This is a genomic window from Serratia rhizosphaerae (assembly GCF_009817885.1).
Taxonomy (GTDB): domain Bacteria; phylum Pseudomonadota; class Gammaproteobacteria; order Enterobacterales; family Enterobacteriaceae; genus Serratia_B; species Serratia_B rhizosphaerae.
In genome coordinates, this window is record NZ_CP041764.1 from 1,316,839 (window position 1) to 1,547,524 (window position 230,686).

The window sequence follows — 230,686 nt, forward strand, 5'->3', positions numbered from 1 at the left end:
CGGCTTTCAACAGCCATTCCGCGGCGGACTGGCCGCGCGAGGGGTCCATGCGCATATCCAGCGGCCCGTCGCGCATAAAGGAGAAACCGCGCTCCGGATCGTCGAGCTGCGGTGAAGAGACCCCCAGGTCCAGCAGAACGCCGTCGATCTGCCCTTCCAGTCCGCGCTCCCGCACATAATGCGACAACTCGGAGAACGGGCCATGTACGATGTTAAAACGAGGATCTTCAATAGATTTGGCGGCTGCAATCGCCTGCGGATCGCGGTCAATCGCCAACAAACGTCCTTCCGGCCCGAGCTGGGACAGAATCAGACGAGAATGGCCACCGCGACCAAAAGTACCGTCGATATATATGCCGTTACTGCGGATGTTGAGGCCGTTAACCGCCTCATCCAACAGTACGGTAGTGTGTTTATAATTTTCCAACATGCTTATAGCGACAAGTCCTGTAGCCGCTCAGACAACGGTTCCTGAGACGACTGTTCAGCGTCAATATCATCCTTGACTTGTTGATACCAGGTCTGTTCATCCCACAGTTCAAACTTGTTGAACTGGCCGACCAGCATCACTTCTTTCGTTAGTCCGGCGTGTTGACGCAACGTACTCGCTATCAACAACCGCCCGGCATTATCCATCTGGCACTCACTGGCATGCCCCAACAGCAAGCGCTGCACGCGGCGCTCCGCAGGGTTCATGCTCGACAGACGGGATAATTTTTGTTCAATCACTTCCCATTCGGGTAACGGGTAAAGCAGCAGGCAGGGCTGATGGAGGTCAATGGTACAGACCATTTGGCCTTGCGATTCCTCGTTCAGCGAGTCCCGGTAACGGGTTGGTACGGCAAGCCGCCCCTTGCTGTCGAGGTTGACCATCGTCGCCCCTCGAAACATTCCTGAGCTACCCCTTCGTGACCTTTTTCACCACTTTACCCCACAAATTCCCACATAAAGGAGTTTACGGAGGGTATTAAAACCTTGTCAAGCCAGAGCGGCGGTGCTTTGGCAATATTTCTCTGTTCGTTTTGGGAGCTGACTCGCGAAAGGAACTCTTTTTATTCGGCAATAAAAAATTAACACCATGATAAACGAGGAGAATTTTTTGAAAGGAAAGTAGGCGGTTAACAATCTGACAAATTGGCGATTAATTAGCTCAATACTTTCTTCTGTAATCGAAGTCTCATTTTTCAATTGTTCTTTTGCCCCGCGGCATGACGGCCAAACCCGCTGCGGCGCAGGCCTGCGGCACGGCACATCCCCGCAAGCGCCGACGATAATGCCCTAAGGTAATTACGGTGATGCCGGCAGTCCGATAACGGGGGACGTTATTTTACTGCAATTAAACGGTGAATGCCGAGAGGGGAAAATAAAATAAATGTTTTGATGATTACCAGGCGGGCTAATTGCGATTTAAATCATATTACTAAGATTATTCCCAAAAAACTTTACAATACGGCCGCATTTCCTTACATGTTTATTCCTATCGTTTTTGGCATTTCAATTAGAAAAACGCATAGAAATCACAACCCACTGTTTTATATCATTTTTATTAAAACACTCGAGAATACGCGCCTGACAGCAAGGGAACAGCGCGCTGTCCCCCTGCCCATAGGGTTACTTTCTGCTCAGGCTGCCGCGTCGGAACAGATTACGACGAATGCGCGTCAGACCCGGCTTCGGCTTACGCGGCTCATCCAGGCTGGCCAGCACCAGCTCCAATACGCGCTCCGCCACATCGCGGTGGCGCTGCGCCACTGCCAGCACCGGACACTCCAGGAAATCCAGCAGTTCATGGTCGCCAAACGTGGCAATGGCCAAATCGGTCGGCAGACGCCCTTGTTGCTTCAAGGTCACATCCATCACGCCCTGCAGCAATGAAAACGAAGTGGTGAACAGCGCCTGCGGCATCGGGTGGGTTTGCAGCCACTGGGCGAACAACGTCCCTGCGGCTTCGCGCTCATAGCTATTGGCGTACAGGTAATCCACCTGGCGCTCATCATCCTGCCAGGCCTGACGGAACCCCTGCTCGCGCAGGAAACTGACCGACAATTCCGGCAGCGCGCCCAGGTACAATACCGACTCTGCCGGGAAAGTGCGCAGCTCCTGCGCCAGAGTAAAGGCGTCTTCCTGATCGGCGCCTACGACGCTGATGAAATGCTCGCGATCCAACGCGCGGTCCAGCGCGATGATCGGCAGCGAACCATTCGCCCAGCGCTGGTAGAAAGGGTGCTCCGGCGGCAGCGCGGTCGAGACGATAATCGCGTCAACCTGACGCTGCAACAGGTGCTCAATGCAGCGCATTTCGTTGTCCGGCTGATCCTCGGAGCAGGCAATCAGCAACTGGTAGCCGCGCTGACGCGCCTGACGCTCCAGATAGTTGGCGATGCGTGTGTAGCTGGTGTTTTCCAGGTCGGGAATCACCAATCCGATAGAACGTGTCCGACCGGCGCGCAGCCCTGCCGCCACGGCGTTCGGATGATAATTATGCTCCCTGACCACGGCCATCACTTTTTCGACGGTTTTATCGCTGACGCGATACTGTTTCGCCTTACCGTTGATGACATAACTGGCCGTAGTGCGCGAAACGCCAGCGAGACGCGCGATTTCATCCAGTTTCACGTTAACCCCTTACTGATGCTGAAAATAGAGAGTGAAGGCAGCCCTCAGCAAGCATCGCAGCCATGCAATGCTTCAATCCGGCTTAACGATCTAACAGCAGAAACCTCTAGCGGGCAACCGATTTTGCCGCAAGGTGCCGGCAAACGGGCAAATTTTACCGCCGGAGACCTACAGCAGGGGCGCCGACGCCCCCGCCTTTTCAGCGCATGATCTTATCGCCACGCGAGACGCCAACGACGCCGGAGCGCGCCACCTCGACGATTTCCGCCACTTCACGCACCGTTCCCAGGAAAGCGTCCAGTTTATCGCTGGTGCCTGCCAGCTGCACGGTGTACAGCGTCGCGGTGACATCAACAATCTGCCCGCGGAAAATATCGGCGCAGCGCTTCACCTCTTCACGGCCGTAGCCGCTGGCCTGCAGCTTGACCAGCATAATTTCACGCTCGACGTGCGCCCCCTGCGCCAGTTCGCTGACGCGCAGCACATCCACCAGCTTATGCAGCTGCTTCTCAATCTGTTCCAGCACCTTCTCGTCGCCCACCGTCTGGATGGTCATGCGCGACAGCGTCGGATCGTCGGTCGGCGCGACCGTCAGACTTTCAATGTTATAGCCACGCTGGGAAAACAACCCGACCACGCGCGACAACGCACCGGATTCATTCTCCAGTAATACAGATAAAATACGCCGCATGATCAGGTCCTCTCCGTTTTGCTCAGCCACATTTCGTCCATGCCGCCACCGCGGATCTGCATGGGGTACACATGTTCGGTTTCATCGACGGTCACATCGACAAACACCAGTCGTTCCTTCTCCGCCAGCGCCTGCGCCAGCTTGCTTTCCAGCTCATCCGGGGTGCGAATGGCGATGCCAACATGCCCGTAGGCCTCGGCCAGCGCGACGAAATCGGGCAGCGACTCCATATAGGACTGCGAATGGCGGCCAGAATAGATCATGTCCTGCCACTGCTTTACCATGCCGAGATAGCGGTTGTTCAGATTCACCACCACCACCGGCAGATTGTATTGCAGCGCGGTGGACAGCTCCTGAATGTTCATCTGGATACTGCCGTCGCCGGTGACGCACACCACGGTCTCCTCCGGCAGCGCCAGCTTCACCCCGAGCGCCGCCGGCAGTCCGAAGCCCATCGTGCCCAGGCCACCGGAATTGATCCAGCGGCGCGGCTTGTCGAACGGATAATACAGCGCGGCGAACATCTGATGCTGGCCGACGTCGGACGTCACATAGGCGTCGCCTTTGGTCAGGCGATGCAGCGTTTCAATCACCGCCTGCGGTTTGATGGTATCACCGTTTTTGTCATACCCCAGGCAGTCACGCGCGCGCCACTGCTCAATCGACTGCCACCAGTCGCGCAATGCATCAAAGTCCTGCGGCTTGTTGCTCTGCGCCAGCAGCTCCAGCATCTGCGCCAACACCTGCTTCGCATCGCCGACGATCGGGATGTCCGCATCCACGGTTTTGGAGATGGAGGTCGGGTCGATATCAATATGCAGCACGGTGGCATCCGGGCAGTACTTCGCCAGATTGTTGGTGGTGCGATCGTCAAAGCGCACGCCGACGGCGAAAATCACATCGGCGTGATGCATGGTCTTGTTGGCTTCATAGGTGCCGTGCATCCCCAGCATGCCGACGCTCTGACGGTGCGTCCCCGGGAAGGCGCCCAGCCCCATCAGCGTACAGGTGACCGGCAGGTTGAGGCGTTCCGCCAGCGTTATCACCTCCGTGTGGCATTCGGCATTGATCGCGCCGCCGCCGACATACATCACCGGTTTTTTCGCCGCCATCAGAGTATGCAGGGCGCGTTTGATCTGCCCGCGATGCCCTTGCACCGTCGGGTTGTAAGAACGCAGGCTGACCTCCTGCGGATAGGCGTAAGGCATGCGCACCGCCGGGCCGACAATGTCTTTCGGCAGGTCGATCACCACCGGGCCGGGACGGCCGCTGGCGGCCAGATAAAACGCCTTTTTCAGTACGCCGGGAATATCTTCGGTGCGTTTGACCAGGAAGCTGTGTTTCACCACCGGACGCGAGATCCCTACCATGTCGCACTCCTGGAAGGCGTCGTAGCCAATCAGCGAGCTCGGCACCTGGCCGGAAAGCACCACCATCGGAATGGAGTCCATATAGGCGGTGGCGATACCGGTAATCGCATTGGTCGCCCCCGGGCCGGAGGTGACCAGCACCACGCCGACTTCGCCGGTGGCGCGCGCATAGCCATCGGCCATATGCACTGCCCCCTGCTCATGGCGCACCAGTACGTGATCGATTCCGCCCACCGTGTGCAGAGCGTCGTAAATATCGAGCACCGCCCCGCCCGGATAACCGAATACATGTTTAACGCCCTGGTCGATCAGCGATCGCACGACCATTTCGGCTCCTGACAACATCTCCATGGGTTTGCCTCCAGGCTTACTTATACTTGTCTGGCGCCGGAACGTAGCGCCTGCTCGTCGGGTATACCCCGACGTGATGCGTTTCTCACTTACCCATCACCGCGCAGAGTAATGTCATGAATATAAGGCGGCCAACCGGCGCTTAAACCGGAAAATGACGGGTATAGAATCCCTTAACATAACGTCAGTATATGAGGGCAGGCAAACGACAAAACGGCGGCAGGAAAATACGAAAATGGCTATCGATCTGGCATTTGACGGAGGGCTAAAACAATGCACTAGTCAACGGCGGATGCAGCTAGGCATTGTTTCATGAATGGCGATAATTACAGAACTAAATCAGGCTGGGTTTATGCCGTTTTTTTCAGCAGCGGCGATTAGTAAACCACCTTCAGTCAGAAGATTTACTGATACATGGCCTCAATTTCATGCTGATAACGCTGGGAGATCACCTTACGCCGCAGCTTCAGCGTCGGCGTAAGCTCCCCCAGCTCCATCGAAAACGCCGCCGGCAACAGAGTGAACTTCTTCACCTGTTCGAAGCGGGCCAGCTCTTTTTGCATCTCACGCAGGCGCGCCTCGAACATTTCGACAATCTGGCTATGGCGTAACAGTTCCAGACGATCGTGGTACTTGAGATTGACCGATTTGGCGTATTCTTCCAGCGATTCAAAGCAGGGCACAATCAACGCGGACACGAACTTGCGCGCGTCGGCGATAACCGCCACCTGTTCGATAAAACGATCCTGGGCCAGCGTACCTTCCAGCATCTGTGGCGCAATATATTTACCGCCGGAGGTCTTCATCAGATCCTTCAGCCGCTCGGTGATAAACAGATTGCCATGATCGTCAATCGCGCCGGCGTCGCCGGTCTTCAGCCAGCCGTCAGCGGTAAACGCCTGCGCGGTTTCCAGAGGTTTATTGAAGTAACCGCGCATCACGATCGGGCCGCGCACCTGAATCTCGTTCTCTTCGGCGACGCGCACCTCAACGTCAGGCAGCGGTTTGCCGATAGAGCCAAAGCGGAAGTCGTGCTCTTCCCAGCAGGAAACGGTGGCGCAGGTTTCCGTCATGCCGTAGCCATACTTGATGTTTATGCCCAGCGCCTGGAAGAACAGAATCACATTATCGTCCAGTTTGGCTCCGGCGGCCGGCAGAAAGCGCACCCGTCCCCCCAGCAGACCGCGCAGTTTGCTGAGCACCAGCTTATCGGCCCAACGGTGCGCCTGCGCGGACAACCGGCCGTCAGACGTACCAGCACACTCCTGCAAAAACTTTCGCTCGCCGCAGCCAATCGCCCAGCGGAATAACAGACGACGCCACCACGGCGCGCGGGCAACCCTCTCATGCACCGCGCTGAAGATTTTCTCATAGAAACGCGGCACGGCGCACATCACGGTCGGCCGCACCGCCGTCATCGCCTCACGCACCCAGTCGGTATTCGGCAGAAAAACATTCTGCGCGCCGGAATGCATGATAAAGAAGCTCCAGGCGCGCTCAAACACGTGTGACAACGGCAGGAAGCTGAGTGAGACGTCTTCTTCTCCCACCGTCAGACGCTCATCATGCTGATTCAGTTGAGCCGCCATATTGCGGTAGTCCAGCATCACGCCTTTTGGTTCACCGGTCGTGCCCGAGGTATAAATCAGCGTGAACAGATCCTGCAGTTCACGAGCGCTGATACGCTCATCCAACTGCGCCTGATAACGTTCTACGTCCGCGTCTCGCTCCAGTTGTTTCAGGTAACAGGCGATCTCGCAGCCGTGCAGTTCCACCGCGTCGTTAAAGGCAATAATCTGCGTCAGCTGCGGGCAAACGCCTCGCAGCGCAATAGCGGCATCCATTTGCGCCTGGTCGCCGACAAACAGAATGCGGATATCGGCATCATTCAGAATAAACGCCGCCTGCGCGGCGGTATGCGTGGCATACAGCGGTACGCTGACCGCACGCAGCTGTAAAATAGCCAGATCGGCCAATGACCAGGCCATGCTGTTATTGGCAAAAATCGCCACGCGCTCCTGCACTTCAACGCCTAACGCCAGCAGGGCGCTGGCGATATGATCCATATGCGTGCCGACCTGCCGCCAGGTCAGACGGTTTTCGCCCGCCGGTGTCCATTGACGGAAGGCGACACAATCGGCGCGCTGGCTGCGCTGCTGCTGGATACGCTGAATCAGATGGTAGTGCTGGAGATTTCTGGTCATAGAGCCTTAAGCCTGAAACGGATCAATCGATTAGCTGCTGCAGGGCACCAATGCCCCAAATCTCAGCTTACACGTGTTTACTTTTTTCCGCGCAGTTTACCGGCTCTCTGATAAAGGGGAAAGGAATTTCAGCGTAGCCCTGTGAGCTCAAAAGCACGGCAGTGCTGCTGAATGTGACACCAAGCATACAACCGGGGAAGCCGCTGCTTACAATTATTCCGTCAATAACGTGCTAAAAGACACGAGAACCCCCACCGCCCATAACAGAACAAAACTCTACAATTTAATTATTTACCAGTTTTAAAATTTGAAATAATAAAAACAAATCAGCACCACAGAAATACAGGATATTTCTAAATAAAAAATAATCATTTACTTAAAGAAACGCCATTCACCCACCGATAAAAATTAACCCGCGGGCGATCCCTCGGGTTAATTATCCGTGATTTAACCCAGCATCTCAGATTCGCCAAGTACCGACTTCATCCACTGATGTCCTTTATCGCGCTCGGCTGATTCATGCCAGGAGAGATAACAGGTAACCTGTTTTTTATCCAGCGGCAAGGTCAGTAATTTAAGCTGCAAATTCGACGCATATTTCTGAGCAAACCAACGGGGGGCAATGGCCAACATATCGGTACGGGAAACCAGATTCATCACGCTATATAAATCCGTACACTGCTGAGAAACGATACGCTGCATGGCGTCTTCGATATAATGTGCTCGGCTAAAAGAACAGAACCGCTCCAAGGAAACGACCGCATGCTGCTCCATCATCAGCTGTTCACGCGTAATGCCGCTCATTATCCGCGGATGCGCTTCCGCAGCGACCACCACCAGTTCATCGTCAAATAATGCGTGACGCTTAAATTCGCTGTGTTCAAAATACGTATAGCCAATAACAAACTCCATCTCCTGATAACGCAGCTGATGTTCAATGTTATTGTTGAGATAGGATTTTATTTGCAGGCGAACGTGAGGGGCCATTTCCTTCACGCTGTTGATGACTTTCGCCGTCAGACGTAAATCCAACGGGCTACAAATGGAGATCGGGAAAATACGCTCACTGGTCAAGGCGTCAAACCCCGCCCCCGGCAGTTCATTTTGCACCAGCTGCAGCGCCTGGCGAATCGGCCCAAACAGCTGTCTGGCGCGCATGGTCGGCTGGATGCCGCGGCCAAATCGCACGAACAGCTCATCGTTAAACATTACCTTCAACCGGGCGACCGCATTACTTACCGCAGGCTGCGACATACCAAGCACATTTGCCGCTCGCGTGATATTTTGCATTTGCATCACGGCATCAAATACGGTGAGCAGATTAAGATCGACGCTGCGCAGATGAATATCACCGCCATCCTTACCCAAGACATTTCCCGAATCATATCCAGACATATCCAACTCCACTAAGTCCTATGTAGATAACTTCACCGACGCACCATTAAGAAACGGTGCCAGAAATCGCATTCCATTTTCCCGAGCGGTAAAGTTAGTCCTCTTGGTAAGTTATCCTGCAAAAGATAAAAACCAAGATTCATCCAATATAAATACGACACTAAAATTTATGCCAACGATTTTACCGGCCCATTACGCAATTTATTTAACCCTCAATAGGAATAAGCCGAAATAGTGTTAAAAAAACGCTCCGCACAAGATGAATCAGAACATAAAAATAGAAAATGAACAATCATGCAGTATTAAAAGCAGTGATTTTTAGGACAGTTACATTTCATATATAACGGCTATGTACGCCGAGTCATTCCATCATTCAATTTAAGATTGTAATAAATAGACACCATGAATACCTCACTTTTTTCAATATGCATTAGTCATTTATTGTGAGTAAATTTTACCCTACCTTCAATCAGAATCAATGTCGTATCTCACCACACAATTCATTTATGCCAATCGCGTCCCAATTCCAATGTTTTTTCGAACCAAAAAATGCATTTTTTTCGACATTATCTACTGATGGATAGCATGATGCCGCGTTCAGTTTCATTTACCCCGGGTTTTAAAATCAGGTGTTGACATCGCCTGAGCGATAACGTATCAAATTAGGCAACGCAAACATTTTAGAGAAGTGGAATCACATGATCCGTATTACTCGTCTACTAGGCCTACTACTAAACGCATCTTCTTTGCGCGGTATGCCAGTGGGCGGCGATCGGTCCTGATTCAGCCACTCAGCTATAACAAACCCGCGCTACTGCGCGGGTTTTTTTTTGCCCGCTTAGCGTGAAAAACACGATAAGGAACCAAGCGATGAGCCAACAAGTCATTATCTTCGATACCACATTGCGCGACGGTGAACAGGCGCTGCAGGCCAGCCTGAGCGTAAAAGAAAAGATTCAGATCGCAATGGCGCTGGAGAGGATGGGCGTCGACGTCATGGAGGTTGGCTTCCCGGTATCTTCACCGGGTGACTTTGAATCGGTGCAAACTATTGCACGCCAAATCAAAAACAGTCGCGTCTGCGGCCTGGCGCGCTGCGTCGACAACGATATCGATGTCGCCGCCGAGGCGCTGCGCGTCGCCGAAGCGTTCCGTATTCACGTCTTCCTGGCCACCTCAACGCTGCATATCGAGTCAAAATTAAAGCGTTCGTTCGATGAAGTGCTGGAGATGGCCGTACGCTCGGTGAAGCGCGCACGCAACTATACCGACGACGTCGAGTTCTCCTGTGAAGACGCCGGACGCACGCCGATCGATAACCTGTGCCGCGTGGTTGAAGCAGCCATCAACGCCGGCGCCACCACCATCAATATCCCCGATACCGTCGGCTATACCACGCCGAACCAGTTTGGCGGCATTATCAGCACGCTGTACGACCGGGTGCCGAACATCGACAAGGCGATTATCTCCGTGCACTGCCATGACGACTTAGGCATGGCGGTCGGCAACTCAATCGCGGCAGTGCAGGCCGGCGCCCGTCAGGTGGAAGGCACGATCAACGGCATCGGCGAGCGCGCGGGCAACACCTCACTGGAAGAGGTGATCATGGCGATTAAAGTGCGCCAGGACATCATGAACGTGCACACCAATATCAACCACCAGGAAATCTACCGCACCAGCCAGTTGGTCAGCCAGCTGTGCAATATGCCGATTCCCGGCAACAAAGCGATCGTCGGCTCCAATGCCTTCGCCCACTCCTCCGGCATTCACCAGGACGGCGTGCTGAAAAACCGTGAAAACTACGAAATCATGTCGCCGCAGACCATCGGTCTGAAAGACGTTCAGCTGAACCTGACCTCGCGCTCCGGCCGCGCGGCGGTGAAGCACCGCATGGAAGAAATGGGCTACAAAGATCAAGACTACAGCCTGGACGATCTGTACGCCGCTTTCCTGAAACTGGCGGATAAGAAAGGCCAGGTGTTCGACTACGATCTGGAAGCGCTGGCGTTTATCAATAAACAGCAGGAAGAACCGGAACACTTCAATCTGGGTTACTTCAGCGTGCAGTCCGGCAGCAGCATTATGGCCACCGCCTCGGTCAAACTGATATGCGGCGGCGAAGAAAAAGCCGAAGCGGCCACCGGCAACGGCCCGGTCGATGCGGTCTATCAGGCCATCAACCGTATCACCGACTTCCCGATCGAACTGGTGAAATATCAGCTGACGGCGAAAGGCCAGGGCCGCGACGCGCTGGGCCAGGTGGATATTGTGGTTTCCTACAACGGCCGCCGCTTCCACGGCGTCGGCCTGGCGACCGATATTGTCGAATCCTCCGCCAAGGCGATGATCCACGCATTAAATAATATTTGGCGCTCCCAACAGGTAGAAAAAGAAAAACAGCGTCTGCAGCAAACCAAACATCAAAATAATCAGGAAACGGTGTGAACATGACGAAGAGTTACCATATTGCCGTCTTACCCGGAGACGGAATCGGCCCGGAAGTAATGGCGCAGGCAAAAAAAGTGTTGGAGGCGGTGCGCCAGCGCTTTGATATCCGCATCACCACCAGCGAATACGACGTCGGCGGCATTGCCATCGACCGCCACGGCAGCCCGCTGCCGGCGGCGACGCTGAGCGGCTGCGAACAGGCGGACGCCATTTTGTTCGGCTCGGTGGGCGGCCCCAAGTGGGAACATCTGCCGCCGGCGGAACAGCCGGAGCGCGGCGCGCTGCTGCCGCTGCGCAAGCACTTCAAACTGTTCAGCAACCTGCGTCCCGCCCGCCTGTACCAGGGGCTGGAAAACTTCTGCCCGCTGCGCGCCGATATCGCCGCCGCCGGCTTCGATATCCTGTGCGTCCGCGAGCTGACCGGCGGCATATACTTCGGCCAGCCGAAAGGGCGCGAAGGCCAGGGCATGCAGGAGCGCGCCTATGACACCGAGGTGTATCACCGCTTCGAGATCGAACGTATCGCGCGCATCGCCTTTGAATCGGCGCGCAAACGCCGTAATAAGGTCACCTCCATCGATAAGGCCAACGTACTGCAAAGCTCGATCCTGTGGCGCGAAGTGGTGAACGAGGTTGCCAAAGATTACCCGGACGTGGCGCTGTCGCACATGTACATCGACAACGCCACCATGCAGCTGATCAAAGATCCGGCGCAGTTCGACGTGCTGCTGTGCTCCAACCTGTTCGGCGATATTTTGTCGGACGAGTGCGCCATGATTACCGGCTCGATGGGTATGCTGCCTTCCGCCAGCCTGAACGAGGCGGGCTTCGGCCTGTACGAACCGGCGGGCGGCTCCGCGCCGGATATCGCGGGTAAAGGTATTGCCAACCCGGTAGCCCAGATCCTGTCGCTCACCCTGCTGCTGCGCTACAGCCTGGAGGCCGCTGAAGCCGCCGATGCTATTGAGCGCGCTATCAACCAGGCGCTGGAACAGGGTTACCGTACCGCCGATTTGGCCGGCGACGGCAAGGCGGTCAGCACCGATGAAATGGGCGATATCATCGCCCGCTTTGTGGCACAGGGGGCATAACATGGCCAAGACGTTATATCAGAAATTGTACGATGCCCACGTGGTTTACGAAGCGCCGAACGAAACGCCGCTGCTGTATATTGACCGCCACCTGGTGCATGAAGTCACGTCGCCGCAGGCCTTCGACGGCCTGCGCGCCATGGGCCGCAAGGTGCGCCAGCCGGGCAAAACCTTCGCCACCATGGATCACAACGTGTCGACGCAGACCAAAGACATCAACGCCAGCGGCGAGATGGCGCGCATTCAGATGCAGGAACTGATCAAGAACTGCGCGGAGTTCGGCGTATCGCTGTATGACCTGAACCACCCGTTCCAGGGCATCGTGCACGTGATCGGCCCGGAGCAGGGCATGACGCTGCCGGGGATGACCATCGTCTGCGGCGACTCCCACACCGCCACCCACGGCGCCTTCGGCTCGCTGGCGTTCGGCATCGGCACGTCAGAAGTAGAACACGTGCTGGCGACCCAGACGCTGAAACAGGGGCGCGCCAAGACCATGAAAATCGAGGTCACCGGCGACGCGGCGGCGGGCATCACCGCCAAAGACATCGTGCTGGCGGTGATCGGCAAAACCGGCAGCGCCGGCGGCACCGGCCACGTGGTCGAGTTCTGCGGCAAGGCCATCGAAGCGCTGAGCATGGAAGGCCGTATGACGCTGTGCAACATGGCGATTGAAATGGGTGCCAAAGCTGGGCTGGTCGCGCCGGACGACACCACCTTCGCCTACCTGAAGGGCCGCCAGTTCGCGCCGACCGGCGATAACTGGGAACAGGCGGTCGCCTACTGGCGCACGCTGAAGTCCGATGACGACGCACAGTTTGACAGCGTGGTGACGCTGCGCGCCGAAGATATCGCGCCGCAGGTTACCTGGGGCACCAACCCGGGGCAGGTGATCGCCGTCAATCAGATCATCCCGGCGCCGGAGTCGTTCAGCGATCCGGTCGAACGAGCTTCCGCCGAAAAAGCGCTGGCCTATATGGATCTGCAACCGGGCATCAAACTGACCGAAGTGGCGATCGACAAAGTGTTTATCGGCTCCTGTACCAACTCGCGTATTGAGGATCTGCGCGCCGCTGCGGCCATTGCCAAAGGGCGCAAAGTCGCCAGCGGCGTCCAGGCGATTGTGGTGCCCGGCTCCGGCCCGGTGAAAGCGCAGGCGGAGGCCGAAGGGCTGGATAAAATCTTTATCGAAGCCGGTTTTGAATGGCGTCTGCCCGGCTGCTCCATGTGTCTGGCGATGAACAATGACCGCCTGAACCCGGGCGAGCGCTGCGCCTCCACCAGCAACCGCAACTTTGAAGGGCGTCAGGGACGCGGCGGGCGCACCCACCTGGTCAGCCCGGCCATGGCCGCCGCCGCCGCCGTCAGCGGCCACTTTGCCGATATTCGTGAACTGCACTAAGGAGCATCACCATGGCTAAATTTACTCAACATACCGGCTTAGTGGTGCCTTTGGATGCGGCCAACGTCGATACCGACGCCATTATCCCGAAACAGTTTCTGCAGAAGGTGACGCGCACCGGCTTCGGCCAGCACCTGTTTAACGACTGGCGCTTTCTGGACGATGCCGGCCAGCAGCCCAACCCGGACTTCGTGCTGAATAAAGCGCGTTACAAGGGCGCCAGTATCCTGCTGGCACGGGAGAACTTTGGCTGCGGCTCCTCGCGCGAACATGCGCCGTGGGCGCTGACCGACTACGGTTTCAAAGTGGTGATTGCACCGAGCTTTGCCGATATTTTCTACGGTAACTCGTTCAACAACCAGCTGCTGCCGGTCACGCTGAGCGAGCAAGACGTGGATACGCTGTTCAAACTGGTGGAAGCCAACGAAGGCATCGAGTTTACCGTCGACCTGGAACAGCAGACGGTGAACGCCGGCGGCCACAGCTACCCGTTTGAGATCGACAGTTTCCGCCGCCACTGCATGATCAACGGCCTGGACAGCATCGGCCTGACGCTGCAGCACGACGCGGATATCGCCCGTTACGAAGCCAATCAGCCGGCGTTTCTCAACTGATTCGGCCACGCTGACGCACAGCAGGGGCGGATATTCCGCCCCTGCTTCATCACCGGCCCCTCGCCACCCTTACCAATATCCCAGCCACTTCCACCAGGCTGCGCCAATCGTCAGCCAAATCAGCAGGTTTACCACGCTCATCACCAGACCGGTTTTCCACCACTCGCCCAGCGTGCTGTAACCGGAGCCGAAAATAATCGGCGCGGTGCCGGTCGCATAGTGGGTCAGCGACATCATCAGCGAAGAAGAGAACGCCAGAATCAGGCCAAGCAGCGCCGGCGGCGCGCCAAGCGCCACGCCTGCGGCGAAGAAGGCGGCAAACATGGCGGTCACGTGCGCCGTGGTGCTGGCGAAGAAGTAGTGAGAATAGAGATACACCAGCGTCAGCAGCAGCGTGCCGCCCACCCAGCTCATCCCCATATGCGCAATACCGGCGCCGACCGTCTGCGACAGCCAGTTAATCAGCCCCAGTTTGCCCAGATAGGTCGCCATCATCACCAGCGCGGAGAACCAGACCACGGTATCCCAGGCGCCCTTCTGCCTCAGGATGTCATCCCAGCTCAGTACGCCGCTGGCCAGCAAAATCGCCAGGCCGATCAGGGCGGCGGTGGTCGGGTTCACCGCCAGCGCCGGACCAAAAATCATCGCCGGAATACCGGCCCACAGCACCAGCAGCAGCGCAAACACCGCCAGCGTAATCTTCTCCGGCAGCGTCACCGGCCCCAGCGCCTGCAGCTGCCGTTTGGCGAAGTTCGGCGCATCCGGGGTGCTTTTAATTTCCGGCGGATAGAGGAAATACACCACCAGCGGCATTACGATCAGCGAACAGAGGCCCGGCAGCAGCGCCGCCAGCGCCCACATGCCCCAGCTCAGCTCCACGCTGTCGTGCGTGCCTTTGGCAATCAGGCTGACCACCAGCGGGTTCGGCGCGGTGGCGGTGATAAACATCGCCGAGGTGATCGGGTTGATGTTGTAGTTCACCAGCGCCAGATAGCGGCCGATCTTGCCGCTGGTGTTTAAGCCGGGGCTGGAGCCGAAGCTGTCGGCGATCGATTTCATAATCGGGTGGATAATCCCGCCGCCGCGCGCGGTGTTGCTCGGCGTCACCGGCGCCAGCGTGGTCTCCGCCAGCGTCAGCGCATAGGCGATGCCCAGCGTCTTTTTGCCGAACAGCGAAATAAAGTAATAGCCGATACGCCCGCCCAGCCCGGTTTTATTCAGGCTGAGCGAGATCATGATAGAGAAGCCGATCAGCCAGATCAGCGGATTGGAAAAGCCGCTCAATGCATCGCCGAGCGCCGCCCCCGGCTTGCCGGGGTTGGTGACGCCGGTCACCGCCACCAGCGCGATGGCGATCACCGATACCGCGCCAATCGGCATCGCCTTGCCGATAATGGCGATAATGGTGCCGATAAACAGCGCCAGCAGTTGCCAGGCGTTGGGTTCAACGCCCTCAGGAACCGGGATGACAAACCAGATAAGCAGCGTGGCGGCAACGGCAATCAGGGAGGGAACAGGCTTGAGCGGCGTTAGTTTATCCATAACATACCCACGAGATTCAACGGAGAGGCGCGGCGGCGGCGTGGAGCAAAATCAACGACGCCGACGCCTTATGTCCGTTTAGCTTGCGACTATGGGCTAATGTTCTCAATGATTTACATCAATGTTAACGAAAATAGCGGTTAAACCTCCCGCACGCGGGCGCACAGCCACCAGGAGAGCGCCGCCAACGCCGCCGCCAGCCAATACACCGCGTAGTGTCCCAGATTCTCCACCAGCGCCCCCTGCAGCACCCCGGCTAAAATGACGCCGGTGGAGATACTGTTGGTAAACATGGTGGTCGCCGCGCCGGGACGCGCCGGCATCAAATCCTGAAAATAGAGCATGCCGATGCCGGCAATAATGCCGATAAAGATCGCGTTGAACAGCTGCAGGCCAATCAGCGCCAGTTTAGCGGTGAACAGCGTCAGGCCAAGATAAAACAGCAGGCCGGCCGCCACGGCGAACAGCATCATCCGGCGCTTGCCGAAACGCTTGACCACATAGCCCGCCAGCAGCATAGCCGGGATTTCCAGCCCGGCGGCGATGCCCATCAGAATGCCGGCCAGCCGCTCCGGCAGCCCGAGATCGCGGGTGATATACAGCGGCATATCGATGATATACATGGTGTTGCAGGTCCACATCAGCATCGAGGCGACAAACAGCCGGCGCACGTCGCGGTTGCGCCAGGCGCTGGGCGGCGCGACCGGCGTCACATTCAGGCTGCCGGTTTGCGCCTCGCGCGGCACCGAAGGCAGGCAAAACCCCACCAGCAGCGCGCTGACAACAAAGATCCCCGCGGCGATCAGGAACATGGTGGTAAAACCGTAATTGAGCGCCAGCATAAACGACAGCGGCGGGCCGATGACCCAGGCCAGCGACAGCTGGGCACGCATCACCGAGCTGAACATCACCACTTCACGGCCGCTGCTGTCGGCATATTCCCGCGCCAGGGCGAAAATCTGCGGCATCGCGGTATTGGCCAGCGCCGCCATCAGCACGCCGGCGGTAATCAGCGTCAGATAGTCGCGGTTAAAGGCGAACAGCAGGCAGTTGCCTACCGCCATCAGACAGCAGCCTAAAATCAGCTTACGCCTGTCGCCGCGGGTGTCCGAGCGTTTGGCCAGCAGGAAGCTCACCACGATGCCGGCCACCGCGTTGACGGTATAAAACAGCCCGACCCACAGCGGCCGCACTTTGACTTCCGAGGTCAGAAACAGGCTGAGCGTCGGCGTCTGCAACGCCCCGGCGATACCGGCCAGAAAAGCGACGGCAAGGAATGCGGCGAAAACGGGGTTAAAACGGCGTAGCGACCAACGGTTATTCATAGCGGCATTCCTGAACAAGGCGAAAACGGCGCAATAAAAAAATCAGTGTAGAGTAGAAGAAGTCAGCGAATAGTAAAAGCACCGCCCGACAACGGCAATCACCCGCCGCAAATAAAAATGCCAGTGGGTCGCCCCACTGGCTGGTGAAAAGCACCATTACTCAGAAACACTTGGTCTCCCCAGGTTTTCAGACGTCGTCTGAAAACCCACGGATAGCGGGGAAAGATCAGAGGCGCTTACGATAGGCTTCGTCGCTCAGCGTCGGCATATCCCACTGGGTTAAATGGGACAATATTTCCAGCCTGGCCTGCTCCGGCACCAGCCGGGTCAGCCAGTCGGCGTGCTGGCGGCGAACGGCGGCGAAATAGCGCTGATAAAACTGTTTCGACAGTAAAACGTTCATAAGCCCGCCCTCCTCTCTTTCATCTGAGCAAATTATCGGCGTAATATAGGGAAAGATAAATTGTCGGATTACTGTCGGGGAGTTCCTCTTTTATGTCCACGCCACGCCTGCAACAGCAGTTTATTCGTCTCTGGCAACGCTGCCAGGGCGAAGCCCGCGATACCACGCTGCAGGAGCTGGCCGACGCGCTCAGCTGTTCGCGCCGTCATGTACGCTCGCTGCTTGGCGCCATGCAGCAACAGGGCTGGCTGACCTGGCAGGCGGAGGCCGGGCGCGGCAAGCGTTCGCGGCTGGCGTTTCACTACACCGGCCTGGCGCTGCAGCAACAGCGGGCGGAAACGCTGCTGGAACAGGATCGCATCGACCAGCTGGTGCAGCTGGTCGGCGATAAAAAAGTGGTGCGACAGATGCTGCTGTCCCAACTGGGACGCAGTTTCCGCCAGGGTAAACATATCCTGCGCGTGCTCTACTACCGGCCGCTGTCCAATCTGCTGCCCGGTTCGGCGCTGCGCCGTTCGGAGACGCACCTGGCCCGGCAGATTTACAGCGGCCTGACGCGGATAAATGAGGAAAACGGGGAACTGGAGTCCGACCTTTCCCATCACTGGCAGGCGCTGACCCCGCTGCACTGGCGCTTCTATCTGCGCCCCGCTATCCACTTTCATCATGGACGCGAGTTGGAGATGGAAGACGTTATCCAGACGCTGACGCGCCTGACGTCGCAGCCGCTGTTCGCCCATATCGCACGCGTCGACTCGCCGACGCCCCATGTGATCGATGTGCATCTGCACAGCCCCGATTACTGGCTGCCCTGGCTGCTTGGCAGCGTGCCGGCCATGATTCTGCCGCAGGAATGGCGCACTCTGCCGGATTTTGCCCGCCATCCGATCGGCACCGGCCCGTACAGCGTGGTGCATAACCAGCAGAGCCAGCTGAAGATCCAGGCGTTTGACGATTACTTCGGCTATCGCGCCCTGATCGATGAAGTGAATATCTGGGTCCTGCCGGATATCACCGAAGAGCTGATGCACTCCGGCGTGCAGCTGCAGGCCGACGATACCGGCAAAAATGAGCTGGAAAGCCGGCTGGAGGAAGGCTGCTACTTTCTGCTGTTCGACCGGCGTTCGCCCGTCGGCGACGATCCGGCCATCCGCAGCTGGCTGTGCGAACTGCTCAATCCTATTGCCCTGCTGAACCTCTCCGGGCCGGTCAGCCAGCGCTACTGGTCGCCGGCCTACGGCATTTTGCCGCGCTGGCACCATAACCGCGAACTGGCCCAGCGGCCGAAACCCGCCGCTCTGCGCCGGCTGACGCTGACCTACTACGGTGAGCACTCGGAGTTCAACGCCATCGGCGACGCCCTGCAGCCGCTGCTGGCGCAGCACGGCGTAGAACTGACGGTCAATATCGTCGATTACGACGTCTGGCACCGGGGAGAGGCGCAGAGCGATCTGTGGCTCGGCAGCGCCAATTTCACCCTGCCGCTGGAGTTTTCACTGTTCGCCACCCTGTATGAGCTACCGCTGCTGCAACACTGCATGAGCGAAGATCTGGCGCAGGACGCCGCGCTGTGGCGCGATAACCGTCTGCCGCTGGCGGAATTTTGTCGCCGGCTGGTCAGCCAGCATCAGTTGCATCCGCTGTTCCATCACTGGCTGCAGCTGCACGGCCAGCGCAGCATGCGCGGCGTACGGATGAATACGCTGGGCTGGTTCGACTTCAAATCCGCCTGGTTCGCGCCGCCGGAGACATAAGCATCTTTCGCCAGCGGCGCTAACTCTTTACAATAGCGCCGTCTCAACGGGGTGCGAAACAAGGTTTTCGCTGAGAGCAAACCCGTCGAACCTGAACCGGCTAATACCGGCGGAGGGATTTGAGTGCCAGCCAACCGGCTCCCCAGGAGCCCCTCAGATGCCTTTGCTGCCCTAACTATCAGGAGTGCAAAGTGATCAAGAAATTCCTGCCTTGCCTGTTGCTGCTGGCCGCCGCGCCGGCGCTGGCGAAAGACACGCTGACGGTTTACACCTACGACTCCTTCGCCGCCGACTGGGGCCCTGGCCCGGCAATCAAAAAAGCCTTTGAGGCCGACTGCAACTGCGAACTGAAATTCGTGGCGCTGGAAGACGGCGTCTCACTGCTTAATCGTCTGCGGATGGAAGGCAAAAACAGCAAGGCGGACGTGGTGCTGGGGCTGGATAACAACCTGCTGCAGGCGGCGCGCCAGACCAGACTGTTCGCCGCCAGCACGGTGGACCACTCGCGGCTGAACGTGCCCGGCGGCTGGCAGGACAGCACCTTTATCCCCTATGACTACGGCTACTTCGCCTTTGTCTACAACAAAGACCGGCTGAAAAACCCGCCGAAGAGCCTGAAAGAGCTGGTGGAAAGCGACCAGCCGTGGAAAGTGATCTATCAGGATCCGCGCACCAGCACCCCGGGTCTCGGCCTGCTGCTGTGGATGCAGAAAGTCTATGGCGACGCCGCGCCGCAGGCCTGGCAGAAGCTGGCGAAGAAAACCGTCACCGTCACCAAAGGCTGGAGCGAAGCCTATGGTCTGTTCCTGAAAGGAGAAGGCGATCTGGTGCTGAGCTATACCACTTCGCCGGCCTACCATCTGCTTGAAGAGAAAAAAGACGCTTACGCCGCCGCCAACTTCAGCGAAGGGCACTACCTGCAGGTCGAAGTCGCCGCTAAATTGCAGGCCAGCCGCCATCCGCAGCTGGCGGAGCGCTTTATGCAGTTTATGCTGACGCCGGCGTTCCAGAACGCCATCCCGACCGGCAACTGGATGTATCCGGCGATCAAAACCCCTCTGCCGGCCGGCTTTGCGCAACTGCCGGTGCCGCAGACCGCGCTGCAATATCGCGCGGATGAGGTGGCAAAACAGCGAGGCAACTGGATCCGTTCATGGCAAAGCGCCGTCAGCCGTTAATCCCCCACTGGCTGTGGCCGGGGCTGCTGGCCGCCGGCCTGATTCTGCTGGTGGCCGCGCTGGCCTTCGGTTCGCTGCTGAACCATGCGCCGCACAGCGACGCCCTGTCGATATGGCAGGATGACTACCTGTGGCACGTAGTGCGCTTCACCTTCTGGCAGGCGCTGCTGTCGGCGCTGATCTCGGTGCTGCCCGCCATCCTGCTGGCGCGGGCGCTGTACCGCCGCCGCTTCCCCGGCCGCGCGTTGCTGCTGCGTTTGTGCGCCATGACGCTGGTGCTGCCAGTGCTGGTGGCGGTGTTCGGCCTGCTCAGCGTCTACGGCCGGCAGGGCTGGCTGGCGGCGCTGTGCGCCTGGCTGGGGCTCGACTATCAGTTCTCGCCTTACGGCCTGCAGGGGATTCTGCTGGCGCATATGTTCTTCAACCTGCCGCTGGCGACCCGCCTGCTGCTGCAGGCGCTGGAAAACGTGCCGGTTGAACAGCGTCAGCTTGCCGCACAGCTGGGCATGAACGGCTGGCAGCAGTTCCGCTTTGTCGAATGGCCGGCGCTGCGCCGTCAGATCCTGCCGGGCGGCGCACTGATCTTCATGCTCTGCTTCGCCAGTTTCGCCACCGTACTCTCGCTGGGCGGCGGGCCGCAGGCCACCACCATCGAGCTGGCCATCTACCAGGCGCTGAGCTACGACTATGACCTTAGCCACGCCGCGCTGCTGGCGCTGATCCAACTGGCCTGCTGTCTGGGGCTGGTGATGCTCAGCCAGCGTCTCAGCCAGGCGCTGCCGGTGGGCGCAACGCAGGCGATGCAATGGCGCAACCCGCAGGACAGCCGCCGCCGGCGTCTGACCGATGCGCTGCTGATCGTCGCCGCTCTGCTATTACTGCTGCCGCCGCTGCTGGCGGTGGTGGTCGACGGCGCCAATCAGGCAATCGCCAGCGTGCTGCAGCAGCCGGCGCTGTGGCAGGCGCTGTTCACCTCGTTGCGCATCGCCGTCGGCGCCGGCCTGCTATGTCTACTGCTGACCATGATGCTGTTGTGGAGCAGTCGCGAGCTGAAACTGCGCCAACAGCGACGCTGGGGCCAGGCGCTGGAACTGAGCGGCATGCTGATTCTGGCGATGCCCGGCATCGTGCTGGCTACCGGCTTTTTCCTGCTGCTGAACGACACCGTTGGGCTGCCGCAGTCGCCCTATGCGCTGGTGATCCTGACCAACGCGCTGATGGCGGTGCCCTATGCGCTGAAAGTGCTGGAAAACCCGATGCGCGACGTGGCGGAGCGCTACAACCCGCTGTGCCTGTCGCTGGGCATGCAGGGCTGGCGGCGGCTGCGCTGGATCGAACTGCGCGCCCTGCGTCGCCCGCTGGCGCAGGCGCTGGCCTTCGCCTGCGTGCTGTCGATCGGCGATTTCGGCGTGGTGGCACTGTTCGGCAACGAGCAGTTCCGCACCCTGCCGTTCTATCTTTACCAGCAGATCGGCGCCTATCGCAGCAATGACGGTGCGGTCACCGCCCTGTTATTGTTATTACTGTGCTTCCTGCTTTTTACCCTGATTGAACGTTTACCGGGCCGCGATGATAGAACTTAACCAACTGACCTACCTGTATGAGCACCTGCCGATGCGCTTTGATCTGCGCATCCGCCCGGGCGAACGCGTGGCGGTGCTCGGGCCGAGCGGCGCGGGGAAAAGCACCCTGCTCAGCCTGATTGCCGGCTTTCTGAGCGCGGACGGCGGCAGCCTGCGTCTTGACGGCGACGACCATACCCGCACGCCGCCGGCGCAGCGGCCGGTGTCTATGCTGTTTCAGGAAAACAATCTGTTCGCCCACCTGACGGTGGAACAAAACATCGGGCTGGGGCTGGATCCCGGTCTCAGGCTGAACGCCGGGCAAAAACGGCAGCTGGCGCAGATAGCCGATCAGGTCGGCCTGACGGAACACCTGCCGCGCCTGCCGTCGCAGCTCTCCGGCGGCCAGCGCCAGCGCGCCGCGCTGGCCCGCTGTCTGATCCGCCAGCGGCCGATTCTGCTGCTGGACGAACCTTTCTCTGCGCTCGACCCGGCGCTGCGCGGCGAGATGCTGCAATTGCTGGATACGGTGTGCCGACAGCGCGAACTGACGCTGCTGATGGTGTCGCACAACCTGGACGACGCCGCGCGCATCGCCCCGCGCACGCTGCTGGTGGTGGACGGCCGCATCTATTATGACGGCCCGACGCAGCCGCTGCTGGACGGCAGCGCCCCCGCAGCGCGCATCCTGGGCATCAACGGAAAAGCGTGATCTGACGCGCGTTTTTTATTCTGCGGCAATAAAGCGGTTGTGCGAATTTTGCACCTGTGCTTTTATAAAATCCTGAGTTTTTACTGATGATAAGGTTCCCTGTGATCGCATCCTCGCTGACTTCGACCCTACTAGTTACCGCGCTACCAGCCGCGGTGGTCGTCGTGCGTGTGGTGGTGGTCGTCGGCAATGCGCCGTAGGGTCCGAATCAACGCATCGATTCCCAAACCCCGCCGGCGCAAACCGGGCGGGGTTTCTTGTTTTAGCACCCTGCCCGCCAAAGCTCACCGGCCTTGAGAAAGGACAGGAACATGGCAATTACGGGCACGCCTCACGCAGGCAAACGCTTTACCGGCGCGCAGCTGATCGTTCATCTGCTGGAGCGTCAGGGCATCACCACCGTCGCCGGCATTCCCGGCGGCGCTGCGCTGCCGCTGTATGACGCGTTAAGCCAAAGCGCCACCATCCGTCACGTGCTGGCGCGTCACGAACAGGGCGCCGGTTTTATGGCGCAGGGCATGGCGCGCGCCAACGGTAAAGCGGCGGTCTGCATCGCCTCCAGCGGCCCAGGCGCCACCAACCTGGTCACCGCCATCGCCGACGCCAAGCTCGACTCCATTCCGCTGGTGTGCATTACCGGCCAGGTGCCCTCCTCAATGATCGGCACCGACGCCTTTCAGGAAGTGGACACCTACGGCATGTCCATCCCGATCACCAAACACAACCATCTGGTACGCGACATCCGCGAACTGCCACAGGTAATCTGTGATGCGTTCCGCATTGCCGAATCCGGCCGCCCCGGCCCGGTGTGGATCGACGTGCCGAAGGATATTCAAACCGCCGAGATTGAGCTGGACCAGCTGCCGCCGCTGGCGCAGCCGGACACCGCGCCGGCCTTCAACCCCGCCGACGTGGCCCGGGCGGCGGCGATGATCAATCAGGCCCAGCGGCCGATTCTCTATCTGGGCGGCGGCATTATCTGCGCCGACGCGCACCGCGCCGCGCTGCAGCTGGCCGAGCGCGCCAGCCTGCCGACCACCATGACGCTGATGGCGCTGGGCGCCATGCCGGTCGACCATCCGTTATCGCTGGGGATGCTGGGCATGCACGCCGCGCGCAGCACCAACTTTATCCTGCAGGAGGCCGATCTGCTGGTGGTGCTGGGCGCGCGCTTTGACGACCGCGCTATCGGCAAAACCGAGCAATTCTGCCCGAACGCCAAAATTATCCACGTAGATATCGACCGGGCGGAGCTGGGCAAGGTGAAGCAGCCGCAGGTGGCGATCCACGGCGATGTCGGACAGGTGCTGCAACAGCTGCTGCCGCAGATCGACGCCCAGCCGCGCAGCGCCTGGCTGAATACCGTCAACGACCTCAAGCACGAATTTCCGTTCAGCATGCCGCACGCCGACGAACCGCTCAGCCATTACGGACTGGTGCTGGCCGCCGCGCGCTGCGTGGATGAAAGCGCCATCGTCACCACCGACGTCGGCCAGCATCAGATGTGGGTGGCGCAGGCCTATCCGCTGCGCCGTCCGCGCCAGTGGCTGACCTCCGGCGGGCTGGGCACCATGGGCTTCGGTCTGCCGGCGGCGATCGGCGCGGCGCTGGCCGAACCGCAACGCAAGGTGCTGTGCTTTTCCGGCGACGGCAGCCTGATGATGAACATTCAGGAGATGGCCACCGCGGTCGAGCACCATCTGGACGTCAAAATCATCCTGATGAACAACCAGGCATTGGGACTGGTGCATCAGCAGCAAACCCTGTTCTATCAGCAGCGCATCTTTGCCGCCGCCTATCCGCAGCGTACCGATTTCCTAGCCATCGCCGCCGGCTTCGGGCTGGACACCTGTGACCTGAACGCCGCCGCCGATCCGCAGGCCGCATTGGCGGAGGCTATTGCGCGCCCCGGCCCGTGCCTGATCCATGCGCTGATCGACACTAACGAAAAAGTATTCCCGATGGTGCCGCCGGGCGCCGCCAACATCGACATGATTGGAGAATAAGCCATGCTACAACCTCAACAGAAATCACAGGTCATTCTCGAACTGGCGGTCCGCAACCACCCCGGCGTGATGTCGCACGTCTGCGGCCTGTTCGCCCGCCGTGCGTTTAACGTGGAAGGTATTCTGTGTATGCCGCTGAAAGACGGCAGGCAGAGCCGCATCTGGCTGCTGGTGGCCGATGACCAGCGGCTGGTGCAGATGATCAGTCAGGTGGAAAAGCTGGAGGATGTGCTGCAGGTAAAACGCCACAGCGAAGACCTGCGGGTATTTGAACAGCTGGAAGCGTTTTTCCAGTAATGAAACGGGGCGGAACACTCCACCCCTCAGGTCACCCGGCCAGCACCTGCCACAGCAGATGGCGGTATACCGGCATCAGCGGCTGCTGGCTCATCAGGTAACAGCAGACGGCGGCGGCGATCCAGCCGACCACGCAGGCCATACGCAGCCGCAGCGGCGTCAGCCAGCGGCTTAGTCGGTCGCTGCCGCGTTTGTCTTCCCGCCACCAGCGCCAGCTGAGCCAGGCGGCCAGCCACAGCAGGACTATCGAACCAAACAGCAGCCACTTAAACAGCGCGCTGTTGTCCGAGGACGGAATATCAATCGCCACCCCCGCCAGAATGCCGGGGAAGAAGTAGACCGGCGGCCAGGTAATGCAGCCGATAATATTCGGCAACGCAAATTTATACGGCGGTAAATCGAGCATGCCGGCCACCATCGGCACCAGAGGCCTCGTCGGCCCGACGAAACGCCCCAGCAGCACGGTAAAGATGCTGTGCTGATGCAGCGCATGTTCGGTGCGGTCAAGCATCGCCTTATGCTTCTGCAGGAACGACCAGCGGTGCAGCGGCTCTTTAAACGCCCGGCCGATAAAATAGGAGATCCAATCGCCGAGGAAACAGCCGATACCGCCGGCCGCCCAGGCCAGATACAGATCCACCTGGCCGCTGCCGATCAGTGCGCCAACGCTGGCCATCATCACGGTGCCCGGCAGCAGCAACCCCACCAGCGCCAGCGATTCCAGGAAGGTCACCAAAAAAATGACCATCAGAGTGAAAGCCAATGATTGAGCGAGCAAATGTTGTAAATAGGCTTCCATCAAACCTCTGTTCGTTATCTAAAGCGCCTGGGCGAAGGATTGTCCGGTGCGGGCCAGAGTGAGTCAACTCCTGAATTGTATGCGTTTTTGGCAGTGCGGCCACAGGGGATGCAATACTGTATAAAAAACCATGTTATACTTTACGTCTGACAACGCATCGGCGCCGCCCGCGCGATGCCTTCCTACTCGGCTACGCAGATAAATACCGCCTTGAACGATAACGCCGCATCCCCGATGCAGGGTTTCCTGCTCACCCGCCACTGGCGCGATACGCCAGCCGGCACCGAAGTCGAATTCTGGTTGGCGACGGATCGCGGCCCGCAACGGCTGCGCCTGCCGCCGCAGACTTCGGTGGCGTTTATTCCCGCAGAGCAGCGTCAGCGGGCGGAACTGCTGCTGCGCGGCGAACGGCACTGGGAGTTGAAAGCGCTGCCGCTGCGGGATTTTCACGCCCGGCCGGTGCTGGGGCTGTATTGCCGCCAGCATCGTCAACTGATCAAGCTGGAAAAAATGCTGAAGGAGAACGGCGTCAGCGTCTATGAGGCCGATATCCGTCCGCCGGAGCGCTATCTGATGGAGCGCTTTATCACCGCGCCGGTCTGGTTCAGCGGACGGCCCGGCGGCGACGGCGTATGGCTTAACGGCCAGATGAAGCCGGCGCCGGACTACCGCCCGCAGTTGAAATTGGTATCGCTGGATATTGAAACCACCGCCCACGGCGAACTGTATTCCATCGCGCTGGAGGGCTGCGGCCAGCGGCAGGTGTATATGCTCGGCCCGCCCAACGGCGGCAGCGAACCGCTGGATTTCGCGCTGGAGTACTGCACCAGCCGGCCGCAGCTGCTGGAGCGCCTGAACCAGTGGCTGGAGCGCCACGATCCGGACGCCATCATCGGCTGGAACCTGATCCAGTTTGATTTGCGCGTGCTGCAAAAACACGCCGAACGCTACCAGATCCCGCTGCTTTTCGGCCGCGGCGGCAGCCCGCTGGAGTGGCGCGAACACGGCTTTAAACAAAACCACTTCTTTTGCTCCGCCGCCGGCCGGCTGATTATCGATGGTATTGAAGCGCTGAAGTCCGCCACCTGGAACTTCCCCTCCTTCAGCCTGGAATACGTGGCGCAGACCCTGCTGGGAGAAGGCAAGTCCATCGATAACCCCTACCAGCGCATGGCGGAAATCGACCGGCAGTTTGCCGAAGATAAACCGGCGCTGGCGCGCTACAACCTGAAAGACTGCGAGCTGGTGACGCGGATTTTCGCCGCCACCGAACTGCTGCCCTTCTTACTGGAGCGCGCCACCGTCACCGGGCTGGCGGCGGACCGCAGCGGCGGTTCGGTAGCGGCCTTCAGCCATCTGTATATGCCGCGCATGCATCGTCAGGGCTACGTGGCGCCCAACCTCGGCGAACTGCCGGAAGAGCACAGCCCCGGCGGCTTCGTGATGGATTCACAGCCCGGCCTGTACGACTCGGTGCTGGTGCTGGATTACAAAAGCCTGTACCCCTCGATCATCCGTACTTTCCTGATTGACCCGGTCGGGCTGGTGGAGGGCATGCTGCACCCGGACGATGCCGATTCGGTGCCCGGCTTTCGCAACGCGCGCTTCTCACGCAGCAAACACAGCCTGCCGGCGATCGTCAGCCAGATCTGGCAGGGGCGCGAACAGGCGAAACAACAGCACAACAAGCCGCTGTCGCAGGCGTTGAAAATCATTATGAACGCCTTCTACGGCGTGCTTGGCGCCAGCGGCTGCCGCTTCTTCGACCCCCGGCTGGCGTCATCGATCACCCTGCGCGGCCATGAGATCATGCGGCAAACCCGGGAACTGATCGAAGCCCGCGGCTATCAGGTAATTTACGGCGATACCGACTCCACCTTCGTCTGGCTGAAACAGGCGCACGACGAACAGCAGGCGACGCAGATCGGCCGCGAGCTGGTGCAATATGTCAATCAGTGGTGGCAACAGCATCTGCAGCAGAACTACCGGCTGACCAGCGCGCTGGAGCTGGAGTTTGAAACCCACTACAGCCGCTTTCTGATGCCCACCATCCGCGGCGCGGAACAGGGCAGTAAAAAACGCTATGCCGGCCTGATCGCCAAACCCGGCGCCGAGCCGCAGATGGTGTATAAAGGGCTGGAAACGGTGCGCACCGACTGGACGCCGCTGGCGCAGCAGTTCCAGCAGCAGCTGTATCAGCGTATTTTCCTGCGCCAGCCGTATCAGGACTTTGTGCGCGACTACGTCGCCAAAACGCTGGCCGGCGAATTTGACGATCAGCTGGTATACCGCAAACGCCTGCGGCGCCAGTTGGACGACTATCAGCGCAACGTGCCGCCGCACGTCCGGGCGGCGCGCATCGCCGACGACTATAACCGCCGGCAGGGCCGCCCGCTGCAGTACCAAAACGGCGGCTGGATCAGCTATGTGATCACCCTGGCCGGGCCGGAGCCGCTGGAAACGCAAAGTTCGCCGCTCGACTACCAACATTACCTGGAGCGCCAGCTGCAACCGGTGGCAGACGCTATACTTCCCTTCCTGCACGATGATTTTACCACCCTGGTTACCGGGCAGATGGGATTGTTTTGATACCAGCACGGATCGGGAAAACCCCACGGAACGGGCGTGTTAGGACAGAATGCGGGAAGATAAAATTCCTCCGGTTTTGCAGGTGACGAACGCGCCGCCTTCCATTACCATAGCGCCCTTCCCAAATTCTTAACCACTGGCCATGCCGTCTTGCGACGTCCGCATGGAGTGAACAGCTATTGCCCGCCCAATCAGAATAAACGGGTATGAACAGGCGCTGCGCCGCAGCGAGAAGACTTACTTAAAAGAATCGAGCCGATAATATATGCCTTTTACTCTTGGTCAACGCTGGATCAGCGACACGGAAAGCGAATTAGGTCTGGGAACCGTCGTGGCGCTGGATGCGCGCATGATTACCCTGCTTTTCCCCGCCACCGGTGAAAACCGTCTCTACGCCAGAAATGATTCACCCATCACCCGCGTGATGTTTAACCCGGGCGATACCATCACCAGCCATGAAGGCTGGCAGCTTCAGGTAGAGGAAGTGAAAGAGGACAACGGGCTGCTGACCTATATCGGCACCCGCACGGACACGCAGGAAAGCGGCGTGGCGATGCGTGAAGTGCTGCTGGACAGCAAGCTCACCTTCAGCAAACCGCAGGACCGCCTGTTCGCCGGTCAGATTGACCGTATGGATCGTTTCGCGCTGCGCTTCCGCGCGCGCAAATACCTCAGCGAGCAGTATCGTCTGCCGTTCGCCGGCCTGCGCGGCATGCGCGCCAGCCTGATCCCGCACCAGCTGCACATCGCCTATGAAGTGGGCCAGCGCCATGCGCCGCGCGTATTGCTGGCGGACGAAGTCGGGCTGGGCAAAACCATCGAAGCCGGCATGATTATCCACCAGCAGCTGCTGGCCGGCCGCGCCGAGCGCGTGCTGATCGTGGTGCCGGAAACGCTGCAGCATCAGTGGCTGGTGGAGATGATGCGCCGCTTCAACCTGTACTTCTCGCTGTTCGACGACAGCCGCTACGCCGAAGCCAAGCTCGACAGCAGCAACCCGTTCGAAACCGAACAGCTGGTGATCTGCTCGCTGGACTTTGTGCGCCGCAACAAACAGCGCCTGGAAGAGCTGTCCGACGCCCAGTGGGACCTGTTGGTGGTCGATGAAGCCCACCACCTGGCCTGGAGCGAGGACGCCCCGAGCCGCGAATACCAGGTCATCGAGCAGCTGGCGGAACATACCCCCGGCGTACTGCTGCTGACGGCAACGCCGGAACAGCTGGGGCAACAGAGCCACTTCGCCCGCCTGCGCCTGTTGGATCCGAACCGCTTCCACGACTATCAGGAGTTCGTCACCGAACAGCAAAAATACCGTCCGGTGGCCGACGCCGTCACCCTGCTGCTGAGCGGTGAGCATCTGGCCAACGACAAACTGAACCTGCTGGGCGAGCTGATCGAAGAGCAGGATATCGAACCGCTGCTGAAAGCGGCCAACGGCGACGGCGAAAACAGCGAGTCCGCTCGTCAGGAACTGGTGACCATGCTGATGGACCGCCACGGCACCAGCCGCGTGCTGTTCCGCAACACCCGCCATGGCGTCAAAGGCTTCCCGCACCGTAACCTGCACCAGATCAAGCTGCCGCTGCCTGACCAGTACCAGACGGCGATCAAAGTGTCCGGCATCATGGGCGCGAAAAAGAGCCTGGAAGCCCGCGCGCGCGACATGCTGTACCCGGAGCAGATCTATCAGGAGTTTGAGGGCGAAAACGCCACCTGGTGGAACTTTGACCCGCGCGTTGAGTGGCTGCTGAACTACCTGATCGCCAACCGCCATGAAAAAGTGCTGGTGATCTGCGCCAAGGCGACCACCGCCCTGCAGCTGGAACAGGTGCTGCGCGAGCGGGAAGCCATCCGCGCCGCGGTGTTCCACGAAGGGCTGAGCATCATCGAACGCGATCGGGCGGCCGCCTATTTCGCTTCCGAAGAGGACGGCGCCCAGGTGCTGCTGTGCTCTGAAATCGGCTCTGAAGGACGCAACTTCCAGTTCGCCAGCCAGCTGGTGATGTTCGATCTGCCGTTCAACCCGGATCTGCTGGAGCAGCGCATCGGCCGTCTGGACCGTATCGGCCAGCAGCACGATATTCAGATCATGGTGCCGTATCTGGAAAACACCGCGCAGGCGGTGCTGGGGCGCTGGTTCCATGAAGGCCTGGACGCCTTTGAACACACCTGCCCGACCGGCCGCACCATCTATGACAGCAGCTACGAGCGCCTGATCGGCTACCTCGCCGCACCGACCGAGCAGGCCGGGCTGGACGAGTTTATCCACGCGTGCCGCCAGCAGCATGACCAGCTGAAAGCCCAGTTGGAACAGGGACGCGACCGTCTGCTGGAGATGCACTCCAACGGCGGCGACAAAGCGCAGGCGCTGGCGGACGCCATCGCCGAACAGGACAACGACGTCAATCTGGTGAGCTTCGCGCTGAACCTGTTTGATATTGTCGGTATCAATCAGGAAGACCGCAGCGATAACCTGATCGTGCTGACGCCGTCCGACCATATGCTGGTGCCGGATTTCCCGGGACTGCCGCAGGACGGCTGCACCGTGACTTTCGATCGTGAGCAGGCGCTGTCGCGTGAAGACGCGCAGTTCGTCAGCTGGGAACACCCGATTATCCGCAACGGGCTGGACCTGATCGTCTCCGGCGATACCGGCAGCTGCGCGCTGTCGCTGCTGAAGAACAAGGCGCTGCCGGTCGGTACGCTGTTGGCGGAGCTGGTGTACGTGGTCGAAGCGCAGGCGCCGAAGCATCTGCAGCTGACGCGCTTCCTGCCGCCAACGCCGATCCGCATGCTGCTGGACCGCAAAGGCACCAATCTGGCGGGGCAGGTGGAGTTTGAAAGCTTTAACCGCCAGCTGAACGCCGTTAACCGCCACACCTCCAGCAAGCTGGTCAACGCCGTCCAGCAGGACGTGCACGCCATGCTGCAGCAGGCGGAAAGCCTGGTGGAAGCCGAGGCGCGTACGCTGATCGAGCAGGCCAAACAAGAGGCCGACGATAAGCTGAGCAACGAACTGGCGCGTCTGGAAGCGCTGAAAGCGGTAAACCCGAACATCCGCGACGACGAAGTCGAAACGCTGGAGTTCAACCGTAAGCAGGTGCTGGCAAACCTTAACGACGCCAGCTGGCGTCTGGACGCCATTCGTCTGGTGGTTGTCACTCACCAATAACCGGCGATGCACGGGGAGCCACCGCTCCCCGTTCGGCCCTTCTCCGCGGAGCCAATATGGAACCCTACAATCCCCCTACCGACCCGCTGCACATCCTGTATCAGGATGCGCATATTATCGTGGTCAACAAACCCAGCGGCCTGCTGTCGGTGCCGGGGCGGGCGCCGGAAAACAAAGACAGCCTGATGACGCGCATTCAGGCCGATTTTCCCGAGGCCGAATCGGTGCACCGGCTGGATATGGCCACCAGCGGCGTGATCGTCGTGGCGTTGAACAAAGCGGCGGAGCGCGAGCTGAAACGTCAGTTCCGCGAACGCGAGCCGAAAAAATCCTACATTGCCCGCGTATGGGGGCATCTGGCGCAGGATGAAGGATTGGTGGATTTACCGCTGATTTGCGACTGGCCGAATCGCCCGCTGCAAAAGGTGTGTTTTGAAACCGGCAAGGCGGCGCAAACGGAATACCAGGTGCTTTCGCGCGATGCCGACGGCAGCAGCCGGGTGCTGCTGACGCCGATCACCGGGCGTTCACACCAGCTACGGGTGCATATGCTGGCGCTCGGCCATCCGATCCTCGGCGACGGCTTTTACGCGCCGCCGGCGGCCAAAGCCATGGCGCCGCGTCTGCAACTGCACGCACAGGAGTTGCGCATCACCCACCCGGCATTTCAGACACCGATGCACTTTCGCGCCGAAGCAGATTTCTGACGCTGTACGGCTTCCACGGCAACGGCCAATGACGCCCTTGCCGGGAAACCTGCAGGCATGCCTTACTTGAAACCTTTCTCGCGCTTGATCAGATCGTACGCCGACTGAATCTCCTGCGCCTTCTGCTTGGCCATTTCCATCATTTCCGGCGGCAGCCCCTTCGCCACCAGCTTATCCGGATGGTGCTCGCTCATCAGCTTACGGTAAGCGCGCTTGATGGTCGCCGCATCGTCGCTGCTGTTGACCCCCAGCACCTTACAAGCGTCTTCCAGCGTCGGTCCGCGCTGCGCCTGCTGGTAACCGCCGTGCGAATAACCGCCCTGCTGCTGGTAACCGCCGCCAAACTGCTGGCCGCCTTCCATCATGCGCAGGAACTGGTCAAACTGCGCGCGCGAAATCCCCAGCTCTTCGGCGATCACATACAGCACCTGGCGTTCATTAGGGTGCAATGAGCCGTCGGCAAAGGCCGCCTGGATCTGAATTTCCAGAAACATCCGAATCAGGTCGAAACGGCCGAAACAGATGCTGCGGAACTGCTGCAGCGTCTCGCGCAGCGGGAAATGGCTCTCCTTGCCCTCGCGGAACGCCTGCTGCGCCGCGGTGCGCGATTCGCCATGCAGCTGCATGCGATCCATAAACAGGCTGGCGACCTGAATATCGGCTTCGGTCACGCGCCCTTTTGATTTGGTAAGGTGCCCCATGACCTGAAAAGTGGTGCGGAAAAACAGCGTTTGCCGCGTTTGCTGACCGGCGAAAAATCCCCGGCTGCGCTTATTGTTGCGCGCAGTATCGATCATATGACCGATAATCAGCCCCAAAACTACGCCCCAGAAGCCCGCGCCAGCCCAAACGGCGACAATGACTCCGAGCAGTTTTCCCCAATACTGCATATACTCCTCAATTATATTACTTTCAGCACGCTGCCCGTCGCCGTAATCAGCTAAGGGTTAGGCGATTTTTCCCAAGATTTCGATTATCATACCTGTCATTTACTGCAGCACCTAACAACAGAGCAGTGAAACGGCAGGATTTAACAGTAGCGCAACGTAGATGAGTGATATAGTCTCTGACCGTTTGCCGGACATGACGCCTCTGATGACGGAACACCAAAACCGCGTATGAAAAAAAGTTTCCCAACACTGCTGGCCACGATGATTTGGACGGCACTTTACAGTCAGCACGCGCTGGCCGATCTCGCCGAGCAGTGCATGCTCGGCGTACCGACGTATGACAAACCGCTCGTCAGCGGCGATCCCAATTCTCTGCCGGTCACCATCAACTCTGATGATTCCCGCGCCGATCAAGGCAACGCCGTCTTCAGCGGCAACGTCAAGATCGAACAGGGCAACAGCACGCTGACCGCCAAACAGGTAGAGCTGAACCAAGTGCAGGCCGCCGGTAAGAACGACCCGGTACGCACCGTCACCGCCACCGGCGACGTGCACTATGACGATAACCAGATCAAACTGAAAGGGCCGAAGGCCTGGTCAAACCTGAATACCAAAGATACCGATGTCTATCAGGGTGACTATCAGATGGTCGGCCGTCAGGGTCGCGGCGACGCAGACAAAATGAAGATGCGCGGCCAGAACCGCTACACCATTTTGGAAAACGGCTCTTTCACCTCCTGTCTACCGGGCGACAACAGCTGGAGCGTAGTCGGCTCCGAAGTCATCCACGACCGCGAAGAACAGGTGGCGGAAATCTGGAACGCGCGCTTTAAAATCGCCGGCGTTCCGGTGTTCTACAGCCCGTATCTGCAGCTGCCGGTGGGCGACAAGCGCCGCTCCGGCTTCCTGATCCCGAATGCGAAATACGGCAGTAACAACGGCTTCGAATTTATGCTGCCGTATTACTGGAATATTGCGCCTAATTTCGACGCCACCATCACGCCGCACTATATGACCAAGCGCGGCCTGCAGTGGCAGAACGAGTTCCGCTATCTGACCCAGCCGGGCATGGGCACCATCGAGTTTGACTGGCTGCCGAGCGATAACGAATACAACAAGGATCATCCACAGGATGACGATACTCGCTGGCTGTTCTACTGGAACCACAGCGGCGTCATGGATCAGGTGTGGCGTTTCAACGTTGACTACACCAAAGTCAGCGACTCGCAGTATTTCAACGATCTGGACTCCCAGTACGGCTCGACCACCGACGGCTACGCCACGCAGAAATTCAGCGCCGGTTACGCCGATGAAAACTTCGACGCCACCATCGCTTCCAAGCAGTTCCAGATCTATGACGACGTCAACCGCACCAGCACCGAGTCCTACAAGGTGTTGCCGCAGATCGATCTGAACTACTACAAAAACGATCTGGGGCCGTTCGATCTGCGCGTGTACGGGCAGGCGGCCAAGTTTATCAATATCAACCCATACAGCCCAGACGCCACCCGTCTGCACCTGGAACCGACGCTGAGCCTGCCGATGACCAACGGCTGGGGCTCGCTGAACAGCGAAGTCAAACTGCTGGCGACCCACTACCAGCAGGATATTCCAGATGGCTTCAAGGCCAACTATAAAAGCCGCAACGGCCGCGACGCGCCGGATCTGGACGACTCCGTCAATCGCGTGATGCCGCAGTTCAAGGTCGACGGCAAGATGGTGTTCGACCGCGATATGAACTGGGCGCAAGGCTATACCCAGACGCTGGAGCCGCGCATGCAGTACCTGTATGTGCCGTACCGCGACCAGAGCAATATCTACTCCTACGACTCAACGCTGCTGCAGACCGACTACTCCGGCCTGTTCCGCGACCGCAGCTACAGCGGCCTGGATCGCATTGCCTCGCAGAACCGTCTGGCGACCGGTTTGACCTCGCGCATTTATGATGACGCGCTGGTTGAACGTTTCAACGTTTCCGTGGGTCAAATCTATTACTTCAGCCGTTCGCGTACCGGAGATAACAATTCCGGTTACGACAAGAATGATGACACCGGCAGCCTGGTATGGGCCGGCGACACCTATTGGAAGATCGACGATCGCTGGGGCCTGCGCGGCGGCGTACAGTATGATACCCGCCTCGACAGCGTAGCCCTGGGCGATGCGGTGCTGGAGTACCGTCAGGACAGTGAACGCATGGTGCAGCTGAACTACCGCTACGCCAGCCCGGAATATATTCAGGCCACTCTGCCGCAGGTCACCAGCCCTGGCTATCAGGACGGTATCTCGCAGGTGGGCGTCACCGCCAGCTGGCCGATTGCCGACCGTTGGGCCGTGGTTGGCGCGTATTACTATGATACCCGTGCACAGCAGTCCGCCGATCAGCTGGTTGGCCTGCGTTATAACACCTGCTGCTGGGCGGTTAACATCGGTTATGAGCGTAAGATCACCGACTGGGATCGCGGTAATCAAACCAGCAAATATGACAACAAAGTTTCATTCAACATCGAACTGCGCGGTCTGAGCAGCGACCACAGCCTCGGCACCGGCGAAATGCTGCGCTCAGGCATTCTGCCTTACCAGCGCGCATTCTGATGTTTTGTAATGCTTTGAAAAACGAGAACTTTAACCCGCATTTGCGGATTACATAATGGGAAATGTATGAATAACTGGAGAACGCTTATTCTCGGATTGGTGGTCTGCGCCAATACCGCGTTCGCTGCACCCCAAGAAGTTGATAAAGTCGCCGCCGTCGTGGATAACGGCGTAGTACTCGAAAGCGATGTCAATGGTTTACTGCAGTCGGTCAAGCTCAATGCCCAGCAGGCCGGGCAACAGCTGCCGGATGACAAAACGCTGCGTCATCAGATTGTTGAACGTCTGATTATGGATAACATCCAGCTGCAGATGGCGCAAAAAATGGGCATCAGCGTCAGTGACGCCGATCTGGACAAGGCTATTGCCAATATCGCGGCGCAAAACCGCATGACGCCGGACCAGCTGCGCAGCCGTCTGGCGTACGAAGGCCTGAACTACAACACCTACCGTTCACAGATCCGCAAAGAGATGCTGATCACCGAAGTGCGTAACAACGAAGTCCGCCGCCGCGTCACCATTCTGCCGCAGGAAGTGGACTCTCTGGCCAAACAGGTCGGCGCGCAGAACGGCAGCGATACCGAAATGAACATCAGCCACATCCTGATCCCGCTGCCGGAGAACCCGTCGCAGCAGCAGGTTGATGAAGCGGAAACGCTGGCGAAACGCCTGGTGGGCGAAATCAACAGCGGCGCCGACTTCGGCAAACTGGCGATCACCTACTCCGCCGACTCGCAGGCGCTGAAAGGCGGCAATATGGGCTGGGGTAAACTGCAGGAGATCCCGACGCTGTTCGCAGAGCGTCTGGTCACCGCCAAAAAAGGCGATATCGTCGGCCCGATCCGCTCCGGCGTGGGTTTCCACATCCTGAAAGTGAATGATGTCCGCGGCGCCAACCAGTCTATTTCCGTGACCGAAGTGCACGCACGCCATATTCTGCTGAAGCCGTCCGTGGTAATGACCGACGATCAGGCTCGCACCAAACTGCAGGAGGTCGCTGCGGCGATTAGCAGCGGCAAGGCGAAGTTCGCCGATGAAGCCAAGCAGCTGTCGCAGGATCCGGGTTCTGCCCTGCAGGGCGGCGATCTGGGCTGGGCATCACCGGATATCTACGATCCGGCGTTCCGCGATGCGCTGCTGAAGCTGAAAAAAGGCGAAATCAGCAAGCCGGTGCACTCCTCCTTCGGCTGGCACCTGATTCAGCTGGTGGATACCCGCAAGGTGGACAAAACCGACGCGGCGCAAAAAGAGCGCGCCTACCGCATGCTGTTCAACCGCAAGTTTGCTGAAGAAGCGCAGACCTGGATGCAGGAACAGCGCGCCGCCGCCTATGTCAAAATTCTTGATGGCAGCAATGCACAATAAACGTATCGTGATAACCCCCGGCGAACCTGCCGGGGTGGGGCCGGATTTGGTCGTAGCACTGGCGCAACAGGCGTGGCCCGTTGAACTGGTTGTCTGCGCCGATCCGGCCCTGTTGATTGAACGCGCGCGGCAGCTACGGCTGCCGCTGACGTTGCGCGACTATCAGCCGGACGCGCCGGCGCAGCCGCAGGCTGCCGCGACGCTGACGGTGCTGCCGGTTACGCTGGCAGAGACGACGGTCTGCGGCCAGCTCAACGTCGCCAACAGCGCTTATGTGGTGGATACCCTGGCGCGCGCCTGCGACGGCTGCCTGAACGGTGAATTCGCCGCGCTGATTACCGGGCCGGTACACAAGGGCGTCATCAACGACGCCGGCGTGCCGTTCAGCGGCCACACAGAATTTTTTGCCGATCGCAGCCGCTGCGATCGGGTGGTGATGATGCTGGCGACCGAAGAGCTGCGCGTCGCGCTGGCGACCACCCACCTGCCGCTGCTGGCGGTGCCGGGCGCCATCAGCGAGCAGAGCCTGCACGAAGTCATCACCATTCTCGACCATGATTTAAAAACCAAATTCGGCATCGCGCAGCCGCACATCTACGTCTGCGGGCTGAACCCGCATGCGGGAGAAGGCGGCCATATGGGCCGTGAAGAGCTGGACGTCATTATTCCGGCGCTTGAAACGCTGCGCGAACGCGGCATTAACCTGATCGGGCCGTTACCGGCCGATACGCTGTTCCAGCCCAAATATCTGCAACATGCCGATGCGGTGCTGGCGATGTATCACGATCAGGGGCTGCCGGTGCTAAAATACCAAGGGTTTGGCCGCGCGGTGAATATCACCCTCGGCCTGCCGTTTATTCGTACCTCGGTGGATCACGGCACCGCGCTGGAACTGGCCGGCACCGGTACCGCCGATGTGGGCAGTTTTAAAACCGCCTTAAATCTCGCCATTAAAATGATAAATAACTGTAATGAACAATAGAGTCCACCAAGGGCATTTTGCCCGCAAACGCTTTGGACAAAACTTTTTAACCGATCAGTTTGTCATCGATAGCATCGTCTCGGCTATTCATCCCCAGCCGGGCGAAGCCGTGGTAGAAATCGGCCCCGGCCTTGGCGCCCTGACCGAACCGGTCGGCGCGCGTATGGACCGCATGACGGTAGTGGAGCTGGACCGCGATCTGGCGGCACGCCTGGAAAGCCACCCGCAGCTGAAAGACAAACTGACCATTCGTCAGCAGGACGCCATGACGGTGGATTTCGCCGAAATGGCCGAGCAGGCGGGCCAGCCGCTGCGGGTGTTCGGCAACCTGCCGTACAACATCTCCACCCCGCTGATGTTCCACCTTTTCAGCTATACTCAGGCTATCCGCGACATGCATTTTATGTTGCAAAAAGAGGTGGTCAACCGCCTGGTTGCCGGCCCGAACAGCAAGGCGTACGGCCGTTTATCGGTGATGGCGCAATACTACTGCAACGTCATCCCGGTGCTGGAAGTCCCGCCGACCGCCTTCGCGCCGCCGCCGAAGGTCGACTCCGCCGTGGTGCGTCTGGTGCCTCACCGCGAGATGCCGCACCCGGTCGACGATGTGCGCATGCTGAGCCGCATTACCACGCAGGCCTTCAACCAGCGTCGCAAAACCATCCGCAACAGCCTGGGGGATTTGTTCACCCCGGAGCAGCTGAGCGAGCTGGGTGTCGATCCGGCATTGAGAGCAGAAAATATTTCTGTGGCGCAGTACTGTAAACTGGCAAACTGGCTATCGGCCAATCCAGCGCCACAGCAATAAGGAGTATGTGGTCATGATTGATTCACCCCGCGTATGTATTCAGGTGCAAAGTCTGTATGTGGAATCCCAGTCGCTGCCTGAGGAAGAACGCTATGTCTTTGCCTATACCATTACCATTCGCAACCTGGGGCGTTTCAATGTACAGCTGCTGGGCCGTTACTGGCTAATCACCAACGCCAACGGCCGCCAAACCGAAGTTCAGGGCGAAGGCGTCGTCGGCGAACAGCCGCTGATCCTGCCCGGCGGTGAATTCCAATATACCAGCGGCGCGGTGCTTGAAACGCCGCTGGGCACCATGGAAGGCCACTACGAAATGGTTGATCACCTGGGTCAGCCGTTCCGCACTGCGATTCCGGTCTTTCGCTTAGCCATCCCAACGCTGATTCACTAACATGTCGACATATCTTATCGGCGACGTTCATGGCTGTTTCGATGAACTGCAGTCGCTATTAGCCCAGGTTTCTTTCGATCCGCAGCAGGACACGCTGTGGTTAACCGGCGATCTGGTGGCCCGCGGCCCGGACTCGCTGGAGGTGCTGCGCTACGTACGCTCGCTCGGGCCGGCGGTACGCATGGTGCTGGGTAATCATGACCTGCATCTGCTGGCGGTATATGCCGGCATCAGCCGCAACAAGCCCAAAGACCGCATTTCGCCCCTGCTGGAGGCGCCGGATGCGGATGAGCTGATCAACTGGCTGCGCCGTCAGCCGGTGCTGCAGGTTGATGAACGGCAAAAACTGGTGATGGCTCACGCCGGCATCACGCCGCAGTGGGATCTCGATACCGCCAAAATGTGCGCGCGCGAAGTGGAGGCCGTCCTCAGCAGCGACAGCTATCCGCTATTCCTTGATGCCATGTACGGCGATATGCCGAATAACTGGACGCCGCAGCTGAGCGGCCTGGCCCGTCTGCGCTTTAGCACCAACGCGCTGACGCGGATGCGTTACTGCTTCCCGCACGGCCAGTTGGATATGATCAGCAAAGACGCCCCCGGCACCGCGCCAGCACCGCTCAAGCCCTGGTTTGAGCTGCCGCGACTGCTGGACGATCAATACACCATTATTTTTGGCCACTGGGCGTCGCTGGAAGGCAAAGGCACGCCGGACGGCGTCATCGCGCTGGATACCGGCTGCTGCTGGGGAGGCGATCTGACGATGCTGCGCTGGGAAGATAAGCGCTACTTCACCCAGCCATCGAACCGACGCAAAACGCCCGACGGTAACGACACACTGGCCGCGTCATAAGTCTACCGTGAGATGCGGCCTGGTCAGCACGCCGCATCTCTCGCCCTCAGGCTACTCCTTCTTCTCCTCAAGCTTACAGGCTTCACAACCTGGGATATTGACCTGAGTATTCTGCGCTTTCTCGCCATTTAACAAAATGTTCGCAACGATCGCCACGGCCGTGCCGATGGTAATGCCGCTGTGCAGGAACATCCCCGCTGCCGCAGGCATTTGCTGGAAAATTTGCGGTACCAGCACCGGCAGCATGCCGACGCCAAGCGTCAGCGCCACCACCATCGGGTTATTATTGTTCCGATAGTCGACCTGCCCCAAGGTGCGAATACCGGATACCACCACCATGCCAAACATCACGATGCCGGCTCCGCCCAATACCGGCTTCGGCACGGCAACCACCAGAGCGGCAAGTTTGGGAAATAACCCCATCACGATCAAAATGCCCCCGGCAACGCCGACGATAAAACGACTGCGCACCCCGGTTAAACCAACCAGTCCGACGTTTTGCGCAAAGGCGGCATAGGGAAACATATTGAAAAAGCCGCCGACAACGGTCGCCGTGCCGCAGGCGAACAGCCCGCGCTTGAGCGTGTCACGGTCCGCCGGACGTTCGCAAATTTCCCCCATCGCCATCATTGACGACATGGTTTCCACCATCACCACAATCATCACCATCGACATCAGCACCGCCGTCGCCAAATGAAACTCCGGCACCGCGAAGCGCATCGGGTATGGCAACGCCAGCCAGCCGGTCGCCGCCACCAGCGACAGATCCAGCTTCAGCACCAGGCCGTACACCACCGTGCCAACGATGATACCGATCAGTACGGCGATATTTTTCCACATACCGTGGCAAAAAATATAAATCAGCATAATGACGATCAGGGTAAACGCCGCCATCGCCAACGAACCATAACTACCGAAGCCCGGCATCTGGACATCGCCGCCGCCGATCCAGCCGCCGGCGACCGGTAAAATCGACAGGCCGATCAACGTAACGATGCTCCCCATCACCACTTTCGGGAAAAAACGCACCAGCTTACACACCAGCGGCGCACACAGCAGAGTAAAGATCCCGGCGACGATCACCGCGCCGGAGATCCCGCCAATGCCATATTGTTGGCCAATCAGGGTCATCGGTACCAGAGCGGCGAACGTGCAGCCCTGTACAATGGGCAACCGGCTGCCAATCCAGCGGCCAATGCCAATGGACTGTAAAATCGTGCCGCAGCCGCAGATAACCAGATCGGTGCTGATCAACAAAATGATCTGTTCGTTAGTAAAGCCTACCGCTTTGCCGATGATCAGCGGTACGGCGATGGCGCCGGCATACATCACCAGCACGTGTTGCAAACCATAGATCAACATTTTGCCAAGCGGCAGCACTTGATCGACGGGGTGGACTTCCGATGGCAGAGAGTTATCGCCCTGCTCCGGCAGCATCACCGGTTTTGGCTCTGATTCAGACAGTTGTGCAGTTTTCACATTAACTCCTTGTACGGCTCAGCGCAGAACGCGTCTGGCGGCTACGATTCGAGAGCGGCTTCATGCCGCTCCCCTTTTCGGCGTTGCTCTGCAAAAAATGACGAGATTTACAGTAAGGCATCCATCCTCTGCCACAGGCGGCGGGCGACGTCGCTGGCCTCACGGTATAGCGGGGCGACGTCAACGCTGAACTGACGGTTCTCATACACCATTACGCCGTTGACCATCACGCTGTGCACGCTGCTCGCCCCAAGGCCAAAGGCGATATGGCCGGCAACATTGCCGCCAACCAGCGGCGTCGGCGCAGCATAGTCACAGATGGTGAGGTCCGCTTTGAAGCCGGGCGCCACCTCGCCGAAGCGCGCGCCGAAATTACGCGACAGAAGCGTATTGCCAGCACTGAGGAAGCGGGCGAAGCTGTCCGGCCACAAAGGCCCTCCCGCATCGCGATGCTTGAAGAAAGCGAAACGCAGCTCTTCAAACATATCGCTGCCGATCCCATCGGTGCCCAACGCCACGTTGTGATAGCGCATCAGCTGATGGTTGTAGCCAACGTGGTTATTCATATTGGAACGCGCGTTGTGTACCAGGAAGGCGTCATGCTTGTTGAGAATATCGGCATCGCGTTCGCTCAGGTACAGGCCGTGCGCCACCAGCGTCTTGTCATTGATAAGCGCAAACTTCTCCAATCTTTCGATCAGATCCAATCCATAATGGTGATGGCTGTGGGAAACGTCATAACCATCTTCCGCCGCGTGAATATGCAGGCCGCGACCGGTGATCTGACAGGCTTCAGCCAGCATCTCCAGCCCCGCATCCGGCACGGTAAAGGGGGCATGCGCCCCGATATGCGCCTCAACCAGGTAGCTTCCCTGCGACTTCTCGCGATCGATCGTCTGGGCAAAAGCAATATTTTCTTCTATACCGGCCTGAATTTCCCGCATCCCACCATTACGATCGGTGGTCTCAAAGCAGGTCATGCCGCGCAGCCCCACGCGCAGAAAAGCCTTGCGCAGCGTCTCCAGCGAACCTTTGATATACAGCGGCGAAGCATGATGATCGATAACCGACGTACAGCCGCTGCGGATAGACTCCAGCGCACAAATCAGTCCGCTGTAATACAGCGACTCCTCATCCAGCGCCCGATCCAACCGCCACCAGAGGTTTTTCAGCGTAGAAATAAAGTCAGGGCTGGGTTTGATATCGGCAATAATGCCGCGCGACAGCCCTGAGTAGAAATGGTTATGGGCGCACACCATGCCCGGCATCACCAGCCTGCCGCACATGTCCTGCACCTTCGCCTGCGGATAGTTAGCGGCCAGACCGCTGCCTACCGCGCAGATCTCACCCTTTTCAATCACGATGTCCTGCTGCTCCAGCAGCAGCGCCGGCGCCAGCTGCACCACGGTAGCGTTCTTTAAAATCAGCATGTGTTACTCCTCCACCGCACCCAGCAGATAGTGATGATGGGCGATCACCTGGTTAATAACCCGGCACATGTCATCCAACGCCTTTGGCGCTGAGGCAACAACGCCTTCGGCATCCAGCGTCAACTGGTACAGTTCCCCGCCCTGACGCACGTGCAACCTATTACCCTGCAGCAAGAACCCTGGGTTGGTACTGTTATCGAAATCCTGCGGCAGGCTGAAAATGGTGATCTTGTCTTTGTAAGGTTTGCCCTGCCACGGACAGAACTGCGCGCAGTTGCCGCATTCGTTGCAATAGGCATCAAGGTGCAGGATCTGGCTACGGTCGCGGAACCCCGCCACCGGAATGGCGATATTGGCGCGGTTAGGGCAGACATCGACGCATTTGCTGCACACGTAGTTGCACTCCAGACAGCGCTGCGCCTCCTGCGTCACAAATTCTTCACGCTTCCGCTTGTCCACCCGCTCTACGTGAATCATGCCCTTACGCGCATATACATCGGCGCTTGCCACCTGCGAACGCGGTTTGTCGCCGTGGCTCTGCTTGCTTTCACACAGTAAAATGGCGTCCGTGGCGCGCCGCGCATCGCCGATCGCCGCCACAATCGAAGATGGCCCACTCTGCACATCGCCAATCAGGAAAACATTTTCCCGCGTCGTTTCCCCCGTAGCCCGATCGACCTGCGGCCAGCCTTCGGCACCAATGGGAACGCCCATCGTCGCCAGCACGCCGCCGTCCGGCTGTTCGCCAATCGCGGTAATCAGACTGTCGATGCGCAGGGTAATCCGTTCATCCGTCGGCACCGGCTGACGCCGGCCTTTGGCATCCGGCTCGCCCAGCGCCATCACGCGCGCCGTCAGGGTACCGTCGGCGTCAAACCGTTCAGGATTGGTCAGGAAACGGAACTGGACATGATCCTCCAATGCTTCCTGATACTCTTCGCGATAGGCCGGCATCTCTTTAATGCTGCGGCGATAAATTACCGTCACGCTGCGTACGCCCGGCACGCGCAATGCCGCGCGCGCGCAGTCCATCGCGGTATTACCGGCGCCGATGACCGCTACGTCACGCCCCAGCGACAGCGCTTCGCCCTGATTAAAGCGGCGCAAAAAATCGAAGGATTTATAGATATTGCGGTTATCCCCCGCCAGCTGGATACCGTTGTTCTTATCGGCGCCGATGCCGACGCAAACATACTTAAACCCGCGCTGCAGCAACATATCCACGTTCAAGGCCGGATCGCAGCCATACTCAAACTTCACGCCGTGGGCGGCGACGAAATCGATGTCATGCTGAATCGTCTCTGCCGGGATACGGAACTGCGGGATAATATTTTTCACCACGCCGCCCGCATTTTCCTCACGTTCAAACAGCGTTACCGGATGCCCCGCCCGCGCCAGGAAATAACCGGCGGATAAACCGGCCGGCCCTGCGCCAATCACCGCCACCGGGTGTTTATCGCCGCTGCCCGCCGGTTTATGCCAACGCTGCCGATACTCATCCCAGCCCTTTTCCAGCGCCACTTTTTTCAGTTCGCGGATATCCAACGCGCTGTCATAATCCAGCCGGGTGCAGTTGTACTGGCATTGGTGATCGCAAATATGTCCGGTGATCGCCGGCAAAGCGTTACGCTGATAAATCACCGCCAGCGCATCGGCGTAACGCTTCTCACCAAGCAAACGGATGTATTCCGGAATATCCTGCTTAATTGCGCAGGCACTGACACAGGGGGCCACATAACAGTCGTTCTGCGGCAACGGGCCGCCCGCATCGATCTCGTCGGAAGATTTCCACTCTTTCTGACTGTATGGCATATCCAGCGCTTGCTGCGCGAGCAGCGTCAGTTTACCGACGTCGATGCCACGCATTTCCCAGGCACCCGACAGCTCCAGCTCACGCACGCATTGGGTTTGGCGCAGATAGCCGCCCGGTTTCAGCAAATCGGTCGCCATCGTGATCGGACGAATCCCGGTCTCAAAGATTTGTCGAATATTGAACTGGCTGGCACCGCCAGAATAAGAGATCGGCAAAGTACCGGCGAACTCCTGCGACAACACCAGCGCGACATTGATCGATAACGGGAACAGCGCCCGACCGGACATGTACATCTCACCGCCAGGCAAACGCCCCTTGTGGTTAACGGCGCCAAGGGTATTGGTCAGCTTCACGCCGAACGTCAGCCTTTTGCTGGCAGCCAGCTCCATTAACCGCCGCAGCATCGCCTTGGCCTGCTCCAGCTGCAGATCGTGCGCAAACGAATCGGGATCGAGAGTGACATAGTCAAAGCCGCAGCGGTCGAGGATCTCCCGCACCCGCTCATAGCCCAATAGGGTCGGGTTCAGTTTGACAAAGGTGTGCAACCCTTTCTCTGCCAGCATATAGCGGCATATGGCTTCGATTTCATTCGGCGGACAGCCATGCATAGTTGACAGCGTCAGGCCACGCACCAGCCGTGGAGGAATGTCCTCGGCCATCGCCCGCAGGCTCTCTCGCCGCGCCTCCAGTTGGAAAGCGCGCATAAACTCCACGTTCGTCGCCCATTCACCCAACGTTTTACGATATTCAGCAAACTTGGGATGAGCGGATGAATTCATCAAATCATCAATGAATTTTTGCATGGGCGGCTGCTGTATACCCTTCAGGTCATACCCCACGCTCATGTTGAAGATAAAGGATTTGGCCTCGCCCGGCGCGCACGGGGAAAATATCGCCTCCAGGAAATGCAGGCAGAACCACGCCTTGAGATATTCATCATAGGCTTTTGCCAGCGTAAACTCCGTTGACCACTCAGTATTGAAACACTCGTCCTCGGCATCAATGCAGGGCTTTTCCAACTCCAGCCGGTCCAGTATTTGTACGGTTTTCAATTCAATAAAGCGGCCACCGGTCAGCCAGGCGGTGATAATGTTCTGCGCTAATTGCGTATGCGGGCCTGCGGCAGGGCCAATCGGCGTTTCACAATGTTCATCAAATACGACAATGCTTTTATTATCCTTTTTGCGATAAAATTGACGCTCCGGAATGCCGAAGATCGAACGAGTCTGCCGGTATTCATCGAAAATCCGCGTCAGGAGTTCGCCGAAAGGAATGGGGCGCATAATGTCTCCCATAGTTATCTCCTTGTTATAGCTTCCATAGTTTCAATTAAAAGCGTTACTGAGGCGTCGCAGTCATTCTGGCCACCCTGGCGTTCGCCAATGATTAAGAGATGCCGTTTATTAATCGTTGCCTTTTGCTATAAATAATGTGGCACCCCAGACATTTACTCTTGCTGACTCATATCGGAGCAACTTTCAGGCCAACTAGTTTCCCACTGGGGATGGAGCGCTATTTTCGTGAGGTAGTTCCAACTATTGGCGCACATTGCGTGAATGTCGTGAGGCGGGAAAATAAAAATCACACCCTTCATCGATAAAGCACACCATTATTCTCGCGGCTGCGCTCCCGGCATATCAAATTAGGATTTAATTTCTCACATTGAGAATCTTTGCTGATAAAGGTTACGGATCACTTAAAAAAAACAGTTATTTTAATTAATTGCCGCAACGCCACTCAGGGCACAAATATTGCATTTGTTGTGACTCATACTAATAAATCTTTATGAGGGAAGCGGCATGAGCATCTTTTCCACAGCGACGCGCTTAGAACAACAAAACTATCCTTTCGCCATGGCACAAATTATTGAGAGCAGAGGCTCAACACCGCGCCACTCTGGACAGATGTTGATCCTGAATGACGGCGCCGTAATAGGCTCTATCGGCGGAGGCATGATGGAACGACGGGTGATCGAAGAGGCACTGCAGGCCATTGAGCAGCGGCAGGACAGAATGTTCAACGGCCGTATGACGCGCGATGGGCATAACGCTGTCGGTTCCGACTGCGGCGGCGCCATGAGCGTATTTATCAGCGTACACGGCCTGCGTCCGCGTTTGCTGCTGCTGGGCGGCGGACACGTGAATCAGGCTATCGCCTACGCCGCAGCACCACTAGAGTTTGCCATCAGTGTCGTGGACGTATACGCGCCAAATCTTGAGGCGCCACGCTTTCCCACGGGCGTCGATCTCTTCCATGCCGCTCATTACGCTGAAGCCATCAAGCAGCTGAACCCCGACGAACACTGCTACGTGATTATCGCCACCAACAGTCAGGATCGGGAGGTTCTGGACGCTCTGTTGCCCTACCCGGTGAAATACTTGGGTTTACTGGCCAGCCGCCGCAAAGTTCAGACCTTTGTGCGCCACTGGCAGCAGCAAGGAGTGCCAGAAGAGCAATGGCTGCGGCTGCGCGCGCCTATCGGCCTTGATATTGGCGCAGAAACGCCGGCGGAAATCGCCGTCAGCGTTTTAGCGGAAATTTTACAGCTAAAAAATGGTGCGGATGGCCAGGCCATGAATCAGATCACAACATCACCGTCAGCCAAGCCCATCACCGCCTGACGAAAACGCTAGGGGCGCCGCTCCGGCGCCCGTACGCTTACAAAGCGATCACCGTGCCCGTTTTACCTTCAATGCCGTCTCCGGCTTTTTCCAGCAGGGTGATCAACGACGTGCGGCCCTCTTTGGACTCAGCGAACGCCAACGCGGCCTCCACTTTCGGCAGCATCGATCCTTTGGCAAACTGCTCCTGGGCAATCAATCGCCGCGCATCCGCCGCACTTAACCGATCAAGCCACTGCTGATCGGGCCGTCCAAAGTTGATCGCCACCTTCTCCACGGCGGTAAGAATGATCAACATATCCGCACCGATTTGCTCCGCCAGCCGCGCGCTGGCCCAGTCTTTATCGATAACCGCACTGGCCCCCTGCAGGTGGTTACCGTGCGATACCACCGGAATACCGCCGCCGCCAACGGTGATCACCACCTGCCCAGCGTCTAACAGCGCCTTCACCGTATCCTTCTCCACGATAGCGACAGGCCGCGGCGAAGCAACGACCCGGCGATAACCGCGCCCGGCATCCTCAACCAGCTTAAAGCCCTTCTTCTGCAGCGCCGCCGCCTCTTCGGCGGTAAAAAACGAACCGATAGGCTTGGTGGGGGTAGCGAATGCCGGATCGTCGTCATCAACCGTCACCTGCGTAATTAACGTTGCGACCGGCTTATCGATCCCGCGATCCCGCAGCGCCTCCCGCAGCGCATTTTGCAAATCGTAGCCGATATAGCCCTGACTCAATGCTACGCACACCGACATCGGCAGCATCGGCGTATGCGCATCACTTTTTGCGGCGAGTTCAAAAGCCTGATTAATCATCCCAACCTGGGGGCCATTACCGTGCGTGACGACCACCTCATGTCCCTGAACGATCAATTCAGCTACCGCTTTGGCCGTGGTGCGCACTGCCGCCATCTGCTCTTTCAAGCCCTCGCCAAGCGCGTTACCGCCCAGTGCCAGAACAATTCTTTTTTGCTTAGCCATGCTTCGTTCCTTGATCCGTGTGATTAAACGGCTGACGCGCGATAAAACGCCCTTGCCCCGCCTGACCGGTAAACACGCCATTTTTCGCCACCACCTGACCGCGCAATAACGTCATCACCGGCGCACCGTTGCAGGCTATTCCCTCATACGGCGAATAATCGCCATTATCATGCAGGTCCTGATGTTGAATAGTCGTTACCCGCTGCGGATCGAACAGCACCAGATCGGCGTCCGCACCGGGCAACAGACTGCCTTTGCGCGGCCACAACCCAAACAGCCTGGCCGGATTGGCGCTGGTGAGCTGGACAAAACGTGAAGTAGAAATACGGCCACGCATCACCCCCTCAGAGAACAACAGCTGCAGGCGATTCTCCACGCCGGGCAAGCCGTTCGGGCAGCGGGAAAAATCACCGCCGCTCAACGCCTGTCGCTGCTGATAAGGGAAATTGCAGTGGTCTGTCGCCAGCGTGTCGATCGTTCCGTCCGCCACGCCGACCCACAGCCTATCGGCCTCCGTGCGTGCGCGCAGCGGCGGACTGAGGATATATTTCAGTCCGTCGTCCTGAAGATAGCGCTGTTCATCCAACAGCAGATATTGCGGGCAGGTTTCGACCCATACCGGTTGCCCCGCGCGTTTCGCCAGGCGAACGTACTCTAGCCCTAACCCATTGGACAGATGCACGATATACAGCGGCGCTGTATCCGCCAACTGGGCCAGATTGATCATCCTACCGATCGCTTCCGCTTCGCAGGCTATTGGCCTGCTGCGGGCATGATAAATCGGCGCCGTCTTACCGGCGGCCAACAACGCCCTACGGCGCAACGCGATCGCGGCATCGTTCTCAGGATGCACCGTCGCCAGCGCCCCTACCTGCCGCAGTTGCCGCAGCGCTCGCAGCACCTGCTCGTCACTGAGCTTGTATTTATAAGTCAGATACAGTTTGAAACTGCTGATGCCTTCCTCATGCACCATACCGTGCATTTCTTGCAGAATATCGTCATCAACATGCTGGATCACCCCGTGAAAACTGTAATCAACCGCCGCTTTGCCGCGCGCATCGTCGTGATAAACCTCCAGTTGGTGATGCAGCGAGCAGCCGGGCGGGCCGAACCCCATATGATCAACGATGGTGGTCGTCCCCCCACACGCAGCAGCACGCGTGCCGAAAAAAAAGTCATCGCAACTGCGGGCCATGCCGACATCGATATTAAAATGAGTGTGTACATCCACGCCGCCGGGCATCACGTACAGTCCCTGAGCATCAATGACTTCGGTATCCACTGACTCGGCCAGCTGCGACCCAACCTGAACGATTTTACCGTCCTCAATCGCCAGATCCTGGTGATATTCGCCTTCTGCATCCACCAGAATCCCGCCCTTGATTAATCGCCTCATCATCACTCCTGAAAAAACCGCCGGATCGTGTGAACCGGCGGTGGGCCAGTATTTATTCAGCTATTGCCCCAATTGCTGCAGATAAACCAACGGGATAGCTGCATACATAGCGGCACACGTGACCAGGTGCTCTTTCCAGGTCTTTTCATTCGGAGCATGCGCCTCCGGCTCTTTGCCGGGGCCAAAGCCGATGACCGGTATGCCATGACGCCCCATGATGGAAACGCCATTGGTGGAGAAGGTCCACTTATCAACCACCGGCGGCTGGTTGAACAGGTTGACATAGGCCTGGCTCAGGGTTTTGACGGTGATGTGATCCGACTCCACCTTCCAGGTAGGGAAATAGCATTCGGTAGGATAAACCAGGCCGGTATAGGCCGGACGGTCATAGCTGTACATCGAGACATCCGCTTTTGCCGCCTTTACCGCAGGCAACGCGCGGATTTCTTCCAGTGCCCCTTCCCAGGTTTCTCCCCAGGTCAGGCGGCGGTCAATCGATACGGCGCAGCTATCCGCCACGGCGCAACGGCTGGGGGAGGTAAAGAAAATTTCCGAGACGGTCAACGTACCTTTTCCCAGGAATTCGTCATAACCAAGGCGAGAAGATAACTGTTGCAGCTCTCCCAGAATCGGCCCCATTTTGAAAATAGCATTGTCGCCGCGCTCCGGCGCAGAGCCGTGGCAGCTCACACCCTGTACATCAACGCGAATCTCCATACGCCCGCGATGTCCGCGATAAATCTGGCAGTCGGTAGGCTCCGTGCTGACAACAAACTCCGGACGAATGTTGGACTGTTCAATAATATATTGCCAGCACAGGCCGTCGCAGTCCTCCTCCTGCACGGTGCCGGTCACCAGTAGAGTGTATTGATCCTCAAGGCCGAGATCCTTGATGATCTTGCCGGCATACACCATCGACGCCATCCCCCCTTCCTGATCCGACGCGCCGCGTCCACCAATGAGCTGATCATCCTCCATGCCCTGATAAGGATCAAAGGTCCAATTCTTCAGGTTGCCCACGCCCACCGTATCAATATGCGCATCCATACCAATCAGGTGCGGACCGTGACCGATATAACCCAGAATATTCCCCATGGGGTCGATCTCTACCTTGTCAAAGCCTACTTTGAGCATTTCCTGTTTGATGCGCTGCACCACACGCGCCTCATCGCAGCTTTCACTGGGGATCGCGATCATATCGCGCAAAAATGCGGTCATTTCACCCTTATATTCCCGGGCTTTTTCCAAAATTCTTTCAAAAGGCACTTGCTTGGCCATGTTCTTTACTCCTTAAATTTAGGAAACTATTGTTAAATTTCTCAACAGCGCGCTCGTCGCTATAGCACAGGGTATTTGCCCCCCCAGACCACATCGCGGTAATGCGCTATGTCGGTGTCGCCCTCGGTGTTAAGCACCAGCACCACCGAATCACTCGTCAGCTTCAACCGTTGGCGCAGCCGTTCATGCTGAGGGTGGAACTGCAACGCGGCCAATACCCCAAGCCCCACGGCCCCGGATTCACCTGAAATCACACGCGGGTCGGGATCCAGCGGGTTACCCAGCACCCGCATCCCCAATGCCGCCACCGCGTCACAGCAAGAGATAAACTGGCGGGTACAGTTACGCAGCAGCGGCCAACCTAGCGGGTTAGGCTCGCCGCAGGCCAGTCCGGCCATAATGGTCGCCATGCTGCCGCCGACGTTGACGATTTCGCCTTTAATTCCAGAGCGATACAGACAATCGGCACGATCCGGCTCCACCAGAATGGCATGCGGCTGACTCGCGCCGTAATAGTCGACCAGATAGCCCAACACGCCGGCGGCCATCGCTCCAACGCCGCACTGCAGCAACACATGAGTAGGTGCCGGCAACTGTGCGCGTTCAATTTGTTCCACCGCTTCATCAGCCAGGGTGGCGTACCCCTGCATAATCCAGGTCGGGATCTGGGTGTAACCATCCCAAGCGGTGTCCTGCACGACGATCCATCCTTTTGCGCGGGCGTTTTTCATCGTCAGACGCACCGTATCGTCGTAGTTCATTTCGGTGACGATGCATTCCGCACCCAAAGCGCGAATATGTTCCACCCGTTCACGCGCCGAGCCGTACGGCATATAGACGATCGCGTTCTGTCCAAGTTGCTGCGCCGCCCAGGCGACGCCGCGACCGTGGTTGCCGTCGGTCGTGGTCGCGAACGTCATCGGCTGCTTAATCGCTTTTTTAAGCGTCTCAAATGAACAGGACGACAAGTCCAGCTGATATTGTTCACACAGCAAACGTGCAATGGCGTAAGCGCCGCCGAGCATTTTGAAAGCGTTAAGACCAAACCGTTGAGATTCATCCTTAAGCAAAATCTTACCGACGCCCAGCAGATGGGCCAGCGCATCCAGTTCATACAGCGGCGTTGGCTGATAGCCGGCCAGCTGACGATGAAACGCGCGCGCTTTTTTCGCCTCTGCACACGAAAACAGCGCCGAGCCTTCACCGGTAAAAAAACGGTTATCGACGATATCGATATTTAATGCGTATTCAGACATAGCGACCTCACATGGAGGAAAGACGGCCGCTCAGCGACGACCATCTGGAGAAGAAGCGGGTCTTGCAGCGGCCCGCACCGGAATCTGAAAACTCACTTGACTCTTTTTTGCCCCTCTTCCAGCAGCTGCTGCAAAATGGCGCCCGGCTGGGCATACTTACGCGCCAGAATCATGGCGGCGATGATGTATGGCTTCCAGCTCGCTTCCTTGTATGTCGCGATGCGGTATTTCTCAAACACGCTTTCCGTCACTTCCCCTTCCGGACAGGAAACACCGGAAATGTCCGCCGGCAGGCAGTGCATATACAGCGCGTCGCCGCCTTTGGTCAGCGCCATCATCTCCTCGGTGCAGTGCCAGTCTTTATGCTTGGCGTTCTGCGCCAGGCAGTGCTGTTCCAAGGTATGCAGGCCATCGTGATCGTTCTGCCGCAGCAGCTCTGTACGCTGCTGCATCACCTGATAAGGCGCCCATGACTTCGGATAAACGATGTCCGCGCCCTTGAACGCTTCCGCCATCGAATCCACCTGACGGAAGCTGCCTCCGGACTCGGCGGCATTACGTCGCGCCACCTCGACCACCTGCGGAATCAGGTCGTACCCCTGCGGGTGCGCCAGCGTGACGTCCATGCCAAAACGCGTCATTAGGCCGATAATGCCCTGAGGCACGGAAAGCGGCTTGCCATAGCTGGGGGAATAAGCCCAGGTCATGGCGATCTTCTTGCCCTTGAGGTTTTCCAGGTTGCCGAAATGTTCCTTCAGCCAGGCGAGGTCCGCCATCGCCTGCGTAGGGTGGTCGATATCACACTGAAGGTTAATCAACGCCGGACGATGAGGCAGCACGCCCTGCGCCACCCCGTCGTCCAGCGCAGCGCCGACCTCTCGCATATAGGCGTTGCCTGCGCCGAGGTACATATCGTCGCGGATGCCGATGGCGTCGGCGCAAAACGAGATCATATTGGCGGTTTCGCGTACGGTTTCACCGTGGGCGATTTGCGACTTTCCCTCATCCAGATCCTGCTGCGCCAGTCCCAATAGGTTCAGCGCGGATGCATAAGAAAAACGGGTGCGCGTCGAATTGTCGCGGAACACGGAAATACCCAGACCACTGTTGAACACCTTGGTGGCGATATTTTCTTCGCGTAGCGTTTTCAACGCATCGGCAATGGCTAATACCTGCTGCAATTCCTGTGGAGTTTGCTCCCAGGTCAGTAAAAAATCTTTATTACTCAATTCTGATTTCAGTCCATTGATCTGCTTAATCAGCGCATTTACCGTATTCATTTTTATCTCCAAATTCTTATGAAACATTATTTCCCCCGCCAGGAGTTTGCCGGCCACTGGTAATTGGGGTTCAATTTCTGTGCCAATCCTGGCGACTTACCGCCGCCTACCGTAAAAAAAGGTAAAATTGTGCGATTAAGCCTGAAATTTTTCCAAATACGTGATGTATTGCGCGACGAACAGACAGCAACTCATGATTGAATAGGTAAGTGTCAGTTTTTCTAATTTGAAATGGTGTTAAATTTAAGTAAATGAGATGAACAAATACGACAAATTGATACGATATTCGCAGGAAATTATCATAATGATAAATTCGCATGAGAGACCGATTTATTCATCTATCAACGCAACGCCTCACCGGCTTCTCCCGCGTTGCTCCACCCGGCGTCAGGCGGCTGACGTTTACGTATCAAAGCGGCAATTACGCCCAGGTTGTTATAATAAATTCCCCTTACCAACAGGAAACCGGCAAAGCCGCCGTTTGCCTGCCGGTGGGGATCTTTGCTTTTCATTCCTGCGGCAGAATGCTTCCCTGTTAGGCCATTGTGCTGCGAAAGGTTGCCAGTATGGACATTGTCAAACCCGAATCGCTATTAATGCAAATCCAACCCACGATCTTAAAGTTCACCAAAATGCTCGCCAGCGTGCTACAGCTCGAAGTCGAGATTGTCGATGCCACGCTGACCCGCGTCGCCGGCACCGGCCCATACAGCCACGCACTGGGACAGAATTTAAACACCAACAGTCACCTGTTACGCTATGTGATAGAAAACAAGCGGGAAAAAGTGGTGATCCAATCGCACCAGGATCCGCTGTGCGAACAGTGCACCCATCGTGAAAGCTGTACTGAACAGGCTTTTCTCGGTATTCCCATTATCGTCAACAACCAGTGTATCGGCGTTATCAGTCTGGTGGCGTTTACCCAAACGCAGCAGGAAAAAATAAAGAAAAATATCCAGATGCTTTCCGATTACGTCCGTCACATCTCAAATATTTTTGTTGGCAAGTTAATAGAATCATCGGCTACGGAGATTAACTTTAACAATGTATTAATTACACTAATAGAAAACATGGATCAGGGCGTATTGGTATTAAATAAAGACAATATGGTAACCCTGAGCAACTCTTCCGCGCAAAAACAGCTGGATATCAATTCTGAAACCACTAGCCACGTTGAAATTCACATTACGCCTTTAACCCAATTACAAAATTATAACTGCGGCCATGTGCAATACATTGTCAAAATAGGCCAGCGTCAACTATTAATCACTGGCCAGCTGCACAGCATTCAAGAACACCAGCTATTGCTGATGGCTTTTCATCAGTCGCGCATGGCGCTGGATGACGGACTCATCGCAACGGAGCCGAATTTCGATCAGTTGATCGGCAATTCCAAGCCAATGTTACGCCTGAAACAATTAATCGCCCGCATTGCGCCCGGTAGCTCCAGCGTCCTAATCGTCGGAGAAAGCGGCACCGGCAAAGAGGTGGTCGCCCGTACGATCCACCGCTTAAGCCTGCGCAGCGACAAACCGTTTATCGCGATTAACTGCGCCGCCATCCCCGAGCAACTGCTGGAGAGCGAACTGTTTGGTTACATGAAAGGCGCGTTCACCGGCGCATCCAATAGCGGTAAAGTAGGGTTGATACAGTCGGCCAACCACGGCACGTTGTTCCTGGATGAAATTGGCGATATGCCGCTAATGCTGCAGGCCAAGCTGTTACGCGCTATCGAATCGCGAGAAGTGTTGCCAATTGGCGCCAGTAAACCGATATCGGTGGACATTCGAATTATTTCCGCCACAAATCAAAACCTTTCGATGTATATCGCCGAGGGGAAATTCCGTGAGGATCTCTATTATCGCCTCAACGTGATCCCGATCGCGCTGGCGCCGCTGCGCGAACGACAGGCCGACATCGAGTTATTGATTAACTTTTTCCTCAATTTGCACACCCGCCGTATGGGCTGCGTCTACCCCGGCATGTCACCGGATGTCTTGCAAATATTGCAGCACCATCGCTGGCCGGGCAACGTGCGCGAGCTTAGCAATCTGATGGAGTACTTGATCAATATCGTCCCGAACGGAGAAGTCATCGACAGCGCTCTGCTGCCGCCTAACCTGATTGCGCAAGCACAGCACGCCATGCAGCCGCCCAAAGCGGACAATCATGCCGCAGAGCAAGAGCATGAAGCTAACGCCAGCCTGGAGAGTATGGAAAAACTGCTCATAGAAGAAACGCTGCTCCGCCACCCGAGCAAAAAGCTGGCGGCGGAGGAGCTAGGCATCGGTGTGGCTACACTGTATCGTAAAATCAAGAAATACCAGTTGAAGGGCTAGCCCGTCAGCATGGCGGCCGCCCCCTGTAATTGCCGGTACTGTGGCGGGGTATCAATATCCACATGGATCGCCTGGTCCCCCACGTCCAAAAAGCGGTAATCCTGCTGTTCGATCAGCTGTTTCATCGTCACGCCCGGCGACGCTTCGGCAATGTGCGTAATGATAGATCGCGGCAACAGCACCGGATGCCCCTTGCCCTGATGACAACGCGGGATTAGCGAAAACTCGCCCTTTTCCTGCCACAGTGCCGCATAAATCCACGTACTGACGCAGGGCATATCGCCCAGCGCCAGAAAGAAATGCTCACCGCGCACCTGCCGCACGCCGGTCTGGATAGAAGAAAACATCCCCGTGCGATAATCCGCATTGTGCACAACCTGTACGTGAGGATGGTGACGATAACGCTTCGCCAATGCGTCACCGTGAAAGCCGCTGACCACAATCACCCGCTGACAAAACCCCTGCGCATTAGCAATGGCGCTGTCAAGAATGGTGCCATCGCCATAAGGCAACATCATTTTCCAGCTTCCCATGCGGGTCGACATACCGGCCGCCAGCATTACGCATTCAATCTGTTGCATGCTTACCTCCCTGACGTAGCCCCCGCGCCGGAGTGAGAGCAGGGGCCAACGCTTATCAGCGCGCTTTCAGCACCGCCTTTATCGATTTGATAATCGGCTGGTAGCCGGTGCATCGACACAGGTTGCCTTCCAGCGCCTCCTTAATGTCCGCATCACTCGGCTGCGGATTGCTATCGAGCAGCGCTTTGGTGCTGAGGAGCACGCCCGGCGTACAAAAACCGCACTGTACGCCGCCATGCTCAACAAACGCATGCTGCAGTCGTTTCCCCACCGGATCGCGCTGCAGGGCTTCAACAGTCGTGACCTCCGCACCGTGACACTGGGCGGCAAGCAGCAGGCAGGAACATACCGCCTTGCCGTCCATAATCACCGTACAGGCGCCACACTCCCCGACCGCGCAGCCCTCCTTGGTCCCCGTCAGATCCAGATTTTCGCGTAAAAAATCCAGCAGCCGCAGGTTACCGTCGACTTCGGCGCTGACCGAAATACCGTTAACTTTCATCTTGATGGTCGTCATTACTTTATCTCCCTACCCTGGGCATCGCGGATATCGCTCATCATCTGACGGAACATATTGAGAAATACCGGCATCTTATAAACTGCCGACCAGCGGCCGCCAATCGCCTGCTGCATCTGCGCGCTCAGCGTCTCGCCGGCCTGCTCGATGGTTTGTTCACTCAGCATCTGGCCTAACAGGCTGTTCTCAATCTCAATTAAACGCTGAGGTTTGCTGAATAATGCGCCATCCACCAAACGGCAGAAATCGACGCGCCCGTCGGCGGACAGCGCGATCCGGCAGCTAAGACTTTGACGGGTAATATTCAACGCGTTACGCCGGCCAAGCTGGGCGTAAAAATTCTGTATCGGCCGGTCTTCTACTGCGGGTAAAATCACTTTGACCAGCAGCTCATCGGCCGCCAACTGCGTTTGGTAGCCGCTGACGATAAACTCACTGAGCGGCAGACGCCGCGTCCCCCGTAAACTCTGCAGCTCCACCTGCGCGTCATAAATCATCAGCGGCGGCACCGAGTCCGCACAGGGCGCAGCGTTAACAATATTGCCCCCCAGCGTGGCGCGGTTGCGCAGCTGCAGCGAACCGATGGTTTTGCACGCGGTGACCAGCAGCGGATAACGTTGCTGCACCAACTCATCGGCCACCAGATCGCTAAAGCACACCCCGGCCCCCAGATGCAGTTCATTGCCATGTTGCTCGATGCGTTTAACCTCCTCAAGGTTCGCGATATTCACCAACCGCAGAGGGGTATTTTTCAAACGCGCCTGAACCAGCACGTCGGTGCCGCCGGCAATCGCCGCACAGCCTGCCTTGGCCATCAGCTCCAGCGCCTGCCGCAGCGTCGCGGGCGAATCTACGCTCAGCGTATTGAGGCGCAGCACCTGTTTTTTATCGCTTTCGGCCATCAGCACTTCACTCTGACGCACCGGTTTCTTCAGGTTGTAGCCCAGATACACCTGCTCCAGCGTCAGGGGAATGCGGGCGTTTGCGCCACCCAGTGCAAAATTCAAGGCGTTATTGGCCGCCGCAGCCGCCAGCTCCAGCACCGGTTCGCCAATCACTTTCGCGCCGTATGGACCGTGGATATCGTTATTTTCCACCGCGATAATGTCGATATTCGGCATATCCTTGATGGTCGGGAGCAGATAGGTATCGAAATTTTCCGACTTCACCCGGCCATTCTCAATATTGAAGTCTTCCAGCAACGCATAGCCCAACCCTTGCAGCACGCCGCCATACACCTGCCCTTCAAAGCCGACCTTATTGATCACTTTGCCCACGTCATGCGCAGCGGTCACATTGATGACGCCGATCTTGCCAGTGTTGGTATCCACCTGCAGCTCTACCACCTGACAGCCATAGACCCAGGTAAAATACGGGCTGCCGCAGCCTTTTTCTTCATCCCAGTGGATCGGCGGTGCCACATGCCAGCCATAATCCGACAGGTTGCCGCCGGCGTTGTGCGTCAGCGCCACCGCCTCCTGGATACTGATGCTATGCTGCGGCTCCAGCAGATTGCCGATGCAGCCGTCTTGCCAGCGGGTATTTTCCAGTTTGTCGGTATGCAGCCGCTCCGCCAGCGCTTGCACCATACGACGCTTAATTTTGCCGGCGGCGTCGAGAATCGCCTGCCCGCCCATCAGCGTACCGCGCGACGATACGGTGGAGCCGCCGTCGGCAATCATCGAAGAAGGCGGCTCGTTGAAAGTGATCCAGGACAGCGGCACGCCAAAGGCTTCCGCAGCGATCAGCGACATGCTGGTTTGCAGCCCCTGGCCGTTTTCCGACACCGAGGTGGAAATATTGATGCTGCCGTCGGCGTTCATTTGAACCAGCGCCGAAGAGGCGTCCATCCCCTCCGCCCCCAGCGAGCAGCCGCGGTGGCTCACCGCCAGCCCGATGCCGTAGCGAATTGGCCCGCCAAGCGCATTCAGCTGGCGATAATGCAGGGATTTGGCGTCAAATTCCGCTTTCGCCGTCGCCTTCAGTAACACTTCCTCGGCGGAGACCACGTGGTCGTCAAATTTTTGCCCGGCCATACTGACATCGCCCTGGCGCAGAATATTACGCCGGCGCACCTCCACGGGCGACAGCTCAAAATGACGCGCCACTTCATCCATCAGCGATTCATTGGCGAATATCACCTGCGGGGCGCCAAAACCGCGGAAGGCCGAGGTATAGCTGTTGTTGGTCGCCACCGCGGCGATGTCGATCCGTACGTTGGCGATGTTATACGGCCCGGCGGCCTGCACGACGCTGCGCCAGGTGACGAACGGCGAAGAGGCGGTGTAACCGCCGCTATCAGCCAGAATATCGATCTTGATCGCCTGAATTTTGGCGTCATCGTCAAGACCAATTTTATATTTCATGCGGTACGGGTGACGTTTGCAGCTCTCGCGAATCGACGCCTCGCGATTGTAGGTGAACTTGACCGGCTGACCGGTCATCAGCGCCAGTAAACCAGCGCGGCAGGCCAGATGGTCAATCACATCGTCCTTGCCGCCAAACGACCCGCCCAACACCGCCCGCTTCACGTTGATCCGCGACTGCGGCAGACCGAGAAACGCCGATACGAAGCCGCGCACCCGGTGCGCGTTCTGTACAGAACCAGTGATAGTCAGGCCCGGTTCATTCGGGTCGGGATAGACAATGACACACTCCGGTTCAATATAAGCGTGCTCCTGATACCCCACTTCATATTCGCGCTCAAGAATGTGGGTGGACACGGCGAAACCGGCCTCGATATCGCCTTTCACCGTATGGTGCTTCACGGCGATATTGCTGTCGCTATCGCTATGCACTAACCGCGCGCCGGGCTTAAGCGCCTCATCAATACTGACGATCGGCGCGTAAGGTTCATAGTCGATATCAATACATTCCGCCGCCTGACAGGCCGCTTCATAACTGGTGGCGGCGATCGCCGCCACCACGTCGCCGTGAAAAAAGACCTCATCGTTGACGAGCGGCAGGAAGTCCTTCACCACAATACCGATCTTCGGCGTGCCCGGAATATCTTTATAGGTGGCGATCTTCACCACGCCAGGCACCCGCTCCGCCCGGCTGAGATCCAGCCGCCGAATTTTCCCGGCGGGAATGTCTGCGTAGCGGCAGACACCGTACAGCATGTTTTTCACTTTGATATCGTCGCCATAGAGCGCCGAGCCGGTCACCTTGGCCTGACCGTCAACGCGCGCCACCGACGTGCCCACTGTAGTTGTATCCATGTTGTTCTCCGTAAACGGGATAGCAGGATGTGCTGCCATGGTTGAAATAATAAAACGCAACGCCATTAACCATAGGAAAGCAATGGTTATGCCAGCCACTGCATGGCGCTCAGGTTAAGTTCAACTTTGTGACCGTGAACGAAGAACAGGGCATTTTTTCGCAAACGCTGTGCTGCGAGACGAAAAAAAACGCGAGATAAATTATCAACTTGATAATAAAAACTCTCAGTTTGAGAAAAACAATCTCGCTGACGGCACACGCCAGCGGCGCTTCCCACTAAAACACGGCAAAAATGTGACCGACGCCGCAACGATGGCATCACACCGTACGATAACCCCCAGCTTGCACGCCCTTTGCATAACTTCCTGCGAGAACTTAGGCCATTTGTTTGCAGGGATGAATATATGAATCAATTTGTCATTGCCGACGCCCACGCATGTATCGGCTGTCGCGCTTGTGAAGTTGCCTGCGTATTGGCTCATCATCATGGCGATTATCCGCAGGGACAACAGGGATTCACCCCGCGTATCCGCGTGTTGAAAGAGGCGACGCTGCGCAGCGCAGTGTTGTGCCGCCACTGTGAAGACGCACCATGCGTTCGCGTCTGCCCCACCGCCGCGCTGACGCAGGCGGACGAACGCATCACCCTGGATGAAACACGCTGCATCGGCTGTAAAAACTGCGTCATCGCCTGCCCGTTTGGCGCTATCGTCATGACGCCACGGGAAGACGGTGCCGTCGCACATAAATGTGATTTATGCGCCGGCGTTAACGATGGGCAAGCCTGCGTCAGCGCCTGTTCGACCGGAGCGCTGCATCTGCTCGACGCCCGCGCGCTACAGGCTGCGCAACGGCAAAAGCAACGGCGTTTCGCCGGCGCACCTCGGCCGACGGTCTCCTCGCCGTCGCCGATATCGACCGCGCGGCAACAGCCGCGCCGCGACGCAATCAAGATCGCGCTTGAACAGCGTATCTGCGGCTTTGACGAAATTTATCAACGCTTCAGCCCTCAGCAGACCGTCCAGCAGGGCGAGCGCTGCCTACGCTGCAGCGAGCACGCCTTCTGCGAATGGCGCTGCCCGTTGCACAACAACATTCCCCAATTGCTGACGCTGGCGCGCGAAGGGCGAATCCTGGAGGCCGCCGAGCTTTCTCACCGCACCAGCAGTCTGCCGGAAGTCTGCGGCCGCGTCTGTCCGCAGGACCGCCTGTGCGAAGGCGGCTGCACGCTGGATGAATTCGGCGCAGTGACTATCGGCAATATTGAGCGTTACATCACCGATACCGCGCTGGAGATGGGCTGGCGGCCAGACCTCAGCCAGGTCGTGCCGCGACCGTATCGCGTTGCCGTGGTCGGCGCCGGCCCTGCCGGGCTGGGCTGCGCCGACGTGCTGGCACGCCACGGCGTTACAACGGTGGTGTTCGATCGCCACCCGGAGATCGGCGGGCTGCTGACCTTCGGCATTCCGGCCTTCAAGCTGGAAAAAAGTGTGCTGAGCCGCAGGCGTGAGCTACTGAGCGCTATGGGCATCGAATTCCGGCTGAACGTCGAAATCGGCGAACACATATCGCTTGGCGAACTGCTGGAAGAGTTTGACGCGGTGTTCCTCGGCGTCGGCACCTATCAATCCATGAAGGCCGGACTAGCCAATGAAGAGGCGCCCGGCGTCTACCAGGCATTGCCGTTTCTGATCGCCAACACCAAACAACTGATGGGACTACCACCGCTGCCAAGCGAGCCATACGTCAACATGGCCGGCAAGCGCGTGGTGGTGCTGGGCGGCGGAGACACCGCGATGGACTGCCTGCGCACCTCGGTACGCCACGGAGCCAGCAAGGTGATTTGCGCCTACCGCCGCGATGAAGCAAACATGCCAGGCTCGAAGAAAGAGGTGAAAAACTCTCGCGAAGAAGGCGTGGAATTCATGTTCAACGTGCAACCGCTCAGCATTGAGCTTGACGCCGGCGGCGCGGTGGCCGGCATTCGCCTGACGCGCACCGAGATGGGCGCGCCGGATGCCAGCGGCCGTCGACGGCCAACACCGGTGCCCGGTTCCGAATTTCTGCTGGAGGCCGACGCCATCATTATGGCCTTTGGCTTCCAGCCCCATCCGATGCCCTGGCTGGCGCCGCAACATGTCGCGCTGGACGACTGGGGATTGATCGTCGCGCCCCACCAGGGGAACTATCCGTATCAAACCAGCCATCCACGCATCTTCGCCGGCGGCGATGCGGTGCGCGGCGCCGATTTGGTGGTCACCGCCCTCGCCGACGGCCGTCAGGCGGCGTTAAGCATCATCGACGCGCTGGAAAATGCGTCGCCGTCGCACGCCGAACGACAGGAGAAACACTCATGACTAATCAGTTTATCGTTGCCGATGCAGACAAATGTATCGGCTGCCGCACCTGCGAAATCGCCTGCTCGCTGGCGCACAACGACGACGCGCTGCATCCCCACAACTTCGCACCGCGTCTGCAAATGGTGAAAACCTTCAGCGTCAGCATTCCGGTGGTGTGCCGCCAGTGCGAGAACGCGCCCTGCGCCAGCGTATGTCCGCATGATGCGATCGTACGTGCCGAAGGCTACTGGGCCGTGATCCAGTCACGCTGCATCGGTTGTAAAAGCTGCGTCGTCGCCTGTCCGTTCGGCGCCATTGAGGTCACGCAGAACTCAACCTGCAGCGAAGCGCTCAAGTGCGATTTGTGCCACACGCAAGGAGACGGGCCGGCCTGCATCCGCGTCTGTCCGACCCATGCGCTGACGCTGGTCGGCGAGCGTGAACTGCAACGCGCGGTGGCCGATAAACAGCGGCGCACCGCCTGCGGTGACGCCGGCGTCTACGCGTTTTGAACGCCTGTATGGAGAAGCCAACAATGGAAAAAGTATTAACGGTATGCCCCTACTGCGGTTCCGGCTGCAAACTTAATCTGCTGGTTGAGCATGGCCGCGTGGTGGGCGCCGAAGGCGCCAACGGCGTCACCAATCAGGGCGAACTGTGCCTGAAAGGCTACTACGGTTGGGATTTTCTCAACGATACCAAACTGCTCACGCCGCGCCTGCAGTCCCCGATGATCCGCCGTCAGCGCGGCGGCGAGCTGGAAAAGGTCAGCTGGGAAGAAGCCATCGGCTACGTCAGTGAACGGCTGGCGGCGCTTAAGGCGCAATACGGCGCGCAATCTATCATGACGACCGGATCGTCGCGCGGGCCAGGCAACGAAGCCAACTATCTGATGCAAAAGTTCGTACGTGCCGTACTGGGCAGCAACAATATCGATTGCTGCGCGCGGGTTTGCCATGGACCATCGGTCGCCGGGCTGCAGGCCACGCTGGGCAACGGCGCGATGAGCAACGCGATCGGCGAGATCGAGCATAGCGACTGTCTGCTGATTTTCGGCTACAACGCCGCAGATTCGCACCCGATCGTCGCCAGACGCATTCTGAAAGCCAAACAGAACGGCGCCAAAATTATCGTCTGCGATCCGCGTCATATCGAAACCGCTCGTCTGGCCGATATTTGGTTGCCACTGCGCAACGGCAGTAACATGGCGCTGGTAAACGGACTGGCGCAGGTAATCATTGCCGAGAGTCTGTATGACCGCCAATTCGTCGCACAGCACACCGAGGGCTTTGAGCAGTTCCGCAAAACCGTCATGCGCTATACCCCGGACTACACCGCCGAGATCACCGGCCTGTCGCCGCAGCAGATCCGCGATGCCGCCGTGATGTATGCCAAAGCCGGCAGCGCCACGCTGCTGTGGGGCATGGGCGTCACTCAGTGGGGACAGGGCGTCGAGGTGGTGAAAGGGTTAGCTGGGCTGGCGCTGTTAACCGGCAACCTCGGACGGCCTAACGTCGGCGTCGGGCCGGTGCGCGGACAAAACAACGTGCAAGGCGCCTGCGACATGGGGGCTCTGCCGAACAGCTTCCCGGGCTATCAGCCGGTGAACGATGAAGCCACGCGCGAAAAGTTCACTGCCGCCTGGGGTGTGCCGACGCTGAGCAGCGAAATTGGCTGTACTATCACCGACGTACCGCATAAGGCGCTGAGCGGTGAACTGAAAGCCTATTACATCATGGGCGAGGATCCGCTACAGACCGAACCGGATCTGTCTTTGATGCGTCAGGCGTTTGCAGCGCTTGATCTGATCGTGGTGCAAGATATTTTCATGACCAAAACCGCGTCAATGGCCGATGTGATCCTGCCGGCCACCTCCTGGGGAGAACATGAAGGGGTGTACACCAGCGCTGACCGTGGCTTCCAGCACTTCGCCAAGGCGGTAGAACCCAAAGGAGACGTCAAAACCGACTGGCAAATCATCAGCCTGCTTGCCAGCGCGCTCGGCTACTCCATGCACTATGACAATACCGAGCAAATCTGGGACGAAATGCGTGCGCTGTGCCCAAACTTCGCCGGTGCCAGCTATGAAAAGCTGGCCGGCCTCGGCTATGTGCAATGGCCCTGCCCGGATGATGCCCACCCCGGTACGCCCTATCTGTACCAACACGCTATTTTCTCGCGTCCCGGCGGTAAGGCATTGATGACCACCAGCGAGTGGCGTCCCCCGCAGGAACAAACCGACAGAGAATACCCCTTGGTGCTATGTACGGTGCGCGAGGTCGGACATTACAGCTGCCGTTCGATGACCGGCAACTGCAGCGCACTGCAGACGCTGGCCGATGAACCGGGATGCATACAGCTCAACCCGCTTGATGCACAGGCCGCCGGCATTCAGGATCGCCAACTCGTCTGGGTCAGCTCGCGCCGCGGTAAAGTGATTAGCCGCGCGGATCTGAGCGAGCGCGTCAATCGTGGCGCGGTTTATATGACCTATCAATGGTGGATCGGCGCCTGTAATGAGCTGACGCTGGATCATCTGGATCCGATCGCCAAAACGCCGGAGTATAAGCACTGTGCGGTGAAATTGCTTGCTATCGCCGATCAGCAAGGGGCGGAAAGCTACGTGAAAACGGAATATCAGGCGTTGAAAACCCGTTTAAAAAACGCCGCGCTGGCCTAATCGCTGCGGCGTCGGCAACCCAAAGCGCCGACGCCGCAACATTGCTTAAGCCCCGATCACCCCGCCATCCTTGCGGGTAATCATCATCACCGACGATCGCGGCCGCGGACTGTTGTGCGGGAAGTGAGAATCCCCCTCTTCCCCCGGGTGCTGAACGTTAACGAACAGCGTTTTGTAATCCTGGGCGAAGGTGACGCCGGTCAGCTCACAAGATTTCGGCCCGACCATAAAGCGGCGGATTTCACCGCTTTGCGGATCCCCCACCAGCATCTGGTTGTTCCCCTGCCCCTGATAGTCGCCCTTGTTGCTGTACTTACCGTCGGTCAGGATCCACAGGCGTCCTGCGCTGTCGAACCCCAGCCCGTCCGGGCTGTTAAAGGTATTCTCGGCGGTAATATTCGGCGTGCCGCGATACATGCCTTCCGGGTGGGCAATCGGGTTGCCGCACAGCGCAAACATATCCCAGGAAAAGTGCTCCGCAGTGGCGTCGCCGCCCTCATCCCAGCGGATAATCTGGCCGTAGATGTTTTTCGGCCGCGGGTTGGCCGGGTTCAGCGGCATGCCTTCGTCACCGCGTTTGCTGTTGTTGGTCAGGGTGCAGTAAGCCCGCCCGTCGTGCGGGTTCACCGCGATCCACTCAGGACGGTCCATCTTGGTGGCGCCGACCTGCGCCGCCGCCTTGCGGGCAAAAATCAGCACTTCGGCAGCGTCACGGAAGCCGTTTTCCGGCGTCAGACCGTTTTTACCGAACTCCAGCGCGATCCAGCGCCCTTTTCCCTTCAGCGGCGTGCCGCTGGCATCGCCGTCGAACTGCGCCACAAACAGCGTGCCCTCATCCAACAGGCTGCGGTTATTGGCCGGATTGACGTTGTCCACTTTACCTTTGGAGACATATTTATAGATATGCTCACCGCGCTCGTCATCCCCCATATACACCACCAGGCGGCCGTTTTTCGCCACCGTGACCGCCGCGTTCTCGTGCTTGAAGCGCCCCAGCGCGGTGTGTTTGATCGGCGTAGAGGTCGGGTTCATCGGATCGATTTCCACAATCCAGCCGTGGCGGTTAAATTCATTCGGGTTCTTCGCCACGTCGAAGCGCTCGTCAAAGTCCGGCCAGTTGCGTTCCGGCTCGTTAGCCTTCAGCGTATAACGCTTTTGCTCCGGCGTGGTCTGGTAATCCGCCTGTTGGGTGCCGAAGTAGGTATCGAAGTTTTCTTCACAGGTCAGGTAAGTGCCCCACGGCGTTTTGCCGTTGGCGCAGTTGCCAAAAGTGCCCAGCACCTTGCGGCCGCTCGGATCGGCGGCGGTTTGCAGCAGCGGATGGCCGGCGGCCGGGCCGCTGAACTGCATCTGCGTATTGGCGGTAATACGGCGGTTATAGCGCGACGGGCGCTCCACTTCCCAACGCGGCGTATCGCCGACGCGTTTGACCGCCACGATCGACACGCCATGCGCCGCCTGCGACTTACGCACGTCTTCCAGACTGGTGGCCTTGTCGCCGCCGTGGGCGAACAGATACTGCTCGTTGACGTATTCGTTATTAATCGCCATCACGCCGTGGTTATCGTCAATCGGGAAGAAGCTCATGCCGTCATTATTGTCGCCGAACTGTTTCTCCTGCTCGGCCGCGCTGTTGCCGCCGTTCGGATCGAACGCCGCCGCGCCGTCGACCAGCGGTTCGCCCCAGGAAATCAGTACCTCGGCGTTATAGCCTTCGGCAATAGCAATATCGTCCGCGGTCGAAGCGGCAATGCCTTTGAAGCCCAACAGCTTGTTGACCGGCAGGTCCGCCGCCAGCGCATCGCCGGATACCGACCAAATCCCGCCGCCGAGAAAGCCCGCCAGCCCCACCGCGCCGGCGCTGCCCAATAACAGTTTACGACGGGTCGGATCGATCAGGCGGTCGGCGTTTAATTGCTCAATGTTATTCGTCATGATTTCGCTTCCTGTTAGCTGACGCCACGGTTCAAAGTCACCAGAGTGGCCGGGCGCTCAAAGTTGGGCTTCATACTAATCAGGAAGTGTGACGAAAATGTTACAAGCAACGGGCGGCAAAAAATTTACGCGCCAAAACCAGCCAGGGCGCAAATACATTGCGCCCTGGCTGCTGAAGTCATCGGATGGCGGGGAATTAACGGCGCTCTAAAATCTCAAAGCAGTAGCTGTGGGAGTTTTGCGCATCCGCATCATGAAATTCGCTGAACGAGGTTTCCCACTCGTCAGGCTCATAATCGGGGAAGTGGGTATCGCCGCCGATCTCCGCATCAATATGCGTCAGATACAGGCGGTCGGCGCGCGGCAGAAATTGGGTATAGATATGCCCGCCGCCCATGATCATCACTTCTTCCACATTGCCGGCCGCCGCCAGGGCCTCGTCCAGCGAGGTCGCCCAGGTGACGCCGGTTTCGCTGCCCGGCCGGCTGCTCAGCACGATATTGTGACGGCCCGGCAGCGGACGACCAATCGACTCAAAGGTCTTACGACCCATAATGACCGGTTTATTCAGCGTGTTACGTTTAAACCACGCTAAATCCGCCGGCAGGTGCCACGGCATGGCGTTTTCCATGCCGATTACGCGATCCGCCGCCAACGCAGCGATCAGGCTAATGATCATTATTTAACCCTGTATAAACCTAATGGATATGCTGTAGCAGGCTGAGGACAACGCGGTACACCACCGCCAATCGGCCAGTTATATTCCCTGTCGCTCAAGCTTAAAAGCGCCAGCCGCTCAAATTGGACACACTATACGTAAAGCCCCATCGGCCGTCGATAGGGTAAACAAGCAATATGAATATATAAGACAGCTCTTATCAGAATCGCTAATGACACCGAACAATAAACTAAACGCCGGGCCGTTTACGATATAACCACAGCCCCGGTAGCGACAGGCCAATCGACAGCGCCCCGACGATAAAGCAGGCCTTGAGAAAATGGCTGACAACTACCCCCATCAGCACCTCGCTGTAGCCCTGATGGGACAGCTCCACCACCGAGATCATCGCGGTATAGGCCGGAATGCCGGGGAACATCGGAATAACCGCCGCCACGGTAAAGACTTTGGGATGCGCCAGCAGCCAACGCGACCAGGAGATGCCGAGCATGCCGATCAGCACCGCCGCCAAAAAAGAGGCCCACTCAATATTCATCCCCAGCCACATCAGCAACATGCGTGTGCCGTGCCCGACGCCCCCCAGCAGCGCACAATAGCGCAGCGCGCGGCGCGGCACGTTAAACACCATCGCGAACCCCAGCGCCGGTACGGCGGCCAGCAGCATGTCCTGCATCAGCGCCCACAGCAAACTTATGCCCATCCCCGCAGCCCCCACAGCGACATCGCCATCACCACGCCAATACAGGTCGCCAGCGTCAGCAGGCTGGCCATCGCCCAGCGCGCCAGCCCGGTGTTCACATGGCCTTTAAACATATCCGCTACCGCGTTGATCAGCGGAAAACCCGGCACCAGCAACAACACGCTGGCGGCCATCGCCACGCCCGCCGTCTGGCTAAACAGCGGCAGGCGCAGCAATAGGCCGGATACCGAGGTGGCAACAAACGCCGTCAGGCAAAAGTTAATCAGCGGATTCATCTGCCGCTGCGTCAGCCACTGCCGCACCCACATCGCCAGACCGCTGGCGACAAAAGTCACGGCAAAGGCGTCCCGGCCGCCGCCGTTCAGCATGCTGAAACAACCGCAGGACAGCGCCACCATCAGCACCACCAGCGGGCGCGGATAGCGCAGCGGTCGCAGTTTTTCAAAGCGTCTGGCGACGTCCTGCGCATCCGCCAGCCGGTGCTCGGCCAAAATAACGATATGCTGCACCTCGGTCACCATCTGCATATTGATGCCACGGTCGACGTTTTTACGCGTGCTGGTCAGGCACTCACCGTGGCTGATGGTAGTCAGGACGATGGCATTCGCCGAGATCGAGCTTTCTACCCGCTCCATCCCCAGCGCCAGGCCCAAACGGCCGGACAGCTGCTCCACCAGCATGCTTTCCGCGCCGTGCTGCAACAGCAGCAGCCCGCACTGGATGCACAGGCGCGTCACTTCACGTTGCTGCTGCCTGCTCATGTTATGATCCTGCCCCATACCGCCCCACGCACTCTGCTCCATGAATATTCATCATATTGCTGAAGATAGCGGTGGTGGATTGATGCGCATCAGGGTCGGCGGCGTTATTATCGATGCCGTCCTCATTTTTTCCCGAGATTGTGAACATGCTTGAAACCTCGTTATTTGTCGCCGGCATCGCCACGCTGGGCATGCTGTCGCCGGGGCCGGATTTCTTTCTGGTGATTAAAAATGCGGCGCGCTATCAACGGCTGCCCGCGCTGATCACCGCGCTGGGCGTTATCTGCGGCGTCGCCACCCATATGTCCTACTGCGTCGCCGGGCTGGCGGTGGTGATTACCACCACTCCCTGGCTGTTCAATCTGCTGAAGTACGCCGGGGCGGCGTATCTGATTTGGGTCGGAGTGCAGGCACTGCTGTCGCGCGGCGGCGGCAAGATGAACGTCGGCAACCTGCCACAGCAGCAGGTCAGCCTGAAGAGCGCTTTCGTACAGGGCTACCTGTGCAACCTGCTCAACCCCAAGGCGACGCTGTTTTTCCTGGCGGTGTTTACCCAAGTACTGCAGATAGATTCCGGGATCGGCGAGAAACTGTGGTACGCGGGGATTATTTTAGGGCTGTCCGTCCTGTGGTGGCCGCTGCTGGTGTTTCTGATTCAAAGCGGCCCGGTACGACGCGGGCTGGAGAAAGCCCAGAAGGTGGTGGATAAACTGCTCGGCGGCATGCTGATTGCCCTCGGCATCAAGGTGGCGCTCAGCTAAACCGCCTTGGAAAGACGGGGGCTGCCGGCTAGCCTCCGTCATGCTCATCGCGCGCGTTACGCCTCCGGCGGCCACTTCACCCCCAGCGCAATCATCTTGTCGCGCAGCTGCAGACAGTTCTGGTGGTATTCAGTTTCCGGCCGGCTGTCCTTGATGCCGTCTTGCACCAGCGACGCAAATACCCAGCCCAGTTTATTTACCGGATTAGGATCCGCACCGTGATCCAGCAGGTAATTTACATGTTCAAAGCTATTGCTGAGAAAGGCTGCCATTAACGGTGTTTCACCTAAAGAGTCTCGCGCATCGACATCAACCCCGCGCATGATCAATAATGCTAGCGTATCCGTATTCTTGGCTTGTAACGTATTATAAATAATCGCTTCATTATGATTTCGGTCTCTGGCATTCGGATCCAAACCACCATCCAATAGTGCCTTTAACCAGATATCCTTATCCCCCATTGAGACCATTTCCGCCGGGCTGGCCATCCCTCTGGGGAGTGGTTGCAAAGGATCAGCCCCTGCTTTAACCAGCGCGGTCACAATTTGCAAACGTGGCTTGGGGTTATTGTTGTAGTAAGTTTCATTCAGGGCAAAGTACAGTATGGTTAAGTCCTGTTCGCCCGGAGTATTCAGATCCGTTTCCGGCGCCAGTTGTTTTACCCTGTTCAGGTCGCCCGCCTCAATGGCCTTGGCCAAAACCAGCTGTTGGCCCGTAAAGTATTCTTCCGGTTCAATTTTTTTCATGCCGTTGCATCCTGCCAGTAAAATTACTACCCAAAAAACAACGGCGATACTTATCCATCGGTTACGCATGATTATCCCTTAGACGAACGCAGGCAGTCCATCGCCACAGCCCCTGTTATGCCTCCGGCGGCCACTTTACGCCCAACGCGATCATCTTGTCGCGCAGCCGCAGACAGTTCTGGTGGTATTCAGTTTCCGGCCGGCTGTCCTTGATCTCGTCTTGCACCAGCGAAGCAAATACCCAGCCCTTCTTATTTACCGGATTTGGATCAGCGCCGTGGTCCAGCAAATAATTGGCGTGCTCAAAGCTATTGCTGAAAAAAGCTGCCATTAGCGGCGTTTGGCCTAAAGAATCCCTCGTATCAACATCGGCACCGCGCACAACTAATAATGCCAACGTATCGGTAGTCTTGGCATAAATGGTTTCATAGATCATGGGATAGTCAGTGCTCTTAACTCTGGCATCCGGAGATAGACCACCGTCCAGCATAGCCTTCAGCCAGATATCCTTATCGCCCTTGGCCATCCATAAAGCCGGCTTGTTCCCCCTTTGTGGTAAAGGATCCGCGCCAGCACTGACCAGCGCCGTAATAATTTCCAGTCGATTGGCCGGATTATCGTTATACATCGCCTCGTTGATGGCGAAAAACAGCGGGGTTAATTTCTGCTCGCCGGGGGTATTCAGATCCGTTTCCGGCGCCAGCTGTTTTACCCTGCCCAGGTCCCCCGCCTCAATGGCCTTGGCCAATATCAGCTGTTGGCCGGTAAAGTAGTCTTCCGGTTCAATTTTCTTCATGCCGTTGCATCCTGCCAGCAAGATTAGCCCGCAAAAAACAACGGCGATACCGATCCATGGGTTACGCATGATCGTCCTTTTACCGAACGCCAGCCAGCCCATCGCCACCATACCCGTTAGGTCTCCGGCGGCCACTTCACCCCCGCGCGATCATCTTGTCGCGCAGCTGCTGACACTTCTGGTGGTATTCAGTATCTGGCTGGCTTTTATTAAGGCGCTTTTGCACCAGTGAAGCAAATACCCACCCCTTCTTATTTACCGGGTTAGGATCAGCACCGTGGTCCAACAAATAATTAGCGTGCTCAAAGCTATTGCTGTAAAAAGCTGCCATTAACGGTGTTTCACCTAAAGAATCTCGCGCATCAACATCGGCACCGCGCACAACTAATAATGCCAACGTATCGGTAGTCTTGGCATACATAGTTTCATAGATTATGGGATCATCATTGTCCTTATTTCTAGCATCCGGAGATAGACCACCGTCCAGCATGGCCTTCAGCCAGATATCCTTATCGCCCTTGGCCATCCATGCAGCAGGCTTGTCTCTTCCCTTCGGTAAAGGGTCCGCACCAGCACTGACCAGCGCCGTAATAATTTCCAGTCGATTGGCCGGATTATCGTTATACATTGCCTCGTTGATGGCGAAAAACAGCGGGGTTAATTTCTGCTCGCCGGGGGTATTCAGATCCGTTTCCGGTGCCAGCTGTTTTACCCTCTCTAGGTCGCCAGCCTCAATGGCCTTGGCCAATATCAGCTGTTGGCCGGTAAAGTAGTCTTCAGGTTCAATTTTTTTCATGCCGTTGCATCCTGCCAGCAAGATTAGCCCCCAAAAAACAACGGCGATACTTATCCATCGGTTACGCATGATTATCCCTTTGATGAGTGCAGGCAGTCCATCGCCACAGCCCCTGTTATGCCTCCGGCGGCCACTTTACGCCCAACGCGATCATCTTGTCGCGCAGCTGCAGACAGTTCTGGTGGTATTCAGTTTCCGGCCGGCTGTCTTTGATGGCGTTTTGCACCAGCGAAGCAAATACCCAGCCCTGTTTATTTACCGGGTTTGGGTCAGCACCATGATCCAGCAGATAGTTTACGTGTTCAAAGCGGTTGCGAAGAAAGGCTGCCATTAACGGTGTTTCTTCTAATGAGTTGCGGGAATCTATATTTACTCCACGTTCTATTAATAGAGCCAGAGTTGCCGTGTTCTTTGCTCTTAGCGTGTCAAAGATAATAGCGGTTCCCCACTGTTTATTTTTTGCATTTGCTGATAACCCACCATCCAATAGCGCCTGTAGCCAGATATCCTTATCCCCCATGGTAACCATTTCAGCAGGGCTGGCCATCCCGTTAGACTGCGGTTGCAAAGGATCGGCTCCCGCTTTAACCAACGCAGTCACAATTTGCAAACGTGGTTTGGGATTATTGTTGTAGTAGGTTTCATTTAGGGCGAAAAACAGCGGGGTTAAGCTCTGTTCGCCCGGAGTATTCAGATCCGTTTCCGGCGCCAGCTGTTTTACCCTCTCCAGGTCACCCGCCTCAATGGCCTTGGCCAAAACCAGCTGTTGGCCCGTAAAGTATTCTTCCGGTTCAATTTTTTTCATGTCGTTGCATCCTGCCAACCAAATTATGCCAAACATCATTATGGCAATACCTAACCATCGTGTACGCATAGTTATAACCTGTTAGTAATGGTGGTCATATCCGCCTCTTTCTGCTCCTCCAGGCTGTCGATCACCTGCTGCATACCGTGCTTATCAATGGCGCTACCCTCACCGCCCGGCAGCCATTTCGCGGCACCCGATGCGCTCGGTAATAGCGCAGAGAACTGCCGTTTCATCATCAGCAGCGGAATATCGTAGTTCACGCTCTTTAAATCATCCAGTAAGTGGAATTCCTGCAGCTTCGTTAATACCTCGCCATGCACCCGGTAGGCGGCAATTTTTGAACCATCGCCGGTTACGGTGCCCCCATATTTTTCCACCGTGCCGGCATTAAGGCCTGCAGCATTAAACGTCCAGGCGGGCTTACCGCTGGCAACGGCCGCTGCAGAGGCAAGGCCTCCACCCAATGAGTGCCCGGCAATATCGACCTGGTGACGAGTATTCTTAAGATAATTACCTACAGCGACCGCGTTCTCATAATAAGCAGAGTTAACACCAATCCCCTGACGAGCGTTGTTGTTCCAATCAGTCAACTTTTCCATCCTCGTCCCCCGAAAGACGACGGTCGTGGTCATATCATTGCCAAATACAGCACTGTCAGGCGAGTACACTCTGGATAAAAAATCAGGCTCATCGACTTTGTCATATAACATTTCCGGAGATAAACCGATCTTATCTAACGCTTTACTATTATTACTAATATCGCGCCATCCTTCGGGCACGTTCGGCATCGTTTCCTGTGCATTAATCGGTCGCCCGTCAACGCCGTAAACATTTTGCGCCAGCTTGGCCTTCTCAACGGCGATATTGTTCTCACCCAGCCGCGTCGCGGCGATGCGCGCATCGGGGTAGATGCTGCGCTGGCCACGGCCAATCAGGTTTTGCCGGGCCTGCCAGCGTTCGCGCTTGCTCATATCGCGCATCGCGGCCAGTGGATCCCGGCGAACCGCCGCCGCAGTAGCTGCCGCAGCGACAACCGGCGTTTTCTGCTGCGGCCGGTAACTGGGGGGCAGCACCGTCGCCGGCGGACGGACGTGATAGCGGGCAACCATCGCCTCATAGCGCTGAATTATCCGCTGCGTCGGGTAGAGCGGCGGCAAAATGGCCGGGTACTGCACCAGCCGGCCGGTTTGGTCGATAAAGAACAGGTGCCGCGCCGGCGACCAGCCAAAACAGTTGTCATCAATGGCAAGCAGCTGCCCCGATTCCAGCTCAGCCAGCACCTGATTTTTTATCTGCCGGTCTTCCCGGAACTGCGACACACCCACGCCGGAAATCTCACGGCGGCTGACCGGATAGCGACGATTGATCGAGGGCATCGATGACGCCCCGAACAGATATTTTGACTCCAACTCATAACGTGCCGAACTGGGATGAAAAATACGGGAAAATTGAAAAGGTTCGAGCTCTTCCGTTGATAGTGAAATCAATCTCATTAGCGCCGTCCTGTGCTTGTGCTAAGTATATAAACTTGATAAGCAGCGGCCAGATTAGCCCCTGACGTAGCGACGATATTACACTATCAGGCAGGCCCTGCCAGCATTCGGGCAGAACCTGCCAGTCATTTAGGATAGTTAGCAATCCGGATCCGGGCGCGCTACCGCCAGCCGGTGTTCGGCCAATATCACAATATGCTGCACCTCGGTCACCATCTGCATATTGATGTCGCTATCGACGTTTTTCAGCTAAGCCGCCGGATGGCCTCCGTCATGCTCATCGCGCACGTTACGCCTCCGGCGGCCACTTTACGCCCAACGCGATCAGCTTGTCGCGCAGCCGCAGACAGTTCTGGTGGTATTCAGTTTCCGGCCGGGTACTATTGAGGCGTCTTTGTACCAATGCAGTAAATCCTCGTCCTTTTTTGTCTACCGGATTCGGGTTGGCACCGTGATCCAGCAAATAAATAGCGTGTTCAAAACTGTTGCTGAAAAAAGCTTCCACTAACGGCGTCTGGCCTAAAATGTCATTGGCATCAACATCAGCACCGCGCATGATCAATAATGCTAGCGTATCCGTATTCTTGGCTTGTAACGTATTATAAATAATCGCTTCATTATGATTTCTGTCTCTGGTATTCGGATCCAAACCACCATCTAGCAATGCCTTTAGCCAGATATCCTTATCCCCCATTGAGACCATTTCCGCCGGGCTGGCCATCCCTCTGGGGAGTGGTTGCAAAGGATCAGCTCCCGCTTTAACCAGCGCGGTCACAATTTGCAAACGTGGTTTGGGATTATTATTGTAGTACGTCTCATTCAAGGCGAAGAATAATAAGGTTAAATCCTGTTCACCCGGGGTGTTTAAATCTGTTTCCGGCGCCAGCTGTTTTACCCTGTTCAGGTCGCCGGCCTCAATGGCCTTGGCTAATATCAGCTGTCGGCCGGTAAAGTAGTCTTCCGGTTCAATTTTCTTCATGCCGTTGCATCCTGCCAGCAAGATTAGTCCCCAAAAAACAACGGCGATACTTATCCATCGGTTACGCATGATCGTCCCTTTGCCTAATGCTGGCCAGTCCATCGCCACCGTTACGCCTCCGGCGGCCACTTTACGCCCAACGCGATCAGCTTGTCGCGCAGCCGCAGACAGTTCTGGTGGTATTCAGTTTCCGGCCGGGTACTATTGAGGCGTCTTTGTACCAATGCAGTAAATCCTCGTCCTTTTTTGTCTACCGGATTCGGGTTGGCACCGTGATCCAGCAAATAAATAGCGTGTTCAAAACGGTTGCTGAAAAAAGCTTCCACTAACGGCGTCTGGCCTAAAATGTCATTGGCATCAACATCAGCACCGCGCATGGTCAATAATGCTAGCGTATCCGTATTCCTGGCTTTCAGTGCGCTATAGATAATCGCTTCATTATGATTTCGGTCTCTGGCATCCGGATCCAAGCCACCATCTAGCAATGCCTTTAGCCAGATATCCTTATCCCCCATTGAGACCATTTCCGCCGGGCTGGCCATCCCTCTGGGGAGTGGTTGCAAAGGATCAGCCCCTGCTTTGACCAGCGCGGTCACAATTTGCAAACGTGGTTTGGGATTATTATTGTAGTACGTCTCATTCAAGGCGAAGAATAATAAGGTTAAATCCTGTTCACCCGGGGTGTTTAAATCTGTTTCCGGCGCCAGTTGTTTTACCCTGCCCAGGTCCCCCGCCTCAATAGCCTTGGCCAATATCAGCTGTTGGCCGGTAAAGTAGTCTTCAGGTTCAATTTTTTTCATGCCGTTGCATCCTGCCAGCCAAATCATGCCAAACACCATCATGACAACACCGATCCATCGTATTCGCACGGCTATAACCTGCTGGTAATGGTGGTCATATCTGCCTCTTTCTGTAGCTCCAGGCTGTCGATCACCTGCTGCATACCGTGTTTATCAACGGTGCCGCCCTCCCCGCCCGGCAGCCACTTCGCGTTGCCCGCCGCGCTGGGCAATAGCGCAGAGAGCTGATGTTTCACCATCAGCAGCGGAATGTTGTAATAAACGCTCTTTAAATCCTCTAACAGGTGGAACTCCTGCAAGCGCGTCAGCACCTCGCCCCGCACCCGGTAGGCAGCAATTTTTGAGCCGTCGCCGATCGCAGCCCCGCCATACTTTCCCACCGTGCCGGCATTGAGTCCTGCGGCATTAAACGTCCAGGCAGGTTTACCGCTGGCAATCGCCGCCGCAGAAGCAAGGCCGCCGCCTAGTGAATGTCCGGCAATATCTACCTGACCAGAGAAATCCTCTAACTTACTACCGATAAAAACCGATTTTTCATAATAGCTTGAATGAACACCCATTCCTTGCTGACCATTGTTCAGCCAGTCCGTTATATTCTCCATCCGTGTACCTCTGAATACCACGGTCGGTGCCATCTCATTACCAAATACCGATTTATCTGGGGCATATACTCGGGAGAAAAAATCAGGATCATTTACACTGCTATATAACATCGTGGATTTTAAACCCAGCTTTTGTAGCGCTTTGTCATCATTACTAATATCGCGCCACCCTTCGGGCACGTTCGGCATCGTTTCCAACGCGTTAATCGGCCGTCCATCAATGCCATACACATTTTGCGCCAGCCTGGCCTTTTCAACGGCAATATTGTTCTCGCCCAGACGCGTCGCGGCGATGCGCGCATCGGGGTAGATGCTGCGCTGGCCACGGCCAATCAGGTTTTGCCGGGCCTGCCAGCGTTCGCGCTTGCTCATCGCACGCATTGCGGCCAGCGGATCCCGGCGTACCGCCACCGCCGTGGCCGCCGCTACGGCAACCGGCGCTTTCTGCTGCGGCCGGTAGCTGGGCGGCAGCACCGTTGGCGCCGGGCGGGTGCAATAGCGGGCAACCATCGCCTCATAGCGGCGGATTATCTGCTGCGTCGGATAGAGCGGCGGCAGAATGGCAGGATAGAGCGCCAGCCGGCCGGCCTGATCGATAAAGAACAGGTGGCGCACCGGCGACCAGCCAAAGCAGTCGTCATCGATGGCAAGCAGCTGACCGCTGTTCAACTCGGCCAGCACCTGCTGCTTAACCTGTCGGTCTTCCCGGTACTGCGACACGCCCACGCCAGAAATCTCACAGCGGGAGACCGGGTAGCGACGGCAGATCGAAGGCAGCGCTGACGCCCCGAACAGGTATTTAGCCTCCAGCGCATAACGCGCCGAGTTAGGGTTAAAAATGCGGGAAAACTGGTAAGGTTCGAGATCTTCCGTTGATAGAGTAATCAATCTCATTAGCGCCATCCTGTGCTAAATATATAAAATTGATATGTAGATTTAATTTATTAAGTTAAAAATAAGCGGCGACGCGATTATTCCCTGAGGGAAATAACCTTACAGACTGTCCGCCACTCATTTTTTTACGATATTACACCACCCGAAAGGTATTGCCATACATTTTTATCTACAAAAGACAAAAAAACCGGATTAATTACTAGAACACGTTACTCGAACACCCAAATAAACCACCCCAAAAGCCAATTAATTAATGGGGCAATTAAATAAAACCGTTAATAAAATATCTTTTCTATTTCCAGCGTGGTTATTATTCGTTAATCGTTCCGTTAATAATAAAGCATTAGCACTTGGCTTTATTTATACGCATAGCCCCTCTCCGAATAAGAGAGGGGCATAATCATTATCCTTTGGCTTCCACAACCTCATCTTCCGGTGCTTTACCGTCAATACTGCCGCGCCAGCCGGTCTCCTGTTCCCGCGACAGGCGTGAGCGGTCCTGCTCAATGGCGTTGCTGAGCATCTCTTTCGCGCGCTGCAGGCTGGCGATACGGAACTCGGTATCCTCGTAATGCTCCACCGTGCTTTCCAGCATCTTATGGTTATAGCAACGGAAGATATCCGCCTTTTCCCGTGCCTCGTAGGCGTCCATCCCCAGCAGCTCCAGCGCTTCACGGCCGATACGCAGCGAGCTTTCAAAGGTTTCGCGCTCCGGTTTCTCCACCCCAAGGCGCCGCAGCTGATACCAGTGGTCAACGTCGCGGGCGCGCGCCACCACCTTCAGGTGCGGGAAGTGGCGTCTGGCCAGTTCGGTCAGCTGCAGGTTGGCCTCAACGTCGTCAATGGCGTTAATCAGCACCTGCGCCTTTTCCGCACCGGCGGCCTCCAGCAAGTCGGCGCGGGTAGCGTCGCCATAAAACACTTTGGTGCCAAACTTGCGCAAGGTTTCGATATGATCCGGATCGTGATCCAGCACCACGGTGCGCACGCCGTTGGCCAGCAGCATACGGCCGGCGATCTGGCCGAAGCGGCCGAAACCGGCGACGATCACGCTGGCGTTCTCTTCATCGATCACATCCGCCGGACGATCATCCTGCGGCGCACGCTTCTCCAGCCGGGACGCCAGCACCAGCAGCAGCGGCGTCACGGCCATGGACAGCGCCACCGCCAGCGTCAGCGATTTGGCCCATTCCTGCGGCAAGACGCCGGCCGTCTGCGCCGCGCCAAACACCACAAAGGCAAACTCACTGCCCTGCCCCAGCAAAATGGCAAACAGCCCGCGCTGGCGCTTTGGCACCCCCAGCAGCGGCGCCAGCAGCCACAGCATGGCCGCCTTCAGCAGCATAAAACCGAGCAGCAGCGTGGCGATCAGCAGCGGGTGGCTGAACAGCGTGCCAAAATCGATCGACATGCCAACGCCGATAAAGAACAGCCCCAGCAGCAGCCCCTTAAACGGCTGAATATCGCTTTCCAACGCATGACGGTATTCCGAGCTGGCCAGCAGCACGCCGGCCAGAAACGCACCCATCGCCATCGACAGGCCGGCCATTTCCAGCAGAATACCGAAACCGAATACCAGAAACAGCGCGACGGCGCTGAAGACTTCGCGCATGCCGGAGCGGGCGACAAAGTGCAGCAGCGGCCGCGTCACATAGCGGCCGAGCAGCACCACCAGCGTCAGCGCGCCCACCACCTTGGCGGCGGAAATGGCAAAGGCGCCGAGCGACGTCGAGGCGCCGCTGTTGGCCAGCAGCGGGATCATCGCCACCAGCGGAATCGCGGCGATATCCTGAAACAGCAGCACCGCGAACGCGCTGCGTCCGGTCGGTGACGAAGTCAGATTACGTTCATTCATCGCCTGCATGGCGATAGCGGTGGAAGAGAGCGCCAGCGTCAGGCCAATCAGCAGCGCCACCTGCCAGTTCAGCCCGAGGAAGTAGCAAAAGGCACTGAGCACCAGGCCACAGCCGGCCATCTGCATGCCGCCGCCGCCGAATACCGAAGCGCGCAGCGTCCACAGCCGTTTCGGGTCCAGTTCCAGACCGATGACGAACAGCATCAGCACCACGCCGATTTCCGCAAAGGTCAGGATCGATTCGGCGTCGGACACCAGTTTCAGCCCCCACGGCCCGATGATACAGCCGGCGATCAGGTAGCCCAGCACCGATCCCAACCCCAGACGCACCGCAATCGGCACCAGCAGACCGGCCGATCCCAGATAGATCAGCCCTTCGATCATCATGCCGTGATTATCCATGTTGGTTCTCCTGCGTTTGCGGTTGCTGCGCCAGTAGGTAATCAATCAGCCGCTGCCGGTAGGCCTCTCCCGCCGCCAGCAGCGCCGTTTCGTTACAGGTGAAGGTATTATGCAGCGCAAAGTAGGGCTGCCAGCGCATGCCGCAGTACAGCGCCGTCGCCTGCAGCGGCTGCGCCAGCACGGCAAACTCCGGGTAGTCGCCCAGCTCGAAGTGGTGGCGGTCGCCGCCGCTGGTCACCGCCCACAGGCAGTCTTTCCCTACCAGCGCGTTGCCGTCGTGGCCGTAGGCCCAGCCGTGCTCCAGCACCTTGTCGATCCACAGCTTCAGCAGCGGCGGCAGGCCGTACCACTGCATCGGATGCTGCAGCACCACCATATCGGCGCGTTCCAGCGCCTGCTGTTCCGCATGGATATCGATGCTGAAATCGGGATATAGCTCATACAGCGAGCGGACTTCCACCTCGGGAATATCTTTCACCGCCTGCAGCAGCCGTTGGTTGGCGTGCGAGTGCCGGGGATAAGGGTGTGCGTAGATTATTAGAATCATGTTTATCTCGTCGTTCCTTGCCAATACATCAAGCATATACCAGCCGTCTAGCATGACAGCGGGCAAATTGATTGATAGCGGAAATTTTTAACCTGCATCAACAAGCAAGCTGAATGACTTTGCGCGGGGGTAAGGTATAAAAAAAGGCCCTGCATGCAGGGCCTTGAACAACGGTACGGGCGCGGGGCTTATTTGCCGATGCGCGCGTGCATCTCCTGAACCGAGGTGACCTGTTCGGTCGGATCGGCCTTCAGCGCCATCGCGGTGGCAAAGCCGCCGTTCAGCGTGGTGTCGTAATGCACTTTATACTGCAGCGCGCTGCGGCGAATCAGCTTGGAGTCCTCAATCGCCTGGCGGCCGGCGGTGGTGTTCACGATGTAGGTGTACTCGCCATTCTTGATACGGTCCTGAATGTGCGGACGGCCTTCGTGCACCTTGTTGACCAAGCGCGGGTTGATGCCCGCTTCGCCTAGCACCACCGCGGTGCCGTGGGTCGCATCCAGCTCGAAGCCCTGCTTCAGCAGGCTGGCGGCCAGATCGACCACCCGCGCCTTGTCGCCTTCACGTACCGACAGCAGCGCCCGGCCCTGCTTGCGCATGCCGGAGTTGCTGCCCAGCATCGCCTTGGAGAAGGCTTCGGCAAAGGTGCGGCCAACGCCCATCACTTCCCCGGTGGAGCGCATTTCCGGCCCCAGAATCGGGTCGACGCCCGGGAATTTGTTGAACGGCAGCACCACTTCTTTCACCGAGTAGTACGGTGGGATCACCTCTTCCGTCACGCCCTGTTCGGCCAGCGTTTTGCCCGCCATCACGCGCGCCGCCACTTTCGCCAGCGGTACGCCGGTGGCTTTGGAGACAAACGGCACGGTACGCGCGGCGCGCGGGTTGACTTCAATCAGGTAGACCTCGTTGTCCTTCACCGCAAACTGGACGTTCATCAGGCCGCGCACCTGCAGCTCAAACGCCAGTTTTTCCACCTGCTGACGCATCACGTCCTGAATGTCTTTGCTCAGGGTGTAGGCCGGCAGTGAACAGGCGGAGTCGCCGGAGTGTACGCCGGCCTGTTCGATATGCTCCATGATGCCGCCAATCAGCACGCGCTCGCCGTCGCAAATCGCGTCGACGTCGACTTCAACCGCGTCGTCCAGGAAGCGATCCAGCAGCACCGGCGCATCGTTGGACACACTGACCGCAGTCTGGAAGTAGCGGCGCAGGTCGGTTTCGTCATAGACGATTTCCATCGCACGGCCGCCCAGCACGTAAGACGGACGCACCACCAGCGGATAACCGATGCCCGCCGCTTTCTCTACCGCCTGCTCAATCGCCGTTACCGTGGCGTTGGCCGGCTGCTTCAGGCTCAGACGGTTAACCGCCTGCTGGAAGCGCTCGCGGTCTTCCGCGCGATCGATGGCGTCCGGGCTGGTGCCGATAATCGGCACGCCGGCCGCTTCCAGATCGCGCGCCAGTTTCAGCGGCGTCTGGCCGCCGTACTGAACAATCACCCCTTTCGGCTGTTCGATACGCACGATTTCCAGCACGTCTTCCAGCGTCACCGGCTCGAAGTACAGACGGTCGGAGGTGTCGTAGTCGGTCGACACGGTTTCCGGGTTACAGTTGACCATAATGGTCTCGTAGCCGTCTTCGCGCAGCGCCAGCGAGGCGTGTACGCAGCAGTAGTCGAATTCAATGCCCTGACCGATACGGTTCGGCCCGCCGCCCAGCACCATCACCTTCGGCCGGTCGCTGTTCGGGTTGGATTCGCACTCTTCTTCATAGGTGGAGTACATATAGGCGGTATCGGTGGAGAATTCCGCCGCGCAGGTATCCACGCGTTTGTACACCGGATGCAGACCATAGCCCTGACGCAGTTTGCGCACCGCGCCTTCGGTCACGCCGGCCAGTTTTGCCAGGCGCGCGTCGGCAAAGCCTTTGCGCTTCAGCGTACGCAGGAACTCCGGCGTCAGGCCGTTGATGCCGCTCGCCGCCACCTCTTCTTCCAGGCGCACCAGCTCTTCAATCTGCACCAGGAACCAGCGGTCGATATTGGTCAGGTTGAACACCCCATCCACCGACAGACCGGCGCGGAAGGCGTCGGCGATATACCAGATGCGCTCCGCGCCGGCGTCTTTCAGCTCGCGGCGGATCTTGGTCAGCGCTTCCGGGTCGTCCAGGCTGACTTTCGGGTCAAAACCGGTAGCGCCCACTTCCAGGCCGCGCAGCGCTTTTTGCAGCGACTCCTGCTGGGTGCGGCCAATCGCCATCACTTCGCCGACCGACTTCATCTGCGTGGTCAGACGGTCATTGGCGCCGGCGAACTTCTCAAAGTTGAAGCGAGGAATTTTGGTGACCACGTAGTCGATGGACGGCTCAAACGACGCCGGGGTGCGGCCGCCGGTGATGTCGTTCATCAGCTCATCCAGCGTATAACCCACCGCCAGCTTGGCGGCGATTTTGGCGATCGGGAAGCCGGTGGCCTTCGACGCCAGCGCCGAGGAACGCGATACGCGCGGGTTCATTTCGATCACGATCAGGCGGCCGGTTTTCGGGTTCACCGCAAACTGTACGTTGGAGCCGCCGGTTTCCACGCCGATTTCACGCAGTACCGCCATCGAGGCGTTACGCATGATTTGATACTCTTTGTCGGTCAGGGTCTGCGCCGGCGCGACGGTAATCGAGTCGCCGGTGTGGATGCCCATAGCGTCGAAGTTTTCAATCGAACAGACGATGATGCAGTTGTCGTTCTTATCGCGCACCACTTCCATCTCGTACTCTTTCCAACCGATCAGCGATTCATCAATCAGCAGTTCGTTGGTTGGCGACAGATCCAGGCCGCGCTCGCAGATTTCTTCAAACTCTTCGCGGTTATAGGCGATGCCGCCACCGGTGCCGCCCATGGTGAAGGACGGACGGATAATGCACGGGAAGCCGACATCTGCGGCCACCGCCAGCGCTTCCTCCATGGTGTGCGCAATGCCGGAACGCGCGGTGTCCAGGCCGATTTTCTTCATCGCCACGTCAAAACGGCGGCGGTCTTCCGCCTTGTCGATCGCATCGGCGGTCGCGCCGATCATCGTCACGCCGAACTCTTCCAGCACGCCCTGACGCTCCAGCTCAAGCGCGCAGTTCAGCGCGGTCTGGCCGCCCATGGTCGGCAGCACCGCATCCGGGCGCTCTTTTTCGATGATTTTACGCACCACTTCCCAGTGGATCGGCTCAATGTAGGTCGCATCGGCCATTTCCGGGTCGGTCATGATGGTCGCCGGGTTGGAGTTCACCAGAATAACGCGGTAACCCTCTTCGCGCAGCGCCTTGCAGGCCTGCGCGCCGGAGTAGTCAAATTCACAGGCCTGGCCGATAACGATCGGGCCAGCGCCGAGGATCAGGATGCTTTTTATATCAGTACGTTTTGGCATGGTTGTTATGGCTCCTGATTATTTAGCGTTGGAACGGTGAGACTCAATCAGTTCGATAAAGTGATCGAACAGCGGCGCGGCATCGTGCGGGCCAGGGCTGGCTTCCGGGTGGCCCTGGAAGCTGAACGCCGCTTTGTCGGTGCGGTGAATGCCCTGCACCGTGTGGTCGAACAGCGACTTGTGCGTCACGCGCAGGTTGGCCGGCAGGTTGTTCTCATCCACCGCAAAACCGTGGTTCTGCGCGGTGATCATCACCGTATTGTTGTCCAGATCCTTCACCGGATGGTTGCCGCCGTGGTGGCCGAGCTTCATTTTCACCGTCTGCGCGCCGCTGGCCAGCGCCAGCAGTTGGTGGCCCAGGCAGATGCCGAACAGCGGGATGTCGGTGGTCAGGAACTGCTGAATGGCGGCGATCGCGTAGTCGCACGGCTCCGGGTCACCCGGGCCGTTGGACAGGAAGATGCCGTCCGGATTCATTTTCAGCACCTCATCCGCCGGGGTCTGCGCCGGCACCACCGTCAGGCGGCAGCCGCGATCGACCAGCATGCGCAGGATGTTGCGCTTCGCGCCGAAATCATAGGCCACCACGTGGAACGGCAGCTCGGATTCCGCTTTGGCTTCCGGCAGCTCGCCGGCCAGCGTCCAGCTGCCCTGACGCCAGCCGTAGGCTTCCTGCGTCGTCACTTCTTTTGCCAGGTCCATGCCTTTCAGGCCCGGGAAGGCTTTGGCCTTCTCCAGCGCCAGCGCGACGTCCGGCGCGTCGCCGGCGATGATGCAGCCGTTCTGTGCGCCTTTCTCACGCAGCAGACGCGTCAGCTTGCGGGTATCGATATCGGCAATCGCCACAATATTGTTGCGCTTGAGGTAGTCGGACAGGTTTTCTTCACTGCGGTAGTTGCTGGCAATCAGCGGAAGGTCGCGAATGACCAGGCCTTGAGCGTGAATAGCGGAGGATTCTGCGTCGGAAGCATTGGTGCCGACATTGCCGATATGAGGATAAGTAAGAGTAACGATCTGGCGGGAATAGGAAGGATCAGTGAGGATTTCTTGATAACCGGTCATCGACGTATTGAAGACCACTTCCCCCACTGCCGTACCCTCTGCCCCAATGGCCCGACCGTGGAATTGGGTTCCGTCTTCCAGAACCAATAGCGCTGACTTAATCAAAACACCCTCCGAGGAATAATAAATCACAATATTTGCATATTAATTCAGATATCGCGATCTAAATCAATGCAAAAACCGCCCTCAAGGCTAATTTTTGGCAAATTGGGCGCATTTTAATGATGGGCACCCCGTTTGTCTACTTAAAGCGCCATTTTTTCACTTATTTTTACTGACTACGCGGTTTAATAGGCTTCACAGCCACAAAAACACAGCTAAACCTGAGCGAGTAAACGGTTGCCAGATAGGATGTGGTAAAACGGGCGATTTAATACGCTAAAAACAGGCTTTAATCGTTTAACAGTGAAGAAAAGGGAGGTTTTAAAGGCACAAACTCACATAAATAGTAATGATGGTGCAAAAATACAACCAACACCATATTTATCATGTTAAAAAAAAGGACAATAAAAATATTGTCCCAGTATCATAGCCATACGATCAATATAACCACATCACACGGATATAAAAACCATTACAACTGGTCTAATCCCAGCACATCTCGCATATCAAACAGCCCATTATCACGATCAGACAGCCAAACTGCCGCGCGAACGGCGCCATTGGCAAAGGTCATCCGACTGGAGGCCTTATGGGTGATCTCAACCCGCTCGCCGATATCGGCAAACATCGCGGTATGTTCACCGACGATATCGCCGGCACGAATGGTGGCGAAGCCAATACTCTGCGGATCGCGCTCACCGGTGTGGCCTTCGCGCGCATAGACGGCGCACTGCTTCAGGTCGCGCCCCAGCGCATCGGCAATCGCTTCGCCCATCGCCAGCGCGGTGCCGGACGGCGCATCCACCTTGTGGCGGTGGTGAGCTTCAACAATTTCAATATCGGTATAGTCGCCCATCACTTTGGCGGCTTTTTCCAGCAGCTTCAGCACCACGTTGACCCCGACGCTGAAGTTGGCGGCGAACACAATACCGATCTGCTGCGCAGCGGCGTTAATGGCCGCCTTGCCGGCATCGTCAAAACCGGTGGTGCCAATCACCATCGCCTTATGGTGGGAAACGCAAAACGCCAGATGCGCCAACGTGCCTTCCGGACGGGTAAAGTCGATCAGCACATCAAAGTCATCCGCCACCTTGGCCAGATCGTCGTTAACGATAACGCCAAGCGCGCCGACGCCGGCCAGTTCGCCCGCATCCGCCCCGACTAACGAGGAGCCGGCGCGTTCCAGCGCCGCCCCGAGCACCACGCCCTGCGCCTGCTGCACCGCCTGAATCAATTGACGCCCCATACGGCCGCCGGCGCCCACAACCGCCATGCGGATCTGTGAATCAGTCATACTTCGCTCTCTTATCAATGAAATGCCTATCCCAGGCTATCGGATCAGGTTAACCGCCCCGCCGGTTCATCGCCAGAGGATTTCCATCATGATAAGAAATTTATGATATCGCCGGGGGGTTATCAGTAACGCTATATCCCCACGGCTACATAATCATGCAGTTTGCGACGGTGCCACCAGCGGTTTACCCGCCCGCGCCGTTAGCGGGCTGCCGCTCAGGGTGAAGGCGGCAATCACGGTAAACAGCAGCGCAATGCAGCCGAGCATCAGGTAGGCGGTTTTAAAGCCGTACGCCACATACATCATCCCCGCCGCATAGGACATACCGATGGCGGAAAACTGTTTGAAAAAGCAGAAGCCGAACAGGTAGATCGACGCGGACAGCTTCACGTCAAACTGGGTGGTGATGTATTTGAAAATGCCCACCAGCAGGAACGGCACTTCAAACATATGCAGCGTCTTGAGCACGATCACCGCCGTCACCGAATCGGCAAATGAAGAGCCGATAATGCGCAGCGACATGATTGCCCCGGCGATCAACAGCGCATTCTTGCCGCCGATACGGTTAATGATCAGCGGTGCAAAAAACATAATGAAGGCATTGAGGAATTCGCCCAGCGTGGTGACATAGCCAAATGCCTGCGTACCACTGTGGCGGTCGCGGAAGAAAGAGGTGAAGAAGTTGGCGAACTGCTGATCGAACACGTCATACACACAGGCGACGCCGACGATATACATCACCAGGAACCAGAACTTGCGCATCCGCAGCAGCCGCAACGCCGAACGCAGGCTGACCGGGTTCTTGTTCAGCGCCAACCCTTCCGCCACCGCGACCGTGCCGCTTTTTTCCGGCCGAAACAGGCACAGCAGCAGCGCCAGAATCAGCGTGCAGCCGGAAGCCAGCCACAGCGAAAACTGATTATTAATGGTGAAGGTGTAGCCGACGATTGAGGCGCAAATCGCCCAGCCGATACAGCCGAACAGCCGCACCCGCCCGTATTCAAACTGGCTGCGCCGGCTGACCTTTTCCACATAGGCTTCGATCGCCGGCGAGCCGCCGCTGGCCACCAGCCCCAGATAGAGGCCGCACAGCAGCGCGCCGACGATAAAATGGCTCTGCAGCAGCGGCGAGATCACGTAGATAAACAGCGGCGCCAAAAACATCAGCAGTACGATGATCAACCACAACAGATGTTTCTTCAGGCCGAAGCGGTCGGTAATAAAGCCGAACACCGGCTGGCACACCAGCGCAAAGAACGCCATAAAGGAGAACACAATGCCGGTCTGTCGCTGGTCGAGCTGGTTGACGTCATGCAGCCAGAGCGGGAAAAAAGGCAGGATAGAACCCAAAATAAAAAAGTAGAAGAAGCAAAAGCCGCTGAATATCCAGAAATTCTTGTTTTTTAGATAAAACATAGCTCGCCATCCCTTTGTACCCGGGCGTGACGCGCGCGCCCGGGATGTTATTGGTGGAAGTGATGCTCGGGATAAATTAGTGGTAGGCCGGCAGCCAGTTTCCGTGCGCCTCGATCAGGGCGTCGCACAGCTGGCGGATATCGTCGATCGACAGTTCCGCCGAGGTATGCGGATCGAGCAGCGCAGCATGGTAGATCGCCTCGCGTTTGTGAGTCACCGCCGCCTCAATGGTCAGCAGCTGCGTATTGATGTTGGTACGGTTGAGCGCCGCCAGCTGCTCCGGCAGGTTCCCCACGTAGCACGGCGTAATGCCCTGACCGTCTACCAGACAAGGCACCTCGACGCAGGCTTCGTTCGGCAGGTTGGTGATAAGACCCGTGTTGAGCACGTTGCCGCCGATTTTGTACGGACGGTCGGTCTCCATGGCTTCGATAATGTAAGAGGCGTATTCGTGCGTACGCGTATGGGTAAGATGCGCGTCGTGGGTCAGTTCCTGCTTCTGCTGTTCCCACTGGGCAATCTGTTCAACACAACGGCGCGGATACTCATCCAGCGGAATATTGAACCGTTCGATCAGCTCCGGGTAGTTGCGCTTGATCCAGTACGGCATATATTCGGCGTTATGCTCCGAAGACTCGGTGACGTAATAGCCGAAGGTTTTCATGATTTCATGGCGCACCATATCGTCATGTTTGCCCTGCAGCGCCGCAGCGCGCCGTTTGATTTCCGGGTAGAGATCCTGCCCGTGACGACGGATATCCAGCAGCCAAGCCATATGGTTGATGCCGGCGATATGGAACTGCACGTCGTCGGTCGGCATATCGACGCTTTTCAGCAATGTGTCGGCGCACACCTGCACGCTGTGGCACAGGCCGACGGTTTTCACGCCGGTATGGCGCAGCATGGCGCCGGTCAGCGAGGCCATCGGGTTGGTGTAGTTCAGCAGCCAGGCGTCCGGGCACACCTCTTCCATATCGCGGGCGAAAGAGAACAGTACCGGAATGGTGCGCAGCGCGCGGAAGATGCCGCCAATCCCCAGCGTATCAGCGATGGTCTGCCGCAGGCCGAATTTTTTCGCGATTTCAAAGTCGGTGATGGTGCACGGATCGTAGCCGCCAACCTGAATGGCGTTCACCACATAGTTAGCGCCCTGCAGCGCCGCGCGCCGGTTCTCCTCCCCCAGATACGGGGTAATGATCGCCTTGCCGTCGTTGACGTTCTGATTGATATTATTCAGCATCGCCAGCGACTCGTTCAGACGGTTGCTGTCAATATCGTACAGCGCGATATCCACTTCCCGCAGCGCCGGCGTACACATAATGTCGCCCAACACATTCTTCGCGAAAATTGTGCTGCCTGCGCCCATAAACGTCACTTTGATCATACTGTTTCTCCACATGCCTGAACTGGGTTAACGATAGGTCTGTAGTGAAAGTAGTGGCTGCGCGCCGGACTGTATATGTAGAAATGTGACCTCATTATGGGTAAAAACGACGGTAAAAAAAAAGTGTGAGCTGGCTCCTACTCCACGCCTACGCTGGCGTTGCAGATTCAGCTCGGCTGCTATCTTATGGCCAAACGGTGCGAAAAATGGCGGTAGGCAGCGATGCACAAGAGCTTTACCCTGACCAACACCTCCAGTATCGAACTGAACGTGTTTCAGTTCGGCCATGAGGATTGCGCGCCCGGCCATCGTTTCGGCCCGGCGGTGCGTCAGCATTACCTATTTCATTATGTGATATCCGGCAGCGGGACGCTGTACACCGACAGCGGCGAGTTTACGATTCGCCCCGGCGAAGGCTTTCTGATCTACCCCCACGATGTCACCACCTATTGCGCGGACCGGCAGGATCCCTGGCATTACATGTGGATTGAGGTCGACGGCCTGATGGCCGCAACCATTTTCCAACAGTGCCGTCTCAGCCGCCAGATGCCGGTCTATCGGCCCCAGCACTACCGGCCGGAAGCCGAAGAACGGCGCTGTCTGGCGGAGATCGTCGCCCATGAGCAAAACGACGCCTGGCTGAAAATCATTGGCTTAAGCTACCAGTTCTTCGCTGCGCTGATCGCCAATGCACAGCGGGAACAGCCGGCCGCGCCGGCGGAAAAAACCCGCCACCTCAGCAAGGCGGTGAAATACCTGGAAAGCCGCTACCACGAACCGCTCTCTATCGGCCAGCTGGCGGCTTACTGCAACCTTAACCGCAGCTATCTGAGCCGTCTGTTTAAAGCGGAGTTTGGCCTGGGGCCGAAAGAGTATCTGCTGCAGGTGCGCATGAACGTCGCCGCCAGCCTGCTGCGTCACGGCAGCGCGGCGATTAAGGTAGTGGCGCTGTCGGTGGGGTATGACAATCAGCTGCACTTCTGCAAGGCGTTCCGCCAGTTTTACGGCGTCTCCCCCAGCGCCTGGCGCAGCGGTGAAGGCGACCTCACATCCAGCATTGAGCCACGCCTGATGGCAACGGCCAGTGTCGATACCGACATCGCGCAGCAGCGGCGCTGAAAAAAAACGGGGAGCCATGGCTCCCCGCTGTTACTGCATTTCTCTGTCTTAATCGACCTGCTTGATATCGACCCGCAGCTCTTTCGGCACTTCGAACACGATATTTTCTTCACGGCCGCTGATTTCCTGCACGTTCTTTCCGCCCAGGGCCTTCAGCCGGCCGATCACTTCCTGCACCAGCACGTCCGGCGCTGAGGCGCCGGCGGTTACGCCGATATTGCTGGCGTCCTTCAGCCACTGCTCCTGAATATCCATCGCTGAATCAATCAGGTAAGCCGGCTTACCGACGCGCTGCGCCAGCTCCGCCAGACGGTTGGAGTTAGAGGAGTTTTTCGACCCCACCACCAGCACCACGTCCGCATCGCCGGCCAGATTACGCACCGCTTCCTGACGGTTGGTGGTGGCGTAGCAAATATCGTCCTTGCGCGGCCCGATGATTTTCGGGAAGCGCTGACGCAGAGCGTCGATCACGTCCGAGGTATCATCCACCGACAGCGTGGTCTGCGTCATAAAGCACAGGTTTTCTTCGTTCTTGACCTGCAGCTGCCACACATCGTCCGGCGATTCGACCAGATACATTCCCCCTTCCGGGTTGCTGTACTGGCCCATGGTGCCTTCCACTTCCGGGTGGCCCGCGTGGCCGATCAGAATTGCTTCAACGCCTTTGCGGCTGGCGCGCGCCACTTCCATATGCACCTTGGTCACCAGCGGACAGGTGGCGTCGAACAGCATGGTCAGATCACGCGCCTTGGCTTCGGCGCGCACCGCCTGAGAAACGCCGTGCGCCGAGAAGATCAGGATCGAACCGTCCGGCACTTCCGCAATCTCTTCGATAAACACCGCGCCGCGCGCGCGCAGGCTGTCGACCACATAGCGGTTATGCACCACTTCGTGACGCACGTAAATCGGCGCGCCGTAAATCTCAAGCGCACGTTCAACGATGCTGATTGCGCGATCGACTCCGGCACAGAAACCGCGCGGGTTAGCCAGCAGTATTTGCATGCGTCTCCTCCTGCTGCGGATCGATCTCCAGCACCTCAATGTCGAAGGTGATCGGGTGTCCCGCCAGTGGATGGTTAAAATCAACGGTGACCGACTCTTCAGCCACTTCGCGCACCACGCCCGGCATCTCTTTGCCATCCATCGAGGTGAACAGCATGATGGTGCCGACTTCCGGCACGCCGGTTTCGGCAAAGTCACGACGCAGGAAGAACTGGATCAGATCCGGGTTGTTGGCGCCGAACGCGTCCTCCGGCTGCAGCGTAAAGGCGCACTTGTCGCCGGCAGCCAGGCCGAGCAGCTGTTGCTCCAGCGGTGCAGACAGGCTGCCGTCGCCAAGGCGGAACAGCGCCGGCTTACCGTTGCCGCGGGTAGACTCCGCCGTTGAACCATCTTCCAGTTTCAGCGTGAAATGCACCAGCACTGCGCTGTTGGGTTGTACCTGGGCCGTCATGTTACTCACCTTTACTCGTTGCACGCTTGCCGGAAGGCAGGAAGCCTTCCAGTACGATCATCGCCGCCCCCACGCAGATAAAGCTGTCTGCGAGATTGAAGGTCGGGTAATGCCAGTTGCCGACGTAGAAATCGATAAAGTCGACCACAAAGCCGTGCCACAGGCGGTCAAACAGGTTGCCCAGCGCGCCGCCGATAATAAACGCATAGGCAATGTTGTTCAGCTTTTGCTGCGCCTGGCTGCGGTACATCATCACCAGCAGCACCGCCACGATGGCGACGGCGATGCCGGCGAAGAACCAGCGCTGCCAGCCGCCGTGGTCGGCCAGGAAGCTGAACGCCGCGCCATAGTTACGCGCGTAGTACAGGTTGAAGAACGGCACCAACGGCTGGGACTGGCCCAGCGCGAAATGGCTCAGAATCCACTGCTTGCTGACAAAATCCAACGCCAGCACCACAACCACTAACCACAGCCAACGCAGGCCGGTCGAACAGATCGGTTTACTCATCAGGCAAATTTACGTTTTTCGCCGTCGCCGGCTACGTTGCTCACACAGCGGCCGCAAAGATCTGCGTGCTCCGCCACCTTGCCGATATCCGTGGTGTAATGCCAGCAGCGCGGACATTTTTCACCTTCAGCGCTTTCAAAGGCGATTTTCAGCCCCTTCAGCTGTTCGCTCTGCTGCGCATCCGCCGGCGCATCCGCCAGCGACGCGACGCGCGCGCCGGAGGTCAGCAGTACGAAACGCAGCTCATCCTGCAGGTTGTTCAGGTGTGCGGCCAGCGCATCGTCGGCGTACAGCGTGACGGAAGCTTCCAGCGAACCGCCCAGACGTTTGTCGGCACGCGCCTGCTCCAGCACCTTGTTGACTTCGCCGCGCACTTTCAGCAGCTCGGCCCAGAACTCGTCGTTCATGCTTTCGCCTTCGGCCAGACGGAACAGGCCGTCGTACCACTCTTCGGTAAAGACGAACTGCGCGCGATCGCCCGGCAGGAAGCCCCAGATTTCATCGGCGGTGAACGACATGATCGGCGCCATCCAGCGCACCAGCGCTTCCGCAATGTGGAACAACGCGGTCTGGCAGCTGCGGCGCGCGTTGCTGTCGCTCTTGGCGGTGTACTGGCGGTCTTTGATGATGTCCAGATAGAAGGAGCCCATCTCAACCGAGCAGAACTGCATCAGACGCTGCACCACTTCGTGGAAGTCGTAGTTGGCGTAGGCGTGCTCAATGTCTTTTTGCGCCGCCATCGCGCGGCCGACCGCCCAGCGATCCAGCACCACCATGTCTTCCGGATCCAGACAGTCGGTGCTCGGGTCGAAACCGCTCAGGTTCGCCAGCAGGAAGCGCGCGGTGTTACGAATACGACGATAAGAGTCGGCGGCACGCTTGAGGATTTCATCAGACACCGCAATCTCGCCGGTGTAGTCGGTGGACGCCACCCACAGGCGCAGAATATCGCCGCCCAGCTTGTTCATCACGTCCTGCGGACTGACGGTGTTGCCGATCGACTTGGACATCTTGCGGCCCTGGCCGTCAACGGTGAAGCCGTGGGTCAGCACCTCTTTGTACGGCGCCTTGCCCTTCATCGCGGTGGAGATCATCAACGATGACATAAACCAGCCGCGGTGCTGGTCGGAACCTTCCAGATACATATCCGCGCCGTGGCCCTGGAATTCAGGACGCACGTCAACCACTGACGCATGGGTCGAGCCGGAGTCGAACCAGACGTCCAGCGTGTCCGGCACTTTCATGTAGTTGTCGGCATCTGCGCCGAGGATATCCGCCGGGTTCAGATCCCACCACGCCTGGATGCCGTCCTGCTCCACGCGCTTGGCGACCTCTTCCATCAGCTCAACGCTGCGCGGGTGCAACTGCTCGGTCTCTTTATGCACGAACAGCGACATCGGCACGCCCCAGGTGCGCTGACGCGAAATACACCAGTCAGGACGGTTGGCGACCATGGTTTCGATACGCGCCTGGCCCCAGTCCGGGATCCATTTCACGCCTTTGATCTCTTCCAGCGACTGCTGACGCAGACCTTTCTGATCCATGCTGATAAACCACTGCGGCGTAGCGCGGAAGATGATCGGCGTTTTATGACGCCAGCAGCACGGATAGCTGTGCTGCAGTTTTTCCACATGCAGCAGCGCGCCCTGCTCGCGCAGCATCTCAACGATCAGGTCGTTGGCCTTGAAGACAAATTTTCCGTCCAGTTGCGGATGGGTGCCGGTCAGGTAGCAGCCGTTCGGGCCGACCGGGTTGGCGATCTCCAGACCGTATTTCTGGCTGATGACGAAGTCGTCCGGGCCGTGGCCGCCGGCGGTATGCACCGCGCCGGTACCGGCGTCCAGCGTCACATGGTCGCCCATGATCGCCGGCACGTCGAAGCCCATAAACGGATGCTGGAAACACAGCAGTTCCAGATCGGCGCCCTGACAGCTGCCCAGCACCGTCCAGTCGGTGATGCCGGCGCGTTTCATCACGCTGGTCACCAGATCTTCGGCCAGGATCAGGCTCTGGCCGTCAACCTGCACCAGCTGGTAGGTGAATTCCGGGTTCAGCGAGATCGCGCGGTTGGCCGGCAGGGTCCACGGCGTGGTGGTCCAGATCACCAGCGAAATCGCGCCGCTGAAGTTGCTGACGCCGAACTTGGCCGCCACCGCCGCCGCATCGCTGGCGTGGAAGGCCACGTCGATCGACGGCGAGGTTTTGTCGTAATACTCGACTTCCGCTTCCGCCAGGGAAGAGCCGCAGTCGGTACACCAGTGCACCGGCTTGGCGCCCTTCAGCAGGTGGCCGTTGTCGATGATTTTACCCAGCGCGCGAATGATGTTGGCTTCGGTTTTAAAGTCCATCGTCAGGTACGGACGATCCCAGTCGCCCAGCACGCCCAGGCGGATAAAGTCCTTCTTCTGGCCTTCAACCTGCTCTTTGGCGTATTCACGGCACTTCTGACGGAACTCGGCGGCGCTCAGCTTTTCGCCCGGCTTGCCGTACAGCTGCTCGACTTTCAGTTCGATCGGCAGACCGTGGCAGTCCCAGCCCGGCACATACGGCGAGTCGTAACCGGCCATCCCTTTCGACTTGATAATAATGTCTTTGAGAATCTTGTTAACCGAGTGACCAATGTGAATGTTGCCGTTCGCATACGGAGGGCCGTCATGCAGAATAAAGGTTTTTTTGCCCTTTTTGGCAGCACGAATAATCCCGTACAGATCCTGTTCATACCAACGTTGCAGCATGCCAGGTTCGCGCTTGGCGAGATCGCCGCGCATCGGGAACCCTGTTTCCGGCAGGTTCAGGGTGTTCTTATAGTCACTCATGAGATTCTCGTTTCCGTTTTCGGCTATTTAGGTAGAGCGATTAAACCAGTGTCTTCGGCCCGAAGAATTCCCGGGCGCTCACCACATCATTGGCGATTTGCTGCTTCAGCGCGTCGAGCGAAGCAAAACGCTGTTCATTGCGCAGTTTTGCGCGGAGCACCACATCAATATGGCGCCCATAAAGATCCATTGTGACGTCCAGCAGATGGACTTCCAGCTGCTGGCGCACGCCGGCGACGGTCGGGCGCGTGCCGATATTGGCGACGCCCGGCAACGGTTGCGGGCCAAGGCCGTATACCTCGACGGCATACACGCCTTTCACCGGCGCAACCAGCCGCTTCAGCGGCAGATTGGCGGTCGGGAAGCCGATGGTGCGCCCCAGCTCATCGCCGTGCACCACGCGCCCGGAAATGCTGTAGGGATGGCCCAGCAGCGTTTCCGCCTGCGGCAAATCGTCATCGCGCAGCGCATTGCGGATTACCGTGCTGCTGATGCGCTGCCCGCCTTCACGGAAGGTCGGGGTGCTGACCACCTCAAAACCGTATTCCGCACCGGCTTTCTGCAATAGCGGAAAATCGCCGAGGCGGTTGGCGCCGAAGCGAAAATCGTCCCCCACCATCAGGAACTTCACCCCCAATTTTTGCACCAGCAGCTCGACAACAAAGGACTGCGCGGTATTGGCGGCAAAACGCGGATCAAACTTGACGCACAGCAGGTAATCAACCCCGGCCTGCGCCAGATACTTCGCCTTGTCGCGCAAGCGCGTTAGGCGGGCCGGCGCCTTGTCCGCCGCAAACAGCTCCAGCGGTTGCGGCTCGAAAATCATGACGATCACCGGCAGCCCAAGGCGTTTGCCCTCTTGCTTTAGCTGCTCCAACAGCGCCTTGTGACCGCGATGCACGCCGTCAAAATTGCCGATGGTGAGCACGCAACCATGGTGGCGCGCCCGAATGTTGTGAATGCCGCGAATTAGCTCCATAGCTGGCTCAAAACAGTGGAAATCGGCGGATTATACCTTGTACAGCGTTTAAGGTTAACCCGCGATTGCTTCCTTGAATGTAATAGTCACACCATACCGAAGATTGTCGGCGGGAGAAACGCCTAAAGCGCAGTTTATCCGGCAAAGAGAAGCGCCCACAGCCGGGCACGCGTCGCCTTGTCGTCGCCATGGCGTAAAAGCGGGCGAATTTTATCGTGAAACACTGTATTCCCATGACCGAAGCTGGTAAAATCCTGCGCCATCACAACGTAGCGAGTGCCGACCGTACAAACGGCGCTTATTTGCACAAATCCATTGACAAACGAAGGCTAAAAGGGCATATTCCTCGGCCTTTGAATTGTCCTCAATAGAATATATTTGGGAGTTGGACCTTGGCTAATATCAAATCAGCTAAGAAACGCGCCGTACAGTCTGAGAAACGCCGCAAGCACAATGCTAGCCGTCGCTCAATGGTGCGTACCTTCATCAAGAAGGTATATGCCGCTATCGCAGCCGGCGACAAAACTGCAGCACAAAACGCATTCAACGAAATGCAACCACTTGTGGATCGCCAGGCTGCTAAAGGCCTGATCCACAAAAACAAAGCAGCGCGTCATAAGTCAAACCTGACTGCGCAAATCAACGCAATGCAGTAAGCATTACGTTGTCTGCTTGTTAAAAAAACCGGCTTTGGCCGGTTTTTTTACGTCTGCGTTCAGCCTCAGATGGAAAATAGCGCTGAAAAATCCTTGTTGCACACCCGCTGCACCGCCGGATGCTGAATCATACGTTCGGCAAAAATCACGTAGTACTCTTCCTGTACGTTGTCGATACGGCCGATCTCCACTACATCATCATCATTGTAGGTATCCTGCGCATACAGCGTCGGGGCGACAAAAATGGCGTTGTGGTACATGCCGAACGCCTTCATCAGCGCCGCGTCGTCAAACTCCCCCAGCACTTCAACCTGAATACCCTGGCTGTTGAACCAGTTAAGCAGTTTGCGGCCCAGCATCGAGCGCCGGCCAGGGATCAGCAGTTTACGTTGCTGCAGGCAGGCGGGAAACGGCAGATCCGGCGCCGGCTGACGGCAGAAAAAGCTGATGCCGCACTCACCCAGCTTCAGCGAAAACAATCCTTCCTGCTGGCTGGAGTCCACCGGACAGTCGGACAGGATCATATCCAGCTTGTGCTGGCTGAGCTGCTCCAGCAGCATCTCATGCGTCGACTCGAAGCAGCGCAGATGAATCTGCTCGTTTTCCACCACCGCCGTTTCCAGCACCTGGCTGACCAGACGTTTGGACAATGCGTCCGCCACGCCGACGTCAAACAGCAGGTTGGACTCTTTGCGATAGTTGACGATATCCAGCATTTCCTGGCTGAGCATAAACATCTTGTCGGCGTAGCGAAATACCAACTGCCCCAGCTCGGACGGCACCAGACCGCGCCCCTGACGCTTGAACAGTTTGCCGTTCAAACGCTCTTCCAGCGCCTTGATTTGGCCGGTAATCGTCTGCGGGGTCAGGAACAGCGCTTCCGCCGCGCCCACGACCGAGCCTTCCTTGCAAACCTGCCAGAAGTAATACAGATGATTAAAGTTGATATGCGACATTCTCACGACGTGGTTCTCCTTACGCTTCGCTGCGGCAAACGGTCTGCCGTATTGAGCGACAAACTCCCTTTTCTTCCTGGCGACATATTTCCTACCTCTGATTCAAGGCCGGAGCCGCCATCACGATACACAGCTCCGACCACAATTGTAGCCCATCTTGCGGCAAGGTCATTGCCTATTTGCCTCTGTGCGCCAGCGACAGGCGCAGCAGCGCGTAACCCACCAGCGCCGCCGCGGTGGAGCCTAACAGAATCCCCAGACGCGAGTAGGTGCTGAACGCTTCATCCGCCCCGCTGAAGGCCAACGATGCGATAAAGATCGACATGGTAAAACCAATACCACACAGAACCGAAACGGCAAACACCTGTTTGAAGCCGATATCCTCCGGCAAACGGGCGATGCCGGACTTCACCGCCAGCCAGCTGAAGATAAAGATCCCCAGCGGCTTGCCGATAAACAGGCCGGCGGCGATGCCCATCGGCAGCAGGGAAGCCAGACCGTTGAGGGAAACGCCCTCCAGCGACACCCCGGCGTTGGCAAAGGCGAACAGCGGCAGGATCAGGAACGCGACCCAAGGGTGCATCTCATGCTCCAGCGTTTCGGACGGTGACGGCCCCTTTTTGACCTTCAGCGGAATCATAAAGCCGACAATCACCCCGGCCAACGTCGCATGCACGCCGGATTTGAGGATCGCCACCCACAGCACCAGACCGACGATCATATAGATAGAGGTTTTGCTCACCCCGCGCCAGTTCATCAGTGCCAGTACCGCAACGGCCGCCGCCGCAACCCCCAGCGCCACCAGCGATACTTCATGGGTATAGAACAGGGCGATAATCACGATAACCCCAAGGTCATCAATGATCGCCAGTGCCAGCAGGAACACTTTCAGGCTGGTCGGCACGCGGTTGCCCAGCAGCGCCATCACCCCCAAGGCAAAGGCAATATCGGTCGCAGCCGGAATCGCCCACCCCTGCCGTGCAATGTCATCGGCGCCGTTGAACAGCAGGTAAATCAGCGCCGGCGCCAACATGCCGCCCAGCGCGGCAATCGCCGGGAACACCGCTTTATCGCGCCCGGCCAGCGAGCCCTGCATCAGCTCGCGTTTTACTTCCAACCCGACCACCAGGAAGAAGATCGCCATCAGGCCATCGTTAATCCACAGCAGCAGCGGCTTGGCAATTTCCAGTGAGGCAATCTTCACCATCACCGGCAGGTTAAGAAATCCCTGATACACGCCCTGCAGCGGCGAGTTGGCCATCATCAGGGCGATCACTGCCGCCACAATCAAAATGATGCCACCTGCCGCTTCCTGACGTAAAAACTGACGAATAATATTGGTCATGCACTGTCACTCCCGACAAAAATACAAAACGTCTCCGCCTTGCATCAACCACGTATAGAGTGAGTATAGCTTGCACGATGATTCGTAAAAACAAGATTATTAGTGCGAAATTATTCGTAAAAACCGATCCAACTGAGAGATTAATCACGCAAACCAACACGCCGCTGCCGTCCCCAAAAGAAAACCCCGGCGCCAGGGCCGGGGTTTTAAGACAGTTAATGCAGCGTTCGCGTTAACGGGTCAAGTCATCAAAGAACTTTTTCACCCCGTCGAAGAAGCTCTTCGAACGCGGGCTGTTTTTATCGCCGGAAGGACCGCCGAGGCTTTCCTCCAGTTCTTTCAACAGCTGTTTCTGTTTTTCGTTGAGCTTGACCGGCGTTTCCACCACCACACGGCACAGCAGGTCGCCCTGGCTGCCGCCGCGCACGGATTTCACGCCTTTGCCGCGCATGCGGAACAGCTTGCCGGTTTGCGTTTCTGAAGGCACCTTCAGCTTCACGCGGCCGTCGAGCGTCGGAACTTCAATCTCGCCGCCCAGCGCCGCCATGGCAAAGTTAATCGGCACTTCGCAATACAGGTTATTGCCTTCACGTTCAAAGATCGGGTGAGCTTTTACCTGCACCTGCACGTACAGATCGCCGGCCGGTGCGCCGTGCTCGCCGGCTTCACCTTCACCCGCCAGGCGGATGCGGTCGCCGGTATCCACGCCGGCAGGAATTTTCACCGACAGCGTTTTGGATTTTTCTACCCGGCCATGGCCGTGGCAGCTGTTGCACGGATCTTTGATAATCTGGCCGCGGCCGTGGCAGTGCGGACACGCCTGCTGCACGGTGAAGAAGCCCTGACGCATCTGCACCTGGCCCTGACCGTGACAAGTTGGACAGGTGACCGGCGAGCTGCCCGGTTTGGCGCCGCTGCCATGGCAAACGTCACACTCTTCCAGCGTCGGGATACGAATCTCTTTGGTGACGCCGCGTACCGCTTCTTCCAGCGTCAGCTCCATGTTGTAACGCAGATCGGAGCCACGGCTGGCGCGCTGACGACGGCCACCGCCGAAAATATCGCCGAAGACGTCGCCAAAGATATCGCTAAAGTCGGCACCGCCGCCGCCCATACCGCCCTGCTCAAACGCGGCATGGCCGTACTGATCGTAAGCGGCGCGCTTCTGCTCGTCGCCCAGGATTTCGTAAGCTTCCTTGATCTCTTTAAAGCGGCTTTCGGCATCTTGTTCCTGGTTACGGTCCGGGTGGAACTTCATCGCCAGGCGCTTATACGCCTTTTTGATTTCGCGCTCATCCGCCGTTTTGGCGACGCCGAGAACCTCGTAATAGTCTTTCTTCGCCATTGTCTTTATTAGCCCTAACATGCGTGCACGGGCGCAGAGTTGCCTCGACGCCCGTGCTGGTTTCCAGTAACGCGTTAGCGGCGTTACCGTGCCCGCTTAAGGGCGATTATTTTTTGTCTTTCACTTCTTCGAACTCAGCGTCGACAACGTCGTCTTCTTTCTTCGCCGCGTTGTCTGCCGCACCCGCGTCAGCACCCTGTGCCTGCGCCTGAGCCTGCGCCATTTCCATCAGCTTGCCGGAAACCTGCACCAGCGCCTGGGTCTTCGCGTCGATCTCGGCTTTGTCTTCGCCTTTCGCCGCGGTTTCCAGCTCGCTCAGCGCGCTTTCGATAGCGGTTTTATCTTCCGCTGGCAGCTGCTCGCCGGCTTCTTCCAGTTGCTTACGCGTGCCGTGGATCAGGTGATCCGCCTGGTTGCGCGTCTGCACCAGCTCTTCGAACTTACGGTCAGCTTCAGCGTTGGCTTCCGCGTCGTTCACCATTTTCTGGATTTCATCTTCGTCCAGGCCAGAAGAGGCCTTAATGGTGATTTTCTGCTCTTTACCGGTGTTCTTGTCTTTGGCAGACACGTGCAGGATGCCGTCGGCATCGATATCGAAGGTCACTTCGATCTGCGCCATACCGCGCGGTGCCGGCTGGATGCCGTCCAGGTTGAACTGGCCCAGAGACTTGTTATCGCTGGAACGCTTACGCTCGCCCTGCAGCACGTGGATGGTTACCGCAGACTGGTTGTCTTCAGCGGTAGAGAACACCTGGCTGTGCTTGGTCGGGATCGTGGTGTTTTTACCGATCAGCGAAGTCATCACGCCGCCCATGGTTTCGATACCCAGAGACAGCGGGGTAACGTCCAGCAGCAGCACGTCTTTCACATCACCGGCCAATACGCCGCCCTGAACCGCAGCGCCGATGGCAACCGCTTCGTCCGGGTTCACGTCTTTACGCGGTTCTTTACCGAAGAAGTCAGCAACTTTCTTCTGAACCATTGGCATACGGGTCTGGCCACCAACCAGGATTACGTCCTGAATGTCGGATACGGACAGGCCTGCATCGGTCAGCGCCACTTTCAGCGGCTCGATGGAACGCGCCACCAGATCTTCAACCAGCGACTCGAGTTTCGCACGGGTCACTTTGATGTTCATGTGTTTCGGACCGGTCGCATCTGCAGTGATGTACGGCAGGTTAACGTCGGTCTGCTGTGCGGAAGACAGCTCGATCTTCGCTTTCTCAGCGGCTTCTTTCAGACGCTGCATCGCCAGCGGATCGTTACGCAGGTCAATGCCCTGCTCTTTCTTGAACTCTTCCACCAGGTAGTTGATCAGACGGCTGTCGAAGTCTTCGCCGCCCAGGTGGGTGTCACCGTTGGTCGCCAGAACTTCGAAGGTTTTTTCGCCGTCAACTTCGTCGATTTCGATGATGGAGATATCGAAAGTACCGCCGCCCAGGTCATAAACCGCGATGGTGCGGTTGCCGACTTCTTTGTCCAGGCCGTAAGCCAGGGCCGCAGCCGTTGGTTCGTTGATGATACGTTTTACTTCCAGACCGGCGATACGGCCGGCGTCTTTGGTCGCCTGACGCTGCGCATCGTTGAAGTAAGCCGGTACGGTGATAACCGCTTCAGTTACCGGTTCGCCCAGGTAATCTTCAGCCGTTTTCTTCATTTTCTTCAGCACTTCGGCAGAGATCTGCGGCGGTGCCATTTTCTGGCCTTTCACTTCCAGCCATGCGTCGCCGTTGTCAGCGCCGATGATTTTGTACGGCATGATGTCTTTATCACGCTGTGCTTCTTCGTCCTGGAAGCGACGGCCGATCAGGCGCTTGATCGCAAACAGGGTGTTTTGTGGGTTAGTGACAGCCTGACGTTTAGCCGGCTGGCCAACCAGAGTTTCACCATCCTGGGTATAGGCAATGATTGACGGCGTGGTGCGGTCGCCTTCGGCGTTTTCCAGCACGCGTGCCTTGTTGCCATCCATAATAGCTACACAAGAGTTGGTAGTACCCAGGTCGATACCAATAATTTTGCCCATCTAAACATCTCCACTAATAAATTCGATTTCGGTCAAGTTGCTAACCTATATGCGGACATTTTTTTACTTTTCAACTGCCCGATTTTTCCGCCTTGTATCCCACGCGTTTCAACGCTCAAACCACGAGGTTGCGGGTGAAAGGCGAAGGTGATACCACGATCAGCAACTGCGGTTGAGAATAAGATGGGGGCATCTGGCCCGGCATCAAGGGGTAAAGTAAAAAAATTTCTTTGCGGCGTGGCGATCGCGCGTTCGGCCGGCCGTCCCTGGCCGGCGGTACGTTACAGATCGGCCAGCGAATCGGCGTGCGGCGCCACACGGTCGCCGTCCAGATCGCGGTGCAGATAGATCCCCAGCGCCAGCCCGAGCGCCGACAGCGCCAGCACATAGTAGGCGGGCGCCAACGGCGTCAGCTTCATCATCAAGGTGACGAAAATCGGCGTCAGGCCGCCGAAAATGGCGTATGACAGGTTATAAGAGAACGAAATGCCGCTGAAGCGCACCGCCGGCGGAAAAGCGCGCACCATCACAAACGGCACCGCCCCCACGACGCCGACGCTGAATCCCACCAGCGCATAACAGGCGAACAGCATTTCCGCATGCTGCGCCACGGTCTGATAAAACAGCCAGCTGCAGCCGGCCAGCAGCAGGCTGCCGACGATAAAGGTTTTGCTGGCGCCAAAGCGATCGGCCGCCAGCCCGGCGGCCAGACAGCCGAAAATCAGCATAATGGTGGCGATGCTGTTGGCCTGCAGCGTCAGCGCCGGCGCAATGCCGAACTGCTTTTGCAGGTAGGTCGGCGTCATCAGGATCACCACCACCACGCCGGCGGACAGCAGCCAGGTCAGCAGCATCGAAACCGCCACCTCTTTCTTATACTGCTTCACCACCGTTTTCAGCGGCAGCTCCTCCGCCAGCGCCTTGCGCGCCTGCATTTCTACAAACACCGGCGTTTCCTGCAGCCAGCGGCGCAGATACATGGCGATTAACCCGAAAATGCCGCCCAGCAGGAAGGGCACGCGCCAGCCGCCGTCTGCAATACTTTGCGCGCTCAGCGTGGTGTTGATGACGGTGGCGACCAGAGAACCCAGCAAGATTCCGACGGTAAGGCCGGCGGTCAGCGTGCCGCAGGCCAGGCCGACGCGTTTACGCGGCACATGCTCCGCCACAAATACCCAGGCGCCCGGCACTTCGCCGCCGATAGCGGCGCCCTGCAGCAGGCGCATCAGCAACAGCAACAGCGGTGCGGCGATACCGATGCTGGCGTAAGTCGGCAGCAGGCCCATGCCCAGCGTGGGCAGCGCCATCAGCAGAATACTCAGGCTGAACATTTTCTTGCGCCCGACCCGGTCGCCGAAGTGCGCCATCACGATCCCACCCAGCGGACGGGCCAGATAGCCGGCAGCGAAAATGCCGAAGGTCTGCACCAGACGCAGCCATTCCGGCATCTCGGCCGGGAAGAACAGCTCGCCGACCACGGCGGCGAAGAAGACGAAAATAATGAAGTCATAAAACTCCAATGCCCCGCCCAGCGCAGCCAGCGTCAGAGTCTTATAATCTTGCCGGTTCAGCCGGCGTTGCGTGTCATGATGCATAGGTTACCGTCAGAGGAAGCAGATAAAATCACGCGCGCTCGGTGGCGCGCTGTAAATGAATCCTTACTATACCCGTCATACTTCAAGCTGCAGGTGTGTTGGCTACGCTCAGTCAACCGAATCACTGACCTGAGTAAGCTCATCGGGATTCCCTCCCTTGCCGCCTTCCTGCAACTCGAATTATTTAGGGTATATAACGGCAATTTTATTTCACGTCAGCCTGACGGGAGGCCGCCTGGCGTTAATCGTTCGCGTCACGACGCGCGCTTTTCGGCCGGAAGGCGGTGACCACCGCGTCGTCCGTTTCCACATACGGCCCTTCAAGCAACTGGATACAGTACGGTACGCTGGCGAAAATGCCGTGCACCACCACCTTACCCTGCTCACCCTTCACCCCTTCCAACGTCTCCTTGATCGACTTCGGCTGGCCCGGCAGGTTGATAATCAGCGCCTGCTTGCGAATCGCCCCGATCTGACGTGAAAGAATCGCCGTTGGCACATAGTGTAGGCTGATTTGGCGCATTTGCTCGCCGAATCCCGGCATCACGCGGTCGGCAATCGCCAGCGTTGCGTCCGGCGTCACATCGCGGCGCGACGGGCCGGTGCCGCCGGTAGTCAGCACCAGGTGGCAGCCCGTTTCATCCACCAGTTCGCACAGGGTGTGTTCGATCAGGGTTTGCTCATCCGGGATTAGGCGCGTCTCCAGCTTGTACGGCGTCGTCAGGGCGCTGCTCAGCCACGCTTCCAGCGCCGGAATGCCCTTGTCCTGGTAAACGCCGCCGGAAGCGCGATCGGAAATCGAAACCAAACCAATACGTAATGTGTCCATGCTTAACCTCTACAACCTGACGAAATACGGGCGGCGTCATCTCCCGCCCCGTTATCAATGCCGAGAGTATACGGCCTCCGCCCGCAGCAGGAAGCAACAGGCATAAAAAAAGGTGGCCTGAGCCACCTTTTTGTCATCCTGCACCTGTGTAACTTACAGCAGGTCGGCGATCATTTTTTCCAGCTTGCCCTGGTCAACGGCAAACTTGCGGATACCGTCGGTCAGTTTTTCCACCGCCATCGGATCCTGGTTGTGCTGCCAGTAGAATTCAGGTTCGGTCAGCGCCGCAGGGCGTGCTTTCACTTCGCCGCTGTAGGCGAGCTTACGCTCAACCGCGCCTTCGCTTTCCGCCAGCTCTTTCAGCAGCGCCGGCGCGATGGTCAGACGGTCGCAGCCCGCCAGTTCGATGATCTCGCCGACGTTGCGGAAGCTGGCGCCCATCACCACGGTTTCATAGCCGTGCTGTTTGTAGTACTGGTAGATTTCGCTTACGGAAACCACGCCCGGATCTTCGTGCGGCGCGAACTCTTTCTTGTCGCCATTGGCTTTGTACCAGTCAAGGATACGGCCGACGAAAGGAGAAATCAGGTACACGCCGGCTTCGGCGCAGGCGCGTGCCTGGGCGAAGGAGAACAGCAGGGTCAGGTTACAGTTGATGCCCTCTTTCTCCAGGCGTTCCGCCGCGCGGATGCCCTGCCAGGTAGAGGCCAGTTTGATCAGGATACGATCGTTGCTGATGCCGGCCTCGTTGTACAGCTTGATCAGACGCTTGGCCTTGGCGACGCTGGCTTCGGTGTCGTAAGAGAGGCGCGCATCGACTTCGGTGGAGATGCGGCCCGGCACCAGCTTCAGAATTTCCAGACCAATGTTCACCGCCAGTTTGTCCGCCGCATCGGCGATCTGCTGCTCGCGATCGCCGCTCTGCTCGCGCGCCCATGCGATAGCTTCGTCAATCAGCTTGCGATATTCAGGGATCTGGGCTGCATTGAGGATCAGCGAAGGGTTGGTTGTCGCATCTTGCGGCTGATACAGCTTCATGGCAGCAATATCACCGGTATCCGCAACCACCGTGGTCAGCTGGCGCAGGGAAGTTAATTTGTCGGTCATGTTGGCATTGTCTCATCGTTTGTGCATGAACTTTTGGCATCGTTCGATCTTGCCTTGCGTTGATAATAACACGCGCAAGGCGCGGCGCAAGGCACGAAAATGGCCCTGAGCCGCCGCCGATTTTTCGGCGTAATTTTCCCTCACTTCCGCCATATCAATCGATATTTCCGAAATGAAAATGAGACATTAACGAAAGTTAACAACAAGTAATTGTGCTAACTTCCCAGCACGCCAAGCGCTGGCAGCACCATGAAATGCGAAAAATCTTAATTTATTCACCCCATATGACTTTCGTTAAGCGCTGGTAATAATTAGAGCAAAATCATTTTCCGGGCGGAGGATCGCTCCGGGTATTTACGCCTGTTTGACAAGGAGGGATCCGTGACGGATCTGATTAATTTTATTAACAATATCCTGTGGGGATCGGTACTCATTTATTTACTGATCGGTGCCGGCATCTACTTCACCATCCGCACCCGCTTTATCCAGTTACGCCACTTCACCCATATGTTTTCGGTGCTGAAAAACAGCAATAAAAGCGACAGTTCCGGCATCTCCTCATTTCAGGCCTTATGCACGACGCTGGCGGCGCGGGTCGGCACCGGCAACCTGACCGGCGTCGCCATCGCGCTGACCGCCGGCGGCCCCGGCGCCATCTTCTGGATGTGGGTGGTGGCATTTATCGGCATGGCCACGTCATTTATCGAAAGCACCCTGGCCCAGCTGTATAAAACCAAAGACGATCAGGGTAACTACCGCGGCGGCCCGGCCTACTACATGGAAAAGGGCCTCGGCATGCGCTGGATGGGCGTACTGTTCTCCATGTTCCTGATCCTCGCCTTCGGCCTGGTGTTCAACGCGGTGCAGGCCAACTCCATCGCCCAGGCCAGCGCTGCGGCGTTCAACTTCAACCCGCTGTACGTCGGCATCGGCCTGGTGCTGCTGAGCGGCACCGTAATCTTCGGCGGCATCCGCTCCATCGCCCGCGTGGCGGAATGGGTGGTGCCGGTCATGGCGGCGGCCTACCTGCTGCTGGCCTTCTGGGTGCTGGCGATGAATATTGAGCAGTTGCCGGCCATTTTGCTACTGATTGTCAAAAGCGCGTTCGGTTTACAAGAAGCGGCCGCCGGCGCCGTCGGCTACGGCATCTCTCAGGCGATGACCCAGGGCGTCCAGCGCGGGCTGTTCTCCAATGAGGCCGGCATGGGTTCGGCGCCGAACGCCGCGGCCTCCGCCTCGCCGTATCCGCCGCACCCGGCGTCGCAGGGCTACGTACAGATGCTCGGCGTGTTTGTCGATACGCTGGTGATCTGCAGCGCCACCGCCGCGATTATTCTGGCCTCCGGCGTGATGGATAACCCAACCGGCGAGATCAGCGGCATTGAACTGACCCAGCGCGCGCTGTCCAGCGCCGTCGGCAGCTGGGGTTCGCCGTTTGTGGCGCTGGCGATTTTCTTCTTCGCCTTTACCTCCATCATCGCCAACTACGCCTACGCCGAAAACAACCTGATCTTCCTGGAGCACAATCATCCGGCGCGGCTGGCAATCTTCCGCTGTGTTGCGCTGGGCATGGTGATGTTCGGCGCGCTGGCGGAGCTGCCGCTGGTATGGAAAATGGCCGACACCGCCATGGCGCTGATGGCGATCACCAACCTGACGGCCATCCTGCTGCTGTCACGCGTCGCCTTTAAACTGGCCCGCGACTACAACCGGCAACGGGCGCTCGGCAAACTGCCGACCTTCGACGCCAGTCAGTACCCTGAGCTGAAATCCCAGCTGGAGCCCGGCGTGTGGGATAACCCGCAAAAGCCAGACTGACCCGCACTCCCCGCCAAGGCGCATCCCTACGCGCCTTGGCCTTTTACCCCGCACCTATCTATCAGACCCATCGCCGCTTTTTCTCACGTTTTTTGCTAAAGTATCTCCACTTTGATCAACAGGATGTCGCGCCATGCTCGTTATTATCTCACCTGCCAAAACGCTTGATTACGAAAGTCCTCTGGCGACGGCTCGCTTTACGCAGCCTGAGCTGCTGGAGCAATCTGCAGAACTTATCAACATCAGCCGCCAGCTGACGCCGGCGCAAATCGCCAGTCTGATGAAGATCAGCGACAAGCTGGCCGGACTGAACGCCGCCCGCTTTGCCGAATGGACCCCGCAATTTACCCCGGATAATGCGCGCCAGGCCCTGCTGGCCTTTAAGGGCGACGTGTATACCGGCCTGCAGGCGCAGGACTTCAGCGAAGCGGATTTTGACTTTGCCCAGCAGCATTTGCGTATGCTGTCCGGCTTATACGGCGTGTTGCGTCCGCTCGACCTGATGATGCCTTACCGTCTGGAAATGGGCATCAAGCTGGCCAACCCGCGCGGCAAAGATTTGTACAGCTTCTGGGGCGCTCGCATCACCGACAAACTCAATGAAGTGCTGAAGCAACAGACGGACGATGTGGTGGTCAATCTGGCATCGGATGAATACTTCAAAGCGGTGAAGCCGGCCGGGCTGCACGGGCAGCTGATCAAGCCGGTGTTCCTGGATGAGAAAAACGGTAAATATAAGGTCATCAGCTTCTACGCGAAAAAAGCGCGTGGCCTGATGAGCCGCTTTATTATCAAAAATCGCCTGACCAAAGCAGAACAGTTGGCTGATTTCAATCTGGAAGGATATGCCTTTGATGAGGCGGCGTCCAAGGCGGACGAACTGGTATTCAAGCGTCCCGAACAGTAAGAAAAAAGGGCCGGTGATAACCGGCCCCTAACCAGCACATCACGTTAATCAGGCGGGCAGCGCCATCATAAACTGACGCAGCTGCGCGAAGTCAGCCGGCAGCGAGTGCGACAGCAACGGCAGCTCGGCACGCACCGCCAGCGCTTTCGGCAACGGCAGCTCCTGCTGTAAAATCTCCTCCACGCTCTCTTTAAACTTCGCCGGATGCGCGGTGCCGAGGAACAGACCAAACTCGCCGTCCTGCAGCTGATCGCGCAGCAAGCGGTAGGCGATAGCCGCATGCGGCTCGGAGAGGTAGCCTAACGCCGCCAGCTCCTTCATCGTCTCTTTGGTGGTTTCATCGCTGACCGCCCCGTGCCCCAACTCTTTCAACTGCCAAATTTTGCGGCGGAACAGCTCTTCCACCCGCGGCCAGTTATTCGGCTGACTGACGTCCATCGCGTTGGAGAGCGTCGCCACCGTTGCGTGCGGCTGCCATTTACCGTCGTCGAGGAAACGCGGCACCGTATCGTTGGCGTTGGTGGCGGCAATAAAGCGTTTCACCGGCAGTCCCAGCGACTTGGCCAGCAGGCCGGCGGTCAGATCGCCGAAGTTGCCGCTCGGCACCGAAATCACCAGCTGATTGCGTGCTTCCTGCGGCAGCTGCGCCACCGCCTCGAAGTAGTAGCAGATCTGCGCCAGCAGGCGGCTGATATTGATCGAGTTGGCCGAGTTCAGATGCAGCGCCTCTTTCAGCTCGCGATCGTCAAACGCCTGCTTCACCAGCGCCTGGCAGGCGTCAAAATCGCCGTCTACCGCCACGGTATGGATATTGCCGCCCAGCGTGCAGAACAGTTTTTCCTGCAGCGGGCTGATTTTCCCCTGCGGATAGAGGATCACCACGCGCACGTTTTTCAGGCCGTAGAACGCGTGCGCCACCGCCGCGCCGGTATCGCCGGAGGTCGCCGTCAGAATGGTGACCGGCTGATCGCCGGCCACTTCCGCCAGCATCTGCGCCATAAAGCGGCCGCCGAAGTCTTTGAACGCCAGCGTCGGGCCGTGGAACAGCTCCAGGCAGGCGATGTCGTCCTCAACCTTCGCTACCGGCGCCGGGAACTCAAACGCCGCCTTCACGCGCTTGTACAGCGCCTCTTCGCTGATTTCCTCACCGATAAACGCCGACAGAATACGCGCGCTGCGGGTCACGAAATCCAGCTTCAGCAGTTGGTCAATCTCGGTCAGTTCAAATTCCGGCAGATCCAGCGGGAAAAACAGCCCCTGCTGTTTACCCAGCCCCTGTTTGATCGCCTGTGCAAAGCTAACCTGCTCATTGTGATCTTTAAGGTTGTACAGTTTCATGCGTTATCCCAGTTGTCGAGCGCCTGCGGTATCCAGACGGCAAATATGAACAAAACCTTCATCGTTTTGCAGATAGTGATTCTTCAGCCAGTCGGCCATCCGCCGGGCGGTGTCGCCGTCGTCGCACACGGCGAACAGCGTCGGGCCGGAGCCGGAAATTCCGCAGGCCAGGGCGCCGATATCCTGCGCCGCCTTACGCGCTTCGGCAAAGCCCGGCAGCAGGCGGGTGCGGTACGGCTCGGCAATCACGTCCTGCATCAGCTTGGCGGCCAGCTTCGGCTGCTGAGTGTGGCAGGCATGAATAAAGCCGGCCAGATAGCGTCCGTGGCTGATGCAGTCCTGACGGCGGTACTGCGCCGGCAGAATGGCGCGCGCTTCAGCGGTAGAAACCTTGATTCCCGGATACGCCATCACCCACAGCCACTCGTCAAAACAGGGGACTTGCTGGCTGATGCTCCCCTCTTCCTCCAGCATCAGCTGCAGGCCGCCGAGGTAGCACGGCGCGACGTTGTCATAATGCACGCTGCCGGAGATGCGTCCTTCCAGCTCGCCCATCAACGCCAGCAGCTGCATGTCATCCAGCGGACGCTCGCAAAATTCATTCATCGCCATCAGGCCGGCGACCACCGAACAGGCGCTGGAACCGAGACCCGAGCCAATGGGCATATTTTTTTCCAGCCGCATCGCCACCGGCACCTCGCGGCCGATCGCCTGACAAAAGCGCTGCCAGCACTGATAGACGATATTGTCCTTAGGCTCCGCCGGCAGTTTGCCGACAAAGCGCCCGGCGTTTTCCAGGCTGAATTGCTCCGCGGCCTCGACGCTGACGCAGTCGCCCAGCAGCGTGCCGTCGACCGGCGAAACGGCGGCGCCCAGCACGTCGAAACCAACGCTGACGTTGCCGATCGAAGCCGGCGCATACACCTTAACCATATTAAACTCCCAACTTCCATGACAGCGTGCGCAGCAGATCGGCGAATACCCCCGCTGCCGTCACATCATTACCGGCGCCATAGCCGCGCAGCACCAGCGGCAGCGGCTGATAATAGCGGCTGTAGAACGCCAGCGCGTTCTCGCCGTTTTTCACTTTATACAATGGATCGTTGCCATCAACAGCGTCAATACGCACCTGGCAACGCCCCTCTTCAATCACCCCGACATAGCGCAATACCTTACCCTGCTCCGCCGCATCGGCCACCCGGCGGCTAAACGCAGCGTCCAGCTCCGGCAGACGCGCCAGGAAGCTGTCGGTATCGCCGCTGGCATCAAACTCCGGCGGCAGCACCGATTGCACCTCAATATCGCTCAGTTCCAGGTTGTAACCCGCTTCACGCGCCAGGATCAACAGTTTACGGGCGACGTCTATCCCGGACAGATCGTCGCGCGGGTCCGGTTCGGTATAGCCGTTACTCTTCGCCTGCAGCGTCGCCGCCGACAGAGACATGCCCTCATCCAGCTTGCCGAAGATAAACGACAGCGAGCCAGACAGAATGCCGGAGAAACGCGTCAGTTCATCGCCGGCGTTCAGCAGGTTCTGCAGGTTTTCAATCACCGGCAGCCCGGCGCCGACGTTGGTGTCATAGAGGAATTTGCGGCGCGAGCCCGCGGCGGCGGCGCGCAGCTGATGATAAAAATTCATCGACGAGGTGTTGGCCTTCTTGTTCGGCGTCACCACGTGGAAGCCGTCGGCCAGGAAGTCGACATACTGATCGGCCACCGCCTGGCTGGAAGTACAGTCGACAATCACCGGGTTCAGCAGGTGATACTCCTTCACCAGACGAATCAGTCGCCCAAGGTTGAAGGTCTCCTGTGCCTCCGCCAACCCTTCACGCCAGCTGTCCAGCGCAATGCCGTGCACATTGGTCAGCATGGCGCGCGAGTTGGCGATGCCGCACACCCGCAGGTCGATATGCTTTTGCTTCAGCCACTGCTGCTGGCGGTAGATCTGCTCGATCAGCGCGCCGCCGACGCCGCCGGTGCCGATCACGAACACTTCCAGCACCTGGTCGGTGTTGAACAGCATCTGATGACTGACGCGTACGCCGGTGGTGGCATCGTCATTACTGACCACCACCGAGATGGAGCGTTCGGAAGAGCCCTGGGCAATGGCGACGATATTGATATTGGCGCGGGCCAGCGCGGAGAAGAAGCGCGCCGAAATACCGCGCAGGGTGCGCATGCCGTCGCCAACCACCGAGATAATCGCCAGGTTTTCCGTCACATCCAGCGGTTCCAGCAGGCCGTCTTTCAGCTCCAGATAGAACTCGTCGCCCAGCGCGCGGCGCGCGCGCGGCAGCTCACCCTGCGGCACGCAGAAGCTGATGCTGTATTCAGAAGAGGACTGGGTGATCAGCACCACCGAGATGCCGGCGCGCGACATCACGGCAAACACCCGCGCCGCCATGCCGACCATGCCTTTCATGCCCGGGCCGGAGACGTTGATCATCGCCATATTATTCAGATTGGTGATACCTTTCACCGGTGTATCTTCATCCACGCACTCGGCGCCGATCAGCGTACCGGGCGCCTGCGGGTTGGAGGTGTTTTTAATCAGGCAAGGGATCTGGAACTGGGCGATGGGGGTAATGGTGCGGGGGTGGAGAACTTTGGCGCCGAAATAGGACAGCTCCATCGCCTCCTGATACGACATCGACTTCAGCAGTCTGGCGTCCGGCACGGTGCGCGGATCGCAGGTATACACCCCGTCGACGTCGGTCCAGATTTCACAGCAGTCGGCGCGCAGGCAGGCCGCCAGCACCGCAGCGGAGTAATCGGAACCGTTGCGCCCCAGCACCACCAGCTCGCCCTTGTCATTCCCGGCGGTAAAGCCGGCCATCAGCACGATATGGTCAGCCGGAATGCCCATTGCGGCGATGCGCAGTGTGGATTCGGCGATATCGACGGTGGATTCCAGATAGTGCCCTTGAGCCAGCAGCTTCTCCACCGGATTGATCACGGTAACCGGGAAACCTTTCGCCTGGAATACCGCCTCCATAATGGCGATCGACAGTTTTTCACCGCGGCAGATAATGCCGGCGTTCACGCTGTCCGGGCATTTACCCAGCAGCGCCACGCCGTGCAACACCTGCTTGAGCTGCGCAAACTCATGCTCGACGCGCGCCTTGAGGCGTTCGTGGGCAAAGCCCGGCAGCGCCTGCGCCAGGCCGTGCAGCAGCTCGGCGAAAATACGCTCCGCGTCGCTCATAGTTGGCAGAATGTCTTGCCCGGCCAGCGTTTTTTCAACCATCGCCACCAAGTGGTTGGTGATCTTCGCCGGCGCGGACAATACCGCCGCTACCTGTCCCTGACGGGCATTGCTTTCCATAATCTCGGCGACGCGCAGAAAACGTTCCGCATTCGCTACCGAGGTTCCGCCAAATTTCAGCACTCGCATCTCTGTTATCTCCCGAATTTAAGCCAAAAAAAAGCCCGCACTGCTAAGGTGCGGGCTTTTTTCTTCTTGTTTCCTGTACGCGTCAGCCCGCCCCGTTACCTGTGGTATCGGTGGTGGTAATAATTGTGGTGTTCAGGCTGATGTGTCGCATAACGTCTGTCTGTCTCATTTAATCCTCTGTCCCCTCTATTGGTTAAAGCAATCCCTAACCCAAGTCAAATTATTTCTTGTTTTTGCTCGTTTTCCGTTCAAGCAGCGAATTGGGGGATGAAACGGACAAAAAGGCAAAACTGCAGCATAAAAAAACAGTCATACGGCAATATTGCAGACGATCACGCTGAATATACCGGCCATAAGCCGGCCTTCACTTCGTTAATTTTTTTTCAATATCGTGTAACAACGTATGCAGCATCATCGTGTCGCGCCGCGGCAGCGACCCCAGCCGCTGCTGCAGCCAGTCGCGCAGCTTTTGATCGTCCTCGACCGCCAAATGATGCAATAACCGCTCGGCGCGTTGACGCAGCGCCTGCAGTTGCCCCGCGTCAGCCGTCGCTTCCGGCGCCGGCGCCGCTACGTTCATCAAAGCGGAGAGCTGATAGCAGTACACCATCACCGCCTGCCCCAGGTTTAACGAAGGGTAATCGGCCTGCATCGGCACGCCCGTCAGCAGATCGGCCAGTGCCAGCTCCTCGTTGGTCAGCCCGGAATCCTCCCGGCCAAACACCAGCGCCGCCTGCGAAACCCACTGCCTACGTTCCTCTAACTGACCGAGCAACTCCTGCGGCGTGCTGTAATAGTGGAAACGGGCGCGGCTGCGCGCGGTGGTGGCCACGGTGAAATCGACATCCGCCAGCGCTTGCTCCAGCGTGGCAAAGTGCAGCGCCGCATCCAGGATCTCACCGGCGCCGTGCGCCACCCAGCGGGCCGCCGGTTGCAAATGCGCATCGCTGTCGACGATGCGCAGCGAGCTAAAGCCCATGGTTTTCATCGCACGCGCTGCGGCGCCGACATTTTCCGGCCGCGCCGGCGCCACCAAAATGATATGTAACTGCATAAGTACTCCACGGCGTTAAACAGCATCACGCGTTTTGTTTTAGCTGCCGCCAAAATCTTTACAACTTAGCAACAAAAACACCAACATTTAATTATGAGATAACAAAACGGGCAATTGAGTAAATAAATTTAATGTAATCTATATAAATATAATTTATTTCTTGGTGAACTTAATTATCAAGGCGTTATTACCGCCTCACCGCCAATCATTCGAAAATTGTAACCTATCGAGGCCAGCAATGCTGAATCGTTCACAGAATTTACCCTGCGGCGACTTAAGCCGGCAGTTCTGTAAGTGTTTTTCACAAATCTGTTAACGTGCTACAATTGAATTTGATATATGTCAACAAAGCGTAGTTTTGTTGGGTGATGAATTCGGCATCTACTGTTATATTGCTGTTAATAGGGTTAGGATATGCGCCGTTTTGGCACCCTAGGGGTTAAAGGGAATAGCATCCCCACCAAGCTAGCGATCTTGTTGACATTAAGATGGAAAGTGCATCAAGAACGAGTTTCCGTACTTTAGTCATTTGGCATGAGGGAACGTGGCGATATCTCCGCCCTCCTCTAAGAAAACAAAGACTTCTGTACTTCCTGTTTTCTATTTTGTTGGCAATTTTAGGTAGCAAATATGCAGACCCCGCAAATTCTGATTGTCGAAGACGAGTTAGTCACTCGTAACACCCTGAAGAGCATTTTCGAGGCGGAAGGCTACATCGTGCATGAAGCCAATGATGGTGCAGAGATGCACAACATTCTGTCCGAAAATGACGTTAATCTGGTCATTATGGATATCAACCTGCCGGGTAAAAACGGCCTGTTGCTGGCGCGCGAGCTGCGTGAACAGGTCAGCGTTGCCCTGATGTTCCTGACCGGGCGCGATAATGAGGTGGACAAGATCCTTGGCCTCGAAATCGGCGCTGATGACTATATTACCAAACCGTTCAACCCACGCGAACTGACCATCCGCGCACGCAACCTGCTGTCACGCACCATGAATCTGGGCAGCGTCGGCGAAGAACGCAAGCAGGTTGAAAGCTACAAGTTCAACGGCTGGGAGCTGGATATCAACAGCCGCTCGCTGATCGGCCCGAACGGCGAACAGTACAAACTGCCGCGCAGCGAATTCCGCGCCATGCTGCACTTCTGCGAAAACCCGGGCAAGATCCAGTCGCGCGGTGAACTGCTGAAGAAAATGACTGGCCGCGAGCTGAAGCCGCATGACCGCACCGTCGATGTGACCATCCGCCGCATCCGCAAGCACTTCGAATCTACGCCGGATACGCCGGAAATCATCGCCACCATTCACGGCGAAGGCTACCGCTTCTGCGGCGAGCTGGAAGAGTAATTCTTACCGGCGGTAATTGAGAGGGGTCAGTCAACTGTCCCCTCTTTTGCATGATTAGCGCGCGGCATTCCAGGGAATAATCGGCACGGCACTGATCGCATTCTTCGGCGAACCGTCCACCACCTTGTCCGAATACGTCAGGTAGACCAGCGCATTACGCGTTGCGTCGTAGAAGCGCACCACCTGCAGCTTTTTGAATACCAGCGACGTGCGCTTCTGGAACACCACGCTGCCTTTATTCTTGCTGTTTTTAATCTTTTCACTCAGTTCAATCGGCCCGACCTGCGAGCAGGAAATCGCCGCGTCCGCGGTATCTTCCGCCAGTCCTAGCCCGCCTTTGATACCGCCGGTTTTGGCACGGCTGATATAACAAGTTACATTTTTAACATCCGGATCGTCGAACGCCTCAACCACAATCTTATGGTCCGGACCAAACAGTTTAAACACCGTATCCACCGAGCCAATCTGTTCAGCCTGTGCGCTATTGGCCATAACGCCGGCCAGACAGAACAATAATATCCATAACTTTTTCATCTAGTTAACTCCAAGAAGTCCCGAACAATACATCCACTATTATTATTAGTTTTATTTATGATTTGGAAGAGAAAAATAACCCTCTTCCGTCACGCTCCGCCTTTGTAGCACAGAGCGTAAAAAAAATCTTTGAGAGTCTCGGAGGAAAAAAATTGTTATTATGCGGCGGCGTCATTTCTTTGCGCCTGCGAAGATGCCCTCAGCCTCAATGTTTTATGCAGTACGGCACTCCCGAGGCCAAGCGCGCAACGCATGCCAAAATAATTCGACTTGTATCAGGCTACGGCCCGCTCGCCGGCACAGCGCCGAACGTGTGACAAGGCGTGACCAGACGCCGTCATGATACAGCTTGAAGTAGACCGGGATTTAACGGCAGGGAACTCGCCGTTGATCACCAGCACCCGCGTAATGCATTAACATACCCGGGTTCCGACCCAAAGCTCTACGAGGACGATCTATGGATCAAGCCGGTATCATTCGTGATCTGCTTAGCTGGCTGGAAAGCCATTTGGACCAACCTTTGGCGCTGGATAACGTGGCAGCCAAGGCGGGATATTCAAAATGGCATCTGCAACGGATGTTCAAAGATATTACCGGTAACGCCATCGGCGCTTATATCCGGGCAAGAAGACTGTCGAAAGCGGCGGTCGCGCTGCGCTTGACCAGCCGCCCAATACTGGATATCGCCCTGCAATACCGCTTTGACTCGCAACAGACCTTCACCCGAGCATTCAAGAAGCAATTTGCCCAGACGCCTGCGCTGTATCGCCGGGCCGAGGACTGGAACGCGTTCGGCATCTGTCCGCCGATCCGTCTGGGGGCCTTCACGCTGCCACAGCCGGAGTTTGTCATCCTGCCGGAACAGCAGATGATCGGCCTGACGCAGAGCTACTCCTGTACGCTGGAGCAGATCTCCAACTTCCGCACCGAACTGCGCTCCCAGTTCTGGCGTCACTACCTGGGCGAGGCAACCACGCTGCCGCCGGTTCTGTACGGCCTGCACCACTCCCGCCCTAGCCAGGAAAAGGACGACGAGCAGGAAGTGCTGTACACCACCGCGCTGGAGCCGCATCACGTGCCCGACACCGTCAGCGAAGGTCAGCCGATCACGCTGCAGGGCGGCGAATATGCGCTGTTCCGCTACGAAGGGCCGAGTGCTGGCCTGCAGGATTTCATCCTGACGCTGTACGGCACCTGCCTGCCGCTGCTGGAGCTGACGCGCCGCAGAGGCTATGACATCGAGCGCTTCCATCCGAAGGGCAGCCGTCTGCCGCCCCAGCCGCCAACCGAGATCAACTGCGAATATCTGATCCCGATTCGCCGTTAACGCTGCAATTCGTCCAACGCGGGCATGTCGAGGTGCGATACATCGCCCGCCGTTTCGACGATCCAGCCGGAGGCCAGCCACGGGCTCTGCTGATGGTCAACGCGTGACAGTGAGCAGTTACGCAGGCGCAGACGACGCTCGGCATGCGCCGGCAGCCCGAGAATGGTGCCAATCAGGCAGCCAAGCGCGATACCGTGGCTGACGATCAGCGGCTTGCTGCCTTCCGGCAACATCAGGCAACTCTCCAGCGCCGCGCGCATCCGCTCCGCCAGCTCGCTCATTGATTCCCCCTGAGGGATACGGGCGTCAGGCGTACCATCAACCATCTGTTTACGCCACTGCTCTTCCTGCGGCGTCAGACCGTCGATAAGACGCTCTTCCAACACGCCCATGTGCAGCTCGCGCAGGCGCGGCTCAGCAATCACTTCGCAACCGCAGGCGTCAGCGATAATCTGCGCGGTGCGGCGGGTTCGGCCCAAATCACTGGTAATCACATGCGTGATGCCTTCGCGGCTGACGCGCCTGGCGACCAGCTGCGCCTGATGTTCGCCCATCGCGGTTAACGGGCTGTCGGACTGACCCTGAATGCGGCGTTCCGCATTCCATTCCGTTTCGCCGTGGCGAACAAGGTATACCTGTAACATTTTTCTTTTCCGTTATACTGCGTGAAACTTGCGTTTATCTTTCAGGGCCTGCGCCTGCGCGCGCCCATGCGTAGGATAAGCTCTTAGCATAAGGATGCCAGACCCGTTTATGTACCATGTTGTTGCTGCAACTACCAACCCGGCAAAGATCAAGGCTATTCAGTTGGCCTTTGACGACACCTACGGCGCCGGTCAGTGCCATATCGAACCCGTTGACGTCGCCAGCGGCGTGTCTCTGCAGCCTATCGGCAATGCTGAAACCCGCACCGGCGCGCGCCAACGCGTGACGCAAGCGCGTCAGACGCGCCCGGACGCCGACTTCTGGGTCGGTGTGGAAGCGGGAATTGAAGACAATATGACCTTCGCCTGGATAACCGTCGAAAATCCGCATATCCGCGGCGAATCGCGTTCCGCCAGCCTGATGCTGCCGGAAGCCGTGCTGCAGGGGATCCACGCCGGACGTGAACTGGGCAGCGAAATGGCGACCATTACCGGCAATGCCGATATCAAGCGCCAGGGCGGCGCCATCGCCATCTTCACCAACGGACGACTGAGCCGCACCAGCGTTTACCATCAGGCGCTGATGCTGGCGCTGGCGCCGTTCCTCAACCCGATTTATCAGCATCCTCAGCCACGCTAAACCGACGGCGGACGCGCTATGGCGCGCCGTTCAGCAGCTGTTGCTCCAGCCACTGCTTCAGCGCCGGCGGCGCCGCCTTCAGGCTGTTGGAGCCGCGGGTAATGGTCGCAATCCCGGCGCCCAACTCATTCTTCAGCTCGCGCTGACTCATCTCGCCGCGCATCAGCTCCTGAATAATCCGTACGCGCGTGCCGAGGGCGGTGCGCTCGTCCGGCGTCAACAGCAGCTGCATCAGCGGCTGATGCAGATCCCGATCAAAGGAACCCTGCAACAGCGCGACAAAACGCTGCCAGTCTTCATTGCCTTGTTCTGAAAGAGCAGGATCGTTCAGTGATAATTGCGTCATGGCGGCCACCATACTATTTAACTAGTACAGCAGCATACCATAACGCTCCACAAATCAATAACGCCGCTGCCACTCCGCATCGGTCAGCACTTTTTCCGGTTGATGCATGAAATGGCGGTAAAACACGTCATAGGCCAGCACGTTCTTCACATAACCGCGCGTTTCCGAGAACGGAATGCTCTCGATAAACGCCACCGCATCAATCCGGCCGTCGCTGTTGTTCAGCCAGGTGTTCACCCGCGACGGGCCGGCGTTATATGCCGCCGACGACAGAATGCGGTTGCGGTCAAACTGCTGGAATACCGACTCCAGATAGCTGGTGCCGATGGTGATATTGGTCTGCGGATCGAACAGCTGGCTGGCGCTGCTGTAACCCGGAATGCCGAACTTCTGCACCGTGTGCTGCGCGGTGCGGGGCATCACCTGCATCAGCCCCGCCGCCCCGACCGGCGACTGCGCCTTCGGGTTCCAGGCGCTCTCCTGACGGGAAATCGCCATGGCATAGCTCTGCGTGATGCCTTTCCCCTCGGTAGCACGGCGGTATTCATCCGGCCAGGCGACGGGGAAACGCTCCTCCAGGTGGTTCCACATTTTACCGACGATAGTCGCCTGCACGCTCAGATCGGCCCACCGCTGCTCGAACGCGTAGCGCGCCAGCGCTTCCTGTTCCGGCTGGCTGCGGCTGGCCACATAGGCGTTCCACTCGCCGCGCGCCAGGTTGTCCATATTCCAGTACATCAGTTCGCGCACCCGTGCGACTTCCGGACCGCTCACCAGCGAGGTACGCGGCTTGGCCGCCACCGCCACCATGATCGGGTAAGTTTCATTCAGCTTCTGCGCGGCCACCATCGGATAGAAGCCACGTTCATTCATCAGCCGGCGCAGCATCTCCTCGCCTTCCTGACGCTTGCCTTCATCCATCAGCATACTGGCGCGCCAGTAGCGCCATTCGTCTTTATTGCGCGACTCTTCCGGCAGACGCGCCAGCCAGGTTTTCAGCCCGGCGCGGTCGCCGGTGCCGAGCGCCATGCGCACCCGCCGCTCCAGCAGCGACGGCGACTGGCTGCGCAGGATCACGCTGTCGCGCCACTGCGCCTGCTCGCTGGTTGCGTCATTGCCCATCAAGCGCCACGCCACCGTTTCTTCCAGCTCAAGGCGGTCGCTTTCGCTCATTTTTTGCAGACGCGCCAGCGTCGGGATCATCGCGCGTGCGTTCTCCGCGTCCTGACGCGCCAGGCGGGTGAAGGCAATCTGGGTGACCGAACGGGTAAAATCGGTCGGCCCGACGCTGCGCGCAAACCCTTCCACGCTGGCCGGATCGTTTTGCAGACTCACCAGCGCATCGCCCATGGTCTGATAGTCCGACGGCAGCTGCCGCGACAGGTGCGTCACCAGCCCGCCGTTGCCCTCTTTCAGCGCCAGCTTCATGCGTTCCAGCGTCGCCAGCGGCGTTTGCTCGCCGGACGATTGCCAGACGCTGAACAGTTTATCGCAGGCGTTCGGCAGCGATTTCCCCGACCGCCAAATCTCCTTCACCCCGCGCCAGGCGGCCTGTCGCTCGCCGGTCGCCCACTCGGCGTAATAGTAGTTGCAACGCGCGGCGACAGGCTTCGGCGGCTGCGGACTGAAGGCCAGCAGGCCGCGCCAGTCTTCGCGACGCGCCAGTTCATTGACAAAGCGCGACGACAGCGACTTCGCCGGCGGCAGCGTCGGATGCTGGCGAATAAATTCGCCGACCTGTTGATAGCTGACGCTGCCGAGATCCTGCGTCAGCTGGCGATATTCCAGATAAGGGTAAAGCGGGTAGTCGCGCAGCGTCGGCATCAGCTGAGCCACCACATCCATTTGCTTATTGTCCCATGCCTGCTTGATCTGCTGATAACGCTCGCGCTGGGCATCCAGCGAATCAGCCAACGCCGCGCCCGAGAAAGCCGTCAGACACACGCCAATTGCCAGAAACCGCCACTTGTCCACCTTGACCATACTGATTCTTTCCTCGCTGGTTGTCTTGTCTTAAGCCGCTTACCGCGGGCGAATGGCGCTGCGCCGAGCGCTGTTGTCTCATCATAGACAGCATAAAACGCTATCCATTCACCAAAAATTGCCGATGCGCCGCAACCAAAACATTCTTCTACCCTGTCCGTTCACGGCACCGGAAACCACCTGATTATTCTGAATCTCCCCGCTTCCTGCCCGCCGTCACGCCCGGCGTACAGCTTTCACATCGGGAAAAAGCGCCTGCGCGGCAGGCTGCGTTTTTTCTTCTTGCAAAAACAAGTAAGATAATTCTTATAAAACGTCATATAAACCGCACAACGGCGGCTGATTATAATACAATCCGCGCAAATTATAGGTTATATAATGTCCGTCACGCTGGGCGATAATTCGCTTTTCATAATGATTTTTCTTTATTTTTTTAGGTAACGCTGCAGAAACAGGCGAAATTGGCCCATGAAGAGATCGAAGCACGCCGGCAGCTTAACCCACATCGCCAGGGGCTCCTTTCGGAGCTTATTTTTCTCTCGTCCCTATCTTCTCGGGTTACTTCTGCTGTTGTCGTTTGGCGGCCGGACCGCCACAGAAAATGCAGAACAGGTGCAGTCGCGTACTCAGGCCGTCACCACCGTGGTGCTGGGTATTATCAGCTATACCCGCTGGTCTACGCCGCCTAATCCTGTTCGCCTGTGCGTTACCGCACAAACGCGTTACGCTGACGGCCTGTTCAGCCCGCTGCTGCTGGAAGCCCCGCATCCGATTAAAACACAGCGGCTGCCGCTTGATAGCAACATACTGTCGCAGCAGTGCGACGTGATCTATCTCGGAGACGTCAGCAATGCACAGCGCCGGGCGCTGATCCCACGCATCGCCGGCCATTCGATCCTCGTCATCAGCGAAAATGATACGGAATGCAGTGCGGGTAGCGCCTTCTGCCTGCAGCCCCGGGGCAAACAGATCGGCTTTAAAGTCAACCTGGATGCGCTGGCGCGCAGCGGCGTGCGCGTACACCCCAACGTACTGCAACTGGCGCGTAAGCTGGAGTCGTCATGATCGGGCTGTTCCGCAGAAAACGCGTCGCCCATTCGCGGCCGACGCTGGGCAAGGTGCTGCAGCGCATGAACCTGAGCCTGGCGCTGATCGCCGTCGGCACCGCCGGCATCTTCCTGACGCTGGTCGCCTTGCTTGCGCTGCGCGCCTACGCCAACCACAACCTGCATCTGATCGCCCGCTCCATCAGCTATACGGTGGAGGCAGCGGTGGTCTTTGACGATCGCAGCGCCGCACGCGAGGCGCTGATGCTGATCGCCTCCAATGAAGAGGTGTCGGAGGCCAAAATACTGAACAAGGACGGCAGGCTGCTGGCCTACTGGCATCACCCCAAAGACGGCCCGCTGCACGGCCTGGAGCAGTTGGTCGCGCGCTGGGCAATGCCGGAGGCCATCGAACTGCCGATCAATCACGAAGGAAAACTGGTCGGTAAAGTCTGGCTGAGCAGCCACGGCGGTAGTCTGCTGCGCTTCTTACTGCGCGGGCTGGCCGGCATTATCGCCTGCCTGGCGCTCAGCACCCTGTGCGCCCTGATTCTGTCGCGGCGCATGCTGCACGGCATCGTGCGTTCACTGAATGATATCGCCAACGTTGCCCACGTAGTGCGCAGCGATCGCAGCTTCGGACAGCGGGTGCCGTCGGCGCCGATTGCCGAACTGCACGAGCTGAGCAACGACTTCAATGGTCTGCTGGAGGAGCTTGAAACCTGGCAGGCGCATCTCAAACAGGAAAATGATTCGCTGACCCATCGCGCCACGCATGACAGCCTGACCGGTCTGCCAAACCGCGCCTTTTTTGAAGGCCAGCTCAGCCATGCCCTGAGCCATATCACCCCGGAAGAAAAACTGGCGGTGTTGTTTATCGACGGCGACCGTTTCAAGGAAGTCAACGACAGCCACGGCCACGCCGCGGGCGATGCGGTGCTGACCACCATCGCCGGCCGCATCCGCTCGCAGCTGCGCGACGGCGACGTGGTGGCGCGTATGGGCGGCGATGAGTTCGCCGTGCTGCTGTCGCCGGTGCGTCGGCAGGCGGACGTCACGCGCATCGCCGACAAGATTATCGACAGTATGACGCAGCCGGTGGCGCTGCCGAATCAGCAACAGGTGATCGCCTCACTCAGTATTGGCATTGCCTTCTACCCCGATCATGCGGCAACGTCTCAGGGGTTGCTGCACGAAGCCGATGACGCCATGTATCAGGCGAAGCATCGTTATCACGGAGGTTGGCGGTTGGCGATCCAGAAATAGCCCCCCAACCGATCAGGAGGAAAACAGGGAATCATTATGATCAAGCAACGCTTCACACAACCTTTTTCACTGCTGGCGATGATGTTTATCGCCGTGCTGGCGCTGGCCGGTTGCCAGAGCAAGCAAGGGCTCACGGCAGAACAGATTGCGCTGCTGCAGGCGCAAGGGTTCAAGCTGACGGATAAGGGATGGGAGTTCGGCATGTCCGATAAGGTGCTGTTCGGCAATAACGTCGGCAAACTCAGTCCGGAAAGCGCAGAGACGGTCAAAAAAATGGGGCGGGCGCTGCTGAGCGTCAACATCGTTAAATTCCGCCTGGACGGTCATACCGACAACTATGGCGAAGACAGCTACAACGATCGGCTATCGCTGCGCCGCGCCAACACCGTCGCCGATCAGTTGGCCAGCGTCGGTATTCCGCGCGCCGCTATCGAGACCCGCGGCATGGGAAAACGCGATCCGGTCGCCGATAACAGTACGTCCAAAGGTCGCGCCGAAAACCGCCGCGTGTCGATCATCGTCACGCCATAACCGCCGTAAAATGCGCCTTTCCAGGCGCATTTCCATGATATACCTTAAATAATTCGAGTTGCAGGCAGGCGGCAAGGGAGAGAATCCCAATGAGCTTACTCAAGTAAGTGGTTCGGGTAACTAAGCGCCGCCAACGCACCCGCAGCTTGAAGTATGACGGGTATACTTAGCGATCGTCATACGATAGCTGGGATCGAACGCAAAAACGGGCTACACTCCCGCCCCAGACATCCTGATTAATTCCCGCGGCTTTCAAACGGCGCCCATCGGCGCGCACATTGAAAGCCCTCAACGGTAAACCGATATAGCGAGGCTCGAGCAACGTGGCTCAATACGTCTATACCATGCACCGCGTCGGCAAAGTGGTACCGCCGAAGCGTCATATACTGAAAAATATCTCCCTCAGCTTCTTCCCTGGGGCCAAAATCGGCGTACTGGGCCTGAACGGCGCCGGTAAGTCTACCCTGCTGCGCATTATGGCCGGCATCGATAAAGACATCGAAGGCGAAGCGCGCCCGCAGCCGGGCATCAAAATCGGCTACCTGCCGCAGGAGCCGCAGCTTAATCTGCAGCACACCGTGCGCGAGTCGGTGGAAGAGGCGCTGGCGGAAGTGGTCGGCGCGCTGAAGCGCCTGGACGAAGTGTACGCGCTGTACGCGGAAGAAGACGCCGACTTCGACAAACTGGCCGCCGAACAGGGCCGCCTGGAAGAGATTATCCAGGCGCATGACGGTCACAACCTCAACGCTCAGCTGGAACGCGCCGCCGATGCGCTGCGCCTGCCGGAGTGGGACGCCAAGATTGAGCACCTGTCCGGTGGTGAACGCCGCCGCGTGGCGCTGTGCCGTCTGCTGCTGGAAAAGCCGGACATGCTGCTGCTGGACGAACCGACCAACCACCTGGACGCCGAATCCGTCGCCTGGCTGGAGCGCTTCCTGCACGACTTCGAAGGCACCGTAGTGGCGATTACCCACGACCGTTACTTCCTCGACAACGTCGCCGGCTGGATCCTCGAACTGGACCGTGGCGAAGGCATCCCGTGGGAAGGCAACTACTCTTCCTGGCTGGAGCAGAAAGACGCGCGTCTGGCGCAGGAAGCCTCTGCCGAAGCCGCACGCCGCAAATCGATCGAGAAAGAGCTGGAGTGGGTGCGTCAGGGCGCCAAAGGCCGTCAGTCAAAAGGCAAGGCCCGTCTGGCCCGCTTTGAAGAGCTGAACAGCACCGAATACCAGAAACGCAACGAGACCAACGAACTGTTCATTCCGCCTGGCGCGCGACTGGGCGACAAAGTGGTCGAAGTCAGCAATCTGCATAAATCCTACGGCGACCGCGTGCTGATCGACGATCTGTCGTTCTCACTGCCGAAGGGCGCCATCGTCGGCATTATCGGCCCGAACGGCGCCGGTAAATCCACCCTGTTCCGCATGCTTTCCGGCGCGGAACAACCGGACGGCGGCAGCATCACGCTGGGCGACACCGTCAAACTGGCCTCGGTCGATCAGTTCCGCGACAGCATGGACGACAAGAAAACCGTGTGGGAAGAAGTCTCCGGCGGTCAGGACATCATGCGCATCGGCAACACCGAAATGCCAAGCCGCGCCTACGTCGGCCGCTTTAACTTCAAAGGCGTCGATCAGGGCAAGCGCGTCGGCGAACTGTCCGGCGGCGAGCGCGGCCGTCTGCACCTGGCCAAGCTGCTGCAGGTTGGCGGCAACGTGCTGCTGCTCGATGAACCGACCAACGACCTGGATATCGAAACCCTGCGCGCGCTGGAAAACGCCCTGCTGGAGTTCCCGGGCTGTGCGCTGGTTATCTCGCACGACCGTTGGTTCCTCGACCGCATCGCCACCCACATCATCGACTATCAGGATGAGGGTAAGGTGGAGTTCTTCGAAGGCAACTTTACCGAATACGAAGAGTACAAGAAGCGTACGCTGGGCGCCGACGCGCTGGAGCCGCACCGCATCAAGTACAAGAAGATCGCCAAATAAGCGCGGCGCGCTTCTCTTTGCCAAGGCCCGCGATCGCGGGCCTTTTTATTGGCTGCCGTTCGGCCGGACAAACGCCACGCACAGCGTCTGGGCCTCCTCCTGCGGATCGGCCCGGAACGACATCTCCTGCCGCCGGTCGATATGCAGCGACGGCCACTGCGCCAACGCACCGTCAAAATCGTTCTGCGCGCACGTCTCCCCCAGCCGCCCGAACAGCGCCACGCCGTGCCGCGCCAGCTGTGCTGCATCAAGGTGAGCATTATAGATATTCGGCCGGAGATCATTGGACCAGCGGGTAATGACCTGCGGGCGAGAATCGGCATATAGCGTCATCCACTGCGATAAATAGGCGCCGCCGACATAGCGCAGATCGGTGCCGTAGCGCTGCCGCCAGTGCTGTTCCATCGTGGCGCTGAACGCCTTGATACCCACCATCTTCTGCCCGGCGTTGCGCACATTGCCCAGCATCACCGCCGCGTAGCCCAGGTATACCGCCAGCGCGGCGCACAGCAGCCCGATCGTCGCCGCCCGCAACGAACGCGTCGGCAGCTGACGTACGCAACCGACCAGCAGCGCCGGCGCCACGATAAAGAACGGCTGCAACCATTCGGTCAGCCGGCCGCCGACGCGGAAGAAGAACCAGAAGGCGATAATCCCCAGCGGCAAAAGGTACACCCACAGCAGCACCCGCGTCGACCGAGTGTCCGGACAGCCCAACTCCGCGCCGGCGCGCCGCAGGATCCACCACAGCACCAACAGCGGGTAAAACACCAGCAACAACGAACGCAGAACACCGACGTTAAGCTGCATACGGGTCTGCGAGCCCACCCATCGGAACGCGGAAAAATCATGGTGCCAGAGCCAGAGCACATTCGGCAGCACCAGCGCCAGCCAGATCGCCACCGCCAGATAAAACGGCGGCTGGCGATAGCAGCGGCGAATCTGCGGCACCATCAGCGTCGACAACACAATGAAATAAACAAAGGCGAAGGTGGAGTATTTCGCCATCATCGCCAGACCGGCTGCGACGCCAAAGGCCGGCCACCAGTTGGCGGAGCGGCTAATCGCCAGGTGGAAAAACAGCAGCATCCACGGCCACAGCATCACCAGCAGATAGTTGTCGTTATAGGGGATAATGTCGAAATTGATAATGCCGGACAGGTTGAGCGTCAGCATCGCCAGCCAGGCCAGACGCCTGCTGCCGCTCAGCCGCCGCGCCAGCAGCCACACGCCCAGCATACCGATAGCGATCGCCGCAAAGTGCCCGGCGTACCAGTAAACGTTCAACGGTATGCCCGGCAGCCAGATCGCCGGACGCATGGCCGCGCCCACCAGCCAGGGATTTTTCGGCGAGCCCCATTCGGCATTCAGGCCCCAGTTCAGCGCCTCGACGGCGTCGTAGGGCAGTGTAGGATCGAGCTGAACGCTGAGCAGCGTCCACGCCGCCGCATAGCCCAGTAACCACAGAATAAGTAAACGATACGTCATGGTTTTTACTGTCTTTATCGTGACAAAAAACCTAACGTAATCAGCACAGCGTGAACATTACGTAAACAGCGGCGCATATCGCGGCCCGGCGTTGCGGCGAGCGCACAATCAGCTAATCAGCCCGCCTGCGGCACGTCTTTCACCCGGCCGACGTCCGCCGCCATCAGCTGCTGCACCAGCTCCACACAGCGCAGGAAGCGCTCATCGTAGTCGCTGGACTCGACACGTACATACTCAATGTTATTGGCGTGCAGCATCTCTTCAAGCAGGTTCTGGAACGCCTTGCGCTCGCCGGGGCTGCCCAGGCTGCGCAAACCGTCCGCCACCCACGGCGTGTTGTTCTCCAGCAGGATCACCAGATCGAAGCGATACTCATCGATCAGCGCCTGCACAAAGGGGTGTTCCCGCCCTTCGTACTTTTTGCAGAACGCCTGCGTGGTCACAAAATCGGTATCGATAAACGCCACCTTGTTGGCGTACTTCACCGCAAAATCCACGTACTGCGCCTGGCCCAGGGCAATCTTGTCGTAGTCGGAATATTGCAGCGCCATTTCGTCGCCGCCCAGATGGGAGAACACATAGTCGCGGCCGTACTCCCAGGCGCTGGTGGTATTGAAGATATTGGCCAGCTTGTTGACCAGCGTCGACTTACCGCTGGACTCGCCGCCCAGTATCGCCACGGTGCGCACAAAGAACGGCTTCACTTCGGTGGGAATATATTCCCAGTAGCGGAACGGGTCCTGGCGGATCTGCCGGCCGCTGATCTTCATAAACGAACGTTCAGGATCGATCAGGATGGTTTCCGTCGCCAGATATTCGCGGTAGCGCGGCGCATCCTGCGTTTCACTGGAATAAATCACGCTCGGCATAATGCCCTGCTGTTCCATAAACTGCTTCATGCCGTTGCTCCACACGCCCCAGCCGTGCGGATACGGCTCGATGCCCTGTTCGTCGAACGCATGGATATGGATATTCTTCTGGTATTTGAAGGTTTGCAGCAGCCAGCGCAGGCGGTCGCTGACCGTCGGCTGCTGCGACATCGAACTGTTATCGAACAGCTCGCGATCGCGCGGTTCGTCGTAACACAAAATCACATGCAGCTCATCCACCTGGCTGCAGGCGCGCTGGATCAGATAAATATGGCCGGTGTGCAACGGGTAAAATTTACCAAACACCACGCCGACCTTTTTCTCCCGACGCGGAAATTCCAGACCAAGAAAGCGGTGCAGCGCCTCCAGTTTCTGCGCGCTGGGACTCTTGATTTTGTCATTAAGCAGCTGGCTGAGATAGCCTTTGGTCATGCCGCTGGCGTCCGCCACCTGTTGCAGGGTGCACCCCTGCTGCTTAATCGCCGCCTTCAGATAATCAAATTGCCGCATCACGCCTCCTGTTCAATATGCTAAACACGTTAGCACAGATTCCTTCCGCTGACGGCCATTAAAACTCATCCAGCACCGCCAGCGCATCCGCCAGCTTTTTCACGCCGAACACCTGCATATTGGCCGGCATTTTTTTCGGCACGTTGGCGTGCGGCACGATGGCGCGTTTAAAACCGTGTTTGGCCGCTTCCGAAATACGCTCCTGACCGCTCGGCACCGGGCGGATCTCGCCGGCGAGGCCCACCTCGCCGAACACCACCAAATCCTGCGGCAGCGGGCGGTCACGCAGGCTGGAGACCAGCGACAGCAGCAGCGCCAGATCGGCGCTGGTTTCCGCCACCTTCACGCCGCCGACTACGTTGACGAACACGTCCTGATCCGCCATCTGCAACCCGCCGTGACGGTGCAGCACCGCCAGCAGAATCGCCAGACGGTTCTGCTCCAGCCCCACCGCCACGCGGCGCGGGTTGGACATCATCGAGTGATCCACCAGCGCCTGGATCTCCACCAGCAGCGGCCGCGTACCTTCCCACACCACCATCACCGAGCTGCCGGAGGTCACCTCGCCGCGGCTGAGGAAAATCGCCGACGGGTTGCTGACCTCGCGCAGGCCCTGCTCGGTCATGGCGAATACGCCCAGTTCATTGACCGCGCCGAAGCGGTTCTTGTGGCTACGCAGGGTGCGGAAGCGGGAATCGGCGTCGCCGTCGAGCAGAATCGAGCAGTCGATGCAGTGCTCCAGCACCTTCGGCCCGGCCAGCGAGCCGTCTTTGGTGACGTGGCCGACCATCACGATCGCCACGCCGCGGGTTTTGGCAAAACGCGTCAGGTAAGCGGCGGTTTCACGCACCTGCGCTACGCTGCCCGGCGAGGACTGGATATCCGCCATATGCATCACCTGAATCGAGTCGATCACCATCAGTTTCGGCTGTTCCTGCTCAGCGATCAGGCAGATTTGCTCAATGCTGGTTTCCGACAGCATATTCAGGTTGCCGGTCGGCAGCCCCAGGCGGTGCGCGCGCATCGCCACCTGCTGCAGCGACTCTTCGCCGGTGACGTACAGCGTTTTCATCTGCTCCGACAGCTTGCACAGCGTTTGCAGCAGCAGGGTACTCTTGCCGGCACCGGGGCTGCCGCCGATAAGGATCGCGCTGCCCGGCACCACGCCGCCGCCGAGCACGCGATCAAACTCCAGAAAACCGGTAGAAAAACGCGGCAGCTCTTCCAGGCTGATCTCCGACAGCCGCTGCACCTTGCTGACGCCGTTCTCGCCGGCATAGCCGCTGAAACGCTCGTTGCGCGCCGCCGCAGGCGAGGCGGCCAGACGGACCTCGGTAATGGTATTCCAGGCCTGGCACGCGCTGCACTGCCCCTGCCAGCGCGGATAATCCGCCCCGCACTCATTACATACAAACGCCCGTTTCGCTGCTTTTGCCACGTGTTACCTCTTGGAGAATACTGATTTGCTGATGATTCGGCCCGCGCCCGGCGGGCAACGATTAGCGCACTTCGTGTTTCAGGCTGCCGCTCAGCACGCATAATACGCCGATCAGATCGGCATGACGAATCGCCACCTGAGCCTTGTCATACACCGTCGGCTTGGCGTGATAGGCAATGCCCAGCCCCGCCGCCTGCATCATTTTCACATCGTTGGCGCCGTCGCCGATCGCCACGGTCTGCTGCGGCTCAATGCCCAACTTTTCCGCCAGCTGCGTCAGCGTATCGGCCTTGTACTGAGCATCAACAATCGGTCCCACCACTTCGCCGGTCAGCTTACCGTCGCGGATTTCCAGCTCATTGGCGGCCACCGCCACCAGCTTCAGCGTATCGCGCAGGTGCTCGGCATAATAGGTGAAGCCGCCGGACGCGATGGCAACGTGCCAGTCCAGCGCCTGCAGCTTCCGCACCAGATTGACCAGCCCCGGCATCAGCGGCAGGTTATCGCGCACCTGTTTGAGGATATTGGCGTCGGCGCCCTTCAGCGTACCGACCCGCTGCCGCAGGCTGGCGGAAAAATCCAGCTCGCCGCGCATCGCCCGCTCGGTCACTTCGGACACCTGCTCGCCCACGCCCGCCAGCTTGGCGATTTCATCAATGCACTCAATCTCAATCGCGGTGGAGTCCATATCCATCACCAGCAACCCCGGCGTACGCAGATGCGGGATCTTGCCGAGCGGCGCCACGTCCAGCCCGCTCTCCGCCGCCAGCGTTTTGGCGCGCGCCGTCAGCGAACCGGCCAGACGCACCACCTGGTAATCCTCCACGCGCCAGGCGGTGACGATCACCATCGCCGCGCCGAGCCGACGCTGGAACTGCGTGATACGCTCTTTATCCAGTTTTCTGCCGTAGAGTAGCCAACCGGTGTGGCCCGCCCAATAATCTAGCGGCATCACTTCGTCACCGCTCAGTGAAAGGGGAAGACCCGGCCATTGGGAGATCTCGGCCGGGAGGTCACAATAGGTCAGACTATTCGACATCATTAACTCCTGAAGGGGCAGCTATAAGGTATACCCGCCTGATTCTACGTTGCGGCAGCGTGAAACCAAAGCGGCAACGGCGGGCAAAGACAGGCAACACACGTGATATACCCTAAATAGTTCGCGTTGCAGGAAGGCGGCAAGGGAAGGAATCCCGCTGGGCTTACCCAGGTAAGTGATTCGGGTGGCTGCGCGTAGCCAACACGCCTGCAACGTGAAATATGACGGGTACAAAACAACCCATCAAGCTATCCTATCGGGCCGGCTTCTGGCAACATAAACTCTCTCTGAGATTAAGGAAGCCGTATGGCTACAGCCAAACTGAAATTTCGTCTGCACCGCACCGCCATCATTCTGATTTGCCTGGCGTTATTGGTGCTGTTGATGCAGGGCGCCTCCTATTTTAGCCTGAGCCATCAGCTGGCGCGCTCCGAGCAGGTGGAGGATCTGGCGCAAACCCTGACGAAACAGGTCGCCTTCAGCCTGGCGCCGCTGCTTGACGACGACAGCGATATTGATAATCAGCGCATCGACGCAATCCTCACACAGATGACCGACCACAGCCGTATTCTGGACGCCAGCGTCTACCAACTGGACGGTACGCTGATCGCCCACGCCGGGGAAACCATCAGCGTACGTGACCGCCTGTCCCTCGACGGCAAACGTGCCGGCGGCTACTTCAACAATCAGCTGGTTGAAGCCATTAAAGGTAAAGACGGCCCGTGCGGCTTTATCCGCATCACCCTGGACACCCACGTGCTGGCGACCGAGGCCAAACAGGTGGATAACACCACCAACCTGCTGCGGCTGATGATGCTGCTGTCGCTGGCCATCGGCATTATTCTGGCGCGCTGTTTGCTGCAGGGCCGCCGCAGTCGCTGGCAGCAGTCGCCCTATCTGCTGACTGCCAATACGCCACTGGCGGAAAGCGACGACGAAAAACAGGAAAGCGCCGCGCCGTCATCCGGCGACAACGAAACGCGCAAGCCATAGCGTCTGCCGCGCATAAAAAACGCCGGTCAGGTTCGCACCCGCCGGCGTGATTGTCACCACGGCGGCAACACGCCGCCGACGGACCGCCTTACTCTTTGTCGCCCAGCAGCACAGATTCCAGCGCGATAACGATCATTTCGTTAAAGGTGGTCTGGCGCTCTGCGGAAGTGGTCTGCTCATGGCGCAGAATATGGTCGGATACGGTGCAGATGGTCAGCGCTTTACAGCCGTACTCTTCCTGCAGTTCCGCCACTACGCCGTAAATGCCGGCCGCTTCCATTTCCACACCCAGAATGCCGTACTTTTTCATCACCTGGAACATGTCCGGATCCGGCGTATAGAACAGATCGGCGGAGAAGATGTTGCCGACGCGCGCCGGGATGTTCTGAGCAGCGGCAGCGTCAACCGCGTTGCGCACCATGTCGAAATCCGCGATCGCCGCGTAGTCGTGATCTTTAAAACGCAGACGGTTCACTTTGGAGTCGGTGCAGGCGCCCATACCGATCACCACGTCGCGCAGTTTAATATCGTCGCGCACCGCGCCGCAGGAACCCACGCGGATCAGTTTCTTCACGCCGAACTCCGCAATCAGTTCACGCGCGTAGATGGAGCAGGACGGGATGCCCATGCCATGACCCATAACGGAAATTTTGCGGCCTTTGTAAGTGCCGGTGAAGCCCAACATGCCGCGCACGTTGTTCACTTCCACCGCATCTTCCAGGAAGGTTTCCGCGATATATTTCGCGCGTAACGGGTCGCCCGGCATCAGAACGACGTCTGCGAAATCACCCATTTCGGCGTTAATGTGCGGAGTTGCCATAATTATTTTCCTTATACTATCGTCATGAATAAAAATGCGCCGGGGTATTCCCCCGGCGCCAACTGCGTATTAGAACATAGTCTTGCCATATTCCATTGGCGACAGACCAAAATAATTCGCGACGGTCTGGCCAATATCGGCAAAGGTTTCGCGGTGGCCCAACGAGCCCGGTTTCACATTCGGGCCGTAGACCAGCACCGGAATGTGCTCGCGCGTATGGTCGGTGCCGCCCCAGGTCGGGTCGCAGCCGTGGTCGGCGGTGAAGATGATCATATCGTCGTCTTTCACCAGCTTCAGCAGCTCCGGCAGACGGCGGTCAAACAGCTCCAGCGCGGCGGCGTAGCCCGCCACGTCGCGGCGGTGGCCGTAAGAGGAGTCGAAATCGACAAAGTTGGTGAACACGATGGTATTGTCGCCGGCCTGCGCCATCTCTTTGACGGTGGCGTCAAACAGCGCGTCAATCCCCGTCGCCTTAACCTTTTTGGTAATGCCGACGTTGGCGTAGATATCGGCAATCTTGCCGATCGACACCACGTCGCCGCCCTTCTCATCCACCAGCTTTTTCAGTACCGTCGGCGCCGGCGGCTCGACCGCCAGGTCGTGGCGGTTGCCGGTGCGCTGGAAGTTGCCCGGCTTATCGCCGACGAACGGACGCGCGATCACGCGGCCGATGTTGTAGCCGCCTTCGGTCAGTTCTTCGCGGGCGATTTCGCACAGCTCATACAGACGCTCCAGGCCGAAGGTTTCTTCATGACAGGCAATCTGGAACACCGAGTCCGCCGAGGTGTAGAAAATCGGCTTGCCGGTCTTCATGTGTTCTTCGCCGAGCTGATCGAGGATCACCGTGCCGGAGGAGTGGCAGTTGCCGAGGTAGCCCGGCAGCTTGGCGCGCTCCACCAGCTTGTCCAGCAGTGCCTGCGGGAAGCTGTTGTGTTCGTCTTTAAAGTAGCCCCAGTCGAACAGTACCGGCACCCCGGCGATCTCCCAGTGGCCCGATGGCGTGTCCTTACCGGAAGAAAGTTCGCTGGCATAGCCGTAAGCGCCAATGATGTCGGCATTTTCGTCCAGCCCCGGCGGGAAGGTGCCGGTGGACTCCTGCGCCGCTTTGCCCAGACCAAGGCGGCTGAGGTTCGGCAGGGTCAACGGGCCGCTACGGCCGGTGTCTGCTTCGCCACGCGCGCACATTTCGGCAATGTGGCCCAGGGTATCCGAGCCTTTGTCGCCAAAACGTTCAGCGTCGGCGCTGGCGCCGATGCCGAATGAGTCCAGAACCATGATAAATGTACGTTTCATTGTCTTCTCCCGCGTGATTCCACGCTCTGACGGCGCAATGCGCGCCGCCTCGATTAATAAATGGCCTTACTGGGTGATGCGTTTATACACCACCGGCGTAGCTTCCGGCACCTGGTCGCTCAGCGTCATCGCACCGCGTACCGCTTCGGCCGCCTGCTGCCAGCTCTCTTCGTCGTTGGCATGGATCACCGCCAGCGGCTGTTTGGCGTCAATGCGCTCGCCCAGGCGAGCCACATCGGTCAGGCCGACGCTGTAGTCGATGCTGTCGGTGGCGCGGCGACGGCCGCCGCCGAGGGTCACCACCGCCATGCCCAGCTCACGGGTATCCATGGCGCTGACGATACCTTCACGCTCAGCGTACACCGGCTTGCTCAGCGTCGCCGTCGGCAGATAGCTGTCATAACGCTCGACAAAGTCGCTCGGCCCCTGCTGCGCCGCCACCATACGGCCGAAGATTTCCGCCGCCTTGCCGTTATCCAGCACCGCCTGCAGTTTGGCGCGTGCATCAGCGTCATCCTGCGCCAGGCCGCCGGAAAGCAGCATCTCCACGCACAACGCCATGGTGACTTCCAGCAGGCGCGGGTTGCGGTATTCGCCGGTCAGGAAGCGTACCGCTTCGCGCACTTCCACCGCATTGCCGGCGCTGGAAGCCAGCACCTGGTTCATGTCGGTCAGCAGCGCCGTGGTTTTGCAGCCGGCGCCGTTGGCGACGCCGACGATAGCCTGCGCCAAATCTTCCGACAGCGCATAGGTCGGCATAAAGGCGCCGGAACCCACCTTGACGTCCATCACCAACGCATCCAGCCCTTCCGCCAGTTTCTTGGCCAGGATCGAACCGGTAATCAGCGGAATGGAGTCCACGGTGGCGGTAATATCGCGTGTGGCATAGAAGCGTTTGTCCGCCGGCGCCAGCGAGCTGGTCTGGCCGATAATCGCAACGCCGACCTCTTTGATGATTTTACGGAAAGCGCTGTCATCCGGGAAGATATTAAAGCCGGGAATGGCCTCCAGTTTATCCAGGGTGCCGCCGGTATGGCCCAGGCCGCGGCCGGAGATCATCGGCACGTAGCCGCCGCAGGCCGCCACCATCGGGCCGAGCATCAGCGACGTCACGTCGCCCACGCCGCCGGTAGAGTGCTTGTCCACCACCGGGCCGTTGAGATCCAGGCTCTTCCAATCCAGCACCGTGCCGGAATCGCGCATCGCCATGGTCAGCGCCACGCGCTCAGGCATGGTCATATCATGAAAATAGATGGTCATCGCCAGCGCGGCAATCTGCCCTTCGGAGACGACGTTATCGCGGATACCGTTAATAAAGAAGCGAATCTCTTCTTCGCTCAGCGGCTGACCGTCGCGTTTCTTACGAATAATTTCTTGTGCCAGGAACAAAATATCCTCCTGCAATCTGCGTGTGTAGAGTTATCAAAGACGCCCCGGACGCGCTGGGACGAAAGCGAGAATCAGTAGCCGCTGCCGGACGTTTGCGCGCTGTAGCCCAGCGTGGTCAGCAGGCTGGCCAACAGGCTGGAAGCCCCGAAGCGGAAATGCCGTGCATCCGCCCAGTCTGCGCCCATGATACGCGCGGCAAGTTGCAGATAATGCTGCGCCTCTTCCGCGGTGCGCACGCCGCCGGCCGGCTTGAAGCCCACCTGCTCGCCGACGCCCATATCGCGGATCACCGACATCATCAGCTCGGCGCTTTCCAACGTGGCGTTCACCGGTACTTTGCCGGTGGAGGTTTTAATAAAATCCGCCCCGGCGTTGATGGAGATTTCAGACGCTTTGCGGATCAGCGCCGCGTCTTTCAGCTCGCCGGTTTCGATAATCACTTTCAGCAACACATTCGCTTCGGCGCAGGCCTGCTTGCACTGCTTCACCAGCTCAAAACCGACCTGCTCATTGCCGGCCATCAGCGCGCGGTATGGGAACACCACGTCGACTTCGTCGGCGCCGTAGGCGATCGCCGCACGGGTTTCCGCCAGCGCAATGTCGATATCATCGTTACCGTGCGGGAAGTTGGTGACGGTGGCGATGCGGATATCCGGCGTGCCCTGCTCGCGCAGCGTTTTGCGGGCGATGGGGATAAAGCGCGGATAAATGCAGATGGCGGCGGTATGGCCCGCCGGGCTGTTCGCCTGACGGCACAGCGCGATCACCTTCTCGTCGGTGTCGTCGTCGTTCAGGGTGGTTAAATCCATCAGGCTCAGCGCGCGTTGCGCTGCGGCGGTTAATTCGGTCATAAAACTCTCCAACTTGAGCTGCTTGCTGTTGGCGAGCGGACTTGGTTCCGTGAAGATAGCGCGGGGTAATCACTTCCCCGGGGGCAACTGAGGTCCTTCTCACCGCACATTAGGCTAGACGTGCAAACAGCCTGTAGTAACGATTAGAACACGCCGGTAATACGCCGACCGCGTTCAGGTGTAAAAATCCAATGGGGTAACGCTCTAACAGTCAGAGATTATATGTGAAAATAATCACAAAATAACGCGATATTGTTCACAGAATAACAAAAGCCTCACGGCGCGGCGTTCCTGGCCTTGCCTAACGGGCTTGCTTCCCCGCCGCCAACGTGGCGACGGAGAAGCAGAACAGCGCCCCGCAAGTATAGTTTACAGCGCCAGGAAGAACCCGGCGATGGTCGCGCTCATCAGGTTAGACAGGGTGCCGGCCACCACCGCCTTCAGACCCAGGCGCGCAATATCATGACGACGGTTAGGCGCCATGCTGCCTAAACCGCCCAGCAGAATCGCCACCGAAGAAAGGTTAGCGAAACCACACAGCGCAAACGAAATGATCGCCTTGGTGTGGGCGGACAGCACCTGCAAGCCGTCGGCCGTCACCGCCTCATCCGGGCGCAGATAGGCGCCGAAGTTCATAAAGGCGACGAACTCATTGACGATAATCTTCTGGCCGATAAAGGAGCCGGCGGTCATCGCCTCGCTCCACGGCACGCCGATCAGGAAGGCGATTGGCGAGAAGATCCAGCCCAGCAGCAGTTCCAGCGACAGCTGCGGATAGTTGAACCAGCCGCCGATGCCCCCCAGCATACCGTTCAGCAGCGCGATCAGGGCGATAAACGCCAGCAGCATCGCGCCGACGTTCAGCGCCAGCTGCATACCGGACGCCGCGCCGGACGCCGCCGCGTCAATCACGTTTGCCGGGCGCTCTTCCTCGGCGATCAGTTTGGTCGCATCGTCCGTATCATGGGTTTTTTCCGTTTCCGGCACCATCAGCTTGGCGAACAGCAAACCGCCCGGTGCGGCCATAAAGGAAGCGGCGATCAGGTATTCCAGCGGCACGCCCATCTGCGCGTAGCCGGCCAGCACCGAACCCGCCACCGACGCCAGGCCGCCGCACATCACGGCAAACAGCTCGGAGTGCGTCATGGTGGCGATATACGGCCGCACCACCAGCGGCGCTTCGGTCTGACCGACGAAAATATTGGCGGTCGCCGACAGCGACTCGGTGCGCGAGGTGCCCAGCACTTTCTGCAGGCCGCCGCCCAACACGCGGATCACCAGTTGCATAATGCCGAGGTAATACAACACGGCGATCAGCGACGAGAAGAATACAATCACCGGCAGCACGCGCAGCGCAAAGATAAAGCCGCCGCCGCCGAACAGTTCGAACATCTTGTCGGACACCAGTCCGCCGAAAATAAACGAAATGCCCTGGTTGCCGTAGGCGATCACATTGGCCACCCCTTCCGACATCCCGCCCAGAATGCGCTGGCCCAGCGGTACGTACAGCACCAGCGCCCCGATGGCAATTTGAATAATAAAGGCGCCGAGCACGGTGCGCAGGTTGATCGCCCGCCGGTTGCTGGAAAGCAGCACCGCGATCGCAATTAACACCGCCATCCCAATCAGGCTCATGATGAGTTGCATGCAAAGTATCCCTGTGGTGAAAAATAAACAGATTCTGCCCGGCATTATTGTGGGCTAACTATTGGTAACGGGGCGGGATTATACTGAGCAATATTGCGCCAGACTCGTCTTACATCACAAATGCATACAAGCAAGCGCAAACGAAAATCTTATAACGTGATTCAAATCACACTTTAACCATCAGAACGGCGGCTATAGCGCAAACAGGGATTGGGTATTTTGCTGAAGTTGATCGGCAATCTGCTCGGGCGGTTCCGAACGCAGCTGACACAGCACCTGAAACACCTCGGCAGCGCGTTCCGGCCGGTTAGGCTCGCCCTGATGGCCGGCCAGCGGCATATCCGGCGCATCGGTTTCCAGCAGCAGCGCGCTGAGCGGCAGCTGCGCCATCACCGCACGGGTTTTCTGCGCCCGCTGATAGCTGATGGTGCCGCCGACGCCGATAAAATAGCCCAGGCGTACAAACGCCTGCGCCTGCGACAGACTGCCGGCAAAGCCGTGCACCACGCCGCAACGCGGTAGGTCGGCGCGCCGCAGTATGGCGGCCAGCGGATCGTGGCTGCGGCGTGAATGCAGAATCACCGGCAAGTCATGGCGTTTAGCCAACTGCAGCTGGGCGCGCAGCAGCGTCTGCTGACGCGCAAACTGCGGTTCGTCCATATACAGATCCAGGCCGATTTCCCCCACCGCCGCCAGTTTGGGCGGCCGTGCGGCCAGCCAGTCGGCCAGTTGCGCCAGCTGCGCGTCATGGTGCTGTGCGATATACAGCGGGTGCAGCCCCAGCGCGGCGTACAACGGTGGGTACTTCTCCGCCAGTCCCGCCACGCCCGCAAAGCGATCGGCAGTGACCGACGGCACAATAATTCGCTCCACGCCGGCCGCCGCCGCGCGCCGCAGGCTCTCCGCCTCGTGGCCGCTGAAGGGCGGGAAATCAAAGTGGCAGTGGGTATCGGTAAAACGCAGGCTCATAGCGCCTCTCCCTTGCCGCCCGGCAGTTCGTCCGGCGGCAGACGCATCTCGGCGGGCGCCGCCGCGGCCGGCGGCGTGACTTCACTGACGATCGGCGACGGCATATTCAGGCTTTCCGGCTGCAGCAAACGCCGCGACAGCGGCCGTTTCACCATAACGCCGTCGCCCTCTTCCGCCGCCTGCAGCCAGTGGCCGACGGTCGCCAGAAAATAGCGACCGCAGCGCCGGCCCAGGTGATAGTCGCGATTAAGCGACGACAGGCGACTGCCAAGCGCATTGCTCGCCAGCGGCTTCGGCGGGAAGATTTCAAAGATGCGCAGGTCGCCCGGCGGTTTCTCAATAAACTGCTGAATACGGTGGTAGCTCTGCTCATGCTGACGCATGATGCGCACCATCTGCTGCAGGCTGCTTTCGCTCAGCCACTGCTCCATCCGCTTCATCCACTGCGGCGTATAGTACATCTGCGACGGCACGGTGCGGATCACCACGATGGTATCCGCGCCGCGACGGTAGGCTTCCTCCACCGGAATCGCGTCGCTGATGCCGCCGTCCTGATAACTGACGCCGTCCAGATCGACGCCCATACGGTAAAAACCCGGAATGGCGCTGGAGGCTTTAATCGTCGGCAGCCAGCTGGCGCGCCGGGCGGGGAAATAGGTCGGTTCGAAGTCGTCACTGCGGCAGGCGCACATCAGAAACTCACGCCCGTCGTGGAACTGTTGTTCCGCCGTGTCCATCGCTAGCGGCAGCTGCTGCGAGGTGATATTCACCAGCCAGTCGAGGTCGATCAGGTGGCCGCCGCGCACAAAGCGCAGGGGATTAAAGAAATCGGCGGTAGTGGTATAGCGGGTGATCACCCGACGCGCGTAACCCATCTGTCCGCAAATAAAGGCGGAAAGGTTCTGCGCACCGGCGGAGGTGCCGATCATCAGTTCAAAAGGGTTGAAGCGGGCACGCTGGAACTCATCCAGTACGCCGGCGGTGAAAATACCGCGCTGCCCGCCCCCTTCGCATACCAGCGCCAGTTTGCCAGGCCGGTATGGTTTATACGCCAGCGGCTCAATATTGCCGAGCGTGATGGGTATTCTGTAGCCCAACCTGGGTTCCTCAGTAAGGTGTTTTTTCTGAGGATACCTCTTCTTGCTCTCTTCCGTAATCTTCTTGCAGTATCCCGGAGAGACAGTCGTTACTGCCGCTCAGCCATGCACAGTCGCTGCCGGAAAGCTCAGCCCAGGCCTGCCATAGCTGGCCTCTGAGCTGTTTCCAACGTCCGAGAATAATATCGCTGTTCACGATCTGCCCCCCTACTGCCAGAAAAGGACTCAAGATTTGTTACACTTTGCCCACCGGCTAAGGACGACGGCGGCCGGTAAACAGACTGATCAGGAACAGAATAATCCCGACCACAAACACCACTTTTGCCGCCCAGGCGGCGGTGCCCGCCAAACTGCCAAAGCCCAATGCCGCGGCAATCAGCGCAACCACCAAAAAGATAATGCCCCAACGAAACATAAGCCTCTCCTTACCGTAGAGGCGCAGCCTGCGCGCCCGTGATGAAACGCATCAAGGGGGCCGGATACCGGCCCCCTGCTGACAGAGTTCGCCGCGATGGGCTGATTATGGCTTAACGGTCAGATCGTTCTTCACGCTCTTCACGCCGTCAATCGCCTTGGCGATGCTTTCCGCACGCTCAGACTGTTCCTGCGACTTCACTTCACCGGACAGCTGCACCACGCCGTCGGTGGTTTCCACTTTCACATTGCGCGAAGGCACGATGTCATCGGCCAGCAGCTTGGCTTTCAGCTCCGTGGTGGCAGCGGCATCACCGGCATAGGATTTTACCGACTGCTTGGCTTCATCTTTCACGTGCAGCTTATCGCTAACGGATTTCACGCCTTCTACTTTGCCTGCCACGGCGACCGCCTGCTCAGCCAGCGCCTGGCTGGCGACAAAGCCGCTCAGCGTCACAACGCCTTTTTCCGTTTTCACCGAAATGTCGTTGCTGGAAGAAATAGTCTTGTCCTGCACCAACGCGCTTTTCACTTTTGCGGTGATCGCGCTGTCATCCATATAGCCGTCGACTTTCTTCATTGAGCTGTCGACTTTTTGCATAGAGCTATCGATTTTGCTGCCAGTGCTATCAGCCACGCTGGATGCCTTATCGAGCAACGAACCTTCGGCCAGAGCGCTACCGCTCACCAGAACGGAACCCAATACGACAGCCATCATTGATTGTGCAAACTTGGTCTTTTTCATCGATCTCTTCCTTTTGTTGGTGAATCCCGAATACCTGCGGATTCTGTCGCCGCGATTCGCGCGGCTTTGATTCAGGGATACTTCACGATATCTGTTCGTTCGGCCATCCACGTCATGAATATTGCAACCGTCATGCCAACTTCAAACAACCATTAAAAATCAACAAGATAATATTTATCGCTGAAAAAACAGGCTAAATACTGTCGCTAATTAACGACATTATCCAGACGCATCAGAGACACCCTTACTAACCCATTGATTTTAAATAATACAGATTGTCTCCGATTGGCAACACTGCCGCATAAGGCGCTGGTTTTTTTACTAATCACAGAGATTTGGACTATTCATTGCGCAATTACGCCCTGCTAAATATAGCGCATCGCATAAAATTCGGCGGACGAAATGGAGCAATCTGAGGGACAGAGAAAACGGGAAAGGATGAGGGACGTTAATAAATAGCAACGGCCCGGCACCGATGGGATGCCGGGCCGCGACGAACATCAGTGCTCGCGGGTTTTGCGGAAGGTGACGTCCGGGTAACGCTCCTGCGTCAGGTTGAGGTTTACCATGGTCGGCGCGATATACGACAGGTTATCGCCGCCGTCCAGCGCCAGGTTCTGCTCATTCTTACGCTTGAACTCTTCGAACTTCTTCACGTCGTCGCACTCCACCCAGCGGGCGGTAGAAACGTTGACCGATTCATACACCGCTTCCACGTTGTATTCGGTCTTCAGACGCGCCACCACCACATCGAACTGCAGCACGCCGACCGCGCCGACGATCAGATCGTTATTGGCGATCGGTCGGAACACCTGCACCGCGCCCTCTTCCGACAGCTGCACCAACCCCTTCAGCAGTTGCTTTTGCTTCAGCGGATCGCGCAGGCGGATACGGCGGAACAGCTCCGGTGCGAAGTTCGGAATACCGGTGAACTTCATGCTTTCACCCTGAGTAAAGGTGTCGCCGATCTGAATGGTGCCGTGGTTATGCAGGCCGATGATATCGCCCGGGTAGGCTTCTTCCACGTGTGAGCGGTCGCCGGCCATAAAGGTCAGCGCGTCCGAAATCACCACGTCCTTGCCGGTGCGCACCTGACGCAGCTTCATGCCTTTTTCATAGCGGCCGGACACCACGCGCATAAACGCCACGCGGTCGCGGTGTTTCGGGTCCATATTGGCCTGAATCTTGAACACAAAACCACTGAACTTCTCTTCCGTTGCCTTCACTTCGCGGCTGTCGGACTGACGCGGCATCGGCGTCGGCGCCCAGGACACCAGCCCGTCGAGCATATGGTCGACGCCGAAGTTGCCCAGCGCGGTGCCGAAGAACACCGGGGTCAGTTCGCCGGCCAGGAACGCTTCCTGCTCAAACTCGTGCGACGCGCCCTGCACCAGCTCCAGCTCTTCACGCAGCTGCGCGGCCAGCTCTTCGCCCACCGCTTCGTCCAGCTCCGGGTTATCCAGCCCTTTTACCACCCGCACGTCCTGAATGGTGTGGCCCATGCCGCTCTGATAGAGGTAGGTTTCATCCTTGTACAGATGGTAAACCCCTTTAAACAGCTTGCCGCAGCCGATTGGCCAGGTGATTGGCGAGCAGGCGATTTTCAGTTCGCGCTCGACTTCATCCATTACTTCCATCGGATCGCGGATATCGCGGTCCAGTTTGTTCATAAAGGTCAGGATCGGCGTATCGCGCAGACGGGTGACTTCCATCAGCTTGCGGGTACGATCCTCAACGCCTTTCGCGGCGTCGATCACCATCAGGCAGCAGTCCACCGCGGTCAGGGTGCGGTAGGTATCCTCGGAGAAGTCTTCGTGCCCCGGGGTATCCAGCAGATTGACCAGGCTGTCGCGGTACGGGAACTGCATCACCGAGGTGGTGATGGAGATGCCGCGCTGCTTTTCCATTTCCATCCAGTCGGATTTGGCATGCTGGCTGGAGCCGCGGCCTTTTACCGTACCGGCGGTCTGGATCGCCTGTCCGAACAGCAGCACCTTTTCGGTGATGGTGGTTTTACCGGCATCGGGGTGCGAGATGATGGCGAAGGTTCTTCTTTTCGACACTTCGCGGGCAAATTCACTAGGAGACATGTTTTCACGTTTCTACGGTTAGTCCGCCCTGCGTCATCGTCATACGCCGTTGAGGGCGTCAAAGCAAAGCGGTGAAATGAATATAATAGCGGGTTATTTTCGCTGATTTGCCAACCGGTGACAATCAATGGATACGACGCGGCAAGATTAAACCTTCTGCCTATAGCCGGAAATCTGGCGACAACGTGGCCCAATGCTGGCGCAACACCGCTTTGTGACCGTCCGCCATCGGTAAGTCTTTCAATAACGCCGGCCATAAAGTGCGCGCCTTGTCGGTGGCATCCACCAGATGCACCCGTATCGCCGGCCAGGGAATACCGATACGCTCGGCCCACCGCTCAAAAGTTTGCATTGAAATCATTGGCCAACGCTTTTCCCTCGCCATATTAAGCGCAGATGCTGACTCATCCGGGAGATAAACCCGCGTGCTGACAATGTCATAAGCCGGGGAAAGCCGCACGTCGGTTTGGTGAGGATAAAAAATTGACCAGTTTTTGAGGTGGGCATCGCCATTAGCGAGCATAACGTTTGCCAACAGTCGTCGCGCCATCTGCTGCACATCAGGTAAGGGTTCACTACTCCACGCATAGAGATAGGCCGCTATCTGCTCGTAATTTTTTCCACGATATTTATCGTGCGCATAAAGGTCGAAGATTTGGGCAAAATCCTCCGTATGCACCCGTCCGCTTTCACTACGATCGAAACGACGGATAGCATAAGCATAAGATTCATCAGCCAGGCGGATATCAGGTAAATTATCCAACTGTCCCAACGCAACCAGCTCAATATCAGGAATATCCACGCCTAATCGCATTAGCGGCAAGCGCGCGTGCTTCCAACGCGCCCGGCAAGTTGTCGCCGGCCCATGCCAGCAAAGGAAATTCTTCATCAACATGCACTTTCAACGATTGCGCTAACCAACTGCGCAGTGCCCCTTCGGGCAACAAATTGGATAAAACGGGAGGAAGACGCTGAGATAACTGCAAAACCTGTTCAAGATACCCCGGGTGCGCCCGCTGCCTCAGGGTAAACAACGGACGACTATCCTCCGGCAAAGCAATATATTGCGGATCGAAGGTGAGGATATTTCTTCCTCCGCTATAATGCGCCAGCACGCCAACACGCACGCCATGCAAAATCAAAGCTAATGCCTGCACCGATTCAACCTGCCGTTGCCCCTTCATCCGCTAGTCCTCGAGATCTTTCAGCTTTTTTTCAAACCCCTGCAACACATCCGCTTTCGACGTTATACCCATTTCCTGTTGCAGTAACGTCTCTACGTCACCGGCATGCCTTTTCGGCACGATAACATATTCCAAATCCATCGCCGCCAATATCCGTAGCAGAGTGCTCATCCTAATATCACTGCCGGATTCAATACGCTGATATTGCTGCTGCGTCATACCAATCTTCATCAAAAAGTCTTTTTGACTCCAGCCCAACTCGGTGCGCTTTTCTTTCAGAATCCTTGATATATCTGATAATTGTCGCATCCCTCACCTCAAAACAACGAATTAATTGTATTTCTCATCTATAAACAACAAATTAGTTGTAATGCTGGTTAAAAACAACCTATTTATTGTATATGTCACAAAAAACAATCAATTGGTTGTAAATAGGGAGGGGAACAATAAATAAGTTATTTACGGCTCAGCCCAGCGGCAACGCCATCACGATCGCATCCTCACGCCCGCCGGCGGCAGGGTAATAGTTGCGGCGCACCGTGACTTCATTGAAGCCCAGATCGTTATACAGCGCCAGCGCGCTGCGGTTCGAAGCGCGCACCTCCAGCCACAGCGTAACCACGCCGCGCGTTTCCAGCTCGGCGATCAGCGCACTCAGCAGCGCGCGGCCGTAACCACGGCGCTGCTGCTGCGGATCGATGGCGATATTGAACAGCGTCGCCTCATCCAGCACGATCTGGGTAATGGCAAAGCCGGCCATCTGACCGTCGGCGTCCAGTTTCAGGTTGAGGTAGCGTTCGCCCTGGTTACTTGCAAAGGTGGCCTGCGTCCAGGGAAAGGCGTGGCTGGCCTGTTCAATCTTGAAGGCGGTGGCCAGGTCGGCCGCCGTCAGGGTGGAAATGTTGTTCATGATGACAAATCTGCTGCCAGAGTGCGCGTTTCGCACCCGCATCGAGAGAAAGCTCGGCCAGCGCCGGGCTGTATAGCTGCGCGCCGGCCACCGCAAGCGGCTCCGTGACGCCCAGCCGCCAACTGTTGCATTCCGTGTCTTCCGGCAGCATCGCCGCCTGTTCCGGCGTCAGACCATAGGTTTGCGCCGGCGTCAGCCCCAGGCTGCGCAATACGTCGCAAAACAGCGCATCATCCGGCGCGGGCAACGCCGCAGCCACCACCAACAGGCGCGTTTCCGCCGGCAGACCGATCGCCACTTCGCCCTGCAACACGGCCGGGCGGCGCAATGTCCACTGCGTAATACCCAGTTGTTGTAACAGCCAGTCGCGTTGAGATGCCATGCCGATTCCTGTCAGGAGCTACCGTAAGCGCGTTATGCTAACAAACCCGCGCGGCCAACGCACCTGCAGCTTGCAGCATGACGGGTAAATTCAAGTTGCGGGAAGACGGCAGGGAAAGAATCCCGATGAGCTGACTCAGGTCAGTGATTCGGGTGACTGAACGCAGCCAACGCATCTGCTGTTTAAAGTATGACGGGTAGATACCCTAAATAATTCGAGTTGCAGGAAGGCGGCAAGGGAAGGAATCCCGATGAGCTGACTCTGGTCAGTGATTCGGGTGACTGAGCGCAGCCAACGCATCTGCAGCTCGAAGTATGACGGGTAACGGGTATAAATTCATCGAACATCGCTGCACAACGCTCTATAATCCCCCGCTTAATCTTGAGGAGCCGAAACCTGATGTCTGCATTAACCCCCGCCAGCGAAGTGATGCTGCGCCACAGTGATGAATTTACCGAACGCCGCGTACTGTTTGCCGGCGATCTGCAAGATAGCCTGCCTGCCCAGTTCGAGGCCGCAGACGTACGGGTGCATACCCAGCAATATCATCATTGGCAGTTATTAAACCGGGCGATGGGCGACAATGTGCAGTTCGGCCTGACGGTCGACGCCGGGTTCGTGGCCGACTGCGATACGCTGGTTTATTACTGGCCGAAGAGCAAACAGGAAGCGCAGTTCCAGCTGTGCAATCTGCTGGCGCTGCTGCCGGTGGGCGCAGAAGTGTTTGTGGTCGGTGAAAACCGCAGCGGCGTGCGCAGCGCGGAGCAAACCGTCGCCGATCACGTGCAGCTGGTTAAAATCGACAGCGCGCGCCGCTGTGGTCTGTACCACGGCCGTATCGACAGCCGGCCGGCCTTTAACCTCGACGACTGGTGGCAGAGCTACGCGCTGCACGATCTGGAAGTGAAAACGCTGCCGGGCGTATTCAGCCGCGACGGTCTGGACGTCGGCAGTTCGCTGCTGCTGTCCACGCTGGAACCGCATATGAAAGGCAAGGTGCTGGATATCGGCTGCGGCGCCGGCGTACTCGCCAGCGTGATGTCGAAGATGTCACCGAAGGTGAAACTGACGCTGAGCGACGTCAACGCGGCGGCGGTCGCCGCCAGCCGGGCGACGCTGGCGGCCAACGGCATCGAGGGCGAGGTGCTGGTCAGCAACGTCTACTCCGATATCAGCGGCCGTTTCGATATGATCATCTCCAACCCGCCGTTCCACGACGGGCTGGCCACCAGCCTCACCGCGGCGGAAACGCTGATCCGCGGCGCGGTGAAGCACCTGCCGATCGGCGGTAAGCTGCGCATTGTCGCCAACGCCTTCCTGCCGTATCCGGACATTCTCGACGCCGTCTTCGGCAGCCACGAAGTGCTGGCGCAAAACGGCCGCTTCAAGGTGTATCAGGCTACCGTCGGTCGTCCGCCGCGCGCGCCGAAGAAGAAATAAGTCTTCAACCGATATCCCTGACGCCACGGCGTCAGGGATAACACGCATCAACGGTTAACGTAGCCCATCGATTCCTGCCCGTAACGCGCCCCGGCCGCTGCCTGCTGCGGGAATACCGCCTCAATCGCCGCCAGCTCCTGCGCGCTCAGCGCCAGCGACGCTGCCGCCACGTTCTCCTCCAGATAGCGCCGGCGTTTGGTGCCCGGAATCGGCACAATATGTTCGCCCTGCGCCATCACCCAGGCTAATGCCAGCTGCGACGGCGTGACGCCTTTAGCCTGCGCCAGTTCACTAACCTTCTCCACCAGTACCAGGTTACGGGCGAAATTATCCCCCTGAAAACGCGGATTGCTGCGGCGGAAATCATCTTCGGCCAGATCGTCAGGCCGCTGGATAGCGCCGGTCAGGAAGCCGCGTCCCAGCGGGCTGTAGGCAACAAAGCCGATGCCCAGCCGCTCGCAGGCCGCCAGTTGTCCCTGCAGCTCCACATCGCGCGTCCACAACGAGTATTCGCTCTGCAGCGCGGTAATCGGATGCACCTGATGCGCCCGCTCCAGCGTCGCCGCCGAGGCTTCGCTCAGGCCGATATGGCGGATCTTGCCCTGTTTAATCAGATCCGCCAGCGTGCCGACCACTTCTTCGATCGGCACCTCAGGATCCACCCGGTGTTGGTAGTAAAGATCGATCGTCTCAACCCCCAGCCGCTGCAGGCTGCCTTCCACCGCACGACGGATATACTCCGGCCGGCTGCAGACGCCGCGCGCCTGCGGATCCGCCGGGTCGCGCACAATGCCGAACTTGGTGGCCAGAAATACCTGCTCCCGCTTACCTTTGATCGCCTTGCCCACCAGCTGTTCATTGGTGTACGGCCCGTACATATCGGCGGTGTCCAGCAGGGTTACCCCCAGTTCCAGCGCCCGGTGCAGCGTGGCGATGGCCTCTTTTTCATCATAAGCGGTGGAGTAGAAATCGCTCATGCCCATGCAGCCTAACCCCAGAGCGGAAACGCTCGGGCCGTTGGAACCTAGTGTGCGCTGTTTCATCGTGTCTGCCTCGCGGTTGAATGTTTCGCCACTGAGTTTGGTTGTTAGCGCTGGGAAGATAAATCATGCATATTGTTCATCACTGTTCAAAAATCGCTAACAATCGCGGACGGGGATCGAAATGGATCAGATTCAGGCCATGCGTGTTTTCACCCGTATCGTCGAGCTGGGCAGCTTCAGCCGCACGGCGGAACGCCTGCAGCTGCCGCGCGCCACGGTCAGCAACGTGTTAAAGCGGCTGGAGCAGCAGCTTGGCGTACGCCTGCTGATCCGCACCACCCGCCAGGTGCAGGTCACCCATGAAGGCACGCTGTATTACCAGCGCTGCATCCAACTGCTCGGCGCGCTGGAAGAAGCCAACACGCTGTTCCGCCAGCAAAAGCTGCAGCCGTCCGGCCGGGTGCGCATCGATATGCCGCATTCGCTGGCACGCGAAGTGGTGATCCCGGCGCTGGAGGATTTCTACCGGCGCTACCCCGATATCACGCTGGCGCTGGGAGCCAACGACACGCAGGTCAATCTGCTGCGCGACGGCGTCGACTGCGTGCTGCGCGCCTGGAGCAGCGAGGACGACACGCTGGTGGCGCGCAGCATTGCGCAACTGCCGCAGATCACCTGCGCCTCACCGGACTATCTGCAGCGCTTCGGCACGCCGCGCTCGCTGGACGATCTGACCGGCCATCAGGCGGTAGGCTACTTCTCGCTCAGCAACAATCAGGACTACCCGCTGGAATTCTGCCGCGGCGGCCAGGTGGAACTGCGTACGCTGCCCGCACGGCTGAGCGTCAGCGGCGCCGACGCCTACGCCAGCGCCTGTCTGACCGGCCTGGGGCTGATCCAGGCGCCGCGCTACTCGCTGGCTCCGCGTCTGAAGCGCGGCGAACTGGTGGAAGTGCTGGCCGATACCCCGCCGCCGCCGATGCCGCTGCACATTATGTATCCGCCCGGCCGCTTTCTGGCGCCGCGCGTGCGGGTGCTGATTGACTGGCTGATCGAACTGTTTGCCGGGCGTCCGCTGCATGAGAAATAAGCGAATGGCGGCCAGATGAAAGAAATATGACGCTTTTTACAGCGATCGCCCCAAAACACCGAAATAACTATTGACGTGTTCGCCAAAATCTCTAGAATTCGGCCCCGTGGTGACATTGCTGAAATCAATGTTTCTGGTATGCGAAGGTGGCGGAATTGGTAGACGCGCTAGCTTCAGGTGTTAGTGTCCTTACGGACGTGAGGGTTCAAGTCCCTCTCTTCGCACCAAATAACCACAAGATTTATATTGCACAGCATCTGTGCGAAGGTGGCGGAATTGGTAGACGCGCTAGCTTCAGGTGTTAGTGTTCTTACGGACGTGAGGGTTCAAGTCCCTCTCTTCGCACCACGCTGGTGATATAAATCAAAATCAAGCAGTAACATCGACTGTGCGAAGGTGGCGGAATTGGTAGACGCGCTAGCTTCAGGTGTTAGTGTCCTTACGGACGTGAGGGTTCAAGTCCCTCTCTTCGCACCAATTGATGTCCTTTCTCATTGTTTCCCCGAATAAAAAACAGCAAAAATCAGCTAACACGCCCAGGCGTGGTTTTGTCATATCTGCGATTTGCCGTGCGCCGGCTTACGGCGTCAGATCGAAATGCAGACTGATGGCGGCCAGCCCGCCGGCCAGCGCCATGCAGGAAGGCAGCAGCAGATAGTGGCGCCAGCGGCTGTTGAACAGCATCACCAACGTCGCCAGCATGGCGATAACGATCAGGCTGCGCAGCTGCATCATGTCCAGGTTGACCATAGCCAGCAGCGGCAACAGGGCGCAGGGCAGCAGCACGCCCCAGGCGCTGGATAAACGCTCCCCCAAACACCAGGTCACGCCCCACAACCCACAGGCGGTAATCATGGCGGCAATCATGACGTCTTACCCTCAAGTGATAATGATAACCAATATCATATAACACTTCTTTTCACCCTGCACCTCTTTCGCGAGCGCCGGATGAAACGCGGATGACAACCCGGTGAAAAAGTGATAATTTGACTTAAGAATAATCCTAATATAATAATTTTTTAATAATAACATTGTGAAATTATACCGCCGATATTCCTTATTATCGATCGGGATATATACCCTAAATAATTCGAGTTGCAGGAAGGCGGGAAGGAATCCCGATGAGCTTAATCAGGTAAGTGATTCGGGTGACTGAACGCAGCCAACACACCTGCAGCTTGAAGTATGCCGGATATAATGACCTACTGCTCAATGTCGACTGCACGGACACACTAATAATGAATGCACGTTCTTATCAGGAACTGCTAAATAGCAAGCATCGGTTAGCGATATTACTGTTCTTGCTGATGAATATAGCCTCTTCCCTTTTCACCTTATTAATGCCGTTGAGAAATACCCCAGCCATCACCCCGCCGCTGTTCGGTATCCCCTTGTTTTGTCTGGCGGCGCTATTATTTACCTTACGCTCGCCGGGGAATTATATAAAACGGCTGGAGTATTTTTCCGGCGTATTAGGTCTGCTGTGGGCCGGACATATTTATATGAAAAGCCAATATCTGCTGCCGAATGTACAAAACTATCTGATTATTAGCCTGTTCAGCATCTTTTTTATCAGCGCGATTACCCTGACCGACAACGTCATCGCCTTCTGCCTGCACGCCGTGCCCTCCGCGCTGATTATCCTGCTGCTCGACAACCAGCATAATACCCTGCGCATCCTGTTTATCAGCGTGCTGCCGATTATCGCCTTTTCCATCCACCATCTGATGCTGAAACGCAGCGAATCCTTCACCTATGCGCTGGTCGCCCGCCTGTATGAAGAGCGTGACAAACTCAGCAACCTCAGCATGCTCGACCCGCTGACCGGCCTGTATAACCGGCGCGGGCTGGAAAACAAGCTGACGCTGCTGACCACGCCGCAAAGCGGCCTGCACTTTGTACTGCTGCTGGATATCGACCGTTTCAAAGCCTATAACGACCACTATGGCCATACCATGGGCGATCAGGCGCTGGTGAAGGTCGCCTGCGCCATCCGCGATGCGGTACGCTCGCGCGATATCGTGGTGCGCTACGGCGGCGAAGAATTTCTGGTGCTGCTGACCAACGTCAGTAAAGAATACGCCGCCCAGCAGGCAGAACAGATCCGCCTGCGGGTGCAGGCGCTGGCGATCCCGCACGGTTTCAATCAGCTGTCCGCCACCTACGTTACCCTCAGCGCCGGCATTTCACCGCTGGAGCAACTGGACGTGGACTCGGCCATCCGCGCCGCCGACAGCGCGCTGTACCAGGCGAAAAACAACGGTCGCAACAGCGTACGACTGGCGACGGCTCGCCCGTAAGTCAGGCGCGGCGCTGGCGCATGCCGTACGCCAGCACCACGACAAAGCACAGCAGCGGCAGCCCGTAGGCCAGCGCGGTGCTGTAACGGTCGGCGATGGCGCCCATGAAGTACGGCATCACCGCACCGCCGACGATAGCCATAATCATAAACGAGCTGGCGCGCTTGGTATGTTGCCCCATATTTTTCACCCCGAGGGCGAAAATGGTCGGGAACATAATCGACATAAAGAAGAACACCGCAATCAGCGCCACCACGGACACGCCGTCGATGCTCAGCATCACCACGCCGCACAGCACGATATTAATCAGCGCATAAACCATCAGCAGCGTGGCGGGCTTCACCCGCCCCATCAGCCAGGTGCTGAAGAAGCGGCCGAGCATAAAACAGATCATGGCGACCGACAGCAGATAAGATGCCCGCTGGTTAGAAACATCCGCCCAGTGTTCGGTGGCGTAGTTGATAAAGAACGCGCCGACGCCGACCTGAGCCGCCACATAGAAAAACTGCGCGATCACGCCGCCGGTAAAGTGACGCTGCCGCCACAATCCCTGCGCCGCCGCACCGTGCGCTGCGGGCGCCTCTTCACGAATATCCGGCAGCCGGGTGCGTCGGAACAGCAGGGCGATCGCCAGCACCAGCACGGCAATCACCACGTAGGTCATTTTCACCGTCCCCTGATCGCCGCCGCCGTCGTTGTGCATCGCCGAGAAAAACAGCGTGCCGCCGATCATCGGCCCGATAAACTGACCGAGACCGTTGAAAGACTGCGCCAGATTCAGCCGCCGCTCCGCGCCACCGGCATCACCCAATACCGTGGCGTAAGGATTGGCCGCCGTTTCCAAACAGCCCAGCCCGCAGGCGATAACAAACAGTGCGAATAAAAATAGCGCGAAACTATTGGCCGAGGCGGCCGGCACAAATAACAACGCGCCGACGGCATATAAACATAATCCGACTAATATTCCCGCCTTGTAACCGTGTTTATCCATAAAATAGCCGGCGGGCAGCGCCACCAGAAAATAAGCGCCGAAATAGGCCGCCTGCAATAATCCCGACTGCGCTTTGGTCACGTGCAGCGTTTCCTGAAAATGCTTATTCAGCACGTCCAATAATCCGTAAGACAATCCCCACATGAAAAACAGGCTGGTCACCAGAATAAAAGCCCAGCGCAAATTGCTACGTGCGCTGGCGCCCGTCTGCGCAGGCGCAGCGGTTTTATCAGCAAGCATAATCGTATCCCCGTTGTGTTAAATGACCCGCCGCAGCAACCACGCGCGGCGCGGCCGATTCATTGTTCGGTTAATGAGAAGATTTGCTCCATCACCACCCATTTTTCGCCCGGCGGCGTCCAGGGCGTTGCAACCTGATATTTCCACATCAACGCTTCCCAGCGCTGAACATCGGGGTTAAGCCGGCTGTCGCGCTCAAAACGTCCGGCGTCGAACGCGGCGCTGACCTCGACGACCATAAACAGCCGGGTGCCGAGGCGATAAATCTCCATCTCCAGAATGCCGTGGTCGCGCAAATGCCCGGCAATCTGCGGCCAGATACGCTGATGATGACGCTGATACTCGGCAATCAGCGCCGGTGAGTCGACCAGGTCGAGCGCCTGACAGAAGCGCCGCCGCTGCGCTGCGCCGCTCATGTAATCGCCCGGTCAAGGTGCAGATAGCCGCCGTCCACCGACAGCCACTGCCCGGTGGTGTGGGACGAACGGCCGGAGAGCAGGAATACCACGGTATCGGCGATTTCCTGCGGCGTGGTCATCCGCTGTCCCAGCGGGATGTGGGCGCTGATCTTCGCCAGCTGCCGCTGCGGCTGGTCGAAGGTGTCGATCCAGCGCTGATACTGCGGCGTCATCACCTCCGCCGGCACCACCGCATTGACGCGCACCTTGCTCTCCCGCAGCGACACCGCCCACTCGCGCGTCAGCGCCAGCACCGCGCCTTTGGCGGCGGTATAACCGCTGGTGCCGCCCTGCCCGCTCAGTGCGGTCTTCGAAGCGATATTGACGATCGCCCCCTGGCTGTCCTGCAGCGCCGCCTGGCACAGATGCGCCATCTGGTAATAGTGCAGCAGGTTTTTCTCCAGCGAGCCGAGGAACGCCGCGCGCCCGGCCTCCAGCCCCACGCCGTCATTCACGCCGGCGTTATTCACCAGCCCGTCCAGCCGGCCATAGCGTTCAAGCACCTGCGCCACCGCCTGCTGGCAGTCGCTCTCCCGGCACAGATCGGCCATCACCACGCTGCTGCGCGGCTGCAGCGCCGTCAGCCGGGCGAGAAACGCCTCATCCGGCGCTGCGTTGGTGACGATAGCCGGCACCGCGCCCTCCTGCGCCAGCGTCAGCGAAATCGCCGCGCCGATGCCGGAGCCGCCGCCGGTGACAATCACCACCTTATCTTCAAGATACAGATCCATCGTCAGACTCCGTTAAACCGTAAACCCGGCAGGCGCTGCCGCCCCAGATCGCCGCCTGTTGCGACGGACTCAGGGCGGCCAGCGCCTGCTCACACAGCCGGTAAACCTGCGGGTAGTCGCCCGCCAACAGGCATACCGGCCAGTCGGAACCGAACATCAGCCGCTGCGGGCCGAACGCCGCCAGCGCCTCTTCGAAAAACGGCAGCAGCTGCGCCGCCTGCCAGCGGCCGCCCGGCGCTTCGGTAATCAGGCCGGACAGCTTGCACGCCACGTGCGGCATCGCCGCCAGCGGCGCGATCTGCCGCGCCCAGTGCCGCGCGCCGGCGGCAATATCCGGCTTGCCCAGATGGTCCAGCACCAGCCAGTGGTCATCATGGCGGGCGGCAAAGCGCGCCGCATCGGCCAGGTGGCGGTGCGTCACCAGCAGGTCATAGACATAGCCCTGCCGCTGCAGCAGACGCATGCCCTGATGCACCGCCGGCCGTTCCAGCCAGCCGGCCGGGTCCGCCTCGTCCTGCACCAGATGACGTACGCCGCGCAGCAGCGGATGCCGCCGTTCCAGCCGCTGCGCCAGGTGCGGCGAGGCAATATCCAGCCAGCCGACCACGCCGCACACCCCACCGAGCTGCGGCGCCTGCGTCAGCAGCCATGCGGTTTCCTGCTCGCTGTGCCGCGCCTGCACCACCAGCGCACCGTCCAGCCGGTGCTGCTGTAGCCACGGCCGCAGCTGCGCCGGGCCGTAGTCGCGTTGCAGCACCGCCATGCCGTCGTCAATCCACGGATAGTCGGCGGGCTGGTAGCGCCAGTAATGCTGATGGGCGTCGATGCGTAACATCTTGGCCGCCCCTAACCGCGAAAGCGGAACTGTTCGATCGAGGCCGCCTTCATCTCGATCGAATAGCCCGGCGCGCGCGGCGGCATATAGGCCGCGCCGCGAATCTCGCACGGCGTGACAAAGTGCTGATGCAGATGATCGACATATTCAATGACCCGCCCCTCATGGCTGCCGGCGATGCACAGATAGTCAATCATCGACAGGTGCTGCACGTACTCGCACAGGCCGACGCCGCCGGCGTGCGGGCAGACCGGCAGCCGGTACTTCGCCGCCATCAGCATCACCGCCAGCACCTCGTTCACCCCGCCCAGGCGGCAGGCGTCAATCTGCACCACGTCCAGCGCGCCGCGCATAATGAACTGTTTGAACAGAATACGGTTCTGACACATCTCGCCGCCGGCCACCTTCACCGGCCGCACGCCCTCGCGGATGCGCCGGTGCCCCTCCACATCGTCCGGGCTGGTCGGCTCCTCAATAAACCAGGGATTGGCGAACGCCAGTTGATTGACCCAGGCGATCGCCTCTTCCACTTCCCACACCTGATTGGCGTCGATCATCAGTTGACGATCCGGGCCGATCGTTTCACGGGCAATGCGCACCCGGCGAATATCATCCTGCAGATCGCGCCCGACCTTCAGCTTGATATGAGAGAAACCGGCGTCCACCGCCTGCTGGCACAGCCGCCGCAGTTTGTCGTCCGGGTAGCCCAGCCAGCCGGCCGAGGTGGTGTAGCAGGGGTAGCCGTTCTGCAGCAGATTTTCCCGCCGCTGCGCCTGGCCTTCCGCCCGTTCGCACAGCAGCGCCAGCGCCTCCTGCGGCGTGATGCAGTCGGTGATGTAACGAAAGTCGATGCAGCGCACCAGCTCTTCCGGCGTCATATCCGCCACCAGCTGCCACAGCGGCTTGCCCTCCGCCTTGGCCCACAGATCCCAGACGGCGTTGACCACCGCCCCGGTCGCCAGGTGGATCGCCCCTTTGTCCGGCCCGATCCAGCGCAGCTGACTGTCGCCGGTAAACTGACGCCAGAACGTCCCCATATCGGCGGCGATATCCGCCAGCCGCCGGCCGACGATCTGCGGCTCCAGCGCACGGATCGCCGCGCAGCAGATCTCATTGCCGCGGCCGATGGTAAACGTCAGCCCGTGGCCGCTCAGATCCGGCCGGTCGGTGTCCAGAATCACATAGGCCGCCGAATAATCCGGATCGGGATTCATCGCATCGGAACCGTCCAACTGCTGCGAGGTCGGGAAGCGGATATCCTCCACCCGCAGCGCGGTAATCGTCGTCATGGCATACTCCCGTCAGGCCTGTACCGTGGTTTGTCGCTGCTCGCCCAGCCCGTCAATCCCCAGCCGCATCGTCTGGCCGGCGCGCAGGTAAACCGGCTGCGGCCGCTGCCCCATGCCAACGCCCGGCGGCGTGCCGGTGGAGATCACGTCTCCCGGCTGCAGGCTCATAAAACGGCTCAGGTAGCTGATGATATGCGCGACGGAAAAGATCATGGTGCGGGTGCTGCCGTCCTGATAGCGCCGACCGTCCACCTCCAGCCACAGCCTGAGGTTCTGCGGATCCGGCACCTCGTCGGCGGTCACCAGCCACGGGCCGGTCGGGCCGAAAGTGTCGCAGCCTTTGCCTTTGTCCCAGGTGCCGCCGCGCTCAATCTGGAATTCGCGTTCGGACACGTCGTTAATCACGCAGTAACCGGCGACGTGGCGCAGCGCATCCTGCTCGGCGATATAGCGCCCGCCCTGGCCGATCACCACCCCCAGTTCCACTTCCCAGTCGGTTTTCTGCGAGCCGCGCGGGATCTCCACGTCGTCGTTCGGCCCGACCACCGCGCTGGTCCATTTGCTGAACACCACCGGCTCTTCGGGAATCGTCGCGCCGGTTTCCGCCGCGTGATCGGCGTAATTCAGGCCGATACAGATAAATTTACCGATGCCGCCGACGCAGGCGCCGAGACGCGGCTGCCCCTCTACCCGCGGCAGACTGGCGATATCCAGCTGCCGCAGCCGATCGATGCTGTCCGGCAGCAGCGCCGCGCCGCCAACGTCGGCGATATGCTGAGAAAGATCGTGAATGTCTCCGTGTTCATCCAACACGCCCGGACGTTCCTGCCCCACGGCGCCATAACGTAACAGTTTCATACAGTCCCCAATGTCAGAGAGAAATCACGCGCCACAGCGGCGCGCAACGGATCAGTTGCTCCAGCCGCCGTCAATAATCTGCACGGTGCCGGTGGTATAGGCGCTGGCATCAGAGGCCAGATACAGCGCCAGCTGGGCAATTTCGTCGGTTTTACCGATGCGCCCGATCGGCTGGCGCGCCACAAACGCCTGGTACACTTCGTCTTCGCCGCGCCCCTGCTCGCGCGCCTGCTCGGCAATGCGCTGATGCAGCGACGGTGACTCCACCGTGCCGGGACAGATGGCGTTGCAGCGGATGCCGTCGGCGACGTAGTCCGCCGCCACCGACCGCGTCAGGCCAATCACCGCCGCCTTGGTGGCGCCATAGGCAAAGCGGTTCGGCACGCCTTTCACGCTGGAGGCCACCGACGACATATTGATAATCGTCCCCCGGCGCTGCGCCAGCATCGCCGGCAGAAACGCGCGGATGGTGTGGAACATGGCGCTGACGTTCAGGTCGAGGGCGAAGCGCCACTGCTGCTCGCTGCACTGCAAAATCGTGCCGCTGTGCACCACCCCGGCGCAGTTAAACAGCACGTCGACCGTGCCCAGCGTTTCCGCCGCCGCCGCAATCGCCGCGGTGTCGGTCACGTCCAGCCGCAGCGGAGTAATGCCCGCCAGCCCCTGCAGCGCATCGGTATTGATATCGCTGGCAATCACCTCCGCCCCCGCCGCGGCGAACAGTTTGGCGGTACTGAGGCCGATGCCCTGCCCGGCGGCGGTAATCAGCGCACGTTTCCCGGTGAGATCCATAGCAACTCCTTGGCTTAAAGGTCTAATGGTCAGGCCACTAAAGGCGGTTAAAGGTCAGGCCTTTACCATGACAAAAGACGCTTTACGCGTTATCGTTTGGTGAGAAAGTAAATATACCCGTCATACTTCAAGCTGCAGGTGTGTTGGCTGCGTTCAGTCACCCGGATCACTGACCGGTGTAAGCTCATCAGGGATTCCTTCCCTGGCCGCCTTCCTGCGACTCGAATTATTTAGGGTATAACAACGTTTTAAAACAACATTTCAATTAACTAATTTTTTACACCTGATTAACCAACACTCAAGCGAATTGAGCAATATTTGTGCGCTGAATCACTTAATGCCAACGTGCCGAAGGTTGAACATGCCGATTACCCGACTGGAAAATCCAAGAATTTACAGACAGATAGCCGACCAGCTGAAGCGTCTGATCGAAAACAATGAGTTTCCCCCCGGCAGCCGCCTGCCTTCCGAACGCGATTTGGCGCAGCAGCTGCAGGTCAGCCGCGCCTCGGTGCGCGAAGCGCTGATCGCGCTGGAGGTGATCGGTCTGGTGGATGTGAAGGTGGGCAACGGCGTGATCGTCAAAGCGCCGTCGGCGACGCTGACGTCGCAGGAACCGGTAATGCAGCAGGCCGGCCGCGATCAGTGGGCCGATGTCGACGACGAACTGAATATCTCGCTGGATTTCAACGCCGAGCTGCCGCCTTTTTCGCTGCTGCAGACCCGCCTGCTGATTGAGCCGGAAACCGCCGCGCTGGCTGCCCGGCACGCCAGCGACGAAGAGCTGGCGGGCATCCGCGCCGCCTACCAGCAGAACTGCCGAGACAACCGCGCCGGCTCCGCCACCCATCCCGGCGACCGGCTGTTCCATATCCGCATCGCCCAGGCCAGCGGCAACCCGGCCTATGCCTTTATCATCGCCCACCTGCTCGGCCACCGTTACGGCAGCATGTTCCGGGTGTTGCAGCGCCACTATACGCCGGAGGATATGCCGCACCGCTCCGAGCAGGAACACCAGGCGATACTGACCGCCATTGAGGCGCGCGACGTGCGCGGCGCGCGCAGGGCGATGAAGGCCCATCTGGACCAGGTGATCGCGATTTTTGCACGGGCACAGTAAGCCGTAGCGGACACAGCGCAAACTTTACGCATCTGCGCGCATTTTCCCCATGCGGCGAGGGCGCGGGCGCATTACACTAAAGCCTGTTCCGTCAGAGGCCGCCAGGCGCTGATTTCGCTCTTGATGCTGTATTTTGAAATGGATATGGACCGTTGAAGACTCTTTTCTCTGCCGTTTTAGTAACCCTCGGCCTGGGCAGCCTGTCGCTGTCGGCACAGGCCGAGACGCCGCGGCTGACGTCGCAGATCGTCGACCAGTACGCCGAGCATATTTTCTACAACAGCGGCGCCACCGGCATGGCGCTGGTGGCGATCGACGGCAATCAGGTGGTCAACCGCAGTTTTGGCGACACCCGACCGGGCAACAACCAGCGTCCGCGTCCGGACTCATTGATCCGCATCGCCTCCATCACCAAGCTGATGACCAGCGAGGTGATGGTGAAGCTGGCGGCGGAAGGCAGGCTCAAGCTGACCGACCCGCTGCGCAAATATGCCCCGTCCGGCGCCTACGTGCCCGGCTATAATTCACGCCAGCCGATTACGCTGCTGAATCTGGCGACCCATACCAGCGGCCTGCCGCGCGAGCAGCCGGGCAAAAAACCGCCGAAGACGCCGGTGTTCACCTGGCCGACCAAGGCGCAGCGCTGGCAGTGGCTGGCCCATGCACACATCACCGTACCGCCGGGGGTGCATGCCTCCTACTCCAACCTGGCTTACGATCTGCTGGCCGACGCGCTGTCGCGGGCGGCGGGCAAACCCTATACCAGGCTGCTGCGTGAGCAGATCACCGGGCCGCTCGGCATGGTCGACACCACGCTGACGCCGAGCGCCGAGCAGTGCTCGCGCCTGATGGTGGCCTCCGTCGGCCCCAGCGCCTGCGGCAATACCGTGGCGGCGGCCGGCAGCGGCGGCATTTACTCTACGCCGCGCGATATCCAGCGCTGGATGCAGCAGTTCCTCGATTCGCAGGCCAGCCCGCGCAAAGCCACCGCCGCCCGCGAGCAGACCATGTACTTCCAGCGCCGCGAACTGGTGTCGCTGAAAGGGATGGACGTCCCCGGCGATGCGGATGCGTTAGGCCTCGGCTGGATCTATATGGCGCCGAAAGACGGCCTGCCGGGCATTATTCAGAAAACCGGCGGCGGCGGCGGCTTTATCACCTATATGGCGATGTCGCCGCAGAATAATATCGGCGTGTTTGTGGTGGTGACCCGTTCGGATCTGACCCGCTTCACCAATATGAGCGACCCGGTCAACCGGCTAGTGGCCGATCTGGTGGCCAACAAGGGCTGATGGCATCGGGCGCAGGAACCTGCGCCCAGTTAGCTGCTCCGCCGCCAGGCGTGGTTGCGTTCTTCAAACACCAGTTTATCCATCGAGTTGGCAACGCCCGCCTGCGCCAGCATCCGCAAGCAGGCGCCAACCCGGCTGCTTTCGTTGACGGATTCCAGATACAGCATGCGCAACATCACGTCTGTCATACGCGGTAAGCTGCTCTGCGCCTTTTCCCAGCGGGCGACCGTTTGCACATCGACCCCCAGCAGGTCCGCCAGCGCCTTCTGCGACATATTCATTTCCACCCGCAAGAAGCGGATTTCATCCGCCTGCAACGGGCGCTCGCACGCCACCAGCGCCCGGGCAATGGAGCGATGCAATCCCGTGACGTCCTCAATGCTGATGTAGATTTCACCCTCGATCTCTGACTGATGAACGCCATTCGCCAGCCAAATCGTATTCAAACCGCTTTCGATATAGTGATACACCGTTGTTTCCTCGCTAATGGATCATCACCGTCACCACCAAGGCGGCGGGATCGCTTACCACCCGTTTCAACACCACGACTACCTCTATCCGCTCGCCGGCAGCCACGCCGAGCATATTCAGCTTCCAGTCGCCCGCCGGCGTCAGATGGGGCAGCTCGGTAAAGCGGCTGTGGCGGCTGCTGAGTACCGCCAGAATTTGCCGCAGCGATATCCGCCGCTCCGCCATCCGCTGCCGGGCATGGGCGCTTAACAGAATACGCTCGGTATGCGATGTCGCCAGCTGCTGCAACAGCCTTTTGGCCGCCGCAGGACGCAGAGGAAATTCGCTGATGTTGTCAGGGGGTATAAAATCCATTTTATCACCTGTCAATTTGATAGCTATCATTTTGACAGGTTAATCAGGCGCAGACAAGCGTGTTACACAATTAACGCGAAGAGAAAAGCCAGAGGGCGGAGCACGCTCCGCCCTCTGCAGGCATCGGCGCAGGATAGTTTATGCCAGCGCCGCCATCTGGTGCATCACCGGGTGGAAGTTGCGTTTAAAGTAGATCAGGCCGTGACCGCCGTCGCTGAGCGCAATCTGCTTGATCTCCACCAGATACACCTGATGGGTGCCGACGCTCTGTACCTGAGTGATCTCCCCTTCCAGGCTCGCCAGCGTGTGGCGCAGCATCGGCTGACCGAGCGCGCCGGTCTGCCACTCTTCCAGCCGGAAGCGGTCTTCCATGCAGACGTCGGTCATGCCAGCAAAGTGGCGCGCCATCATCTCCTGCTCATGGTTCAGCACGTTGACGCACAGCCGGCCGTTTTCCTGAAATACCGGGTTCATCGCGCTGTTGCGGTTGATACACACCATCAGCGACGGCGGCGTATCGGTCACCGAACAGACCGCGGTGGCGGTAATGCCGCAGCGCCCCGCCGGGCCGTTGGTGGTGACGATATTCACCGCCGCCGACAGGCTGGCCATCGCATCGCGAAAGCGCAGCCGGTGTTCATTTTCCTGAGACATAGCAACCTCCTCCAAAAAATCATTTCAGCAAGTTATTCAGCTGATTAATATCATCATTGTTATGCAGGTGCGGCACCGTCCAGCCGTTCTGATCGTAGTCGGACAGACACTTGTCGACCATCTGCATCATCTGATCCATGGTGCCGGATCCCTGTGCGTGGCGCAGGCACTGCAGGCGGATCTCATCTTGGCTGCCGGCATAGTTGATCTCATACAGCTCGTGGCGGCCGCCGAATTCGCTGCCGATCGCATCCCACATCAGCTTCAGGATCTTGATGCGTTCCACATGATCCATGCCGTTGGATCCGCGCACGTACTGCGCCAGGTACTTGTCGATCGCCGGGTTGTTCATATCACGAACGCTGGACGGCAGGTAAATCAGGCCGCTGGTCACGTTCTTTTCGATAATATGCTTCACCTTGGTGTAGGCCATCGGCGCCATCACGCGGTAAGTCTGCAGCGCGGCGGAATCCGGCAGATAGGCGCCGTTCTCCCACTGGGTGGCTTCGGCGCACATCGCGTCGCTCAGCGACCAGAACAGGTTGCGCCAGGCCACCACTTCTCCCAGATCGGCCTGCACGCCGCGGAACTCCAACACGCCGGTGCAGCCCAGGCTCTTTTGCAGCAACGCGGTGATAAAGTCCATCTTCACCGCCAGACGCACGCAGGCCTGCAGCGGGAACAGACGGGCAAACCCGCCCTGGGTGCTCCAGCGGCGACAGCGGTCGAAATCGCGGTAAATCAGTACGTTCTCCCACGGGATCAGCACATGGTCCATCACCAGAATAGCATCGTTTTCGTCAAAGCGACTGGAGAGCGGGTAATCGAACGGCGATCCGGTGGCGCCGGCGGCCAGCTCATACGAGGCGCGGGAAATCAGCTTCACCCCTTCGGCGTCCATCGGCGCGACGAACATCAGCGCGAAGTCCGGGTTATCGCCCATCACCTGCGCCGAGCCGAAGCCGATAAAGTTGTAGTGGGTCAGCGCCGAGTTGGTGGCAACCACCTTGGCGCCGCTGACGATGATGCCGGCGTCGGTCTCTTTCTCTACCTTGATAAACACGTCTTTCACCTCGTTGACCGGCTTATGACGGTCGATCGGCGGGTTGACGATGGCGTGGTTGAAGTACAGGCCGGTTTCCTGAATCCGCTGATACCAGTTGCGGGCATTGTCGGCGAACTGGCCGTAAAACTCGGGATAGGCCCCCAGCGCACAGCCGAACGCCGCCTTATAGTCCGGGGTGCGTCCCATCCAGCCGTAGCTCTGACGCGACCAGTCGGCGATGGCGTCGCGCTGCTGGCGCATCTCTTCCGGGCTGCGGGCATAGCGGAAAAACTTATGGGTATAGCCGCCGTTACCGGTGTCGGTGCCCCAGCACAGGCGGTCATGGCTGGCCGGATCGTGCAGCGCGTCATACAGCTGGCCGACGGACGCGGCGGCGTTGCGGAACGCCGGATGGGTGGTGATATCCTTGACCCGCTCGCCGTAAATATAGATTTCACGGCCGTCCTGCAGGCTTTTCAGGTATTCAGCGCCGGTGAACGGGCGTTTATTGTCAGCGCGGAAGTCTTCTGGTTTCATCGGGTGCCCCTCGTAATCGGTATTTTCACGGCCGCAGTGCGGCATATTGTTAAAATAATGTTTTCTTTTGGTTGCTTAATTGAAGACCCCAACGCCGGTTTCGAGAAGAGACTTTTGCGGCAATCGTCGGTACTTTTCAGAGGGGAGTGCCGCTTTCGCGGCAAACTGTGATCCAGGCGGTATTCCGCCGTTATGACAGGGCGTGTTGCGCGGCGCGATAGCGGCTCGGCGAGCAGCCTTCCAGCCGGTTGAAAAAGCGGGCGAAGTAGGCCGGGTCCTTGAATCCCAGGCTGTAGGCGGTCTCATGCACCGTGCAGGCGCTGAACAGCAGCAGGCGCTTGGCCTCGCGCAGCAGCCGGTCGAAAATCAACCGTTTCGGCGAGCGGTTGGCGAAGCGCCGGCACAGATCATTGAGCCGCGATTCGGTCACCCCCAGCGCCTGGGCATATTCCGGCACCGGCAGATGCTCGCGGAAGCGTTCGTCCACCATCTTGTTGAAACGCTGGAACAGCTTCAGCTCGCCGCGCACGCCGGTGGCCGCCGAATCCTCCAGCGCGGTATTGCGCAGCAACAGGGTGAACACCGCCTGCGCCAGCAGCGTCAGCGTCTGTTCGCGCCCCGCCAGCCCGGCGGAAAACTCGCGGCGGATCAGCGCCCAGTAGTGACTGAGCGCCGCCAGCTCCTGCGGCGCGCTCGCCAGCGACATGCAGATGCCGGGCATATCCAGCGCCAGATTGCTGCCGGGGTACAGCCGCTCCAGCAGCAGCCAGATCAGCTCCTGACGCACCGTCAGCACATGGCCGTCGCTGTCCGGCTCGGTGAAAAAGGCGTGGGGCACCGACGGCGGCGTCAGGATAAACAGCGGCGCCTGCACCGAATAGTGCTGGTCGTCCAGCTGCAGCTCGATCTTGCCGGTCTCCAGAAAGTGCAGCTGGAAAAAGCAGTCATGCCAGTGCACCTGCATATCGCGGCCGAAAAACGCCGCCAGCCCGGCAAAGGTTTCATAATGCACATCGTCCGCGGCGTAACGCGCATCGTACTCTTTACAGATATCGATGTTGGCGATAAAGCCGGTACTTTTCTGCACGTCCTTCTCCTGTGTCGTCAGGGGGCAAGCTCGTCCCCGGTGATCTTGTCATGATTGACGGCGCTGCGCCGCTGCGCGGCGTTCATCGGAATGCGCCACACCAGCAGTGCGCCTATCACCAACAGCCCGGCGACGAAATACAGCCCGGAGTTGAAGCTGCCGGTCAGATCCTTCAGCCAGCCGATCAGCAACGGGCTGACCGCCGAGCCGATATTGCCGGTGGCGTTGATCAGCGCGATCCCCACCGCGCGCGCTTCCAGACTGATGGCGCGATCCGGCGTGGTCCAGAAAATGGCCATCGCGGTAAACGAACCGACCGACGCCATAATGATCCCCAGCAGCTGGATCAGGCTATGATGCGTGGCCGACGCCAGCAGCCAGCCGGCGGCGGCAAACAGATACGGCAAGGCGGTATGCCGCTTGCGCTCCTGCAGCCGATCCGATCGTTTACTCCACCACACCATGCCGGCGATGGTGCAGATCTGCGGGATCGCCGCCAGAATACCGATGACGATATTGCTGCTGTTCTGGTTAAAGCTTTGCAGGATCTGCGGCGTCCAGATATTGATCGCGCTCAGGGTGTTGGTCAGGCAGAAGTAGGCCAGCGTATACATCAGCACGATCGGCGTGAACACCTCGCGCCACAGGCTACGCGACGATGTCTGCCGCGGCGCGGCGGCGGCCGTCTGCTGCCGTTTGTCGGCCTCCATCATCGCCTGCAGGCTGCTTTTCTCCTCGGCGCTCAGCCAATTGGCCTTGGCCGGGGTATCGTCTAGATAGAACCACACCACCACGCCCAGCAGCACCGACGGAATGCCTTCCAGCAGGAACAGCCACTGCCAGCCCTTCAGGTTCAGCACGCCGTCCAGCGCCAGAATATAGCCGGACACCAGCGAGCCGATCGCCATGGTGACCGGCATGGCGATCATAAACAGCGCGTTGGCGCGGGCGCGGTAATAGGCCGGGAACCAGTAGGTGAGGTACACCAGGATCCCCGGCAGAAAGCCGGCTTCGGTAATGCCGACGATCATGCGCAGCACATACAGGCTGGTCGGCCCGGTGGCGAACAGCGTACAGGTGGAGGCGATGCCCCACAGCACCATAATGGTGGCGATCCAGCGCCGCGCGCCGACGATGCTTAGCATGATGTTGCTGGGAATGCCGAAAATCACATAGGTGACGTAAAACAGCGTCGCCGCCAGGCCGAACATGGTGGAACTGAGGCCCAGATCCTGCCCCATGGTCAGGCCGGCGAAGCCGATGTTGATACGGTCGAGAAACGAGAAGACAAACAGAATAAACAGAAACACGATCAGACGCCGAAACAGCTTGTTAATCACCGACTGCTCGGCGGCGCTCTGCGCTTTATGCGGCTGCGAATCGACCTGGTTCATGATGGCTCCGATTAATAGACGCCCGGGGCATCGCCCTGCGCCGTTCCCGCTTTAAACTCGGCGGCCAGTTTCTCCGCCGCCCGCGCCAGCAGGGTGGTATCGACGCCCACCGCCACAAACAGCGCGCCGCACGCCAGATAGTGGCGCGCCAGATCCGCCTGCGCCATCAGAATACCCGGCGCTTTACCGGCGGCGCGGATGCGCGCGATGGCGTCATCGATGGTCTGCTGCACCTCCGGGTGCTGCGGGTTGCCGGCAAAGCCCATATCGGCGCTCAGATCCGCCGGGCCGATAAACACCCCGTCCACTCCGTCGACCTGCAAAATATCGTCCAGATTGCTGACCGCCTCGCGGGTTTCAATCTGCACCAGCACGCACATTTGCGCATCGGCGTCATGCAGGTAGTTCGGCACCCGGTTCCAGCGTGAGGCCCGCGCCAGCGCGCTGCCGACGCCGCGTATACCGTGCGGAGGATAGCGCGTGGCGCGCACCGCCGCGCGCGCCTGTTCGGCGTTCTGGATCATCGGGATCAGCAGCGTCTGCGCCCCCACGTCAAGCAGCTGTTTGATCACCACCGGATCGTTCCACGGCGGGCGCACCACCGGATGACTCGGGTACGGCGCCGTCGCCTGCAGCTGGCCGAGCACCGTCTGCACGTTGTTGGGCGCATGTTCGCCGTCGATCAGCAGCCAGTCGAAACCGGCTCCGGCCAGCAGCTCGGCGCTGTAGCTGCTGCACAGGCCGAGCCACAGGCCGATCTGCGGGCGCTTTTCCTGCAGCGCCTGTTTGAAGGTATTGATAAGCATCGCGTTCTCCCCTGGCCGCCGTTACACAAAGCGGCAGCTGATGCAGCCCATCGGGCCGTAATCCACGTGGAAGGTATCGCCGCGCCGCGCCGCCACCGGGCGGGTAAACGAGCCGCCGAGAATAATCTGCCCGGCCTCCAGCTCGACGTCGTGCGGAAACAGTTTATTCGCCAGCCAGGCCACGCCGTTGGCCGGGTGGTTCAGTACCGCGGCGGCGACGCCGGACTCTTCAATCACCCCGTTGCGATACAGCAGTGCGCTTATCCAGCGCAGATCCAGCGCATCCGGCTTGATCGGCCGGCCGCCCATCACCACGCCGGCGTTGGCGGCGTTATCGGAAATGGTGTCGAACACCTTGCGCGGGCGCTGGGTTTCCGGGTCGACGTTGTGGCAGCGCGCGTCGATAATCTCCAGCGCCGGAATCACGTAGTCGGTGGCGTTATACACGTCAAACAGCGTGCAGTTCGGCCCGCGCAGCGGTTTGGCCAGTACAAACGCCAGCTCCACCTCGACCCGCGGCACGATAAAGCGGTCGACGGGAATATCGCTGCCTTCGTTGAAGAACATATCATCCAGCAATGCGCCGTAGTCCGGCTCGGTGATCTGCGAGCTGACCTGCATGGCGCGCGAGGTCAGGCCAATCTTGTGCCCTTTCAGCGTCCGCCCTTCGGCGATCTTCAGTTCCACCCACTGGCGCTGAATGGCGTAGGCGTCCTCAATGGTGATCTCCGGATGATCGATCGACAGCGCGCGGATCTGCTCTCGGTTTTGCTCCGCCTGATGCAAGCGTTGTACCGCACGGCTCAACAGGTTTTTATCCAGCATTTACCACCTCTCAGGATTGACGGAACAGCGCGTGAACATTGTTCTGTTTGTAATTCAGCACCGGGTCCAGCTCTTCCATGGTGAAAGAGAGCGCCAGGTAGCGGCTGGCCGTCAGCGCGGCAAAGTGTTCTTTAATCAGCGCAAACAGCATCTCGCCCACCTGCTGCCGGCTCTCCAGGCTGCGGCCGTGGCCGATTTTCAGCGTCATATGCACAAAGGCGTAATCCTGCTTGCCGTCGGCCATCTGCCAGGTGTCCAGCCAGATGGCGCGGCTGCGCACGCCGCCGAGCGGAAAGATGCCGGTGTCCGCCAGCGCCTGATTCACCTTGGCGAACAGCGCGGGCAGCTGCGCCTGCTCGCGGATATTGTCGGTACATTCAGCGTAAAAATGGGGCATGGCTTTACCTCAGACTTCAGCGGGAAGCGGGAACACGGCGTTGACCTGCCCGGTGCCGGAACTGGCGAACAGCGGGGTGATAAACTCCACCTTGCCGTCATACTTGTCCCAGCCGAGCAGTCCCAGCAGCATCACGGTGTCGTGCATATTGCCCTCGCCGTAGCAGTAATCGGCGTACTCCGGCAGCATTTCGCAGAACTCGCGGAAGCGCCCCTCGGCCCACAGTTTCACCACCCGCTCGTCCATCTGCTGGTCAAACTGGCGGGTGTAGCTGTTCATGCCCTCTTCGGCGCGCTGGTCGTCGATAAAACGGTGCGACAGCGAGCCGCTGGCGAGCACCGCCACGGTGCCGTCATAGTTTTCGATCGCGGTTTTGATCGCTTCCCCCAGCCGGCGGCTGTCGGCGAAGTCGTGCACGGTGCAGAAGGCGGAGATCGACACCACTTTAAAGTGGCGATCGCTGTTCATATAGCGCATCGGCACCAGCGTGCCATACTCCAGCTTCAGGCTGGGAATATCGTGCGCCTTGGCGCGTACGCCGAGCTTGCAGGCCTCATCGGCGATCATCTGCCCCAGCTGCGGATTGCCGTCGTACTCGTAGCTCATATCGCGGATAAAGTGCGGCAGTTCGTTACTGGTGTAGACGCCGGCGAAATGGTCGCTGCAGTTGATGTGGTAGGCGCTGTTCACCAGCCAGTGGGTATCGAACACGATAATGGTGTCGACGCCCATTTCTCGGCAGCGCGCGCCGATCTCCCTGTGGCCGTCGATCGCCCCCTGGCGGCAGCCGTGGTTTTTTCCCGGCAGTTCAGACAGATACATCGACGGCACATGCGTAATCTTTGCGGCTAACGCTAACTTACCCATAAGTCCTCCTATCCCCTTCATCTTTCGAATTGCCGCGTTGTTGGCTGCCTGCGGCTGTGCGGCCCATCCATGGGCTTCCCCCTCACGGGGCCGCGGCAATCCGAAAGCGATTGGGTATAGTCCTGTTTTTAATTCAAAAACATGAGGCTTAAACGCCCCAGCGTGGGATCGGATGGTCGCCCATTGAGATGCAGACGTTCTTCATCTCGGCGAACACTTCAAAGCTGTACTCACCGCCTTCGCGGCCGGTGCCGGAGGCCTTCACCCCGCCGAACGGCTGGCGCAGATCGCGCACGTTCTGCGTATTGACGAACACCATGCCGGCTTCGATATTGCGCGCCAGGCGCATCACCTTGCTCACATCCTGGGTCCAGATATAGGACGCCAAACCGTATTCCACATCGTTGGCCATCCGCAGGCCGTCTTCTTCTGACTTGAACGGCAGCAGGCAGGCCACCGGTCCGAAAATCTCCTCCTGCGCCACGCGCATGCGGTTATCGACATCCGCCAGCACCGTCGGCCGCAGGAAGTTGCCGTACTCCAGCCCCTGCGGCTTATCCGGCCCGCCGGCCAGCAGCGAGGCGCCCTCTTCCACGCCCAGACGGATATAGCCGGACACCTTCTCCCAGTGCTGCTGGCTGATTAACGCGCCGACCTGGGTCTGCGGATCGGTCGGGTCGCCCACCCGCAGGCGGTTGGCGCGTTCGGCGAAACGTTTGACGAATTCCGGATAAATGCTTTCCTGAATGAAAATGCGCGAGCCGGCGGTGCAGCGTTCGCCGTTGATCGAGAAGATGGTGAACAGCGCGGCGTCCAGCGCGCGTTCGATATCGGCATCCTCAAACACCAGCACCGGCGACTTGCCGCCCAGTTCCATCGAATATTTCTTCAGCCCGGCGCTCTGCATAATGCGGCGGCCGGTGGCGGTGCCGCCGGTAAAGGAGACCGCACGCACGTCCGGATGGCGCACCAGCGCATCGCCGGCGGTGGCGCCGTAGCCCTGCACCACGTTCAGCACCCCGGCCGGAATGCCGGCCTCCAACGCCAGCTCCCCCAGACGGTCGGCGGACAGCGGCGACAGTTCGGACATTTTCAGCACCGCGGTATTGCCCAGCGCCAGGCAAGGGGCGGTCTTCCAGGTGGCGGTCATAAACGGCACGTTCCACGGCGACACCAGCGCGCACACCCCGACCGGCTGCACCAGGGTGTAGTTGAGCATCTTGTCGTCCACCGGGTAGGTTTTGCCGTTCATCTGCTGGCACACCTCGGCAAAGAACTCGAAGTTGTGCGAGGCGCGCGGGATCAGCACGTTTTTGGTCTGGTGGATCGGCAGGCCGGTATCGGCGGTTTCCATCTCGGCGATCTGCGGCACGTTTTCATCGATCAGCTCGCCCAGCCGGCGCATCAGGCGCGCACGCTCCTTCATCGGCGTATTGGCCCATTTCGGGAACGCCGCCTTGGCCGCCGCCACCGCCATATCGATCTCCGCCTGCCCGCCGGAGGCCACCTCCGCCAGCACCTCGCCGTTGGCCGGATTGGTGGTGGTGAAGTACTCGCTGCTGGTCACGTTTTTGCCGTCGATCCAGTGGTTGATGGTTTTCATCGCAGGCTCTCCTGATAATCGTGTTCGCTGATAATGTGGTTGACCAGGCGGCCGATGCCTTCAATCTCCACCACCACTTCGTCCCCCGGCTGCACGTCGGCCAGCCCTTTCGGCGTGCCGGTGGCGATCATGTCGCCCGGCTGCAGCGTCATAAATTCACTGAGATAGCTGATGAGATACGGAATATCGAAAATCATGTCGGCGGTGGTGCCGCGCTGGCGCAGCTCGCCGTTGATATAGGTGCTGAGCTGCAGGCGGTGCGGATCGCCGATATCGTCGCGGTCGACGATATACGGGCCGATCGGCGTCAGGCCGTCGCGGCTTTTCACCCGCAGGTTCGGCCGGTAGTAGTTTTCCAGGTAGTCGCGGATGGCGTAGTCGTTGCACAGGGTGTAGCCGGCGACGTACTCCATCGCCTGCTCGCGGCTGACGTGACGGGCGGTTTTGCCGATCACCGCCACCAGCTCGGCCTCATAGTGCATGTACTCCACCCCGGCCGGACGCACCGACACCTGGCGGTGGCCGGTCAGGGTATTGGCCGCCTTCAGAAACACCAGCGGCTCTTCCGGCGCTTTAAATTCCAGTTCGCTGGCGTGGTCGGCGTAGTTCAGCCCCAGCGCGAACACCGTGCCCTGTGCCGGCGGCAGCCATTCGACGTCGGTTTCATTCAGTTGCGTGCCGTCCGGCAGCGTGACCCGCAGCTGCTCGTCAACGCTGACGTTAAACATCTGGCCGTGATGGCGAATGCGCGCGTGCTTCATGCTTGCTCTCCTTCCAAAACCGCAACGTTGCTGAGTGCCGGCAGGCCGGCGGCGCGGATCGTCACCTCGTCGCCCGGGTTAATCGCCACCCGCTGATGCGGCGTGCCGATCAGCAGCACATCCCCCGGCTGCAGCGTAATAAACTCGCTGATGGCGGCCAGCAGCTCGCCGCCGGAACGCACCAGATCCGCCGTTGACCAGCGATCCTGCTCCACGCCGTTGATCTCGGTGACAATCTGCAGCCGGTCGATGTTATCCAGCTGCGCCATCTCGCCCAGCGGGCAGAAGCCGTCGCGACACTTGGCCTTGATCGCCGGGCGGTAAAAGCTGCTCTCCGCCAGGCTGACGTCGTTGGCCAGCGCATAGCCGGCGATATACGCCGCCGCCTGCGACGCCGGCACCTGGCGGGCGGTATCGCCGATCACCAGCGCCAGCGTGCCGCCGCTGTAAACTTTTTCTGCCGCCGGCAGCGGGATCTGACCGCCGTGGCTCAGGTAGGTGTTACGCGGTTTGATAAACCATACTGGGGTCTTCGGCGGGGTCTTGTAGGGCGCGTCATGGAACGCGCGGTCCCAGGCGTCCATCTGGCTGCGGTGGTTAAGCGCCACCGAAAATACGGTTCCTTTCATGCAAACTCCTATTGTCACAAATCAGGACATCCGGCATTCGTTAATATATTAATGATTACTTTTAACCGCTGCTCAGCATTTACGCAACGCCGTTAATTTGATTTGTGATCGTGATAACAAAATATTCACAACCCCAAAACATATTGTTGATATTTCAAATAATTAGCCTTTTTAAGCCCTATTTTTCACGCTGAGACACATTTTCCCTTTATCCACGACGCCAAATATGGCTACTATTAAGTTATTAATAAAAATCGAACGGCCGGCGCCTGAACGCCGGATGCGCCAACACTTTGATAGCAAAGGCCCGACATATGCATGAATCCCTCACCATTGCCCTGTTGCAGGCGCGCGAAACCGCGATGGGCTTTTTCCGCCCGATCCTGAAAAGCCACAACCTGACCGAACAGCAGTGGCGCATCATCCGCGTGCTGGCCGACCAGCGTTCGATCGAATTCCATGAGCTGGCGGCGCAGACCTGCATTCTGCGCCCCAGCCTGACCGGCATTCTGTCGCGCATGGAGCGGGATAAGCTGATTTTCCGCCTGAAGCCGATTAACGATCAGCGCAAGCTGTATGTCTCACTGACCCAGCAAGGCCAGGAGCTGTATGAGGTGGCGCGCCATCAGGTTGAACAGGGCTACCGTGAGATTGAGGCGGCGTTCTCGCCGGAGAAAATGCAGCAGTTGATGGCGCTGCTGGATGAGCTGATCACCCTGGGCGAGCAGCAGCCCGCCAACCTGGTCGCGCATCCCGCCAAAAAGTGACGGCCCTCAGGACGCGGCGGGCCGGGCCTCCGGCAGCAGCGCGCCGCCGTCCACCACCAGCGTCTGGCCGGTGATATACCCCGCCGCCGCAGAAGCCAGAAACACCATCGCTGCGGCGATATCTTCCGGCTCCCCCAGCCGGCCAAGCGGCACCGCGCCGCCAATCGCCTGATTGAAGGCGTCATCCCCCAGGTTCGCCATCGCCGGCGTGCGGATCATGCCCGGCTCCACGCCGTTGACCGTAATGCCGTAAGGCGCCAGCTCCAGCGCGGCGGCGCGGATAAAGCCGTTCACCCCGGCTTTGGAGGCGGCATAGTGCGCCAGCCCGGGATAGGCCACCTTCGGCCCGGTCACCGATGAGGTCACCAGAATGCGCCCGCCGCCCTGGCGGCGCATCCACGGCAGCGCCGCCTGCGCCAGATGGAACGGCGCCATCAGGTTGACGCTGAGGGTGCGCTGCAGCAGCGCGCGGTCAATCTCGGCAAACGGCGTCAGCGGGAAATAGGCGGCGTTATGCACCACCACGTCCAGCCGGCGGCAGCGCTGCGTTACCTGCGCCACCAGCGCGGCGATCTGCGCCTCGTCGGCCAGATCGCACGCCAGCGCCTGCGCCGACCCACCCTGCTCTGTCAGCTGTTCCGCCGCCTGCCGCGCCTTATCATGCTGGAGATCGGCCACCACCAGCGTGGCCCCCAGCCGGGCAAAGGCACCGGCGATCGCCAGCCCGATGCCCTGCGCACCGCCGGTCACCAGCACCACCTGCCCGCGGAACGCATCCGCGGCGAAGGTCATGCCCCGCTCCGCGGATGGCGGGTGGTATTGAGCACCTGCGCATGCGCGCCGACGGCAAAATTACTCAGCGCGCTGAAGTCGCTGCCCTGATAGCCGAGGATCTTGCCGTCGGTACGCAGCCCCTGCAGATCGATCATCACCACGCCGAGGGTCGGAATGATCTTTTCGCGCCAGACAAACAGATACAGCTGCTCTGCCACCTTGACGTAGTGGCAGCGGTCAACGTCCGCCAGCCCTTTCTCCACCCCGTCCAGACATTGCCAGGCGTAGAAATTGTCGTTCAGGTAGATATGCTCATAGCGCTCGGTGGGGCTGTAGGTATACATATTGCGCATGCCGATCGGCTCGTCGGTAAACGCCGGCAGCGGCGCATCGTCATCCGCCAGCCGGCCGAAGCGAAACTCGGCCGCCACCGCGGTCAGCGGCAGCCCCTGCTCCACCCGGCTGAAAGCGTCCAGGCGCGTCTGCGCCTCATCCGGTAGTTGGCCGTACACCGCAGTGAAATTGCCCAGCGCCCGATTACATACCAGCGTAATGCTGGCGTTGGCGCGCTGCGGGTCGAGGAAGTCGATAAACAGCACGCCGGGGCGCAGCGCGGTGGCGCGATAATCCGCCGGCTGCCCGCGCCAGTGCAGCGTCTGTCCATCGACAAAGCCGACGTCGAGACGCTCGCCGTCGGCAAAGTACAGGCTCAGCGTCTGCCCGGCCAAATCGTCCTGCGCCTGCAGGGTATGACTGTCGGGGGCAAAGCCCTCCGCCAGTGCGCCAACCTGAATAAACACCGCTTCTGAATGCATTTGTCGCTCCTTATAGGGAAGTAAAAGCCAGAGTAGGCACATCCACCACGCCGGCGCCGCCGTCGGCCACCAGCGTGGCGCCGGTAATGATCGACGCCTGCGGCGAGCAGAGAAAACAGCACGCTTCGGCGATCTCTTCGGCGCTGGCCGGCCGCCGCAGCGGCACGTCGCGGCATACCTGACGGTAAGCCTGATCCAGCGTCCAGCCGTGCGCCGCCATCAGCGGCCGCATCTCTTCATCGGCCATCGGCGTGGTCACCCAGCCGGGGCAAATTGCGTTGGCGCGCACCCCGAGCGGGCCGTAATCGCGCGCCACGGAGCGCATCAGGCCGATCAGCGCATGCTTGGCGGTCACGTAGCCGCACGCCTCCGGCCCGGCGGCCAGCGAGGCTATCGACGCCACCAGCAGCAGGCTGCCGCCGCTTTTCACCAGCTCCGGCAGGCAGGCGCGCGCGCTGGCGAAGGCGCTGTTGAGGTTGCTGTCCAGCGCCTGCCGCCATGCGGCGTCCGTCATCTCGCCCAGCGCGCCTAATCCCATTCCGCCGGCGCTGCCGATCAGGCAGTCGATACGCCCGCCCTGGCGCATAATCTGCGGCAGCAGCGTGTCACGCCAGCTGTCGCCGCAGGCGGCGTCGCCCACCAGCGCCGTGGCGCCAATCTCCGCCGCCAGCGCCTGCAGCGGTGCGGCGCGGCGGCCGACAATAAACACCCGATCGCCCTGCCCGGCCAGTTGCCGGGCGCAGGCAGCGCCGATGCCGGTACCGCCGCCGGTAATCACCACCGTTCTAGTCATCGATTTTCTCCATCAGTTGCGCCACCATCAGACACGCGCTGAGCAGCAGACAGCGCTGCGCCGCGGTCAGGCGTAAATAGCGCCGGCCCGGCGGCAGGCGGCTGACCACCTCACAGGCGGCGAAATGTTCGATGCTGAACTGCCAGCGCCCCGCCGCCAGCGTCAGCTGGGCATGGCGGAAATCCAGCCGCGCCAGCGTCGCGCCGATTTGCGGATAGCGCGCCAGCCAGCCCGTAAGCTGCCGGGCGGCGGCCTCATCGCCCGCCGTGCAATAGCGTACGCCGCGTCGCCGCCACCAGCCGGTGCCGCGCACCGTCAGCCGGGCGCTGCCCGTCAGCGCAGTGAGGCCGCTCAGGGAAAAACGGTGGCTGACGATATACGCCAGAAACAGCGCCTGCGGCCGTTCGCTGATCTCAAGCTGCGGCCCCTGCGGCAGCGTCAGGCATAGACGGCCGGCGGACAGCCGCTCGCAGGCATAGGGACGCAGATCCGCCTGCAGCCGGTCGAGCGCGCTGCCGGCGCGGTAGCCGGCCGGTTCACGCTGCCAGACGCGGTTAACCGAGGGAGGTAAGGCGATCAAACTGCACCTCCTCGCGTTCCGACTTATCCAGCGCCTGCATCAGCACCAGCTCCACCGGCACCGGCTTGAACGGGTTGACCCGCTGCACGCACAGCGTCCAGAACAGGGCGTACACGGCGGTCAGGCCGATCATGATGCCGAACGGGATATACACCGCGCTGCGCGGCATGCCCGGCGGCGCGATATAGATAATCGCCAGCACGATGCCAATGCTGGACACAATCTGCGGCAGCGGAAACAGCGGCGATTTATAGGCGCGCGGCAGATCCGGCCGGCGGATGCGCAGCAGCACCACCGACAGCGTCACCAGCAGGTAGGCCACGCCCCAGGCGCACACCGCCGCCAGCACCATCGGGATAATGCGCTCCAGATCGCCCTGAATGGCGAAGGCGTGCACGCAGGGGATCAGCACCGCCACGGCAATGCCGACCACCGGCGTTTTAAAACGCGGATGCAGGTAGGCGAACGCCTTCGGCAGCGCGCCGTCCAGCACCATGCCGTACAGAATGCGCGGCACCGCGGCCATCAGCGTATTGATGGTCGCCGCGCCGGCCAGCAGCAGGCCGACGCCCAGCCAGTATTTGCCGAATTCGCCCATCACCTGGCCGGCGAACGCCGGGATCGCCATCGGCGTATCCAGCAGGCGCACATGATGCTCGGCGTCGACCACCACGTTCTCCACCTGATGGCTGAGCGCCGCGCCGTACAGCGCCATACAGGCGGCGACGCCGCACAGTCCCAGCGCCATGGCGCGCGGGATCACCCAGGCCGAGCGTTTGATCTCCGGCGCCATCGGCGTCACCAGTTCGCAGCCGACGAACATAAACATCGCCATCCCCACCAGGCTGAACACCGCAAAGGGATCGCTGACGTCCAGCGCGCTGCCGAACCAGCCGGGCAGCGCCACCGCCGGCGGCGACAGCAGGCCGGCGATGCCGAAAATCACCAGCGTGCTCCACATGCCGAAGGTCAGTACGATTTCCGCCTTGCCGAACGCCTCAATGCCGAACGCGTTCAGCAGGCCGAAAATCACCACCAGCCCGACGCCGACCATCCATGAGGCGTTATGGCTGGTCGCCAGGGTGTTGAGATGTTCAAAATTCACCAGCGCCATGATGCCGGCCAGAATGGTTTCCGCCGTACCGGCGAAGATATGCACGATCAGATAGGCGGACAGCGCGCCGGTAATGGCGAAGAAGCGCCCCATGCCGCAGGAAATGTAGTCGTAGACCGAACCGGTGGTCGGCAGGATCGCCGCCGCTTCGGCAAAGGTGGTGAGCTGCGCCTGCATCATCACAAAAGCGATCAACATCGCCAACGCAAAGGTATCGCCGCCGATGCCGAAACCGCTGGTTACGGTCAGGATCACCGGGCTGGCCATAATCACGCCGACCGAGCTGGCCAGCGTGGTGGGAAAGCCCACCTTGCCTCGTTCAAGGTGGGCGGAAAGGCGCGACGACAGGTTCATCGGAATATCCTCTGCAGGTTGGCTTAACGCACTATAGAGAGGAAAGGAAAACGCTGACTATCGTCCTTATGGACGAGATGCCTCAGGCTGTGCGCTGCGCCACAGCGCCAGCCCGCCGGCGTCGCGCGGGTAGCGCCGCAGCGGGGCCAGCACCTCGGAGAAAAAGGCGTAGTAGCCGGCGCACAGCCGGTTATAGCCGTCCGGCCCCAGATGCGCCGGGCAGCCGCCCTGGCACACCATCTTCACGCTGCAGCGCTGGCACTCGCGCCGTACGCTCTTGCGCCGGCCGAAAGGCAGCGCGCGGGCGGCATCCGCCAGCGTCGCCAGCTCATCGCCGGCGTTAAAGCGCCCCAGCCGGTGGGCCTCGTCAATCAGGTGATCGCAGGCGTAGACGCCGCCGTCCTGCTCCATCACCAGGTTGCCGCCGCAGCGCGCCGCATGCACGCAGTCGGGGCTGACCTGGGTGAAATACTGCGCGTAGACGTGCTCAATATTCATCACAAACACCCGCCCCACGTCGCCGCGCTGCCGCCAGCGGCGGTAGATATCGCGCATAAAGCGCCCCCAGTTGGCCGCGCTGAGGCTATAGCCGCCCGCCGGCGCGTCGCCCTCCAGCATCAGCGGCTGAAACTGCAGAAAACGCGCCCCCAGCGCCGTCACCTGGTCATACAGCGCCGCGGCGGCGTCGGCGACGCCGTCGTGCACCACCACCAGCAGGTTAAACGCCACGCCGTGCTGCTGCAGCAGCGCAATACCGCGCAACGCAGCGTCATAGCTGCTGTTGCCGCGCCGGTCCGGACGATGGGCGTCCTGCGTCTGACGATCGCCGTCCAGGCTGACGCCGATAATAAAATTATGCTCTCTGAACAGCCGGCACCAGGCGTCGGTCAGCAGCGTGCCGTTGGTCTGCAGACTGTTGCTGATCACCACGCCCGGCGGCGCATAGCGGCGCTGCAGCGCCAGCGCCCGTTTATAGAAGCCGATGCCCGCCAGCAGCGGCTCGCCCCCCTGCCAGACAAAGTTGATCTCCCGGCTGTAACGCGGCTGGGCGGCGATGTACTGGCGGATAAACTGCGCCAGCAGCGCATCGTCCATCCGCGTCGGCCTGTCGCCGCGCTGCGGATAGTAGCAGTAGCGGCAGGCCAGATTGCAGCCGGCGCCGACCGGTTTCACCAGCAGGTGGAACGGCGCGGCGGCGCGGGCTACGCCGCTGACCGGGATTTGTCGCGCCCGCAGCGCATCGATATTCATGGCGCCTCCGCCAGCGGCTGGCGGGTCGCCGGATCGATACCGATATAATGGCCGTCGGCATCCACCCCGAGGTAGTCCACCATCTTGCCTGTTGCTTCAATCACCATCCCCTGCCGGGCATAGCGCTGATAGGCCGCGCTGAGACGTTTGACCATCTCCGGGTGCTCGGCGGCCAGATCGCGGGTTTCCAGCGGATCGTCGTGCAGATTGAACAGTCCCCAGGGCGCGCTGGCGGCCTGCGGGCCGTTTTTCACCAGCCGGCGCAGCTTCCAGTCGCCGTCGACATAGGCCGCCTGATTGTGCAGCTCCACGGCGTAGTTGAGCCGCGGCGCCGCCTGGGCCTCGCCGCTGAAATAGCGTTTGAAACTGACGCCGACCATCGGCAGCGGCGCCTGTTTTTTCAGCGGCTTGGCGGCGTCGATGCCGGCAAATTCATACAGCGTCGGCGCAATGTCATAGATCGCCATCGGCGTACGGTCGATGGTGCCATGCTGCTGCAGCTGCGGGGCGGCAATAATAAAGTCGGTATTGATGCCGCCCTGCCCGCTGGTGGTCTTATGGTAATTGGCGTACGGCGCGTTGCTGACGTTAGCCCAGTGCGGGCCGTAAGCCACAAACGACCCCTTGCGGCCGATATTGGCGTAACTGTTGTCAAACTGACGCCAGTAGTCCGGCTGCGAGCCGTAATAGAAGCCCTGCGCCGGGTTGGCGCCGTTGTCGGTCAGGAACAGCACGATGGTGTTCTTATCGCGCCCGGTCTGTTTCAGGGTCTGCATCACCTTGCCGATCTGCGCGTCCATATTGGCGATCATCGCCGCATACACCTGCATGGTTTTCGCCGCATACTTTTGCTGCTGCGGCGTCATCGCCTGCCATGCCTTATCCAGCGCCAGCGACGGCAGCGGCGTATTGTCGTTAATGATGCCCAGCGCCTTCAGCCGCTTGATGCGCTGCTGATAAATCGCCTGGTAGCCGGCATCGTATTGGCCGTCAAACCTGGCGATCCAGTCATCCGGCGCCTGCAGCGGATCGTGCGGCGCGGTAAACGCCAGATAGGCGAAAATCGGTTTATCCTGCGGCGTGTCATCGATCCACTGCGTCAGCTGGCGGGCATAGGCCTCGCTGGAGTAGAAATCCTGCGGCAGCGACACCCGCTTGCCGTTCAGGGTATAGAAGGTGTGAAACGCCTCGACGGTGCCGAGCGGTTTCGCATCGTTAAAATGACTGGTTCCGCCGCCCATAAAGGCGAAAGCCCGTTCAAAACCGCGATCGGTCGGCCGCGCGCCGTCGGTGTAGCCCAGGTGCCATTTCCCCGCCATCATGGTGGCGTAGCCGGCGTCGCGAAAGCGCTCCGGCAGCGTAACAACCCGATCCGTCAAGCGCATTTCATAGCCCGGACGCGCAATGGTGTTCTGATACCACCACATGGCGCCCATTCCCGCCTGCTGGTTGGTGTTGCCGGTCATCAGCATCGACCGCGCCGGCGCCGACATCGGCGAGGTATAAAACTGGCTCATGCGTACGCCCTGCTCTGCCAGCGCCTGCAGATTGGGCGTCGGGATTTCGCCGCCAAACGGCGTGATGTCGGAATAGCCCATATCGTCCGCCACAATAATCAATACGTTGGGCCGTTCGCCCGGCGCGCTATGCGCCAGGCCTGACACCACGCTGCTCAACGCCACTGCCACCACTTTTCTTTTCATCGCCATTTCGCTCCTGAAGCATCATCATTTTTTCTTCTTAACGGCCTGCGGAAAATTGCCGGTATACTTTTTCATCAGCCGTAATTTTCGAGTGTAGAAAGCAAAAGAAATTTTTGACTATCGTTCTTAAGGACGAGGGTAAAACGGCATCGTCAGCGGCGGCGGCGTCACGCGCAGCGCCGCATGCGATCGCCCGCAGGGCAGAAAATCGGGTGAAAATTCAGAGAACAAGCGGCGGAAAACTTTATTAATGTTTTAATAAAAAGGCAGGATTCACGCATTAGAAACGTGACAATTACCGCTCTGGCTCATTGTTATTTATGTAGTTTATTGCAAGCCACCTCACGTTGTTAATATGTTTTTATTGTGTTGCATAATTGCGACAACTATGCTGTTATCGTTCACATATTAACCGATCCCCACTACGCACAATAGTGCCCGGATCCCGGCGGTCGCGCCGGCGAGCTAAGGGCGATAAAGGGAGGGCAGGACATTATGCAGACACCATCAGCGCCCGCGGCGAACGATGCCTTTATTGCCAGTTGCCTGAACACCATCGCGCATCTTATTCCCGTTTCCGCCGGCGTGTTTTATTTGGTCAACAGCCAGTTAAAACCCGAGCATTATATTTTGCAGGGCATTTCCGCCAATACGCATCGGCAATATTTGGCAGATTTCCAGCATATTGATCCGATGAAACCGGCCAACTTTCATCGGCACGATATTACCATGGTAAATATGACGCCGGCGGCCATCGCCAATAACCGCCAGTATTACCATGATTTTATGTTGCCGAATAATATGCGCGATATGACCGAAATCTTTATTCGCCAACGCAAGCGCATTGTCGCCGGGGTGTCATTAATCCGTGATACGCCGTTTACCGCGCTGGAACGCGGCCGGCTGCACGCGGTGCTGCCGCTGATTGAGCTGGCGACGCGCGACCTGCTGCCCGAGGGCGAAGCGCAGCTGCTGACCGCCAAAGAGCAGGAAATTGTCAACCTGGTGCGCGAAGGCGCCAGCAATAAACGCATTGCCTTAAAGCTGGGTATTTCGCTCTCCACGGTGAAAACTCATATGCGCAATATATTTTCTAAAACCGCAGTGGTAAACCGCACCGAATTGGTGTCCAGCGGATTTATCGCCCAGGGATAATAGGTTCCGCCGCCAGCCTGGCGAAATACATTGCCGTTATTATCGTCAGCCGCAATAAAATCATAGCCAGCCATAAGGATATATTTATGTCCAGCGATGCCTTTTCCGCGCCTGCCCAGCGGGCGGTGCTGCCCTGCCCGCCAAAGCTGCTGATCGCCATTATCGCCTTCGCCGCCATCGCACCCGGCGTGCTGATGACCGCGCCGGCGATCGCCGCGCAGCTGGCCGCTGAATGGCGTCTGACGCCTGCGCAGATCGGCCGGCTGTTCGCCTGCGAGCTGGGGGCGATGAGCCTCGCCACGCTGCCGGCCTGGTGGTGGATGAGCCGCATCAACTGGCGTCGGGTCGCCTGGCTGGCGGCCGGCGTCTTTCTGCTCGGCAATCTGGCCTCGGCGCTGGTAAGCGGCTTCGGCCCGCTGCTGGCGCTGCGCTTTATCGCCTCGCTGGCGGGCGGCACGCTGATGATTCTTTGCATTACCTGCGCCGCCGGCGTCAGCAACGCCAGCCGGGTTTATGCCTGCTGGGTGCTGGGCCAGCTGGCGCTGGGGGCGATCGGCCTGCTGGCGCTGCCGCCGCTGTTTGCCCAGTTCGGCCTGATGGCGGTCTACCTGCTACTGGCGGCGCTGATGCTGTGCTGCCTGCCGCTGATCGCCGCCTTTCCCGACGGCTACCGACCGGCGCCGCAGACGACAACGTCCCGCCGCCCCGCCCCGGTCGCGCGCAAGCTGTGCGCGGTGGCGGCAGTGCTGTGCTTTTATATCAGCCTGAGCGCGGTCTGGACGTTTATCGGCAATATCGGCGCCGCCGCCGGGCTGTCGGCGGTGCACGGCGGCCAGGTGCTGGCCATCGCCACGCTGTTCGGCATCGCCGGCGCCGGCGTGGCCGCGCTGACCGGTGACCATCGTCAGCGACAGCGGCTGATGGTCTTCGGCTACCTGCTGCTGCTGACCAGTATCATGCTGCTGTTCGCCACCCCGCAGCTGGCGCGCTTTGCCGCCGCGGCGGTGCTGTTCAAATTCACCTGGACCTTCGTACTGCCGTTTATGCTGGCGGCCGTCGCCGGGCTGGATAACAACGGCAAACTGATGAACGGCATCAACCTGGTCATCGGCGGCGGCATGGCCATCGGTCCGCTGCTGGCCGGCTATCTGCTGCAATTTTTCGGCGGCTTCGGCGCGCTGCTCGGCGGCGCACTGAGCTGCGCCCTGCTGTCGCTGCTGCTGATCTCGCTGGCATCCCGCGCGTCGCGCGCGCCCTTTAACAAGGAGTCTGCAACGTGAAAAGAAACACCGGCTTTTTCTTCGATGAACGCTGCTTCTGGCACAGCACCGGGCTGCACGCCACCACGCTGCCGGTCGGCGGCTGGGTGCAGCCCCCCGCCGGCGCCAGCCATGCCGAATCGCCGGAAACCAAACGGCGGATGAAAAACCTGATGGACGTCTCCGGCCTGTCGCGTCAGCTGCAGCTGCGCAGCGCCGAACTGGCGGACGAACAGGACCTGCAGCGTATTCACCCGCCCCACTATCTGCAACGCTTCAAGCAGCTGAGCGACAACGGCGGCGGCCTGCTGGGTGAGGAAGCGCCGCTCGGCCCCGGCAGCTACGAAATCGCCAGGCTGTCCGCCGGGCTGGCCTGCAGCGCGCTGGAGGCGGTGCTGCGCGGTGAGCTCGACAACGCCTATTCGCTGTCGCGGCCGCCGGGCCACCACTGCCTGCCGGAACAGTCGATGGGCTTCTGCTTTCTGGCCAATATTCCTATCGCCATCGAACGCGCCAAACAGAGCTGCGGCCTTGACCGGGTGGCGGTGATTGACTGGGACGTGCACCACGGCAACGGCACCCAGCACATCTACTGGCGGCGCGACGACGTGCTGACCATTTCGCTGCATCAGGACGGCTGCTTCCCGGCCGGCTATGCCGGCGAGCAGGATCGCGGCGCCGACGCCGGCCAGAATTAAATCAACGATTTCACGTTCGCGCGGGGTCAGCGTCGCGCGCGCCGTCGCGCCGCGATCGCACGGCGCGGCATCCGGCGCCACATCGCCGTGCAGACGCGCCACGCTGCGCACCAGCATCAGCGCTTCGCGCAGCTCTTGCTGCCGTGGCTGACGCAGCGCCACCGTGCGCCGTGAAGAACCGAAAAACACCCCCAGCCGGCGCTGCGGCGTCAGCTGCAGCACAATGCCCGCTTCGTCGCGCCAGCCGGTTTTACGGTAAAAATTGCGGTAGTAATCGCTGTGGTAGAAACCGCGCGGAGCCAACTGGCGCAGCGTGAAGATATCCCCCTGCCGCCCGTCGTTCAGCGCGTGATAAAACGGATCCTGCAGATAGGCGCCCTGCTGATAGAGCGCGTTCACCCGGTCGCTGTTCTCTTTTTCCGCCTTCAGCAGGCAGCACGGCGGCCGATCCTGCTCAAAGGCGTACACCAGCGCATTATCGAACGCGAAGAAGCGTTCCAGGTAGGCCAGCAGGTGCGGATAGAAATGGCGGGTCGCCACGGCGTCAATCACCGTCGTCAGTCTGGCAAGCTGAATATCCATCCGCGCCTCCGAGTATTAACAGGTTAACAATCTGCGCCTGGCGCGGCCCGAAAATCAGCGGGCGGCCGGAAAGTAATAAAAAGCATCTCACTGCTTGAAATGCAAGCCGGTAAAAGCAGGCGTGTTAAATCAGTCACAACTTGCCCGCCCGACTGAAAGGCGCATTCATTAAGATATTAATGCTATGACGATTGAAGGCAGAAATAGTTATGTATGCCGGATAGGTATTTTTATACGTGGCCTATGTCAGCAATGTGTAATCAGAATTGCCGTAAACGTACAGTATTTCTCTGTCACTGAGATGAACGGCAATTGCAGGGGCCGTAGGCGCGCCCCCGCGCCCGCGCTTAGGCACGTTCAGCCTGCTTCGCAGGTACCGGGCCAATTAACTATGAGCTTTGACGTTAAAAAACTAAAGCTATAAAGCTGTTGCATGGCAAGAAATCATGGTTCACGCCGCCGTGCTGAATTATGCTGGCGTTTTGCCGTTCGCCAAGGAGCCATGCATGACCCTCACCATCGCCAACCGCCACACCTGGTTCGGCCAGGGCGCCATCGGGCGGTTGATCCCGCTGCTGGAGCAGGATCCGCAGCCCACGCTGCTGTTCAGCTGCCGCTCGTTTCTCAATGGCCCGATATACGCCGCACTGGCGCCGCAGCTCGATCCGCTGCTGATCGGCCGGGAGATCGTCAGCCATGAGGCCTCGCCGCAGGAGCTGGACCAGTGGGTCGCACGCTGGCGCGGCAAGGCGGCGCGGGTGGTGGCCATCGGCGGCGGCAGCGTGATCGACGCCGCCAAGGCATTCTCAGCGCTGGTGGAACACCCGCTGCCGACGCTGCGCTATATGGAAAAGGTGGGCGATACGCCCATCAGCGGCGCCACCCTGCCGCTGATCGCCATTCCCACCACCGCCGGCACCGGCAGCGAGGTCACCCAAAACGCGGTAATCACCGATACCCGTGTCAAGCAGGTTAAGGCCTCGCTGCGCCACGCCAATTTTGTGCCGCAGACGGCGATCCTCGATCCGCAGCTGCTGCAGGGCGCGCCCGACCACGTGCTGGCCTACTGCGCGATTGACGCTTTCACCCATCTGTTCGAGGCCTATCTGTCAAAAACCGCCAGCAGCCTGACGCGCGAGCAGTCGCTGAGCGGCATACGCCTGTTCCTCGACGCCTGGCCGGCATTGAACCGCAGCGACGATGCGCGCGAAGCCATTATGCAGGCATCCTATCTCGGCGGCCTGACGCTGAGCAGCGCCGGTTTGGGCGTGATCCACGGCATCGCCGGCGAGGTAGGCGCACTGCGCGACTACCATCACGGCCAGGTGTGCGGCCGCCTGCTGCTGCCGTTCCTGCAGTTGCTGGCAGAGAGCCAGCAGCCGCAGCAGCGCCGGCTGATGCAAGAACTGGCCGGGCGGCTGTTCCCGCAACATCCGGGCAGCCCCGAGCATTACCTGAGCGACTTCATCACCGAACACGCCATCGCGCCGTTCTGGCAGGAACCGCTGGCTCTGACGGCGGACGAGCTGCGCATCAGCGTGGAAAAGTCCAACAGTAAAAATTCGCTGCTCGACTACTCCGCCCGGCAGCGGCAACAGATGATAGAGGCGGCATTCCATATCGAATGAATATATAATTCGATCAAGGAAATAGCGGAGAAGTAACATGAGCATTATCGACTGGATTTTGACCGGCATCGCCGTAGGCCTGATTGCCGGCGCGCTGATCAAACTCTTCGGCAAGAAGAAAGATCGGTAAACCTTAAAGCGGGGGAGCAACGGCTTGATACATCGGCCTTTGTTTCCCCGCAGATGCCTCAGCCGCCCGGCCGAGGCGTCGGGTAGTCTTCCTCAATACGCAGCGCCGCCGCATACGGGCTGTCCCACAGTTGCTGATACAGCTGGTCCAGCCGCGCGGTCAGCGCATCGTTATGCAGCACCAGTTCCAGATTTCGCGAATTATCCAGATAACCGCCGCTCCAGTTGCTGGTGCCGACCCAGGCAAGCCGCTCATCAATGGTCATAATTTTGCTGTGGATCACCCGGGCATAGGGAATAAACCCGCTGCCGGCGGCGGGAATGGTCACCACTTTCAGCTGTACGTTCGGCAGCAGCGCCAGACTCTTCAGATAAGCGATCTCCGGCTTTTTGGTGTTCCAGTCCGCCACCATCAGCTCCACCTGGACGCCACGCGCCGCCGCGCCGCGCAGGGCGTTGTCGATAACCGCATAATAGGGCCGGCTGCGCCCCGGGCCGAAGGAGAGCGGCGCATACTCCATCACCTGTACCCGCACCCGCCGCTGCGCCGCCGCCAGCAGCCGCGGCAGCTCGCTCTGCGTATCGATCACCCCCGGCGGCACATACGCGCGCGGGCTGGCGAGCAAATAACTGTCCGCCGGCGGCGCCGGCTGATAGGTCAACGGCGGCACCGGCCGCTGCTGCGCCTGCAGCGCCTGCGCCTGCCAGTCCTGCTCAAACACCGCCTGTATCTGGCGCACCACACCGACATCGCTGACGCGCAGCCCGACCTCATGAATATGCTCCAGCGCCCGCCAGTCAAAATTCTGGCTGCCGACAAACGCCTGTTCGCCGTCCACCAGCAGGTATTTGGCGTGCATAATGCCGCCGCTCAGCGGCTGATAGTCCAGCACGCGCAGCGCCAACTGCGGGATCGCCGCCAGCTGTTCCAGCGTATCCGCCGCCGAATTACGCAGCCCCTTGCGCTCCAGCAGCAGGCGGATTTTCACCCCGCGCTCGCCGGCGCGGCGCAGTTCCGCCAGCACCGCATCCAGCCGGCTGCCGGGCTGGTTCATCACATAAAACTGGGCGATATCGATGCGCTGCCGCGCCTGGGCGAACATCTGCCGCCAGACTTCGGCGCTGTCGCGCAGGTCATCATTCTGCAGGCAGGTTTCTACCGGCGCGCTGTACACCAGCTCATAGCCGGGCACGTCAAAACGCGCATTGACGGCATCATGACTCATATTCAACGGGTAACTCCATAGCGGCGTAAAACTGACGGCCATTAGGTATAGTCTCGCCTTCATCTGTCAAGCCAGCCCGGATATTTATGGCTTAATTGATGAAAGGAGCCACCCGGCGCTACAGGTGCCGTGTACGGCCACAGAAGCGACGGCGTCGTTTTTCTCACAAAAAAATGCCGGTCAGTTCGCACCGACCGGCATTCTATCGTGTATGACTCAGCGAACGCTGCTCAGTTCACTTTCACCGGCATGCCGGAACGCGCTTTGATCGCCGCGTCGACTTCGCTTTGGTTGACGCCGCTGTCCATCAGCACCTTGCCAACCGCCGGCGACAGCATCACCGGCACCGGATCTTTCGACTTCAGCTGCTCTTCGTTGGCGGAAAGCGGGTTGTGCACTTCCAGGTAGCGGCTGCCGTCCGGCTCGACCGAGGCTTTCACCGGCTCATTGATAAACTGCACGCGCGTGCCGACCGGCACGTTATCGAACAGGTATTTGATATCGTCGGCGCGCAGACGCACGCAGCCGTGGCTGACGCGCAGGCCGATGCCGAAGTTGGCATTGGTGCCGTGAATGGCGTACAGGCGGCCGATATACAGCGCATACAGCCCCATCGGATTATCCGGGCCGGCCGGGAACACCGCCGGCAGGATTTCCCCTTGCTCCGCGTATTCTTCACGCATTTTGGCGGTCGGCGTCCAGGTCGGGCCGTCCTTCTTGCGCTGTACGCTGGTCACCCAGTTCATTGGCGTGTCCTTACCCAGCTGACCGATGCCGATCGGCAGCACCACCACGGTGTTGGTGCCTTTCGGGTAGTAGTACAGACGCATTTCCGCGCTGTTGATAATAATACCCTGACGCGGCGTATCCGGCAGAATCAGCTGCTGCGGAATGGTCAGCGTGCTGCCGGCCTTCGGCAGGAAGGGATCGACGCCCGGGTTGGCTTCCAGCATATTGCTCAGACCCATCTGGTACTGCGCGGCAAAACTTTCCAGCGGCAGCTTGCTGTCCTCAGGGACCTGGATCTGGATATTCTCCCCCACCAGACGGCTGTCTTTGGCCGGCAGAGGGTAAACAACGGCGAGGGCGGTCTGGCTGAACGCCACCAGGGCCGTAAACAGGGTTAATAACGCGCGAATGCTCATGTTTATCTTCGTGTTGGTTTGGTGGGCCGCACTGGCAGTAATTTGTCTAAACTATCTTCGGCCTTCAACGACCGGATGCGCATTATATGTTCACTTAAGCAAAAGTGTGAAATTTTCACGCCGATCGGCACGCATTTTTTCATCACTATCGGCCGCGAAATCCCTGCCCCCGCATCGCCATCCCCCGCCAGACGCCGTTCACACGCCGCTGTTCCGCCCCTCAGAAATCACCGCCTTGTTTAGCCAGCCGTCACCCAACAGGCATCCCGTGCCGGCAACGCTATCCGTTTATACCATTATCCCGAGCCGATGTTCCGCTCACCTGAAAACGTATAACGGAGAGATAATGATGAGTACAACCCTAGAAGAAAATACCGGCTATTTCTTATCACCGGAAATGTTCGGCGCCGTTGGCGACGGCCTGCACGATGACAGCGATGCTATCCAGAAGGCCATCGACCATGCTCGCGTAAATAAATACCGAAAAGTTGTCGGCAAAGGCAACTACCTGATTAATAAAACACTGTTAATAGGCTCTGACGGCAATGGCTTTGCGCTGCACCTGCAATCGCTGATTGTCGGCGAGCAGTTCCCCGCGCTGCCGGAAAAATGGTGGGATGCCACACCGGCGATCGCCCCCCATCAATCCGCCGGCAGTCAAAACAACATTGACCTGCGCGTCGAATACTTCAATGGTGCCAATAAAGCGACCTGGTTCAGAAACTGGGGGAACGGCATCACCGCCTCAAGGCTGTACTGCGGCAGCATGAAAAATTTCATTATCGGTTACCGCTGCTATAAAGACACCCAGCGGGTAACGGGGATGAACGACCTCGCCGGCTGCAGCTGGTACGGCGGCTATCTGGGGGCACTGATCGGCACCGGTGATAAAGTGCCGGGCTTTACCACCGTCGCGGAGTGCCATTCATTTGATATTCAATGGTTCGCCTCAAACAAATATGGCGGAGTAATTCTGCTCTCGGGGGCGCAGTACGCCAACATTTACAAGGGCACTTACGACTATAACGGCAAGTTCTCGGTCTGGATGAACCTGGGCGCCAACAACCCGGATACGGAAAATAACGGCAAAGTTATCGGCTTCGGCGACACCATCAGCGACGGCGTCGTCACCGGCACGGTACTGACGGAGCCTTCCTATCATCAGGGCAGCTATTACATTCTGGTCACCGATACGCAGAGTGCGCTGGACGGCCAGAGCACCTGGACGGCAGGCAAACCGCTGAGCAACCAGGACGGCAGTTGGAAGGCCACGGCGGAAAAAATCATTACCTGCACCACCACCGAAGCCCGCTACTTTGACGTAGTCGCCAATATTCGCACCGGAGGTTTCGGCAAATGCATCATTGAACCTGAATATATCGGCGGCCTGATCGGGCATAACCTCTTCACCAGCCAGTACCGGGCGGCCAGCGCAACATCAATCAACGATACCTCCAACTATCGCGGCCTTGGCGTGGCCAGCACGGCGGATCGCCTGGAGATGACGGCCACCAGCCACAGCAATACGCCGTTTATCAGCGCGTATAAGGATGAAACGCAGGTCAGAACCCATTTACGCCTTTTCAATCAGAGCAAGCTGCTGGGGTTAAACAAATCGGTTAACGTGCCCAATGACAGCCCGACCTGGATCTTCTCGCTGGGAGCGAATACTTCAGCCACTATCGCCATGTGGAAGGTATATGTCACCTCAACCACGACAGGTATCTCAGGGGAAGCAAACGTCACCGTCAGGGGCAATGAAGCGTTTATTACCAACGTGGTGTATGCCTCCAATATGCAGTTCAAGGTCGACGGGCTGAAGCTGCTGGTGCATCAAAGCACCGGCGCCAGCAGAAATATCTTTATGAACGCCATCCGCGTCGCCTGATCCGCCTCTCGGATCGCGACATCATCACCTCCACCGCCGGCGCATCATGCGCCGGTTTTCACCGGTTGATCTCGCTCAGCGCCGCGTTGCCTGCGCCGGCAAACGTCGAATGGGGATCAGATATTCACAGTGGATCGCCGCGCCGGCCTGATGGTAAAAACCACCCTGCGCGGGGTAAAAACGCTCAATATCGCTGCCCGGGCGGCGCACCACATTCAGCGCCGGCATCACGCTGTCGTAGACGCGGGCGATAAAACTCTGGAAATCCTCCGCCTGTCCCTGGTAGACAAAGCTGACGTACTCTCCCGGTTCAATCCGCACCACCTCCCCCGCCGTTTGCTCATCGTCCAGGGCAACGGTGTACGCCATGCACTGCCGATCCTGCTGGCGGCTGTCGACGTCCAGCCGGGCCAGGCCGTAGGCTACCGCCGGCGGCCCGGACAGCGGGCAGCGCAGCGCGTTCCAGGCGCTCTGGCGCAGCTCTTTTTTCCGCCGGCTCAGTTCGTTTAACGTCAGCGTGCGGCGCTGTGTCCGCCCCACCAGCCGCATTGCCGGCAGTTCGACAAAGTCCGCCGCCGGCAACGGCGGCGCACACAAACGCAGCGGCGGCTGCATACCATAGCCCGGCCACTCCGCACTGCGGCGGTAAGCGGCCGGCGGCAGACCGAACTGCTGACGGAAACCGCGGGTGAAGGTCTGCTGGGAGTCAAACTGGTATTTATCCGCAATAATCGCCACGCTGGTGCCCGTCAGCCGCAGTTCGCGCGCCGCAGCGCTCAGTCTTCTACGCCGCACGTAGGTGCCCAGAACGTGGCCGGTCTGGCGTTTGAACATCCGTTGCAGATGCCATTTGGAATAGCCGGCTTTCGCCGCGATCTCATCCAGAGACAGCGTCTGTTCCAGATTCTGTTCGATCCACACCAGCAGCTGATTAATCACCGCCCGTTGATGCATATAGCCCCCTTATTGATTCAACCACGCCTGCGCCAGCCGATGCGCCTGTTCGCTATCAGCCACAACCTCGACCGGGTATCCCCAGAACCTGCTGGAGTACTCGGCAAACGGCCCCGCGGCAAGTCGGCGCGCGCTATCCGGCTCGATCATCACCATGCCTTTTACATACTGTTTCAGCGCGGCACGGTGTTCGCGTTTCCACAGCGCGACCTGTGTGCGTTCATCGCGAGTCGGCTCCCCCTGCTCGTCAGAGCGCGGTTCACACACAATCACAAACGGCTGCCGCCGCGCCAGCAGCGCGCCAAATTCGGCAAATTCGGCGACGACGTCACGCGGCTGCCCGGCGGGCCGATACATGCGGACATAAGGGAAGGTTGCGGCGTCAAAGGACATCTTGCATCTCCTGCAATACAGTTATCGGATTGCCGCTTACTTTATCGACAACGGCGCTAGACCGCATTGCACAATCAGGACATACTATTTTTCATTTAAGCCAAAATGAGAGTCATTCTCATGTCTTTTGTCACCAAAAAGGCCTGTCTGGACATTGATAACGTGCCGCGCCCGGTGTTCGCCGTGCAGGGCGCGACGATTAACGAAAATTGGGAAGTCGAGCCGCATCGTCACCAAAAGGCGCAGCTGATTTATACCGCGCGCGGCATGCTGCGCTGCGAGGTGGAAAACGGGCTGTGGCTGGTGCCGCCGCAATGTGCGCTATGGATGCCCGGCAATGTTCTGCACAGCGCGCGCGGCACCGGCACCACCGAGTGTTATGCCCTGTTTGTCGACCCGGCCGCCGCCGGCGATCTGCCCGCCAGCAGTTGCACCCTGACCATTTCACCGCTGCTGCGCGAACTGCTGCTGGCTGCCAGCCGCTTTACCCCGCTGTATGACCAGCACGGGGCCGAGGGCCGGCTGACGACGGTGCTGTTGGATCAGTTGGCGGCGGCGCCGGTGGAGAATCTGCATCTGCCGGTCTCCCAGGATGCGCGTATCCGCCAGCTGATGGATCAATTGCTGGCGGACCCGGCGAATAAGCGCACGCAGGCGCAATGGGCGCAGCATATCGGCATGAGCACACGCTCGCTGAGCCGCACGCTGCAGCAGCAGTTGGGGATGAGCTTCGGCCACTGGCGGCGTCAGCTGCACGTAATGCTGGCGCTGCAACGCCTGACGCAGGGCGTCAGCGTGCAGAGCGTGGCGTTGGATCTGGGCTATGAGAGCGCCAGCGGCTTTGTCACCATGTTCAGGAAAGCGGTCGGCAAGCCGCCGGCGCGCTATCTGGCGGAAAAGGCGGCGGACGGCCCAATGCCGTCCGGCACCATCGCCATGTAGGCGCCGCGATCGCGGCGCCCGGCGGTCAGAAGTCGTAAAACACCGTCACCCAGGTGGAGTCCGGCTCATTGTCGCTGCTGTTGGCCAGCGTGCGTTCAACATACACCGACAGACCGTAGCCGATGGTGGTGCCTGCCCCCAGATAGACGTGATTGGCGTGGTAATCCTCCTGCCCTTTCAGCCGCAGCGAGTCCGCCGCCACATAAGGCTGGACGGATTTCAGGAACGGCTTGTCGATATTAAAGGTATAGCCGACAAACCCTTCCAGTCCGTAGCCGTCGCCGGCAAAGAAATGCGACAGGCTGCGCTCGCGGGTGCTGGGCACATAATCTTTATAGTAGCTGGCGGTACCGACGATATACCAGTTGTCCGGCTGCCAGGTCAGCGCCGTCCCTGACAGCTGCTGGTGATATTGCTGCTCGTTATAACGGTCATCTTTCACCTTGGCGTCGGTGTAGCTATACGCCGCGCTCAGCGTCAGCGTCGGATCGATTTTATAATCGAACCCCAGCCCGCCGCCGCCGGAACGCCGGTAGCTGAGGTTATTGGCGGTATGCAAATCATCTTCCGGCAGCAAATAGTTGGCGTACAGCGTCAGCGGACCAAAGTCATTGGTATATTTCAGGCTGTTTTTGGGTTTATTACCGCCGTCATAGTCGCCGGAAATACCAATGCCGGTGCCGCCGGCGTGACCATCGTTATCCCAGACGTCGCTTTTAATTCCGACCACGGAATAATAGATGCCGTACTGATGGCCATAGGTCAGCGTACCGTAGCGATCGTCTTTAAAACCGCCATACAGCTGGCGCTGATAGTCGCGCTTGCCGTCTTCGTCGTAGTGCCCGTCCCAGCTCAGCGCGTGCGCCAGATCCACACCCCATTCGTAGTAGCCGATGGCCGAGGTATGCTGGCTCAGGGCGTAATCAGCGCTGAAACGAAAGCGCGTGCCGCCGTCATGACCGTTTTTATCATAGCCCGGCTCCGGGCCATTATTAAAAATCCATTCCGGCCGAATGCTGCCGCCCACTTTTAAACTCAGCGGCGCCAACAACACATTGCTCTGCGGGTTTTTCTCCAACACGGTGATTTCCGCCTGCGCGGCGCCGGATAACGCCGACAGCAGGACGCCGCCAATAATAATTGGCGTTTTTATCATTTTCATTACTACCCCTGTCTGAAATAAGTATTTCTTATTATTAAGTGCTATGGCTCTTGGCCATGAACAAATAATTACCCGATATAACAAAACGGTGCAAGGGATAAAATTTCACGACCTAATAACAAAAAAGACAAATAGCGATAAGGGAAAATAAAAACGTATCAAAATGATACCAATGGAAACAAAACAACAGATAGCGCACAAATAACCAGCACAAAAAACAATATTTAACCAACCTCACAGGCAGTCATTAACATTTAATAACAAATCAAAAAATAGGTCACCGGCAAAAAAATGAACGGGTAGTGATGATTACCAATAGAAACTACATGGAGTGCCGCCCGGTATCCACCGCGTTGTGATTGCACCAATTAGTCACCATCCATATTCCTCGATGTCCGCGTAGCGTGAAGAACAGAGGAGAGTTCCCGGCTCGTTAACCGATCCACCACATTGGCTTAACCCGACCCGCGCACGCCCCCCAAGCTTTGGTCGAGGCAATCGCTGGCAAGGTAGGAAAATAGGAAGAATAACAGCGGAAAACACGACATAAATCATTTCTACTTCCTTAAAAATATCCGACTTTGTTCCCTCAATTATTTTTAAGAATAAAAATAATTGACCATACCAAAAGCACCAGAGAGATAACGTTATCACGCTATATATATAAGAGTGCCATCGATTATTCACGGGTAAGGGTCCATAACGGAAGCGATTTTCCTTTCGGATGACAAAACGAAGACACCGCCGTAACACCGAACGGTGAAATAGACTTCACGCCCAAGAATTTCAAAGAAGATTTCTCCATAGCCAATGCTAATGATCAACACTGGTTCATTCATGAAATGGCTCATGTTTGGCAATATCAAATATGCAGTGAATAAAAGGGCCTGACTTAAAAAGGCGCTATGAATGGGTGCTACGACCATTCTTTAAATACTATATAAACAGGATGGGCTTATCATGAGGAAAATCCCCCTGGTATTGCTTAGTCTACTTACTCTAAGCGGCTGTCAGCTGGAAAAACAGTGGTATTACCCGCTGCAGGTTTCGCTGCAAGACAACCAGCCCTGCTTCGCCGTACCTGCCGACAGCGTCAGCCGTCACGATAGTCTGCAAAACCGCGGCATCATCGTCTCTCAACAGACGTCGCAGCAATGGGATATCGTCTGGACCTCACCTGACATTCACCCGCAGCCGGCACTGCAGCCCGGCCGGTGCGTCACCTACCCGCAGGCCGCATGGCGGGCGGGCAAATACACGGTGCTGATGGGCGTCTCGCTTAATCACGATCGTGAGCGACGTAAATATACCCACGAATTTTCCCTCGCCAAAACCCCCGACGGCCGGCTGATTCTCCGCCCTTGAGCGCTGCGCAGACGGTCATTCAACGGCCCGTCGGCAATAAACCGCTCCCCTTTCGTATGAATAATGATTATTATTCTCAAATAATAACCGGCGTGCGACAACGCGCCCGGCAGGTTGCTGCCTTTGAAGCCAATGTTGAGCCGTTCCGGCCGCTGCGCGGCAATAATAATTTTAACCATATGGAGATGTTATGAACGCTGTAATGACAACCGGCCGTCGCCTTGGCGGGCGCGCGGTTTTCCCTCTGATGCTGCTGACCACCATGCTGTTTGCCACCGCGTCCCAGGCGCAGGCCGAATCCGAACTGCTGCGCAAGCCGGTCGGTAAAGGCGCCTATGAAATGGCGTATAGCCAAAGCGCAAACGCGCTGTATCTGGCGACCTCGCAAAGCCGTAAACTGGACAAAGGCGGCGTGGTGTATCGCCTGGATCCGACCACGCTGGACATAACCCAGATTATTCACAACGATATCAAGCCGTTCGGCGCCGCTATCAATAACAAAACCAACACGCTGTTCTTCGGCAACACCGTCAACAGCTCCGTCACCGCCATCGACGCCGCCAGCGGCGAGGTGAAAGGCCGGCTGGTGCTGGATGCGCGCAAACGCGCCGAAGGCGTGAAACCGCTGGCGCCGCGCGAACTGGTGGCGGATGAAAGCACCGATACCGTCTATATCACCGGTCTGGGCGAGTCCAGCGTGGTCTGGGTGGTAAACGGCAAGGATATGACCCTGCGCACCACCATTACCGACACCGGCAAATTCGGCACCGGCCTGGCGCTGGACGCCGCCGCCAAGCGCCTGTACGTCACCAACAGCGAAGGCGAACTGGTCACCATCGACACCGCTGCCAACAAGGTGCTGACGCGCAAGAAGCTGGATGAATCCAAAGAGCACTTCTTCCTGAATATCAGCCTGGATACGGCGAATCACCGCGCCTTTATCACCGACTCCAAACAGCCGCAGCTGCTGGTGGTGGATACCCGCAACGGCGATATTCTGCAGAAAATCGACGTGCCGGAGTCGCTGGCCGTGCTGTTTAACCCGGCGCGCAACGAAGTGTACGTCACCCACCGTAAGGCCGGTGCCGTCAGCGTGATTGACGCCAAAACCTACCAGGTGCGGGAAACCCTGAAAACGCCGACCCACCCGAACAGCCTGGCGCTGTCGCCGGACGGCAAGACGCTGTACGTCAGCGTGAAACAGGCTTCCAGCCGCGAGAAAGAGGCTACCGCCCCTGACGATGTTATTCGCGTCAGCCTGAAATAATCCTGCGTCCCCAGAGCGCAGGGGGATCCCTGCGCAGATGGCCTCATAGGCATTGCCGTAAACGTGCAGTATTCCTCTGCTGCTGACGTGAACGGCAATTCCTTTTACACTATCGCCCTATAAACCCTCGCGTATTCACCGCCGCATAAACTCCCCTCTATCCCGTTATTTACGCCATTTTTATCTCCCCCTGCGCAATCGTTACGGCGTTTTTACAGACGGTTTTACGCCTGCCGGATAACATCATCATGTCGCCACTATGGCCTGATGAGAGCACTCCTCATGCATTTATCTCTGCACGTTATCACCGCCTTTTCCCGGCGCGTCCCGCAATGCACCGGGGGCCGCCATGTACGCTAATATCATCGATTTTCATCCGCTGTTAACCGCGCCGGAACCGGCGCGGCAAGCGCCGTTTGCCGCCGAGGTCGAGAACTATCTGCACCATTATCCCGACACCGAGTTCGTCGATATCTATCTGCACGATCTGAACGCCCAAATCCGCGGCAAACGCATCGCCGTCTCGGAACTGTTCGCCCTGGAGCAGGGCTGCTATTTCCCGCAGTCGGTGTATGCGATGGATCTCAACGGCCAGGTGGTGGAGCACAGCGGTCTGGGCCAGCAGGCCGGCGAACCCGACAGGCTGTGCCTGCCGGTGTGCGGCACGCTACGACCCTGCGCCAAAGACCCGCAGCATAGCGCGCAGCTGCTGCTGACCATGCAAGAAACGGACGGCGCGCCCTGCCTGCTGGAGCCGCGCGTGGTGCTGGCGCAGCTGCTTGAGCGGCTGCACCGCCTCGGCTATTACCCGGTGATCGCCGCCGAGCTGGAGTTTTATCTCCATGCGCCGCAACAGCGCCCCGGGCAGCAAGAGGCGCTGTTATCGCAGAACTTTGCCGTTGATGCGCCGGCGTGCCACGGTGCGCTGCTGGAGGATATCGCCCGCCACGCCAGGCTGCAGGCACTGCCGCTGACCGGCGTGGTGGCCGAAGCGGCAGCCGGCCAGTATGAGCTGAACCTGCGCCACGGCGCCGACGTGCTGGCCAGTTGCGATCGGCTGCTGGCGCTGAAGCGGCTGGTGCGTCAGGTGGCGCAGCAGCACCGGCAGCATGCCTGCTTTATGGCCAAGCCGGACGCGCAGACGGCCGGCAGCGGTCTGCACTTCCACATCAGCCTGCAGGATGCGCAGGGCCGCAACCGCCTGAGCATGCAGGACGATGCCCCCGGCGACGCCATGCGCCAGGTGCTCGCCGGCATGCTGGCGCTGATGCCGGCTTCCATGGCGCTGCTGGCGCCCAACGTCAACGCGTTCCGCCGCTTCCGCCCCGAGATGCATGTGCCGCTGCGCGCCTCGTGGGGCTACAACAACCGCACCGTGGCGCTGCGCCTGCCCTGCGCCGATCGGGCCAACCAGCGTATCGAGTACCGGCTGGCCGGCGCCGACGCCAACCCCTATCTGGCCGTCGCCGCCATCCTCGCCGGCATGCTGTTCGGGCTGGAGCAGAACCTGCCGCTGCCGCCGTCCAGCTGCGGCAACGGCTATGACGATCCGCAGGCAACGCCGCTGCCGCTCGGCCAGCCGCAGGCGCTGGCGCTGTTTCAACGCTGTGCGGCGCTGCGACGGCTGCTCGGCCCGGCATTCTGCGACCTGTGGCACAGCTGTAAAAGCGCGGAGCTGGCGCAGTTTGAGCAGTTGATTACCGACGCCGAACGCGCCTGGCCGCTGTAATCCCGATTGATGACGAATAACCAAGGAGCCCTTTGATGTCTCGTCTGGTTCTGCTCTCCAATAAACACTGTGACGCCAATGATATTATCGCCGCCGTTCAGGACTACGCGCTGAATACCCTGACCGATGAAAGCCAGGGGCTGTGGCTGGGTTGGGACAGCAATGTGGAAAACTTCGCCGACGCCGCCGACCGGCCGGTACAGGTGCAGCACAGCAACGGTTATGAACTGGTGACCTTTCCCTTTTCCACCCGCGAGTTTCACTACCACTATCAGGGCTACTACCACGACGGGCTGTGGCCGGTGTTCCACAACCGCCCCGAGCTGGCCCATTTCACGCCGGAAAACTACCAGGCCTACCGGCAGGTCAACCGGCAGATCGCCGCCATCGCCAGCGAATACATCTGCCCGAGCGATTTGATCTGCATTGATGATTATCAACTGCTGCCCTGCGGCGCGGCGCTGAAGGAACAGGGGCTGCTTAACCCGTGCGGTTTCTTTTTCGCGCTGCCGTTTCCCGCCGCGCCGCTGCTGAAGAACATTCCTCAGCACCGCGAGCTGGTTGAGTCGCTGCTCTATTACGATCTGATCGGTTTTCGCAGCCTCGGCGACGCCAATAATTTCCACAACTATCTGGCGAACGCCTACCAGGTCGAGCCGCTGCCCGACAATCAGTATCAGGTCGACGGCCATATCTTCAGCACCGCCATCTTTCCCGACGCGCAGCACGCCAGCCGGCTGTGCTGACGCCCCCGCCCGCCGCGGCCCTGCGCGGCGGAACCGCTCAGCCGACGATTTCAACCGCTCGGCGGGCTATCGCACCGCTCGGCCAATTTCATCTGCCATCGCTTTACGCCGCGCGCGATGATGAGCTGTTCCTAAACCTGCCCCTTATTACCGGGGAAGCCGTACCTGACCACATCCGCACCCTAAAAATCTATAAGCGGATGCTTTTACACATTTTTTGCAGACTGGAATAAGGAATATCTCATGAAACAAACGGGGATTTTCAAACATCTCCCATGGATGCTGCTGGGGGTACTCGGCGCATCCTGTCTCGGCGTGGTGGCGCTGCGGCGCGGCGAACACATCAGCGCGCTGTGGATCATCGTCGCCTCGATCGCGGTGTATCTGGTGGCCTACCGTTACTACAGCCTGTATATCGCCACCAAGGTGATGAAGCTGGACGCCGGTCGCGCCACCCCGGCGGTGGTGAATAACGACGGCCTGAACTACGTGCCGACCAACAGAAACGTGCTGTTCGGCCACCACTTCGCCGCCATTGCCGGCGCCGGCCCGCTGGTTGGCCCGGTGCTGGCGGCGCAGGTCGGCTACCTGCCGGGCACGCTGTGGCTGCTTGGCGGCGTGGTGCTGGCGGGGGCGGTGCAGGACTTTATCGTGCTGTTTATCTCCTCACGCCGCAACGGCGCGTCGCTCGGCGAGATCATCAAGAAGGAGATGGGCCCGGTGCCGGGCACCATCGCGCTGTTCGGCTGCTTCCTGATTATGATCATCATTCTGGCGGTGCTGGCGCTGATCGTGGTGAAAGCGCTGGCGGAAAGCCCGTGGGGCGTGTTCACCGTCTGCTCCACCGTGCCGATCGCGCTGTTTATGGGGATCTATATGCGCTTCCTGCGCCCCGGCCGCGTCGGCGAGGTGTCGGTGATCGGCATCGTGCTGCTGCTGGCGTCCATCTGGTTCGGCGGCGTGATCGCCCACGATCCGTACTGGGGCCCGGCGCTGACCTTTAAAGACACCACCATTACTTACACGCTGATCGGCTACGCGTTTATCTCCGCCCTGCTGCCGGTGTGGCTGATTCTGGCGCCGCGCGACTACCTGGCGACCTTCCTGAAAATCGGCGTGATCGTCGGGCTGGCGATCGGCATCGTGATCCTGAACCCGGATCTGAAAATGCCGGCGGTCACCCAGTTTGTCGACGGCACCGGCCCGGTGTGGAAAGGCTCGCTGTTCCCGTTCCTGTTTATCACCATCGCCTGCGGCGCGGTCTCCGGCTTCCACGCGCTGATCGCCTCCGGCACCACGCCGAAGCTGCTGGCCTGTGAAACCGACGCGCGTTTCATCGGCTACGGCGCAATGCTGATGGAATCCTTCGTGGCGATCATGGCGCTGGTGGCGGCATCGATTATCGAACCGGGCCTGTACTTCGCCATGAATACCCCGCCGGCGGCGCTGGGCATTACCATGCCGAACCTGCACGAGCTGGGGGGCGATAACGCGCCGCTGATTATGGCGCAGCTGAAGGATGTGACGGTGCACGCCGCCGCCACAGTCAGTTCATGGGGCTTTGTCATCAGCCCGGAGCAGATCCTGCAAACCGCGAAAGACATCGGCGAACCGTCGGTGCTGAACCGCGCCGGCGGCGCGCCGACGCTGGCGGTGGGCATCGCCCACGTGTTCCACAAGATTATGCCGGCGGCGGATATGGGCTTCTGGTACCACTTCGGCATTCTGTTTGAGGCGCTGTTTATCCTGACCGCGCTGGACGCCGGCACCCGCTCCGGCCGCTTTATGCTGCAGGATCTACTGGGCAACTTCGTGCCGTTCCTGAAAAAAACCGACTCGCTGGTGGCCGGCATTATCGGCACCGCCGGCTGCGTCGGCCTGTGGGGCTACCTGCTGTATCAGGGGGTGGTCGACCCGCTCGGCGGCGTGAAAAGCCTGTGGCCGCTGTTCGGCATCTCCAACCAGATGCTGGCCGCGGTGGCGCTGGTGCTCGGCACCGTGGTGCTGATCAAGATGAAGCGCACCCGCTACATCTGGGTGACGGTGCTGCCGGCGGTGTGGCTGCTGATCTGCACCACCTATGCGCTGGGGCTGAAGCTGCTGAGCAATAACCCGCAGCTGGAAGGCTTCTTCTATCTCGCCAACGAGTACAAACAGAAAATTGCCGCCGGCGGCGACCTGAGCCCGCAGCAGATCGCCAATATGCAGCATATCGTGGTGAACAACTACACCAACGCCGGCCTGAGCATTCTGTTCCTGCTGGTGGTGTACGCCATTATCTTCTACGGGATAAAAACCGCGCTGGCGGCGCGCAAAAACCCGCAGCGCAGCGACCAGGAAGCCCCATACGTGCCGGTGCCGGAACAGACGGCGTCCAACTCTGAGGGCGAGGTCAAAGTTTCACCCCAGCATTAACGGCAATTTGCCTGCATAATAGAGTGAGTCACGGGCGCTGCGTGCGGCGCCCGTTAACCACGTTTTCCGGGAGTACACCTATGTTCGGCAATCTTGGTCAGGCGGGAAAATATCTGGGACAGGCGGCGCGGATGCTGGTCGGCGTACCGGACTACGACACCTACGTCCAGCATATGCAGGACAACCACCCGGATAAGCCGGTGATGAGCTATAAAGAATTCTTCCGCGAGCGCCAGCAAGCGCGCTACGGCGGCGACGGTAAAGGCGGCATGCGCTGCTGCTAGGCCCCGAGCATTAAGGATCCGCAATGAAACCCATCGCAGTCACCATTCTGACCGGCTTTTTGGGCGCCGGTAAAACCACCCTGTTACGCCATATCCTGCATGCCGACCACGGCTATCGCATCGCGGTGATTGAAAACGAATTCGGCGAAGTGCCGATCGACCACGCGCTGATCGGCGATCGCGCCAGCCGCATCACCACGCTGAGCAACGGCTGCATCTGCTGCAGCCGCGCCAATGAACTGGAGGACGCGCTGCTCGACCTGCTGGACGGCATTGACCGCGGCGAGCTGACCTTCGACCGGCTGATTATCGAATGCACCGGCATGGCGGACCCCGGCCCAATCGCCCAGACCTTCTTCACCCACCCGGCGATCTGCGAACGTTTTCTGCTGGACGGCATCATCACGCTGGTGGATGCGGTGCATGCCGAACAGCAGCTGGATAAATACAGCATCGCACAGTCGCAGGTGGGCTATGCCGACCGTATTCTGCTGAGCAAAACCGACGTCGCCGGCGACAGCGAGGCGCTGATCCGGCGCCTGCAGCGTATCAACGCCCGCGCCCCGGTGCACAAGGCGCTGCACGGCGATATCGATCTCAAGGTGCTGTTTGATATTGAGGGCTTCGTGCTTAATGACAGGCTGAACCTGAGCACGCCGGTGTTCCGCCGCATCGCGGAGCCGCAGAACAGCATTCACTCGATCGTGCTCTACCACCAGCCGCCGCTGGAGCTGGCGCAGATCTCCACGGTGATGGAGGAACTGCTGCTGCAGTTTGCCGACAATCTGCTGCGCTACAAAGGCATTTTGTCGATCAAAGACGAGCCGCGCCGCCTGCTGTTTCAGGGCGTGCAGCGGCTGTACAACGCCGACTGGGACCGCGACTGGCAACCGGACGAGCCGCGCCAGAGCACGCTGGTGTTTATCGGCATCGACCTGCCGGAAGCGGAGATCCGCGCACGCTTTGCCGCTCTGCGCTGAGCAATAAAACCGCCGTCGTCGCAAACAGGCTTTGACGAATCCTCTATCTGAGTACTTTAATCATGGAGTGGCGCGCTGACGCGCCGCCCTTATTTTGCAGCCGTGTGCCAATGCGCACCGGCAGTCATCACTCAGAGGATCATCACCTGTATGCCATTAAAACGAACAACCCTGGGCCTGTTGCTGGCGGGCGCCGGCCTGCTGTCGGCCAATAACGCGCTGGCCGCCTCTGATACGCTGATTTACTGCACCGTGGCCTCGCCGGAGTCATTCAATCCGCAGCTGTCCACCTCCGGGCCGACCTTTATCGCCACTTCGCAGATGCTGTACAACCGCCTGGTGACGCTGCGCGGCAGCGACAAAACCCCCGCTCCCTCGCTGGCTACCGACTGGACCATCAGCCCGGACGGCAAGACCTACACCTTCACCCTGCGCAAAGGGGTGAAGTTCAACCGTAATAAATTCTTTACCCCCAGCCGCGATTTTAACGCCGAAGACGTGGTGTTTACGGTGATGCGCCAGAAAGACCCCAACCACCCGTACCACAAGGTATCCGGCGGTAACTACGAATACTTCACCGATCTGGGGCTGGATAAACTGATCGCCAAGGTCGAGGCGCTGGACGACTATCACGTGCGCTTTACCCTGACTCAGCCTAACGCGGCGTTCCTCGCCGACTGGACGATGGACTTCGCCTCGATCCTGTCGGCGGAATACGCCGATGCGATGATGAAGAAAGGCACGCCGGAGAACGTCGACAGCTGGCCGATCGGCACCGGCCCTTACGCGCTGCAGCAGTACAAACAGGACTCGCTGATCCGCTACATCGCCAACCCGCACTACTGGCAGGGCGAGGTAGCCAGCAAGCACCTGATTTTCTCCATCACCCCGGACGCGCAAACCCGACTGTCGAAGCTGAAAACCAACGAATGCCAAATTATCCCGGCGCCGCTGCCCGAGCAGTTCGACGCGATTAAACGCGACAAGAACCTGCAGCTGCACAGCATCGACGGGCTGAACGTCGGCTATCTGGCGTTCAACACCGCCAAAAAGCCGTTTGATAACCTGCTGGTGCGCCAGGCGCTGAGCTATGCGGTGGATAAAAAAGCCATCGCCGCCGCGGTATTTAAAGAGAGCGGCTCACCGGCCAGTTCGCTGCTGCCGCCGGGCATGCTGGGCTACAACGATAAGCTGCCGGGCTATGAATACAACCCGCAAAAAGCGCGCGAACTGCTGAAGCAGGCCGGGCTGGAGAAAGGTTTCACCACCGATATCTGGTCAATGCCGGTCGCCCGCCCCTATAACCCCAACTCGCGCCGCATCGCCGAGATGATTCAGAGCGACTGGGCGCAGGTGGGCGTCAAAGCCAAAATCGTCACCTGGGAATGGGGCCAGTATCTGGCCGGGCTGCGCAAGGGCGAGCAGCACAGCGCGCTGTACGGCTGGGTATCGGATAACGGCGACCCGGACAACTTCGCCACCCTGCTGGGCTGCGACGGCGTGCAGAGCGGCGCCAACGTCGCCCGCTGGTGCGACAAGTCGTATGACTCGCTGATCAAGCAGGCCATTGCGGTCAACACCCCGGCAGAGCGCGGCAAGCTCTACCAGCAGGCGCAGGAAGTGTTTGCCAAACAGGCGCCCTGGCTGCCGCTGGCGAACGGCAAGGTGTTTTACGCCACCCGCAACAACCTCAGCGGCTACGTGGTGGACGTCAACGGCAGTGATTTTTCCAAAGCGAAGCTGAATTAATCGCACCGCTCAGGGCGAGGCGCCCCCTCGCCCTGCCTGCTTTCCGCCGGACAAACGCACCACGCCAGCCCCAGCGTGCACAGGCAGCTCAGCGTCAGCACCACGCCCGGCCGCTGCGCCAGCCACGCCCCCAGCATCAGATAGTACATCAGGCCAAGAAGCGAGCCGGAAATCGATAACCGCAACTAAAATTAACAAATAATAAAAATAAATTATCATATAGATATTTATTAATAACCAACATTATTTAGCACACCAGAATCAACCCCACAAATCTCTATTAAATAACAGAATAACCCTGTTTATTTACCGCTCAATCACATCCAGCACGCCCACTGATACAATATTTATGCCTAAGTCGAAAAGGCAAAGAAAACACGGAACAATTTCATTAAGACATATAAATCAATTCATTTTGATTATGTATGGATATAGCAAAATTAAGGAAAGGAATACTTTAAATGAACAGAAAAGAAAAAAATCAGCTGAGCGCCAAGCTCTCCCCCATTTGTTTTCTGAGCCTGCTCTCCTGGGGAGCGATCGCTCATGCGGCAATTACCCCCTCAGCGCCGATTAACGGCGGCCCTTCCGTCAGCGCCGGCGCCAACGGCAGCACCATTATTGATATCAATGCGGCTGGCAAAGGCGGTGTTTCCCATAATATCTACTCAGAGTTCGACGTAAACAGAGGCGGCGTGGTGCTCAATAACAGCGCGGCCGGTTCAACCTCGCAGCTGGCCGGCAATATCGCCGGCAACGCCAACCTGGCCGGCGGTTCCGCGTCCATTATCCTGAACGAAGTCAACTCCACCCGCGCCAGCCAGTTGAACGGTATGATCGAAGTCGCCGGCGACAAGGCGCAGGTGATTGTTGCCAACCCATCGGGCATCAGCTGCAGCGGCTGCGGCTTTATCAACGCCGATCGCGCGACCCTGACCACCGGTAAAGCGCTGGTCGCCAATGGCACACTGATGGGCTATACCGTGGATAAAGGCAGCGTCATCATCAACGGCGACGGCCTGAATACCGGCGATGCCGACTACACCGATATCATCGCGCGCGCCGTGCAGATTAACGCCAATATCGTCGCCAAAGATCTGAAGATCACCGCCGGACGCAACAACGTCAACGCGGACAACACGCAGATCAACGAACTGACGCCGGGCGGCATCAGGCCGTCAATCGCCATCGACGTCGCCAAGTTAGGCGGCATGTACGCCAATAAAATCACCCTGGTCAGCACCGATTACGGCGTCGGGGTGCGTAACGCCGGCACTATCGGCGCCATGGCAAGCGACGTCAACATCACCACCGACGGCGTGCTGGAAAATAAAGGCACCCTCTCCGCACAGCACGACGTCAATATCGACACCACGCAGGCGCGCAACCGCAACGGCGGTTATTACTATGCGTACGGCCGTACATTAAACAACACCGCGAACGGCGTGATCAGCGCCGGCAAAAATATCAATATCGATCTGGCCAAAAGTCAACTGAGCAACAGCGGCGGCAAACTGCAGGCAGACGGTGATATCAATATCGTCAGCGGTGATATCGACAACCGATACGGCAATATCGACAGTCAGGGTACCGTCAATATGCGCCACGACCCTTACCATTACGGCTACAGCAGGACGTTAAACAACGCCGGCGGCGTCATCCACGGCTTCAACGGCGTGACTATTTCCTCGCGCGGTGTGAATAATACCGAAGGGGTTATCAAGAGCGATATGGGCGGCATTGACATTCACACCGCCGGTTACACCCTGACCAATACCCGCGGCACCATCGAATCCTGCTGCGAGCTGAACCTGGATGTCGGCACGCTGACGAATACGTCCGGCTTGATTCAGTCCGCAGAGAACCTCACCATTAACACCAACCGCTATGCGCTGACCAACCAGTCCGGCGTGATTCGCGGCGGTAACGACGTGTCGATCAGCAGCCTCGGCGTCAATAACCACGCCGGGCGGATCATGGCCGACAACCACCTGAACATCAACGCCAACGGCAGCAGCATCGTCAACACCAACACCGTCAGAAATACCGACGAAGCCGGGCTGTTCAGCGGCCAGGGCGGCATGACCCTGATCGCCAGCGTCATCAACAACGGCAACGGGAAAATGGTCTCCAAGAGCAACATCATCACCAATACCTCGTCGTTGCTGAGCAACGTCAACGGTCTGATCGACAGTGACGGCAGCGTCCTGGTGACCACCTCAGCCCTCAACAACGGCAACGGTACGATCAACGCGGCTGAAGACGTGGTGATTGACGCCCGCTCCGTCAGCAACACCAGAGGCGAGATCAACGCCGGCGGTGAGGCGACGCTGACGCTGGCCGGCGGCTATAGCCACCAAGGCACGCTGAGCGCGCAAGAAGGCATCCGGATTAACGCCGAGAAAGGCGCCGTCTACAACTACGGCACGTTGGCGTCCGCCAACGGTAAAACCATCATTAACAGCCGCAGTTTCGCCAACTATAGAAACGCGCTGGTGGACAGCCCGGCCGGCGTTGAGCTGGTGCTGGACAAGTCCGGCACCTTCACCAACAGCGGTGCCGTTAACGGCACCATCACCATCAACAAGCAGTAACCCTGTCAACGCAGGCGGCCTCTTCGGGGGCCGCCTCGGGATCGTCATCAACCCACACTGCAGCGCTATTTCTTCCCGGCAACAGGCCGATAAATGGCTAACGGATGCCAAAAAGCACGATAAGGATATTAACCAACATGCGCGTTCACTTTTCCGCTTCCCTGCTATTGGTATTTTTTATTCCCCTCGTTCAAGGCGCAGAAAGCGGGCGGTTGATTGAACAACAGGCCAGCCACCAGCAAGAACAAGAAAGAGCGCGCTACAGCCAGTTGGAAACGCAGGGGAAAGATGTCCGCGCGGCCGATAGCGGCGCGGAAAAAAGCGCGCAAATAACGTTCCCCCGCGAAGCCAACTGTTTCGCTGTGTCGCAGGTTATTCTCAATAAAGACGACAAGATCCCGCACTGGCTGCCGCTGCGCAAACTCACCGCTCAGGCCGAAGGGCAGTGCCTCGGCATTCAGGGGATCCGTACGCTGGCCAACGCCATCCAGAACAAATTAATCCGCCACGGCTACATCACCACCCGCGTAGTGGTGCCCCGGCAAGATCTCAAGGCCGGCGTGCTGACGCTCACCATTTTGCCTGGCGTGATCGGCAACATTTCCTTCAGCGAAAACAGCGATAAATACGCCAACCTGTACACCACCTTTCCGGGCCATCAAGGCGATATTCTGGATTTGCGCGCCATTGAACAGGGGTTGGAGAATATCCAGCGCATTCCCGGCGCCGACGCCAACGTGATCCTCCGTCCCGGGGAGCGCGCAGGGGAAACCGATATTGAGCTCGCACGCAGCCAGCCTTCATTCTGGCGGATTGGCGGCTGGTTCGACGACGCCGGCAGCCGCTATACCGGACGCTATCAGGGCGGCCTGGCACTCTATCTGGATAACCCGACCTCGCTGAACGATCTGTTCTATATCTCCTTCGGCCGCGATCTGGCGTGGCAGAAATGGCGCAATGCCAAAAACCGCTCGCTGTACTACTCGGTGCCCTATGGCTTTTGGTCACTGGATATGTACGCCAGTCATAATGAATATCTGCAGCGGATCAACGGCACCTGGACCGACTTTCAGTACCAGGGAAAAAGCCGCAACCTGAGCCTGAAGATCAATCGTCTGCTGTACCGCAACGCCAGCCAGAAAACGACGGCCAGCATCCAGCTGCTAAAAAATGATGCCGATTATTATATGAATGACATCAGGCTGACTATCCGGGAGCGCAAGGTGACCAAAGCGATCGTCAGGCTGAATCACCGCCACTATATCGGCCGTTCCATCGTCGACGCGATGGTCAGCTACCAGCGCAATACCTCCTGGTTCGGCGCCAAACCGCAGGCCGCCGCCAGCCCGCACAGTCGCGCCGTCAATCTGGATATCAGCGCCTCAGTCCCGTTTATTTTGCTCGGGCAGTCAATGAGCTACCAACCACGCTATCAGCAGCAGTACAGCCGCGATCGCCTGGCGACGCAGGATCAGTTCAGCATCGGCAACCGCTGGACGGTGCGTGGTTTCGACGGCGAGTACAATCTTTCCGCAAACCGCGGCTACGTGCTGCGCAACGACCTGAACCTGAACTTGCCCAACTATAATCAGCAGCTGTACTTGGGAATGGATTACGGCCGGGTGAGCGGCGGCGACAGCGATTTTTCCCGCGGACATCTGGCGGGCGGCGTGCTCGGCCTCAGAGGCCGGATCGGCAGGGTCAGCTACGACGCCTTTGTCGGTACGCCGCTTGCCAAACCCAAGGGATTCGACACCAGCCCGGTCAACCTCGGTTTCACCCTGCAGTGGCAGTTCTAAGCGCGGTTACGCCGCCGGCGTCTCTACGCCGGCGGCCATTTGGCGCTACAGCAGCCCCAGATCGCGGGCGGTGCGGTCCACCGCGCATTTGGTTTTCTCCAGCAGTTCATCAATCTCGCCGTGGGTCGCCACCAGCGCCGGCGCCATAATCATCCGGCCGGCGGTGGAGCGGATAATCACCCCTTCCTCAAAACCGTAGCTGCGGCAACGCCAGGTGATGTCGCTTTCATTGGCGAAACGCCGGCGGCTGGCTTTATCTTCGGCAAACTGCAGCGCCGCCACCATGCCGGCACCCTGAATTTCCCCCACCAGCGGATGGTCGGCAAACATCTCGCGCAGCCCTTTTTGCAGATAGGGGCCGGTATCCTGCTTCACCCGGCTGACGATGCCTTCATCGCGCAGCGCCTTGATGTTGGCCAGGGCCACTGCCGCCGCTACCGGATGGCCGGAGTACGTCAGACCATGGGCAAACACGCCCCCTTCCTCCACCAGCGTCTGGCCCATTTTTTTGGACAAGATCAGCCCGCCCATCGGCACATAGCCCGACGTCAGCCCCTTGGCGATCGACAGCGTATCCGGCTCAAACCCAAAGTGCTGGCTGGCGAACCATTCGCCGGTGCGGCCAAAGCCGCCGATCACTTCATCGGCGCACAGCAGCACATTGTACTGGCGACAAATGCGCTGAATTTCCGGCCAGTAGCTCTCCGGCGGGAAGATCATGCCGCCGGCGCCCTGGAACGGCTCGGCAATAAATCCGGCGACGTTTTCCGCCCCCAGCTCGAGGATTTTCTCCTCCAGCTGCCGGGCGCAACGGCGGCCAAACTCATCCGGCGTCATATTGCCCGGATGGGCATACCAGTAAGGCTCGTCAATATGGGCGATCTCCGGCAGCATGCCGCCCATTTCGTGCATAAACTTCATACCGCCCATCGCCGAGGTCGCCAGCGTCGAGCCGTGGTAGCCGTTCCAGCGGCCAATCATAATCCGTTTTTTCGGCTGCCCGGCCACCTGCCAGTAACGGCGCACCGTGCGGATCAGCACCTCATTGGCCTCCGAGCCGGAGTTGGTGTAAATCGCGTGGCTATAGCGATCCGGCAACAGGCTGAACAACAGTTCGGACAGCTCCACCACCGCCGGGTGCGTGGTGTGGAAAAACATATTGTAGTAAGGCAGCTGCTCCATCTGCCGCGCCGCAGCGGCGACCAGATCTTCGCGTCCATAGCCCAGATTGGTGCACCACAGGCCCGACATGCCGTCGAGGTAACGCTTGCCGTCATTATCCCAGATGTGCAGCCGGTCGGCTTTCACCATCACCCGCGCCCCTTCCGCATTCAGCGCCTTCTGATCCAGAAAAGCATGGATATGGTGACGCGCGTCCAGCGCCTGATAATCGCCGGTTTCACGTGGGCTGTTAGACATACTCATTGGCTTACTCTCCTTTCACAGACTTGGGTTATCAGCGCTGGGCTGTAAGGCGCGGTTCACCGGCGAATCCGGGGAAACGCGCGGCGTCAGCGGTTCGGGTTTAAACAGCGGTTTGCGCATCACCAGTTTGATCCACAGCACCGCAATCACAGACACCAGTCCCAGCACCGCGCCGGCGACGGTGTAAATACGCAGCGCCTGCTCGGCGGAAGGCGATACATGCCAGATGGCATACGCCATACCGGCAATGCCGGCCAGCTGCGGCCAGGGATAAAAAGGGGTGCGGAACGGACGATGCTGGTGCGGGTAGCGTTTACGCAGCACCAAGACATTGATATGGGTGATGATATAGGCCAGCAGCCAGGAGAGCGCGGCGGCGCTCAGCAATAGGTTGATCGCGTCGGCCGCCATCAGCAGCAGCGGCAGCCCGGTAATGGCGGCGACAAACAGCACCGACACCCAGGGCGCGCCCGTCCTGGCGCTGTGGCGCTTAAAACAGGGAAACGCCTGGCCGTTCTGCGCCATCCCGCTCAGCATGCGGGGGATCGTCGCCAGCGAAGAGTTGAGCGTGCTGCAGGTGGCGGTAATCGCCGCGGTCGCCAGAAACAGCTGACCGCTTTTGCCAAACACCGTGGTGGCGAACAGGTAGTGCGGCAGACCATTGCTCGCCAGTTCCTCACGCGGGATCAGCAGCAGCGCGCCGAGGCAATACACCGCAATGGTGCAGAAAATCACGCTCAGGCCGACGATCATGGCGCGCGGAATATCGCGCTCCGGCCGGCGCGCCTCCTCCACCAGCGGGCAGACAAACTCGGCGCCGACAAATCCCCAGATCGCCATCACCGCCAGCGTCAGCACGCCCCAGCCGAGCGGGTTGCCCGCGCCGTCGGCCATCAGCTGACCCAGCGGCTGCGCATGCTGGTGACCGATGGCGCTGAACCCCAGCAGCAGCAGCACCACCAGCATCACCGCCGCCAGGAACGACTGCAGACGGGCGAAAATATCAATATTCAGCAGGTTGAGGACGGTGAATAACCCCAGCACGCCAAACGCGATCGACAGCGGCGGCAGCGGCGCCGCAGGGAAAATCTTACTGATGATTTGATCGAGCAGCAGCAGTTCGGCGGACAGCGCGAACATCGCCACCACGATATAGCCGGAAAACGTCGCCAGAATCGCCGGGAACTGGCCGATGGCGACCTCGGTATAGCTGCTCAGGCTGCCGGCGCGCGGGATCATCAGCGACAGTTCGGAAAAGGAAAACGCATAGCTGAGCGCCAGCAAGTAGGTCAGAAACAGAGGAATGATAAAACCGATGCCGGCCATGCCGACGGCCTGCAGCATCAGCACCATCACCCCCTGCGAGACCACCAAACCAATCGCCACCGCCAGCAGCGCGCCCAGCCCCAGCCGGTTGCGCCGTCCCCTGGCGGCCGCAGAGTTCGTGTTCAATTCAGTCATTGGCTTACCCTCGGTGTGCGTCGCCGGCGCGTTAACGCAGCTGGATCCAGGTGGTTTTCAACTGGGTGTATTTATCGAAAGAGTGCAGCGATAAGTCGCGGCCGAATCCCGACTGCTTGCCGCCGCCGAACGGTACCGTCACATCCAGCGCATCGACGGTATTCACCGACACCGTGCCGGCGTGCAGGCGCTGCGCCACACGGTGCGCCCGGTTCAGATCGTCGCTCCAGACCGAGGCGGCCAGACCATAGATACTGTCGTTCGCCAGCGCGATCGCCTCCTCTTCATCGTCGAAGACTGAGATCGCCAACACCGGGCCGAAGACTTCCTCCTGCGCCAGACGCATCCGCGCCGTCACCTGGGTAAATAGCGTCGGCTGCACAAAATTATCGGCGCCGTTGACGCTCAGACGCCGGCCGCCGCACAACAGCTGCGCCCCTTCCCGCTGCGCTTCATCGATAAAGTCCATCACCCGCTGCGTCTGGCGCGCGTCCACCATCGCCCCGGCGCGGCTTTGCGGATCCAGCGGATCGCCCGGCTGCCAGCTGGCCGCCTGCGCCATCAGCCGTTCGACAAAGGCATCATGAATCGAGCGCTGCACCAACAGACGGGAGTTTGCCGAACATACCTCTCCCTGATTGAAGAAGATGGCGAAGGCGGCCTTTTCCGCCGCCAGATCCAGCGACCGGCAGTCGTCAAAGATCAGGCACGGGCTTTTTCCGCCGCACTCCAGCCAGACCTGCTTCAGGTTGGACTGCGCCGCATACTGCATAAAATGCTTGCCGACCTCGGTAGAGCCGGTAAACACCAGACCATCGACATCCTGATGACGCCCCAGCGCCTGGCCGGCCTGCTCGCCGTATCCGGGCAGCACGTTCAGCACCCCGGCGGGCAGGCCCGCTTCCAGCGCCAGCTCCGCCAGCCGCAGCGCGGAGAACGGCGACTGCTCGGCCGGCTTGAGCACCACGCTGTTGCCCGCCGCCAGCGCCGGCGCCAGTTTCCAGGCCGCCATATCCAGCGGAAAATTCCATGGCACCACCGCGGCAATCACGCCAAGCGGCACGCGGGTGACGGTCGCCAGCACGTTATTCGCCGTCGGCACCACCTGGCCATAGCATTTATCCAGGCTCTCCGCATACCAGCGAAAAACGTGCGCAGCCCCCGGCACATCAACATTCCAGGCATCCATCACCGGCTTGCCCATACTCATTGAATCCAGCAGCGCCAGTTCTTCCCGGTGTTCAAGAATCAGCGCCGCCAGACGCAGCAGCACCTGTTTACGCGCCGCCGGGGCGGCCTGCGCCCACTCCCCCTGCTCGAAACAGCGGCGTGCAACGCGCACCGCGCGATCGACGTCTTCCTTATCGCAGGCGGCCACGTCGGCCAGAGACTGATTGGTGGCCGGGTTGCACACCGCCATCGTCATTCCCGATGCGGCAGTGACCCATTGGCCATCAATCATGGCCTTGTCGATGAAACATTGGCGGGCGGCGCGTTCGCGCCAGTAACCAAGAGTAAACATGCTGACGCCCTCATCGTGTAACTCATATGTTTATGAGATGTTAAATACGGGAGTCTGATGCTAACCAGCTTGCGGAGAGGGGAAAAGCAGTAAAAATATCGTGAATGGTGATAAAAAAACTGGGCAAGAACAATTAGCCAAAACAGTTCTCTATGGCTTAATAAAATAATGGCAGGTTCACCATGAACAAATAAAAATAACAGCACAGTCTGCTGAAAGCGGTAAAAACAGGCCTGTCAGCGGCTCTTCATGTGGTTATTCCGACCGTGTTAACAATTATGCCTCGCCAGGTATCAGGCGGTTTTTTGAATTGCCTCACTGTAAAATATCGACGGCTCATTTATGCTTGCCGGGCGCCAAATTTAACATAAGTAAAACATATAGTTAAAATTTACTTTCAACCGTACTATCACCCACTCACGGAGGAGTACCCCAGCGTCCATATCATTCTTTACGGGAATCAACGATGGCTAATTACACCCTGCGTCAGCTTAAATATTTTGTCACCACCGCCAAATGCCGAAGCGTCGCCGAAGCCTCACGTAAGCTGTACATTGCACAGCCCTCTATCTCTACCGCCATCAAAAGTCTGGAAGACAGTTTTGGCATTCAGCTGTTTATTCGCCACCACGCGCAGGGCGTTTCGCTCACCCCTTCCGGCGCACGTTTTTATCGCAAGGCGCAGAAACTACTCAGAATGGCGCATATTTTTGAGCAGGACGCGCTGGCGGATAACGATCTGGTGGCGGGGAAAATCAATATCGGCTGTTTTGAGACGGTCGCGCCGCTCATTTTACCGAAGCTGATCCGCGGCTTTAAAACGCTGTATCCGGGGATAGAAACCATCGTCCGCGACGGTGAACAGCATGAGCTGGTGCAAAGCCTGACCGCCGGGAACCTGGATCTCGCCCTGCTTTATCATCACGAACTGAACAATAACATCGTCACCGATGCGCTGGCGGAACCGCAAAAGCCTTACGTCCTGCTGTCCGCCTGCCACCCGCTGGCCCATCGCGATCGGGTCACCCTGGCGGATCTGGCGACGGAGCCGATGGTGCTGCTGGACGTGCTGCCCAGCCGCAACTATTTCCTCAACCTGTTCACCCGGGCGGGCATTACGCCGAATATCGTGTTCAGCTCTCCCTCGATAGAAATGGTGCGCGGCATGGTCGGCCAGGGGCTGGGCTTCGCCATTCTGGTGACCCGACCGCACGGCCGGCACAGTTACGACGGCCAGCCGCTGGCGACGGTTGAACTGCAGGACGAGGTGGAAGGCTCCGGGCTGGTTGCGGCCTGGCTCAGCCGCAACCCGCTGACCAAACCGGCGCAACTGTTCGTTGAGTTCTGCAAAAATGAGCTGGCGACGATGAGCCGGCCGGCGGCGTGCCACTGACGCCGGCGCGGCTCAGCGCTGCATCCAGCGGCGTAAGTTAGCCAACATCTGCATACAGCGCTCCAGCTGTTCTACGCTGACATATTCATCGGGTTTGTGGCCCTGCTCCATACTGCCGGGGCCGCAGATCAAGGTCGCCACGCCGGCTTCGGCAAACAAACCACCCTCCGTGCCAAAGGCCACCGTGGCAAACTCCTCGCTGCTGCTCCACTGCGCCAGCCAGCGGGCAAAGTCGCACTGCGGATCGGTCAGCAATCCCGGATACTGGCTGAGCGTCTGCAGGGTGATGCCGCAGCCCTCCGCCACCTGCCGCATGGCCGGCAGCAGTTCATCGGCGTAACGCCGCAGCTCATCAATCACGCCGGCGACCGGGACTTCCGGCAGATGGCGGATTTCAAAATCGAACCGGCAATCCTGCGGCACAATGTTCAGCGCCGCGCCGCCCTGAATGATGCCGACCTGCAGCGTGCTGTAGGGCGGATCGAAACGCGAGTTCTGCGTCGCGGCCAACTTGCCGCCAAGCTCGGTTAGCCTGGCGATCAGCTTGGCCGCATACTCGATGGCGTTCACCCCCTGCGGCGTATAGGCGGAATGACAAGCGTGCCCGCGCACGCTGCAACGCATCGCCAGCTTGCCTTTATGGCCATACACCGGCTTCATCCCCGTGGGTTCGCCGACGATGCACAGCGCCGGCTTATCCGTCGCCTGCCGCAGATGCTCCACCAGACTACGCACGCCCAGACAGCCGACCTCCTCATCGTAGGAAAACGCCAGATGCAACGGCATACGTAGCGGCTGCGCCAGAAAGTCCGGCAACGCCGCCAGTACGCACGCCAGAAACCCCTTCATATCCGCGCTGCCGCGGCCATAGTAACGTCCGTCGCGCTGCGTCAGCGCAAACGGCGGCAGCGTCCACGCCTGCCCGTCGACGGGCACCACGTCGGTATGTCCGGACAGCATCACACCGCCGCCCCCCGTCGGGCCGATATGGGCATACAGATTGGCCTTGCCGCCGCCGTCATCCGGAAAGCGCCGGCTCTCAATGCCGAAACCGGCCAGATATTCCTGAATAAAGTCGATCAGCTCCAGATTGGATTCCCGGCTGGTGGTATCGAACGCCAGCAGCCGCGCCAGCACATCGCGCACCTGGTCACTCATCGCCCGGCACGCCATAGCTTGGCGCCTCCCGGGGATCGATCGCCCGCGTAATATAATCCTGCATCTGGGGCTGGTAAGCCCGCCACAGCGCCGCCAGCTCGCCGATGGGATCCTGCTGCGCCCAGTCAACCCGCAGGTCAACAATCGGCCAGCTATGCTCACCCACCACCTTCAGCGCCGCGGAATGCACCGCGCCGGCCTCGCCGCCGCGCTCAAGCGCCGCCTGCAGCGCCGCCATCAGGCGCTCCGCCAGGAGACCGGACGCGTTTTCAAAGGCCGACGTCATCGCCTCAACCACCGATTTATCCGCCAGCATATTGCCCGCCGCAACGCACGCGTGACCCTGTACGCCATGATAGACCCCCAGCGATTGATCGCCGCTGAACAGCGCAGTGCTCCCCTGGCGGTCAATGGCGATCAGCTGACGGTAAGCGCTGAACGCATCCTCACGCAGGGCGCTGTCTAACGCGCCCTGCGATGACATCCCCTGTTCGAGCCGCTGCAGCGCCAGGCTCCCCAACCGCGGCAGCGTGACATTCTGGCTGGACACCGCGCCCACCCCGGCCTGCAGCCAGGGACAGCGGGCGCCGACTGCAATGCTGGAAGAGCTGATGGCAATGCCGAACTGCCCGGTTTTGTCACAGCGAGCGGCGATAGAGAACGTCATGCCTGCTCCTCCCCATGCCACCCTTCCGGAATCACCGCGATGATGTCGATCTCCATCAGCCACTGCGGCTGCGCCAGCGCCGAGACCACGATCCCGGTCGAGATCGGAAATACCCCTTTCAGCCATTTTCCAACTTCCCGATACACCGGCTCACGATATCTTGGGTCGATAATATAGGTGGTTGTTTTAACGATATGCGAGAGATCGCTGCCCGCCTCCTCCAGCAGTTGCTTGACGTTTTTCATCGCCTGCTCCGCCTGCGCCGCCGGATCGCCCAGGCCGACCAGGTTGCCGTCAAAATCGGTGCCGACCTGACCGCGCAGATACACGGTATTGCCCGCGCGCACCGCCTGGCACAGGTCGTTATCCAGCGATTGGTTGGGATAGGTGGCTTTAGTGTTGAACATACGGATGCGGGTATGGGTAACGTTACTCATAAAATATTCCTGTTTAACAATAACGGCGAAGTAAGCAAAAAACGGACGGGCGGCTTACGCCTCCCCCGCGCGCCCCTGGCGGACGTTCTGATGCCGGCGGCTGACGCCGGCGCGCGTTGCCAGCCAGTAATAGAGCGGCGAGGTAACCAGCAGCCCCATCAGCCAGGAGAGGTCGGCGCCGTGAATGTGCACCGAGATCGGCCCGACGTATAACGGGGTATTCATAAACGGGATTTGCACCACAATGCCGATAGCGTAGGCCAGCAGCGCCTGGGGGTTGTAGTAGCCGTAGATGCCGCCGTCCGCACGAAAAATCGAGTCAATGTCATACTGCCCTTTATGGATGGCGTAGAAGTCGATCAGATTGATCGCCGTCCAGGGCACCAGCACCACCAGCAGCGCCAGCACTAAATCCACAAAATGACCAATAAAGTCCGCCGAGCTGTAAATGGCGGCGATACAGCAGGCCAGCAACACCAGCACCGACAGCACCGCCCGGCTCCTGCCGGTAGGGATCCAACGCCAGGAGAAGGTCTGCACCAGCGTAATCATCGAGATCACCGCGCCGTACAGATTCAGCGCGTTATGGCTAATCACGCTCAGCAAAAACAGCACCAGCATCAGCGGGCCGATTGAACCGGTGGCCAGTTTGACGGCGTCCATGGTTTCCATCCCCGCCGGCGTGGCCAGCACCGCCACCGCGCCGAAAATAAACGAGAGGCTGGAGCCCAGCGCCGAGCCGAGATAGGTGGTCCAGAAGGTGGCCGCCACTGACACGTTCGCCGGCAGATAGCGCGAGTAATCGGAGACATAGGGGGCAAAGGCAATTTGCCACAGCGCCCCCAGCGACACCGTCGCCAGCCAGCCGTAAAGATTAAAGCCGCCACGGGTAAAAAAGTCTGCACTGTGTATGTGGCTGAATATATAGCCAAAACCCAGCAGAATGCCGATACCCAACACCCAGGTGCCGATCCTGTTGAGCAGGTGAATAAAGCGATAACCGATAATGCCGATCGCACAAGATCCCACCGCGCCGATCGCGATCCCCACCGGCACTGAGACACTGTCCGTGACGCCATGCAGCGACTTGCCCGCCAGCACAATGTTGGAGGTAAAGAAGCCGAGGTACATCACTCCGGCAATCACCACCACCAGCAACGAGCCCCAGGAGCCGAACTGCGCGCGGCTCTGGATCATTTGCGGAATGCCCATCTGCGGGCCCTGCGCCGAGTGCAGCGCCATCAGCACCCCGCCGATCAGCTGGCCCACCAGAATGGCGATCACGCCCCAAAACAGATTGAGATGAAACAGCTGGACGCCGAGCGCGCCGGTAACGATCGGCAACGGCGCGATATTGCCGCCGAACCAGAGCGTAAACAGATCTCTGACCTTCCCGTGACGCTCTTGCGGCGGGATATAGCCAATGGTGTGCTTTTCGATAAGCGGTGGCGATGATTCAGTCGCAGGCATGGTGAACTCCCGGTTGCATAGACGTTGTGTGGGTATTTTTTAATTAACCGCCGAAAACTGCGGAGTTTTATTATTTGCCTGATAATGCGCACCGTCAGAGGGAGAGATAAAATATTAAAAACATTCCCCCAGAGAATAAAAAAACTATCCCGCACGCCTTCACCAATCGCCGACCGCCCACGTATGTCCCGGCCAATCCCCAACGAATTACCCCACCGTCAGAATGGCGCGCCATTACCGGTGATCGCCGAAAAAGTGCGGCGTCTTGCATCATTAATTTATCGTCAATCGTTAGGTTAATAATATTTTACCCATTCAGCGGCATTCCCTAGTCTGCGAAATCCACAGAGGTGAACAGCGGTTTAACCGGCTCAACACCGATAACCGTTCTAAGGATGCAAACATGACGTTAAATAACAGCGAGATTGATACGTTAGTGGTAGGAGCCGGCCAGGCGGGCGTAGCAATGAGCGAACACCTGACCCAACTCGGCATTCCTCATTTAGTGCTGGAGAAGAACCGCATCGCCGAGGCCTGGCGCACGGGCCGCTGGGATTCACTGGTCGCCAACGGCCCGGCCTGGCATGACCGCTTCCCCGGCATGGAGTTTGACGATATCAACCCCGACGGCTTTGTCGCCAAAGAACGGATCGCCGATTACTTTGCCGCCTATGCGGATAAATTCAACGCGCCGATTCACACCGGCGTCGACGTCAGGCGCGTGCAGCGCAACCTTGGCCGCCCCGGTTTTAGCGTGGAGACCTCGGCAGGACGGATTGAGGCTCAACGCATCGTCGCCGCCACCGGGCCGTTTCAGCGGCCGGCGATCCCGGCGATCGCCCCGCAGGATGACACGCTTACCCAAATTCACTCGGCGCAATACCGTAACCCGCAACAGCTGCCCGCGGGCGCGGTACTGGTGGTCGGGGCCGGGTCATCCGGGGTACAGATTGCCGATGAGCTGCGCCGGGCAGGGAAACAGGTGTATCTCTCCGTCGGGGCGCACGATCGTCCGCCCCGCGCTTACCGTAACCGGGACTTTTGCTGGTGGTTGGGGGTGCTGGGGTTATGGGATGCGGCGGCGACACAGCCGGGGAAAGAACACGTGACGATTGCCGTCAGCGGGGCACATGGGGGCCATACGGTAGATTTTCGCAAGCTGGCCCATGAAGGCGTGCAGCTGGTGGGCCTGACGCAGTCTTTCCAGAACGGCGGCGTCACCTTTGCCAATAACCTGAAAGAGAATATCGCCCGCGGCGATGAAAACTATCTGGAGCTGCTGGACGCGGCGGACGCCTATATCGCCCGCAACGGTTTGGATCTGCCGGAAGAGCCGGCCGCGCGCCATCTTCTTCCCGACCCGGAATGTATGGTTAATCCCATTCTGGCGCTGAACCTGGCCGACGCCGGCATCAGCACCATCATCTGGGCTACCGGCTACAGCGCCGACTACGGCTGGCTGGAGGTGGACGCCTTCGACAGCGCCGGCAAGCCGCAACACCAGCGCGGCGTTTCACGCGAGCCAGGCATCTATTTTCTCGGCCTGCCCTGGCTGTCACGCCGCGGCTCCACCTTTATCTGGGGCGTCTGGCACGATGCAAAATACATTGCCGACCATATCGCTACCCAGCGCAGTTACCTGAGCTACAAAGACGCCGGCCAGCGTCGATAACAACATGTATCGGCGCGCTCACCGCCTTCGTTGAGGGCGGTTTTGAGCGGTGATAACGGCGCGGTTTGTTTGATTGTCCGGATACAACGCAACGGATTATCGTGCAGCCCGCTCTCGTTATCCTGGTATTGCCCGGCGTAGCGCAGCGGTTGCTCATAGGCCACGCCCCGACGCTGCATGATGCCCGCCGCCGTCTGCCCCTTCAGCCTGCCGAAGGTGTCGTAATCCCCCGACCAGCGCAGCCCGCCCTCGCCGTCCCGTCACCTCCAGCGGCGCGCCGTTCTGCTCGCTGTGCAGCCAGAAGATATCCGCCTGCCGGCTCTCCCCCGCCTGCTCGATGGCCGCCAGCGGCGTCCACGGGCTGTCCGGCTCGTAGCTCCAGCTGCGGCGCGTGCCATCGTCCCGCTGCTCCTGCAACAGCCGGTAGCCCTGCCACAGGAAACGCGTGCTCTGCGCCGCCTTGCCCTTGTAGTCCACCTGCTTGCGCGTGCGCCTGCCCAGCGCATCGTAGTGATACTGCGCCCGGAACTCGCCCTGCGGGCCACGGCCGTGCGCCGCCGTCAGCCGGTTGTCCGCATCGTAGACATAGTGCTGCTCGTACAGCCCGTTGCGCCGGCTTATCAGGTTACCCCAGGCGTCGTAACGGTAGAACAGCTGTTGCCAGTGCGTCAGCCGGTTGTCCCCCAGCGGTGCCGGCGGCAGCTGCTTCTCCAGCGCGCGGCTGGCGCTCTGCGCGCCCAGCATGTTATCCGCCATGTCGTACTGCAGGCGGTGGCCCGGCTTGCCCTGCTACGCCTCGCGGTGCTGCAGCAGCGTCCTTCCGCATCGTAGCCGTAGCGGACTTCTCCGCGCAGTTCATAGAACCAGAAAGAGCTGAAAAGATCTTTCTGGCGTTATACAATTAAGAACGGTTTAATTCTATTATTCATTCTTTAAAAATCCCCTAAGCATATAAATGTTTTATATCCGAGGATAGATAAATCTATCGCATCCAATGCCTCCAGAAAACTAGACATCAATGGTTCCAACATCCTTAAACAACCTTCTATATTAATTTATCATAAAAATAAATAGCATATTCATCTTCATTGAAGGCTAACACCTGAGATGGTGATTCAATAAAAACAACCAGATCCCTATTACCATTTTCAAGATAAAGACTTACCAAAAAATCAAACACATTGAATAACTTCAATCTTACAAAAAAATAATCATTAATCTCAAATAACAAACTCTTTCCTATAACACTCTTTAGACAATCCGATTGCCATTGAACAATAGCATCATTAGAGTTATCTAAAGAAAAATCAGCTATTGGCTCAAGGTCACTATCATAACTGAAAATCTCTTTTTGTTTAGCACGATACGCCACTAAATCCAGCACATCAACGTCAATGACTTCAACGTTACTGATACCATTAATTTTTCTCAAAAAAACCTTTGTTTCCTGTAAGGCAATCTTTTTCTTAAGAGCTTCATTTTTGGTCATAATATATGTGATGTTCTCCTGAACTATCCGCCGGAACCTTACCATATCTTTCGGTCTTAAAATCATAAGTGTACGGTGATGTTTTTGCTCTGCCGGCATGGAAATGTGCATCACCAATCTTGTTTCTCGGATCGCTCGCATGTTCTACTACTACAACTTTATATCCCTCATGATTTTTATATTGGTATAGTTAACAATTTCCTCAGGATCTTCATAAACTACAGGTCATAATTTACTTTTCAATAATCATCACTCCAATCACATATTAGTGAACCGTGCATTAAATAATTTTCACTATGAAAATAAACTGTAGTAGGTTACGATATTTTTGGCATGAAACTGGAACTGATGATAAAACCAAAAGTGATCATTAAGATCACTCCCGGATTAATTTATTTTTTTGGTTTCCATGAATGATAATCAGCGACTCTCATTTCTTTTAAAACAAGATCTAAAGGAACTTGCTCTATACCATCTGCAATTTCATCATATGGCGTTGGAAGCTCAATCGAAAAGCCAAAGTCATCATTAACTATAATGCAGCCATTGAATATGCGTTGTTCATTAGTTAACTTAATTACGTCAGACATCCTCATTCCAGTACACAGTGAGTTCATGTAACGCCCCTTATATTTCTCATTGCAGCCTACAGATATAATTAAACCATTAGACAATGTAGCTATCGTAATAATCTCATCAACAACATATGCCATTCTTTTTTCATCATCAGGTAAAAAATAATCAAAAAACCTAACAGTATGATTTGAATACATATCATTGAGATATCTATCAACATTTTCGCCTAAAACAACATTTCCAATCGACTTATTAGAAATAATATCAGCATTTATATCTATCATTTATAGACCACCATTCATTAATACGCCATCAATATAAACTGGCGAATCTTTAATAAGATCATAGTTTTTAAACTCGCCATGGCCTATCCGGCCATAAACGACATCTTTACCATTGACGTCACGATAAACCTTCCAGTAATCATTTCCATGAACATTAGGCTGAGTCGAAGAACCACCTGGGTGGTAATCTAATTTATACGTAGTGCCTGATTTTGTTGTCTTAACATATTGAACATGCTGTATCGCCCCCGGTTTATTGGCTTGAGGATATGTCTTCGACCATCCTTTCGACGTTAAATGATCATGAATATCCGCAGGTTTTTTCCCCGTCAAACGCTCAGTCCAACGACTGGTAATTCTATCTCTATGATTAAATCCTTTATTAGATGGACAAGAGCTTAATCCAAGTGGATCGCTCCAATTTAACGGATTAGGCGCATACTGGTACAGGTTCAGCCCACCCTGCAGCCCTATCGGGTCCTGGGTAGTAAAGCGACCTACCTCCGGCTCATAGTAGCGGAACAAATTATAGTGTAGCCCGCTCTCGCTATCCTGGTATTGCCCGGCGTAGCGCAGCGGCTGCTCATAGGCTGCTCCCCGGCGCTGCATGATGCCCGCCGCCGTCTGTCCCTTCAGCCTGCCGAAGGTGTCGTAATCCCCCGACCAGCGCAGCCCGCCCTCGCCGTCCGTCACCTCCAGCGGCGCGCCGTTCTGCTCGCTGTGCAGCCAGAAGATATCCGCCTGCCGGCTCTCCCCCGCCTGCTCGATGGCCGCCAGCGGCGTCCACGGGCTGTCCGGCTCGTAGCTCCAGCTGCGGCGCGTGCCATCGTCCCGCTGCTCCTGCAACAGCCGGTAGCCCTGCCACAGGAAACGCGTGCTCTGCGCCGCCTTGCCCTTGTAGTCCACCTGCTTGCGCGTGCGCCTGCCCAGCGCATCGTAGTGATACTGCGCCCGGAACTCGCCCTGCGGGCCACGGCCGTGCGCCGCCGTCAGCCGGTTGTCCGCATCGTAGACATAGTGCTGCTCGTACAGCCCGTTGCGCCGGCTTATCAGGTTGCCCCAGGCGTCGTAACGGTAGAACAGCTGCTGCCAGTGCGTCAGCCGGTTGTCTCCCAGCGGCGCCGGCGGCAACTGCTCCTCCAGCGTGCGGCTGGCGCTCTGCGCGCCCAGCAGGTTATCCGCCATGTCGTACTGCAGACGGTGGCCCGGCTTGCCCTGCTGCGCCTCGCGGTGCTGCAGCAGGCGTCCTTCCGCATCGTAGCCGTAGCGGATTTCTCCGCGCAGCGCGTCGTCGACGCCGGCTATCTCGCCGCGGCCGCTGTAGTGGTACACCCGCCACAGTACGCCGTCTTCCGGTTTCGTCAGCTGCCCGTGGCTGAAACCGCTGCTCTGCCAGCTACGGCGGCCCAGCGCGTCGTACTGCCGCCGCTGGTGCAGAGCCCCCTGCGTACGTCCGGTCTCCCGGTGCAGCCGGTCGCGGCTGAACTCGCTCACCAGCTGCTGATTGAACCTGATGGCGCTGGCGTGGCCGGAGCCGTAATAGAGCCACTGCAACCGGTCGCCCTGCGGCAGCGTCAGCGTCTGCAGGTTGCCCAGCGCGTCCCACTGATACTGCAGCTCGCCGTTGACGCCCTGCTCGCTCAGCAGGTTGCCGGCGTTGTCGTAACGCAGCCGGATGCTGTCCGGCTCGATGCTCAGCGCCGCACCGGCGGCGGTCGGCGTGCGCGTCAGCGTCGTCAGCCGCCCGCCGGCGTCGTAGTCGTAGCGCCATTCGGCGCTGTCGGTGGTGCGCGCCGTCAGTTGCCCCGCCTCATCAAAGCGGAAGTGTTGCCGGCGCTCCGCCTGTGTGCCGTCGGCGGCCTGCGCGCCGGTCTCCAGCAGCATCGTCGGCAGCCCGTCGGCGCCGTAATGGTAGTAACGCCGCAGCCCGTCCGGCCGCTGCTCCGCCTGCAGGCGGCCCGCCGCATCGTAGCTGAACTGGTAGTCGGCGCCGTTGCCGTTCTCCAGCCGCGTCAGCCAGCCGCGCGGGCCGTAGTGATAACGACGCGTGCGGTTGATGCGGTCGGTGATGCTGTCCGGCAGGCCCAGCGGGTTGTAGTGCCAGCGCGTCTCGCTGCCGAGCGGGTCCCGGTGTGCGGCCAGCTGGCCCTGCGCGTTCCAGCCAAACTGTTCTTCGCTGCCGTCCGGATGGAGCAGCTGTTGCAGCCGACCGGCTGCGTCCCAGCGGTAGCGGGTCAGCAACCCTTCCGCATCGGTGTGGTGCGTCAGCTGGCCCAGCGCGTCATAGCTGTAGGCGGTGACGCTGCCGGAACAGTCGGTATGGCGCGTCAGCTGCCCCTGTGCGTCCCAGACCAGCCGCACCTCGCCGCCCAGCGCGTCGGTGATGCAGTCCGGCAGGCTCTCTTCATCGTCGGGATAGTGGTAGCGCGTGACATGGCCCTGCGCGTCCGTCTGTTTGCCGAGCCGCCCCTGCGCATCCCAGTGCTGAAATTCCTGGCTGCCGTCGGGATAGGTGACCGAGAACAGACGGCCGCTGTTGCGGGAATACTGATAGGTGGTGGTGCGGCCCAGCGGGTCGGTCTCGCTCAGCATGCGGCCGTACGCATCCCACTCGCTCTGGCGCTGCGCGCCGCCCGGCAGCACCACGCTGCACAGTTCGCCGCGCGCGTCGTAGATAAGCCCGTAGCGGCGGCCGTCATAGTCGGTGAACTGCGCGACGTTGTCGTCATCGTCCAGCTGCCACAGCGCCTGTTTGCCGTCGTCACGCACCGCCCGGCGCGTCCCGCTGGCAACATCGTAATGGATGTCCAGCTGCTCGCCGGTGCTGTTGCGGTAGGCGACCACCCGCGGCAGACCGTCAATCTCCTGCCAGCGGTATTCGTTCAGCAGGCCGTTCTGGTCCTGATGGCTGACCATCAGCCCGTCCTGCCAGCCAAAGCGCCGCGTCATCTCGCCGGCACGGTTGCGAACGGTGACCAGTTGCCCGTCGTCGTCGTACTCGTAGCTCGCCAGCACCTGTGTGTCCTGGCCGTTTTGCCACGCTACCGCCGCCAGCCGCACCGCGCCGCCGGCCGTCGTCAGGTAGCGGCAGGCCAGACGCAGCCCGGCGCTGTCCACCAGCTCGCTCAGTTGCCCCGCGTCGTTGTAGAACAGCGAGGTGGCGTTGCCGACCGCATCGGTCATCATGCTCAGCCGGCTCGGCTGCTGCGCCTCCAGACGCGGATAGTGCCACGCCTGTTCACTGACGTCGAACACCTGCCAGCTGCCGTCGGCGTTGTGCATCAGCCAGCATTTTTCCGCTTCGCAGTAGGTCTTGTGGCCGCGCGGCACCCTCGGGAAGGCGACGTAGTCGCCGGACGGCGCGCGCCACACCAGCCCCTCCTGCCAGGTCTGCAGGCTGCTCTCCCAGAACAGGCTCCAGCCGCGCCCCAGCACGCCTTCCGCCGGGTTGCCGCTGCGCCAGTAGCGCTGCCACGCCACCGGCAGGCGCGACGGCAGCACAAAGTCCAACTCGTCGTCGCCGTCGAGAAATTTCTGGCCGCTGACCACGTCCAACGGCCGGGCGATAATGCCCGTCGCCGCGGTGGCGGTCATCAGCGCGCCGGCGCGGCAGGCGACGCGGCCCAGTTTGTTGATGCCCGGCGCCTTGCTGAGCATGCGTCCTAGCGCCCCCAGCTTGCTGGCCGCACCGCCGACGCCGCCTATCAGGCCGGCAAACAGCAGCGTCAGGTCGGAGATTTTATACAGCCAGTCGGGCACTTCCGGCTTGATGGGCAGCGTGGTGACGGTGCCGCCGCCGATGCGCACATCGGGCGAGCCGGCCATCACCTGCGCGTCGCAGTTGGTCTTGTCGCCGCTGCGCACCGCCGGATAACCGTTGATAAACACCTTGTCCGAGCCCTGCGCCATCTGCATGCTCGGGCCGTCGTCCTCGCAGGCGACGCGGCTGACGGTGGCGATGGCCGCCGGTTTGCCGTTGATGAACACGTTGCCGGAACCGGTCAGTATCGTGCCCTTGGGCGACAGACTGCCGGCTCCGGCGGCGGCAATGCCGTCGCGCGCCTGGGTCGCCAGCTCGCCGGAGAGGTAGCCCACCGCCAGGCTGGCGCCAATCAGCAGCACGCCGACGCCCACGCAGGAGGCCGCCAGCCCGGCGACAAACAGGGCGCCCGCCGCCACCGCCCCGGCAGCGGCAATCAGGCCGCCGATAAGCGTGCCGCCAATCATCCCTGCCAGCGCGTGGGAATGGCCGATGCTGTCCCCGACGCGCGCTGCTTCACCCATGTTCCTGCTCCTTTTACGCCCGTGAGGCGGCATCCGCCGCCGGCTGATAACTCGCCAATACCTGTTGCAGCAACGCCTCGTCCTGCGCCGTCAGCTTGCGCGGCTGCGCCAGCGTGAACACCAATACCTGTCCCTGCGGCAGGGCAAACACCGCCTGACGCTGCCAGATGCGCTTGCCGTCACGCATATAGCTGGCATGCACGCACTCGCCGCTCAGGACGCCATTACCCAGCGTCGCCGGTTCACGGCTTTTCTGCACCCAGCCTTTCAGGCCGTCGGCCAGCGCCGCCAGCTGACGCGTCACATAGTCCGCCAGCGTCTCGTCCGCCAGCAGTTCATCGCGGGAAATATTTAAAGAGGGGGAGATGTCATCCCCGGCCAACAGCACGTTAACGCTGCGATCGCGGTAGCCTTCAGGCAGCTTGACGCTGCCTTCGGTAAAGGCGCAACGGGAGAAATCAGGCATTACGCAAGGTCCTTTTACTCAACAGGGGGCAAAGAATGACATAAGCCGCCGCAGATGGAAATATTGGTTAGGCTTTCTGATTGTTTGTGCAAGAAACAACCGAGAAAAATGACGCTGGTATATATAGCGAACATGCCAGTATCAAGAATTATTCTTATAAATAACGATAAATTATCCGAAGATAAATTTTCATCATCAGCTGCCGGGATCAGGTCAGTTAAAGATGAGAGTCAACGGCAAGTTTGATAATTAAAACGCCTGAGAATACTTCACCAGATAAAACAGATTGAGAAAATGTAGGGCAAGAATGCCAATTCGGGATTGGTCAACACAATGGAATAAAAGCGAGAAGGCACAACAATAGTTGGACACGGGGGTTTCCATGTCCTACTCACCCTTTCTGCCACCAAGCCTCAGGAGAGGTATCTTCACGGCTTCCCATTTTCAATAGGCAGATTATCAAGCCGCCACTGCCCGTTTTGCTCGATGATTTTAAACCTGGCGACAAAAGCCCGTGCATAGCGATCCTGCAGCTGCCGGCGCGGCTCTTCAGGCACAAAGTTCAGCCTCATGCTATAAAGACGGCCGGCCTGAAAGCGGTAGTCATGCGGAGTAACGCAGAGTCCCTGTGCCAATGCCCGCCCGCCCACCTCCAGCAGCTTGTCTTCCGCACCATCCGTGATGAGCAGCGTATCCTGCAGCTCGCCATCTTGTGGCGGCGGATAAATACAAACGTCTTGATTGGCGCGCAGTGAAGCCTCTATCGGTAAGTCAGGCGCATAACGCCGGTCCAGCCGGTCGCCGAAACAACCGCTGAGTAAACTGATGCCGGCGATCGTCAATATTAATTTCTTTCTCATTACTTCCCCATGCTACGTTTTGACGTCCTTGTTTGATGCAATCATCACTTTTAGTTCATCGACCGACAGAGTTCTATCTTTTCTACGATGAATAATACTGTGACAATTGGCACAGAGCGGTACTAAATCTGTTACAGGGTTTACCTCTTTCTCACCACCAAATTCAGACACGGGCTGAATATGGTGGATATGAATAAACCCTTCGGCATAATCGCCATAAAAATCTTTAAAATTAAAGCCGCAGGCGCTGCAAGTAACACCATGTAACTTCACCGCCGCACGCCGTAGCTGCGGGTCACGCTCATATTTGGTGTTAAAGTAGCGTATTTTTCCACCTTCTCGATAGCTAGCCGATTCTAAGTGGGTGTTGTCATCCGTATCAACGTCCGTTTCTGGCTGTACGACTGAGCCAAGGTGCGCTTGTTCGAGGATTTTTTGAAAGATACCTTGGTCAATGGGACGAACCCCATCGCGCCAATAATTAGACTGCCGGTTAGCCGGTATCTCTTCAAAATAGCCTTGGTGGTTTTTGGCCAATAATGGCTGAGTAAACGGTTGAAAATCTTTCACTATGGCGTACAACTCTCCCCGTTTCGCATTAGGGTCGGGGTAAACATTGGCTATTGTAGCAATGGCAAAATAGTGCGGCTCATCAGAAAGACGTTGTCCACGAAACTGCCGATCCCTCAAACGTCCCTTATAGTAAACGACCCTCGTACCAGGCATAAGCATTTTGGCGTAACGTTTCGGGAAATGGTACTCCTCGCCCGGCTTATCATCCCACTTCGACTCATCCATTTCTGCAATTACGCTAAATAGCATATAAAATCTCACACCAAAGAATTCACATGATATATAACAGAAATGAATCACAACAAGAAGGGAAATATAATACATATTATAAATTGATAACCTTCTAACATGGCCAGGATATTATAACAATATGTTCTAAATTCATTCTTATATATTCGTTATAGCACATCTAATCGTAGGAAATAACTCGGCATACGCTACGGTCAAGCAAACGGCGCATCTCTCCAGAGGATTTTATGGCAAATATTCCAACCACCCCGCTCTTCCCCCCGGCCTGGCAGCCGCTGCTGGAACAGGGCCACCTTGAGCGGCAGCATATCGGCCGCTCTGATGCGGACGTCTTCCGCCTGAGGCGGCGGTACAATGAGGACCTGTTTTTAAAATCGGAACGGGTCGGTGCGTTTAGCGGGCTGCCGGCCGAGGTGGAAAAGCTGAGCTGGATGGGCCAGCAGGGGCTGGCGGTACCTGCGGTGGTGGAATTTACCCGCCACGCCGAGCATCACTGGCTACTGATGAGCGCCCTGCCGGGGCGGGATCTGGCCTCTGAGCCGTTGCTGCCGCCTGAACGGGTGGTCGCCATCATGGCGCAGGCGCTGCGGCAGCTGCATGATCTGCCCTATCGCGCCTGTCCGTTCGATCAGCGCCTGAGCGTACTGATCCCACAGGCGCAGCAGCGCCTGCAGAGCGGCCTGGTGGACGAGTCGGACTTCGACCCCAGCCGACAGGGCAAATCCGCCGCCGAGCTGTTCGCAACGTTGCTGGCCGGACGCCCCGCGCCGGAGGCGGAAGATATAGTGGTGACCCACGGCGATCCGTGCCTGCCTAACCTGATGGCGGACGGCGATCGCTTTAGCGGCTTTATCGACTGCGGCCATCTGGGCTATGCCGACCGCTATCAGGATCTGGCCCTGGCGGCGCGCAGCATCGGCTACAACCTGGGCAGCGCCTGGGTGACGCCGTTTTTCCGCACGTATGGCATCGTACCGGATGAAGCGCGCCTGGCTTATTACCGGCTGCTGGATGAGTTTTTCTGAGGCGACGGCAAACACGATGGTTAAGCCTGGCTGCCAGCAAGCCGTATAAAACGGCAAAAAGAAGATGCGGGATGCCCAGCCGCAAGATGATGAGGAGCGGTTCTAATCATTAACGCTGCAAAATGATTCCGCGATGCGTTTAACAACTACAACGGCATCGGCAAGGTAAATCACCCCGTTCGCTTGTTGCCCTCTTTGCGTACCCGCTCGATATGGATAGTCAGGAACATAATCTCTTCCGTCGTCAGATCGCGCTGATAGCCGCTGCGCAGGTGCTGCGCAATTTTCTCCGCGCACTTCCAGGCTTTGGCGTAGTTGTCCTTCACCGCACCGTGCAGGGTGACGTCGTCGTCCGGCACCACTGTGCGCGTCAGCATGCGCTGGGCGAAAAACTTCAGGTGGGTGACAAAGCGCTGGTAGCTGAGCGACTCTTCATCATACTCCAGCCGCAGCTGGTACTTCACCAGCTGCAGGATCTCCTGCATCACCCGGGTCACGTGCATCACCTCCGGCATCGCGCTGTTTAGCTGCGCGGTGACCAGATGCAGGGCGATAAAACCGGCCTCGTCCTCGTCCAGCTCCACGCCGAGCCGCCGGGCGATGATGGCCCGCGCTTCCTGGCCCAGCTCAAACTCCCTGGGATAGAGGCGTTTGGTTTCCCACAGCAGCGCGTTCTTGATCGCCAGCCCGCTCTTTTGCCGTTCAATGGCGTAGTGGCAGTGGTCGGTCAGGGTGATATACAGGCTTTCCTGCAGCTTCCCCAGACGCGCGCGCGCCAGCTCGATAATACGGTCGCAGGCGGTCATCACCTCCAGCGGAATCTGGCTGAGCAGCTCGCCCAGCCGGCTGACCAGCTCGTCGCTCTGCAGCGCGAACACTTTTTCAATCATGGCAGCATCCAACGGGTCGCCTACGCGCTTCTGAAACGCCAGCCCGCGCCCCATCACCACCTGCTCACGCTGATGCTCACCCAGAACCACCACCACATTATTATTAAGTATTTTGGCGATTTTCATCTGA

General features: G+C 58.9%; 193 protein-coding genes, 3 tRNA genes, 5 pseudogenes, 1 riboswitch and 1 other annotated feature (1 of these 203 cut by a window edge). Of the genes and pseudogenes, 68 read left to right on the plus strand and 133 right to left on the minus strand.

Features of this window, described 5'->3' with window-relative positions; all coding sequences use genetic code 11:
- The 7 genes from rsmH to leuO form a co-directional block, all read right to left on the minus strand.
- On the minus strand, nucleotides 1-430 hold the beginning of the coding sequence (rsmH, locus tag FO014_RS06265) for a 16S rRNA (cytosine(1402)-N(4))-methyltransferase RsmH (RefSeq protein WP_160028379.1). Its footprint begins 512 nt before the window's first position; the window shows 430 of its 942 coding nt (coding positions 1-430); its start codon is at nucleotides 428-430; its stop codon lies off the left edge, out of view.
- Nucleotides 431-432: 2 nt separating this feature from the next.
- Nucleotides 433-891, minus strand: coding sequence for a division/cell wall cluster transcriptional repressor MraZ (mraZ, locus tag FO014_RS06270; protein WP_105229762.1), 459 nt, complete (start codon nucleotides 889-891; stop codon nucleotides 433-435).
- A gap of 720 nt (nucleotides 892-1,611) precedes the next feature.
- Nucleotides 1,612-2,616, minus strand: coding sequence for a catabolite repressor/activator (gene cra / locus FO014_RS06275; RefSeq protein WP_160028381.1), 1,005 nt, complete (start codon nucleotides 2,614-2,616; stop codon nucleotides 1,612-1,614).
- Between the two features lie 199 nt (nucleotides 2,617-2,815).
- Nucleotides 2,816-3,307 (minus strand): acetolactate synthase small subunit, encoded by a 492-nt coding sequence (gene ilvN, locus FO014_RS06280; RefSeq protein ID WP_015670906.1) that lies wholly within the window; start codon nucleotides 3,305-3,307, stop codon nucleotides 2,816-2,818.
- A 2-nt stretch (nucleotides 3,308-3,309) separates the two neighbouring features.
- Nucleotides 3,310-5,028 carry an acetolactate synthase 3 large subunit gene (gene ilvI / locus FO014_RS06285; protein WP_160028383.1) on the minus strand — a complete coding sequence of 573 codons (1,719 nt, stop codon included), beginning with the start codon at nucleotides 5,026-5,028 and terminating at the stop codon, nucleotides 3,310-3,312.
- Nucleotides 5,029-5,432: 404 nt separating this feature from the next.
- On the minus strand, nucleotides 5,433-7,232 hold the full coding sequence (locus tag FO014_RS06290) for an AMP-dependent synthetase/ligase (protein WP_160028385.1): 1,800 nt from the start codon (nucleotides 7,230-7,232) through the stop codon (nucleotides 5,433-5,435).
- A 447-nt stretch (nucleotides 7,233-7,679) separates the two neighbouring features.
- Nucleotides 7,680-8,627 carry a transcriptional regulator LeuO gene (leuO, locus tag FO014_RS06295; protein WP_160028387.1) on the minus strand — a complete coding sequence of 316 codons (948 nt, stop codon included), beginning with the start codon at nucleotides 8,625-8,627 and terminating at the stop codon, nucleotides 7,680-7,682.
- A 698-nt stretch (nucleotides 8,628-9,325) separates the two neighbouring features.
- On the opposite strand from leuO, the gene leuL reads away from it, so the two are divergent.
- The 5 genes from leuL to leuD all read left to right on the plus strand — a co-directional run bounded on the left by leuL (nucleotide 9,326) and on the right by leuD (nucleotide 14,182).
- Nucleotides 9,326-9,409, plus strand: coding sequence for a leu operon leader peptide (leuL, locus tag FO014_RS24250; protein ID WP_111737729.1), 84 nt, complete (start codon nucleotides 9,326-9,328; stop codon nucleotides 9,407-9,409).
- An 88-nt stretch (nucleotides 9,410-9,497) separates the two neighbouring features.
- Nucleotides 9,498-11,072: a 2-isopropylmalate synthase gene (gene leuA / locus FO014_RS06305; RefSeq protein WP_160028389.1), complete on the plus strand. Its 1,575-nt coding sequence runs from the start codon at nucleotides 9,498-9,500 to the stop codon at nucleotides 11,070-11,072.
- A 2-nt stretch (nucleotides 11,073-11,074) separates the two neighbouring features.
- Nucleotides 11,075-12,166 carry a 3-isopropylmalate dehydrogenase gene (gene leuB / locus FO014_RS06310; protein ID WP_160028391.1) on the plus strand — a complete coding sequence of 364 codons (1,092 nt, stop codon included), beginning with the start codon at nucleotides 11,075-11,077 and terminating at the stop codon, nucleotides 12,164-12,166.
- A gap of 1 nt (nucleotide 12,167) precedes the next feature.
- Complete coding sequence (leuC, locus tag FO014_RS06315; protein WP_111737731.1) at nucleotides 12,168-13,568, plus strand: 3-isopropylmalate dehydratase large subunit; 1,401 nt, start codon at nucleotides 12,168-12,170, stop codon at nucleotides 13,566-13,568.
- Between the two features lie 11 nt (nucleotides 13,569-13,579).
- On the plus strand, nucleotides 13,580-14,182 hold the full coding sequence (gene leuD / locus FO014_RS06320) for a 3-isopropylmalate dehydratase small subunit (RefSeq protein WP_105229754.1): 603 nt from the start codon (nucleotides 13,580-13,582) through the stop codon (nucleotides 14,180-14,182).
- 69 nt (nucleotides 14,183-14,251) lie between these two features.
- On the opposite strand, the gene FO014_RS06325 is transcribed toward leuD, so the two are convergent.
- From FO014_RS06325 to sgrT, 3 genes are all read right to left on the minus strand, one after another.
- On the minus strand, nucleotides 14,252-15,724 hold the full coding sequence (locus FO014_RS06325) for a DASS family sodium-coupled anion symporter (RefSeq protein ID WP_160028393.1): 1,473 nt from the start codon (nucleotides 15,722-15,724) through the stop codon (nucleotides 14,252-14,254).
- A 140-nt stretch (nucleotides 15,725-15,864) separates the two neighbouring features.
- A complete protein-coding gene (locus tag FO014_RS06330) occupies nucleotides 15,865-17,049 on the minus strand; it encodes a sugar efflux transporter (RefSeq protein ID WP_160028395.1) in 1,185 nt (394 codons plus the stop codon).
- Nucleotides 17,050-17,275: 226 nt separating this feature from the next.
- Nucleotides 17,276-17,452, minus strand: coding sequence for a glucose uptake inhibitor SgrT (gene sgrT, locus FO014_RS06335; RefSeq protein WP_105229751.1), 177 nt, complete (start codon nucleotides 17,450-17,452; stop codon nucleotides 17,276-17,278).
- Nucleotides 17,453-17,544: 92 nt separating this feature from the next.
- Here sgrT and sgrR point away from each other — a divergent pair, with 92 nt between their 5' ends.
- The 7 genes from sgrR to ilvN (FO014_RS06370) all read left to right on the plus strand — a co-directional run bounded on the left by sgrR (nucleotide 17,545) and on the right by ilvN (FO014_RS06370) (nucleotide 24,961).
- Nucleotides 17,545-19,206 (plus strand): HTH-type transcriptional regulator SgrR, encoded by a 1,662-nt coding sequence (gene sgrR / locus FO014_RS06340; protein ID WP_160028397.1) that lies wholly within the window; start codon nucleotides 17,545-17,547, stop codon nucleotides 19,204-19,206.
- A gap of 37 nt (nucleotides 19,207-19,243) precedes the next feature.
- A riboswitch (TPP riboswitch) is annotated at nucleotides 19,244-19,342 on the plus strand.
- A 55-nt stretch (nucleotides 19,343-19,397) separates the two neighbouring features.
- Nucleotides 19,398-20,384 carry a thiamine ABC transporter substrate binding subunit gene (gene thiB, locus FO014_RS06345; protein WP_160028399.1) on the plus strand — a complete coding sequence of 329 codons (987 nt, stop codon included), beginning with the start codon at nucleotides 19,398-19,400 and terminating at the stop codon, nucleotides 20,382-20,384.
- Nucleotides 20,360-21,967, plus strand: a complete 1,608-nt coding sequence (gene thiP / locus FO014_RS06350; protein WP_111737733.1) for a thiamine/thiamine pyrophosphate ABC transporter permease ThiP — start codon at nucleotides 20,360-20,362, stop codon at nucleotides 21,965-21,967. Before thiB ends, thiP begins: the two co-directional genes overlap by 25 nt.
- Nucleotides 21,954-22,658: a thiamine ABC transporter ATP-binding protein ThiQ gene (gene thiQ, locus FO014_RS06355; RefSeq protein WP_111737734.1), complete on the plus strand. Its 705-nt coding sequence runs from the start codon at nucleotides 21,954-21,956 to the stop codon at nucleotides 22,656-22,658. The genes thiP and thiQ overlap by 14 nt, the downstream gene beginning before the upstream one ends.
- A gap of 86 nt (nucleotides 22,659-22,744) precedes the next feature.
- Complete coding sequence (gene ivbL, locus FO014_RS06360) at nucleotides 22,745-22,858, plus strand: ilvB operon leader peptide IvbL (protein WP_154747116.1); 114 nt, start codon at nucleotides 22,745-22,747, stop codon at nucleotides 22,856-22,858.
- Nucleotides 22,859-22,969: 111 nt separating this feature from the next.
- Nucleotides 22,970-24,664 (plus strand): acetolactate synthase large subunit, encoded by a 1,695-nt coding sequence (gene ilvB / locus FO014_RS06365; RefSeq protein ID WP_160028401.1) that lies wholly within the window; start codon nucleotides 22,970-22,972, stop codon nucleotides 24,662-24,664.
- A gap of 3 nt (nucleotides 24,665-24,667) precedes the next feature.
- Complete coding sequence (gene ilvN, locus FO014_RS06370) at nucleotides 24,668-24,961, plus strand: acetolactate synthase small subunit (protein WP_105229745.1); 294 nt, start codon at nucleotides 24,668-24,670, stop codon at nucleotides 24,959-24,961.
- A gap of 31 nt (nucleotides 24,962-24,992) precedes the next feature.
- Here the strand turns inward: ilvN (FO014_RS06370) and FO014_RS06375 are convergent, their stop codons facing one another.
- Nucleotides 24,993-25,760 (minus strand): DedA family protein, encoded by a 768-nt coding sequence (locus FO014_RS06375; RefSeq protein ID WP_105229744.1) that lies wholly within the window; start codon nucleotides 25,758-25,760, stop codon nucleotides 24,993-24,995.
- 234 nt (nucleotides 25,761-25,994) lie between these two features.
- On the opposite strand from FO014_RS06375, the gene FO014_RS06380 reads away from it, so the two are divergent.
- The 3 genes from FO014_RS06380 to rluA all read left to right on the plus strand — a co-directional run bounded on the left by FO014_RS06380 (nucleotide 25,995) and on the right by rluA (nucleotide 32,228).
- A complete protein-coding gene (locus tag FO014_RS06380) occupies nucleotides 25,995-28,349 on the plus strand; it encodes a DNA polymerase II (protein ID WP_160031368.1) in 2,355 nt (784 codons plus the stop codon).
- 265 nt (nucleotides 28,350-28,614) lie between these two features.
- Complete coding sequence (gene rapA, locus FO014_RS06385) at nucleotides 28,615-31,521, plus strand: RNA polymerase-associated protein RapA (protein ID WP_160028403.1); 2,907 nt, start codon at nucleotides 28,615-28,617, stop codon at nucleotides 31,519-31,521.
- Nucleotides 31,522-31,577: 56 nt separating this feature from the next.
- Entirely contained in the window at nucleotides 31,578-32,228 is a 651-nt protein-coding gene (rluA, locus tag FO014_RS06390) for a bifunctional tRNA pseudouridine(32) synthase/23S rRNA pseudouridine(746) synthase RluA (RefSeq protein WP_160028405.1), read from the plus strand.
- 62 nt (nucleotides 32,229-32,290) lie between these two features.
- Here rluA and djlA read toward each other — a convergent pair whose 3' ends face one another.
- Complete coding sequence (gene djlA / locus FO014_RS06395) at nucleotides 32,291-33,118, minus strand: co-chaperone DjlA (protein ID WP_111737736.1); 828 nt, start codon at nucleotides 33,116-33,118, stop codon at nucleotides 32,291-32,293.
- Nucleotides 33,119-33,346: 228 nt separating this feature from the next.
- Between djlA and lptD the strand changes: the two genes are divergently transcribed.
- The 6 genes from lptD to apaH all read left to right on the plus strand — a co-directional run bounded on the left by lptD (nucleotide 33,347) and on the right by apaH (nucleotide 40,109).
- Nucleotides 33,347-35,710: an LPS assembly protein LptD gene (lptD, locus tag FO014_RS06400; protein WP_160028407.1), complete on the plus strand. Its 2,364-nt coding sequence runs from the start codon at nucleotides 33,347-33,349 to the stop codon at nucleotides 35,708-35,710.
- Between the two features lie 66 nt (nucleotides 35,711-35,776).
- Nucleotides 35,777-37,075 (plus strand): peptidylprolyl isomerase SurA, encoded by a 1,299-nt coding sequence (surA, locus tag FO014_RS06405; protein ID WP_160028409.1) that lies wholly within the window; start codon nucleotides 35,777-35,779, stop codon nucleotides 37,073-37,075.
- Entirely contained in the window at nucleotides 37,065-38,057 is a 993-nt protein-coding gene (gene pdxA, locus FO014_RS06410) for a 4-hydroxythreonine-4-phosphate dehydrogenase PdxA (RefSeq protein WP_160028411.1), read from the plus strand. The genes surA and pdxA overlap by 11 nt, the downstream gene beginning before the upstream one ends.
- The gene (gene rsmA, locus FO014_RS06415) at nucleotides 38,047-38,865 is read left to right on the plus strand and encodes a 16S rRNA (adenine(1518)-N(6)/adenine(1519)-N(6))-dimethyltransferase RsmA (protein WP_105229737.1); all 819 of its coding nucleotides are present in this window, start codon (nucleotides 38,047-38,049) and stop codon (nucleotides 38,863-38,865) included. Before pdxA ends, rsmA begins: the two co-directional genes overlap by 11 nt.
- Nucleotides 38,866-38,878: 13 nt before the next feature.
- Nucleotides 38,879-39,256 (plus strand): Co2+/Mg2+ efflux protein ApaG, encoded by a 378-nt coding sequence (gene apaG / locus FO014_RS06420; protein WP_105229736.1) that lies wholly within the window; start codon nucleotides 38,879-38,881, stop codon nucleotides 39,254-39,256.
- Between the two features lies 1 nt (nucleotide 39,257).
- Nucleotides 39,258-40,109 (plus strand): bis(5'-nucleosyl)-tetraphosphatase (symmetrical) ApaH, encoded by an 852-nt coding sequence (apaH, locus tag FO014_RS06425; RefSeq protein WP_160028413.1) that lies wholly within the window; start codon nucleotides 39,258-39,260, stop codon nucleotides 40,107-40,109.
- Nucleotides 40,110-40,160: 51 nt separating this feature from the next.
- On the opposite strand, the gene FO014_RS06430 is transcribed toward apaH, so the two are convergent.
- The 3 genes from FO014_RS06430 to ygfK form a co-directional block, all read right to left on the minus strand.
- Nucleotides 40,161-41,546 (minus strand): nucleobase:cation symporter-2 family protein, encoded by a 1,386-nt coding sequence (locus tag FO014_RS06430; RefSeq protein ID WP_160031369.1) that lies wholly within the window; start codon nucleotides 41,544-41,546, stop codon nucleotides 40,161-40,163.
- A 149-nt stretch (nucleotides 41,547-41,695) separates the two neighbouring features.
- A complete protein-coding gene (ssnA, locus tag FO014_RS06435) occupies nucleotides 41,696-43,018 on the minus strand; it encodes a putative aminohydrolase SsnA (RefSeq protein ID WP_160028415.1) in 1,323 nt (440 codons plus the stop codon).
- A 3-nt stretch (nucleotides 43,019-43,021) separates the two neighbouring features.
- A complete protein-coding gene (ygfK, locus tag FO014_RS06440) occupies nucleotides 43,022-46,126 on the minus strand; it encodes a putative selenate reductase subunit YgfK (RefSeq protein WP_160028417.1) in 3,105 nt (1,034 codons plus the stop codon).
- Nucleotides 46,127-46,684: 558 nt separating this feature from the next.
- Between ygfK and FO014_RS06445 the strand changes: the two genes are divergently transcribed.
- Nucleotides 46,685-47,452 (plus strand): XdhC family protein, encoded by a 768-nt coding sequence (locus FO014_RS06445; protein WP_246168128.1) that lies wholly within the window; start codon nucleotides 46,685-46,687, stop codon nucleotides 47,450-47,452.
- Nucleotides 47,453-47,489: 37 nt separating this feature from the next.
- Here the strand turns inward: FO014_RS06445 and arcC are convergent, their stop codons facing one another.
- From arcC to ygeW, 5 genes are all read right to left on the minus strand, one after another.
- Nucleotides 47,490-48,428, minus strand: a complete 939-nt coding sequence (gene arcC, locus FO014_RS06450) for a carbamate kinase (RefSeq protein ID WP_160028421.1) — start codon at nucleotides 48,426-48,428, stop codon at nucleotides 47,490-47,492.
- Nucleotides 48,421-49,824 (minus strand): dihydropyrimidinase, encoded by a 1,404-nt coding sequence (hydA, locus tag FO014_RS06455; protein ID WP_160031370.1) that lies wholly within the window; start codon nucleotides 49,822-49,824, stop codon nucleotides 48,421-48,423. Before hydA ends, arcC begins: the two co-directional genes overlap by 8 nt.
- Before the next feature lie 60 nt (nucleotides 49,825-49,884).
- Nucleotides 49,885-51,102, minus strand: a complete 1,218-nt coding sequence (locus tag FO014_RS06460) for a YgeY family selenium metabolism-linked hydrolase (RefSeq protein ID WP_160028423.1) — start codon at nucleotides 51,100-51,102, stop codon at nucleotides 49,885-49,887.
- Nucleotides 51,103-51,161: 59 nt separating this feature from the next.
- Nucleotides 51,162-52,358: a diaminopropionate ammonia-lyase gene (gene dpaL / locus FO014_RS06465; protein WP_160028425.1), complete on the minus strand. Its 1,197-nt coding sequence runs from the start codon at nucleotides 52,356-52,358 to the stop codon at nucleotides 51,162-51,164.
- Between the two features lie 92 nt (nucleotides 52,359-52,450).
- The gene (gene ygeW, locus FO014_RS06470) at nucleotides 52,451-53,638 is read right to left on the minus strand and encodes a knotted carbamoyltransferase YgeW (protein ID WP_160028427.1); all 1,188 of its coding nucleotides are present in this window, start codon (nucleotides 53,636-53,638) and stop codon (nucleotides 52,451-52,453) included.
- Nucleotides 53,639-54,204: 566 nt separating this feature from the next.
- On the opposite strand from ygeW, the gene FO014_RS06480 reads away from it, so the two are divergent.
- Complete coding sequence (locus FO014_RS06480) at nucleotides 54,205-55,977, plus strand: sigma 54-interacting transcriptional regulator (RefSeq protein ID WP_160028431.1); 1,773 nt, start codon at nucleotides 54,205-54,207, stop codon at nucleotides 55,975-55,977.
- On the opposite strand, the gene FO014_RS06485 is transcribed toward FO014_RS06480, so the two are convergent.
- From FO014_RS06485 to FO014_RS06495, 3 genes are read right to left on the minus strand one after another with little or no spacing between them, the layout of a single operon-like run.
- On the minus strand, nucleotides 55,974-56,558 hold the full coding sequence (locus FO014_RS06485; protein WP_160028433.1) for a nucleotidyltransferase family protein: 585 nt from the start codon (nucleotides 56,556-56,558) through the stop codon (nucleotides 55,974-55,976). The two genes, FO014_RS06480 and FO014_RS06485, sit on opposite strands and share 4 nt — an antisense overlap.
- A gap of 55 nt (nucleotides 56,559-56,613) precedes the next feature.
- Nucleotides 56,614-57,075, minus strand: coding sequence for a (2Fe-2S)-binding protein (locus FO014_RS06490; protein WP_160028435.1), 462 nt, complete (start codon nucleotides 57,073-57,075; stop codon nucleotides 56,614-56,616).
- Entirely contained in the window at nucleotides 57,075-60,296 is a 3,222-nt protein-coding gene (locus FO014_RS06495; RefSeq protein WP_160028437.1) for a molybdopterin cofactor-binding domain-containing protein, read from the minus strand. Before FO014_RS06495 ends, FO014_RS06490 begins: the two co-directional genes overlap by 1 nt.
- Before the next feature lie 405 nt (nucleotides 60,297-60,701).
- On the opposite strand from FO014_RS06495, the gene aegA reads away from it, so the two are divergent.
- Genes aegA through fdhF form a run of 3 tightly spaced genes read left to right on the plus strand, consistent with a single transcriptional unit; the run spans nucleotide 60,702 to nucleotide 65,316 of the window.
- Nucleotides 60,702-62,654, plus strand: a complete 1,953-nt coding sequence (gene aegA, locus FO014_RS06500; RefSeq protein WP_160028439.1) for a formate-dependent uric acid utilization protein AegA — start codon at nucleotides 60,702-60,704, stop codon at nucleotides 62,652-62,654.
- Nucleotides 62,651-63,148 carry a 4Fe-4S dicluster domain-containing protein gene (locus FO014_RS06505; protein ID WP_160028441.1) on the plus strand — a complete coding sequence of 166 codons (498 nt, stop codon included), beginning with the start codon at nucleotides 62,651-62,653 and terminating at the stop codon, nucleotides 63,146-63,148. The genes aegA and FO014_RS06505 overlap by 4 nt, the downstream gene beginning before the upstream one ends.
- Before the next feature lie 23 nt (nucleotides 63,149-63,171).
- Entirely contained in the window at nucleotides 63,172-65,316 is a 2,145-nt protein-coding gene (gene fdhF / locus FO014_RS06510) for a formate dehydrogenase subunit alpha (protein ID WP_160028443.1), read from the plus strand.
- Between the two features lie 45 nt (nucleotides 65,317-65,361).
- Here fdhF and FO014_RS06515 read toward each other — a convergent pair whose 3' ends face one another.
- From FO014_RS06515 to FO014_RS06530, 4 genes are all read right to left on the minus strand, one after another.
- Nucleotides 65,362-67,251, minus strand: coding sequence for a PhoX family protein (locus tag FO014_RS06515; RefSeq protein ID WP_160028445.1), 1,890 nt, complete (start codon nucleotides 67,249-67,251; stop codon nucleotides 65,362-65,364).
- A gap of 196 nt (nucleotides 67,252-67,447) precedes the next feature.
- Nucleotides 67,448-67,927: a type 3 dihydrofolate reductase gene (folA, locus tag FO014_RS06520; protein WP_172606351.1), complete on the minus strand. Its 480-nt coding sequence runs from the start codon at nucleotides 67,925-67,927 to the stop codon at nucleotides 67,448-67,450.
- A gap of 232 nt (nucleotides 67,928-68,159) precedes the next feature.
- Nucleotides 68,160-68,630 carry a threonine/serine exporter gene (locus FO014_RS06525; RefSeq protein ID WP_105229732.1) on the minus strand — a complete coding sequence of 157 codons (471 nt, stop codon included), beginning with the start codon at nucleotides 68,628-68,630 and terminating at the stop codon, nucleotides 68,160-68,162.
- Entirely contained in the window at nucleotides 68,621-69,409 is a 789-nt protein-coding gene (locus FO014_RS06530; protein WP_105229731.1) for a threonine/serine exporter family protein, read from the minus strand. The genes FO014_RS06525 and FO014_RS06530 overlap by 10 nt, the downstream gene beginning before the upstream one ends.
- A 128-nt stretch (nucleotides 69,410-69,537) precedes the next feature.
- Here FO014_RS06530 and FO014_RS06535 point away from each other — a divergent pair, with 128 nt between their 5' ends.
- Nucleotides 69,538-70,152: a LysE family translocator gene (locus FO014_RS06535; RefSeq protein ID WP_160028447.1), complete on the plus strand. Its 615-nt coding sequence runs from the start codon at nucleotides 69,538-69,540 to the stop codon at nucleotides 70,150-70,152.
- 56 nt (nucleotides 70,153-70,208) lie between these two features.
- Here FO014_RS06535 and FO014_RS06540 read toward each other — a convergent pair whose 3' ends face one another.
- The 16 genes and pseudogenes from FO014_RS06540 to melA all read right to left on the minus strand — a co-directional run bounded on the left by FO014_RS06540 (nucleotide 70,209) and on the right by melA (nucleotide 89,541).
- Complete coding sequence (locus tag FO014_RS06540) at nucleotides 70,209-70,898, minus strand: ankyrin repeat domain-containing protein (RefSeq protein WP_105229730.1); 690 nt, start codon at nucleotides 70,896-70,898, stop codon at nucleotides 70,209-70,211.
- Between the two features lie 115 nt (nucleotides 70,899-71,013).
- Complete coding sequence (locus FO014_RS06545; protein WP_160028449.1) at nucleotides 71,014-71,805, minus strand: ankyrin repeat domain-containing protein; 792 nt, start codon at nucleotides 71,803-71,805, stop codon at nucleotides 71,014-71,016.
- A gap of 5 nt (nucleotides 71,806-71,810) precedes the next feature.
- Nucleotides 71,811-72,559 (minus strand): annotated as a pseudogene (locus tag FO014_RS06550) (ankyrin repeat domain-containing protein).
- Between the two features lie 46 nt (nucleotides 72,560-72,605).
- Nucleotides 72,606-73,295 carry an ankyrin repeat domain-containing protein gene (locus FO014_RS06555; RefSeq protein ID WP_111738112.1) on the minus strand — a complete coding sequence of 230 codons (690 nt, stop codon included), beginning with the start codon at nucleotides 73,293-73,295 and terminating at the stop codon, nucleotides 72,606-72,608.
- 71 nt (nucleotides 73,296-73,366) lie between these two features.
- Complete coding sequence (locus tag FO014_RS06560) at nucleotides 73,367-74,791, minus strand: Tle-like phospholipase domain-containing protein (RefSeq protein WP_111737741.1); 1,425 nt, start codon at nucleotides 74,789-74,791, stop codon at nucleotides 73,367-73,369.
- A 156-nt stretch (nucleotides 74,792-74,947) separates the two neighbouring features.
- Nucleotides 74,948-75,037, minus strand: a pseudogene (locus FO014_RS23930) (threonine/serine exporter family protein); the annotation flags it as partial.
- 43 nt (nucleotides 75,038-75,080) lie between these two features.
- Nucleotides 75,081-75,770, minus strand: a complete 690-nt coding sequence (locus FO014_RS06570; RefSeq protein ID WP_160028451.1) for an ankyrin repeat domain-containing protein — start codon at nucleotides 75,768-75,770, stop codon at nucleotides 75,081-75,083.
- Between the two features lie 110 nt (nucleotides 75,771-75,880).
- Complete coding sequence (locus FO014_RS06575; RefSeq protein ID WP_105233208.1) at nucleotides 75,881-76,570, minus strand: ankyrin repeat domain-containing protein; 690 nt, start codon at nucleotides 76,568-76,570, stop codon at nucleotides 75,881-75,883.
- A gap of 71 nt (nucleotides 76,571-76,641) precedes the next feature.
- The gene (locus FO014_RS06580) at nucleotides 76,642-78,066 is read right to left on the minus strand and encodes a Tle-like phospholipase domain-containing protein (RefSeq protein WP_160028453.1); all 1,425 of its coding nucleotides are present in this window, start codon (nucleotides 78,064-78,066) and stop codon (nucleotides 76,642-76,644) included.
- A gap of 403 nt (nucleotides 78,067-78,469) precedes the next feature.
- Entirely contained in the window at nucleotides 78,470-80,323 is a 1,854-nt protein-coding gene (gene kefC, locus FO014_RS06585) for a glutathione-regulated potassium-efflux system protein KefC (protein WP_105229726.1), read from the minus strand.
- Nucleotides 80,316-80,870, minus strand: coding sequence for a glutathione-regulated potassium-efflux system oxidoreductase KefF (gene kefF / locus FO014_RS06590; protein ID WP_111737744.1), 555 nt, complete (start codon nucleotides 80,868-80,870; stop codon nucleotides 80,316-80,318). Before kefF ends, kefC begins: the two co-directional genes overlap by 8 nt.
- Before the next feature lie 188 nt (nucleotides 80,871-81,058).
- A complete protein-coding gene (gene carB, locus FO014_RS06595) occupies nucleotides 81,059-84,283 on the minus strand; it encodes a carbamoyl-phosphate synthase large subunit (RefSeq protein ID WP_160028455.1) in 3,225 nt (1,074 codons plus the stop codon).
- 18 nt (nucleotides 84,284-84,301) lie between these two features.
- A complete protein-coding gene (carA, locus tag FO014_RS06600) occupies nucleotides 84,302-85,450 on the minus strand; it encodes a glutamine-hydrolyzing carbamoyl-phosphate synthase small subunit (RefSeq protein WP_160028457.1) in 1,149 nt (382 codons plus the stop codon).
- 469 nt (nucleotides 85,451-85,919) lie between these two features.
- Nucleotides 85,920-86,741, minus strand: a complete 822-nt coding sequence (dapB, locus tag FO014_RS06605; RefSeq protein ID WP_160028459.1) for a 4-hydroxy-tetrahydrodipicolinate reductase — start codon at nucleotides 86,739-86,741, stop codon at nucleotides 85,920-85,922.
- Between the two features lie 153 nt (nucleotides 86,742-86,894).
- On the minus strand, nucleotides 86,895-88,157 hold the full coding sequence (locus tag FO014_RS06610; RefSeq protein ID WP_105229721.1) for an MFS transporter: 1,263 nt from the start codon (nucleotides 88,155-88,157) through the stop codon (nucleotides 86,895-86,897).
- A gap of 76 nt (nucleotides 88,158-88,233) precedes the next feature.
- Nucleotides 88,234-89,541, minus strand: coding sequence for an alpha-glucosidase/alpha-galactosidase (melA, locus tag FO014_RS06615; protein WP_105229720.1), 1,308 nt, complete (start codon nucleotides 89,539-89,541; stop codon nucleotides 88,234-88,236).
- Nucleotides 89,542-89,763: 222 nt separating this feature from the next.
- On the opposite strand from melA, the gene FO014_RS06620 reads away from it, so the two are divergent.
- Entirely contained in the window at nucleotides 89,764-90,660 is an 897-nt protein-coding gene (locus FO014_RS06620; RefSeq protein WP_105229719.1) for an AraC family transcriptional regulator, read from the plus strand.
- Between the two features lie 48 nt (nucleotides 90,661-90,708).
- Here the strand turns inward: FO014_RS06620 and ispH are convergent, their stop codons facing one another.
- Genes ispH through ribF form a run of 5 tightly spaced genes read right to left on the minus strand, consistent with a single transcriptional unit; the run spans nucleotide 90,709 to nucleotide 96,416 of the window.
- On the minus strand, nucleotides 90,709-91,662 hold the full coding sequence (ispH, locus tag FO014_RS06625; RefSeq protein ID WP_105229718.1) for a 4-hydroxy-3-methylbut-2-enyl diphosphate reductase: 954 nt from the start codon (nucleotides 91,660-91,662) through the stop codon (nucleotides 90,709-90,711).
- Nucleotides 91,643-92,113, minus strand: a complete 471-nt coding sequence (gene fkpB, locus FO014_RS06630) for an FKBP-type peptidyl-prolyl cis-trans isomerase (protein WP_160028461.1) — start codon at nucleotides 92,111-92,113, stop codon at nucleotides 91,643-91,645. The genes ispH and fkpB overlap by 20 nt, the downstream gene beginning before the upstream one ends.
- 1 nt (nucleotide 92,114) lies before the next feature.
- Nucleotides 92,115-92,621 carry a signal peptidase II gene (gene lspA, locus FO014_RS06635; protein ID WP_054305905.1) on the minus strand — a complete coding sequence of 169 codons (507 nt, stop codon included), beginning with the start codon at nucleotides 92,619-92,621 and terminating at the stop codon, nucleotides 92,115-92,117.
- Entirely contained in the window at nucleotides 92,621-95,437 is a 2,817-nt protein-coding gene (gene ileS, locus FO014_RS06640) for an isoleucine--tRNA ligase (RefSeq protein WP_160028463.1), read from the minus strand. The genes lspA and ileS overlap by 1 nt, the downstream gene beginning before the upstream one ends.
- Before the next feature lie 40 nt (nucleotides 95,438-95,477).
- A complete protein-coding gene (gene ribF / locus FO014_RS06645) occupies nucleotides 95,478-96,416 on the minus strand; it encodes a bifunctional riboflavin kinase/FAD synthetase (RefSeq protein WP_160028465.1) in 939 nt (312 codons plus the stop codon).
- 392 nt (nucleotides 96,417-96,808) lie between these two features.
- Between ribF and rpsT the strand changes: the two genes are divergently transcribed.
- Nucleotides 96,809-97,072, plus strand: a complete 264-nt coding sequence (rpsT, locus tag FO014_RS06655; RefSeq protein ID WP_015670851.1) for a 30S ribosomal protein S20 — start codon at nucleotides 96,809-96,811, stop codon at nucleotides 97,070-97,072.
- Between the two features lie 65 nt (nucleotides 97,073-97,137).
- Here rpsT and nhaR read toward each other — a convergent pair whose 3' ends face one another.
- The 7 genes from nhaR to tal form a co-directional block, all read right to left on the minus strand.
- Nucleotides 97,138-98,034, minus strand: coding sequence for a transcriptional activator NhaR (nhaR, locus tag FO014_RS06660; RefSeq protein ID WP_160028467.1), 897 nt, complete (start codon nucleotides 98,032-98,034; stop codon nucleotides 97,138-97,140).
- A 169-nt stretch (nucleotides 98,035-98,203) separates the two neighbouring features.
- Nucleotides 98,204-99,373 carry a Na+/H+ antiporter NhaA gene (gene nhaA, locus FO014_RS06665; protein ID WP_160028469.1) on the minus strand — a complete coding sequence of 390 codons (1,170 nt, stop codon included), beginning with the start codon at nucleotides 99,371-99,373 and terminating at the stop codon, nucleotides 98,204-98,206.
- 232 nt (nucleotides 99,374-99,605) lie between these two features.
- Nucleotides 99,606-100,718 carry a molecular chaperone DnaJ gene (dnaJ, locus tag FO014_RS06670; RefSeq protein ID WP_160028471.1) on the minus strand — a complete coding sequence of 371 codons (1,113 nt, stop codon included), beginning with the start codon at nucleotides 100,716-100,718 and terminating at the stop codon, nucleotides 99,606-99,608.
- A gap of 106 nt (nucleotides 100,719-100,824) precedes the next feature.
- Nucleotides 100,825-102,741 (minus strand): molecular chaperone DnaK, encoded by a 1,917-nt coding sequence (gene dnaK / locus FO014_RS06675; RefSeq protein WP_160028473.1) that lies wholly within the window; start codon nucleotides 102,739-102,741, stop codon nucleotides 100,825-100,827.
- 281 nt (nucleotides 102,742-103,022) lie between these two features.
- The gene (locus FO014_RS06680; protein WP_160028475.1) at nucleotides 103,023-104,336 is read right to left on the minus strand and encodes an MFS transporter; all 1,314 of its coding nucleotides are present in this window, start codon (nucleotides 104,334-104,336) and stop codon (nucleotides 103,023-103,025) included.
- Between the two features lie 241 nt (nucleotides 104,337-104,577).
- Nucleotides 104,578-105,165 carry a molybdopterin adenylyltransferase gene (gene mog, locus FO014_RS06685; RefSeq protein WP_160028477.1) on the minus strand — a complete coding sequence of 196 codons (588 nt, stop codon included), beginning with the start codon at nucleotides 105,163-105,165 and terminating at the stop codon, nucleotides 104,578-104,580.
- Between the two features lie 153 nt (nucleotides 105,166-105,318).
- Nucleotides 105,319-106,272 carry a transaldolase gene (gene tal / locus FO014_RS06690; RefSeq protein ID WP_105229708.1) on the minus strand — a complete coding sequence of 318 codons (954 nt, stop codon included), beginning with the start codon at nucleotides 106,270-106,272 and terminating at the stop codon, nucleotides 105,319-105,321.
- 381 nt (nucleotides 106,273-106,653) lie between these two features.
- Between tal and FO014_RS06695 the strand changes: the two genes are divergently transcribed.
- Entirely contained in the window at nucleotides 106,654-108,090 is a 1,437-nt protein-coding gene (locus tag FO014_RS06695; RefSeq protein WP_105229707.1) for an alanine/glycine:cation symporter family protein, read from the plus strand.
- Between the two features lie 133 nt (nucleotides 108,091-108,223).
- The gene (gene yaaA / locus FO014_RS06700; protein WP_160028479.1) at nucleotides 108,224-108,997 is read left to right on the plus strand and encodes a peroxide stress protein YaaA; all 774 of its coding nucleotides are present in this window, start codon (nucleotides 108,224-108,226) and stop codon (nucleotides 108,995-108,997) included.
- Between the two features lie 48 nt (nucleotides 108,998-109,045).
- Here yaaA and thrC read toward each other — a convergent pair whose 3' ends face one another.
- From thrC to FO014_RS06725, 5 genes are all read right to left on the minus strand, one after another.
- Entirely contained in the window at nucleotides 109,046-110,335 is a 1,290-nt protein-coding gene (gene thrC / locus FO014_RS06705; protein ID WP_111737752.1) for a threonine synthase, read from the minus strand.
- Between the two features lie 3 nt (nucleotides 110,336-110,338).
- Nucleotides 110,339-111,268 (minus strand): homoserine kinase, encoded by a 930-nt coding sequence (gene thrB / locus FO014_RS06710; RefSeq protein ID WP_160028481.1) that lies wholly within the window; start codon nucleotides 111,266-111,268, stop codon nucleotides 110,339-110,341.
- Nucleotide 111,269: 1 nt separating this feature from the next.
- On the minus strand, nucleotides 111,270-113,729 hold the full coding sequence (gene thrA / locus FO014_RS06715) for a bifunctional aspartate kinase/homoserine dehydrogenase I (RefSeq protein ID WP_160028483.1): 2,460 nt from the start codon (nucleotides 113,727-113,729) through the stop codon (nucleotides 111,270-111,272).
- Nucleotides 113,730-113,753: 24 nt separating this feature from the next.
- Nucleotides 113,754-113,873: a sequence feature (Thr leader region), on the minus strand.
- Complete coding sequence (gene thrL, locus FO014_RS06720; RefSeq protein WP_343039582.1) at nucleotides 113,812-113,898, minus strand: thr operon leader peptide; 87 nt, start codon at nucleotides 113,896-113,898, stop codon at nucleotides 113,812-113,814. (Overlaps the previous feature by 62 nt.)
- A gap of 195 nt (nucleotides 113,899-114,093) precedes the next feature.
- Nucleotides 114,094-114,783 carry a tRNA/rRNA methyltransferase gene (locus FO014_RS06725; RefSeq protein WP_160028485.1) on the minus strand — a complete coding sequence of 230 codons (690 nt, stop codon included), beginning with the start codon at nucleotides 114,781-114,783 and terminating at the stop codon, nucleotides 114,094-114,096.
- A 630-nt stretch (nucleotides 114,784-115,413) separates the two neighbouring features.
- Between FO014_RS06725 and arcA the strand changes: the two genes are divergently transcribed.
- Nucleotides 115,414-116,130, plus strand: a complete 717-nt coding sequence (gene arcA / locus FO014_RS06730) for a two-component system response regulator ArcA (protein ID WP_015670837.1) — start codon at nucleotides 115,414-115,416, stop codon at nucleotides 116,128-116,130.
- 54 nt (nucleotides 116,131-116,184) lie between these two features.
- On the opposite strand, the gene creA is transcribed toward arcA, so the two are convergent.
- Complete coding sequence (gene creA, locus FO014_RS06735) at nucleotides 116,185-116,664, minus strand: protein CreA (RefSeq protein ID WP_160028487.1); 480 nt, start codon at nucleotides 116,662-116,664, stop codon at nucleotides 116,185-116,187.
- A 457-nt stretch (nucleotides 116,665-117,121) separates the two neighbouring features.
- Between creA and robA the strand changes: the two genes are divergently transcribed.
- Entirely contained in the window at nucleotides 117,122-117,991 is an 870-nt protein-coding gene (robA, locus tag FO014_RS06740) for an MDR efflux pump AcrAB transcriptional activator RobA (protein ID WP_160028489.1), read from the plus strand.
- Here robA and gpmB read toward each other — a convergent pair.
- On the minus strand, nucleotides 117,988-118,635 hold the full coding sequence (gene gpmB, locus FO014_RS06745; RefSeq protein WP_054307757.1) for a 2,3-diphosphoglycerate-dependent phosphoglycerate mutase GpmB: 648 nt from the start codon (nucleotides 118,633-118,635) through the stop codon (nucleotides 117,988-117,990). The two genes, robA and gpmB, sit on opposite strands and share 4 nt — an antisense overlap.
- A gap of 109 nt (nucleotides 118,636-118,744) precedes the next feature.
- Between gpmB and yjjX the strand changes: the two genes are divergently transcribed.
- On the plus strand, nucleotides 118,745-119,275 hold the full coding sequence (gene yjjX, locus FO014_RS06750) for an inosine/xanthosine triphosphatase (protein ID WP_160028491.1): 531 nt from the start codon (nucleotides 118,745-118,747) through the stop codon (nucleotides 119,273-119,275).
- A gap of 16 nt (nucleotides 119,276-119,291) precedes the next feature.
- Here yjjX and trpR read toward each other — a convergent pair whose 3' ends face one another.
- The gene (gene trpR, locus FO014_RS06755) at nucleotides 119,292-119,621 is read right to left on the minus strand and encodes a trp operon repressor (protein ID WP_160028493.1); all 330 of its coding nucleotides are present in this window, start codon (nucleotides 119,619-119,621) and stop codon (nucleotides 119,292-119,294) included.
- 54 nt (nucleotides 119,622-119,675) lie between these two features.
- The gene (gene sltY, locus FO014_RS06760; protein ID WP_160031371.1) at nucleotides 119,676-121,595 is read right to left on the minus strand and encodes a murein transglycosylase; all 1,920 of its coding nucleotides are present in this window, start codon (nucleotides 121,593-121,595) and stop codon (nucleotides 119,676-119,678) included.
- Nucleotides 121,596-122,072: 477 nt separating this feature from the next.
- Between sltY and yfiR the strand changes: the two genes are divergently transcribed.
- The 4 genes from yfiR to ettA all read left to right on the plus strand — a co-directional run bounded on the left by yfiR (nucleotide 122,073) and on the right by ettA (nucleotide 126,438).
- On the plus strand, nucleotides 122,073-122,669 hold the full coding sequence (gene yfiR / locus FO014_RS06765; protein ID WP_160028495.1) for a regulatory sequestration protein YfiR: 597 nt from the start codon (nucleotides 122,073-122,075) through the stop codon (nucleotides 122,667-122,669).
- A complete protein-coding gene (gene dgcN / locus FO014_RS06770) occupies nucleotides 122,666-123,916 on the plus strand; it encodes a diguanylate cyclase DgcN/YfiN (RefSeq protein WP_160028497.1) in 1,251 nt (416 codons plus the stop codon). The genes yfiR and dgcN overlap by 4 nt, the downstream gene beginning before the upstream one ends.
- A gap of 36 nt (nucleotides 123,917-123,952) precedes the next feature.
- The gene (yfiB, locus tag FO014_RS06775; protein WP_160028499.1) at nucleotides 123,953-124,447 is read left to right on the plus strand and encodes an outer membrane lipoprotein YfiB; all 495 of its coding nucleotides are present in this window, start codon (nucleotides 123,953-123,955) and stop codon (nucleotides 124,445-124,447) included.
- Nucleotides 124,448-124,770: 323 nt separating this feature from the next.
- Nucleotides 124,771-126,438, plus strand: coding sequence for an energy-dependent translational throttle protein EttA (ettA, locus tag FO014_RS06780; protein WP_105229693.1), 1,668 nt, complete (start codon nucleotides 124,771-124,773; stop codon nucleotides 126,436-126,438).
- Between the two features lie 45 nt (nucleotides 126,439-126,483).
- Here ettA and FO014_RS06785 read toward each other — a convergent pair whose 3' ends face one another.
- The 4 genes from FO014_RS06785 to serB form a co-directional block, all read right to left on the minus strand.
- Nucleotides 126,484-127,926 carry a glycosyltransferase family 39 protein gene (locus FO014_RS06785; protein WP_160028501.1) on the minus strand — a complete coding sequence of 481 codons (1,443 nt, stop codon included), beginning with the start codon at nucleotides 127,924-127,926 and terminating at the stop codon, nucleotides 126,484-126,486.
- A gap of 116 nt (nucleotides 127,927-128,042) precedes the next feature.
- On the minus strand, nucleotides 128,043-129,305 hold the full coding sequence (nadR, locus tag FO014_RS06790) for a multifunctional transcriptional regulator/nicotinamide-nucleotide adenylyltransferase/ribosylnicotinamide kinase NadR (RefSeq protein WP_160028503.1): 1,263 nt from the start codon (nucleotides 129,303-129,305) through the stop codon (nucleotides 128,043-128,045).
- Nucleotides 129,306-129,363: 58 nt separating this feature from the next.
- Nucleotides 129,364-130,743 carry a DNA repair protein RadA gene (gene radA, locus FO014_RS06795; RefSeq protein ID WP_105229690.1) on the minus strand — a complete coding sequence of 460 codons (1,380 nt, stop codon included), beginning with the start codon at nucleotides 130,741-130,743 and terminating at the stop codon, nucleotides 129,364-129,366.
- A 61-nt stretch (nucleotides 130,744-130,804) separates the two neighbouring features.
- On the minus strand, nucleotides 130,805-131,782 hold the full coding sequence (serB, locus tag FO014_RS06800) for a phosphoserine phosphatase (protein WP_105229689.1): 978 nt from the start codon (nucleotides 131,780-131,782) through the stop codon (nucleotides 130,805-130,807).
- 306 nt (nucleotides 131,783-132,088) lie between these two features.
- Between serB and FO014_RS06805 the strand changes: the two genes are divergently transcribed.
- The gene (locus tag FO014_RS06805) at nucleotides 132,089-132,775 is read left to right on the plus strand and encodes a YtjB family periplasmic protein (RefSeq protein ID WP_160028505.1); all 687 of its coding nucleotides are present in this window, start codon (nucleotides 132,089-132,091) and stop codon (nucleotides 132,773-132,775) included.
- Nucleotides 132,776-132,863: 88 nt separating this feature from the next.
- Here the strand turns inward: FO014_RS06805 and deoD are convergent, their stop codons facing one another.
- From deoD to FO014_RS06880, 15 genes and pseudogenes are all read right to left on the minus strand, one after another.
- The gene (deoD, locus tag FO014_RS06810) at nucleotides 132,864-133,595 is read right to left on the minus strand and encodes a purine-nucleoside phosphorylase (RefSeq protein ID WP_105229687.1); all 732 of its coding nucleotides are present in this window, start codon (nucleotides 133,593-133,595) and stop codon (nucleotides 132,864-132,866) included.
- 69 nt (nucleotides 133,596-133,664) lie between these two features.
- Entirely contained in the window at nucleotides 133,665-134,888 is a 1,224-nt protein-coding gene (gene deoB, locus FO014_RS06815; RefSeq protein WP_105229686.1) for a phosphopentomutase, read from the minus strand.
- A 66-nt stretch (nucleotides 134,889-134,954) separates the two neighbouring features.
- Nucleotides 134,955-136,277: a thymidine phosphorylase gene (deoA, locus tag FO014_RS06820; RefSeq protein WP_160028507.1), complete on the minus strand. Its 1,323-nt coding sequence runs from the start codon at nucleotides 136,275-136,277 to the stop codon at nucleotides 134,955-134,957.
- A gap of 71 nt (nucleotides 136,278-136,348) precedes the next feature.
- Complete coding sequence (gene deoC, locus FO014_RS06825) at nucleotides 136,349-137,128, minus strand: deoxyribose-phosphate aldolase (RefSeq protein ID WP_160028509.1); 780 nt, start codon at nucleotides 137,126-137,128, stop codon at nucleotides 136,349-136,351.
- 369 nt (nucleotides 137,129-137,497) lie between these two features.
- Nucleotides 137,498-138,763 (minus strand): NupC/NupG family nucleoside CNT transporter, encoded by a 1,266-nt coding sequence (locus FO014_RS06830; RefSeq protein ID WP_201282935.1) that lies wholly within the window; start codon nucleotides 138,761-138,763, stop codon nucleotides 137,498-137,500.
- A 204-nt stretch (nucleotides 138,764-138,967) separates the two neighbouring features.
- Nucleotides 138,968-139,744 carry a TatD family hydrolase gene (locus FO014_RS06835; protein ID WP_160028513.1) on the minus strand — a complete coding sequence of 259 codons (777 nt, stop codon included), beginning with the start codon at nucleotides 139,742-139,744 and terminating at the stop codon, nucleotides 138,968-138,970.
- The gene (locus FO014_RS06840; RefSeq protein WP_160028515.1) at nucleotides 139,741-140,841 is read right to left on the minus strand and encodes a patatin-like phospholipase family protein; all 1,101 of its coding nucleotides are present in this window, start codon (nucleotides 140,839-140,841) and stop codon (nucleotides 139,741-139,743) included. The genes FO014_RS06835 and FO014_RS06840 overlap by 4 nt, the downstream gene beginning before the upstream one ends.
- Before the next feature lie 10 nt (nucleotides 140,842-140,851).
- Nucleotides 140,852-141,037, minus strand: coding sequence for a CsbD family protein (locus FO014_RS06845; RefSeq protein ID WP_160028517.1), 186 nt, complete (start codon nucleotides 141,035-141,037; stop codon nucleotides 140,852-140,854).
- A gap of 57 nt (nucleotides 141,038-141,094) precedes the next feature.
- Nucleotides 141,095-141,256, minus strand: a complete 162-nt coding sequence (locus FO014_RS06850) for a DUF1328 domain-containing protein (RefSeq protein WP_015670813.1) — start codon at nucleotides 141,254-141,256, stop codon at nucleotides 141,095-141,097.
- 105 nt (nucleotides 141,257-141,361) lie between these two features.
- Nucleotides 141,362-142,000, minus strand: a complete 639-nt coding sequence (gene osmY, locus FO014_RS06855) for a molecular chaperone OsmY (protein ID WP_105229679.1) — start codon at nucleotides 141,998-142,000, stop codon at nucleotides 141,362-141,364.
- Between the two features lie 500 nt (nucleotides 142,001-142,500).
- Complete coding sequence (gene prfC / locus FO014_RS06860) at nucleotides 142,501-144,090, minus strand: peptide chain release factor 3 (RefSeq protein ID WP_105229678.1); 1,590 nt, start codon at nucleotides 144,088-144,090, stop codon at nucleotides 142,501-142,503.
- Between the two features lie 160 nt (nucleotides 144,091-144,250).
- Nucleotides 144,251-145,274 (minus strand): annotated as a pseudogene (locus FO014_RS06865) (type II toxin-antitoxin system HipA family toxin).
- Between the two features lie 3 nt (nucleotides 145,275-145,277).
- Nucleotides 145,278-145,583 carry a helix-turn-helix domain-containing protein gene (locus tag FO014_RS06870; RefSeq protein ID WP_105229676.1) on the minus strand — a complete coding sequence of 102 codons (306 nt, stop codon included), beginning with the start codon at nucleotides 145,581-145,583 and terminating at the stop codon, nucleotides 145,278-145,280.
- A gap of 157 nt (nucleotides 145,584-145,740) precedes the next feature.
- The gene (gene rimI / locus FO014_RS06875) at nucleotides 145,741-146,184 is read right to left on the minus strand and encodes a ribosomal protein S18-alanine N-acetyltransferase (protein ID WP_105229675.1); all 444 of its coding nucleotides are present in this window, start codon (nucleotides 146,182-146,184) and stop codon (nucleotides 145,741-145,743) included.
- Nucleotides 146,129-146,566, minus strand: a complete 438-nt coding sequence (locus FO014_RS06880) for a DNA polymerase III subunit psi (RefSeq protein ID WP_105229674.1) — start codon at nucleotides 146,564-146,566, stop codon at nucleotides 146,129-146,131. The genes rimI and FO014_RS06880 overlap by 56 nt, the downstream gene beginning before the upstream one ends.
- Nucleotides 146,567-146,965: 399 nt before the next feature.
- On the opposite strand from FO014_RS06880, the gene rsmC reads away from it, so the two are divergent.
- Nucleotides 146,966-148,006 carry a 16S rRNA (guanine(1207)-N(2))-methyltransferase RsmC gene (gene rsmC / locus FO014_RS06885; RefSeq protein WP_105229672.1) on the plus strand — a complete coding sequence of 347 codons (1,041 nt, stop codon included), beginning with the start codon at nucleotides 146,966-146,968 and terminating at the stop codon, nucleotides 148,004-148,006.
- A 47-nt stretch (nucleotides 148,007-148,053) separates the two neighbouring features.
- Here the strand turns inward: rsmC and FO014_RS06890 are convergent, their stop codons facing one another.
- Nucleotides 148,054-149,049, minus strand: a complete 996-nt coding sequence (locus tag FO014_RS06890; protein ID WP_160028519.1) for an aldo/keto reductase — start codon at nucleotides 149,047-149,049, stop codon at nucleotides 148,054-148,056.
- Between the two features lie 121 nt (nucleotides 149,050-149,170).
- Between FO014_RS06890 and FO014_RS06895 the strand changes: the two genes are divergently transcribed.
- The 4 genes from FO014_RS06895 to FO014_RS06910 all read left to right on the plus strand — a co-directional run bounded on the left by FO014_RS06895 (nucleotide 149,171) and on the right by FO014_RS06910 (nucleotide 150,556).
- Complete coding sequence (locus FO014_RS06895; protein WP_111737762.1) at nucleotides 149,171-150,079, plus strand: LysR family transcriptional regulator; 909 nt, start codon at nucleotides 149,171-149,173, stop codon at nucleotides 150,077-150,079.
- A 140-nt stretch (nucleotides 150,080-150,219) separates the two neighbouring features.
- Nucleotides 150,220-150,306: transfer RNA gene (locus FO014_RS06900), tRNA-Leu, on the plus strand.
- 34 nt (nucleotides 150,307-150,340) lie between these two features.
- Nucleotides 150,341-150,427 (plus strand) — tRNA-Leu (locus FO014_RS06905).
- A gap of 42 nt (nucleotides 150,428-150,469) precedes the next feature.
- A tRNA-Leu gene (locus tag FO014_RS06910) sits at nucleotides 150,470-150,556 on the plus strand.
- Nucleotides 150,557-150,658: 102 nt separating this feature from the next.
- Here FO014_RS06910 and FO014_RS06915 read toward each other — a convergent pair.
- Nucleotides 150,659-150,946, minus strand: coding sequence for a DUF1435 family protein (locus FO014_RS06915; RefSeq protein WP_160028521.1), 288 nt, complete (start codon nucleotides 150,944-150,946; stop codon nucleotides 150,659-150,661).
- A 371-nt stretch (nucleotides 150,947-151,317) separates the two neighbouring features.
- Between FO014_RS06915 and FO014_RS06920 the strand changes: the two genes are divergently transcribed.
- Nucleotides 151,318-152,379: a GGDEF domain-containing protein gene (locus tag FO014_RS06920; RefSeq protein WP_160028523.1), complete on the plus strand. Its 1,062-nt coding sequence runs from the start codon at nucleotides 151,318-151,320 to the stop codon at nucleotides 152,377-152,379.
- A gap of 1 nt (nucleotide 152,380) precedes the next feature.
- Here the strand turns inward: FO014_RS06920 and FO014_RS06925 are convergent, their stop codons facing one another.
- From FO014_RS06925 to FO014_RS06955, 7 genes are read right to left on the minus strand one after another with little or no spacing between them, the layout of a single operon-like run.
- Entirely contained in the window at nucleotides 152,381-153,610 is a 1,230-nt protein-coding gene (locus tag FO014_RS06925; protein WP_160028525.1) for a sugar MFS transporter, read from the minus strand.
- 59 nt (nucleotides 153,611-153,669) lie between these two features.
- The gene (locus FO014_RS06930) at nucleotides 153,670-154,026 is read right to left on the minus strand and encodes an L-rhamnose mutarotase (RefSeq protein WP_105229666.1); all 357 of its coding nucleotides are present in this window, start codon (nucleotides 154,024-154,026) and stop codon (nucleotides 153,670-153,672) included.
- Nucleotides 154,023-154,799, minus strand: a complete 777-nt coding sequence (locus FO014_RS06935) for an L-fucose dehydrogenase (protein WP_111737764.1) — start codon at nucleotides 154,797-154,799, stop codon at nucleotides 154,023-154,025. Before FO014_RS06935 ends, FO014_RS06930 begins: the two co-directional genes overlap by 4 nt.
- On the minus strand, nucleotides 154,783-155,634 hold the full coding sequence (locus FO014_RS06940) for an amidohydrolase family protein (RefSeq protein ID WP_160028527.1): 852 nt from the start codon (nucleotides 155,632-155,634) through the stop codon (nucleotides 154,783-154,785). The genes FO014_RS06935 and FO014_RS06940 overlap by 17 nt, the downstream gene beginning before the upstream one ends.
- Nucleotides 155,635-155,645: 11 nt before the next feature.
- Nucleotides 155,646-156,923: an L-fuconate dehydratase gene (locus tag FO014_RS06945; RefSeq protein ID WP_160028529.1), complete on the minus strand. Its 1,278-nt coding sequence runs from the start codon at nucleotides 156,921-156,923 to the stop codon at nucleotides 155,646-155,648.
- A gap of 12 nt (nucleotides 156,924-156,935) precedes the next feature.
- On the minus strand, nucleotides 156,936-157,781 hold the full coding sequence (locus tag FO014_RS06950) for a fumarylacetoacetate hydrolase family protein (RefSeq protein WP_160028531.1): 846 nt from the start codon (nucleotides 157,779-157,781) through the stop codon (nucleotides 156,936-156,938).
- 51 nt (nucleotides 157,782-157,832) lie between these two features.
- Entirely contained in the window at nucleotides 157,833-158,573 is a 741-nt protein-coding gene (locus tag FO014_RS06955; protein WP_160028533.1) for an SDR family oxidoreductase, read from the minus strand.
- A gap of 361 nt (nucleotides 158,574-158,934) precedes the next feature.
- On the opposite strand from FO014_RS06955, the gene FO014_RS06960 reads away from it, so the two are divergent.
- Together FO014_RS06960 and ampH are read left to right on the plus strand one after the other, a co-directional pair.
- Nucleotides 158,935-159,693, plus strand: a complete 759-nt coding sequence (locus FO014_RS06960; RefSeq protein WP_105229660.1) for a FadR/GntR family transcriptional regulator — start codon at nucleotides 158,935-158,937, stop codon at nucleotides 159,691-159,693.
- Between the two features lie 152 nt (nucleotides 159,694-159,845).
- Complete coding sequence (ampH, locus tag FO014_RS06965; protein WP_160028535.1) at nucleotides 159,846-160,985, plus strand: D-alanyl-D-alanine-carboxypeptidase/endopeptidase AmpH; 1,140 nt, start codon at nucleotides 159,846-159,848, stop codon at nucleotides 160,983-160,985.
- 29 nt (nucleotides 160,986-161,014) lie between these two features.
- Here the strand turns inward: ampH and FO014_RS06970 are convergent, their stop codons facing one another.
- The 13 genes from FO014_RS06970 to FO014_RS07030 all read right to left on the minus strand — a co-directional run bounded on the left by FO014_RS06970 (nucleotide 161,015) and on the right by FO014_RS07030 (nucleotide 172,415).
- On the minus strand, nucleotides 161,015-161,455 hold the full coding sequence (locus FO014_RS06970) for a helix-turn-helix domain-containing protein (RefSeq protein WP_160028537.1): 441 nt from the start codon (nucleotides 161,453-161,455) through the stop codon (nucleotides 161,015-161,017).
- 13 nt (nucleotides 161,456-161,468) lie between these two features.
- Nucleotides 161,469-161,810: a DUF4258 domain-containing protein gene (locus tag FO014_RS06975; RefSeq protein ID WP_105229657.1), complete on the minus strand. Its 342-nt coding sequence runs from the start codon at nucleotides 161,808-161,810 to the stop codon at nucleotides 161,469-161,471.
- 138 nt (nucleotides 161,811-161,948) lie between these two features.
- The gene (gene hpaC, locus FO014_RS06980) at nucleotides 161,949-162,464 is read right to left on the minus strand and encodes a 4-hydroxyphenylacetate 3-monooxygenase, reductase component (RefSeq protein WP_105229656.1); all 516 of its coding nucleotides are present in this window, start codon (nucleotides 162,462-162,464) and stop codon (nucleotides 161,949-161,951) included.
- Between the two features lie 19 nt (nucleotides 162,465-162,483).
- Nucleotides 162,484-164,046, minus strand: a complete 1,563-nt coding sequence (gene hpaB, locus FO014_RS06985; RefSeq protein ID WP_111738115.1) for a 4-hydroxyphenylacetate 3-monooxygenase, oxygenase component — start codon at nucleotides 164,044-164,046, stop codon at nucleotides 162,484-162,486.
- Between the two features lie 190 nt (nucleotides 164,047-164,236).
- A complete protein-coding gene (gene hpaA, locus FO014_RS06990) occupies nucleotides 164,237-165,133 on the minus strand; it encodes a 4-hydroxyphenylacetate catabolism regulatory protein HpaA (RefSeq protein WP_160028539.1) in 897 nt (298 codons plus the stop codon).
- A 17-nt stretch (nucleotides 165,134-165,150) separates the two neighbouring features.
- Nucleotides 165,151-166,527, minus strand: a complete 1,377-nt coding sequence (hpaX, locus tag FO014_RS06995) for a 4-hydroxyphenylacetate permease (protein WP_160028541.1) — start codon at nucleotides 166,525-166,527, stop codon at nucleotides 165,151-165,153.
- Between the two features lie 11 nt (nucleotides 166,528-166,538).
- The gene (gene hpaI / locus FO014_RS07000; protein ID WP_105229653.1) at nucleotides 166,539-167,333 is read right to left on the minus strand and encodes a 4-hydroxy-2-oxoheptanedioate aldolase; all 795 of its coding nucleotides are present in this window, start codon (nucleotides 167,331-167,333) and stop codon (nucleotides 166,539-166,541) included.
- Nucleotides 167,334-167,354: 21 nt separating this feature from the next.
- A complete protein-coding gene (gene hpaH / locus FO014_RS07005; protein ID WP_160028543.1) occupies nucleotides 167,355-168,158 on the minus strand; it encodes a 2-oxo-hept-4-ene-1,7-dioate hydratase in 804 nt (267 codons plus the stop codon).
- Nucleotides 168,159-168,168: 10 nt separating this feature from the next.
- Nucleotides 168,169-168,555: a 5-carboxymethyl-2-hydroxymuconate Delta-isomerase gene (locus tag FO014_RS07010; protein ID WP_111737768.1), complete on the minus strand. Its 387-nt coding sequence runs from the start codon at nucleotides 168,553-168,555 to the stop codon at nucleotides 168,169-168,171.
- Between the two features lie 9 nt (nucleotides 168,556-168,564).
- A complete protein-coding gene (gene hpaD / locus FO014_RS07015) occupies nucleotides 168,565-169,422 on the minus strand; it encodes a 3,4-dihydroxyphenylacetate 2,3-dioxygenase (RefSeq protein WP_160028545.1) in 858 nt (285 codons plus the stop codon).
- A gap of 148 nt (nucleotides 169,423-169,570) precedes the next feature.
- Entirely contained in the window at nucleotides 169,571-171,025 is a 1,455-nt protein-coding gene (gene hpaE, locus FO014_RS07020) for a 5-carboxymethyl-2-hydroxymuconate semialdehyde dehydrogenase (protein WP_105229649.1), read from the minus strand.
- Nucleotides 171,022-171,786, minus strand: coding sequence for a fumarylacetoacetate hydrolase family protein (locus FO014_RS07025; protein ID WP_105229648.1), 765 nt, complete (start codon nucleotides 171,784-171,786; stop codon nucleotides 171,022-171,024). The genes hpaE and FO014_RS07025 overlap by 4 nt, the downstream gene beginning before the upstream one ends.
- Nucleotides 171,783-172,415, minus strand: coding sequence for a fumarylacetoacetate hydrolase family protein (locus FO014_RS07030; RefSeq protein ID WP_160028547.1), 633 nt, complete (start codon nucleotides 172,413-172,415; stop codon nucleotides 171,783-171,785). The genes FO014_RS07025 and FO014_RS07030 overlap by 4 nt, the downstream gene beginning before the upstream one ends.
- 314 nt (nucleotides 172,416-172,729) lie before the next feature.
- Here FO014_RS07030 and hpaR point away from each other — a divergent pair, with 314 nt between their 5' ends.
- A complete protein-coding gene (hpaR, locus tag FO014_RS07035; RefSeq protein WP_160028549.1) occupies nucleotides 172,730-173,182 on the plus strand; it encodes a homoprotocatechuate degradation operon regulator HpaR in 453 nt (150 codons plus the stop codon).
- Nucleotides 173,183-173,188: 6 nt separating this feature from the next.
- On the opposite strand, the gene FO014_RS07040 is transcribed toward hpaR, so the two are convergent.
- From FO014_RS07040 to FO014_RS07070, 7 genes are all read right to left on the minus strand, one after another.
- Nucleotides 173,189-173,974: an SDR family oxidoreductase gene (locus FO014_RS07040; protein WP_160028551.1), complete on the minus strand. Its 786-nt coding sequence runs from the start codon at nucleotides 173,972-173,974 to the stop codon at nucleotides 173,189-173,191.
- Nucleotides 173,971-174,771, minus strand: coding sequence for a molybdenum cofactor biosynthesis F family protein (locus FO014_RS07045; RefSeq protein ID WP_160028553.1), 801 nt, complete (start codon nucleotides 174,769-174,771; stop codon nucleotides 173,971-173,973). Before FO014_RS07045 ends, FO014_RS07040 begins: the two co-directional genes overlap by 4 nt.
- 10 nt (nucleotides 174,772-174,781) lie before the next feature.
- Nucleotides 174,782-175,564, minus strand: coding sequence for an SDR family NAD(P)-dependent oxidoreductase (locus FO014_RS07050; protein WP_105229644.1), 783 nt, complete (start codon nucleotides 175,562-175,564; stop codon nucleotides 174,782-174,784).
- The gene (locus FO014_RS07055; protein ID WP_160028555.1) at nucleotides 175,557-176,144 is read right to left on the minus strand and encodes a DUF3156 family protein; all 588 of its coding nucleotides are present in this window, start codon (nucleotides 176,142-176,144) and stop codon (nucleotides 175,557-175,559) included. The genes FO014_RS07050 and FO014_RS07055 overlap by 8 nt, the downstream gene beginning before the upstream one ends.
- Nucleotides 176,119-177,612 carry an APC family permease gene (locus FO014_RS07060; protein WP_160028557.1) on the minus strand — a complete coding sequence of 498 codons (1,494 nt, stop codon included), beginning with the start codon at nucleotides 177,610-177,612 and terminating at the stop codon, nucleotides 176,119-176,121. Before FO014_RS07060 ends, FO014_RS07055 begins: the two co-directional genes overlap by 26 nt.
- Nucleotides 177,613-177,678: 66 nt before the next feature.
- On the minus strand, nucleotides 177,679-178,863 hold the full coding sequence (locus FO014_RS07065) for an anaerobic sulfatase maturase (RefSeq protein WP_160028559.1): 1,185 nt from the start codon (nucleotides 178,861-178,863) through the stop codon (nucleotides 177,679-177,681).
- Nucleotides 178,860-180,566, minus strand: a complete 1,707-nt coding sequence (locus FO014_RS07070) for an arylsulfatase (protein WP_105233204.1) — start codon at nucleotides 180,564-180,566, stop codon at nucleotides 178,860-178,862. Before FO014_RS07070 ends, FO014_RS07065 begins: the two co-directional genes overlap by 4 nt.
- Nucleotides 180,567-181,061: 495 nt before the next feature.
- Between FO014_RS07070 and FO014_RS07075 the strand changes: the two genes are divergently transcribed.
- The 5 genes and pseudogenes from FO014_RS07075 to FO014_RS07095 all read left to right on the plus strand — a co-directional run bounded on the left by FO014_RS07075 (nucleotide 181,062) and on the right by FO014_RS07095 (nucleotide 185,888).
- Nucleotides 181,062-181,721, plus strand: coding sequence for a helix-turn-helix transcriptional regulator (locus FO014_RS07075; RefSeq protein WP_105229640.1), 660 nt, complete (start codon nucleotides 181,062-181,064; stop codon nucleotides 181,719-181,721).
- Nucleotides 181,722-181,807: 86 nt separating this feature from the next.
- On the plus strand, nucleotides 181,808-183,001 hold the full coding sequence (locus FO014_RS07080; RefSeq protein ID WP_160028561.1) for an MFS transporter: 1,194 nt from the start codon (nucleotides 181,808-181,810) through the stop codon (nucleotides 182,999-183,001).
- Nucleotides 182,998-183,672 (plus strand): annotated as a pseudogene (locus FO014_RS07085) (arginase family protein); the annotation flags it as partial. The gene FO014_RS07080 and the pseudogene FO014_RS07085, both read left to right, overlap by 4 nt.
- 285 nt (nucleotides 183,673-183,957) lie before the next feature.
- Nucleotides 183,958-184,287 carry a hypothetical protein gene (locus tag FO014_RS07090; protein WP_160028563.1) on the plus strand — a complete coding sequence of 110 codons (330 nt, stop codon included), beginning with the start codon at nucleotides 183,958-183,960 and terminating at the stop codon, nucleotides 184,285-184,287.
- A gap of 479 nt (nucleotides 184,288-184,766) precedes the next feature.
- Nucleotides 184,767-185,888, plus strand: a complete 1,122-nt coding sequence (locus FO014_RS07095) for an iron-containing alcohol dehydrogenase (RefSeq protein ID WP_160028565.1) — start codon at nucleotides 184,767-184,769, stop codon at nucleotides 185,886-185,888.
- 188 nt (nucleotides 185,889-186,076) lie between these two features.
- On the opposite strand, the gene FO014_RS07100 is transcribed toward FO014_RS07095, so the two are convergent.
- Nucleotides 186,077-187,243: a phospholipase D-like domain-containing protein gene (locus FO014_RS07100; RefSeq protein ID WP_160031372.1), complete on the minus strand. Its 1,167-nt coding sequence runs from the start codon at nucleotides 187,241-187,243 to the stop codon at nucleotides 186,077-186,079.
- A gap of 230 nt (nucleotides 187,244-187,473) precedes the next feature.
- The gene (locus tag FO014_RS07105) at nucleotides 187,474-188,394 is read right to left on the minus strand and encodes a L,D-transpeptidase family protein (protein ID WP_201282936.1); all 921 of its coding nucleotides are present in this window, start codon (nucleotides 188,392-188,394) and stop codon (nucleotides 187,474-187,476) included.
- Nucleotides 188,395-188,734: 340 nt separating this feature from the next.
- Here FO014_RS07105 and FO014_RS07110 point away from each other — a divergent pair, with 340 nt between their 5' ends.
- A complete protein-coding gene (locus FO014_RS07110; RefSeq protein ID WP_160028569.1) occupies nucleotides 188,735-190,276 on the plus strand; it encodes a glycosyl hydrolase family 28-related protein in 1,542 nt (513 codons plus the stop codon).
- A 75-nt stretch (nucleotides 190,277-190,351) separates the two neighbouring features.
- Here FO014_RS07110 and FO014_RS07115 read toward each other — a convergent pair whose 3' ends face one another.
- Both FO014_RS07115 and FO014_RS07120 read right to left on the minus strand, forming a co-directional pair.
- Nucleotides 190,352-191,230: a helix-turn-helix domain-containing protein gene (locus tag FO014_RS07115; RefSeq protein ID WP_160028571.1), complete on the minus strand. Its 879-nt coding sequence runs from the start codon at nucleotides 191,228-191,230 to the stop codon at nucleotides 190,352-190,354.
- Nucleotides 191,231-191,239: 9 nt separating this feature from the next.
- Nucleotides 191,240-191,623 (minus strand): hypothetical protein, encoded by a 384-nt coding sequence (locus FO014_RS07120; protein ID WP_160028573.1) that lies wholly within the window; start codon nucleotides 191,621-191,623, stop codon nucleotides 191,240-191,242.
- A 120-nt stretch (nucleotides 191,624-191,743) separates the two neighbouring features.
- Here FO014_RS07120 and FO014_RS07125 point away from each other — a divergent pair, with 120 nt between their 5' ends.
- On the plus strand, nucleotides 191,744-192,565 hold the full coding sequence (locus FO014_RS07125; RefSeq protein ID WP_160028575.1) for an AraC family transcriptional regulator: 822 nt from the start codon (nucleotides 191,744-191,746) through the stop codon (nucleotides 192,563-192,565).
- 25 nt (nucleotides 192,566-192,590) lie between these two features.
- Here the strand turns inward: FO014_RS07125 and FO014_RS07130 are convergent, their stop codons facing one another.
- Nucleotides 192,591-193,727 carry a porin gene (locus FO014_RS07130; protein WP_111737779.1) on the minus strand — a complete coding sequence of 379 codons (1,137 nt, stop codon included), beginning with the start codon at nucleotides 193,725-193,727 and terminating at the stop codon, nucleotides 192,591-192,593.
- A 960-nt stretch (nucleotides 193,728-194,687) separates the two neighbouring features.
- On the opposite strand from FO014_RS07130, the gene FO014_RS07135 reads away from it, so the two are divergent.
- From FO014_RS07135 to FO014_RS07170, 8 genes are all read left to right on the plus strand, one after another.
- Complete coding sequence (locus FO014_RS07135) at nucleotides 194,688-195,092, plus strand: putative T6SS immunity periplasmic lipoprotein (RefSeq protein WP_160028577.1); 405 nt, start codon at nucleotides 194,688-194,690, stop codon at nucleotides 195,090-195,092.
- Between the two features lie 190 nt (nucleotides 195,093-195,282).
- Nucleotides 195,283-196,359, plus strand: coding sequence for a 7-bladed beta-propeller protein YncE (yncE, locus tag FO014_RS07140; protein ID WP_160028579.1), 1,077 nt, complete (start codon nucleotides 195,283-195,285; stop codon nucleotides 196,357-196,359).
- 349 nt (nucleotides 196,360-196,708) lie between these two features.
- Entirely contained in the window at nucleotides 196,709-198,088 is a 1,380-nt protein-coding gene (locus FO014_RS07145) for a glutamine synthetase family protein (RefSeq protein ID WP_160028581.1), read from the plus strand.
- A gap of 35 nt (nucleotides 198,089-198,123) precedes the next feature.
- Nucleotides 198,124-198,834: a trehalose-6-phosphate synthase gene (locus tag FO014_RS07150; RefSeq protein WP_105229623.1), complete on the plus strand. Its 711-nt coding sequence runs from the start codon at nucleotides 198,124-198,126 to the stop codon at nucleotides 198,832-198,834.
- 243 nt (nucleotides 198,835-199,077) lie between these two features.
- Nucleotides 199,078-201,249 (plus strand): carbon starvation CstA family protein, encoded by a 2,172-nt coding sequence (locus tag FO014_RS07155; protein ID WP_160028583.1) that lies wholly within the window; start codon nucleotides 199,078-199,080, stop codon nucleotides 201,247-201,249.
- Nucleotides 201,250-201,329: 80 nt separating this feature from the next.
- Nucleotides 201,330-201,533, plus strand: coding sequence for a YbdD/YjiX family protein (locus tag FO014_RS07160; protein WP_015670749.1), 204 nt, complete (start codon nucleotides 201,330-201,332; stop codon nucleotides 201,531-201,533).
- A gap of 23 nt (nucleotides 201,534-201,556) precedes the next feature.
- Nucleotides 201,557-202,513, plus strand: a complete 957-nt coding sequence (gene yjiA, locus FO014_RS07165) for a GTPase (protein WP_160028585.1) — start codon at nucleotides 201,557-201,559, stop codon at nucleotides 202,511-202,513.
- Nucleotides 202,514-202,663: 150 nt separating this feature from the next.
- Nucleotides 202,664-204,262, plus strand: a complete 1,599-nt coding sequence (locus FO014_RS07170) for an ABC transporter substrate-binding protein (protein ID WP_160028587.1) — start codon at nucleotides 202,664-202,666, stop codon at nucleotides 204,260-204,262.
- On the opposite strand, the gene FO014_RS07175 is transcribed toward FO014_RS07170, so the two are convergent.
- Nucleotides 204,259-204,447, minus strand: a complete 189-nt coding sequence (locus FO014_RS07175; protein WP_201282920.1) for a hypothetical protein — start codon at nucleotides 204,445-204,447, stop codon at nucleotides 204,259-204,261. The two genes, FO014_RS07170 and FO014_RS07175, sit on opposite strands and share 4 nt — an antisense overlap.
- A gap of 276 nt (nucleotides 204,448-204,723) precedes the next feature.
- Between FO014_RS07175 and FO014_RS07180 the strand changes: the two genes are divergently transcribed.
- Both FO014_RS07180 and FO014_RS07185 read left to right on the plus strand, forming a co-directional pair.
- Nucleotides 204,724-206,856, plus strand: a complete 2,133-nt coding sequence (locus FO014_RS07180; RefSeq protein ID WP_160028589.1) for a two-partner secretion domain-containing protein — start codon at nucleotides 204,724-204,726, stop codon at nucleotides 206,854-206,856.
- Between the two features lie 137 nt (nucleotides 206,857-206,993).
- A complete protein-coding gene (locus FO014_RS07185; RefSeq protein WP_160028591.1) occupies nucleotides 206,994-208,655 on the plus strand; it encodes a ShlB/FhaC/HecB family hemolysin secretion/activation protein in 1,662 nt (553 codons plus the stop codon).
- A 45-nt stretch (nucleotides 208,656-208,700) separates the two neighbouring features.
- On the opposite strand, the gene FO014_RS07190 is transcribed toward FO014_RS07185, so the two are convergent.
- The 3 genes from FO014_RS07190 to FO014_RS07200 are packed head-to-tail and all read right to left on the minus strand — an operon-like array spanning nucleotide 208,701 to nucleotide 213,063.
- A complete protein-coding gene (locus FO014_RS07190; protein WP_160028593.1) occupies nucleotides 208,701-210,080 on the minus strand; it encodes an aspartate aminotransferase family protein in 1,380 nt (459 codons plus the stop codon).
- Between the two features lie 15 nt (nucleotides 210,081-210,095).
- On the minus strand, nucleotides 210,096-211,541 hold the full coding sequence (locus FO014_RS07195) for an APC family permease (RefSeq protein WP_160028595.1): 1,446 nt from the start codon (nucleotides 211,539-211,541) through the stop codon (nucleotides 210,096-210,098).
- A 31-nt stretch (nucleotides 211,542-211,572) separates the two neighbouring features.
- Nucleotides 211,573-213,063, minus strand: coding sequence for an aldehyde dehydrogenase (locus FO014_RS07200; RefSeq protein ID WP_160028597.1), 1,491 nt, complete (start codon nucleotides 213,061-213,063; stop codon nucleotides 211,573-211,575).
- Between the two features lie 466 nt (nucleotides 213,064-213,529).
- On the opposite strand from FO014_RS07200, the gene FO014_RS07205 reads away from it, so the two are divergent.
- A complete protein-coding gene (locus tag FO014_RS07205; RefSeq protein WP_160028599.1) occupies nucleotides 213,530-214,456 on the plus strand; it encodes a LysR family transcriptional regulator in 927 nt (308 codons plus the stop codon).
- 12 nt (nucleotides 214,457-214,468) lie between these two features.
- Here FO014_RS07205 and argE read toward each other — a convergent pair whose 3' ends face one another.
- Genes argE through FO014_RS07225 form a run of 4 tightly spaced genes read right to left on the minus strand, consistent with a single transcriptional unit; the run spans nucleotide 214,469 to nucleotide 218,188 of the window.
- Nucleotides 214,469-215,614 (minus strand): acetylornithine deacetylase, encoded by a 1,146-nt coding sequence (gene argE / locus FO014_RS07210; protein ID WP_160028601.1) that lies wholly within the window; start codon nucleotides 215,612-215,614, stop codon nucleotides 214,469-214,471.
- Nucleotides 215,607-216,281, minus strand: a complete 675-nt coding sequence (locus tag FO014_RS07215; protein WP_160028603.1) for a DUF1028 domain-containing protein — start codon at nucleotides 216,279-216,281, stop codon at nucleotides 215,607-215,609. The genes argE and FO014_RS07215 overlap by 8 nt, the downstream gene beginning before the upstream one ends.
- Complete coding sequence (locus FO014_RS07220; protein WP_160028605.1) at nucleotides 216,278-216,718, minus strand: RidA family protein; 441 nt, start codon at nucleotides 216,716-216,718, stop codon at nucleotides 216,278-216,280. Before FO014_RS07220 ends, FO014_RS07215 begins: the two co-directional genes overlap by 4 nt.
- Nucleotides 216,719-216,772: 54 nt before the next feature.
- The gene (locus FO014_RS07225; RefSeq protein WP_160028607.1) at nucleotides 216,773-218,188 is read right to left on the minus strand and encodes a purine-cytosine permease family protein; all 1,416 of its coding nucleotides are present in this window, start codon (nucleotides 218,186-218,188) and stop codon (nucleotides 216,773-216,775) included.
- 403 nt (nucleotides 218,189-218,591) lie between these two features.
- Here FO014_RS07225 and FO014_RS07230 point away from each other — a divergent pair, with 403 nt between their 5' ends.
- Nucleotides 218,592-219,860, plus strand: coding sequence for a flavin-containing monooxygenase (locus tag FO014_RS07230; RefSeq protein WP_160028609.1), 1,269 nt, complete (start codon nucleotides 218,592-218,594; stop codon nucleotides 219,858-219,860).
- A gap of 86 nt (nucleotides 219,861-219,946) precedes the next feature.
- On the opposite strand, the pseudogene FO014_RS07235 reads toward FO014_RS07230, so the two are convergent.
- From FO014_RS07235 to FO014_RS07265, 7 genes and pseudogenes are all read right to left on the minus strand, one after another.
- Nucleotides 219,947-220,714: pseudogene (locus FO014_RS07235) on the minus strand (RHS repeat domain-containing protein); the annotation flags it as partial.
- A 191-nt stretch (nucleotides 220,715-220,905) separates the two neighbouring features.
- Nucleotides 220,906-221,349, minus strand: coding sequence for a hypothetical protein (locus tag FO014_RS23855; RefSeq protein WP_212603825.1), 444 nt, complete (start codon nucleotides 221,347-221,349; stop codon nucleotides 220,906-220,908).
- A 392-nt stretch (nucleotides 221,350-221,741) separates the two neighbouring features.
- A complete protein-coding gene (locus tag FO014_RS07245) occupies nucleotides 221,742-222,209 on the minus strand; it encodes a hypothetical protein (RefSeq protein ID WP_111737788.1) in 468 nt (155 codons plus the stop codon).
- Nucleotides 222,210-226,493, minus strand: a complete 4,284-nt coding sequence (locus FO014_RS07250) for an RHS repeat-associated core domain-containing protein (protein ID WP_246168092.1) — start codon at nucleotides 226,491-226,493, stop codon at nucleotides 222,210-222,212.
- Between the two features lie 13 nt (nucleotides 226,494-226,506).
- Entirely contained in the window at nucleotides 226,507-226,959 is a 453-nt protein-coding gene (locus tag FO014_RS07255; RefSeq protein WP_160028611.1) for a DcrB-related protein, read from the minus strand.
- Between the two features lie 428 nt (nucleotides 226,960-227,387).
- A complete protein-coding gene (locus FO014_RS07260; protein WP_160028613.1) occupies nucleotides 227,388-227,819 on the minus strand; it encodes a putative T6SS immunity periplasmic lipoprotein in 432 nt (143 codons plus the stop codon).
- Nucleotides 227,820-227,831: 12 nt separating this feature from the next.
- On the minus strand, nucleotides 227,832-228,641 hold the full coding sequence (locus tag FO014_RS07265) for an HNH endonuclease (protein ID WP_160031373.1): 810 nt from the start codon (nucleotides 228,639-228,641) through the stop codon (nucleotides 227,832-227,834).
- Nucleotides 228,642-228,868: 227 nt separating this feature from the next.
- Here FO014_RS07265 and FO014_RS07270 point away from each other — a divergent pair, with 227 nt between their 5' ends.
- Nucleotides 228,869-229,666, plus strand: a complete 798-nt coding sequence (locus FO014_RS07270) for an APH(3') family aminoglycoside O-phosphotransferase (protein ID WP_160028615.1) — start codon at nucleotides 228,869-228,871, stop codon at nucleotides 229,664-229,666.
- 170 nt (nucleotides 229,667-229,836) lie between these two features.
- Here FO014_RS07270 and licT read toward each other — a convergent pair whose 3' ends face one another.
- Nucleotides 229,837-230,682 carry a BglG family transcription antiterminator LicT gene (licT, locus tag FO014_RS07275; RefSeq protein WP_160028617.1) on the minus strand — a complete coding sequence of 282 codons (846 nt, stop codon included), beginning with the start codon at nucleotides 230,680-230,682 and terminating at the stop codon, nucleotides 229,837-229,839.
- Nucleotides 230,683-230,686 lie beyond the last annotated feature (4 nt).

What these genes read in the sequence shown, in the direction of transcription:
- mraZ (WP_105229762.1), bottom strand. Translation starts at nt 891, where the DNA reads ATGTTTCGAGGGGCGACGATGGTCAACCTCGACAGCAAGGGGCGGCTT.
- ilvN (WP_015670906.1), bottom strand. Translation starts at nt 3,307, where the DNA reads ATGCGGCGTATTTTATCTGTATTACTGGAGAATGAATCCGGTGCGTTG.
- ilvI (WP_160028383.1), bottom strand. Translation starts at nt 5,028, where the DNA reads ATGGAGATGTTGTCAGGAGCCGAAATGGTCGTGCGATCGCTGATCGAC.
- FO014_RS06290 (WP_160028385.1), bottom strand. Translation starts at nt 7,232, where the DNA reads ATGACCAGAAATCTCCAGCACTACCATCTGATTCAGCGTATCCAGCAG.
- leuO (WP_160028387.1), bottom strand. Translation starts at nt 8,627, where the DNA reads ATGTCTGGATATGATTCGGGAAATGTCTTGGGTAAGGATGGCGGTGAT.
- leuL (WP_111737729.1), top strand. Translation starts at nt 9,326, where the DNA reads ATGATCCGTATTACTCGTCTACTAGGCCTACTACTAAACGCATCTTCT.
- leuA (WP_160028389.1), top strand. Translation starts at nt 9,498, where the DNA reads ATGAGCCAACAAGTCATTATCTTCGATACCACATTGCGCGACGGTGAA.
- leuB (WP_160028391.1), top strand. Translation starts at nt 11,075, where the DNA reads ATGACGAAGAGTTACCATATTGCCGTCTTACCCGGAGACGGAATCGGC.
- leuC (WP_111737731.1), top strand. Translation starts at nt 12,168, where the DNA reads ATGGCCAAGACGTTATATCAGAAATTGTACGATGCCCACGTGGTTTAC.
- leuD (WP_105229754.1), top strand. Translation starts at nt 13,580, where the DNA reads ATGGCTAAATTTACTCAACATACCGGCTTAGTGGTGCCTTTGGATGCG.
- FO014_RS06325 (WP_160028393.1), bottom strand. Translation starts at nt 15,724, where the DNA reads ATGGATAAACTAACGCCGCTCAAGCCTGTTCCCTCCCTGATTGCCGTT.
- FO014_RS06330 (WP_160028395.1), bottom strand. Translation starts at nt 17,049, where the DNA reads ATGAATAACCGTTGGTCGCTACGCCGTTTTAACCCCGTTTTCGCCGCA.
- sgrT (WP_105229751.1), bottom strand. Translation starts at nt 17,452, where the DNA reads ATGAACGTTTTACTGTCGAAACAGTTTTATCAGCGCTATTTCGCCGCC.
- sgrR (WP_160028397.1), top strand. Translation starts at nt 17,545, where the DNA reads ATGTCCACGCCACGCCTGCAACAGCAGTTTATTCGTCTCTGGCAACGC.
- thiP (WP_111737733.1), top strand. Translation starts at nt 20,360, where the DNA reads ATGGCAAAGCGCCGTCAGCCGTTAATCCCCCACTGGCTGTGGCCGGGG.
- thiQ (WP_111737734.1), top strand. Translation starts at nt 21,954, where the DNA reads ATGATAGAACTTAACCAACTGACCTACCTGTATGAGCACCTGCCGATG.
- ivbL (WP_154747116.1), top strand. Translation starts at nt 22,745, where the DNA reads ATGATAAGGTTCCCTGTGATCGCATCCTCGCTGACTTCGACCCTACTA.
- ilvB (WP_160028401.1), top strand. Translation starts at nt 22,970, where the DNA reads ATGGCAATTACGGGCACGCCTCACGCAGGCAAACGCTTTACCGGCGCG.
- ilvN (WP_105229745.1), top strand. Translation starts at nt 24,668, where the DNA reads ATGCTACAACCTCAACAGAAATCACAGGTCATTCTCGAACTGGCGGTC.
- FO014_RS06375 (WP_105229744.1), bottom strand. Translation starts at nt 25,760, where the DNA reads ATGGAAGCCTATTTACAACATTTGCTCGCTCAATCATTGGCTTTCACT.
- FO014_RS06380 (WP_160031368.1), top strand. Translation starts at nt 25,995, where the DNA reads ATGCAGGGTTTCCTGCTCACCCGCCACTGGCGCGATACGCCAGCCGGC.
- rapA (WP_160028403.1), top strand. Translation starts at nt 28,615, where the DNA reads ATGCCTTTTACTCTTGGTCAACGCTGGATCAGCGACACGGAAAGCGAA.
- rluA (WP_160028405.1), top strand. Translation starts at nt 31,578, where the DNA reads ATGGAACCCTACAATCCCCCTACCGACCCGCTGCACATCCTGTATCAG.
- djlA (WP_111737736.1), bottom strand. Translation starts at nt 33,118, where the DNA reads ATGCAGTATTGGGGAAAACTGCTCGGAGTCATTGTCGCCGTTTGGGCT.
- lptD (WP_160028407.1), top strand. Translation starts at nt 33,347, where the DNA reads ATGAAAAAAAGTTTCCCAACACTGCTGGCCACGATGATTTGGACGGCA.
- surA (WP_160028409.1), top strand. Translation starts at nt 35,777, where the DNA reads ATGAATAACTGGAGAACGCTTATTCTCGGATTGGTGGTCTGCGCCAAT.
- pdxA (WP_160028411.1), top strand. Translation starts at nt 37,065, where the DNA reads ATGCACAATAAACGTATCGTGATAACCCCCGGCGAACCTGCCGGGGTG.
- rsmA (WP_105229737.1), top strand. Translation starts at nt 38,047, where the DNA reads ATGAACAATAGAGTCCACCAAGGGCATTTTGCCCGCAAACGCTTTGGA.
- apaG (WP_105229736.1), top strand. Translation starts at nt 38,879, where the DNA reads ATGATTGATTCACCCCGCGTATGTATTCAGGTGCAAAGTCTGTATGTG.
- apaH (WP_160028413.1), top strand. Translation starts at nt 39,258, where the DNA reads ATGTCGACATATCTTATCGGCGACGTTCATGGCTGTTTCGATGAACTG.
- FO014_RS06430 (WP_160031369.1), bottom strand. Translation starts at nt 41,546, where the DNA reads ATGCTGCCGGAGCAGGGCGATAACTCTCTGCCATCGGAAGTCCACCCC.
- ssnA (WP_160028415.1), bottom strand. Translation starts at nt 43,018, where the DNA reads ATGCTGATTTTAAAGAACGCTACCGTGGTGCAGCTGGCGCCGGCGCTG.
- ygfK (WP_160028417.1), bottom strand. Translation starts at nt 46,126, where the DNA reads ATGGGAGACATTATGCGCCCCATTCCTTTCGGCGAACTCCTGACGCGG.
- FO014_RS06445 (WP_246168128.1), top strand. Translation starts at nt 46,685, where the DNA reads ATGGCACAAATTATTGAGAGCAGAGGCTCAACACCGCGCCACTCTGGA.
- arcC (WP_160028421.1), bottom strand. Translation starts at nt 48,428, where the DNA reads ATGGCTAAGCAAAAAAGAATTGTTCTGGCACTGGGCGGTAACGCGCTT.
- hydA (WP_160031370.1), bottom strand. Translation starts at nt 49,824, where the DNA reads ATGAGGCGATTAATCAAGGGCGGGATTCTGGTGGATGCAGAAGGCGAA.
- FO014_RS06460 (WP_160028423.1), bottom strand. Translation starts at nt 51,102, where the DNA reads ATGGCCAAGCAAGTGCCTTTTGAAAGAATTTTGGAAAAAGCCCGGGAA.
- dpaL (WP_160028425.1), bottom strand. Translation starts at nt 52,358, where the DNA reads ATGTCTGAATACGCATTAAATATCGATATCGTCGATAACCGTTTTTTT.
- ygeW (WP_160028427.1), bottom strand. Translation starts at nt 53,638, where the DNA reads ATGAATACGGTAAATGCGCTGATTAAGCAGATCAATGGACTGAAATCA.
- FO014_RS06480 (WP_160028431.1), top strand. Translation starts at nt 54,205, where the DNA reads ATGGACATTGTCAAACCCGAATCGCTATTAATGCAAATCCAACCCACG.
- FO014_RS06485 (WP_160028433.1), bottom strand. Translation starts at nt 56,558, where the DNA reads ATGCAACAGATTGAATGCGTAATGCTGGCGGCCGGTATGTCGACCCGC.
- FO014_RS06490 (WP_160028435.1), bottom strand. Translation starts at nt 57,075, where the DNA reads ATGACGACCATCAAGATGAAAGTTAACGGTATTTCGGTCAGCGCCGAA.
- FO014_RS06495 (WP_160028437.1), bottom strand. Translation starts at nt 60,296, where the DNA reads ATGGATACAACTACAGTGGGCACGTCGGTGGCGCGCGTTGACGGTCAG.
- aegA (WP_160028439.1), top strand. Translation starts at nt 60,702, where the DNA reads ATGAATCAATTTGTCATTGCCGACGCCCACGCATGTATCGGCTGTCGC.
- FO014_RS06505 (WP_160028441.1), top strand. Translation starts at nt 62,651, where the DNA reads ATGACTAATCAGTTTATCGTTGCCGATGCAGACAAATGTATCGGCTGC.
- fdhF (WP_160028443.1), top strand. Translation starts at nt 63,172, where the DNA reads ATGGAAAAAGTATTAACGGTATGCCCCTACTGCGGTTCCGGCTGCAAA.
- FO014_RS06515 (WP_160028445.1), bottom strand. Translation starts at nt 67,251, where the DNA reads ATGACGAATAACATTGAGCAATTAAACGCCGACCGCCTGATCGATCCG.
- FO014_RS06525 (WP_105229732.1), bottom strand. Translation starts at nt 68,630, where the DNA reads ATGGGCATAAGTTTGCTGTGGGCGCTGATGCAGGACATGCTGCTGGCC.
- FO014_RS06530 (WP_105229731.1), bottom strand. Translation starts at nt 69,409, where the DNA reads ATGGGGCAGGATCATAACATGAGCAGGCAGCAGCAACGTGAAGTGACG.
- FO014_RS06535 (WP_160028447.1), top strand. Translation starts at nt 69,538, where the DNA reads ATGCTTGAAACCTCGTTATTTGTCGCCGGCATCGCCACGCTGGGCATG.
- FO014_RS06540 (WP_105229730.1), bottom strand. Translation starts at nt 70,898, where the DNA reads ATGAAAAAAATTGAACCGGAAGAATACTTTACGGGCCAACAGCTGGTT.
- FO014_RS06545 (WP_160028449.1), bottom strand. Translation starts at nt 71,805, where the DNA reads ATGGTGGCGATGGGCTGGCTGGCGTTCGGTAAAAGGACGATCATGCGT.
- FO014_RS06555 (WP_111738112.1), bottom strand. Translation starts at nt 73,295, where the DNA reads ATGAAAAAAATTGAACCGGAAGAATACTTTACGGGCCAACAGCTGGTT.
- FO014_RS06560 (WP_111737741.1), bottom strand. Translation starts at nt 74,791, where the DNA reads ATGAGATTGATTTCACTATCAACGGAAGAGCTCGAACCTTTTCAATTT.
- FO014_RS06570 (WP_160028451.1), bottom strand. Translation starts at nt 75,770, where the DNA reads ATGAAGAAAATTGAACCGGAAGACTACTTTACCGGCCGACAGCTGATA.
- FO014_RS06575 (WP_105233208.1), bottom strand. Translation starts at nt 76,570, where the DNA reads ATGAAAAAAATTGAACCTGAAGACTACTTTACCGGCCAACAGCTGATA.
- FO014_RS06580 (WP_160028453.1), bottom strand. Translation starts at nt 78,066, where the DNA reads ATGAGATTGATTACTCTATCAACGGAAGATCTCGAACCTTACCAGTTT.
- kefC (WP_105229726.1), bottom strand. Translation starts at nt 80,323, where the DNA reads ATGGATAATCACGGCATGATGATCGAAGGGCTGATCTATCTGGGATCG.
- kefF (WP_111737744.1), bottom strand. Translation starts at nt 80,870, where the DNA reads ATGATTCTAATAATCTACGCACACCCTTATCCCCGGCACTCGCACGCC.
- carB (WP_160028455.1), bottom strand. Translation starts at nt 84,283, where the DNA reads ATGCCAAAACGTACTGATATAAAAAGCATCCTGATCCTCGGCGCTGGC.
- dapB (WP_160028459.1), bottom strand. Translation starts at nt 86,741, where the DNA reads ATGACTGATTCACAGATCCGCATGGCGGTTGTGGGCGCCGGCGGCCGT.
- FO014_RS06610 (WP_105229721.1), bottom strand. Translation starts at nt 88,157, where the DNA reads ATGTTTTATCTAAAAAACAAGAATTTCTGGATATTCAGCGGCTTTTGC.
- melA (WP_105229720.1), bottom strand. Translation starts at nt 89,541, where the DNA reads ATGATCAAAGTGACGTTTATGGGCGCAGGCAGCACAATTTTCGCGAAG.
- FO014_RS06620 (WP_105229719.1), top strand. Translation starts at nt 89,764, where the DNA reads ATGCACAAGAGCTTTACCCTGACCAACACCTCCAGTATCGAACTGAAC.
- ispH (WP_105229718.1), bottom strand. Translation starts at nt 91,662, where the DNA reads ATGCAAATACTGCTGGCTAACCCGCGCGGTTTCTGTGCCGGAGTCGAT.
- fkpB (WP_160028461.1), bottom strand. Translation starts at nt 92,113, where the DNA reads ATGACGGCCCAGGTACAACCCAACAGCGCAGTGCTGGTGCATTTCACG.
- lspA (WP_054305905.1), bottom strand. Translation starts at nt 92,621, where the DNA reads ATGAGTAAACCGATCTGTTCGACCGGCCTGCGTTGGCTGTGGTTAGTG.
- ileS (WP_160028463.1), bottom strand. Translation starts at nt 95,437, where the DNA reads ATGAGTGACTATAAGAACACCCTGAACCTGCCGGAAACAGGGTTCCCG.
- ribF (WP_160028465.1), bottom strand. Translation starts at nt 96,416, where the DNA reads ATGGAGCTAATTCGCGGCATTCACAACATTCGGGCGCGCCACCATGGT.
- nhaA (WP_160028469.1), bottom strand. Translation starts at nt 99,373, where the DNA reads ATGACCAATATTATTCGTCAGTTTTTACGTCAGGAAGCGGCAGGTGGC.
- dnaJ (WP_160028471.1), bottom strand. Translation starts at nt 100,718, where the DNA reads ATGGCGAAGAAAGACTATTACGAGGTTCTCGGCGTCGCCAAAACGGCG.
- dnaK (WP_160028473.1), bottom strand. Translation starts at nt 102,741, where the DNA reads ATGGGCAAAATTATTGGTATCGACCTGGGTACTACCAACTCTTGTGTA.
- FO014_RS06680 (WP_160028475.1), bottom strand. Translation starts at nt 104,336, where the DNA reads ATGCATCATGACACGCAACGCCGGCTGAACCGGCAAGATTATAAGACT.
- mog (WP_160028477.1), bottom strand. Translation starts at nt 105,165, where the DNA reads ATGGACACATTACGTATTGGTTTGGTTTCGATTTCCGATCGCGCTTCC.
- tal (WP_105229708.1), bottom strand. Translation starts at nt 106,272, where the DNA reads ATGACCGACAAATTAACTTCCCTGCGCCAGCTGACCACGGTGGTTGCG.
- yaaA (WP_160028479.1), top strand. Translation starts at nt 108,224, where the DNA reads ATGCTCGTTATTATCTCACCTGCCAAAACGCTTGATTACGAAAGTCCT.
- thrC (WP_111737752.1), bottom strand. Translation starts at nt 110,335, where the DNA reads ATGAAACTGTACAACCTTAAAGATCACAATGAGCAGGTTAGCTTTGCA.
- thrB (WP_160028481.1), bottom strand. Translation starts at nt 111,268, where the DNA reads ATGGTTAAGGTGTATGCGCCGGCTTCGATCGGCAACGTCAGCGTTGGT.
- thrA (WP_160028483.1), bottom strand. Translation starts at nt 113,729, where the DNA reads ATGCGAGTGCTGAAATTTGGCGGAACCTCGGTAGCGAATGCGGAACGT.
- thrL (WP_343039582.1), bottom strand. Translation starts at nt 113,898, where the DNA reads ATGAGACAGACAGACGTTATGCGACACATCAGCCTGAACACCACAATT.
- FO014_RS06725 (WP_160028485.1), bottom strand. Translation starts at nt 114,783, where the DNA reads ATGCAGTTACATATCATTTTGGTGGCGCCGGCGCGGCCGGAAAATGTC.
- arcA (WP_015670837.1), top strand. Translation starts at nt 115,414, where the DNA reads ATGCAGACCCCGCAAATTCTGATTGTCGAAGACGAGTTAGTCACTCGT.
- creA (WP_160028487.1), bottom strand. Translation starts at nt 116,664, where the DNA reads ATGAAAAAGTTATGGATATTATTGTTCTGTCTGGCCGGCGTTATGGCC.
- robA (WP_160028489.1), top strand. Translation starts at nt 117,122, where the DNA reads ATGGATCAAGCCGGTATCATTCGTGATCTGCTTAGCTGGCTGGAAAGC.
- gpmB (WP_054307757.1), bottom strand. Translation starts at nt 118,635, where the DNA reads ATGTTACAGGTATACCTTGTTCGCCACGGCGAAACGGAATGGAATGCG.
- yjjX (WP_160028491.1), top strand. Translation starts at nt 118,745, where the DNA reads ATGTACCATGTTGTTGCTGCAACTACCAACCCGGCAAAGATCAAGGCT.
- trpR (WP_160028493.1), bottom strand. Translation starts at nt 119,621, where the DNA reads ATGACGCAATTATCACTGAACGATCCTGCTCTTTCAGAACAAGGCAAT.
- yfiR (WP_160028495.1), top strand. Translation starts at nt 122,073, where the DNA reads ATGAAGAGATCGAAGCACGCCGGCAGCTTAACCCACATCGCCAGGGGC.
- dgcN (WP_160028497.1), top strand. Translation starts at nt 122,666, where the DNA reads ATGATCGGGCTGTTCCGCAGAAAACGCGTCGCCCATTCGCGGCCGACG.
- yfiB (WP_160028499.1), top strand. Translation starts at nt 123,953, where the DNA reads ATGATCAAGCAACGCTTCACACAACCTTTTTCACTGCTGGCGATGATG.
- FO014_RS06785 (WP_160028501.1), bottom strand. Translation starts at nt 127,926, where the DNA reads ATGACGTATCGTTTACTTATTCTGTGGTTACTGGGCTATGCGGCGGCG.
- nadR (WP_160028503.1), bottom strand. Translation starts at nt 129,305, where the DNA reads ATGCGGCAATTTGATTATCTGAAGGCGGCGATTAAGCAGCAGGGGTGC.
- serB (WP_105229689.1), bottom strand. Translation starts at nt 131,782, where the DNA reads ATGTCGAATAGTCTGACCTATTGTGACCTCCCGGCCGAGATCTCCCAA.
- FO014_RS06805 (WP_160028505.1), top strand. Translation starts at nt 132,089, where the DNA reads ATGGCTACAGCCAAACTGAAATTTCGTCTGCACCGCACCGCCATCATT.
- deoD (WP_105229687.1), bottom strand. Translation starts at nt 133,595, where the DNA reads ATGGCAACTCCGCACATTAACGCCGAAATGGGTGATTTCGCAGACGTC.
- deoB (WP_105229686.1), bottom strand. Translation starts at nt 134,888, where the DNA reads ATGAAACGTACATTTATCATGGTTCTGGACTCATTCGGCATCGGCGCC.
- deoC (WP_160028509.1), bottom strand. Translation starts at nt 137,128, where the DNA reads ATGACCGAATTAACCGCCGCAGCGCAACGCGCGCTGAGCCTGATGGAT.
- FO014_RS06830 (WP_201282935.1), bottom strand. Translation starts at nt 138,763, where the DNA reads ATGAGCCTGATTGGGATGGCGGTGTTAATTGCGATCGCGGTGCTGCTT.
- FO014_RS06835 (WP_160028513.1), bottom strand. Translation starts at nt 139,744, where the DNA reads ATGAGCCTGCGTTTTACCGATACCCACTGCCACTTTGATTTCCCGCCC.
- FO014_RS06850 (WP_015670813.1), bottom strand. Translation starts at nt 141,256, where the DNA reads ATGTTTCGTTGGGGCATTATCTTTTTGGTGGTTGCGCTGATTGCCGCG.
- osmY (WP_105229679.1), bottom strand. Translation starts at nt 142,000, where the DNA reads ATGAAAAAGACCAAGTTTGCACAATCAATGATGGCTGTCGTATTGGGT.
- prfC (WP_105229678.1), bottom strand. Translation starts at nt 144,090, where the DNA reads ATGTCTCCTAGTGAATTTGCCCGCGAAGTGTCGAAAAGAAGAACCTTC.
- FO014_RS06870 (WP_105229676.1), bottom strand. Translation starts at nt 145,583, where the DNA reads ATGCGACAATTATCAGATATATCAAGGATTCTGAAAGAAAAGCGCACC.
- rimI (WP_105229675.1), bottom strand. Translation starts at nt 146,184, where the DNA reads ATGAACAACATTTCCACCCTGACGGCGGCCGACCTGGCCACCGCCTTC.
- FO014_RS06880 (WP_105229674.1), bottom strand. Translation starts at nt 146,566, where the DNA reads ATGGCATCTCAACGCGACTGGCTGTTACAACAACTGGGTATTACGCAG.
- rsmC (WP_105229672.1), top strand. Translation starts at nt 146,966, where the DNA reads ATGTCTGCATTAACCCCCGCCAGCGAAGTGATGCTGCGCCACAGTGAT.
- FO014_RS06890 (WP_160028519.1), bottom strand. Translation starts at nt 149,049, where the DNA reads ATGAAACAGCGCACACTAGGTTCCAACGGCCCGAGCGTTTCCGCTCTG.
- FO014_RS06895 (WP_111737762.1), top strand. Translation starts at nt 149,171, where the DNA reads ATGGATCAGATTCAGGCCATGCGTGTTTTCACCCGTATCGTCGAGCTG.
- FO014_RS06915 (WP_160028521.1), bottom strand. Translation starts at nt 150,946, where the DNA reads ATGATTGCCGCCATGATTACCGCCTGTGGGTTGTGGGGCGTGACCTGG.
- FO014_RS06920 (WP_160028523.1), top strand. Translation starts at nt 151,318, where the DNA reads ATGAATGCACGTTCTTATCAGGAACTGCTAAATAGCAAGCATCGGTTA.
- FO014_RS06925 (WP_160028525.1), bottom strand. Translation starts at nt 153,610, where the DNA reads ATGCTTGCTGATAAAACCGCTGCGCCTGCGCAGACGGGCGCCAGCGCA.
- FO014_RS06930 (WP_105229666.1), bottom strand. Translation starts at nt 154,026, where the DNA reads ATGAGCGGCGCAGCGCAGCGGCGGCGCTTCTGTCAGGCGCTCGACCTG.
- FO014_RS06935 (WP_111737764.1), bottom strand. Translation starts at nt 154,799, where the DNA reads ATGGATCTGTATCTTGAAGATAAGGTGGTGATTGTCACCGGCGGCGGC.
- FO014_RS06940 (WP_160028527.1), bottom strand. Translation starts at nt 155,634, where the DNA reads ATGTTACGCATCGACGCCCATCAGCATTACTGGCGCTACCAGCCCGCC.
- FO014_RS06945 (WP_160028529.1), bottom strand. Translation starts at nt 156,923, where the DNA reads ATGACGACGATTACCGCGCTGCGGGTGGAGGATATCCGCTTCCCGACC.
- FO014_RS06950 (WP_160028531.1), bottom strand. Translation starts at nt 157,781, where the DNA reads ATGAAACTGTTACGTTATGGCGCCGTGGGGCAGGAACGTCCGGGCGTG.
- FO014_RS06955 (WP_160028533.1), bottom strand. Translation starts at nt 158,573, where the DNA reads ATGGATCTCACCGGGAAACGTGCGCTGATTACCGCCGCCGGGCAGGGC.
- FO014_RS06960 (WP_105229660.1), top strand. Translation starts at nt 158,935, where the DNA reads ATGCCGATTACCCGACTGGAAAATCCAAGAATTTACAGACAGATAGCC.
- FO014_RS06975 (WP_105229657.1), bottom strand. Translation starts at nt 161,810, where the DNA reads ATGGATTTTATACCCCCTGACAACATCAGCGAATTTCCTCTGCGTCCT.
- hpaC (WP_105229656.1), bottom strand. Translation starts at nt 162,464, where the DNA reads ATGTCTCAGGAAAATGAACACCGGCTGCGCTTTCGCGATGCGATGGCC.
- hpaB (WP_111738115.1), bottom strand. Translation starts at nt 164,046, where the DNA reads ATGAAACCAGAAGACTTCCGCGCTGACAATAAACGCCCGTTCACCGGC.
- hpaX (WP_160028541.1), bottom strand. Translation starts at nt 166,527, where the DNA reads ATGAACCAGGTCGATTCGCAGCCGCATAAAGCGCAGAGCGCCGCCGAG.
- hpaI (WP_105229653.1), bottom strand. Translation starts at nt 167,333, where the DNA reads ATGCTTATCAATACCTTCAAACAGGCGCTGCAGGAAAAGCGCCCGCAG.
- hpaH (WP_160028543.1), bottom strand. Translation starts at nt 168,158, where the DNA reads ATGCTGGATAAAAACCTGTTGAGCCGTGCGGTACAACGCTTGCATCAG.
- FO014_RS07010 (WP_111737768.1), bottom strand. Translation starts at nt 168,555, where the DNA reads ATGCCCCATTTTTACGCTGAATGTACCGACAATATCCGCGAGCAGGCG.
- hpaD (WP_160028545.1), bottom strand. Translation starts at nt 169,422, where the DNA reads ATGGGTAAGTTAGCGTTAGCCGCAAAGATTACGCATGTGCCGTCGATG.
- hpaE (WP_105229649.1), bottom strand. Translation starts at nt 171,025, where the DNA reads ATGAAAACCATCAACCACTGGATCGACGGCAAAAACGTGACCAGCAGC.
- FO014_RS07025 (WP_105229648.1), bottom strand. Translation starts at nt 171,786, where the DNA reads ATGAAGCACGCGCGCATTCGCCATCACGGCCAGATGTTTAACGTCAGC.
- FO014_RS07030 (WP_160028547.1), bottom strand. Translation starts at nt 172,415, where the DNA reads ATGAAAGGAACCGTATTTTCGGTGGCGCTTAACCACCGCAGCCAGATG.
- hpaR (WP_160028549.1), top strand. Translation starts at nt 172,730, where the DNA reads ATGCATGAATCCCTCACCATTGCCCTGTTGCAGGCGCGCGAAACCGCG.
- FO014_RS07040 (WP_160028551.1), bottom strand. Translation starts at nt 173,974, where the DNA reads ATGACCTTCGCCGCGGATGCGTTCCGCGGGCAGGTGGTGCTGGTGACC.
- FO014_RS07045 (WP_160028553.1), bottom strand. Translation starts at nt 174,771, where the DNA reads ATGCATTCAGAAGCGGTGTTTATTCAGGTTGGCGCACTGGCGGAGGGC.
- FO014_RS07050 (WP_105229644.1), bottom strand. Translation starts at nt 175,564, where the DNA reads ATGACTAGAACGGTGGTGATTACCGGCGGCGGTACCGGCATCGGCGCT.
- FO014_RS07060 (WP_160028557.1), bottom strand. Translation starts at nt 177,612, where the DNA reads ATGAACCTGTCGTCGCGCCTTTCCGCCCACCTTGAACGAGGCAAGGTG.
- FO014_RS07065 (WP_160028559.1), bottom strand. Translation starts at nt 178,863, where the DNA reads ATGAATATCGATGCGCTGCGGGCGCGACAAATCCCGGTCAGCGGCGTA.
- FO014_RS07070 (WP_105233204.1), bottom strand. Translation starts at nt 180,566, where the DNA reads ATGAAAAGAAAAGTGGTGGCAGTGGCGTTGAGCAGCGTGGTGTCAGGC.
- FO014_RS07075 (WP_105229640.1), top strand. Translation starts at nt 181,062, where the DNA reads ATGCAGACACCATCAGCGCCCGCGGCGAACGATGCCTTTATTGCCAGT.
- FO014_RS07080 (WP_160028561.1), top strand. Translation starts at nt 181,808, where the DNA reads ATGTCCAGCGATGCCTTTTCCGCGCCTGCCCAGCGGGCGGTGCTGCCC.
- FO014_RS07095 (WP_160028565.1), top strand. Translation starts at nt 184,767, where the DNA reads ATGACCCTCACCATCGCCAACCGCCACACCTGGTTCGGCCAGGGCGCC.
- FO014_RS07100 (WP_160031372.1), bottom strand. Translation starts at nt 187,243, where the DNA reads ATGAGTCATGATGCCGTCAATGCGCGTTTTGACGTGCCCGGCTATGAG.
- FO014_RS07110 (WP_160028569.1), top strand. Translation starts at nt 188,735, where the DNA reads ATGATGAGTACAACCCTAGAAGAAAATACCGGCTATTTCTTATCACCG.
- FO014_RS07115 (WP_160028571.1), bottom strand. Translation starts at nt 191,230, where the DNA reads ATGCATCAACGGGCGGTGATTAATCAGCTGCTGGTGTGGATCGAACAG.
- FO014_RS07120 (WP_160028573.1), bottom strand. Translation starts at nt 191,623, where the DNA reads ATGTCCTTTGACGCCGCAACCTTCCCTTATGTCCGCATGTATCGGCCC.
- FO014_RS07125 (WP_160028575.1), top strand. Translation starts at nt 191,744, where the DNA reads ATGTCTTTTGTCACCAAAAAGGCCTGTCTGGACATTGATAACGTGCCG.
- FO014_RS07130 (WP_111737779.1), bottom strand. Translation starts at nt 193,727, where the DNA reads ATGAAAATGATAAAAACGCCAATTATTATTGGCGGCGTCCTGCTGTCG.
- FO014_RS07135 (WP_160028577.1), top strand. Translation starts at nt 194,688, where the DNA reads ATGAGGAAAATCCCCCTGGTATTGCTTAGTCTACTTACTCTAAGCGGC.
- yncE (WP_160028579.1), top strand. Translation starts at nt 195,283, where the DNA reads ATGAACGCTGTAATGACAACCGGCCGTCGCCTTGGCGGGCGCGCGGTT.
- FO014_RS07145 (WP_160028581.1), top strand. Translation starts at nt 196,709, where the DNA reads ATGTACGCTAATATCATCGATTTTCATCCGCTGTTAACCGCGCCGGAA.
- FO014_RS07150 (WP_105229623.1), top strand. Translation starts at nt 198,124, where the DNA reads ATGTCTCGTCTGGTTCTGCTCTCCAATAAACACTGTGACGCCAATGAT.
- FO014_RS07155 (WP_160028583.1), top strand. Translation starts at nt 199,078, where the DNA reads ATGAAACAAACGGGGATTTTCAAACATCTCCCATGGATGCTGCTGGGG.
- FO014_RS07160 (WP_015670749.1), top strand. Translation starts at nt 201,330, where the DNA reads ATGTTCGGCAATCTTGGTCAGGCGGGAAAATATCTGGGACAGGCGGCG.
- yjiA (WP_160028585.1), top strand. Translation starts at nt 201,557, where the DNA reads ATGAAACCCATCGCAGTCACCATTCTGACCGGCTTTTTGGGCGCCGGT.
- FO014_RS07170 (WP_160028587.1), top strand. Translation starts at nt 202,664, where the DNA reads ATGCCATTAAAACGAACAACCCTGGGCCTGTTGCTGGCGGGCGCCGGC.
- FO014_RS07180 (WP_160028589.1), top strand. Translation starts at nt 204,724, where the DNA reads ATGAACAGAAAAGAAAAAAATCAGCTGAGCGCCAAGCTCTCCCCCATT.
- FO014_RS07185 (WP_160028591.1), top strand. Translation starts at nt 206,994, where the DNA reads ATGCGCGTTCACTTTTCCGCTTCCCTGCTATTGGTATTTTTTATTCCC.
- FO014_RS07190 (WP_160028593.1), bottom strand. Translation starts at nt 210,080, where the DNA reads ATGAGTATGTCTAACAGCCCACGTGAAACCGGCGATTATCAGGCGCTG.
- FO014_RS07195 (WP_160028595.1), bottom strand. Translation starts at nt 211,541, where the DNA reads ATGACTGAATTGAACACGAACTCTGCGGCCGCCAGGGGACGGCGCAAC.
- FO014_RS07200 (WP_160028597.1), bottom strand. Translation starts at nt 213,063, where the DNA reads ATGTTTACTCTTGGTTACTGGCGCGAACGCGCCGCCCGCCAATGTTTC.
- FO014_RS07205 (WP_160028599.1), top strand. Translation starts at nt 213,530, where the DNA reads ATGGCTAATTACACCCTGCGTCAGCTTAAATATTTTGTCACCACCGCC.
- argE (WP_160028601.1), bottom strand. Translation starts at nt 215,614, where the DNA reads ATGAGTGACCAGGTGCGCGATGTGCTGGCGCGGCTGCTGGCGTTCGAT.
- FO014_RS07215 (WP_160028603.1), bottom strand. Translation starts at nt 216,281, where the DNA reads ATGACGTTCTCTATCGCCGCTCGCTGTGACAAAACCGGGCAGTTCGGC.
- FO014_RS07220 (WP_160028605.1), bottom strand. Translation starts at nt 216,718, where the DNA reads ATGAGTAACGTTACCCATACCCGCATCCGTATGTTCAACACTAAAGCC.
- FO014_RS07225 (WP_160028607.1), bottom strand. Translation starts at nt 218,188, where the DNA reads ATGCCTGCGACTGAATCATCGCCACCGCTTATCGAAAAGCACACCATT.
- FO014_RS07230 (WP_160028609.1), top strand. Translation starts at nt 218,592, where the DNA reads ATGACGTTAAATAACAGCGAGATTGATACGTTAGTGGTAGGAGCCGGC.
- FO014_RS23855 (WP_212603825.1), bottom strand. Translation starts at nt 221,349, where the DNA reads ATGACCAAAAATGAAGCTCTTAAGAAAAAGATTGCCTTACAGGAAACA.
- FO014_RS07245 (WP_111737788.1), bottom strand. Translation starts at nt 222,209, where the DNA reads ATGATAGATATAAATGCTGATATTATTTCTAATAAGTCGATTGGAAAT.
- FO014_RS07250 (WP_246168092.1), bottom strand. Translation starts at nt 226,493, where the DNA reads ATGGGTGAAGCAGCGCGCGTCGGGGACAGCATCGGCCATTCCCACGCG.
- FO014_RS07255 (WP_160028611.1), bottom strand. Translation starts at nt 226,959, where the DNA reads ATGCCTGATTTCTCCCGTTGCGCCTTTACCGAAGGCAGCGTCAAGCTG.
- FO014_RS07260 (WP_160028613.1), bottom strand. Translation starts at nt 227,819, where the DNA reads ATGAGAAAGAAATTAATATTGACGATCGCCGGCATCAGTTTACTCAGC.
- FO014_RS07265 (WP_160031373.1), bottom strand. Translation starts at nt 228,641, where the DNA reads ATGCTATTTAGCGTAATTGCAGAAATGGATGAGTCGAAGTGGGATGAT.
- FO014_RS07270 (WP_160028615.1), top strand. Translation starts at nt 228,869, where the DNA reads ATGGCAAATATTCCAACCACCCCGCTCTTCCCCCCGGCCTGGCAGCCG.
- licT (WP_160028617.1), bottom strand. Translation starts at nt 230,682, where the DNA reads ATGAAAATCGCCAAAATACTTAATAATAATGTGGTGGTGGTTCTGGGT.